This window comes from Ancylobacter sonchi (genome assembly GCF_018390695.1).
In the GTDB taxonomy this organism is placed as follows: Bacteria; Pseudomonadota; Alphaproteobacteria; order Rhizobiales; family Xanthobacteraceae; genus Ancylobacter; species Ancylobacter sonchi.
In genome coordinates this window covers 56549-287234 of record NZ_JAHBGF010000010.1, presented here as the reverse complement: position 1 = coordinate 287234, position 230686 = coordinate 56549, and the positions used below count along the sequence as shown (strand labels likewise).

General features: G+C 66.6%; 199 protein-coding genes, 1 tRNA gene and 4 pseudogenes. 113 read left to right on the top strand and 91 right to left on the bottom strand.

Translation table 11 applies throughout. The features are described from left to right. Positions 1–155: 155 nt before the first annotated feature. From KHC28_RS02805 to KHC28_RS02795, 3 genes are all read left to right on the top strand, one after another. Complete coding sequence (locus tag KHC28_RS02805) at positions 156–1649, top strand: DUF1254 domain-containing protein (RefSeq protein WP_214006807.1); 1494 nt, start codon at positions 156–158, stop codon at positions 1647–1649. Between the two features lie 47 nt (positions 1650–1696). Further along, entirely contained in the window at positions 1697–3103 is a 1407-nt protein-coding gene (locus KHC28_RS02800) for a DUF1254 domain-containing protein (protein ID WP_214006806.1), read from the top strand. A gap of 179 nt (positions 3104–3282) precedes the next feature. Continuing rightward, on the top strand, positions 3283–3759 hold the full coding sequence (locus tag KHC28_RS02795; protein ID WP_214006805.1) for an HXXEE domain-containing protein: 477 nt from the start codon (positions 3283–3285) through the stop codon (positions 3757–3759). Positions 3760–4034: 275 nt separating this feature from the next. Here KHC28_RS02795 and KHC28_RS02790 read toward each other — a convergent pair whose 3' ends face one another. Both KHC28_RS02790 and KHC28_RS02785 read right to left on the bottom strand, forming a co-directional pair. Next, positions 4035–4409, bottom strand: a complete 375-nt coding sequence (locus tag KHC28_RS02790; RefSeq protein ID WP_214006804.1) for a zinc-binding metallopeptidase family protein — start codon at positions 4407–4409, stop codon at positions 4035–4037. Between the two features lie 185 nt (positions 4410–4594). Continuing rightward, a tRNA-Thr gene (locus tag KHC28_RS02785) sits at positions 4595–4669 on the bottom strand. Positions 4670–5091: 422 nt separating this feature from the next. Between KHC28_RS02785 and KHC28_RS02780 the strand changes: the two genes are divergently transcribed. The 4 genes from KHC28_RS02780 to KHC28_RS02765 all read left to right on the top strand — a co-directional run bounded on the left by KHC28_RS02780 (position 5092) and on the right by KHC28_RS02765 (position 8488). Continuing rightward, on the top strand, positions 5092–5277 hold the full coding sequence (locus KHC28_RS02780; protein ID WP_214006803.1) for a hypothetical protein: 186 nt from the start codon (positions 5092–5094) through the stop codon (positions 5275–5277). Between the two features lie 154 nt (positions 5278–5431). Further along, positions 5432–6721 carry a UDP-N-acetylglucosamine 1-carboxyvinyltransferase gene (gene murA / locus KHC28_RS02775; protein WP_214006802.1) on the top strand — a complete coding sequence of 430 codons (1290 nt, stop codon included), beginning with the start codon at positions 5432–5434 and terminating at the stop codon, positions 6719–6721. Between the two features lie 103 nt (positions 6722–6824). Then, positions 6825–7337, top strand: a complete 513-nt coding sequence (locus KHC28_RS02770; RefSeq protein WP_214006801.1) for a DUF2948 family protein — start codon at positions 6825–6827, stop codon at positions 7335–7337. Positions 7338–7474: 137 nt separating this feature from the next. Further along, a complete protein-coding gene (locus tag KHC28_RS02765; protein WP_214006800.1) occupies positions 7475–8488 on the top strand; it encodes a DUF1254 domain-containing protein in 1014 nt (337 codons plus the stop codon). Between the two features lie 102 nt (positions 8489–8590). Here the strand turns inward: KHC28_RS02765 and KHC28_RS02760 are convergent, their stop codons facing one another. Then, the gene (locus tag KHC28_RS02760) at positions 8591–9472 is read right to left on the bottom strand and encodes an SHOCT domain-containing protein (RefSeq protein WP_214006799.1); all 882 of its coding nucleotides are present in this window, start codon (positions 9470–9472) and stop codon (positions 8591–8593) included. A 286-nt stretch (positions 9473–9758) separates the two neighbouring features. On the opposite strand from KHC28_RS02760, the gene hisD reads away from it, so the two are divergent. The 7 genes from hisD (at position 9759) to KHC28_RS02725 (ending at position 14235) form a co-directional block, all read left to right on the top strand. Next, a complete protein-coding gene (gene hisD, locus KHC28_RS02755; protein WP_214006798.1) occupies positions 9759–11051 on the top strand; it encodes a histidinol dehydrogenase in 1293 nt (430 codons plus the stop codon). 10 nt (positions 11052–11061) lie between these two features. Beyond that, entirely contained in the window at positions 11062–11559 is a 498-nt protein-coding gene (locus KHC28_RS02750; protein WP_214006797.1) for a UPF0262 family protein, read from the top strand. 8 nt (positions 11560–11567) lie between these two features. Beyond that, positions 11568–12035 carry an arsenate-mycothiol transferase ArsC gene (locus KHC28_RS02745; protein ID WP_214006796.1) on the top strand — a complete coding sequence of 156 codons (468 nt, stop codon included), beginning with the start codon at positions 11568–11570 and terminating at the stop codon, positions 12033–12035. A 94-nt stretch (positions 12036–12129) separates the two neighbouring features. Next, on the top strand, positions 12130–12753 hold the full coding sequence (locus tag KHC28_RS02740) for a Maf-like protein (protein ID WP_214006794.1): 624 nt from the start codon (positions 12130–12132) through the stop codon (positions 12751–12753). Further along, positions 12750–12965, top strand: coding sequence for a DNA gyrase inhibitor YacG (gene yacG / locus KHC28_RS02735; RefSeq protein WP_214006793.1), 216 nt, complete (start codon positions 12750–12752; stop codon positions 12963–12965). Before KHC28_RS02740 ends, yacG begins: the two co-directional genes overlap by 4 nt. Before the next feature lie 87 nt (positions 12966–13052). Beyond that, positions 13053–13457 carry a GFA family protein gene (locus KHC28_RS02730; protein ID WP_214006792.1) on the top strand — a complete coding sequence of 135 codons (405 nt, stop codon included), beginning with the start codon at positions 13053–13055 and terminating at the stop codon, positions 13455–13457. A gap of 205 nt (positions 13458–13662) precedes the next feature. Further along, a complete protein-coding gene (locus KHC28_RS02725; RefSeq protein ID WP_214006791.1) occupies positions 13663–14235 on the top strand; it encodes a glyoxalase superfamily protein in 573 nt (190 codons plus the stop codon). A 51-nt stretch (positions 14236–14286) separates the two neighbouring features. Here the strand turns inward: KHC28_RS02725 and KHC28_RS02720 are convergent, their stop codons facing one another. Continuing rightward, positions 14287–14853, bottom strand: a complete 567-nt coding sequence (locus KHC28_RS02720) for a cytochrome b family protein (RefSeq protein WP_214006790.1) — start codon at positions 14851–14853, stop codon at positions 14287–14289. A 171-nt stretch (positions 14854–15024) separates the two neighbouring features. On the opposite strand from KHC28_RS02720, the gene KHC28_RS02715 reads away from it, so the two are divergent. Continuing rightward, complete coding sequence (locus tag KHC28_RS02715; protein ID WP_214006789.1) at positions 15025–15291, top strand: DUF6455 family protein; 267 nt, start codon at positions 15025–15027, stop codon at positions 15289–15291. Between the two features lie 21 nt (positions 15292–15312). Here KHC28_RS02715 and KHC28_RS02710 read toward each other — a convergent pair whose 3' ends face one another. The 6 genes from KHC28_RS02710 to KHC28_RS02685 all read right to left on the bottom strand — a co-directional run bounded on the left by KHC28_RS02710 (position 15313) and on the right by KHC28_RS02685 (position 19530). Then, positions 15313–16245: a DMT family transporter gene (locus tag KHC28_RS02710; protein WP_214006788.1), complete on the bottom strand. Its 933-nt coding sequence runs from the start codon at positions 16243–16245 to the stop codon at positions 15313–15315. A gap of 306 nt (positions 16246–16551) precedes the next feature. Next, positions 16552–16848 carry a chorismate mutase gene (locus tag KHC28_RS02705; RefSeq protein WP_214006786.1) on the bottom strand — a complete coding sequence of 99 codons (297 nt, stop codon included), beginning with the start codon at positions 16846–16848 and terminating at the stop codon, positions 16552–16554. Then, on the bottom strand, positions 16848–18329 hold the full coding sequence (gene gatA / locus KHC28_RS02700; RefSeq protein ID WP_214006785.1) for an Asp-tRNA(Asn)/Glu-tRNA(Gln) amidotransferase subunit GatA: 1482 nt from the start codon (positions 18327–18329) through the stop codon (positions 16848–16850). Before gatA ends, KHC28_RS02705 begins: the two co-directional genes overlap by 1 nt. Positions 18330–18334: 5 nt before the next feature. Continuing rightward, on the bottom strand, positions 18335–18622 hold the full coding sequence (gene gatC, locus KHC28_RS02695; RefSeq protein WP_214006784.1) for an Asp-tRNA(Asn)/Glu-tRNA(Gln) amidotransferase subunit GatC: 288 nt from the start codon (positions 18620–18622) through the stop codon (positions 18335–18337). Between the two features lie 263 nt (positions 18623–18885). Continuing rightward, positions 18886–19197, bottom strand: coding sequence for a hypothetical protein (locus tag KHC28_RS02690; RefSeq protein ID WP_214006783.1), 312 nt, complete (start codon positions 19195–19197; stop codon positions 18886–18888). 24 nt (positions 19198–19221) lie between these two features. Further along, positions 19222–19530: a hypothetical protein gene (locus KHC28_RS02685; RefSeq protein WP_214006782.1), complete on the bottom strand. Its 309-nt coding sequence runs from the start codon at positions 19528–19530 to the stop codon at positions 19222–19224. A gap of 401 nt (positions 19531–19931) precedes the next feature. On the opposite strand from KHC28_RS02685, the gene KHC28_RS02680 reads away from it, so the two are divergent. Continuing rightward, positions 19932–20789 carry a hypothetical protein gene (locus tag KHC28_RS02680; RefSeq protein WP_214006781.1) on the top strand — a complete coding sequence of 286 codons (858 nt, stop codon included), beginning with the start codon at positions 19932–19934 and terminating at the stop codon, positions 20787–20789. Positions 20790–20825: 36 nt separating this feature from the next. Here the strand turns inward: KHC28_RS02680 and KHC28_RS02675 are convergent, their stop codons facing one another. Then, positions 20826–21530 (bottom strand): metal-dependent hydrolase, encoded by a 705-nt coding sequence (locus tag KHC28_RS02675; RefSeq protein WP_214006780.1) that lies wholly within the window; start codon positions 21528–21530, stop codon positions 20826–20828. A 175-nt stretch (positions 21531–21705) separates the two neighbouring features. Between KHC28_RS02675 and ruvX the strand changes: the two genes are divergently transcribed. Both ruvX and KHC28_RS02665 read left to right on the top strand, forming a co-directional pair. Then, positions 21706–22185: a Holliday junction resolvase RuvX gene (ruvX, locus tag KHC28_RS02670; protein WP_214006779.1), complete on the top strand. Its 480-nt coding sequence runs from the start codon at positions 21706–21708 to the stop codon at positions 22183–22185. A gap of 2 nt (positions 22186–22187) precedes the next feature. After that, complete coding sequence (locus tag KHC28_RS02665; protein ID WP_214006778.1) at positions 22188–23123, top strand: AEC family transporter; 936 nt, start codon at positions 22188–22190, stop codon at positions 23121–23123. Between the two features lie 109 nt (positions 23124–23232). Here KHC28_RS02665 and KHC28_RS02660 read toward each other — a convergent pair whose 3' ends face one another. After that, on the bottom strand, positions 23233–23631 hold the full coding sequence (locus KHC28_RS02660; RefSeq protein ID WP_246564172.1) for a hypothetical protein: 399 nt from the start codon (positions 23629–23631) through the stop codon (positions 23233–23235). Between the two features lie 154 nt (positions 23632–23785). Between KHC28_RS02660 and KHC28_RS02655 the strand changes: the two genes are divergently transcribed. The 4 genes from KHC28_RS02655 (at position 23786) to dprA (ending at position 27816) form a co-directional block, all read left to right on the top strand. Continuing rightward, positions 23786–24739, top strand: coding sequence for an aspartate carbamoyltransferase catalytic subunit (locus tag KHC28_RS02655; RefSeq protein WP_214006777.1), 954 nt, complete (start codon positions 23786–23788; stop codon positions 24737–24739). Further along, complete coding sequence (locus tag KHC28_RS02650; protein ID WP_214006776.1) at positions 24732–26030, top strand: dihydroorotase; 1299 nt, start codon at positions 24732–24734, stop codon at positions 26028–26030. The genes KHC28_RS02655 and KHC28_RS02650 overlap by 8 nt, the downstream gene beginning before the upstream one ends. A 64-nt stretch (positions 26031–26094) precedes the next feature. Next, entirely contained in the window at positions 26095–26700 is a 606-nt protein-coding gene (gene plsY / locus KHC28_RS02645) for a glycerol-3-phosphate 1-O-acyltransferase PlsY (RefSeq protein WP_214006775.1), read from the top strand. 3 nt (positions 26701–26703) lie between these two features. Next, on the top strand, positions 26704–27816 hold the full coding sequence (gene dprA, locus KHC28_RS02640) for a DNA-processing protein DprA (RefSeq protein WP_214006774.1): 1113 nt from the start codon (positions 26704–26706) through the stop codon (positions 27814–27816). Here the strand turns inward: dprA and KHC28_RS02635 are convergent. Then, positions 27809–28006: a hypothetical protein gene (locus KHC28_RS02635; protein ID WP_214006773.1), complete on the bottom strand. Its 198-nt coding sequence runs from the start codon at positions 28004–28006 to the stop codon at positions 27809–27811. The two genes, dprA and KHC28_RS02635, sit on opposite strands and share 8 nt — an antisense overlap. 235 nt (positions 28007–28241) lie before the next feature. Between KHC28_RS02635 and topA the strand changes: the two genes are divergently transcribed. Continuing rightward, positions 28242–30953 carry a type I DNA topoisomerase gene (gene topA, locus KHC28_RS02630; protein ID WP_214006772.1) on the top strand — a complete coding sequence of 904 codons (2712 nt, stop codon included), beginning with the start codon at positions 28242–28244 and terminating at the stop codon, positions 30951–30953. Positions 30954–30971: 18 nt separating this feature from the next. On the opposite strand, the gene KHC28_RS02625 is transcribed toward topA, so the two are convergent. After that, positions 30972–32447 (bottom strand): MDR family MFS transporter, encoded by a 1476-nt coding sequence (locus KHC28_RS02625; RefSeq protein WP_214006771.1) that lies wholly within the window; start codon positions 32445–32447, stop codon positions 30972–30974. 203 nt (positions 32448–32650) lie between these two features. On the opposite strand from KHC28_RS02625, the gene rnr reads away from it, so the two are divergent. From rnr to rpmG, 5 genes are all read left to right on the top strand, one after another. Then, positions 32651–34987 (top strand): ribonuclease R, encoded by a 2337-nt coding sequence (gene rnr, locus KHC28_RS02620; protein WP_214006770.1) that lies wholly within the window; start codon positions 32651–32653, stop codon positions 34985–34987. 40 nt (positions 34988–35027) lie between these two features. Continuing rightward, on the top strand, positions 35028–35462 hold the full coding sequence (locus KHC28_RS02615) for a DUF983 domain-containing protein (RefSeq protein ID WP_214006769.1): 435 nt from the start codon (positions 35028–35030) through the stop codon (positions 35460–35462). Next, on the top strand, positions 35459–36199 hold the full coding sequence (locus KHC28_RS02610; RefSeq protein ID WP_214006768.1) for an NUDIX hydrolase: 741 nt from the start codon (positions 35459–35461) through the stop codon (positions 36197–36199). Before KHC28_RS02615 ends, KHC28_RS02610 begins: the two co-directional genes overlap by 4 nt. A 101-nt stretch (positions 36200–36300) precedes the next feature. Beyond that, positions 36301–37476, top strand: coding sequence for an MFS transporter (locus tag KHC28_RS02605; RefSeq protein ID WP_214006767.1), 1176 nt, complete (start codon positions 36301–36303; stop codon positions 37474–37476). Between the two features lie 117 nt (positions 37477–37593). Further along, a complete protein-coding gene (gene rpmG, locus KHC28_RS02600; RefSeq protein ID WP_214006766.1) occupies positions 37594–37761 on the top strand; it encodes a 50S ribosomal protein L33 in 168 nt (55 codons plus the stop codon). Between the two features lie 132 nt (positions 37762–37893). On the opposite strand, the gene KHC28_RS02595 is transcribed toward rpmG, so the two are convergent. Next, a complete protein-coding gene (locus tag KHC28_RS02595) occupies positions 37894–38970 on the bottom strand; it encodes an ABC transporter ATP-binding protein (RefSeq protein WP_214006765.1) in 1077 nt (358 codons plus the stop codon). A gap of 102 nt (positions 38971–39072) precedes the next feature. On the opposite strand from KHC28_RS02595, the gene KHC28_RS02590 reads away from it, so the two are divergent. From KHC28_RS02590 to KHC28_RS02560, 7 genes are all read left to right on the top strand, one after another. Continuing rightward, a complete protein-coding gene (locus KHC28_RS02590; protein WP_214006764.1) occupies positions 39073–39759 on the top strand; it encodes a GntR family transcriptional regulator in 687 nt (228 codons plus the stop codon). Further along, positions 39756–40730 carry an alpha/beta hydrolase gene (locus KHC28_RS02585; protein WP_214006763.1) on the top strand — a complete coding sequence of 325 codons (975 nt, stop codon included), beginning with the start codon at positions 39756–39758 and terminating at the stop codon, positions 40728–40730. Before KHC28_RS02590 ends, KHC28_RS02585 begins: the two co-directional genes overlap by 4 nt. A gap of 80 nt (positions 40731–40810) precedes the next feature. Further along, complete coding sequence (locus KHC28_RS02580; RefSeq protein WP_376772589.1) at positions 40811–41962, top strand: ABC transporter substrate-binding protein; 1152 nt, start codon at positions 40811–40813, stop codon at positions 41960–41962. 97 nt (positions 41963–42059) lie between these two features. Further along, positions 42060–42983: a carbohydrate ABC transporter permease gene (locus KHC28_RS02575; protein ID WP_214006761.1), complete on the top strand. Its 924-nt coding sequence runs from the start codon at positions 42060–42062 to the stop codon at positions 42981–42983. Continuing rightward, complete coding sequence (locus KHC28_RS02570) at positions 42980–43813, top strand: carbohydrate ABC transporter permease (protein ID WP_214006760.1); 834 nt, start codon at positions 42980–42982, stop codon at positions 43811–43813. Before KHC28_RS02575 ends, KHC28_RS02570 begins: the two co-directional genes overlap by 4 nt. Before the next feature lie 56 nt (positions 43814–43869). Further along, a complete protein-coding gene (locus KHC28_RS02565; protein ID WP_214006759.1) occupies positions 43870–44751 on the top strand; it encodes a sugar phosphate isomerase/epimerase family protein in 882 nt (293 codons plus the stop codon). Further along, positions 44748–45743, top strand: a complete 996-nt coding sequence (locus KHC28_RS02560; protein WP_214006758.1) for a Gfo/Idh/MocA family protein — start codon at positions 44748–44750, stop codon at positions 45741–45743. Before KHC28_RS02565 ends, KHC28_RS02560 begins: the two co-directional genes overlap by 4 nt. A gap of 612 nt (positions 45744–46355) precedes the next feature. Here KHC28_RS02560 and KHC28_RS02555 read toward each other — a convergent pair. Continuing rightward, positions 46356–47099, bottom strand: a complete 744-nt coding sequence (locus KHC28_RS02555) for a Hint domain-containing protein (protein WP_214006757.1) — start codon at positions 47097–47099, stop codon at positions 46356–46358. Between the two features lie 669 nt (positions 47100–47768). On the opposite strand from KHC28_RS02555, the gene KHC28_RS02550 reads away from it, so the two are divergent. Both KHC28_RS02550 and pip read left to right on the top strand, forming a co-directional pair. Continuing rightward, on the top strand, positions 47769–48830 hold the full coding sequence (locus KHC28_RS02550) for a linear amide C-N hydrolase (protein ID WP_214006756.1): 1062 nt from the start codon (positions 47769–47771) through the stop codon (positions 48828–48830). 34 nt (positions 48831–48864) lie between these two features. After that, positions 48865–49821 (top strand): prolyl aminopeptidase, encoded by a 957-nt coding sequence (gene pip / locus KHC28_RS02545; protein WP_214006931.1) that lies wholly within the window; start codon positions 48865–48867, stop codon positions 49819–49821. A 667-nt stretch (positions 49822–50488) separates the two neighbouring features. Here the strand turns inward: pip and KHC28_RS02540 are convergent. Further along, positions 50489–52135, bottom strand: a complete 1647-nt coding sequence (locus KHC28_RS02540; protein ID WP_214006755.1) for an alpha-keto acid decarboxylase family protein — start codon at positions 52133–52135, stop codon at positions 50489–50491. A 290-nt stretch (positions 52136–52425) separates the two neighbouring features. On the opposite strand from KHC28_RS02540, the gene KHC28_RS02535 reads away from it, so the two are divergent. Genes KHC28_RS02535 through KHC28_RS02525 form a run of 3 tightly spaced genes read left to right on the top strand, consistent with a single transcriptional unit; the run spans position 52426 to position 55421 of the window. Continuing rightward, on the top strand, positions 52426–53922 hold the full coding sequence (locus KHC28_RS02535; RefSeq protein ID WP_214006754.1) for a sensor histidine kinase: 1497 nt from the start codon (positions 52426–52428) through the stop codon (positions 53920–53922). Then, a complete protein-coding gene (locus tag KHC28_RS02530; RefSeq protein ID WP_246564166.1) occupies positions 53919–54365 on the top strand; it encodes a response regulator in 447 nt (148 codons plus the stop codon). Before KHC28_RS02535 ends, KHC28_RS02530 begins: the two co-directional genes overlap by 4 nt. A 3-nt stretch (positions 54366–54368) precedes the next feature. Further along, the gene (locus KHC28_RS02525; RefSeq protein ID WP_214006753.1) at positions 54369–55421 is read left to right on the top strand and encodes a sensor histidine kinase; all 1053 of its coding nucleotides are present in this window, start codon (positions 54369–54371) and stop codon (positions 55419–55421) included. Positions 55422–55451: 30 nt separating this feature from the next. On the opposite strand, the gene KHC28_RS02520 is transcribed toward KHC28_RS02525, so the two are convergent. Both KHC28_RS02520 and KHC28_RS02515 read right to left on the bottom strand, forming a co-directional pair. Then, entirely contained in the window at positions 55452–57026 is a 1575-nt protein-coding gene (locus KHC28_RS02520) for a DHA2 family efflux MFS transporter permease subunit (RefSeq protein WP_214006752.1), read from the bottom strand. Between the two features lie 31 nt (positions 57027–57057). Continuing rightward, the gene (locus KHC28_RS02515) at positions 57058–58239 is read right to left on the bottom strand and encodes an HlyD family secretion protein (RefSeq protein ID WP_214006751.1); all 1182 of its coding nucleotides are present in this window, start codon (positions 58237–58239) and stop codon (positions 57058–57060) included. A 143-nt stretch (positions 58240–58382) separates the two neighbouring features. Between KHC28_RS02515 and KHC28_RS02510 the strand changes: the two genes are divergently transcribed. Further along, positions 58383–59051, top strand: a complete 669-nt coding sequence (locus KHC28_RS02510) for a TetR/AcrR family transcriptional regulator (protein WP_214006750.1) — start codon at positions 58383–58385, stop codon at positions 59049–59051. Positions 59052–59197: 146 nt separating this feature from the next. On the opposite strand, the gene KHC28_RS02505 is transcribed toward KHC28_RS02510, so the two are convergent. The 11 genes from KHC28_RS02505 to KHC28_RS02455 all read right to left on the bottom strand — a co-directional run bounded on the left by KHC28_RS02505 (position 59198) and on the right by KHC28_RS02455 (position 69785). After that, positions 59198–60406 carry a radical SAM protein gene (locus KHC28_RS02505; protein WP_214006749.1) on the bottom strand — a complete coding sequence of 403 codons (1209 nt, stop codon included), beginning with the start codon at positions 60404–60406 and terminating at the stop codon, positions 59198–59200. 16 nt (positions 60407–60422) lie between these two features. Then, a complete protein-coding gene (locus KHC28_RS02500) occupies positions 60423–61805 on the bottom strand; it encodes a glycosyltransferase (protein ID WP_214006748.1) in 1383 nt (460 codons plus the stop codon). Positions 61806–62517: 712 nt separating this feature from the next. Then, positions 62518–63639, bottom strand: coding sequence for an FAD-dependent oxidoreductase (locus tag KHC28_RS02495; RefSeq protein ID WP_214006747.1), 1122 nt, complete (start codon positions 63637–63639; stop codon positions 62518–62520). Continuing rightward, positions 63639–64349, bottom strand: coding sequence for a metal-dependent hydrolase (locus tag KHC28_RS02490; RefSeq protein WP_214006746.1), 711 nt, complete (start codon positions 64347–64349; stop codon positions 63639–63641). The genes KHC28_RS02495 and KHC28_RS02490 overlap by 1 nt, the downstream gene beginning before the upstream one ends. A 35-nt stretch (positions 64350–64384) precedes the next feature. Then, positions 64385–65176 (bottom strand): amino acid ABC transporter ATP-binding protein, encoded by a 792-nt coding sequence (locus KHC28_RS02485; RefSeq protein WP_214006745.1) that lies wholly within the window; start codon positions 65174–65176, stop codon positions 64385–64387. Continuing rightward, on the bottom strand, positions 65173–65838 hold the full coding sequence (locus tag KHC28_RS02480; RefSeq protein ID WP_214006744.1) for an amino acid ABC transporter permease: 666 nt from the start codon (positions 65836–65838) through the stop codon (positions 65173–65175). Before KHC28_RS02480 ends, KHC28_RS02485 begins: the two co-directional genes overlap by 4 nt. A gap of 12 nt (positions 65839–65850) precedes the next feature. Beyond that, positions 65851–66531, bottom strand: a complete 681-nt coding sequence (locus KHC28_RS02475; RefSeq protein WP_214006743.1) for an amino acid ABC transporter permease — start codon at positions 66529–66531, stop codon at positions 65851–65853. Between the two features lie 116 nt (positions 66532–66647). Beyond that, positions 66648–67514 carry a transporter substrate-binding domain-containing protein gene (locus KHC28_RS02470; protein ID WP_214006742.1) on the bottom strand — a complete coding sequence of 289 codons (867 nt, stop codon included), beginning with the start codon at positions 67512–67514 and terminating at the stop codon, positions 66648–66650. Positions 67515–67550: 36 nt separating this feature from the next. Next, positions 67551–68351, bottom strand: a complete 801-nt coding sequence (locus KHC28_RS02465) for an alpha/beta fold hydrolase (protein ID WP_214006741.1) — start codon at positions 68349–68351, stop codon at positions 67551–67553. Beyond that, positions 68348–69196 carry an alpha/beta fold hydrolase gene (locus KHC28_RS02460; protein ID WP_214006740.1) on the bottom strand — a complete coding sequence of 283 codons (849 nt, stop codon included), beginning with the start codon at positions 69194–69196 and terminating at the stop codon, positions 68348–68350. The genes KHC28_RS02465 and KHC28_RS02460 overlap by 4 nt, the downstream gene beginning before the upstream one ends. A gap of 1 nt (position 69197) precedes the next feature. Beyond that, complete coding sequence (locus KHC28_RS02455; protein WP_214006739.1) at positions 69198–69785, bottom strand: amino acid synthesis family protein; 588 nt, start codon at positions 69783–69785, stop codon at positions 69198–69200. 107 nt (positions 69786–69892) lie between these two features. On the opposite strand from KHC28_RS02455, the gene KHC28_RS02450 reads away from it, so the two are divergent. Continuing rightward, on the top strand, positions 69893–70582 hold the full coding sequence (locus tag KHC28_RS02450; protein ID WP_214006738.1) for a GntR family transcriptional regulator: 690 nt from the start codon (positions 69893–69895) through the stop codon (positions 70580–70582). 91 nt (positions 70583–70673) lie between these two features. Here the strand turns inward: KHC28_RS02450 and KHC28_RS02445 are convergent, their stop codons facing one another. The 6 genes from KHC28_RS02445 to KHC28_RS02420 are packed head-to-tail and all read right to left on the bottom strand — an operon-like array spanning position 70674 to position 75256. After that, on the bottom strand, positions 70674–71030 hold the full coding sequence (locus KHC28_RS02445; RefSeq protein WP_214006737.1) for a DUF202 domain-containing protein: 357 nt from the start codon (positions 71028–71030) through the stop codon (positions 70674–70676). Between the two features lie 9 nt (positions 71031–71039). Further along, positions 71040–71441, bottom strand: coding sequence for a YidH family protein (locus KHC28_RS02440; RefSeq protein ID WP_312893054.1), 402 nt, complete (start codon positions 71439–71441; stop codon positions 71040–71042). Next, positions 71438–72895: an MmgE/PrpD family protein gene (locus tag KHC28_RS02435; protein ID WP_214006736.1), complete on the bottom strand. Its 1458-nt coding sequence runs from the start codon at positions 72893–72895 to the stop codon at positions 71438–71440. The genes KHC28_RS02440 and KHC28_RS02435 overlap by 4 nt, the downstream gene beginning before the upstream one ends. A gap of 30 nt (positions 72896–72925) precedes the next feature. After that, positions 72926–73600 carry an amino acid ABC transporter permease gene (locus KHC28_RS02430; protein WP_214006735.1) on the bottom strand — a complete coding sequence of 225 codons (675 nt, stop codon included), beginning with the start codon at positions 73598–73600 and terminating at the stop codon, positions 72926–72928. Next, complete coding sequence (locus KHC28_RS02425) at positions 73597–74409, bottom strand: amino acid ABC transporter ATP-binding protein (protein ID WP_246564161.1); 813 nt, start codon at positions 74407–74409, stop codon at positions 73597–73599. Before KHC28_RS02425 ends, KHC28_RS02430 begins: the two co-directional genes overlap by 4 nt. 37 nt (positions 74410–74446) lie before the next feature. Then, a complete protein-coding gene (locus tag KHC28_RS02420; RefSeq protein ID WP_214006734.1) occupies positions 74447–75256 on the bottom strand; it encodes a transporter substrate-binding domain-containing protein in 810 nt (269 codons plus the stop codon). A 160-nt stretch (positions 75257–75416) separates the two neighbouring features. On the opposite strand from KHC28_RS02420, the gene KHC28_RS02415 reads away from it, so the two are divergent. Next, a complete protein-coding gene (locus tag KHC28_RS02415; RefSeq protein ID WP_214006733.1) occupies positions 75417–76292 on the top strand; it encodes a LysR family transcriptional regulator in 876 nt (291 codons plus the stop codon). Positions 76293–76350: 58 nt separating this feature from the next. On the opposite strand, the gene KHC28_RS02410 is transcribed toward KHC28_RS02415, so the two are convergent. Continuing rightward, positions 76351–78915 (bottom strand): M10 family metallopeptidase C-terminal domain-containing protein, encoded by a 2565-nt coding sequence (locus tag KHC28_RS02410; RefSeq protein ID WP_214006732.1) that lies wholly within the window; start codon positions 78913–78915, stop codon positions 76351–76353. Positions 78916–79258: 343 nt separating this feature from the next. Then, a complete protein-coding gene (locus KHC28_RS27645) occupies positions 79259–85474 on the bottom strand; it encodes an autotransporter outer membrane beta-barrel domain-containing protein (RefSeq protein WP_214006731.1) in 6216 nt (2071 codons plus the stop codon). A 371-nt stretch (positions 85475–85845) separates the two neighbouring features. On the opposite strand from KHC28_RS27645, the gene KHC28_RS02400 reads away from it, so the two are divergent. Beyond that, the gene (locus KHC28_RS02400; RefSeq protein WP_214006730.1) at positions 85846–86943 is read left to right on the top strand and encodes a patatin-like phospholipase family protein; all 1098 of its coding nucleotides are present in this window, start codon (positions 85846–85848) and stop codon (positions 86941–86943) included. A 198-nt stretch (positions 86944–87141) separates the two neighbouring features. Here the strand turns inward: KHC28_RS02400 and KHC28_RS02395 are convergent, their stop codons facing one another. Beyond that, positions 87142–88200: an ABC transporter substrate-binding protein gene (locus KHC28_RS02395; RefSeq protein ID WP_214006729.1), complete on the bottom strand. Its 1059-nt coding sequence runs from the start codon at positions 88198–88200 to the stop codon at positions 87142–87144. A 321-nt stretch (positions 88201–88521) separates the two neighbouring features. Here KHC28_RS02395 and KHC28_RS02390 point away from each other — a divergent pair, with 321 nt between their 5' ends. After that, positions 88522–89361: a TetR/AcrR family transcriptional regulator gene (locus KHC28_RS02390; RefSeq protein ID WP_214006728.1), complete on the top strand. Its 840-nt coding sequence runs from the start codon at positions 88522–88524 to the stop codon at positions 89359–89361. A gap of 87 nt (positions 89362–89448) precedes the next feature. Here the strand turns inward: KHC28_RS02390 and KHC28_RS02385 are convergent, their stop codons facing one another. Continuing rightward, entirely contained in the window at positions 89449–90519 is a 1071-nt protein-coding gene (locus tag KHC28_RS02385; RefSeq protein WP_214006727.1) for a Gfo/Idh/MocA family protein, read from the bottom strand. Positions 90520–90682: 163 nt separating this feature from the next. On the opposite strand from KHC28_RS02385, the gene KHC28_RS02380 reads away from it, so the two are divergent. The 17 genes from KHC28_RS02380 to KHC28_RS02300 all read left to right on the top strand — a co-directional run bounded on the left by KHC28_RS02380 (position 90683) and on the right by KHC28_RS02300 (position 109478). Further along, entirely contained in the window at positions 90683–92359 is a 1677-nt protein-coding gene (locus KHC28_RS02380; RefSeq protein ID WP_214006726.1) for a thiamine pyrophosphate-binding protein, read from the top strand. Between the two features lie 115 nt (positions 92360–92474). Further along, positions 92475–93515 (top strand): ketopantoate reductase family protein, encoded by a 1041-nt coding sequence (locus KHC28_RS02375; protein WP_214006725.1) that lies wholly within the window; start codon positions 92475–92477, stop codon positions 93513–93515. 66 nt (positions 93516–93581) lie between these two features. Beyond that, complete coding sequence (locus tag KHC28_RS02370) at positions 93582–95273, top strand: thiamine pyrophosphate-binding protein (RefSeq protein ID WP_214006927.1); 1692 nt, start codon at positions 93582–93584, stop codon at positions 95271–95273. Between the two features lie 63 nt (positions 95274–95336). Then, the gene (locus KHC28_RS02365; RefSeq protein WP_214006724.1) at positions 95337–95627 is read left to right on the top strand and encodes a hypothetical protein; all 291 of its coding nucleotides are present in this window, start codon (positions 95337–95339) and stop codon (positions 95625–95627) included. A gap of 484 nt (positions 95628–96111) precedes the next feature. Beyond that, a complete protein-coding gene (locus tag KHC28_RS02360; RefSeq protein ID WP_214006723.1) occupies positions 96112–97227 on the top strand; it encodes an ABC transporter substrate-binding protein in 1116 nt (371 codons plus the stop codon). A gap of 286 nt (positions 97228–97513) precedes the next feature. Next, entirely contained in the window at positions 97514–99211 is a 1698-nt protein-coding gene (locus tag KHC28_RS02355) for an ABC transporter permease (protein ID WP_214006722.1), read from the top strand. 11 nt (positions 99212–99222) lie between these two features. Further along, positions 99223–100356 carry an ABC transporter ATP-binding protein gene (locus KHC28_RS02350; protein ID WP_214006721.1) on the top strand — a complete coding sequence of 378 codons (1134 nt, stop codon included), beginning with the start codon at positions 99223–99225 and terminating at the stop codon, positions 100354–100356. A 25-nt stretch (positions 100357–100381) separates the two neighbouring features. Further along, positions 100382–101635 carry an LVIVD repeat-containing protein gene (locus KHC28_RS02345; RefSeq protein WP_214006720.1) on the top strand — a complete coding sequence of 418 codons (1254 nt, stop codon included), beginning with the start codon at positions 100382–100384 and terminating at the stop codon, positions 101633–101635. A gap of 24 nt (positions 101636–101659) precedes the next feature. Next, the gene (locus KHC28_RS02340) at positions 101660–102532 is read left to right on the top strand and encodes an MBL fold metallo-hydrolase (protein WP_214006719.1); all 873 of its coding nucleotides are present in this window, start codon (positions 101660–101662) and stop codon (positions 102530–102532) included. Beyond that, a complete protein-coding gene (locus tag KHC28_RS02335) occupies positions 102532–102969 on the top strand; it encodes a PPC domain-containing DNA-binding protein (protein ID WP_214006718.1) in 438 nt (145 codons plus the stop codon). Before KHC28_RS02340 ends, KHC28_RS02335 begins: the two co-directional genes overlap by 1 nt. A 261-nt stretch (positions 102970–103230) precedes the next feature. Then, the gene (mce, locus tag KHC28_RS02330) at positions 103231–103647 is read left to right on the top strand and encodes a methylmalonyl-CoA epimerase (RefSeq protein WP_214006717.1); all 417 of its coding nucleotides are present in this window, start codon (positions 103231–103233) and stop codon (positions 103645–103647) included. Positions 103648–103733: 86 nt separating this feature from the next. Beyond that, complete coding sequence (locus KHC28_RS02325) at positions 103734–104603, top strand: enoyl-CoA hydratase-related protein (RefSeq protein WP_214006716.1); 870 nt, start codon at positions 103734–103736, stop codon at positions 104601–104603. After that, entirely contained in the window at positions 104600–105811 is a 1212-nt protein-coding gene (locus tag KHC28_RS02320; RefSeq protein WP_214006715.1) for a CaiB/BaiF CoA transferase family protein, read from the top strand. The genes KHC28_RS02325 and KHC28_RS02320 overlap by 4 nt, the downstream gene beginning before the upstream one ends. A 1-nt stretch (position 105812) precedes the next feature. Then, positions 105813–106694 (top strand): CoA transferase subunit A, encoded by an 882-nt coding sequence (locus KHC28_RS02315; protein ID WP_214006714.1) that lies wholly within the window; start codon positions 105813–105815, stop codon positions 106692–106694. Then, complete coding sequence (locus tag KHC28_RS02310) at positions 106691–107440, top strand: CoA-transferase subunit beta (RefSeq protein WP_214006713.1); 750 nt, start codon at positions 106691–106693, stop codon at positions 107438–107440. Before KHC28_RS02315 ends, KHC28_RS02310 begins: the two co-directional genes overlap by 4 nt. Before the next feature lie 116 nt (positions 107441–107556). Next, complete coding sequence (locus KHC28_RS02305; RefSeq protein WP_214006712.1) at positions 107557–108345, top strand: GntR family transcriptional regulator; 789 nt, start codon at positions 107557–107559, stop codon at positions 108343–108345. 23 nt (positions 108346–108368) lie between these two features. Then, positions 108369–109478 carry a mandelate racemase/muconate lactonizing enzyme family protein gene (locus KHC28_RS02300; RefSeq protein WP_214006711.1) on the top strand — a complete coding sequence of 370 codons (1110 nt, stop codon included), beginning with the start codon at positions 108369–108371 and terminating at the stop codon, positions 109476–109478. Here KHC28_RS02300 and KHC28_RS02295 read toward each other — a convergent pair. Next, a complete protein-coding gene (locus tag KHC28_RS02295; protein ID WP_214006710.1) occupies positions 109475–110728 on the bottom strand; it encodes an MFS transporter in 1254 nt (417 codons plus the stop codon). The genes KHC28_RS02300 and KHC28_RS02295 overlap by 4 nt on opposite strands. A 414-nt stretch (positions 110729–111142) precedes the next feature. Here KHC28_RS02295 and KHC28_RS02290 point away from each other — a divergent pair, with 414 nt between their 5' ends. Further along, entirely contained in the window at positions 111143–112381 is a 1239-nt protein-coding gene (locus tag KHC28_RS02290) for an MFS transporter (RefSeq protein ID WP_214006709.1), read from the top strand. A 169-nt stretch (positions 112382–112550) separates the two neighbouring features. Here the strand turns inward: KHC28_RS02290 and KHC28_RS02285 are convergent, their stop codons facing one another. Next, positions 112551–113426, bottom strand: coding sequence for a beta-keto acid cleavage family enzyme (locus tag KHC28_RS02285; RefSeq protein ID WP_214006708.1), 876 nt, complete (start codon positions 113424–113426; stop codon positions 112551–112553). 169 nt (positions 113427–113595) lie between these two features. Here KHC28_RS02285 and KHC28_RS02280 point away from each other — a divergent pair, with 169 nt between their 5' ends. Beyond that, positions 113596–114585, top strand: coding sequence for a cyclase family protein (locus tag KHC28_RS02280; protein ID WP_246564157.1), 990 nt, complete (start codon positions 113596–113598; stop codon positions 114583–114585). Between the two features lie 249 nt (positions 114586–114834). Here the strand turns inward: KHC28_RS02280 and KHC28_RS02275 are convergent, their stop codons facing one another. Further along, positions 114835–115704, bottom strand: coding sequence for a fumarylacetoacetate hydrolase family protein (locus KHC28_RS02275; protein WP_214006707.1), 870 nt, complete (start codon positions 115702–115704; stop codon positions 114835–114837). A gap of 170 nt (positions 115705–115874) precedes the next feature. On the opposite strand from KHC28_RS02275, the pseudogene KHC28_RS27200 reads away from it, so the two are divergent. Both KHC28_RS27200 and KHC28_RS27195 read left to right on the top strand, forming a co-directional pair. Continuing rightward, positions 115875–116648 (top strand): annotated as a pseudogene (locus KHC28_RS27200) (sugar phosphate isomerase/epimerase family protein); the annotation flags it as partial. 81 nt (positions 116649–116729) lie between these two features. Then, the gene (locus KHC28_RS27195) at positions 116730–117164 is read left to right on the top strand and encodes a GlcG/HbpS family heme-binding protein (protein WP_246564208.1); all 435 of its coding nucleotides are present in this window, start codon (positions 116730–116732) and stop codon (positions 117162–117164) included. Positions 117165–117179: 15 nt separating this feature from the next. Here the strand turns inward: KHC28_RS27195 and KHC28_RS02265 are convergent, their stop codons facing one another. Next, on the bottom strand, positions 117180–118070 hold the full coding sequence (locus KHC28_RS02265; RefSeq protein ID WP_312893053.1) for a FadR/GntR family transcriptional regulator: 891 nt from the start codon (positions 118068–118070) through the stop codon (positions 117180–117182). Here KHC28_RS02265 and KHC28_RS02260 point away from each other — a divergent pair. Next, entirely contained in the window at positions 118039–119034 is a 996-nt protein-coding gene (locus KHC28_RS02260; protein WP_214006705.1) for a substrate-binding domain-containing protein, read from the top strand. The two genes, KHC28_RS02265 and KHC28_RS02260, sit on opposite strands and share 32 nt — an antisense overlap. A gap of 23 nt (positions 119035–119057) precedes the next feature. Here KHC28_RS02260 and KHC28_RS02255 read toward each other — a convergent pair whose 3' ends face one another. Together KHC28_RS02255 and KHC28_RS02250 are read right to left on the bottom strand one after the other, a co-directional pair. Continuing rightward, positions 119058–119822 (bottom strand): hypothetical protein, encoded by a 765-nt coding sequence (locus tag KHC28_RS02255; protein ID WP_214006704.1) that lies wholly within the window; start codon positions 119820–119822, stop codon positions 119058–119060. A 24-nt stretch (positions 119823–119846) separates the two neighbouring features. Continuing rightward, complete coding sequence (locus tag KHC28_RS02250) at positions 119847–121079, bottom strand: LVIVD repeat-containing protein (RefSeq protein WP_246564155.1); 1233 nt, start codon at positions 121077–121079, stop codon at positions 119847–119849. An 84-nt stretch (positions 121080–121163) separates the two neighbouring features. On the opposite strand from KHC28_RS02250, the gene KHC28_RS02245 reads away from it, so the two are divergent. The 15 genes from KHC28_RS02245 to KHC28_RS02175 all read left to right on the top strand — a co-directional run bounded on the left by KHC28_RS02245 (position 121164) and on the right by KHC28_RS02175 (position 138049). Continuing rightward, positions 121164–121334, top strand: a complete 171-nt coding sequence (locus KHC28_RS02245; RefSeq protein WP_214006703.1) for a hypothetical protein — start codon at positions 121164–121166, stop codon at positions 121332–121334. Beyond that, positions 121331–122104, top strand: a complete 774-nt coding sequence (locus KHC28_RS02240) for a GntR family transcriptional regulator (protein ID WP_214006702.1) — start codon at positions 121331–121333, stop codon at positions 122102–122104. Before KHC28_RS02245 ends, KHC28_RS02240 begins: the two co-directional genes overlap by 4 nt. A gap of 54 nt (positions 122105–122158) precedes the next feature. Next, on the top strand, positions 122159–123532 hold the full coding sequence (locus KHC28_RS02235) for an NAD-dependent succinate-semialdehyde dehydrogenase (RefSeq protein ID WP_214006701.1): 1374 nt from the start codon (positions 122159–122161) through the stop codon (positions 123530–123532). A gap of 30 nt (positions 123533–123562) precedes the next feature. Further along, positions 123563–123985 (top strand): cupin domain-containing protein, encoded by a 423-nt coding sequence (locus KHC28_RS02230; protein ID WP_312893052.1) that lies wholly within the window; start codon positions 123563–123565, stop codon positions 123983–123985. Further along, entirely contained in the window at positions 123985–125073 is a 1089-nt protein-coding gene (locus tag KHC28_RS02225; RefSeq protein WP_214006699.1) for an Ldh family oxidoreductase, read from the top strand. Before KHC28_RS02230 ends, KHC28_RS02225 begins: the two co-directional genes overlap by 1 nt. Positions 125074–125278: 205 nt before the next feature. Then, positions 125279–126265 carry a Bug family tripartite tricarboxylate transporter substrate binding protein gene (locus tag KHC28_RS02220; RefSeq protein ID WP_214006698.1) on the top strand — a complete coding sequence of 329 codons (987 nt, stop codon included), beginning with the start codon at positions 125279–125281 and terminating at the stop codon, positions 126263–126265. A gap of 59 nt (positions 126266–126324) precedes the next feature. Beyond that, a complete protein-coding gene (locus KHC28_RS02215; RefSeq protein ID WP_214006697.1) occupies positions 126325–126822 on the top strand; it encodes a tripartite tricarboxylate transporter TctB family protein in 498 nt (165 codons plus the stop codon). Between the two features lie 21 nt (positions 126823–126843). Continuing rightward, positions 126844–128349: a tripartite tricarboxylate transporter permease gene (locus KHC28_RS02210; protein ID WP_214006696.1), complete on the top strand. Its 1506-nt coding sequence runs from the start codon at positions 126844–126846 to the stop codon at positions 128347–128349. Positions 128350–128377: 28 nt separating this feature from the next. Continuing rightward, positions 128378–129448 (top strand): CobW family GTP-binding protein, encoded by a 1071-nt coding sequence (locus tag KHC28_RS02205; RefSeq protein ID WP_214006695.1) that lies wholly within the window; start codon positions 128378–128380, stop codon positions 129446–129448. Between the two features lie 132 nt (positions 129449–129580). Further along, positions 129581–131038 carry an MFS transporter gene (locus KHC28_RS02200; protein WP_246564153.1) on the top strand — a complete coding sequence of 486 codons (1458 nt, stop codon included), beginning with the start codon at positions 129581–129583 and terminating at the stop codon, positions 131036–131038. Positions 131039–131143: 105 nt separating this feature from the next. After that, positions 131144–134185, top strand: coding sequence for an ATP-binding protein (locus KHC28_RS02195; RefSeq protein WP_214006694.1), 3042 nt, complete (start codon positions 131144–131146; stop codon positions 134183–134185). After that, positions 134182–135405 (top strand): YcaO-like family protein, encoded by a 1224-nt coding sequence (locus KHC28_RS02190; RefSeq protein ID WP_214006693.1) that lies wholly within the window; start codon positions 134182–134184, stop codon positions 135403–135405. The genes KHC28_RS02195 and KHC28_RS02190 overlap by 4 nt, the downstream gene beginning before the upstream one ends. Beyond that, positions 135402–136178: a TfuA-like protein gene (locus KHC28_RS02185; protein WP_214006692.1), complete on the top strand. Its 777-nt coding sequence runs from the start codon at positions 135402–135404 to the stop codon at positions 136176–136178. The genes KHC28_RS02190 and KHC28_RS02185 overlap by 4 nt, the downstream gene beginning before the upstream one ends. A gap of 68 nt (positions 136179–136246) precedes the next feature. After that, entirely contained in the window at positions 136247–137455 is a 1209-nt protein-coding gene (locus tag KHC28_RS02180) for a gluzincin family metallopeptidase (RefSeq protein ID WP_214006691.1), read from the top strand. A 72-nt stretch (positions 137456–137527) separates the two neighbouring features. Beyond that, positions 137528–138049, top strand: coding sequence for a hypothetical protein (locus KHC28_RS02175; protein WP_214006690.1), 522 nt, complete (start codon positions 137528–137530; stop codon positions 138047–138049). 46 nt (positions 138050–138095) lie between these two features. Here the strand turns inward: KHC28_RS02175 and KHC28_RS02170 are convergent, their stop codons facing one another. After that, on the bottom strand, positions 138096–141137 hold the full coding sequence (locus tag KHC28_RS02170; protein WP_214006689.1) for a cyclic nucleotide-binding domain-containing protein: 3042 nt from the start codon (positions 141135–141137) through the stop codon (positions 138096–138098). A 492-nt stretch (positions 141138–141629) separates the two neighbouring features. On the opposite strand from KHC28_RS02170, the gene KHC28_RS02165 reads away from it, so the two are divergent. The 3 genes from KHC28_RS02165 (at position 141630) to KHC28_RS02155 (ending at position 146089) form a co-directional block, all read left to right on the top strand. After that, a complete protein-coding gene (locus KHC28_RS02165; RefSeq protein ID WP_214006922.1) occupies positions 141630–142592 on the top strand; it encodes an ABC transporter substrate-binding protein in 963 nt (320 codons plus the stop codon). Positions 142593–142666: 74 nt separating this feature from the next. Next, entirely contained in the window at positions 142667–144451 is a 1785-nt protein-coding gene (locus KHC28_RS02160; protein WP_214006688.1) for an adenylate/guanylate cyclase domain-containing protein, read from the top strand. A 225-nt stretch (positions 144452–144676) separates the two neighbouring features. After that, on the top strand, positions 144677–146089 hold the full coding sequence (locus KHC28_RS02155) for an FAD-binding oxidoreductase (protein WP_214006687.1): 1413 nt from the start codon (positions 144677–144679) through the stop codon (positions 146087–146089). 107 nt (positions 146090–146196) lie between these two features. On the opposite strand, the gene KHC28_RS02150 is transcribed toward KHC28_RS02155, so the two are convergent. From KHC28_RS02150 to KHC28_RS02140, 3 genes are read right to left on the bottom strand one after another with little or no spacing between them, the layout of a single operon-like run. Then, a complete protein-coding gene (locus tag KHC28_RS02150; RefSeq protein ID WP_214006686.1) occupies positions 146197–147138 on the bottom strand; it encodes a ChuX/HutX family heme-like substrate-binding protein in 942 nt (313 codons plus the stop codon). A 29-nt stretch (positions 147139–147167) separates the two neighbouring features. Beyond that, positions 147168–148919, bottom strand: coding sequence for a sulfite reductase subunit alpha (locus KHC28_RS02145; protein ID WP_214006685.1), 1752 nt, complete (start codon positions 148917–148919; stop codon positions 147168–147170). Continuing rightward, on the bottom strand, positions 148916–154426 hold the full coding sequence (locus KHC28_RS02140; protein ID WP_214006684.1) for a glutamate synthase-related protein: 5511 nt from the start codon (positions 154424–154426) through the stop codon (positions 148916–148918). The genes KHC28_RS02145 and KHC28_RS02140 overlap by 4 nt, the downstream gene beginning before the upstream one ends. Positions 154427–154706: 280 nt before the next feature. Here KHC28_RS02140 and KHC28_RS02135 point away from each other — a divergent pair, with 280 nt between their 5' ends. Further along, the gene (locus tag KHC28_RS02135) at positions 154707–155150 is read left to right on the top strand and encodes a hypothetical protein (RefSeq protein WP_214006683.1); all 444 of its coding nucleotides are present in this window, start codon (positions 154707–154709) and stop codon (positions 155148–155150) included. Beyond that, entirely contained in the window at positions 155147–156403 is a 1257-nt protein-coding gene (locus KHC28_RS02130; protein WP_214006682.1) for a flavin-containing monooxygenase, read from the top strand. Before KHC28_RS02135 ends, KHC28_RS02130 begins: the two co-directional genes overlap by 4 nt. A gap of 164 nt (positions 156404–156567) precedes the next feature. Here the strand turns inward: KHC28_RS02130 and KHC28_RS02125 are convergent, their stop codons facing one another. The 7 genes from KHC28_RS02125 to KHC28_RS02095 form a co-directional block, all read right to left on the bottom strand. Beyond that, complete coding sequence (locus tag KHC28_RS02125; protein ID WP_214006921.1) at positions 156568–157131, bottom strand: methylated-DNA--[protein]-cysteine S-methyltransferase; 564 nt, start codon at positions 157129–157131, stop codon at positions 156568–156570. Between the two features lie 89 nt (positions 157132–157220). Continuing rightward, on the bottom strand, positions 157221–157550 hold the full coding sequence (locus KHC28_RS02120; protein WP_214006681.1) for a cytochrome C oxidase subunit IV family protein: 330 nt from the start codon (positions 157548–157550) through the stop codon (positions 157221–157223). A 5-nt stretch (positions 157551–157555) separates the two neighbouring features. Beyond that, the gene (locus KHC28_RS02115; RefSeq protein WP_214006680.1) at positions 157556–158278 is read right to left on the bottom strand and encodes a heme-copper oxidase subunit III family protein; all 723 of its coding nucleotides are present in this window, start codon (positions 158276–158278) and stop codon (positions 157556–157558) included. A gap of 27 nt (positions 158279–158305) precedes the next feature. Then, positions 158306–159016 carry a cytochrome c oxidase subunit 3 gene (locus tag KHC28_RS02110; protein ID WP_214006679.1) on the bottom strand — a complete coding sequence of 237 codons (711 nt, stop codon included), beginning with the start codon at positions 159014–159016 and terminating at the stop codon, positions 158306–158308. Then, on the bottom strand, positions 159013–160785 hold the full coding sequence (locus tag KHC28_RS02105) for a cbb3-type cytochrome c oxidase subunit I (protein WP_214006678.1): 1773 nt from the start codon (positions 160783–160785) through the stop codon (positions 159013–159015). The genes KHC28_RS02110 and KHC28_RS02105 overlap by 4 nt, the downstream gene beginning before the upstream one ends. Before the next feature lie 29 nt (positions 160786–160814). Continuing rightward, positions 160815–161648 (bottom strand): cytochrome c oxidase subunit II, encoded by an 834-nt coding sequence (locus tag KHC28_RS02100; RefSeq protein ID WP_214006677.1) that lies wholly within the window; start codon positions 161646–161648, stop codon positions 160815–160817. 52 nt (positions 161649–161700) lie between these two features. After that, complete coding sequence (locus KHC28_RS02095) at positions 161701–162561, bottom strand: DUF2189 domain-containing protein (RefSeq protein ID WP_214006676.1); 861 nt, start codon at positions 162559–162561, stop codon at positions 161701–161703. 761 nt (positions 162562–163322) lie between these two features. Between KHC28_RS02095 and KHC28_RS02090 the strand changes: the two genes are divergently transcribed. Together KHC28_RS02090 and KHC28_RS02085 are read left to right on the top strand one after the other, a co-directional pair. Continuing rightward, a complete protein-coding gene (locus tag KHC28_RS02090) occupies positions 163323–164183 on the top strand; it encodes a VOC family protein (protein ID WP_214006675.1) in 861 nt (286 codons plus the stop codon). A gap of 125 nt (positions 164184–164308) precedes the next feature. Then, on the top strand, positions 164309–164656 hold the full coding sequence (locus KHC28_RS02085) for a putative quinol monooxygenase (protein ID WP_312893066.1): 348 nt from the start codon (positions 164309–164311) through the stop codon (positions 164654–164656). Positions 164657–164911: 255 nt separating this feature from the next. Here KHC28_RS02085 and KHC28_RS27940 read toward each other — a convergent pair. The 10 genes and pseudogenes from KHC28_RS27940 to KHC28_RS02040 all read right to left on the bottom strand — a co-directional run. Then, positions 164912–165151, bottom strand: a pseudogene (locus KHC28_RS27940) (IS3 family transposase); the annotation flags it as partial. 181 nt (positions 165152–165332) lie between these two features. Continuing rightward, positions 165333–165962, bottom strand: a complete 630-nt coding sequence (locus KHC28_RS02080) for a hypothetical protein (RefSeq protein ID WP_214006673.1) — start codon at positions 165960–165962, stop codon at positions 165333–165335. A gap of 9 nt (positions 165963–165971) precedes the next feature. Next, positions 165972–168230, bottom strand: a complete 2259-nt coding sequence (locus tag KHC28_RS02075) for a xanthine dehydrogenase family protein molybdopterin-binding subunit (protein WP_214006672.1) — start codon at positions 168228–168230, stop codon at positions 165972–165974. A 1-nt stretch (position 168231) separates the two neighbouring features. Further along, positions 168232–168693, bottom strand: coding sequence for a (2Fe-2S)-binding protein (locus KHC28_RS02070; protein ID WP_214006671.1), 462 nt, complete (start codon positions 168691–168693; stop codon positions 168232–168234). A gap of 53 nt (positions 168694–168746) precedes the next feature. Then, positions 168747–169178, bottom strand: coding sequence for a GlcG/HbpS family heme-binding protein (locus KHC28_RS02065; RefSeq protein ID WP_214006670.1), 432 nt, complete (start codon positions 169176–169178; stop codon positions 168747–168749). Between the two features lie 505 nt (positions 169179–169683). Then, positions 169684–170490: an ATP-binding cassette domain-containing protein gene (locus KHC28_RS02060; RefSeq protein ID WP_214006669.1), complete on the bottom strand. Its 807-nt coding sequence runs from the start codon at positions 170488–170490 to the stop codon at positions 169684–169686. Positions 170491–170583: 93 nt separating this feature from the next. Beyond that, the gene (locus KHC28_RS02055) at positions 170584–171573 is read right to left on the bottom strand and encodes an ABC transporter ATP-binding protein (protein WP_214006668.1); all 990 of its coding nucleotides are present in this window, start codon (positions 171571–171573) and stop codon (positions 170584–170586) included. 4 nt (positions 171574–171577) lie between these two features. Further along, complete coding sequence (locus KHC28_RS02050) at positions 171578–172420, bottom strand: ABC transporter permease (RefSeq protein WP_214006667.1); 843 nt, start codon at positions 172418–172420, stop codon at positions 171578–171580. Continuing rightward, positions 172417–173421 (bottom strand): ABC transporter permease, encoded by a 1005-nt coding sequence (locus KHC28_RS02045; RefSeq protein WP_214006666.1) that lies wholly within the window; start codon positions 173419–173421, stop codon positions 172417–172419. The genes KHC28_RS02050 and KHC28_RS02045 overlap by 4 nt, the downstream gene beginning before the upstream one ends. 30 nt (positions 173422–173451) lie before the next feature. Next, complete coding sequence (locus KHC28_RS02040) at positions 173452–175017, bottom strand: ABC transporter substrate-binding protein (protein WP_214006665.1); 1566 nt, start codon at positions 175015–175017, stop codon at positions 173452–173454. Between the two features lie 379 nt (positions 175018–175396). On the opposite strand from KHC28_RS02040, the gene KHC28_RS02035 reads away from it, so the two are divergent. From KHC28_RS02035 to KHC28_RS02020, 4 genes are all read left to right on the top strand, one after another. Continuing rightward, the gene (locus KHC28_RS02035; RefSeq protein WP_281419064.1) at positions 175397–178255 is read left to right on the top strand and encodes an ATP-binding protein; all 2859 of its coding nucleotides are present in this window, start codon (positions 175397–175399) and stop codon (positions 178253–178255) included. A 236-nt stretch (positions 178256–178491) separates the two neighbouring features. Continuing rightward, positions 178492–179634 carry an alkene reductase gene (locus KHC28_RS02030; RefSeq protein ID WP_312893065.1) on the top strand — a complete coding sequence of 381 codons (1143 nt, stop codon included), beginning with the start codon at positions 178492–178494 and terminating at the stop codon, positions 179632–179634. 71 nt (positions 179635–179705) lie between these two features. After that, complete coding sequence (locus tag KHC28_RS02025; protein ID WP_214006662.1) at positions 179706–180935, top strand: MFS transporter; 1230 nt, start codon at positions 179706–179708, stop codon at positions 180933–180935. Positions 180936–181183: 248 nt separating this feature from the next. Next, positions 181184–182767, top strand: a complete 1584-nt coding sequence (locus tag KHC28_RS02020; protein ID WP_214006661.1) for a Na+/H+ antiporter — start codon at positions 181184–181186, stop codon at positions 182765–182767. Positions 182768–183164: 397 nt separating this feature from the next. On the opposite strand, the gene KHC28_RS02015 is transcribed toward KHC28_RS02020, so the two are convergent. From KHC28_RS02015 to KHC28_RS01995, 5 genes and pseudogenes are all read right to left on the bottom strand, one after another. Next, entirely contained in the window at positions 183165–183842 is a 678-nt protein-coding gene (locus tag KHC28_RS02015; RefSeq protein ID WP_214006660.1) for a response regulator transcription factor, read from the bottom strand. 17 nt (positions 183843–183859) lie between these two features. After that, positions 183860–184225 carry a response regulator gene (locus KHC28_RS02010; RefSeq protein ID WP_214006659.1) on the bottom strand — a complete coding sequence of 122 codons (366 nt, stop codon included), beginning with the start codon at positions 184223–184225 and terminating at the stop codon, positions 183860–183862. Further along, complete coding sequence (locus tag KHC28_RS02005; protein ID WP_214006658.1) at positions 184222–184866, bottom strand: response regulator transcription factor; 645 nt, start codon at positions 184864–184866, stop codon at positions 184222–184224. The genes KHC28_RS02010 and KHC28_RS02005 overlap by 4 nt, the downstream gene beginning before the upstream one ends. Beyond that, positions 184863–187916: pseudogene (locus tag KHC28_RS02000) on the bottom strand (PAS domain-containing sensor histidine kinase); the annotation flags it as partial. The pseudogene KHC28_RS02000 and the gene KHC28_RS02005, both read right to left, overlap by 4 nt. Positions 187917–188132: 216 nt before the next feature. Further along, positions 188133–188882, bottom strand: a complete 750-nt coding sequence (locus tag KHC28_RS01995) for an SDR family NAD(P)-dependent oxidoreductase (protein ID WP_214006656.1) — start codon at positions 188880–188882, stop codon at positions 188133–188135. A 14-nt stretch (positions 188883–188896) separates the two neighbouring features. On the opposite strand from KHC28_RS01995, the gene KHC28_RS01990 reads away from it, so the two are divergent. The 6 genes from KHC28_RS01990 (at position 188897) to KHC28_RS01965 (ending at position 193893) form a co-directional block, all read left to right on the top strand. Then, positions 188897–189895: a LysR family transcriptional regulator gene (locus tag KHC28_RS01990; RefSeq protein ID WP_214006655.1), complete on the top strand. Its 999-nt coding sequence runs from the start codon at positions 188897–188899 to the stop codon at positions 189893–189895. Positions 189896–190101: 206 nt separating this feature from the next. Beyond that, a complete protein-coding gene (locus tag KHC28_RS01985; RefSeq protein ID WP_214006654.1) occupies positions 190102–191025 on the top strand; it encodes an MBL fold metallo-hydrolase in 924 nt (307 codons plus the stop codon). Between the two features lie 98 nt (positions 191026–191123). Then, on the top strand, positions 191124–191603 hold the full coding sequence (locus KHC28_RS01980) for a carboxymuconolactone decarboxylase family protein (protein WP_214006653.1): 480 nt from the start codon (positions 191124–191126) through the stop codon (positions 191601–191603). A gap of 78 nt (positions 191604–191681) precedes the next feature. Next, entirely contained in the window at positions 191682–192437 is a 756-nt protein-coding gene (locus tag KHC28_RS01975; RefSeq protein WP_214006652.1) for an SDR family oxidoreductase, read from the top strand. Positions 192438–192481: 44 nt separating this feature from the next. Beyond that, entirely contained in the window at positions 192482–192895 is a 414-nt protein-coding gene (locus tag KHC28_RS01970) for a cupin domain-containing protein (RefSeq protein ID WP_214006651.1), read from the top strand. Positions 192896–192957: 62 nt separating this feature from the next. Continuing rightward, the gene (locus KHC28_RS01965) at positions 192958–193893 is read left to right on the top strand and encodes a mechanosensitive ion channel family protein (protein WP_214006650.1); all 936 of its coding nucleotides are present in this window, start codon (positions 192958–192960) and stop codon (positions 193891–193893) included. Between the two features lie 88 nt (positions 193894–193981). Here KHC28_RS01965 and KHC28_RS01960 read toward each other — a convergent pair. Next, positions 193982–194600: pseudogene (locus KHC28_RS01960) on the bottom strand (IS3 family transposase); the annotation flags it as partial. Between the two features lie 129 nt (positions 194601–194729). Between KHC28_RS01960 and KHC28_RS01955 the strand changes: the two are divergent. Together KHC28_RS01955 and KHC28_RS01950 are read left to right on the top strand one after the other, a co-directional pair. Beyond that, positions 194730–194984 (top strand): hypothetical protein, encoded by a 255-nt coding sequence (locus KHC28_RS01955; protein WP_214006649.1) that lies wholly within the window; start codon positions 194730–194732, stop codon positions 194982–194984. Between the two features lie 391 nt (positions 194985–195375). Continuing rightward, the gene (locus KHC28_RS01950) at positions 195376–195627 is read left to right on the top strand and encodes a hypothetical protein (RefSeq protein WP_214006648.1); all 252 of its coding nucleotides are present in this window, start codon (positions 195376–195378) and stop codon (positions 195625–195627) included. A 632-nt stretch (positions 195628–196259) separates the two neighbouring features. Here KHC28_RS01950 and KHC28_RS01945 read toward each other — a convergent pair. The 4 genes from KHC28_RS01945 to KHC28_RS01930 form a co-directional block, all read right to left on the bottom strand. Beyond that, a complete protein-coding gene (locus tag KHC28_RS01945) occupies positions 196260–196838 on the bottom strand; it encodes a class I SAM-dependent methyltransferase (RefSeq protein ID WP_214006920.1) in 579 nt (192 codons plus the stop codon). A gap of 321 nt (positions 196839–197159) precedes the next feature. Beyond that, on the bottom strand, positions 197160–198206 hold the full coding sequence (locus tag KHC28_RS01940) for an AraC family transcriptional regulator (protein WP_214006647.1): 1047 nt from the start codon (positions 198204–198206) through the stop codon (positions 197160–197162). A gap of 37 nt (positions 198207–198243) precedes the next feature. Beyond that, positions 198244–199074: an oxidoreductase gene (locus KHC28_RS01935; RefSeq protein ID WP_214006646.1), complete on the bottom strand. Its 831-nt coding sequence runs from the start codon at positions 199072–199074 to the stop codon at positions 198244–198246. A gap of 369 nt (positions 199075–199443) precedes the next feature. After that, positions 199444–200343 (bottom strand): LysR family transcriptional regulator, encoded by a 900-nt coding sequence (locus KHC28_RS01930; protein ID WP_214006645.1) that lies wholly within the window; start codon positions 200341–200343, stop codon positions 199444–199446. A gap of 120 nt (positions 200344–200463) precedes the next feature. Between KHC28_RS01930 and KHC28_RS27640 the strand changes: the two genes are divergently transcribed. The 8 genes from KHC28_RS27640 (at position 200464) to KHC28_RS01895 (ending at position 206872) form a co-directional block, all read left to right on the top strand. After that, complete coding sequence (locus KHC28_RS27640; RefSeq protein WP_281419062.1) at positions 200464–200589, top strand: hypothetical protein; 126 nt, start codon at positions 200464–200466, stop codon at positions 200587–200589. A 47-nt stretch (positions 200590–200636) separates the two neighbouring features. After that, on the top strand, positions 200637–200888 hold the full coding sequence (locus KHC28_RS01925; protein ID WP_214006644.1) for a DUF1427 family protein: 252 nt from the start codon (positions 200637–200639) through the stop codon (positions 200886–200888). A 41-nt stretch (positions 200889–200929) separates the two neighbouring features. Further along, positions 200930–201619 carry a hydrolase gene (locus KHC28_RS01920; RefSeq protein WP_214006643.1) on the top strand — a complete coding sequence of 230 codons (690 nt, stop codon included), beginning with the start codon at positions 200930–200932 and terminating at the stop codon, positions 201617–201619. Positions 201620–201769: 150 nt separating this feature from the next. After that, positions 201770–202447 (top strand): YoaK family protein, encoded by a 678-nt coding sequence (locus KHC28_RS01915; RefSeq protein ID WP_214006642.1) that lies wholly within the window; start codon positions 201770–201772, stop codon positions 202445–202447. Between the two features lie 56 nt (positions 202448–202503). Beyond that, entirely contained in the window at positions 202504–204435 is a 1932-nt protein-coding gene (locus KHC28_RS01910; RefSeq protein WP_376772588.1) for an amidohydrolase, read from the top strand. A gap of 2 nt (positions 204436–204437) precedes the next feature. Then, positions 204438–204851 (top strand): DoxX family protein, encoded by a 414-nt coding sequence (locus KHC28_RS01905; protein ID WP_214006640.1) that lies wholly within the window; start codon positions 204438–204440, stop codon positions 204849–204851. Next, a complete protein-coding gene (locus KHC28_RS01900) occupies positions 204848–206437 on the top strand; it encodes an MFS transporter (protein WP_214006639.1) in 1590 nt (529 codons plus the stop codon). The genes KHC28_RS01905 and KHC28_RS01900 overlap by 4 nt, the downstream gene beginning before the upstream one ends. Before the next feature lie 39 nt (positions 206438–206476). Further along, positions 206477–206872 carry a DoxX family protein gene (locus tag KHC28_RS01895; protein WP_214006638.1) on the top strand — a complete coding sequence of 132 codons (396 nt, stop codon included), beginning with the start codon at positions 206477–206479 and terminating at the stop codon, positions 206870–206872. Between the two features lie 1116 nt (positions 206873–207988). Here the strand turns inward: KHC28_RS01895 and KHC28_RS01890 are convergent. From KHC28_RS01890 to KHC28_RS01860, 7 genes are all read right to left on the bottom strand, one after another. Continuing rightward, positions 207989–208336, bottom strand: a complete 348-nt coding sequence (locus KHC28_RS01890; RefSeq protein ID WP_214006637.1) for a hypothetical protein — start codon at positions 208334–208336, stop codon at positions 207989–207991. Between the two features lie 820 nt (positions 208337–209156). Beyond that, entirely contained in the window at positions 209157–210827 is a 1671-nt protein-coding gene (locus KHC28_RS01885) for a cyclic peptide export ABC transporter (protein ID WP_214006636.1), read from the bottom strand. Beyond that, complete coding sequence (gene fhuB / locus KHC28_RS01880) at positions 210824–212821, bottom strand: Fe(3+)-hydroxamate ABC transporter permease FhuB (RefSeq protein WP_214006635.1); 1998 nt, start codon at positions 212819–212821, stop codon at positions 210824–210826. Before fhuB ends, KHC28_RS01885 begins: the two co-directional genes overlap by 4 nt. Further along, a complete protein-coding gene (locus KHC28_RS01875; protein ID WP_214006634.1) occupies positions 212814–213719 on the bottom strand; it encodes an ABC transporter substrate-binding protein in 906 nt (301 codons plus the stop codon). The genes fhuB and KHC28_RS01875 overlap by 8 nt, the downstream gene beginning before the upstream one ends. 46 nt (positions 213720–213765) lie before the next feature. Then, on the bottom strand, positions 213766–216228 hold the full coding sequence (locus KHC28_RS01870) for a TonB-dependent receptor (RefSeq protein WP_214006633.1): 2463 nt from the start codon (positions 216226–216228) through the stop codon (positions 213766–213768). Positions 216229–216322: 94 nt separating this feature from the next. Further along, positions 216323–217273, bottom strand: a complete 951-nt coding sequence (locus tag KHC28_RS01865) for a FecR family protein (RefSeq protein ID WP_214006632.1) — start codon at positions 217271–217273, stop codon at positions 216323–216325. Positions 217274–217333: 60 nt separating this feature from the next. Then, on the bottom strand, positions 217334–217840 hold the full coding sequence (locus KHC28_RS01860; protein ID WP_214006631.1) for an RNA polymerase sigma factor: 507 nt from the start codon (positions 217838–217840) through the stop codon (positions 217334–217336). Between the two features lie 187 nt (positions 217841–218027). Here KHC28_RS01860 and KHC28_RS01855 point away from each other — a divergent pair, with 187 nt between their 5' ends. Continuing rightward, positions 218028–218303 (top strand): class I SAM-dependent methyltransferase, encoded by a 276-nt coding sequence (locus KHC28_RS01855; protein WP_214006630.1) that lies wholly within the window; start codon positions 218028–218030, stop codon positions 218301–218303. Positions 218304–218514: 211 nt separating this feature from the next. Here the strand turns inward: KHC28_RS01855 and KHC28_RS01850 are convergent, their stop codons facing one another. The 3 genes from KHC28_RS01850 to KHC28_RS01840 form a co-directional block, all read right to left on the bottom strand. Further along, complete coding sequence (locus KHC28_RS01850) at positions 218515–219480, bottom strand: DMT family transporter (RefSeq protein ID WP_214006629.1); 966 nt, start codon at positions 219478–219480, stop codon at positions 218515–218517. An 88-nt stretch (positions 219481–219568) separates the two neighbouring features. Further along, positions 219569–220060, bottom strand: coding sequence for a c-type cytochrome (locus tag KHC28_RS01845; RefSeq protein WP_214006628.1), 492 nt, complete (start codon positions 220058–220060; stop codon positions 219569–219571). 85 nt (positions 220061–220145) lie between these two features. Continuing rightward, complete coding sequence (locus KHC28_RS01840; protein WP_214006627.1) at positions 220146–220643, bottom strand: ferritin; 498 nt, start codon at positions 220641–220643, stop codon at positions 220146–220148. A 408-nt stretch (positions 220644–221051) separates the two neighbouring features. On the opposite strand from KHC28_RS01840, the gene KHC28_RS01835 reads away from it, so the two are divergent. Further along, on the top strand, positions 221052–222368 hold the full coding sequence (locus KHC28_RS01835; protein ID WP_214006626.1) for a carbohydrate porin: 1317 nt from the start codon (positions 221052–221054) through the stop codon (positions 222366–222368). A gap of 161 nt (positions 222369–222529) precedes the next feature. Here KHC28_RS01835 and KHC28_RS01830 read toward each other — a convergent pair whose 3' ends face one another. Genes KHC28_RS01830 through KHC28_RS01815 form a run of 4 tightly spaced genes read right to left on the bottom strand, consistent with a single transcriptional unit; the run spans position 222530 to position 226189 of the window. Beyond that, positions 222530–223288: an iron ABC transporter ATP-binding protein gene (locus tag KHC28_RS01830; RefSeq protein ID WP_214006625.1), complete on the bottom strand. Its 759-nt coding sequence runs from the start codon at positions 223286–223288 to the stop codon at positions 222530–222532. After that, positions 223285–224250: an iron chelate uptake ABC transporter family permease subunit gene (locus KHC28_RS01825; RefSeq protein WP_230362469.1), complete on the bottom strand. Its 966-nt coding sequence runs from the start codon at positions 224248–224250 to the stop codon at positions 223285–223287. Before KHC28_RS01825 ends, KHC28_RS01830 begins: the two co-directional genes overlap by 4 nt. Continuing rightward, the gene (locus tag KHC28_RS01820; RefSeq protein ID WP_214006623.1) at positions 224243–225232 is read right to left on the bottom strand and encodes an ABC transporter permease; all 990 of its coding nucleotides are present in this window, start codon (positions 225230–225232) and stop codon (positions 224243–224245) included. Before KHC28_RS01820 ends, KHC28_RS01825 begins: the two co-directional genes overlap by 8 nt. Positions 225233–225247: 15 nt before the next feature. Further along, complete coding sequence (locus KHC28_RS01815) at positions 225248–226189, bottom strand: siderophore ABC transporter substrate-binding protein (RefSeq protein WP_214006622.1); 942 nt, start codon at positions 226187–226189, stop codon at positions 225248–225250. A 402-nt stretch (positions 226190–226591) separates the two neighbouring features. Here KHC28_RS01815 and KHC28_RS01810 point away from each other — a divergent pair, with 402 nt between their 5' ends. Both KHC28_RS01810 and KHC28_RS01805 read left to right on the top strand, forming a co-directional pair. Then, on the top strand, positions 226592–228793 hold the full coding sequence (locus tag KHC28_RS01810; RefSeq protein WP_214006621.1) for a TonB-dependent siderophore receptor: 2202 nt from the start codon (positions 226592–226594) through the stop codon (positions 228791–228793). Beyond that, a complete protein-coding gene (locus KHC28_RS01805; protein ID WP_214006620.1) occupies positions 228787–230388 on the top strand; it encodes an alpha/beta hydrolase-fold protein in 1602 nt (533 codons plus the stop codon). Before KHC28_RS01810 ends, KHC28_RS01805 begins: the two co-directional genes overlap by 7 nt. Positions 230389–230686: the final 298 nt, after the last annotated feature.

The window sequence follows — 230686 nt, the reverse complement described above, 5'->3', positions numbered from 1 at the left end:
GCCCGATTAAGGACGACCTTGCAGCCGATGGTGGCGGCACGTCCATATTCGTGCAGTGGCGCCTGAGGCCGATTGCCCGTTCTATACGGGCCGCAAGGCATGGCCGCGGCACCGGGAGTCGGGGGTATATGTCGTCACACTGTTGGAGGATCGACATGAACCGCCGCGAATTCCTCGTTCCCACCTCCGCCGGGGCGCTCGCATCGCTGTCGCTGTCGAACGTCGTCAGTGCGCTGACGCCTTCACCAGCGATTGCCGAGGACGGGCAGGAACCTCTCGGCGGTCAGCCTCCTTTGGGCTCCAAGCCCTCGGTGACGGACTTCGACTACCAAATCAAATACCACCGCGCCTTCGAGGCGGTTCTCTGGAACATGCCGGCCATCGCGATCTACAGTTTCCGCCGTGCCGCGTTTGAGAACCTTGGCCTCAAGGACAACGACATCATCGCCTATTCGGCGCCGGCCAAACCGAAGCTCGAAGCGATAACCGCCAACAGCACGACGCCCTACATTTCCGCTTTCACCGATTTGCGAAACGGCCCGGTGGTGCTGGAGGTGCCGATTGCGGGGCCGGATGGCAGCGTCTACGGCCAAGTGGTCGACGCCTGGCAGTTCACCATTGCCGATGTCGGGCCATCAGGCATCGACAAAGGAGCGGGCGGCAAGCTGCTGTTTACGGGGCCGGACTTCAAGGGCGACGTCCCGGCTGGCTATATCCACGTCGCTTCTCCCAACTTCCGTATCGCATTTGCCTTCAGGTCCGTCCCCGCGCCCGGCAGGAGCACGGCCGACGCCTATGCCTACGCGAAGCGACTGCGGATGTATTACCTGTCGGAGGCTGCAAGCCCTCCCCAGCAGCGATTTGTGGACCCGATCAACGAACGATATCCGACCCTTCCCTTCTATGACGGCCGCCACTTCGAAGACATGCATGCCATCTTGAGCGTCGAACCTGTCCGCGAGCAGGACAAGGTGATGATGGGTATGCTGACGTCGCTGGGGATCCAGAAGGGAAAGCCCTTCACCCCCGACGCGACCGCCAAGCGGGCGATGGAGCAGGCTGCCGTCGATGCATGGTTCTATCTCCAGCAGTGGTTCGACAACATGCCCCGGGACAGGTTCTTCTGGCCCGACCGGCAATACGCCTCGCTACTGATGGCCGACGACAGCCGGAAATTCACGTGGGTCTACGACGACCGTATCGATCTGATCGACCGCGCCGCCGAATACTTCTGGTGCACCTACATGCCCAAGGAGCTCAGCAACTCGCCCGCCACGCAGTATCTGATGGCGATGGCGGACAAGGATGGGCGACGTCTGGAGGGCGGCAAGCTCTACAAGGTGGACGTGCCGGCCGAGATGCCGGTCAAGCAATTCTGGGCGCTTACCGTCTATGACCGGGCGACCAATGCCTTCATCTATACGGACGAGAACCGCACCACGCTGTCTTCCTACGATCTGCCGACGATGAAGAAGAACGCCGATGGCGGCGTGACGCTGTTCGTCGGCCCCGCCGCACCCGTAGGGATGGAAGCCAACTGGATCCCGACGCGAGGCAAGCGCCCGCTGCCGGCGATGCGGTTCTATGGCCCGACGGAGGCGCTCAACAGCAAGACCTTCAAGATGCCCGACTTCGAACTCGTGAGTTGATCGACGCCCGGTGGGAATCGACCATGCCGGCCCGGGAGGAGACAACGATGCGTACTTCACTGCTGCTCTGTTTGGCCCTGGGCGCCGCCCTTGCGGCTCCGTCCGTTTCGATAGCGGAGACCTTCGAGGATAAGCTTCTCTCGACCCCCACGTCGCCCGAAGTCATTGCCAAGGGCTTGGAGACGGACGGTTATCAGCTCGCCATCTCCGCCTATGCGTGGGGCTACCCGCTGGTGCGCATGGAGCGAGTGGTTCGCGACTATACCGACGTCCCGTCGCCCAAGCCGGACACCAGTTACCGGGCTCCGCTGAACCAGATTGGTTGGGCAACCGAACTGGCAACGCCCGCCGCGAGGGACATGCCGACCGCCAACAACGACACGTTCTACATGAGCGCCGTCGTCACGCTCGACCAGCCCTACATCTTCACCGTGCCCGACACGAACAACCGATACTATGTCGTGAACGTCTTCAACATGTGGCAGGAGTTGGAACACTATATCGGACGCCGCACCACGGGCACGAAGGCCGGCCGCTTCGCTCTCGTTCCTCCCGGCTGGAACGGCACGTTGCCGGCTGGCGTCAAGCGCCTCGACGTGACGACGGACAAGGTCTGGCTTTGGGGACGTCTGCGCATCGCGCAGGGCGAGCCTGTCGCTCCGGTTCTGGCGCTCCAGAAGCAGTTCACGCTTGAGCCGCTGAGCGGGAAGCCGACGTCGGATGCTGCATTGGAGCCACTCCCGGCGATTGCCGGCGACGAACTGGGCTTCTTCAAGCACCTCGCCTTTGCACTCAAGGACAACAAGGTGAAACCCGCCGACGCTGCCCTGTTTGGCCAATTTGCCCGCATCGGGTTGACGGCTGACGGCTTCGACCCCTCGAAGATCCCCGAGCAGACCCGCAAGGGCGTTCTGCGCGGCCTCGCCGATGCGCCGGCCGTGGTGGTGTCCTCCCTAGCGAGCGCCACCCAGAATCGGAACGGCTGGAACTGGGGTACGGGTCTCGACAGCTTCGGCTTCAACTACCCGTTCCGCGCGATGGTCGCGGGCTCCTATCTTGGCGGAAATGGCCAGCAGGAGGCGATGTATCCGCTGCGCTCGACCGACGCGGACGGCAACGCGTTGAGTGGGGCCAACCGCTACGTCATCAAGTTCGACCGCGAGCCGCCGGTGGACGGCTTCTGGTCGCTCACCATGTATGACGATGCGGACAAGATGCTCGTGGCGAACCCGATCGGCCGCTACAAGGTGGCCTCGGACACGAAGGGCCTGAAGAAGGCCGCGGACGGTTCCATGACCATCCCGGTTCAGTTCGACCCGCCCGAAGGCGAACTGGCCGCGAATTGGCTGCCTGCTCCGAAGGGGAACTTCTACGTCATCCTCCGGCTGTATCAGCCGACCGAGGAAGTCCTCACAGGCGCCTACCAGCTTCCGCAGATGGTTAAGGTGCCGTGAGATCGGTGTTGACGGGGGCGGCGCGTCTGGAGCGGTATGCCGCTCCGCCGAGCGTCCCGCAGGCATTACGTGATGGACATTCGAACGATGCTCAGCCTCCATGCGGTTGAACGCTTCGGCGCCGCTTGGCGCGGCTGATGCAGCGGAGCTTGAAGGCGAACTCACCCGGAGGCGCTCGAATGGACCTTACGACCCTCGCATGGCTCTCCATGCTGGCCTATTCGGTTCACATTCTGGAGGAGTACGAACTGGATTGGCGCAACTGGGCGCGAGAGGTCATCAAACTGCCGGTGGAGTGGCGGGACTTCTATGTGACGAATGGCGTGGTCGTGGCTGTCGGCATCGGACAGGCCATGGTGGCCGAGCGCTTGCCGCTCATTCCCCTCGTCTACGCCTCGCTGATGGCCATCAATGCCATCTTCTTCCACGTCCTTCCGATGCTGTTCACACGGGGACGCTTCTCTCCGGGAGCCATTACCGCGGTCGTGCTCTTCCTGCCGTGCTCCATGGCGGTCTGGCGTCAAGCCGTGGCGGATGGCTCGGTGGACGCACCTACCGCCTTGCTCGCCATCCTCGGTGGTGCCGTGCTGATGGCCTTCCCGGTCGTTCTGCTGCGCGTGAGAACCCTGCCCTATTTCCAGCAGGAGCGAGCCTAGCCAGCCACCACCATCATGCGCGATGCAGGAACGGCACAGGCGGCGGACTGGGTCCCAGGTGGGCGGCGGCACGCTCCATGCGCCACGCAGCATCCGTAGCGGCCTGCTCGGCGACATGGAGGAGCCGAACACGGCTCGGAGCGTCCGTGACGACACCGTGGAGAGACAGCACCCAATCCGCCAGCCGGCCGAAGCGGGCTTCCATGGCCGGAAGAAGGTTCTGAGCATCCTTCGGCAAGGCATTGATAGAGGCCGTTAAGTCGGCTCCAGCCACGCTAAGCGCATCCCGATCCGTTTTCCGCATTCTCCGTGGAGAGCTTCAGCGCCGCGACGATGCGCCCCTCGCGAGCGGCCCGGTTGAACGCCGTCACCGCTGACCACGTTTCCGCCCCACCGGGCTCCTCCCCGAAGCGCTCGACGAACAGCCGGTAGATCTCGCCTGAGAGGGAGACTACCTGCTTGTGGCTGAGCGGTGCTGGCCCCGAGCGAAGCGCCTCCCATTGCCGTTCCAGATAGGCTGTGGCGATGCCGTTCCGGGACTTGGCTATGGCAAGGCTACGGGTCCGCAGGGAGAACGTCACCACCTCGCCGACGGTGGCGACCGCGACGTGTCCGGGCTCGCCGCCCTCCGAGGGAAACGAAAAGGTCATCGTTCGCCCACGGGCCGCTTGCAGCACGTCAGCCGGGACTCGGGAGCGGAAGCCATGGACAGGCGACTCGGGACGGCGAATAGGGCGAGCCATGCGAAGAGCCGTTGCGCACCGCTCCTGCGTACCGGAGCAGCATCCTCAAACCCTTGCAGATCAGGGAATTCAACAATTTCAAGGGGATGAGATGGTGCTGCGAGAGAGGATTGAACTCTCGACCTCTCCCTTACCAAGGGAGTGCTCTACCACTGAGCTACCGCAGCCCTGCGGGGAGGTGCTCCCCGAAAGCGGGGCGACGTTTGCCACAGCCGGCCGCGAGGCGCAAGCCCGGGATGACGTCATTCACAGCCACGTCTCCGCCCCGCCGCCGCCGACGCGCCTCCCGCCCGCCCTCGGCATGGGCTCCCGCCGGCATCAACCTCCCTTTCCGCGCACCAGCCGCCCGGCCGCCGCGTCCCCCGATCGACGCCCCGGATCAGCCTCGGTCCGGCGCGATCTCGGCGCCATCCCGGCCCGGTCCCAGTCCTGGCCAGCACCATCCCGCCCCCAGGCCCGGCCCCCTCCTTGCACCGACCGCCCTCTACCCCCCGTCCTTGGCCGCCATCCCCTCGCGCCACCAGCTGGACATCCCCGTCCCGCCGGTGCGAAGACAGGCACGAACCGTTGCTCTGAGGAATTCTCGCCGATGCGCCGCAAGGACGATGCCGAAGCCGAGGAGCGCGCCCGGCGCCTCGCCGCCGCGCTGCGCGAAAATCTCAAGCGCCGCAAGGCGCAGGCGCGCGGCCGCGACGCCGCGGCTCCCTCCCCGTCGCCCGCCGCCCCGGCGGAGGCGCCCTCCCCGCAATCCCCTGCCGGCGACAGCGAGGAGTGAGGCGGCGCCGGCGGTGAATTGCCGCGCCGCCCGCCACGCGCTAGGAGTGACGGTCAACGCTGGGGGAACTGCCGCGCGAATCGCGGGCCCCCGTCACGATCACTGCCGCCGCGAGCGCGCCCCGTGCGGCGCCCGGCGAGGGAGCACAAGCTAGATGGACCGCATCCGCATCGTCGGCGGCAACCCGCTCAACGGATCGATTCCGATCTCCGGCGCCAAGAACGCCGCGCTGCCGCTGATGATCGCCGGACTGCTCACCGACGAGAAGCTGGTGCTGGAGAATGTGCCGCGTCTCGCCGACGTCGCGCTGCTGCAGCGCATCCTCGGCAATCACGGCATCGACATCACCGTGGCGGGCAAAAGGCGCGGCGACGATGCCTATGCCGGCCAGACGCTGGAGATCGACGCCCGCGTCATCGTCGACACCACCGCCCCCTACGACCTCGTCTCGCGGATGCGGGCGAGCTTCTGGGTCATCGGCCCGCTGCTGGCGCGCATGGGCCAGGCCAGGGTGTCGCTGCCCGGCGGCTGCGCCATCGGCACGCGTCCGGTCGACTTCCACCTCGACGCGCTGCGCGCGCTCGGCGCCGAGATCGAGATCGATGCCGGCTACGTCATCGCCCGGGCGCCGAAGGGGCTGAAGGGTGCGCGCGTCGTGTTCCCGAAAGTGTCGGTCGGCGCCACCCACACCGCCATCATGGCCGCCAGCCTCGCCGATGGCGAGACCGTGCTGGAAAACGCCGCCCGCGAGCCGGAGGTCGTCGACCTCGCCGACTGCATCAACGCCATGGGCGGGCGCATCGAGGGCCAGGGCAGCTCTACCATCCGCATCGTCGGCGTGCCGCGCCTCAACGGCGCGCGCTATGCCGTGCTGCCGGACCGCATCGAGGCCGGCACCTATGCGATGGCGGTGGCGATGACCGGCGGCGACGTGCTGTTGTCCGGCGCCCGCGCCGACACGCTGGAAACCGCGCTCGACACGCTGCGCGACGCCGGCGCCGAGCTGACCGTCTCGAACGAAGGCCTGCGCGTGCGGCGCAACGGCGCCGGCATCGCGCCGGTCGAGGTGTCGACGGCGCCCTTCCCCGGCTTCCCGACCGATCTTCAGGCCCAGCTGATGGCGCTCACCACCCGCGCGCGCGGCACCTCGAAGATCACCGAGACCATCTTCGAGAACCGCTTCATGCATGTGCAGGAGCTGGCCCGCCTCGGCGCGAAGATCCATCTCGACGGCGACACCGCCACCATCGAGGGCGTCGAGCGGCTCACCGGCGCGCCGGTGATGGCGACCGACCTGCGCGCCTCGGTGTCGCTGGTGATCGCCGCGCTGGCGGCGGAAGGCGAGAGCATGATCCATCGCGTCTACCACCTCGACCGCGGCTTCGAGCGGCTGGAGGAGAAGCTCTCGGCCTGCGGCGCGCAGATCGAGCGGCTCGCCGGCTGAGCCGTTCCGCGCCCGCATGCCCGGTACGCGTTGCGCGATGCCCACTTGAAGCCGCCGGGAGGCGGCTCCATCTGTGCCCCGTAGCCAAGCGGAGAACGAGAAAATGGGCAGCGGCCTCAAGCTGATTGCGCTCGACGACGAGGATCTCGCCGTCCTGTCGGTGCATCTTCAGGATGCGGTGGTGTCGGTAGGCGACATGGCCTTCCAGCCCGGCGAGCGCCGCTTCGTCATGCTCGCCAACCGCTTCGACTGGGAAAGCGCGGTGCAGAAGGAGCTGGCGGCCGAGGGCGCCGGCGCGGCGGCGGTGGTTGCCGCCCTAGATCTCGGCCCCGCCGGCAAGGCACCGTCCGGCTGCGTGCGCCGCCGCGCGGGCATCCGCTTCGAGCATGTGCTGGGCGCACGGGTGCGCGGCATCGACCTCAAGCGCAAGCGCGACGTGCTGAACCTGCTACTGGTCACCTTCGAGCCGACGGAATCGCCGTCCGGCACGGTGACTTTCACCTTCTCCGGCGGTGGCCAGCTTCAGCTCACGGTGGATTGCCTGGAAGCCGGCGTCGAGGATCTCGGCCCCGCCTGGGACGCCAAGGGTACGCCCTGCCACGACAACACGGCGTGAGGCAGGACGCACCGCCCGCACGCACCGCCCGCGAACACCTCGCCCTCGCCATACGGTATTACCCTCCGCATTCACTGTCGAATCCGTAGCGGAAGGACTAGGGTGACCCCGGCACTATCGTGCCGGGAGTTGTGTTTATGAAACCGTCCCTCGTCGCCGGCCTCGGCCTTGCCGTCGCACTGCCCCTGGCCGCCCATGCCCAATCCGTGCCCGTCACGGTGGACAACTTCCCCCGGGCCGAGTCGGACATGTACATGGCGGTCGCCGTCAAGGATGGCGGCCTCGGCGTGTTCGCCCATAATCGCACGCCTACCCCGATCGACCAGCAGAGCGTCATCCGGATGAACCGGGACACGCTCTACTCGCACACGGTATTCGACCTCGACGCCGGGCCGGTGACGATCACCCTGCCCGACGCTGGCAAGCGCTTCATGTCGCTGCAGGTGATCAACGAGGATCACTACACGCCGATGGTCGTCTACGCCGCCGGGCCGGTCACCCTGACCAGGGAGAAGGTCGGTACCCGCTACGTGATGGCGGCCATCAGGACGCTTGTCGATCCCAACGATCCCAAGGACCTTGAGCAGGTGCATGCCTTGCAGGATGCCATCAAGGCCTCCCAGCCGGCGCGCGGCAGCTTCGAGATACCCGCGTGGGACGCCGCCGGACAGAAGAAGCTCCGCGACGCCCTGCTGGTCCTGTCGTCGGCGACCGGCGGCTTCAGGAACGCCTTCGGCACCAGGGGACAGGTCGATCCGATCCAGCACCTGATCGGCACGGCGGCGGGATGGGGCGGCAACCCGGACCGCGACGCGACCTATCTCAGCCTGGCGCCGGCGAAGAACGACGGCACCACCGTCTACAAGCTGCGCGTCAAGGACGTGCCGGTCGACGCCTTCTGGTCGATCAGCGTCTATAATGGCGAAGGTTTCTTCCAGAAGAACGAGTACGACGCCTACTCGCTGAACGACATCACTGCCGTCAAGAGCGCGGATGGCGCGGTCGATGTCCAGTTCGGTGGCTGCGACGGCAAGATTCCCAACTGCCTGCCGATCGTGAAGGACTGGAACTACACGGTACGACTCTATCGTCCGCGTGAGGAAATCCTGAACGGCACCTGGACGTTTCCCGAGCCCCAGCCGGTTCCCTAGCCGGCTCGGCGCTCACGCGGCTGGCCCGGCCAGCGGATGCGCGCCCTCCGCCTCTTCGAAGGTCGGGGATTTCCGGTCCCGGCACCAGGTAGTCGCAACGACCTACAGCCGCGCGAGCAGCTCGGTCTTCTTGGCCTGGAACTCCGCCTCGGTGAGGATGCCCTTCTTCGCGAGCTCTCCCAGCCGTTCCAGCTTGTCGAAAATGTCGTCGTGACCGACGAGCGGCTCGGTCCGGGGCGCGGCGACGGCAGCGGTTTCGACTGCGAGAGCCGCATGGTCCGGCACCGGCGCCGGCGCGCTGACAGGCTCGGGCATGGCCATCGAGACCGGGACGGGTTCAGGCACCGGCACCCACGCGGGCGCCGGCGCGCTGACCGGTTCGGGCATGGCCATCGGGGCCGGAACGGGCTCGGGCATCCACGCAGGCGCCGGCGGGTCCACCGGCGCCTCGCCCGTTCCCGGCACGCGCCGGAGCGAGGAAAGATCGATCTGCCCGAACTGGCTGGAGAAGCTCAGATTATAGGTGCCGCCCTGCTGCTGGGACACGCCGGAGATCATGTGCTCGCCGGTATCGAACACCGTCACCACGCCATGCTGGCTGATCACCAGCCGGCGGTCGGACGGAAAGAAGGCGTAGCGCATGTCGTTCTGCGCGCCGGACGTGCTCGGGGCTCCGAGGCCGTCGGGCCACCAGCGATAGCCGCCTCCCATCACCGGCGGCGGCAGCGTGGCGGCGAAATCGGCCAGCTCGTGGCAGAGCCTGTCCACCTTCGCCTTGAGCCCGTTATTGAACATGTCGCCGATCATCAGCATGCCGCCGAACGACCACTGGCCCATGCCGCCAAGCTCGGGATGGCTGAACTGCGCCATGCGGCCGCCGCCGGCGCGTATGGCGTCGAGCAGCGTCCGTGCCGCGTCGGTGCTCACGCCATTGGATACGGCGATCCTGCTGAGCATTTGCTCGGTCGACGTGGCGTCGGTCATGATGTCCGGGTTTCCGATCCAGAAAGGGCGGATGGCCGGCAGGAAAGGCCCGGCGATCGTCCCGTCTACGTTATCCCACGTTTGAGCGGGATGTTCCATGCGCCTCGCCCGGGCCCATCGCGCCGGCACGCCTCGCTCGCAACGGGTCGCCGATGGCCTCGCGGCCCCCTGCCCCGACGCGGATGCTCTTGTCATCCGGGCAAGCGGTTGCGATACGAGGTCCGCTGATCATCGCCGGACCCGAGGCTGGGCCATGCGCCCCGGCCACCGCTTGCAGGACCTGCCCATGCCGCTTCACCTCGACGCCCGCTCGCCTGATTTCGCGGACCGCTTCCAGGCTTTCCTCGGCACCAAGCGCGAGGTGTCGGAGGACGTGACCCGCGCCGTCGCCGAGATCGTCGCCGAAGTGCGCGCGCGCGGTGACGCCGCGCTGATCGACTATTCCCGGCGCTTCGACCGCATCGACCTCGCCGAGGCCGGCATCCGCGTCACCGAAGGCGAGATCGACGCCGCCGTGGCCGCCGCCGATCCGAAGACGCTGGAGGCGCTCACCCTCGCCCATGAGCGCATCCGCTCGCACCATGCCCGCCAGCTGCCGGAGAGCGGTCGCTATGTCGACGCCATCGGCGTCGAGCTCGGCCATCGCTGGACCCCGGTGGACGCGGTCGGGCTCTATGTGCCGGGCGGCACCGCCGCCTACCCCTCCTCGGTGCTGATGAACGCGGTGCCGGCCAAGGTCGCCGGCGTCGGCCGGCTCGCCATGGTGGTGCCCTCGCCCGACGGCGTGCTCAACCCGCTGGTGCTGGCGGCAGCCCGCCTCGCCGGCGTCGACGAGGTGTATCGCGTCGGCGGCGCGCAGGCGGTGGCGGCGCTTGCCTATGGCACCGCGACCATCGCCCCGGTCGCCAAGATCGTCGGGCCGGGCAACGCCTATGTCGCCGCCGCCAAGCGGCAGGTATTCGGCACGGTGGGCATCGACATGATCGCCGGTCCGTCCGAGGTGCTGGTCATCGCCGATGGCGAGCAGAACCCCGACTGGATCGCCGCCGACCTGCTGGCGCAGGCGGAACACGACACCGCCGCGCAGTCGATCCTGTTCACCGACAGCCCCACGCTGGCGAGCGCGGTGGAGGCGGCGGTGGAGCGCCACCTGGCCGCCCTGCCCCGCCGCGACATCGCCTCGGCCTCCTGGGCCGATTTCGGCCTGATCGTGCACCTCGCCAGCCTGGACGACGCCCCCGCTCTGGCCGACCGCATCGCTCCCGAGCATCTCGAGATCCTCACCGCCGATCCCGAGGCGCTGGCGGCGCGGATCCGCCATGCCGGAGCGATCTTCCTCGGCGCCCACACGCCCGAGGCGATCGGCGACTATGTCGGCGGCTCCAACCACGTGCTGCCCACCGCCCGCTCGGCCCGCTTCTCCTCCGGGCTCGGCGTGCTCGACTTCATGAAGCGCACCTCCATCCTCAAATGCGGACCCGAGCAGCTGCGCGCCCTCGGCCCGGCCGCCATCGCCATCGGCGAGGCGGAAGGGCTCGGCGCCCATGCCCGCTCGGTCGCCATCCGCCTCAACCTCTGAGAGGCCGGGCATGGCGGAAGGCGATGATCCCCATGTCGATACGCGCCGCCTGGTGGCGGTGCGGCTCGATCCCGCCTCGATCGGTCGCTCCACCCGCGACATCGAGCATGAGCGCGCCATCGCCATCTACGACCTGATCGAGGAGAACAGCTTCGCGCCGCTCGGCGATCCGCATCCCGGCCCCTACGCCCTCACCGTGTCGCTCGCCGACAACCGGCTGGTGCTCGACATCGCCCGGCAGGATGGCGAGCCGGTGGTGTCCCACCACCTGTCCCTTAGCCCGCTGCGGCGGGTGGTGAAGGACTATTTCCTGGTCTGCGAGAGCTATTACGACGCGATCCGCCGTGCCAGCCCGTCGCAGATCGAGGCGATCGACATGGGCCGGCGCGGTTTGCACAACGAGGGTTCCGAGCTGCTGCGCGAACGGCTGAAGGACAAGGTCGCCTGCGACTTCACCACGGCGCGGCGGCTGTTCACCCTCGTCTGCGCCTTGCACTGGAAGGGTTGAGCGCGGTGATGGAAACCGCACAGCCCTTCGAGCCCGCCCGCAGCAAGGCGCGGCCGCAGGCGGTGCTGTTCATGTGCGGGCAGAACAGCGTGCGCTCGCCCATGGCGGCGGCGCTGGCGCGTCATCTGTTCGGGCGCTCCATCTATATCGGCTCGGCCGGGGTGATGAAGGGCGAGGTCGATCCCTTCGTCACCGCCGCCATCGAGGAGATCGGCCTCGACATCGGCCGGCATCGGCCGCAGACGCTGGAGGAGCTCGAGGAGAACGAAGGGCTCGCCTTCGATCTCGTCATCACGCTGTCCCCCGATGCGCATCACCGGGCGCTGGAGCTCACCCGCAGCAACGCCCTCGACGTGGAATACTGGCCGACGCCGGACCCGACCCTGGTCACCGGCAATCGCGAGCAGTGCCTCGACGCCTATCGCGCGGTGCGCGACGAGCTGGAGATGCGGATTCGCGCGCGTTTCCGGCCGTGACGGCGGCCGGCGGCGTTCACAGCGGCGGCGCTTTCCAGTAGCGTGCCGGCCCATCGGCCCGCCGGATTCTCCGGCGGCACAAGGAGTTCCCGCGTTGAGTCCCCGCCCTACTCTGGTTCTGGCTTCCGCCTCGCCGCGTCGGCTGGCGCTGCTCGCCCAGGCCGGCATCGAGCCCGACGCGCTGCTGCCGGCCGATATCGACGAGAGCCCCGAGCGCACCGAGCTGCCGAGCCGCCTCGCCCTGCGGCTGGCCCGCCAGAAGCTGGAGGCCGCCGATGCCCGCCGTCGCGCGGCCAGCGAATATGACGGCGCCTATCTGCTTGCCGCCGACACGGTGGTCGGGGTCGGGCGGCGCATCCTGCCCAAGCCCGAGCTCAGCGAGGAAGCCGAGGACTGCCTGCACCTGCTGTCCGGCCGCGCGCACCGCGTCTATACCGGCGTGGCGCTGATGACGCCGAAGGGCGGCGTCCGCACCCGGCTGGTGGAGACGCGGGTGCGGTTCAAGCGCCTGTCGGGCGAGGAGATCGCCGCCTATGTCGCCTCCCGCGAATGGCTCGGCAAGGCGGGCGGCTACGCCATCCAGGGGCTGGCCGGTACCTTCGTGGTGAAGATGGTCGGCTCCTACACCAATGTCGTCGGCCTGCCGCTCGCCGAGACGGTGGCGCTTTTGGCCGGCGAGCATTTTCCGGTGCATGCCCGTTGGGGGAACCCGGCATGAGCGACGAGCCGACCGACAAGGCCGCGACCAAGCCATGCCCGATCTGCGGCAAGCCGGCGGTGACGCGCTATCGGCCGTTCTGCTCCAGCCGCTGCGCCGATGTGGACCTGCATCGCTGGCTGTCCGGCGGCTATTCCATTCCCGGCAGCACCGAGGAGGACGAGGACGGCGAGGAAGTCCCCCTCGCCCCGCGTCCGCCGAGGGAGCCTTAAAGCGTCGCACGCACCTCCGGCCGCGGGACGACGATCACTCCAGGTCGCCAGACGGGTCGGGCGCGACGCGGATAGGGAGCGACGGCGATGGCGTTGAAGGGAAGCTGCCTGTGCGGCGGCGTGCGCTACGAGATCGACCGGCTGGACGGGCCGGCCTCTCATTGTCATTGCCACACCTGCCGCAAGGCGCATGCCAGCGCCTTCGTCACCACGGCGGCGGTGGAGCGCGCGCATTTCCGCTGGACCGCCGGCGAGGAAATGCTGCGCAGCTTCGAATCCTCGCCCGGCAAGCAGCGCCATTTCTGTTCCGCCTGCGGCACCCATCTGGTGGCCGAGCGCGCCGACCAGACCCACCTCATCCTGCGGGTCGCCACGCTCGACGACGACCCGGCGGTGCGGCCCTCCTTCCACATCTGGACCGCGCATGACGTGCCGTGGCTGATCGAGGAAGATGAGGCGCCGCGCTACCCGGAATGGCAGCCCGGCCGCTGACGCCGCGCGTATGACCTTAGGTCGCTTGCTCCGGCTCCCCCGGTCGACTAGCTTGGGCTCCGGCTGGTGCGGCCGGCCGCTCGCGTCCCGTCTGGGGCATGGTGAACGCACCGATTGACGACCTGTCGACATCCTCCGTCACCCGGCGGTGCCGTCAGCAAGGCGAGCCCTGACACCACGCATCGCCGCAGACGCAGGATCGACCATGTCCGCTCCGTCCGTTCTCCACACACGCCTGGAATCCCTCGCCGACGCCAAGTTCCTGGCGAAGGCGCTGCGCACCGCCCTTGCCGCGCGCGGAATCGACATCCCCCATGGCCACGCGCTCGATCTGGTCGCCGCCCAGTTCGGCGCACGCGACTGGAACGTGCTCGCCGCACAGGTGCCGGAGGAGCGCGCCGCCGGCCCGCTCTCGTTCCGCACCACCGCGCCGATCATGCGCATCTTCGACGAGCAGAAGGCGCTCGACTTCTATGTCGGCTTTCTCGGCTTCACGCTGGACTGGGAGCATCGCTTCGCGCCCGGCCTGCCGCTCTACGCGCAGGTATCGCGCGCCGGGCTGGTGCTGCACCTGTCCGGCCACCACGGCGATTCCACGCCCGGCTCCACCGTCTTCGTCGCGATGGAAGGCATCTCGGCCTACAATGCCGAACTGCTGGCCAAGCAGAACCCCAATATGCGGCCCGGTGTCGAGGCCCTGCCATGGGGCCGGCAGATGGAGGTCATCGACCCGTTCGGCAACCGCATCCGCTTCTGCGAGCAGCGCGGCGGCGGCTGATGTGGCGGCGGCTGACCTTGCTGGCGGGGTCCCCGCCCCGGCTCCCCTGCGTTACTGCACCGAGATCAGCGCGTAGGGGCATTGCAGGGTCGGGGAATCCGCGCCCTCGCGCCAGCACACCACATTGTGGCTGAGATCGACGATCAGCTGGGTCGGGTCTTCCTCGCCATTCGCGCCGGGCCGGCGGACGAACAGCATGCGGTCCGGCTCGATGGTACGGACGAGGTGGTAATACTCGGCATTGCCGTCCGGCCGTTCCTGGAACTCGCGCCAGACCCTGTCGCCGAGATTGATCACGCTGGCGTCGAGCAGGCGCATCGTCTTGGTCTGCTCGTTGTAATAGGGCGTCTTGAACTGGATCAGCCGGGCGTCGGCCAGCGCCAGCGGCCGCTTGGCGCCGGTATAGAGCGCCACCACGGCGAGGCTCATCGTGCCCAGCATGAACAGGGCGAAGGTGAGGAAACCGATCCAGGGATGGCTGTTCTGGGTGCGGGCGAGATAGATCACCCCACCGCAGCCGATGACGATGCACACCAGCGCGACGATGCCGAGCCCGGTCTCGCTGGCCGCCCGGATGATCGCCGGGCCGTTCTGGAACAGCGCGTTCAACCACTCCATGCCACGCCTCCCCCTTCGGCACGGCACGGCGCGCCCCCCGCGCGCCATGGGTCTGGGCGGGAGAGTGCGCCCGAATACGCGGCGGCGCAATGGTTTCAATACCTTGCGCCAGATCAAGGCCGATGGCGATGGTCCGCGGCAGGCTACCCGGTGGAGATGAGGAGGCGACAGATGCGCATCGACACCATCGACGAACGGCTCGCATTGTTCCTGCACATGGCCGGCCATATGGGCCTGCACGAGCTCGATCCGTCGGCGATTCCGCTCGGCGAGCTGCGGGCCGGCGCCCAGCGTTGCCTCGGCTGCCGCACCGGAGAGGCCTGCCGCGATTTCCTCGTCCGCTCCGCCGAGAACGCGCCTCCGCCGGAGTTCTGTCGCAACGCCGATACGTTCCGCCGCTGGGTCGAGGCCGCGATCGAGGGCGCGCCCCGACGCTGATCAGCCGGCGTTGATCCGCGCTCAGCGCAGGCTGATCAGCGCCGTGCCGAGGATCGCCACCATGGCGCCGATCCAGGCGGCGGGCGACGGCGCGACGCGGGTGCGCAGCCACACCATCGGTAGGATCGCCACCGGCGCCATCGAGGACAGCGTCGAGACCACGCCGACATCGCCGCCGGCCAGCGCCGCCATCAGCAGCGCCATGCCGAGCACGGTGCCGAAGAAGGACGACGTCACCGCCGTGGCGACGTTGCGCGCGGTGGCCGGGGCGGTGTCGCGCCGCGCGAACGGAAACGCCATCAGCGCGAGGAAGAACGCCGCCGCGAGGCCGGAGCGCACCGCCATCGCGGTGAACGGCTCCACCCCCGCCGCCATGGCCGGACGGGCGAATAGATTGCCCAGCGCCTGGCCCATCGCCGTCACCACGCCGAGCCCGATGCCGACCCAGCCGGGCCCGCTTCCCCAGCGGGCCTTCGGACGCGGCGCGCCCTCCGGCGCCGGCACCACGAGGCTGTCGGCCTTCGCGCCCCGGCCGCGCGGCTGCCCGACCGCCAGCGCGACCCCGGCCAGCACCAGCGCGACGCCGAGCCCCTGCCGGGCGCTGATCGTCTCGCCGAAGACGAGATAGCCGAGCGCCAGCGCGAAGGGCGAGGTGAGCGCGAACAGCAGCGCGGTGATGCGTGGCCCGGCGGTGTAGATGGCGGCGAAATAGGTGGAGCTGGCGATGATGATGCCGAACAGGCCGGAGGCCGCCAGCTGCATCAGCTGGGTGCCGCCGAGGCTGCTCCAGCCGCCGAGCGCGGTGGCGACGGCGGCGTTCATCAGGAAGGCGGCGCTCATCTGCCAGCGGGTGAGGCGGAACAGGCCGACGCGGCCGTTCAGCTCGCTGATGAACATGGCGCTCAGCGCGATGCAGCTGGCCGCGCCGACGGCCATGAGTTCGGAGAGGAACACGGATCAAGGTCCTCGGCGGCCCGCCGCCGTTCGGAAGCCCGCCGGCCGGAGGGAGCCGGCCGCGGTCACGCACGATGCGGCATGCTCAAAGCATGGCGACGCCGCCAAGACCATTCGACCTTCGCGGCAGATCCTCGCGCCCCACCGGTCGCCGGGCATCTGGACCGGCAACGGCCGCAAGAGCGACCTGTCCCCTCCGCCGAAACCGGATGTTCCCGGCTTCGGCCCTGCCGGAACCGAACCCGGCAACCGCCGAGTTCGGGCGGGAAGAGGGAAGTCGAGAGCAGCCCCGGCCCCGCCCCCGCGTCAGCCGAGCCGCTCGTTCTCGTAGTCGACCACCCACTGGATCAGCACCCGCCACAGCTTCTCGGCGAGCTCCGGCGGCACGCCCTTGGTCTCGGCGCTGGCGGTCACCTTCTCCACCACGTCCTCGACCCGCTCGGGCAGCAGCGCCGCGAGCCCCTCGGCCCGCTTCACCGCGATGACGTGCTTGACCACCTCGAAGCGCCTGGCGAGCAGTTCCACCATCTGCGCGTCGAGGGCGTCGATCTCCGCCCGGAAAGGCGCGAGGGCACTCTCGTTCTCGGGGAGCAGGCGCGCCATCACCGCCACCAGTCTTCCGGGCAGGGGAAGCGGCCGGCGGCCTCCTCGATCACCTGGCCGAGCGAGAACAGCGCCTCTTCGCCGAACGGCCGGCCGATCAGCTGCAGGCCGAGCGGCAGCCCCTCGCCCGACAGCCCGGCCGGCACGGCGATGCCCGGCAGGCCGGCCATGTTCAGCGTCACGGTGAACACGTCCTGCAGGTACATCTCCACCGGGTCGGCGCCGGACTTCTCGCCGATGCCGAAGGCCGGCGACGGGGTGGCCGGGGCCAGCACCGCGTCGACGCCGGCGGCGAAGGCGTTCTCGAAGTCGCGCTTGATCAGCGTGCGCACCTTCTGCGCCCGCACGTAATAGGCGTCGTAATAGCCGGCGGAGAGCACATAGGTGCCGATCATGATACGCCGGCGGACCTCGGCGCCGAAGCCGCTGGCGCGGGTCTTCTCGTACATCTCGATGATGTCGCGGCCGGGCACACGCTCGCCATAGCGCACGCCGTCATAGCGCGCGAGGTTGGAGGAGGCCTCCGCCAGCGCGACGATGTAATAGGCCGGCAGCGCGTATTTGCTGTGCGGCAGGCTGATCTCGACCACCTCGGCGCCGGCATCGCGTAGCCACTGCGCGCCCTCGTCCCACAGGGCGGCGATCTCGTCCGACATGCCGTCGACGCGGTATTCCCTGGGGATGCCGATGCGCATGCCCTTCACCGAGGCGCCGACCGCCTGCTGATAATCCGGCACCGGCAGCCTGGCCGAGGTCGAATCCTTCGGGTCGTGACCGGCCATGGAGCGCAGCAGCAGCGCCGCGTCGTTCACCGAGCGGGCGATCGGCCCGGCCTGGTCGAGCGAGGAGGCGTAGGCGATGATGCCCCAGCGCGAGCAGCGGCCATAGGTCGGCTTGATGCCGACCGTGCCGGTGAACGCCGCCGGCTGGCGGATCGAGCCGCCGGTGTCGGTGCCCGCCGCGCCGGCGCACAGATGCGCCGCCACCGCCGCCGCCGAGCCGCCGGAGGAGCCGCCCGGCACCAGCGGCTGGGACGAGCCCTCGCGCCGCCAGGGGTTCACCGTGGCGCCGAAGGCGCTGGTCTCGGTGGACGAGCCCATGGCGAACTCGTCCTGGTTCAGCTTGCCGAGCAGCACCGCGCCGTCGCGCCACAGATTGGCGGTGACGGTCGATTCGTACTGCGGCACGAAGTGCTTGAGGATGTTGGAGCCGGCGGTGGTGCGCACGCCGTCCACCGCGTAATTGTCCTTCACGCCAAGCGGGATTCCTTCCAGCGGCCCCGCCTCGCCGCTGGCGAGCCGCGCGTCGCTGGCCTTGGCCATGTCGAGCGCCTTTTCCGGCGTGGTCAGCACGAAGGCGTTGAGGTCGCCGGCCGGCTCGATGGCGTCGAGATAGGCCTGGGTCAGCTCGGTGGCGGTGAAATGGCCCTGCGCCAGCCCTTCGCGGGCGGCGGTGAGGGTAAGACGGGTCAGTTCGCTCATGGCGCTCACTCCACCACTTTCGGCACGGCGAAGAAGCCGTCCTCGGCCACCGGGGCATTGGCGAGCACCCGCTCGGGATAGAACCCGTCGGTCACCACGTCCGCGCGCAGCGGCAGCGTCATCGGGGTGACACTGGTCATCGGCTCGACGCCGGTGACGTCGACCTCGGCCAGCTCGTCCACGAAGGCCAGGATGGCGTTGAGCTCGCCCTGGAGATGGACCACTTCTTCCTCGGTGACGGCGATGCGCGCGAGATGCGCGACCCGCCGGACCGTCGCCTGATCGACCGACATGAGATTACCCGACACGACATGAATTGCTGCCGCGCCGTATAGCAGGCCGGCGGCGCGTCCCGCAACGCGCCACCGGCCCTTCCCCGCAGTCCGGGCCGGCGATGTCCCTCCCCGTTCGGGAGAGAGCGAGGCGAAGCAACGTGCGGCGATGGGCGAGCCCCCCGGCTTGCCCCCGCCTTGCCACCTGATGACGGCTCCCGCCGCTTCGCCTCGCGCCGCCTCTTCCCATCGGGAGAGCGGGACTGCGGATCAGGCTATCCGCCTCAGCTCTTCACCATCGCCAGGCACTGGCCGGCGGCCTCGGCATTGGTGCGGGCCGCGCCGCGATCGATCTTGCCGCCCATGGCGAGCGAACGGGTCTTGTCGGTCACCACGCCACGCACGTCGCCGCCCGAGCTGATGCCCGGCAGCGAGGCGGCATAGATCGCCTTGCCGTCGGCATTGAGCCCGGCGGCGCAGGCATCGGCCGAGGTCTTGTCGGCGAGCGCCGGCACGGAGGCGGCGATGAGCGCCCCGAAGCACAGCGCAACGGACGTGCTCCGGCCGAACCGGAGCCCGGTGAGGGAATTGGGCATGCTACTCTCCTGTTACAGATTGGCTCAGCGCAGGCCGGGATGATTGACCGGCCCGCCCGCATTCACACCCGGTCCCGGCCGCGCGACGGCCCGGGCATTCGGGTTGGCGACGCATCCGACCGGGTAGCCCGGGCGGGTGCAGTAGATGGCGGCGCGGGCGGCGGGCGCCGGCGCGGGGCGCACCACGCAGCCGCGCGGATAGCCCGGCCCGGTGCAGTACACCACGGCGGCGGCCGGGGAGGCAGCGGCGATCAGCGCGCCGGCCGCCAATAGGCTGCCGGCGGCGAAAGCGCCGGCCGCGTGGCGGAGTGACGGGATTCCCTTGCAGCGCATGGCACGTCCTCGCTTGGCACGTCCTCGCTTGGCGAGGCGGCTGTTCCCGCTGCGGAATGAACGCCCGGCAGTGCCGTTACGCAATGCCGAACTTTGATCGCGTCTCGTCAGGTCGGCGCCGGTCGCCCGGTCCGGCTTCCACCGGCCCGGCCGACACCGCGGCGGCAATCAGGTACGGACTTCAAGCACTTGCCGGCCCGCCGCCTCGAGGCGCCTACGTCCGGCGGCGCGGATCGAACAGTGGACGCCGTGTCGGTTCAATGTCGATTATTGGCCGCAATCGCGGCAAAAGGAGGCCATCGACGGTGGGGATTCGCCCGGCGCCGACGACGATGGTTCCGTCCGCCGGTTCCACGGGAGGGCATACCCCTCCGTCCGGCGCCTGATCAGGGAGGGTCGCCATGCTCGACGCCACGGCGCCACCGGCACGGCCGAACCTGTCGGCCCTGCGCGCCGATCCCCGCTTTTCGGCGGCGGCGCGGCAGGCGGCGGCAGGCATCGTCGCGACCTATCGCGGCAGCGCGGTGATGAACCGTCTGCTCAACGACCGTGGCCGCTTCCTCCTGTCGCTGCTGGTGCTCGCCATGGATCTGGAGACGCCCGAGGTCGGGCGCGACGGGCTCACCTCCGGCCGGCTGAAGGCGGAGGCGGCGGCCTTCGGCATTTGCAGCCCCGGCCGGGCCGGCGCGGTGCTGGCCACCTTCCGGCTGCTGCGCCTCGTCCAGGCGGTGCCGACGCCGGACCGGCGGGTCAGGCGGCTCGCCGCCACGCCGCGCTTCATCGACATGCACCGGCAGCGCTGGCGCGCACTGCTGGAGCCGATGGCGAGCTTCATACCGGAGGGCGCCGCCGGTCTCGCCCGTCTCGGCGACCCGGCCTTCCTGCCGCCCTATGTCGAGGCGCTGCTGCTGCCGTTCCGCGCCGGCTGGCGGCTGCTCGACGACGTGCCGGCGCTGGCGCCCTTCGCCGACCGCGATGGCGGCATCGTCATCGCGCTCTCGCTGATGGGCACGCTCGATGGCGATCCGCCGCCGCCGCTCGCCCATCTCGCCCGCCAGTTCGGCGTGTCGCGCTCGCATGTGCTCGGCGTGCTGCGCGCCGGCGAGGAGGCCGGGCTGCTGCGCCGCCCCGATCCGCGCGGCGGCGCGCTCGCCGAGCCGGCATTGGGGGAGGCGCTGCACGATTTCGTCGCCTGCGCCTTCCACATGCAGGCGCAGGCGGTACGAGGCGGCCTCGCCGCCCTCGGGGTCCCGCGCTGAGGGCGCCCGCAAGGCGCCCCCGCCCCGAAACGGGTGTCAGCCCTTGGCGAACTCCTTCGGCGTGCCGCTTTCCAGCACATGCACGCTCGCCTCGTCGCCGACGAAGCCGATGAAACGGTCGGCCGTGGGCTCCAGCGGCGGGAAGGAACCGTAATGGCAGGGGATGATGGTCAGCCCGGGCAGGAAGCGCTTCACCGCCAGCGCCGCCGTCTCCGGCCCCATGGTGAAGCGGTTGCCGATCGGCACGATGACGATCTCCGGCCGGTGAATCTCGGCGATCAGCTCCATGTCGGAGAAGATATCGGTGTCGCCCATGTGCCATACCGTCGGCTCGCCGGGGGCATGCACGATCAGCCCGTTGGCATTGCCGAGATAGGCGGTGGCGCCGTCGACCACCATGCCGGAGGAATGATCGGCCCGCACCATGCTCACCGAGAAGCCGTCGAGGCCGATGGTGCCGCCGGTGTTCATCATCTCCAGCTTCTTCACCCCCTGCAGCCCCAGCCAGGAGGCGAGGTCGGCATTCGCGACCACCGTGGCCCCGGTCGCCTCGGCGATCGGCACGGTGTCGCCGACATGGTCGCCATGGCCGTGGGTGAGCAGCACATGGGTGGTCCCCAGCACCGCCACGTCGCGGCTCGACCCGAAGCTGGGATTACCGGACAGGAAGGGGTCGATCAGCACGACCTTCCCGGCGAAGTCGAGGCGGAAGGCTGCGTGTCCGAACCACGTGATCTTCATGGAGCATCTCTCTGGCTGCCGACGATGAGCGCAACATAGGGCGCCCGCCGGCGGGCTCAAGCTGGACTTTTCGGCCTCACCGGCCATCCCGCAGCGGAAATCGGCCGCATCGTCCACCTCACTGGACAGTCCGGACGCTCTGGCGCGCCTCCGCCGGGCGTGGTAGCGCAAGGTCATGAGCGCCCCCATTCTCCGCATCGAGGAAGCCGCCGATCAGCTGCCCCCGCGCGGCGGGCTGCTCGGCCTCGATCTCGGCACCAAGACCATCGGCATCGCCAGCTGCGACCCCGACCGGCGTCTCGCCGCGGCGGTGGAAACCATTGCGCGCAAACAGTTTACCCCCGATGCGGCCCGCGTCCTGAAGCTGGCCGGCGAGCGCGGCGCGGTCGGATTCGTGCTCGGCCTGCCCGTCAACATGGACGGCAGCGAGGGTCCGCGCGCCCAGTCCACCCGCGCCTTCGCCCGCAACTTCTCCAAGCTGACCGAATTGCCGATTATCCTGTGGGACGAACGGCTTAGCACCGCCGCCGTCGAGAGGGACCTGATCAGCGCCGATGTCAGCCGGGCGAAACGGGCGGCCGTGGTGGACCAGCACGCCGCCGCCTTCATCCTCCAGGGCGCGCTCGACCGCCTGCGGTTCCTCGCGGGCGCCTGACCATGGTCGGCGTTCTCGGCGCGCTCGTCCCGGTGTTCCTGGTGATCGCCCTCGGGGCCGGGCTGAAGCGCAGCCTCCTCACCGAGGACAGCCACTGGATCGCTTTGGAAAAGCTCACTTATTTCATTCTTTTCCCGGCGCTGATCATCGTTTCCATCGCCCGCGCCGACCTCGGCGGGGTGGCGGTGCTGGAGGTCGGCGCCGCGTTGCTGCTGGCGATTCTCGGCCTCAGCGCCGCGCTGGCGCTGCTGCGCCGCCCGCTCAGCCGGGTGCTTGGGCTGACAAGTCCTTCCTACACCTCGCTTTTCCAGGGATCGGTGCGCTGGAATTCCTATGTGGCGCTGGCGGTATCCGGCGCTCTGGCGGGGCCGAAGGGGCTGGCCGTCGCCGCCGTGGCGCTGGCGGTGATGATTCCCGCGCTCAACGTGCTGTCGGTCGCGGTGCTCGCCCGCCACGGCGCCCGCTCCAGCGCCGCGCCGCCGCGCATGCTCGCCCAGATCGCCCGCAACCCCTATGTCTGGTCCTGCGCCATCGGGGCATTGCTCAACGAAATCAACGTCATACTTCCCGCCGTGCTGATGACGTTCGTCGACATCCTCGGCCGCTCCTCGCTGGCGCTCGGCCTGCTGGTGGTCGGCGCCGGGCTGCGGATCGACAGCCTGCGCCGCCCGCACGCCGCGACCTTCCTGTCCTGCGTCCTCAAGCTGATACTGCTTCCCGCCATCGCCATCACCCTCGGCGTGGCGCTGGGGCTGCGCGGCGTCGACCTCCTGGTGGTCGCCATCGCCTCCTCGGTGCCCTCGGCGCCGAACGGCTATGTGCTGGCGCGGCAGATGGGCGGCGATGCGCCGCTGCTGGCCGAGATGCTGACGGTGCAGATGGTCGTCGCCACCATCACCATGCCGGCGGCAGTCGCCACAGTGACCTATCTGTCCTGACAGGACTTTAGGCAGAAAAACTCATGCAAAACGCGAACGGCAGGCCAGCGGCCCGCCGTTCGGCGATGGCGTAAGGCGCGAAGCTCGGCAACGACCGGCGCCGTGCACGTCAATTGTCGTAGCGCGGCCCGTAGTAGCGCTCCCGCCCGTAATAGCCATAGCGCGGCCCAGCGTAGTAGCGCGGCCCATAATAGGCGCGCGGGGCGTAATAGCGGTAGCGGGCTCCGTAATAGCGCGGACCATAATAACCATCATAGCCATAGCGCGGCCCGTAATAGTAACCGCGATTGGCATTGGCGATGGCCGCTCCGGCGACCACCCCGGCCGCGACGCCGCCGGCCACCCAGCAGCCGGTGCAGTCCACCCGTTCGACCGGCACGCCGTCAGCCCCGGCGAGTGCCGGATCGAAGCGGAGCGGGGCCGCGGAAGCCGGCACTGCGGCGAGCGAAGCGGCAAGCACGAGTCCGACCACGCCGAGACGGGCCTTCCGGCTCAACATCCCTGTCATGGCATCCTCCTGTCCTTTGAGCCCCTCAGATCCTCGACGGAATAACGTCGGCGAACGGCACCGGGTTCCGGCAGTGCCGCGACGCGATTTCCGGGACAGGTGCCGATAAGCGCTTGCGGGGAGCCACGTCAGCGTCTATCCAGCCGACTTCGATATGACATCGAACCCGACTGCCTCCTTCACGCTTGCCCGCCGGCACCTTCTCGGCATCGAGGGCCTCGCCCCCGACGAGATCACCGGCCTGCTCGACCTCGCCGAGGAGTTCGTGACCCTCAACCGGCAGGTCGAGAAAAAGCGCGCGACCCTGCGCGGCCGCACGCAGATCAACCTGTTCTTCGAGGCCTCCACCCGCACGCAGTCGTCCTTCGAACTGGCCGGCAAGCGGCTCGGGGCGGATGTGATGAACATGGCGGTGGCCAATTCCTCGCTCAAGAAGGGCGAGACGCTGATCGACACCGCCGCTACCCTCAATGCCATGCACCCGGACGTGCTGATCGTGCGCCACAGCGCCTCCGGCGCGGTGGAACTGCTCGCCCGCAAGGTCGACTGCTCGGTGGTGAATGCCGGCGACGGCGCCCATGAGCACCCCACACAGGCGCTGCTCGACGCGCTGACCATCCGCCGCAACAAGGGGCGCATCGAGGGGCTGACCGTCGCCATCTGCGGCGACATCACCCATTCGCGGGTCGCTCGCTCGAACATCCTTCTGCTCCAGGCACTTGGCGCGACGGTGCGGGTGGTGGCGCCGCGCACGCTGCTGCCGCGCGACATCGATCGCTTCGGCGTCGAGGTGCATAACGACATGCGCAGCGGCCTCGCCGACGTCGACATCGTCATGATGCTGCGCCTGCAGCGCGAGCGGATGAACGGCTCTTTCGTGCCGTCGGTGAAGGAGTATTTCCACTTCTGGGGCCTCGACGAGGCGAAGCTGCGCTACGCCAAGCCCGACGCGCTGGTGATGCATCCCGGCCCGATGAATCGCGGCGTCGAGATCGATTCGGCGGTGGCCGACGGCGCGCAGTCGCTGATCCGCGAGCAGGTGGAAATGGGCGTGGCGGTCCGCATGGCCGTCCTCGATGCGCTATCGCGGAATCTGCCAAATGCCTGATATTCGTCCGGTTCTTCTGGCGGGAGCCCGCATTCTCGACCCGTCGCGCGACCTCGACATCGAAGGCGACATCCTCGTCGCCGACGGCATCATCAAGGATGTCGCATCCGGCCTCGCCGCCACCGGCCTGCCGGAAGGCACCGAGCGGGTGGACTGCCGCGGCAGGATCGTGGTTCCCGGCCTCGTAGACATGCGCGCCTTCATCGGCGAGCCGGGTGCCGAGCACCGCGAGACGCTCGCTTCCGCCAGCCAGGCGGCGGCGGCGGGCGGCGTGACCACCATCATCTGCCAGCCCGATACCGATCCGATGATAGACGAGCCGGCCATCGTCGATTTCGTCCAGCGCCGCGCCCGCGACACCGCCATCGTGCGGGTGCATCCGATGGCGGCGCTGACCAAGGGCCTTGAAGGCCGCGAGATGTCCGAGATCGGCCTGTTGCAGGCTGCCGGCGCGGTCGCCTTCACCGACGGCGCCCGCTCGGTGCGCTCGGCGCAGGTGCTGCGCCGCGCCCTCACCTATTCCCGCATGTTCGACGCGCTGATCGTCCACCACACCGAGGATGCCGACCTCACCGGCGAGGGGGTGATGAACGAGGGCGAGCTCGCCGCCCGGCTCGGCCTCGCCGGCAGTCCCAAGGCGGCGGAAGCCATCGTGCTGGAGCGCGACATCCGCCTCGCCGCCATGACCGGCGGGCGCTACCACGCCGCCTCGCTCACCTGCGCCGAATCGCTCGAGGTGCTGCGCCGGGCCAAGGACGCCGGACTGAACGTCACCGCCTCGGCCTCGATCAACCACCTGACCCTGAACGAGCGCGACGTCGTCGGCTACCGCACCTTCTTCAAGCTGGCGCCGCCGCTGCGCGCCGAGGACGACCGCCTCGCCTTGGTCGCCGCGGTAGACGAGGGGCTGATCGACGTCGTCGTCTCCGACCACAACCCGCAGGACGTCGAGGTGAAGCGCCTGCCCTTCTCCGAGGCCGCCTTCGGCGCCATCGGGCTGGAGACCATGCTGGCCGCCGGCCTGCGGCTGGTAAATGACGGCACACTGGGCCTGATGCCGTTGATCCGCTCGCTCTCCACCCGGCCCGCCGAGTTGCTCGGCCTTGAGACCGGCACGCTGCGGCCGGGCCGGCCGGCGGATATCGCCGTGATCGCGCCGGACGAAGCGTGGATCCTCGATGCGACGGCGCTGAAGTCCCGCTGCCTCAACACGCCCTTTGACGAGGCGCGCTTCGAGGGACGGGTGGTGCGCACGCTGGTCGGCGGCCGCACCGTCTACGAATACGTGTGAATTGCCGCCGCCGCGCGCCTTGGTCGCCATCGCCATGGCGCGCGCCGGCCTCTAAGGTCGACACATGACGTGGTCGCTGCCTCCCCTCACGGGCCTTCTGGCCTTGGCGCTCGGCTATCTGCTGGGCTCGATCCCGTTCGGGCTGATTCTCACCCGGCTCGCCGGCACGCAGGACATCCGCTCCATCGGCTCCGGCAATATCGGCGCCACCAATGTGCTGCGCACCGGCCGCAAGGGCCTCGCCGCCGCCACCCTGCTCGGCGATGCGCTGAAGGGCACGATGGCGGTGCTGCTCGCCGCGCGGCTGTTCGGCTTCGAGGCCTCGCTGGTCGCCGCGCTCGGCGCCTTTCTCGGTCATCTCTTCCCGGTGTGGCTCGGCTTTCGCGGCGGCAAGGGCGTGGCGACCTTCCTCGGCGTGACGCTCGGCCTCTACTGGCCGCTGGCGCTGGTGTTCGCGGTGGTCTGGCTCGGCGTCGCCCGGCTGTTCCGCTACTCCTCGCTTGCCGCGCTCTGCGCCACCGCCGCCACCGTCCTCGCCGCCCTTGTGTTGGCGAGCACGGCGCTCGCCCTGCTGCTGGCGCTGCTGACCGTGCTGCTGTGGTTCATGCACCGCGCCAATATTCGTCGGCTGCTCGCCGGGACCGAAAGCCGCATCGGCGCAAAGGGCTGACCCATGGCGGGCTCAGGCGTGCGCCTCGACGACGGGCAGCGCCGCGACTGGCTCCGGCTGATCCGGACCGAGAATGTCGGCCCGCGCGCCTTCCGCAACCTCGTCAACCGCTTCGGCGGCGCCCGCGCGGCGCTGGAGGCGCTGCCGAGCCTCGCCCGGCGCGGCGGCAGCCTGATTCCACCCCGCATTCCCTCGCCGGCTGAGGCAGAGGACGAGATCGCTGCCCTCGCCCGGCTGAACGGGCGCTTCATCGCCATTGGCGAGCCGGATTATCCGCCGCCGCTGCGGGCGATCGACGACCCGCCACCGCTGATCGCTATCCGCGGCCGGGCGGAACTGCTGACGGAACCGACGGTCGCCATCGTCGGCTCGCGCAACGCCTCCGGCGCCGGGCGGACGATGACGGCACGGCTGGCGCGTGGGCTCGGCGAGGCGGGCTGGGTGGTCGCCTCCGGCCTCGCCCGTGGCATCGACACCACCGCCCATGAGGCGAGCCTCGCCAGCGGCACCATCGCGGTGGTCGCCGGCGGCCATGACCGCCCCTATCCGCGCGAGAACGAGGCGCTGCAGGCGCGCATCGCCGAGCAGGGCATTGTATTGTCGGAGATGCCGATGGGCTGGGAGGCGCGCGCCCGCGATTTTCCCCGTCGTAACCGGCTGGTCTCCGGCCTGTCGCTTGGCGTGGTAGTGGTGGAGGCGGCGGAGCGCTCCGGCTCGCTCATCACCGCCCGCATGGCCGGCGAGCAGGGGCGGGAAGTATTCGCCGTGCCGGGTTCCCCGCTCGACCCGCGCGCGGGCGGCACCAACGCGCTGATCAAGCAGGGTGCGGCGCTGGTAACGGACATCGCCGACATCATCGACGTGCTACGGCCGCTGGTCGGGCGAATGGAGCCGCCCGGCGGCACGCACGAGGACGGTGACGCAGCGGATTACAGCGAGCCGGCCGACGATGCCCGCGGCCGGATCCTGGCCCTGCTCGGCCCCTCCCCGGTCGGCCTCGACGAACTGGTGGTGCTGTCGGGTCGCCCGGCGGGCGAGGTGCAGGTCGTCCTGCTCGAGCTTGAACTGGCCGGCCGGCTGGAACGTCACCCCGGCAACGCGGTATCGCTCATCTGAGCGAACGTGCGGCCGCCGGCTTGTCGCGACGTGCGACATTGGCGGCTTCCTCGCGGGCCATTTCAAGCAGATAATGCAGCATGTGCAGCCGGTTCGCGGAGGCGATCCGCGCCAGCTCGGCGACGAGCGCTTCGATATAGGCGGCCGTATCGTTCGGCCCCCCGACTTGATTGCAATCTTGGTCCGTCACGGTCTTCTCATCGGCTATGAGACCACAGCCTAGCATCGAAGGCAGAGGTATTTCTATCTCTGATTATATATTCCATCTACTACTATCTATGCGTGCATTTTCGTAATGACGGTGGGACATCCCGGCACCCACCTTGTCGTTTTCCCCCATCGTCCATTTGACAGCTTGGACTGCCTACCCCATTTTCCCGGCCGTTTTCTAGGCTGGACACTGAACCGAAGGACGTCACGGGCGTATGCAGGTCGTCATCGTCGAATCCCCTGCCAAGGCGAAGACGATCAACAAATATCTCGGACCGGGATATGAGGTGATCGCGTCTTATGGCCATGTGCGCGATCTGCCCGCCAAGGACGGCTCGGTCGACCCCGAAGCGGATTTCCGCATGCTGTGGGATGTCGACCCCAAGGCGCAGAAGCGCCTGTCCGACATCGCCCGTGCGGTGAAGGAATCCGACGGACTGATCCTCGCCACCGACCCGGATCGCGAGGGCGAGGCGATTTCCTGGCATGTCCTCGAAATCCTCAAGGAAAAGCGGGCGCTCAAGGACCAGCCGGTCTCCCGCGTGGTCTTCAACGCCATCACCAAGCAGGCGGTGCTCGACGCCATGCGCCATCCGCGCATGATCGATGCCGCGCTGGTCGATGCCTATCTCGCCCGCCGCGCGCTCGATTATCTCGTCGGTTTCACCCTGTCGCCGGTGCTGTGGCGCAAGCTGCCCGGCGCACGCTCGGCGGGCCGGGTGCAATCGGTGGCCCTACGGCTCGTCTGCGACCGCGAGCGCGAGATCGAGACCTTCGTCAAGCGCGAGTACTGGTCGATCGTCGCCAAGCTGGCGACGCCGCGCAACGACGTGTTCGAGGCCCGCCTCGTCGGCGCCGACGGCAAGAGGATCGGCCGCCTCGACGTCGGCACCGCCGAGGAGGCCGCCGCCTTCCGCTCGGCGCTGGACAAGGCGGATTTCACCGTCCGCTCGGTCGAAGCGAAGCCCGCGCGCCGACATCCCTACCCGCCCTTCACCACTTCGACCCTGCAGCAGGAGGCGAGCCGCAAGCTCGGCCTGGCGCCCGCGGTGACGATGCGTATCGCGCAGAGGTTGTATGAGGGCGTCGACATTGGCGGCGAGACCGTCGGCCTCATCACCTATATGCGTACCGACGGCGTCGACATGGCGCCGGAGGCGGTCTCCGCCGCCCGCTCGGTGATCGGCCGCGACTATGGCGACCGCTATGTGCCGTCCGTCCCCCGCAAATACACCGCCAAGGCGAAGAACGCCCAGGAAGCGCACGAAGCGGTGCGCCCGACCGACCTCAACCGCCGGCCGAAGGACGTCTTGCGCTATCTCGAGGGCGATCAGGCGAAGCTCTACGAGCTGATCTGGCTGCGCACCATCGCCAGCCAGATGGAATCGGCCGAGCTGGAGCGCACCACCGTCGACATCGACGCGAAGGCTGCCGGCCGCAACATCGAGCTGCGCGCCACCGGCTCGGTGGTCAAGTTCGACGGCTTCCTCACCCTCTATCGCGAAGGTCGCGACGACGACGAGGAGGATGACGAGAACCGTCGCCTTCCCGCCATGTCGGCGCAGGAGAGGCTCGCCAACAAGGGCATCGCCACCGATCAGCACTTCACCGAACCGCCGCCGCGCTATTCGGAAGCTTCGCTGGTCAAGCGCATGGAAGAGCTCGGCATCGGCCGCCCCTCGACCTATGCCTCGGTGCTCGCCGTGCTGCGCGAGCGCGAATATGTGAAGCTCGACAAGCGCCGGCTGCTGCCGGAGGACAAGGGCCGGCTGGTCACCGCCTTCCTTGAGAGCTTCTTCGACCGCTATGTCGAGTACGACTTCACCGCCGATCTCGAGGAGAAGCTCGACCAGATCTCGGCCGGCGACCTCGACTGGAAGCAGGTCCTGCGCGACTTCTGGCGCGATTTCTCCGCCGCCGTCGGCGAGACCAAGGATCTGCGCGTCTCCGAGGTGATCGAGCGGCTCGACGAATTGCTCACCGCCCACATCTTCCCGCCCAAGGAAGATGGCAGCGATCCGCGCCTGTGCCCCACCTGTGGCACCGGGCATCTGTCGCTGAAGGTCGGCAAGTTCGGCGCCTTCATCGGCTGCTCGAACTATCCCGAATGCAAGTACACCCGCCCGCTGGCCGCCCAGAACGGCGAAAACGGCGAGGCCGAGACCAACGGCACCCGCGTGCTTGGCACCGATCCGGTCACCGGGTTGGAGGTCACGCTGCGGGACGGGCGCTTCGGCGTCTACCTCCAGCTCGGCGAAGGCAAGGACGGCAAGAAGCCCAAGCGCTCCAGCCTGCCCAAGGGCCTCGCGCCGGCCGATGTCGACCTCGAAACCGCGCTGGCGCTGCTGTCGCTGCCGCGCGAGATCGGCCGTCATCCCGATGATGGCACGGCGATTCTCGCCGGCATCGGCAAGTTCGGGCCCTATGTGCAGCACGGCCGAATCTACGCCAATCTCGATGCCGGCGACGACGTGCTCGCCATCGGGCTCAACCGGGCGGTGGCGCTGATCGCCGACAAGCAGAACAAGGGCCCCCGGCGCGGCGGCGCGGCGGCGGGCGGGCGCGAGCTTGGCGAGCACCCGACGCTGGGTGGGCCGGTGACGGTGCGGCCCGGCCGCTTCGGCCCCTATGTCAATCACGGCAAGGTCAATGCGACGCTGCCCAAGAGCCTCGACCCGGCCAGCGTGACGATGGAACAGGCCGTCGAATTGCTGACCGCCAAGGCCGGTTCGGCCCCGGCGAAGCCGGCGCGCCGGAGCGCGGCCAAGACAACGGCCAAGACCACCAAGGCCGCCGACGCGGATGCCGAGGGCAGCGCCAAGAAGACCGCCACCCGGAAGGCTCCCGCCAAGGCCAAGAGCGCGGCGAGCAAGAGCACGGCAGCCAAGCCTCCCGCCAAGCGCAAGGCCGCCGTCAAGGCCGACTGATGCCGAAGACGGCGCCGATCACTCGATCGGCGCCGGCCCGCTATGGCTGCGCAGCGGCCGCTCCTCCATGAAGATCAGCCCGACGAGGCCGATCGCCAGCGCCAGCGACGCCCCGGCGAAGACGAAGCGGAACGCCTGCGTCAGCGCCCCGGCGTCGACTGTGCCCTGCCGGAAACCGTCCAGCAGCTGGTGCCCGGTCAGGCCGGAAGCGCCGAGCACGATGGCGCCGAACACCGCGGCCAGCACCACGCCGCCTAGCGAGCGGAAGAAGTTCTGCACTCCGGTCGCGGTGCCGATCTGCGGCAGCGGCACCGCGTTCTGCACGCTCACCGTCACCACCGGCAGCACGGTGCCGAGGCCGGCGCCGGTGACCGCCATCAACACTGCGAGCCCGGCGAAGCTCACGTCGCGGGGAAACAGCGCCAGGATCGCCAGCGCGACCACCGCGCTCGACATGCCGACCAGCGGCACCCGCTTGTAGTGCTGCACGCGTCCCATCATCCGGCCGGTGCTGGTGGCGCCGACCACCACGCCGGCCAACAGCGGAATGAGCGCCGAGCCGGATTGGCTGGCGGTGAAGCCCAGCACGCCCTCGAAATAGAAGGGCAGTTCGACCGACAGGCCGATCATCGAGCCGATCGCCATCGCCGCCGCCAGCACGCCCGGCCCGACGACGCGGTTGAACAGGATCGAAAGCGGGATCAGCGGCTCGCGCGCCGTGGCGAGCCGCAGGCCGAGCAGGCACCACAGCAGCAGCGAGCCGGCGAGCAGGCCCAGCACCTGCATCGATACCCACGGATAGACCTGGCCGCCCCAGCTCAGCGCCAGCATCAGCGCCATCGCCGCCGCGCAGAGCAGCAGCGCGCCGATGATGTCGAGCCGGTGCGGGTGGTGGTGCGCCGGCAGGCGGTGCAGCACGCTGTCGCTCATATAGGCGGCGGCGAGGCCGAGCGGCACGTTGAGCCAGAAGATCAGCGACCAGTGCAGATGCTCGGCGAAGAAGCCGCCCAGCACCGGCCCGGCGACGCTGGAGGTGATGAACACCACGGCGAAGAACGCCTGGTAGCGACCGCGCTCTTTTGGCGCCACGATCAGGCCGATGATGGTCTGGGCGAGCGCGATCAGCCCGCCGCCGCCAAAGCCCTGCGCCGCGCGGCCCAATATCAGCCAGATCATGCTCGGCGCCAGCGCGCACAGGATCGACCCGCCGATGAACAGGCCGATGCTGCCCAGAAGGATCGGTCGCGGCCCATGGATATCGGCCAGCTTGCCGACCAGCGGCGTCACCGCCGTGCCGGTCAGCAGGTAGGAGGTGACGATCCACGGCACGTTTTCCATGTCGCCAAAGGCGAGGCCGATGGTCGGCAGTGCCGAGGCGACGATGGTCTGTTCCAGCGCGCTGAGGAACATGGCCAGCATGACGCCGATCAGGATGCTCCTTATTTCGGCGTGCGAGAGCTGTCCCGGCTCCGAAGCGGACGAGCGGGCATCCATTGATGCGGTTCCTTCCCGGCCCCCCGGGTGATGGCGGCGCAAATTGGCTCCCTCGCCACCGATTGGCAAGGGTCGGACCGCCTTCGGCGCCATCACGAAGCGGAAAAAGCGGTCAGGTGATAAATAGCGTCCCGCGCGGAAAGGTCGACGCGGCGGGACGTAACGTTTAGCGTCGGCGGAACTCTTCGAGGAATGCGAGAATCGTGCGCAAGCCCATCAAGCCGAAAGTCCGCAAGCCCGCCGCCCCCCGCCTGCCGAAGGGGCTGCCGAGCAAGGACGACCTCACCGCCTTCATCGCCTCCCATGGCGGCGAGGTCGGCAAGCGCGAGATTTCGCGTGCCTTCGGGCTGGACGGCGGCGACCGCATCGCGCTGAAGGCGATGCTGCGCGAGCTGTCCGAGGAGGGCCTCGTCGGCCGCAAGCGCAAGAAGCTGCACCTCGCCGGCGCCCTGCCCGCCGTGGTGATGGCCGAAGTGGTGGAGCGCGATGAGGACGGCGAACTGATCGCCGAGCCGATCGACTGGGACACCGAGGAGCATGGCGAAGCGCCGCGCATCCTGGTGAAGCTGGCACGTCGCGGCCGTCTCGCCGGCCCGGCCCCTACCATCGGCGACCGGGTGCTGCTCAAGACCGAGGAAATTCCCGAGGCGGATGGCCGCATCCGCCACACCGGCCGGGTGCTCAAGCTCATCGAGAAGGCGCGCGCGCAGGTGCTCGGCATCTACCGCGCCGACAAGAGCCGGCCGGATGCCGGCGGGCGCATCATTCCGGTCGACAAGCGCCATATGGGCCGCGAGCTCGCCGTGCCCCCCGGCGCCGAGGGCGAGGCGGAGGACGGCGATCTGGTGGCGGTGGAGATCACCCGCCACCACGCCTATGGCCTGCCGACCGCCAAGGTGAGGGAACGGCTCGGCTCGATCGCGACCGAGAAGGCGATCAGCCTCATCGCCATCCACGCGCACGGCATCCCCAACGTGTTCCGCCGCGAGGCGCTGGCCGAGGCGGAGAAGGCGCGCCCCGCCACGCTGCGCGGCCGCGAGGACTGGCGCGAGCTGCCGCTTATCACCATCGACCCGCCCGACGCCAAGGACCATGACGACGCCGTCCACGCCGCGCCGGACGAGGATCCGGCGAATGAAGGTGGCTACATCGTTACCGTCGCCATCGCCGACGTGGCGCATTACGTCCATCCTGGCAGCGGGCTCGACAAGGAAGCGCTGGCGCGCGGCAACTCGGTCTATTTCCCCGACCGCGTGGTGCCGATGCTGCCCGAGCGCATCTCCAACGATCTGTGCTCGCTGCGTCCGCTGGAAGACCGGCCGGCCATGGCGGTGCGGCTGGTCATCGGCGCCAATGGCCGCAAGAAGAGCCATACCTTCCACCGCGTGATGATGCGCTCGGCCGCCAAGCTCGCCTATGCGCAGGCGCAGGCCGCCATCGAGGGACGGACGGACGACATCACCGACACCATCGTCGAGCCGATCCTGAAGCCGCTCTACGCCGCCTATGCGCTGGTGAAGAAGGCGCGCGACGCCCGCAACCCGCTGGAGCTCGACCTGCCGGAGCGCAAGATCCTGCTGAAGCCGGACGGCACGGTCGACAGGGTGGTGGTGCCCGAGCGGCTCGCCGCGCACAAGCTGATCGAGGAATTCATGATCCTCGCCAACGTCGCCGCCGCCGAGACGCTGGAGGAGAAGCACATTCCCCTCGTCTACCGTGTGCACGACCAGCCTTCCATGGAGAAGGTGTCGGCGCTGCGCGATTTCCTGAAGACCCTCGACATCGCGCTGCCCAAGACCGAGACTGTGCGCCCGGCGCATTTCAACGACATCCTCGCCCGCGTCGACGGCACCGAGCTGGCGCCGCTGGTCAACCAGGTAATCCTGCGCAGCCAGGCGCAGGCGGAATACGCCAACGAGAATTACGGCCATTTCGGCCTGCATCTGCGCCGCTATGCGCATTTCACCTCGCCGATCCGCCGCTATGCCGACCTCATCGTGCATCGCGCGCTGATCCGCGCCCTCGACCTCGGCTCGGACGGGCTGCCGGAGGAGACGACGCCGGAGCAACTCGCCGAGATCGCCGCCCGCATCTCGGCGAGCGAGCGCCGCGCCATGACCGCCGAGCGCGAGACCATCGACCGCCTGATCGCCCATCACATGGCCGAGCAGATCGGCGCCACCTTCAAGGGGCGCATCGCCGGCGTCACCAAGGCGGGGCTCTTCGTCGCGCTCGACGACACCGGCGCCGACGGCTTCATCCCGGCGGCGACGCTCGGGCAGGATTATTACTGGTACGACGAGAGCCGCCACGCGCTGATCGGCGAACGTACCGGCGAGATGCACCGGCTCGGCGACCACGTGGAAGTGAAGCTGGTCGAGGCGGCGCCGGTGGCGGGCGCCCTGCGGTTTGAGCTTCTGAGCAAGGGCGACTATGTAAAGGTCGGCAGGGGCGCGCCGACGCGCAAAGGGCCGCGCGGTATCCGCCGCGACGCCGGCCCTGCGCGGCGCGGCCCGCCCAAGATCGGCAAGCACCGGTAATCGCGCGATAGTCGCAGGCCCGGCAAGGAGCGCCACGCGCATGAGCTTTCAGCCCCCCCGGCTCGTCGGCCAGGCGATGAAGAACGGCTTTCGCCTGCGCTGCCCGAAATGCGGCGAGGGTCCGCTGTTCAGTTCCTATCTGAAGGTCAACGAGCGCTGCGCCGCCTGCGGCGAGGAGCTGTGGCATCACCGCGCCGACGACGCGCCGCCCTACATGGTGATCACCATTGTCGGCCACATCATCGTGCCGTCGGTGCTGGCGGTGGAGATCGCCTGGCATCCCTCGCAATGGGTGCATATGGCGGTGTGGCTGCCGCTCACGCTCATCCTCAGCCTGCTGCTCTTGCCGCCGGTAAAGGGGGCGCTGGTCGGCTACCAGTGGGCACTGCGCATGCACGGCTTCGATCCCGCCAGCGAAGAACACGACCCCGTTCCCCCCAGCCGCCGCACGCCAGGACTCGCTCGTCCCACATGACCGCCATCGACGTCTCCGCCCGCTTCGCCGTCGCCCGCCCCGACGCCTCCCACCCCTATCGCCGCCCGGTCGATGCCGCGACCCTGATCCTGATCGATCGCTCGGCGCGTACGCCGCGCGTGCTGCTCGGCCGCCGCAACCCGGCGCAGAAATTCATGCCCGGCAAGCTGGTGTTCCCCGGCGGTCGCGTCGACCCGCAGGATCGCAACGTGCCGGTCTATGGCATGCTCGACAGCGTGTCGGAGCGCCGGCTGCAGGAGCGCGTGGTGCGCCCCAGCCTCTCCCGCGCCCGCGCGCTGGCGCTCGCCGCCATCCGCGAGACCTGCGAGGAGACCGGCCTCGTCATCGGCTCGCGCGAGGCCGGCGCGCCCGACGCCATGCCCGCCGGCTGGGAGGCCTTCGCGCAGGCGGGTGCCTTCCCCAATCTGGAGGCGCTGAGCTTCGTTGCCCGCGCGGTCACCCCGCCGGGACTGTCGCGCCGCTTCGATACCCGCTTCTTCATGGCGGACGCCGCCGAGATCGCCCACCGCCTGCCCGACGTGGTGGGGCCGCAATCCGAACTCGTCGAGCTTGCCTGGCTGACCCTCACTGAAGCCAAGAAGGCCGAGGTGCCGACCATCACCCACGCCATTCTCGAAGAGGTGGAGACCCGCCTCGCCGGCGGCAACAAGCCCTGGCTGCCGGTGCCGTACTACGTTACCCGGCACGGCCGCATGATGCGCGAAGCGCTGGAGTGACCGCACGTCGCGGCCGGCGAATGTGATCACAATAGTCATTCAGTTTTCGCCGAACATGCTCTAAAGCCGACGGCCTGTCCCTTGGTGAGCCGTCGCGTCCCATGCATGCCGATCTACCCGTCGAACGCACCAACATCGCCTCGCTCGCGGCCGCGATCGCCGCGATCTCGGTCGTGGGGCTCGGCCTTGCGCTCTCTATCCCGCTGCTCGCCTTCGAACTCGACGCGCGCGGCATCTCCAGCACCTGGATCGGGCTGAACACCGCCATTGGCGGCATCGCCACCATCGTCACGGCGCCGTTCCTGCCGGATCTGGTGCGCCGGTTCGGCGCCGGACCGATGATGATGGGCGCGGTGGCGCTCGGGGCGACCAGCCTCATCGCCTTCAAGGTCACCGACGCCTTCGTGCTGTGGTTCCCGCTGCGCTTCCTGTTCGGCGCCTCGCTGTGCGTGCTGTTCGTGGTCAGCGAGTTCTGGATCAATGCCGCCGCGCCGGCCAACCGCCGCGGCCTCGTCATCGGCATCTACGCGACGACGCTGGCCTTCGGATTTGCCGGCGGGCCGGCGATCCTCTCGCTGGTCGGCACCAGCGGCTGGGCGCCCTATCTCGTCGGCGCCACCTTCTTCGTCCTCGCCTCCATCCCGGTGATGATCGGCGCCTCGCAGGCCCCGGTGATCGAGAAGGAAAGCTCGCGCGGCGTGCTGAGCCTGATGCGGCTCGCCCCCGCGGCGACGCTGGCGGCCTTCGTCTTCGGCGCGGTGGAGACCGGCCTCGTCAACTTCCTGCCGCTCTACGGGCTGCGGAGAGGGCTCGGCGAGGGCGAGGCGGCGCTGCTACTCACCATCGCCGAACTCGGCAATGTCGCCTTCCAGATCCCGCTCGGCCTCATCAGCGACCGCATGGACCGGCGCAAGGTACTGCTGGCCTGCGCGCTGGTCGGATTCGGCGGTGCGGCGCTGATTCCCTTCCTCGCCATCGGCAGCGTCGCACTGATGGCGACGATGTTCACCATGACCGGCATCGTCTGCGGCATGTACACGGTCGGCCTGGCGCTGCTGGGGGAGCGATTCCATGGTGGCGCCCTCGCCACCGCCAATGCGGCCTTCGTGATGCTGTATTCCATCGGCCTCATCGCCGGCCCTGTGACCGTGGGCGCCGGCATGGGCGTCATGGGACCGGACGGCTTTGCGTTCACGCTCGCGGCCATGTTGGCCTTCTACGTGCTGGTGGTCGCGATCCAGCTGGTCCGCGACCGTTCCACCGCACGCCTTCCTTGACAATTGGGCGCCGATCAAGGATACGGACGCTCAACGAGCGGCATCGCTGCCGCGCGACCCCGATGATTTCGACGCGATCCCGACATTGGGTCGCGTGCCACTTTCAGGAGGCCGGTCATGGCCAAGGCAACGACCATCAAGATCAGGCTCAATTCGAGCGCCGACACCGGCTTCTTCTACGTGACGAAGAAGAACTCCCGTACCATGACCGACAAGCTGGTCGTGAAGAAGTACGACCCGGTCGCGAAGAAGCACGTCGAATTCCGCGAAGGCAAGATCAAGTGATCCTGCCGCTTCGGCGGAAATGACAAAGGGCGCCGCAAGGCGCCCTTTTCTTTTGTATCTCAGATGCTTGATTCGGTTTCTTCGATTCGCGTCTGAAGGGCGGCCCACCGCAAGGGCGGGCCGCGTCGGCGCTCAGTTCAGCCGCTGGCCGGTCGCCTCGTCGAAGATGTGCAGCTTGGCCGCGTTGCCGCGCACATTCACCTTGTCGCCGACATGGATCTCGGCGTCGCGCGGGCATTCGATGGTCAGCATGCGGGTGTGGCCGATATCGACATAGGCGTAGGTCTGGCTGCCCAGCCGCTCGGCGACGGCGATCTCGCCGGCAAACCACGCCTCGCCTTCGCCGCAGAGCGAAAGATCCTCCGGCCGCACGCCGAGCACGATCGGCTGGTCGTCGCGAATCGACGCCTCCTGCTGGAGCGCGATCGTGCCCTGCAACACCTTCAGTGCCGTGCCGCCCGGCGACACCGCCGCCACGCCCGGCAGCGTGTTCATGGTCGGGCTGCCGATGAAGCGCGCGACGAACAGCGTCGCCGGCTTGTGATAGAGCTGCAACGGCGCGCCGATCTGCTCCACATGGCCGGCATTCATCACCACGATGCGGTCGGCGAGCGTCATCGCCTCCACCTGGTCATGGGTGACATACACGGTGGTCGCCTTCATGCGGCTGTGCAGCTTGGCGATCTCCAGCCGCATCTCCACCCGCAGCGCCGCGTCGAGATTGGACAGCGGCTCGTCGAACAGGAAGGCCGCCGGCTCGCGCACGATGGCGCGGCCCATGGCGACGCGCTGGCGCTGGCCGCCGGAGAGCTGCGAGGGACGCCGCTTGAGATAGTCGCGCAGCTTGAGGATGTCGGCCGCCTGCTCGACGCGCCGGCCGACCTCGTTCTCATTGGCGCCGCGCATCTTGAGGCCGAAGGACATGTTGTCCTCCACGCTCATATGCGGATAGAGCGCGTAGTCCTGGAACACCATGGCGATGTCCCGCTGGGCCGGCGGCAGCGCGTTCACCCGCGTGCCGGCGATGACCAGATCGCCGCCGGTGATCTCCTCGAGACCGGCGATCATGCGCAGCAGGGTCGACTTGCCGCAGCCGGACGGCCCCACCAGCACCAGGAACTCGCCGCTCTCGATCTCGATGTCGATGCTGCGGATGACCTGCACGTCGCCATAGGACTTGCGCACACCCTTCAGGGCTATGGCCGACATCGTTTTCCTCCTCGACTTGCCGTTTCGGGCTTGACTGAATTATCGTTATCATTATCGATAATGATAATCTGCCCATGAGGCAACACGGAACCGGCACGCCCGATGGTGTATTTTTCCACCAAATCCCCGAGCAGAGGCGCCAGCAGGCCACCCAAGGCCAGCGCGGCGTTCAATGCGCTGAAGCGCGACATCATGCTCGGCACGCTGCCGGCCGGCACCGGCCTCACCGAGCTTGACCTCGCCGCCCACTTCCAGTGCAGCCAGGGCACGGTGCGCGAGGCCCTGCTGCAATTGCAGGAGGAGGGGCTGGTGCGCCGTCAGGGGCATCGCGGCACGCAGGTGTCCGACTGCACCGAGGATGAGGCGGTCGAGATGTTCCGCCTGCGCGACCACATCGAATGCGCCGGCCTGCCGCGCGTCGTCCGCTCGCCGAGCCCGTCGCTCATCGACGATCTCAACGCCATGATGGCGCAGATGCTTCAGGCCGCCGATGCGGATGACGAGTTGCTGCTCGCCTCCATCGATCGCGACTTCCACCGGCGCATCCTCCAGGATGCCCGCCTGCCGGCCCTCGACCCGATCCTGCACCGCTGCCTGGTGCACAATCACCGCTTCAAGATCTCCCGCAGCCGCGGCGTGCGCGACCTGCTGGCGACCGCCCAGCGCCATCGCAGCCTGATCGACGCCATCGCCAGCGGCGACATCGCCAGCGCCACCACCGCCATGCGCCGCCACATCGCCACCATCGTCGACTTCGGCCCCGACGTTTTCCCGGAAACCCAGCAATGACCGTCGATCCCGGCATCCTCTCGGCTGAGATGCGCGCCCTCATCGACAAGGTCGCCGCCGAGACCGGTCCGCAGCCCGACGCGACGCTGCTACCGGCCGCCGAGGGACGCGCCCTCGCCGCGCGGAACAACCGGCGCTGGAACGTCAACCTGCCAGAGATGGCTGATGATCGCGAGGCGATGCTTCCCGCCGACGCGGCGCTCGGCTCGGCCGAGGTTCGTCTGCGCATCCTGACGCCGCATGAGGCCGGGCTCGGCACCATCCTGTTCGTGCATGGCGGCGGTTTCGCCTTTTGCTCGCCGGAGACGCATGAGCGCTGCGCGCGGGTGCTGGCGAACGCGGCCCGCATGCGCGTCGTGCTGCCGGACTACCGCCTCGCGCCGGAGCACCCCTATCCGGCCGGCCTCTTCGACACCGTGGCGACGCTGCGGGCGGTGCTCGCCGGCGCCGTCGAGGGACTGGAAGGGCCGGTGTTGGTTTCCGGAGACTCCGCCGGCGCCAATCTCGCCCTCGCCGCCATGCTGCACGAGCAGGCCGCCGGGCGGGATCTGCCGGACGGCGCCCTGCTGTTCTATGGCAACTACACGACCGATCTCACCGGCTCGTCCTATCGCCGCTTCGAGAACGGGCCCGGCCTCACCACCGCGCGGATGGGCCGCTACTGGGACTGGTATGTCGCCGGGCGCGATCTCGTCGGCGATCCCCTCGCCTGCCCGCTCGCCGCTACGGACGCCGCGCTCGCCGCGCTGCCACCGCTCTATCTGATGGCGGCCGGCGTCGACCCGCTGTTTTCCGACACGGTGGCGCTCGATGCCCGGCTGAAGGCACTGGGGCGCACCGACCGTTTCGACGTCGTGCCCGGCGTCACCCACGGATTCCTGCAGAACACGAACGAACTCGCTGCGGCGCGTGAGGCGCTGAAGGTGGCGGGCGAGGTCGCAACAACAATCAAGAACCAAACAAAAGCCTGAACCAATGGAGGAAACGCGTCATGGGACTCTTGAGAAAATTTGCGGCCGGCCTCGCCGTCGCCGCCACATTCGCCGCCGCGATGGCGACCGGCTCGGCCAACGCTGAGACGGTTCGCTTCTGGTACCACTTCGACAACCCGGCCAATCCGATGTCGGAGCTGGTGGCGAAGTTCGAGAAGGCCAATCCGGGGATCAAGGTCGAGGCCGAGAACGTTCCCTGGAACAGCTATTACGACAATCTCTATACCGCGCTGATCGGCGGCAACGCTCCCGATGCGGCGATGGTGAAGCTGTTCGCGCAGCCGCGCCTCGTCGAGATGGGCGCGCTCGAGCCGCTCGGCGATCGCATCAATGCGTGGCCCGGCAAGGCCGACCTGCTCGACAACCTGTTGGAGCTGAACAAGGGTCCGGACGGCACGCAGTACTATCTGCCGATCCAGTATGTCGTCCTGTACCTCTACTACCGCACCGACATGTTGGCCGCCGCCGGCCTCAAGCCGCCGGCGACCTGCGAGGATTTCCGCGACGCGGCGATCAAGCTGACCAAGGCGCCCGATGTCTATGGCTTCGGCCTGCGCGGCGGCAAGGGCGGTTGGGACCAGTGGGGCGCCTTCGTGTTCTCGCAGGGCGGCGCGCTCAAGCCGGGCGGGCTGACCAACCCGCAGGCGGTCGCCGCCAATCAGTGGGTGATCGACCTGTTCCGCAAGGACAAGGTGATCCCGCCCTCGGCGCCGAATGACGGCTTCCAGGAGATCATCGGCGCCTTCAAGGCCGGCAAGACCGCGATGACCATCCACCATATCGGCTCGTCCAGGGACCTCGTGGCGGCGCTCGGCGACAAGGTGTCGGCGGTGCCGGTGCCGAAATGCGGCGATGGTCGCTGGACTTCCTATGGCGATGAATCGCTGGCGGTGTTCTCCGCCTCGCCGCACAAGGACGCGGCGTGGAAGTGGATCTCCTTCCTTGCCGAAGGGCAGAACAACGTCGCCTTCAACAGCGCCACCGGCCAGATGACGGTGACCAAGAGCGGCGCCAAGGACTGGAAGCTGCATGAGCGCCGCTTCGTCGACGCCACGGTGGAGTCCCTGCCCTTCGCGCATGTGCTGCCGCAGAACGCCGCCACCTCGGAGTTCGTGAACACCGCCTGGCAGACCGCCATGCAGCGGGCCCTGACCGGGCAGATCTCCTCGCAGCAGATGATGGAAGAGCTGAACGCACTCGTCGCGCAGTGATCCCTCGGGTCCGGCCCCGCGCCGACGCCCCGTGACGCATCAGGTTCCGGCCGGTGGCCGGAACCTCTCTCCACGCGCGACAGCCACGGAATTCAGTATGTCGATCGTCACCCCCACACGCGCCGCCGAAAGCCCCGGCCCCTTCTGGCGCCGGGCGCATCTCACCCCCTATTGGCTGCTGGCGCCGGCCGTGGTGGTGACAGCCGTCATCGTCTTCCTGCCGATGGCGCAGGCCGTGATCACCAGCTTCTACGACCTGATCCTGTTCCGGCCGAATGCCAGCCGCTTCGTGGGGTTCGGCAACTACATCAAGCTGTTCAGCGACCCGGTGTTCTGGACCGCACTGTGGAACACTGTGATCTGGATCGGCCTCACCGTGCCGCTGCAGATGGGGCTCGGCCTCGTCACCGCCATCCTGCTGAACCGCGAATTCCCCTGGCGCAGCGTTGCCCGCGCGCTGATCATCATTCCCTGGGCGCTACCCAGCGTGGTGATCGCGCTGATGTGGCGCTGGATCTACGATCCCAATACCGGCGTGCTCAACGACCTGCTGATCTATCTCTCGGTGGTGCAGGGCGCGGTGCCGTGGCTGGCCGACCCGCATCTCGCGCTCTATGCGGTGATCGCCACGCTCACCTGGCAGGGCTTCCCCTTCTTCGCGGTGATGATCCTCGCCGGCCTGCAGGGCATCCCCAAGAGCCAGTACGAAGCCGCCTCGCTCGACGGCGCCTCGTCCTGGCGGCAATTCCTGCACATCACCCTGCCCGGCATCATGCCGGTGCTCGCCACCGCCGGCCTGCTCCGGGTGATCTGGGTGGCGAACTCGATGGACGTCATCTTCGTGATGACCGGCGGCGGCCCCGGCTACTCCACCCACACGCTGCCGCTCTACGCCTTCATCAAGGCCCGGCAGAACCTCGATTTCGGCTACGGCACCGCCATCGCCGTCACCTTCACCATCCTGCTCGGCAGCTTCGTCGCCGTCTATCTGGCCCGCACCATGCGCGAGGTGGAGAAATGAACAAGCCCTCCACCCTGCGTCGCATCCTCACCACCGACCTGCCGGTGGCGCTGATCGTGCTGTTCGCCATGGCGCCCTTTGCGTGGATGGTCCTGACCTCGCTGACTCCCTCGGCGCAGATCGCCTCCAGCGGCGTCTCGCTGTCGCCGGCCGGCTGGAGCCTCGACAATTACTGGCGACTGCTGGGGCAGACCTCCTTCCTGACCAACATGCTGCACAGCCTGATCATCGCCACCGGCACCATGGCGCTCGGTCTCGTGGTCGCGGTGACCGCCGCCTACTCCTTCTCGCGCTTCCGCTTCCCCGGCCGGCGGCTGCTGATGCTGCAATTCCTGCTCATCAACATGTTCCCGGTGGTGCTGCTGATCCTGCCGCTCTTCGTGCTGATGCGGCGCTTCGGGCTGCTCGACACCCATTTCGCGCTGATCCTCGCCAATTCCACCGTCGCCATTCCCTTCGCGGTGTGGATGCTGACCAGCTACGTCGGCGCCATCCCCAAGAGCCTCGACGAGGCGGCGATGACCGATGGCTGCTCGCGGCTCACCACGCTGCGCCGGATCGTGCTGCCGCTGATGGTGCCAGGCATCATCTCCACCGGCATCTACATCTTCATCACCGCCTGGAACGAATATCTCTACGCGCTCACACTGGGCGGGCGGAACGTGCGCCCGGTCACCGTGGCGATCCAGACGCTGATCGGTGAGTACCAGATCGAATGGGGCCTGCTCGCCGCCGGCGCGGTGGTCGGCGCCCTCCCCGCCACCTTGCTCTTCCTCTTCGTCCAGCGCCACCTCATCGGCGGCATGACCCAGGGCGCCGTGAAGGGCTGACGCAACACCCCCGCCGCCGCAATCTCGCGACGCGGGCTCGACCGAGGACGTCTGCAATGAACCCGATTGGGTTGATCTCCATGCAATATGCCCGGCCCTTCACGGCCGAGCATTTCCCGCTCTTCGCCCGCATGCGCGAGCACGGCTACGATTTCGTCGAGCTGCTGGTGCCCGAGGTCGGCGAGATCGATGCCAAGGTGGCCCGGAAGGCGCTCGACGAGGCCGGGCTCGACGTGGTGCTCGCCGCGCGCGTCAATCTCCAGCGCAACCTTTCCTCCGCCGAGGCGGACGCGCACCGGGCCGGCATCGACTATCTGAAATACACCGTCGACCAGGCGGTGGCGCTCGGTGCGAAGATCGTCGGTGGGCCGCTCACCGGCAACCCGCTGGTGTTCGCCGGCCGGCCGCCGCAGCCGGTGGCGGAGGAGGAGCGCCTCGCCCGCAAGCAGCGCTGCGTCGACGGCCTGCGCGAGGCCGGTGACTACGCGGCGAAGCACGGCATCCTGCTCGCCGTCGAACCGCTGAACCGCTTCGAAAGCGACGTGCTGTGCACCACCCAGCAGGCGATCGAGTTGCTGGATGCCGTCGATCACCCCGCCATCCAGCTGATGCTCGACACCTTCCACATGCACATGGAAGAGAGCTCGATCCCGGAGGCGATGCGCCTCGCCGCCGGCCGCGTGGTGCATTTCCAGGCCAACGAGAACCATCGCGGCTTCCCCGGCACCGGCGCTACCGACTGGGTGGCGGTGTGCCGTGCGCTGCACGAGATCGGCTATGCCGGCCCGATCTCGCTGGAGCCGTTCCGCCGCCGCGACGACCGCTTCGGCGTTCCCTTCGCGCAGTGGCGCGCCCCGCATGAGGACGAGAGCGACCGTCTCTCGGCCAGCGTCGCCTTCATGAAGTCCCACATCACCCTCACGGAATACCGTCGATGACCCTCAATATCGGTTGGATCGGCTGCGGCATCCACGCCACCCAGATGCTGCTGCCGCAACTCGTCCGCCATGACGTGAAGCTCACCGCGCTGTGCGACATCGACGGCGCCCGCCTCGCCGATGCCGGCCGGCAGTTCGGCGTGACGAACCTCACCAGCGATGTCGAGACGCTGCTGGCCACCCCCGGCCTCGACGCGGTGGGCATGGCGGTCGGCCCCGACCAGCACCTCGCCTTCGGCAAGAAGGCGCTGGAGCGCGGGCTCGGCGTGTTCATGGAGAAGCCGCCGGCCGGCACCGCCGCCGGCGCGCGCGAACTGCTCGCCGCCTCGGAGAAGGCGAAGAAGCCGCTGCTGGTCGGCTTCATGAAGCGCTACTCGGTCGGCAACAAGATGGCCGCGAACATCGTGCGCTCCGGCCGCTTCGGCGACGTGCTGGGCATCACCGGCTACTACATGACCGCGCCGGGATACTTCGTCGGCAACGTCGACTATACCGGCTTCTTCCTGCATCACTGCGTGCATTACATGGATCTCGTCTCCTTCCTGGTCTCGCCGGTGAAGACGATTTCCGCGCGCAAGATCGAGAAGGTTCCGGGCCGGGTGCTGTTCCATGTCGGCTTCGAGTTCGAATGCGGGGCGATCGGCAACATCGCCATGGGTACCATCCAGTCGCGCGGCACCCCGGTGGAGCGGATCGAGCTGATGGGCGACCATCAGCGCATCGAGGTCGAGGACGTCATCGAGATCCGCTGGCACCGAAACCCGCCCTTCAAGGTCGCCGACCCCGCCGCCACCCTCGCCGACGACGTGGATTCCCTCACCTGGAAGCCGAACTTCACCGCCGCGGCGAATGAGGATCCGAAGGGCTATCACGCACTGCTGGCCGATGTGGTGCCGGCGCTGGCCGGCATCGAGACGGCGGCGCCGACCATCGCCGACGGCGTCGTCGCCATGGAGCGGCTGGAGATACTGCGGCGCGAGCTGGCGCTCTGAAAGGAGCGGAGCGCTCCCATTCGGGGGCGCTCCTTCCGGCCAGTCGGCCCGGTTACCTCGTGCTGAGCCTTCCTGGGCGAGTTGATGAGGCCCGCGCGCCGGCCCGGCACCTAAAGGAGAGATCGCGCCGGGGCGAAATCACGCCTGCCACCGTCCGTTCCGGGGATGAACCGTGCTCACGCCGGAGGCATGAAACTCGCCGGCAGCATAGGAAGCCAAGGCTAGGTGTTCAGTCCCGGTACCGGGTGGAGCGGATCGCGGACGAAACGATCCGGCTCTAAGGTCCGGACTATGCAATTGTATTCGCAGGGCGTCAGGCCGGCGAAAGGGCCGCAGGATCGCCTCGCGTGGCAAGGTGCGCCCGTCGCTCCCGCCGCCAAGGGAGCCTCCGGCTATCGGCTCCGGCTGGCAAGAAGCGCGCAAGACGCCAGCCATTTAGCCGACGCAGCGACGAATTCGAAAGCAAAAGCCCGGCGAAGGGAAGACATCGCGTCATCCTCGCCGGGCTTTTGTCGTTTTGGTCATCTCAAGGACGGCCGCTCAGGCAGCGGCCCTCCCCGGCACTGGCGCGGCGGCGCCGTGACGCTCCGCCGCCCATGTGACCCGGTCCGCTCAGGCCGCGACGCCCTGAGCCGGGACCAGACGCTCGGCCGCATCCTGCACCCGGGCGCGGATCGAGGCCGGCAGCTGGCGGGCGCTCTTCACGCGCGGCAGGTCGATCTCGGCGATCGAGGCTGGCGAAGTGCCGAACAGCGCCTCGAACTCGGCATAGTTGTCGAAGTGTCGGCGCGAGACGTTGTCCACGAAGGTCTCGGCGGCCACGCCCTCGGCGACCACGAGTTCGTGGTTCTCGAGCTCGATGTGGTAGACGACGAAGCGCTCGCCGAGCTCCGCGGCGGTCATGCGGCGGATCGTCGTGCCGTTGACCAGCGCGCCGGCCTGCACCAGCGTGCCGTCGAGCAGGAGTGCGTGGTCGGAGGTCACGCGCAGATCGCGCGCGGGCAGGTTCTCACCCAGCGCACCGGCGACGATGATCACCGGACGGCGGGCTTCCGGCATGCCGAACGCCGGCATGAAAGCCTGCCGGCCCATCCACTTCACCGGAACGGTGCGGCCATCGCTGGTCAGCACCAGGTCGCCGATGGCGAGATCCTCGACCGCAACCAGACCGGCCGGCGTCGCGACGAGCGTGCCGGTGAGGAAGCAGAACGTCTCTGCCGTATAGGCAGGAGCGTTGTTGGCGCCGTTCGTATATTCCGTGCTGGAGCCGAAATAATACTGCCCCTCAACGGTGAAATAAGGATCTCCGGCCTCCGAAATACCCTGATAGACTCCTTCAACGGCGTCAGAACCCACCGTAAGCGTGATAGCTTCACCAACATTGAGCGTATCGCCATCTTCGATGGCGAATGATACAGGCCCTTCATTATTGGTGTTGATATTTGTCCCGTGCTCGCCACTCACGCCATAGTAATAAGTGTAAGTATATGTAGTAGCCATGTTTGCCCCTTATCGACAGATGAATGACGGTGGGGTCCACCAGTTCCAACCAACATGTGGAGCCTAGAAGCGAACGCACTCCCGGCCTGCCAACCGCAACCCTCGTTCGGCAAGTCGTCTTCCTCCACCCATCCGAAATAGGTTAAATTCGAAATTGCTTCGAATATTCTATTCTAGACGGTCGTTCTCGTTGATCGTAGACGCTCCCCCATATCGAGCGTAAGTCCACGATACAACAAAATGGAAACTCGGCAATAAAGTAGGATCTGCGGAACGCTACACGACCGCGACAACGCCGCCGACCGTATCCAAAAGCTGCATCGACCACCAAATACCGCCCATGACAGCAGAAAATCACCGCAAAACCGTATCGACGCGACCGCGGCATCTCCCGCTCGCTCCGAACACTCTGCGGGTCCGGCGGCCGACGCCGCCCGGCAACCCTCCCCACGCCACAGGGGGGGCTCTATCTTGCCTCGATACCTCCAAGCGGTCTTTATGAGGCCCGCACTTGAGGAGTCGTCGATGCTCGCCCGCGCGCCTGCCCTCCTCGCCGCCGCTCTCGCCACCGGCCTGGCGATCGCACCGGCTGCGTCCTTTGCCTGCACGCGGCTCGTCTATCTCGGCACTGACGACAACGTCATCACCGCCCGCTCCATGGACTGGTCGCAGGACATCCTGACCAATCTCTGGATCTTTCCGCGCGGCATGGAGCGAGACGGCGCGGGCGGCCCGAACTCGCTGCACTGGACGTCGAAATATGGCAGCGTGATCGCCTCCGGCTACGACATCTCCACCACGGACGGCGTCAACGAGGCCGGGCTGATGGCCAACATGCTGTGGCTGACGGAGTCCCGGTACCCGCCGGCCGATCCGAACAAGCCCGGCCTCTCCATCGCCGCCTGGGCGCAATATGTGCTCGATAATTTCGCCACGGTGACGGAAGCGGTCGCGGCGCTTGAGGCCGAACCCTTCGTGCTGGTTAGCGACACCCTGCCCGACGGCAGCCGCATGGCGACGCTGCACCTGTCGATCTCCGACCCCAGCGGCGACAGCGCCGTCGTCGAATATATCGACGGCAAGCAGGTCATCCACCATGGCCGGCAATATCAGGTGATGACCAACTCGCCGACCTACGACCAGCAGCTGGCGCTCAACGCCTATTGGAAGCAGATCGGCGGACTGAACCAGCTGCCCGGCACCAATCGCGCCGCCGACCGCTTCGCCCGGGCCTCCTTCTACGTCAATGCCATCCCGAAATGGGAAGACCCCAACCGCGCGCTCGCCAGCGTGTTCAGCGTGATCCGCAACGCCTCAGTGCCCTATGGGCTGACGACGCCGGACCAACCCTTCGTCTCCTCCACCCGCTGGCGCACCGTGTTCGACCACAAGCGTAAGCTGTACTTCTTTGAATCGGCGCTGACGCCCAACACGTTCTGGGTCGACCTCAAGGCCATCGACTTCGCGCCGGGAAGTGGCACGGTAAAGAAGCTCGACCTCGGCCCGGTCCAGGATCATGTATTCTCCGGCAACGCGACGGCCGAATTCAAGCCGGCCAAGCCCTTCGATTTCGAGCCTCCCAAATGAGGTCGGCCCTTTCGCCCCTCCATCTCCCGAACGGATCATGAGCGAACTTCGTACTCTCTACCCATCCATCGAGCCCTACGAGACCGGCTGGCTCGATGTCGGCGACGGGCACTCCGTCTATTACGAGCGCGTCGGCACGCCCGGCGCCACGCCGGCTGTGTTCCTGCACGGCGGCCCCGGCGCCGGCATCAGCGACAATCATCGCCGCCTCTTCGATCCGGCCCGCTACGACCTCACCCTGTTCGACCAGCGCGGTTGCGGCCGCTCGACGCCGCATGCCGGGCTGGAGGCCAACACCACTTGGCACCTCGTGGCCGACATCGAAAGGCTGCGCGAAAAATTCGGCCATGCGACATGGCTGGTGTTCGGCGGCTCCTGGGGCTCGACGCTCGCCCTCGCCTATGCCGAGACCCATCCCAAGCGCGTCTTGGCGCTGATCCTGCGCGGCATCTACACCGTCACCCGCGCGGAGATCGACTGGTACTACCGCTTCGGTGTCTCGGAGATGTTCCCCGACAAATGGGAGCGCTTCCTCGCGCCCCTGAAGACCCCGGCGGAACGTGCCGATCCGGTCCGCGCCTATCGCGCGCTGCTCACCGGCACCGACGAGGCCGCCAAGCTCGAGGCGGCCAAGGCCTGGACCATCTGGGAAGGCGAGACCATCACGCTGCTGCCCAACCCGGAACTGACCGCCCCCTATCACGACGGCCACTATGCGCTCGCCTTCGCGCGGGTGGAGAACCACTATTTCTATCACGACGCCTGGATGGAGGACGGCCAGCTGCTGCGCGACGCCCACAAGCTCTCCGGCATTCCCGGCGTGATCATTCATGGCCGCTACGACATGCCCTGCCCGGCGACATACGCCTGGGCGCTGCATAAGGCCTGGCCGGACGCCGACTTCCACCTCATCGAAGGCGCCGGCCACGCCTATACCGAGCCCGGCATCCTCGATCAGTTGATCCGCGCCACCGACCGCTTCGCCGGCTAGCCACGCGCGGCGGCGCCTGAAAGCAACCGATGCATCTGGCTCTCGCGGCACGTCTTGCCGCGAGAGCCGACTACGCACCACGACGGACCATCAACACCGGCTGCCGCACCGCCCCTCGACAGTGCTGTATCGACGGCACCGGCAGATCGCGATCGACGCCGCCGATAAGCTGCCCTCGGTCGACAAGGTCCCGCTGGTGATCGGCGAGTACAGCTCGGGCATCACCCTTCCGCTCGGCCAGTATCTGGTGCAGCAAGGCATCCCGGACATCAATCCGGCGTCGACGTCCGGGCTCGCGCCGAAAATCGGCGTGACCTCCCCTTCCATGGCCGGCCTCGACAATGTCTCGACGGAACTCGCCACCCGGGACGTGCCCGGCAATGGTTGGAAGAACGCCGCCATCCTCGCGATGAACAACGCCTTCGGTCAGGGCGGCGCCGAGGAGTTCAAGTCGCCGAGGAGTTCAGGAAGCACTTCGAAGCTATGCGCTAGCGCTCGGCAAGGTGGCGCTGACCGCGCCGGCCAAGGCCCTCATCGAGGTGGCAGGCAGGCCTACCCGCCGGACCAGCTCATTATCGGTGGTCCGGCGGGGCTTTCGACACAATGGATCGGGGACCGCACGAAAGGACAGGAGCAGCGGCGCCCCGCTGCATCTGTTCGCCCGTGTTCAGCTCTCCGCCGCCGCCTGCTTCATCTTCTCGCTGAGCTTCAGCGACAGCGGCGATGCCTCGTAGCGCCCGGTGACGACCTCGACATAGACACCGGAATTCGCCTCGCCGGCGGCTTGGAGCGCGGCGTCGAACTCGGCGCAGGTGGTGACGCGGGAGACCGTCCAGCCCTCGCAGCCGAAGGCATGTGGCAGCTCGGTGTACCGCCAGGGTGCGATGTCGTTGTAGCTGATCTCGGGATCCTTGCAGAGCAGCCGCTCGATCAGATAGCCGTCATTGTTCAGCACGAAGACGACGGGTTTCAGGTCCAGCTGCCCGAACAGCCCCAGTTCCTGCACGGTGAGCTGGTGCGAGCCCTCGCCGGTGATCAGCACGGTGCGCCGCGAGGGATCGGCCAGCGCCGCGCCGACCGCCGCCGGCGTCGCCCAGCCGATCGCTCCCCAGAGCGTCTGGTTGTAGAAATTGGCACCCGACGGCATGCGGGCGAAGCCGAGCCCCATCGAGGCGGTGCCGGTCTCCGCCACCACGATATCGCCGGGGCGGATGAACTCGGCCCAGCGCGGATAGAGCGCCTCGGCAGTGATCGGATCGTCGCCGGCGCCCTCCACCGCCCCGAGCGAACCGGCGGTGAGACGCGGCCAGTCGCGCATCGGCAGCATCCGCGTCAGTGCCTCGAGGACGTCGCCGAGCTCGACGCTGGAATAGGTGCGACCATCGACGCTGACGCTGTGGTGGTCGATCACGATGGTGCGCTTCGGATCGAGATTGGCGGTGAAGGAGCCGGTGTTGAAATCGGTCATCAGCGTGCCGACGGTGACGATGCGGTCGCGGCCCTCGACGAAGGCCTGCACCTCGCGGTTCATCAGCGCGCCATCATACATGCCGGCATAGGCCGGCTGCTGCTCGTCGAGCACGGTCTTGTCGTGGAACATGGTGGCGAAGGGCAGGCCCGACGCGTCGACCAGCCGCTGCAACCTGTCGCCCAGCCTGCGACGGGCGACCAGCAGCCCCGGCAGCAGGCAGGCGGTCTGCGCCTGCTCCAGCGCCGCCGCCACAGCCTTGGTGGCAGCCGCCAGCTGGGCGGGGTCGCTCTGCGGCGCCGGGATCGCCGCCGCGCTGCTCACCACCGGCTGGTTGGCGAGGTCGGCGGGGAATGCCATGTAGACCGGCCGCAAATGATAGAGCGCCTCGGCGATCAACCGCTCGGTCTCATAGGCGACATTCTGCGGCGTCATCACCGCATGGGCGCACACCACCGGCTCGCTCATTCGGCGAAACAGATCATATTCGCCGGTGCCCAATGTGTGATGCACGATGGCACGGGCCCGCTGCACCGCCATGCGCGGCGTGCCGACCAGATGGAAGATCGGCAGATGCTCGGCATAGGCCCCCGCCACGCCGGCCAGCGCGCTCAGCTCGCCGACGCCATAGGTGGTGCTGAGCGCTGCCACGCCCTTGATGCGGGCGTAGCCGTCGGCGGCATAGGCCGCGTTAAGTTCGTTGGCACAGCCGACCCAGCGCATCCCGGACTGCCGACAGATCGCGTCATTGACCGGAAAGGCGAAATCGCCCGGCACGCCGAACACGTCGGCGATGCCGATCTCCTGCAACCGGGTGAGGACGTGCTGGATGACGGTGAGTGTCATGGGGAAGCTCCGGCGATGGACAGACCCGTCGGCGAAAGGACTGCAGGCACGACGACGGGCACTCTGGGAAGGAAACGGCGGCAGAATCGTCCGGTTCCGCTGCCGAACCCTGATCGGTTCGCACCGTCCGCGACACCACCCACCGCGTGCGCTCGGTGGCACCTCGCCGCTCGGCGCCAGACCGTCTTTTTTCCGGCGGTTCACCGACGTGGGAACCAACATCGCTGGCTCCCGTTAATCTGCTCGCCTATCGTCGACGCCCGCCCCAGATCGCCCGCGCCGGAATCTACATGTCGCTCTCCCGCAGTTCCTTCCTCCTCCGCACGCTCATCCTGCTGCTGCTGGGGCTTGTGGCTCTTGCCAGCGTGGTCGTCACCAATGTGTGGCTGGTGCAGCGGACCCAGGACTATGTCACCGAGGTCACGCAGCTTCGGCGCCTGAGGGCGGCCGGCGTCGACCTGCGCTCGCGGTTGCAGGATGCGGAGACCGGACAGCGCGGGTTCCTGATCACCGACGACCCGGCCTATCTGCAACCCTATGACGACGCCCTCGCCAATCTCGGCTCCTACATGGACCGCTTGCGCAAGGCGGCGGAGGTGAGGCCCGATCTTCGTCCGCAGGTGGACCAGCTCGCGCTCACCATCGATGCCCGCCTCGGCGAACTGCGCCAGACCGTCGACCTCGCCCGGCAGGGCCAGCGGCAGGCGGCGATCGACATCGTGCGCGAGGACCGCGGCAAGGAGTTGATGGATCAGGCGCGCACCATCCTTCAGAACATCGTCTCTGAGGCGGAAGACGACCTCGGCCGGCTCGGCGTCGCGCAGGGAGAGAGCGCCAACGCGCTCTGGTGGGTGTCGGTTCTGGGCGGCCTCTTCGTGGTGTTCATCACCCTCATCGGCCTCCTCACCATCCTCAGCTATCTGCGCCAGCTCGCGGCGACACGGCAGGAGGTCGACGCGCTGAACGTCAATCTCGAGGAGCGCGTACGCGAGCGCACCGCCGAACTCGGCCGCGCCAACGAAGAGATCCAGCGCTTCGCCTACATCGTGACCCATGACCTGCGGGCACCGCTGGTGAACATCATGGGCTTCACCGCCGAGCTCGAGCAGGGCGTTGCGACGCTGCAGAGCTTCGTGTCCTACGCCGGCGAGCGCGTGGCCGGGCCGGACTATGAGGCGGCGAAGCTCGCCGCACAGGAAGACCTGCCGGAGGCGCTTGGCTTCATTCGCTCATCGACCCGCAAGATGGATGGCCTGATCAACGCCATCCTCAAGCTGTCGCGCGAGGGCAGACGCGCGCTGAAGCCCGAGCGCATCGAACTGCCGGGGCTGATCGAGAACGCGGTGGCGGCCATCGCGCATCAGGTGTCGGAGGCGGAGGGCGAGGTCGCGCTCAACGTAAAGGTGCCGGCTCTCGTCGGCGACCGGCTCTCGCTCGAACAGATTATCGGCAATCTGCTCGACAATGCGGTGAAATACCGACGCCGCGACATTCCCCTGCGCATTAGGGTTCAGGCGGTCGCACGGCCGGGGGGACTGGTGAACATCTCCATCGAGGACAATGGCCGCGGCATCGACGTCCGGGATCACGAGCGCGTCTTCGAGCTGTTCCGGCGCTCCGGTCAGCAGGACCAGCCCGGCGAAGGGATCGGGCTCGCCCATGTCCGCGCGATGGCACGGAACCTCGGCGGCGACATCACGCTTAACTCAACCTTTGGGGAAGGCAGCATATTCACTCTGACCGTGCCCGCTCAACTTCGGGCCACGACACGGAGCATGGCGGCATGAGTGAGAACGCGAAGTCTGTAACAATCATCATGATCGAGGACGATGAGGGCCATGCGCGCCTCATCGAGAAGAACATCCGGCGCGCCGGCGTGAACAACGAGATCGTTCCCTTCGCGAGCGGCACCGAAGCGCTGACCTTCCTGTTCGGCCCGGACGGATCGGGCGATATCAGCGCCGGGCGCTCGCTGCTGATCCTGCTCGATCTCAATCTTCCGGACATGACCGGCATTGAAATACTCGAGAAGGTAAAGGCCAATCCGCACACGCGCCGCACCCCGGTAGTGGTATTGACCACGACGGACGATACGCGCGAAATTCAGCGCTGTTACGATCTTGGCGCCAATGTATACATTACCAAGCCAGTCAACTATGAAGGATTCGCCAACGCGATCCGTCAGCTCGGGTTGTTCTTCTCCGTTATGCAAGTTCCCGAGACCGCCTGATTCATGCCAGCCAGCATTCGCCGCGTCCTTTACATTGATGACGATCCGGGCATGGCGCGCCTGGTTCAGAAGGCCCTGACGCGACGTGGCTATGAGGTCATGCTCGCCGGGGACGCGGCCGGCGGGCTCAGGCTCATCGACGAAGACGAAGTGCATGTGGTGGCGCTCGACCACTTCCTGCCGACCGGAACCGGCATCGACGTGCTCGCCGCGCTGCGCCAGCGAGCCGACGCGCCGCCCGTCGTCTATGTGACGGCCTCGGCGGAGACGACGGTCGCGGTAGAGGCGCTGAAGGCCGGCGCCATCGACTATGTACCCAAGACCATCGAGGCCGAGTTCATCGAGCTTCTCACCAACGCCATCGACCAGGCGATCGAGACCGCCCGGCTGCGCCGGGCGAAGGAGCGCGCCGAGCAGGAAGTGCGCGAGGCGCGCGACCGCGCGGAGGCCCTGCTGGCGGAGGTGAACCACCGCGTCGCCAACAGCCTCGCCATGGTCGTCTCGCTGGTGCGCCTGCAGTCGAACACCATCGAGGACAAGGCCTGCCAGGCCGCCTTGGCGGAGACGCAGGCACGCATCATGGCGATCGCCGGCGTGCATCGGCGGCTCTACACCTCGTCGGATGTGCGCTTCGTCGCCGTCGACGAGTATTTGCAGGGGCTGGTGGAGGACCTGAAATCCTCGACCCGGTTGGCCGGCCATCATGTGCATCTGCTGATCGAGACCCAGCCGCTCACATTGCCCACCGATCGCGCCGTCGCCGTCGGCGTGCTGGTGACCGAGCTGGTCACCAACGCGTTCAAATATGCCTATCAGGAAGGCCAGGGCGGCGAGGTGCGAGTTTCCCTGCGCACGCAGGCGGATGACGGATCGGCGGAACTGGTGGTCGAGGATGACGGCGTCGGCTGGGACGGCACCGGCATCCCGAAGGGGACCGGGCTCGGCAGCCGCATCGTGCGCTCGATGGTCGGCACGCTCGGCGGAGAGTTCCAACTACGTCCCCGCGAGCGCGGCACCTCGATCAGCGTGCGGTTCTCGCCACTGCCGACCCATTAGGCCCGGGGTCACCCACGCGGACGGGTGGCGCTAGTGGCCGCCACCGCCGCCCTTGTGCACCGGGCGACGCATCAGCGGAGCCGCGACGACCAGCAGGCAGAACAGCACCGTCAGAACCAGGAACACGTCGGAGAACGCCATCACCTCCGCCTGGATACGAACCTGCCCGGTGAGCTTCTTCAGCGCCGCGACATCGGCATCCGAGCCCAGCGCGCCGAGCGCCTTGGTCATGGAATCCAGCCGCTCGACCGCCGCCGTGCTGGCCCATTGCACATTCTCGTGCAGGCGGGCGAGGTGCAGGTCCCAGCGGTCGTTCAGCACCGTGTTGATGAGCGCGAGCCCCACGGCGCCGCCGAGATTGCGCATCAGGTTGAAGAGGCCCGAGGCGTTCTTCAGCTGTGCCGGCGGCAGGGTACCGAGCGAGATGTTGTTGATGGGGATCATCGCCATCATCAGCCCGACGCCGCGCAGGATCTGCGGCACCAGCAGCTCCCAGAAATCCCAATCCTTGGTGAGGCCGGTCACCTGCCAGGTTCCCACGGCGAAGGCGGTGAAGCCGAAGCCGATCATCAGCCGAGGATCGATCTTGGCCACCAGGCGACCGGCCAGCGGGGCGGTGAGGAACATGGCGAGGCCGGAGACGAACATCGTCTCGCCGATCATCAAAGCCGAATAGCCGCGTACCCGCGCCAGATAGAGCGGGTAGAGATAGGTCAGGCCATAAAGGCCGATGCCGAGAACGAAGCTGAAGGCCGAGCCGACCGAGAAATTGCGGTTGGAGAACGCCTTGAGGTCCACCACCGGCTCCTTCGCCATCAACACGCGGGCGAAGAAGGCCACCGACGAGACCGCGCCGACGATGGCGAAGATGAAGATCGCCTCGTCCTCGAACCAGTCATTGGTCGGCCCCTCCTCCAGCACGAATTCAAGGCTGCCGAGAAAGCCGGCCATGAAGATGAGCCCCCACCAGTCGAAACGGTCCAGCAGGGCGAAGTCGGGCTCGTCGAAGTCGACCAGAATGGCGGTGGCGAAGACCACGAACAGGCCGGGCACGATGTTGATGAGGAACAGCCAGTGCCAGGAGAACAGGTCGGTGAGATAGCCGCCGATCGTCGGGCCGATGGTCGGCGCGAGGGTGGCGACGAGGCCGATCATCGGCGTGACAATGGGCTGCTTCTCGCGCGGGAAGATCGAATAGGCGGCGGCGAAGACGGTCGGGATCATGCCGCCGCCGAGAAAGCCCTGAAGCGCCCGGTAGACGATCATCTGCTCGATGCTGGTCGCCGTCGCGCACAGGAAGCTCATCACGGTGAAGCCGGCGGCCGAGGCGACGAACAGCCAGCGCGTCGACAGCGCGCGTGACAGGAAGCCCGACAGCGGGATCATCACCACTTCAGCGATGAGGTAGCTGGTCTGCACCCAGGAGATCTCGTCGGCGCTGGCGGCGAGGCCGGCCTGGATCTCGGACAGCGATGCGGAGACGATCTGGATGTCCAGGATCGCCATGAACATGCCGAACACCATGCACAGGAAGGCGAACATCCGCCTTCCTTCCGAGGAGGCGGGTCGCTCGCGTGCAGCACCGAGGCTCAGAGTGTCCGCCATCGCGGCCTCCTGAAAGAGATGTCGCGCCGGCTCAGCCGTCGGTGCGGGTGTGGACGGTGGCGATCACCGACATGCCCGGACGCAGCTCCGCCTTGGCACGGGCGGCGGCGTCGAGCTCGACGCGCACCGGCACGCGCTGGACGATCTTGGTGAAATTGCCGGTGGCGTTCTCCGGCGGCAGCAGGCTGAACACAGAGCCCGAGGCCGGCGCGACGCTCACCACCCGGCCATGGAACGCCTCGTCCGGATAGGCATCGACGGCGATGTCGACCTGCTGGCCGGGATGCAGGCGGCCAAGCTGCGTCTCCTTGAAGTTGGCGTCGACATAGACCTCGCTGATCGGCACCAGCGCGGCGAGCCGCGTACCGGCCTGCACCAGCTGGCCCACCTGCACCGCGCGGTTGCCGACGATGCCGTCGAAAGGCGCGCGGACCACCGTGAAGTCGAGATCGCGCCGCGCCTGGTCGCGCGCGGTGCGGTATTCGTCGAGCGTCCGCATCGCCTCGGTGCGCTGGGCGTCGAGCACGGCGATATTGGCCTGCGCCGAGGTGACCGCCGCCGTGGCGGCATCGACGGCCGCCTGAGCCTTGTCACGGTCGGCGCGGGCATTGTCGAGCGTCGCCCGGCTGGAGTATTGCGACTTCACCAGTTCAGACTGGCGGTCGAATTCGAGTTGAGTGCGGTTGAGTTCGGCCTGATCGGCGACGAGCTGGGCCTTGGCCTGGTCGACACTCGCCTTTGCCGCGTCGATCTGCTGACCGTAGCGGTTGATGGTAGCCTGCTGGGTGGCGATCTTGTTCTCCGCCGCCTGGACGGCCAGGCGGTAGTCGCCATCGTCGATGCGGGCGATGACGTCGCCGGCCTTGACCGGCTGGTTGGTGTCCACTTCGACATGTGTGATGTGGCCGCTCACCTTGGCGGCGAGCACCGAGGTGTCGGCGCCGACATAGGCGTCGTCGGTCGAGACCAGGAAGCGGCCGACCCGCCACCAGTCGAGCCCGTAATAGCCACCGCCGGCGACCACGGCCACCAGCACCGCCCCGAGCAAGAGTCGCTTGCGCGAACGCTTCGGCCGCGCGGGCGCGGCATCGGCCACGCCGCCCGCGACAGGAGCATCCACCCCCGGCTTGCGCGAGGTGAGAGGCACCGGCTCGGCACCGCTTGGGCGCTCCACCTCGGCAACCTGCGCCGACTTACGTTCGATTTGAGCCATCTTCGCCTCCGGGTCGCGGCCACGCCGGTCACGACTAAACCGTTTAGTTCAATCGATGCTTTACATATCAAACTAAACCGTTTAGTCAATAGGCTTGACACGGAAGCCTGTGGCGTCCTCTGTCAGCAAGGCCGGAGGCAAGCATGAACGAGATCGTCACGGAGAAGCCCAACGGGCGCGCCAACCCGCGCACGGATCAGGAATCGTCGAAGCGCCGCGAGATCATCGACGGCGCCCGGCGGGTCTTTTTCGAGAAGGGCTATGATGGGGCGACCATGGACGAGGTCGCCAAGGCGGCCGGCGTCTCCAAGGCGACGATCTACGTCTATTTCGGCGGGAAGGAAGACCTGTTCGAAGCCCTGGTCCTCAACGACCGGGCCCGCTCGGCCGAACACCTGTTCGTGGTCGATCCCTCGGTTGACGACGTTGCCGGGCTGCTGCGCCGCATCGGCATCTCCTTCATGACCATGATGGTGCACCCCGACCATATTCGGCTGATCCGCATGGTGATCGGCGCCGCCGAGAAGCTGCCGCATATCGGCCAGATCTTCTTCGAGGCGGGCCCCTGCCATGGCGGGCGTCGACTTGCCGACATTCTGCGCCAGCAGGCCACTCTCGGCCGGCTGGAACTCGACGATGAAGTGGCGGCAGCGCACATGTTCCTCAACATGTGCCAAGGCAAGCAGGTCAAGGCGCTCTTGTTCGGCGAACTCACCCAGCCGGCTCCGGCGCAGATCGAGACGATGGTGGATATGGCCGTGCGGGTGTTCCTCGCTGCCTACGGCACGAAGCCGCCGACCGGTCAGGCCTGATCTCGTCTCCGGGGAACCGGAACGTTCGGGCTGGCGTTTTCGCATGGTTTCCCTCGCCGCGAGCAGCGACAGACGATGACGACCTGCCGCTTGAGCGCGGCGGACGACCTCGATCCAGGATCGCTCTTGGTGAACCGCGATGGCGTCTAGTTGCCTGCCAGCCGGGAGGTCCACCTCCCTTGCGACAAGCTCAAGAGAATTCGGCGCCCTGCGGACACTCCTGTCGGGGTCGGCGAACGCTCCGGCAGGCTGTAGGCCGCGGGTGTGGTGGTCGCGCTGACGCGACGCACGCTGTGACTGATGCCGCAGAAGCGATTGCATTGGCGCATCTGCTCGCGCACGTCATCCGTTTCTCTCCAGAAGCGCGCGAGATCGCCGCTCTGCTCGAGTTTGACGCCCCGGAACTCGGTGGAGAAGCACAGCCGGGCGACGCCGTAGTGATCCACCATGATATTGCGTTCGTACGTATTGCAGATGTGATCCCGGGTACGCGTATCGGCGCCCCAGCCTCGCACGAGATCGTTCGCCCCCTGAAGCGATTCCACATACATGCGCACATTGCCGATCCAGGCCTCGGTCAGGCCGAGACCAAAGCGTGCATCGCAGCGGCGGATGGCGGAGACGAGTTCGTTCGGCTCCATCCGATGACGCTCGGCGAAAAAATGATCCACTTCCGTATCCCCGAAGCTCGGCTGCAGAAAATTCAGCTTGAGCTTGTCGGCGCCGACGTCGTTCAGTACGAAATCGTAGAAATCTTCCAGCTCTCTGTAGTTGTCGTTGAATATCAGGCCCATCACGTAGATGCGGGTCTTTGGCGCGTCCATTCCGGCGGCGGCCTGTCGAGCACGCGCGTCCAGCAGGAGACGGAGCGCCTGTACCGCCTTGTCGAAGGAGCCTCTCACCCCGCGCGTCTCATCGTGCAACGACGGACGGTGACTGTTGAGGGAAACCGATATCTCATGCGGCCCTTCTCGTAGCAGCCGGTCTGCCATCTCCGCGTTGCGCACACGGGTGCCATTGATGACGGACACGCAGGTGAGCCCGAGACTCCGACATTCCTTCGAGATGCCGAAATAGTCTTCGAGATCGAGCATGCTCTCCCCGCCGCAGATCACCACGGCGCCACGCGGGTTCAACGCATGAAACTCGCCCATCAGCCGTTGCTTGCCGGCGGCGTCCAGATAATTGGCGCGATCGGTGTCCTTCTCGTGCCAGAAGGAGCAATGCAGGCAACGCAGGTTGCAGCGCTTGTTCACCTGCAGGAAGAGGAAGCGGGGAACGCCGGGCGGCGCGTCGGGAACAAGCGCCACGTCTTCCAGTGGAAGCAGGCGCCGGATCGCATCGAGAATTCCCATGGTCCCCCTCCAGCCGTTAACGGACGACATCCTCGATTGTCTTGGCGGCATAAGATGATCTCGATCCGACGAGCCGCCGTATTTGCTCGGCGAACCGGTGCAAGACTCCGTGGTTTTCGTGCCTTGCGACCGACGACTTCTGCTCCGTCGACAATGCGGATGGAATCGCGGGGTCGGACACATCTGGATGTGCCGACGCCACCGTCAGCGCCATCGGCTCCGAGGCTTCCGGCTGCGCCGGCAGCTCCGGGAGGGACGCAAGCTCGGTCGACACGTAAGGCACTGAATCGGTGGGCGTACCGGACGGCTCGGACAGGGCCGACAGCACGGGCTCGGGCTTCGCTTCCACGATCAACTCGTGCCGCCGCATCCAGGCGCTGAGGGTATCTTGCCCCATCGCGGCTGTGAGCGCCTCGCCATATTGAAGGATCGCCGCAGGCAGAAAATTCGGATCGCCGCCCTCCCCCAACGTGCGACCGAGGCTCTCGACGGCTTCGACATAGCTGGCGGCATGCCAGAACCGCGGCACGATGCGCTCGGCCTCGGACAGGAAATGGGCGATCAGCAGCCGCAAGGCTTGCTGCGAACATTCACTGCCGGCGCGCATCACCCGCACATTGTCGAGCTGCGACCGTACGGTGGCGAGATTGTCGCCGTGCAGTCGATAGACCGCAAGCGGCCGATCGATAAGCAGGCTGCCCGAAATGCAATTGGTTCCGGCACAGAACAGCACGTCGGTGGTCATGCGCAAATGGTCCAGCCCGGCCATGCCGACGAGCACCTCCAGCGCATCGCGCCGGTAGACGTTACCGGACGTCGGCGACCAGCACCAGCGGCTGTGGGACGGCGGAACATAGGCGACGTGCCGCAGCACGTCGTCACCCGGCAGGCCAAGGGGCCACAGGCCTCCGGTCACGTCGACCGGACGGAACCACTCCGCTCCCGCCGACCCGTGCGCGGCGAAATAGCCATTGAGTGCCTCACCGGTCGCCACCACCGCACGACCGTCCAGCGCCTGGAACATGTCGCACGAGGTCAATGCCACGTGGCGGCGCGACGACATGTGGACATAGACATGCGTTGCTGCGTAGTCCGGCAAGATCAGGTCATCCGCGTCGAGAAAGGCGACATAGGCGCCGCGCGCCGCCTCCCAACCAGCCATGCTCGCCAAGCTCTGGCCGACATTGTGCCGGAGCGCCACCAGCCGTAACGCGGGATCCTCCGCAATGAGGCGCGTGATCACCTGAATGCTGTCGTCGGTCGAGGCGTCATCGACAAGGATGCACTCGATCTCCGGATAGCTCTGCGCCCGGATCGCGTTCACCAACTCCGGCAGGAAGCGACCGTAATTGTGGTTGACGACGACAAAGCTGACCAGCGGCAGGCGTGGAAGCGTCACGGGAACGTCGCCCTCCAGACCATGGTTCGTTCACGCCAGGAAGTGTCGGCACACATCGAGCCCCACCGGAGCGGCGAGAACCCGTCGCAGCCTGTCGGCACGTAGACCGGCCCTCCCCTCGCAGTGTCCCGGCTGACCTCCACGGCATCCATGCAGCGCCTGCTCCTCAACCCGCTTCCGCAGGCTTCGATCACAACGGAATTGTATTATTGGCCATTTGCAAGAGTCAATATTATTGACATCAGCAACAATACAACAACGCAACGGAAGGATAGATTTACTCACTTAATCGAACCAAATGGAGTGTTATTTTCTTATAAATCAAGAAATTACGATGTCGATCAACGCAACGGATGAAAGTATCTTAGCTTCTTCCGTCCGCATGGAAGGGGTAAACTCCATGGAAATGCACGTCGCTACTATCCCAATCAAGCAAGGATCATGGCCGTGTCCATAGGTGACCGAGACTGATTTTATGAACCAATGCTCGAAACTCGTTCAGCCCCTCTCCATTCGAAGGACACGAGCAGATCGTCGAAGCCAACGCGGCAAGGAAACCGACCGCCATGCCGGGCGCATCAATCGGCCCGGAATGAAACGCCTCCCGCGTCGGGGGACCGCGCGCAAGGATGGCTTCGCAAGACGGATCTCGCAAAGCCATGCGGGATGGCCTCTGCCGGCATATGCGCTTGGCGATCGGATGCCCGTGTCGTCAGGGCGCGAGCCGCACCCGGTCAGCGACCCGTACGCGATCGTTGAGTACCGCACCGATGGCCCAGATCACGCCGCGCCGCAGCGGCGCCAGCGCCGGTGGCCAGTGGGTGGTCATGCTGTCGAGCCGCGCCGACCAGTTCTGCGTCTGATCGGAAATCCAGCGATACTCGGCCTCCCAGGCCTTTAGGCCGACCGCAACGTCGCGGTGCTGGTCCAGCGTCTTCGCCAGCGAATAGGCGTTGGTGATGGCGAGGCCCGCCCCCTGCGCCAGCGTCGGCGGCAGCGCCGTCGCCGCGTCGCCGACGATCGCGGCGCGACCGTTCGACCAGGCCTTGGCCTTCGCCAGCGGATAGGCATGGCGCACCAGCGCGGTGTCGTCGGGGATGCGGTCGAAGAAGCCGCCCAGCGCCGGGAAGGCCTGCTTCCACGACGCCTTGTCGAGCGGCAGCGCGACGCCGCGCGCATCGTCGTTCGGGCAGCTGAGATAGGCATAGGTCAGGGTCGGCGAGGACGGCGTGATGCCGATCCGGCGTCTGCCGGACCAGTATTCGCGCATCACCAGGTCCTCCTCCGCCGCGCCGCGCGGAATGAGCAGCCGCGTGGCGCCGGCGGCCCGTTCCTCGACAAAGCCGGTGAGGCCGAGACCGTCGCGCAGGCGCGAGCGGAAGCCGTTGGCCGCGACGGCGAGGTCGACGCGGCGACGCTCGCCGGCCGCCGTGACAACCGTACCGTCGGGCTGCATGTCGGTGATCATCGAATCGGTGACGATCTCGACGCCGGCGCTTCGTGCGGCCTCGGCGAGGCCGAGCACGAGATCGGCGCGCGGGAGCACGTACCATGGCTCGGCGGGATCGAAGCTGCGGTGCTGGATCAGCCGGCCCTGCGCGTCGCGCCGCTCGGTGCCGGTCAGGGTCACGCTGTTGCGCAGGATCGTGCCGGCGATGCCGTGATGCTCGAACAGCGAGACGGTGTTGCGCATCAGGTAGATGCCGGCACCGACCTCGCGGATCTCCGGGCTGCGCTCATGCACCCGCACCTTCCAGCCGCGCAGGGCAAGCGCCCAGCCGCAGGCGAGGCCGGCAATGCCGCCGCCGGCGATCTCCGCTATGCGCTCGCCCATCACCGCGCCCCTGTGAATTCGGCGCCCGCGCCATAGGCGAGCACCTGCACCTTGCTGTCGGTGCCGGCAAGGTCGCGCACCAGCTCGTCGGCAGAGGCGGCGAGCAGCGGGAAGGTCGCGTAATGCGCGGGGATCACCGTATCGAAATGGAAGAACCGCTTGCAGGCGATGGCGGCCTGCCTGGCATCCATGGTGAAGCGGTCGCCGATCGGCACGATGCCGATCTCCGGGCGGTACAGTTCGTCGATCAGCGCCATGTCGCCGAACAGGCCGGTATCGCCCATATGATAGAGCGTCGGCTCGTTCTCGGCGCGGATCACCAGCCCCATTGCCGGGCCGAGATAGATCATCTTGCCGGCGACGATCATCGAGGAGGAATGCGTCGCATCGGTGAACGACACCTTGAACGCCCCGCAATCGATGGTGCCGCCGATATTGCCGGGATTGATCCTCGCCACGCCCTGAAGCGCCAGCCAGCCGCACACTTCCGGCGAGCTGACCAGCTCGGCGCCGGTCGCGGCGCAGATCTCGACAGTGTCGCCGACATGGTCCTCATGGCCGTGAGTGAGCAGGACATGGGTGGTGCCGGCGATCATCTCGTCGAAATTGCCGGCATAGGCCGGATGATACTTCAGGAACGGATCGATCAGCAGCACGGCGCCGGGGATCTCGACGCGGAAGGCGGAATGGCCGAACCAGGTAATCTTCATCTGCGTGTTCCAACTGTGAGGGGTAGGCCGCGGCGTCAGTCGAGATGCGGGAGGCGGAATTCGCTGTGGCCGAGCATGAACTGGCGGGTGCGCTCGCCCTTTGGGTGCAGCATGACCTCGTGCGGCGGCGCCTGCTCGTAGATGCGCCCCTCGCTGAGGAACACCACCTCGTCGGCGATGTGGTAGGCGAAGCCGAGTTCATGGGTGACGATGAGCATGGTCATGCCGTCCTCGCGCAGCGCCTTCATGGTGCGCAGCACCTCGCCGACGAGCTCCGGGTCGAGCGCGGAGGTCGCCTCGTCGAACAGCATAACGTCCGGGTCCATGGCGAGCGCCCGGCAGATGGCGACGCGCTGCTGCTGGCCGCCGGACAGGTGCGAGGGATAGGCACCGCCGCGTCCTGCGAGGCCGACCCGGGCGAGTAATGCCTCGGCTCGCGCCGCCGCCTCCTCGCGGCTGCGCCCGAGCACGGCGCGCTGGCCTTCCATGATGTTCTCCAGCGCCGTCATGTGCGGGAACAGGTTGAACTGCTGGAAGACGATGCCGATGTGGGCGCGCAGCGCCCTCAGCTCGCGGTCGGAATAGCTGCGCTCGCCGCCGGTCCCCTTGGGCGTGCCAACCGGCTTGCCGTTGAAGGCGACGGTGCCGGCGGTCGGCGTCTCCAGGAAGTTCACGCAGCGCAGCAGCGTGCTCTTGCCCGAGCCGCTGGCGCCGAGCAGCACCACCGTCTTGCCCTTCGGTATCACGAGGTCGATGCCCTTCAGCACCTCATGCGCGCCGAAGCTTTTCCGCAAGCCCGAGATTTCGATGACATTGTCGGTGGTCACGGAGCGCTCCTGCGTAGACGGGCTTCGAGGCGGCGGAGGAGATAGGAGGCCGGGATCACCAGGGCGATGAAGATCACCGCCACCAGGGTGAACACCTCGACCGGGTTGAAGTAGCTGTTGGAGATCTGCTGCGCCGAATAGACCAGCTCGGGATAGGCGATGACCGAGGCGAGCGAGGTCAGCTTGAACAGCTCGATCCAGCGATTGGTGAAGGCCGGGATCATGTGGCGGACCGCTTGCGGCAGCACGATGCGGAACATGACGCGGGTCCGGCTCATGCCGAGCGCGTTGGCCGCCTCCCACTGGCCTTTCGGCACCGCCTGCATGCCGGCGCGGAAAATCTCCGCCGAGAAGGCGCCGGAGTTCAGCGACAGGCCGAGCGCGGCGGCGGTGAAGGCGCTGATCTCGAACTGCACGAGGATCGGCAGCGCGAAGAAGAACCACAGGATCTGCACCAGCACCGGCGTGTTGCGGAACACCTCGACATAGGCGATGGCGAGGGCGTGCAGCACGCGGCCGCCGGCATAGCGCATCACGCCAAAGACCAGCCCGAGCAACAGGCTCGCCACCAGACAGACGACGGCAAGCTCCAGCGTGTGCACGAGCCCGCGCGCGAGCGCCGGCAGGCTGATCGCGAGGCTGGGCGAGAGGAAGGCATCCATCGCGTCGCCTCCTCAGCGTGCGGTGAATTCGCCGCTGCGGGCGAGCCGGTGCTCAACCAGCCGGGTGAGCTGGCTGCACAACAGGATGACGAGGAAGAACATCACCGCGATCGCGGAGAAAATCTCCAGCGTCCGGTAGGTGCGGTAGGAGATGTCCTGCGCGACGAACAGCAGGTCGCCGAACGACACTGTCGCGGCGATGGTCGAGGTCTTGAGCAGCTCGATATAGCGCTCCAGGAACACCGGCAGCATGCGCCGGATCGCCTGGGGCAGGATGATGGTGCGCAGCATGCGGGGATAGCTGAGCCCGATGCCGCGCGCGGCGTCCCACTGTCCTTTGCCGATCGAGGCGATGCCGCCGCGAAACACTTCCGAGAGGAAGGCGCTCGACAGGATCGACAGCGCGATGGCGGCTGCCTCGAAGCCGCCGAGCCGGAGGCCGGTGAGGCGGGGTAGTGCGAAATACAGCCAGTAGAGCTGCACCAGCGCCGGCGCGGCGCGGAACACCTCCACATAGACGGTCGCCGGCCACACCAGCCAGCGCCGCGACGACAGGCGCATCAGCGCGACGGCGAGACCGAGCGGCGTGCCGATGAGGATGGCGATCAGCGTCAGCAGCAGCGTATTGCCGAGGCCCCAGAGCAGCAGCCCGGCATTGTCGCCGATGACGGAGAAGTCCCATTGATAGTGCATTGCCTATCCTTGATCGCCTCCCGGCGTCGCGGTCGAAGAGCGGACGATCCGCCCGGCGGCACGGGTGCGGCCAGGCGGCGGGACGGCGCGTGTCGACCGTCCCGCTCTCCTGCGCGCTATTTCACGCCGGTCCAGGCCTCGCGCTGGATGCCGGGCACGGCGCTCGGATCCATGCCGCGGCTCTTCAGGAACGCTTCGTACCATTCCTGGGTCTTGCCGGTGTTGTAGAAATAGCCGTCGGCCACCGCGAGGAAGTCGCGGAAGGTCTTGTCCGGCTCGCGCCGGATGGCGACGTCGGACGAGTCGATATGGAACGGCGTGGGGATGGTGATGGTGCCCTTGCCGACCCGGCCATGCATCACCGCCAGCGTCGGGTGATAGAGCAGCACCGCGTCGGCATTGCCGTTCTGGAAGGCGGTGAGCTGCTCGGCATAGGAGGGGAAGCGTAGCACCTTCGCCTTCGACAGATAGGTGGTAACGAACTGGTCTTCCGAGGCGCCATGCGGCACGGCGATGGTCAGGGCAGGATCGTTGGCCTGGTCCCAGGTCTTGATGTTCAGCCCGTCGCGCTGCAGCAGCGCGAGACCGGAATAGGCGAGCGGCGCATTGCCGTAATCGACGGTGAGCGCCCGCTTGGGGGTGATGTTCAAGAGCGGCATCAGATCGATCTTGCTCGACTGCAGCGCCGCGATGGCGGTACCCCAGGTCACCTCGACGAGCTCGAGCTTCACGCCCATCGCCTCGGCGAGCGCGGCGGCATAGGAGGGGCCGATGCCGGTCCACTGGCCGGTGGCGGGATCCTTGAAGAACCACGGCTCCGCCTGGGCGACGCCGACCTTGATCACCTTGTCGGACTGAATCTTGTCCCATGTGCTGGCCTGCGCCGAGGCGCGATCGGCGGTGCCGGCGAGACCGGCGGCGACACCGAGGGCCAGGGCGGCGTATTTCAATCGACTCCAGATGCGCTGCGACAGTTCATGCATGACACGTTCCCCTTTTTTGAGTTTGCATGAGCCAGGCTATCGATAGGCGTGGGTGGTCCTCTCACGGGCGAAGCAAAGGATGGCCTCGCCGAGCAGCGCGCCGGCTTCGAGCGACACGAGGTGCCGGATGCCGGGCAGGACCGTCAGCGTGGCGTCGTTCAGCGCCTCGCCGACCTGACGCGCCATTTGCGGCGTCGCATTGGCATCGTCGCCGCCGGTGATCACGAGGACCGGAGCGGTGATCGACGCAGCCTCATCGGCGATCGCCCCGTCGACGGTGGCGAAGACCCGGTAGGCGGAAAGAAAGCTGGCAAACGGCGTGGCGAGCAGAACCGCGCGCAGCCGCGCCTCGACATCCGGCCGTTCAGCGCGGAATCCGGGCGACAGCCAGCGCTCGATCGAGGCCTCCAGCGTCGCGGCGACGCCTTCGGCCTGCGTCTCGCGGAACCGCACGCCGACGGCGGTCGACTGTTCCGGTGTCCGGCGCCCCAGCGGGGAGACGAGGACCAGCCCCTCGACCCGTTCCGGGTGCAGGCGGACGAAACGCCGGGCGATGAAGCTGCCGAAGGCGGCGCCGACGAACACCGCCCGCTCGACGTCGGCCATGTCCAGCACGGCGGCAAGATCCTCGACATAGGCGTCGAGCGATCCCGTCTCGAAAGCGCGGTCGTCGCAGCCATGGCCGGGCAGATCGTAGCTGACCACCCTGGCATGCGGTGCCAGCGCGGCAGCCGGCTGTTCCCACACCCAGCGGGACAGCCCGACGCCGTGGATGAGCACGATGGCAGGCCCCGTGCCGCCGACGGAGATCCGCTCGGTGAGGGAGGCGCCGGTCATGGGCGGGCCTCCGCCGCGCTCACGGCCTGCCGGGATTCGGCCGCGCTCGCACGCCGCCAGAAATCCCGCAGCCGTTCGTCGATCCGCTGCGGCGAGACGAACGCCATCATGTGCCGTTCGGCCGTGAGGATCTGCGCCTCGCCATGCGGCACCTCGCGCGCCATGGCTTCCGACATGGCCGGCGTCGAATTGGGGTCGAGCTCTCCGGTCATGAACAGCGCCGGCATGGTGATGCCGGCCATCCTGCCGACGAGCGCGCGGTCGGAACGGGCGAACAGCGCGTAGCTGCGTCCATATCCGGCGGGATCGATGGTGGCGAGGTGGCGCCGGACCGCCTTCTCGGCGTCCGCCAGCTCCCCAGGCACCGGCGAGCCGAACCAGCGCCCGATGGCGACCTCGAAACTGTCGCCGAGCCCAAGCGCCGTGATGTCGTCGGCCCGGCGGATGACCGCTTCCGACTGCGCCGGGCTGCGGCACCAGACCGCGTTGAGCGCCACGAGGCTGCGCACCCGCGCCGGATGCGTGGCGGCAAAGGCCATGGAGACGAGGGCGCCCATAGAGTGCCCCACCAGATGCGCGCGCTCGATGCCGAGATGATCGAGCAGCGCCTCGATCTGGCGGATGTAGAGATCGAGCGTGTCCGCCGGCCCGGCAGTGCCGGCGGAGGCGCCGTGATTGAGCATGTCGAGGGCGATCACGTCGTAGGTAGCGGCGAAATCGGTGAATTGCGGCGCCCAGATCTCGGCATTGAGCCCGACGCCATGGACGAGGACGAGCGGCTCGCCCTGTCCGTGGCGCAGATAGGCGGTGCCGTCGGGCGTGTGGTGGCGCAGGAGCGGCTTCACGTCAGAGCTCCAGCGGCCCGAGTTCCTTCAGATCCTGATAGCGGTCGCCGATCCGATGGTGCGGCCGGCCGCCGATCGAGGCGCCGAGGGCGACGACGATCTCGTCGGCGGCCGGCGCATCGGGGATCGAGAAATTCACGGTCAGGTAATGCGAGCGCATGCCCTCGTCGAGCTTGTGCATCAGCGGGATCACGATGGCGGCGCCGGCGCCGGCGCGGACATTGGTGAAGCTGAGATAGGACTTTGCGCCCACCGCCTTGCGGTAGTGGTTGCCGAAGCGAAGCGTATGGATGAGCGCGGAGGCGTGCTCGACCTCGCCGGCGAGGCCGACGATGGCGGCCTTGCCATAGCCTTCGACCGCCTCTCCGCCGCCGGCGAGGTCGCAGACGGCCTCGGTCAGCAGCGCGCCGAGCTCGCCGGCAATGGCATGGATCTCCGGGCGCAGATCCTCGACGAAGCCGCGGCCGGCCCAGGGATTCTTCAGCACCGCCGCGGCGCCGATCAGCTTGAACGGCGAGCCGACAGCCTTGCCTCCCTCGATCCGCGTGTCCTCGACATAAGTCACGAGCTTTCGCAGGGCGGCCACCATCGTCTTCCTCTCGGCGTTGATAGGATGATATCATGGTATACCATAATATCAGATGTCAACGTTGACTCGCGGCAGCGAAGCGCGGAATGAGTGAGGCAGGGGGAAACATGGCCGACACGCTGAACCTGAAGGTCGATCGAACGACCAAGACCTTGCGCCAGCTCTCGCTGGAGAAAATGCGCGACGGCATTCTCAGCTTCCATTTCAAGCCGGGGGAACGCCTCGTCGAACGCACGCTCGTCGAGGTTCTCGGCGTCAGCCGCACCGTGGTGCGGGAGGTCATCCGCCATCTGGAATCGGAGGGGCTGGTCGAGATCGTTCCCCATCACGGCCCGATCGTCGCCCGTGCCGAGCCGGAGAAGGTGGCGCAGATCTATGAATTGCGGGCGCTTCTGGAGGCGATGGCGGCACGCGATGCGGCGCTCCGGGCCACACCGGCCGATATTGTCCAGCTCGACGCGTGCCTCGAGACGATCCGCGTCGGCTATGACGAAGCCAACATCAACAAGGTGCTGGAAGCCACCTCGCGCTTCTACGAGGTGCTGTTCCTTGCTGCCGGAAAGAGCATCGCCTGGGACATGCTGCGGGCACTGACCGCGCGGATCAACCATTTGCGGGCGATCACGGTGAGCAGCAAGGGCCGTTCGGTGGACGGCCCGAATGAGATGCGCCGCATCGTCGAGGCGATCCGCGCCCAGGACGGCGAGGCCGCCTATTCGGCCTCGCAGGCGCATGTCGAGCGTGCCGCAGCGCTGGCGCTATCCTATGTCAGCGACACGGACGGAACGAAGAAATAGCGCTCCGTCGAGCCGCCGCCCCAAGCGGGACCATCGGAAACCAACCCCGACAGGCCTTCCGGTGGCAGATGCGCAGTACACCTTTGGCCGTTCAATGATGGAACAGCCGACCGAGAACGATGGCCGATTCCACCGTTGCGATGACAATCACGAGCAGGCTCGTACAGTGAGGTGCTTGCCGGAGCTCCCGCACCGCATAAGCGCCGCGTTCGGTCGGATAATGTCCCCTTTGACGACCAATAAAGAAGAGAAAGCCGGCGAGGACGCCAAGTAGCGCGGCCGAAACCAGGTGAAGCGCGCTTTCCGTGGCTACCGCCCTGCGCGCCTCCACGGCCGCGAGCAACATGGCGAGAACGCCGGAACGCAGCCAGGCAAGTCCGGTGCGCTCGAACTGAAGCCCGCGATCTTTCCTGTGCGCGGCCGCCCTTGCCGGATTATCGCTCTCCATCGTGCGCCGTCACCCGCTGATGACGAAGCCGGCCAGCACGACGGCGATCAGGGTGACGACCAGCGCCATTAGCGGCAGCAGCAGGCTTCGCGGCAGATCCTCGTCGTGGCGCATTGCCCGTTCGGCCCCCGCCCAGCGCCGATAGGCCAGCCCGCCGAGCAGGCCACCCACGGCGAGCAGGCACAGAGACAGCGCGAGGCGCAGAGGCGGCGTCGCCAGATGCGAGGCGAACTGGTCGATGCCGATGGCGCCGGCGATCAGGGCCAGCGCGGTGCGGATCCAGGCCAGGAACGTCCGTTCATTGGCGAGCGAGAAGCGGTAGTCCGGCCGCGTACCGGCGTGCCACCATTTCGTCGACGCGCCCCGACGGGACGTGCGAGCATCAGCCAGCTCCGGCGCCAACGGTTTCACGCGAACCAACGATCGGACAGGGCGGCGACATCGGTGCAGCGGTCGAGGTCGAGGATGGACGCAAGGATACCGGCCGCATCGGCCCCGACGCTCTCCATGTTAGCGGTCGCCTTGCCGATCACGACGTCGTCGTCGACCGGGCGCAGCGCGCCGCCCAGCGGTGCCTCGACATGGCTGGAGAACTCCCGGCCGTCCCGCGTCACCACCGTCGCGGCCGCCGAAGGCCGGCGCCGGCGCCCGCTCATCAGCTGGTCCATCGCCGGATCGACGACGACCTCCAGCCGGTCGGCCACGCCGTGCAGGACCGGGTCGGCAAGGGCCTCGCCGGTGAACCAGCCGGCCCCGGCGGGACGGCCCGTCGCGATGGCGCCGATGATGAAGGGCAGGCTGAACTGGGCGTCGATCGGGTTGACCGGGCGACGCTCCATCAACTTGTCCGCCACCACGCCGAAGCTGGCGATGCGGATCATGGCAATCTCTGACGCCGTCACGCCGGCATCCTGGTAAGCGGTCTCGAACGCTTCGATCGCCGGCGCCAGCCACCGGCAGGCCGGATAGGTCTTGAAGCTGCCCTTGCTGGCCAGCCATTGCTCGCCGAGATCGCCGGTGACGATGGAGGCGTCGAACCGGTCCGATCCGATCATCCGCCAGTAGCCCTGCGGCCCGTCGAGAACGTCGGCGCTGCCGACGAAGCCTTCCTCGCCCATCACCGCCGCCTGCACGCCGGCCTGCGCCGCCGGCGCGACACCGTCCTTCAGCGAGATGATCGGGCGCGTCTGCCAATTGTATTTGTGCAGGCTCGGCAGCGGGGTGAGCGCGCCCGCCAGCCCGAGCGCGTTTCGCAGCGCCGTTTCGTCGAAGCCGGACAGCTTGCCGAACGCCACCGCCGCACCGATCGCCTGATGCTGGCCGATGCCATAGACCAACCGGAAGCGCTGCGCGCTCGGCTGCATGGCGAGGATCAGGCGATTATTGATCTCATAGGCCGCGGCGAGCGCGGCGAGGAAGTCGCGGCCGGACACCGGGCGGTCGCCTAGGGCGGCAAGTGCCGCCGGCACGAGGCTCGCGCTGGGGTGCCCGAGGCCCTTGCCGTTCACCTCGACGCCGTCGTCATAGTCGAGCGCGTTGGCGATGACACTATTGGCGAAGGCCGCGGCGATGGGGGTGAAGCCCTCCGCCGTACCGAAGACGCGGCACGCGCCCCCTGGCCCCATGCGGCGGGCCACCGCCCGGGCACTGCGGGCGATGTCGAGATCGGATCCCGCCAGCGCGCAGCCGATGGTGTCGAGGAGATGCAGCTTGACGCGGTGGAGTACCGGCGCGGGAATGGCCTCGTAGCGGAGCTGCGCGGCGAACGCCGCGACGCGCCCGGTTATGTCGCCCCCCTCCCGGCCGGAATTGGCCGACAGGTCGACATCGGCATCACGCGGTGCCGACTGCTTTGCCATGGTCATGTCGGATATCCGAACTCGAACCGCACCGGCTCAGCGGCGGAAATATTTGAGGAAGACGCGCCGTTCGATCGCGCCGGCGGTCAGCGTCAGCGGCAAGATCACCACGACGAAGAAGGCCGCGACGAGCGTGAGCACCTCCAGCGGGCGGAAGGTGGCGATCGACAGCCGCTGTCCCTCATAGAGGATCTCGCCGACCGCGATGTAGCTGCCCAGCACCGAGTTCTTGATCGCCATGACGCATTGGCTGGTGAAGGGCGGCAGCACGCGCAGGAAGGCGAGCGGACCGGTGACGCGCAGCATCACCGTCGCCGGGCGCATACCGACCGACATCCCCGCTTCGATCAGGCCACGATCCACCGCCTGCACGCCGGCGCGGAAGATCTCGGCATAGAACACGCCGGAATACAGCGCGATGGCGAAGACGCAGGTCCAGAACGCCGGCAGGGCGAGCCCGGTCAGGATCGGCAGGCAGTAATAGCACCACACCACCAGCACCAGCGGCGGCACCGAGCGCACCACCTCGATGATGGCGGTGGCCGGATAGCGCAGCAGCCGGCGCTCGGCCATGCGGAACGGCGCCAGCACGAGGCCCACCGCAATGCCCAGCACTACCGACAGCACCACCAGCTGAAGCGTCACCAGTGCCGCGCTGCCGAGCAGACCGCGATACTGGAGGAGGATCGAGAAGTCCCATTCGTAGTTCACGCCGGACCTCCGGTCTTTTCCTGCCGGTGATGGGCGAAGAACTGTCGCGCGCGTGGATTTTCCGACCGACTCATCACGAAATCGGGCGTCCCGCGCTCGACGATGTCGCCGCCTTCCAGCAGCACCACCTCGTCGCAGGCATTGCGGGCGAAGCTCATCTCATGGGTAACCACCACCATGGTGGTCCCGCTTTTCGCGAGGTCCAGCATGACCTGCAGCACCTCGCCGACCAGTTCGGGGTCGAGTGCCGAGGTCGGTTCGTCGAACAGCATGATCTTCGGCCGCATGGCGAGCGCGCGGGCGATCGCCACACGCTGCTGCTGGCCGCCGGACAGGCGGATCGGGTAGCTGCCGGCCTTGTCGCGCAGCCCGACCCGTTCGAGCAGGTCGAGCCCGCGCGCCTCGGCCTCGTCCCGCGCCATGCCCAGCACCTGGATCGGACCCTCGACCACATTGCCGAGCACCGTGCGGTGCGGCCACAGGTTGAAGTGCTGGAACACCATCGACATGGCGGCGCGCTGGCGGGCGAGCTGCGCCGCCGGCAGTGGCCGGCGACGTCCGCCGGACACGGTCTCGAAGCCGATTTCCTCGCCTTCGAGCAGGATGCGGCCGGCGGTGGGGACCTCCAGCATGTTCAGGCAGCGCAGCAGCGTCGATTTTCCCGAGCCGCTGCGTCCGAGGAGGCCGACGACCTGCGACGGCTTCACCGACAGCGACACGCCCTTGAGCACCTCATGCGTGCCGAAGGACTTGCGCAGATTCTCCACGACGAGCAGCGGTGCGCTCGCGGCGGTGTCGGCAGCGGCCATCGCGGATGCCTCGTTTCCCACGCTCACGCCCCGACGCTCACTTGGAGCCGGGGACGTACTTCGCCCATATCTTGTCGAGCGTGCCGTCCGCCCGCAACGCATCCAGCTGGCCGTCGAGCCAGTCGCGCAGCTTGCGGTCCTCACTCTTGCGCAGCCCGATATTGGTCGGCTGGGCACGGACCGGGGTCGGGATGACCATGGTGCCGTTGCTGCGGGCCTTGAGGTACTGACCGATCTGCACGTCGCTGGTGACGAGGGCGTCGGCGCGGCCGCTCTGCAGCTCGAGATACATGTTGTCGCTGGACTGCACGATCGACCAATTGGTCTTCGGCATCAGCGGCTGCAAGGCGCGGGTCGCGCCGGCGCCGTCCACCGCCGCCAGACGGATCGAGGGGGTGTCGATCTTCTCCCAGCTGGCGTAGGCGTCGGCGGGCCCCTTCAGCGTCAGGATGGCGAATTTGAGCTCGCCCATCGGCTTGGTGAAGTCGATGGCCTTCTCGCGCTCCGGCGTTGCGTTATAGGCGCCGAGCAGGTCGAAGCGGTTGGACTGCAGGCCGGCGACCGCCGTGCCCCACTGGGTTTCGACATAGTCGATCTTCACGCCGATCTTGGAGAAGATCGTCTCCATGACGTCGGGCACCAGTCCACCCCAGGCGCCGGTGGCGAGGTCCTTCTCGTACCACGGCGGCGCCTGCACCGCGCCAACGCGCACCAGCTTGGCGTCGAGGATCTTCTGATATTCGTTGCTCTCCTGCGCCACCGCGCCGTGGCCCATGAGGGCGGCGGAGGCCGCCACCGCCAGAACGGCCGGCCGCAGCCGACGCATGAAGCTTCGCATGATCTGCATCTCTGTTCGTCCTCTGGTCTGGATCGGCCCGGTGGAACGACGCCTTCCGCCGAGCATGCCTTTTGGCTTGTGGCGCAAGGGTGGCGAGCGATATCCATTCTGTCCAATAGCGATTTTTTAGAAATCCATAGCCTAAGGAAATGCCATGGACCGGCGGGAAATGACAATCTTCACCACGGTGATGCGGCTTGGCTCGGTGACCGCGGCCGCCACCGCGCTCGGCATGGCCCAGCCCTCGGTGAGCAAGTCGATCGCGCTGATGGAGCATCGCCTCGGCTTCCGCCTGTTCGAACGGGTGCGCGGCCGGCTGATGCCGACGGCGGAGGCGGCGCTGGTGCTGGAGGAGGCCATGCGGATCGAGGAGGAGCTCTCCCGCTTCGACCGCTATCTCAACGATGTCCGGCATTTACGGACCGGTCAGCTGCGCGTGGCGGCGACGCCCGCCCTCGCCCTCAACCTGCTGCCGCCCGTCGCCAGGGCGATGCGCCGGGAATTGCCGGATTACGGCCTGGCGCTCGACATGCACCTCAACCACGAGATCCCCGGCCTTGTCGAGCGCGGGCAGTACGATGTCGGCCTGGCGGTAATCCCGACCGCCGACGAGCGGGAGGGGCTGTCGGTCATCCGCCGCGGACGGATCGTCTGCGTGCTGCCGGCGACGCATCCGCTGGCCGGACAGTCAGGCCAGTCAGGTGTGCAGTGGGAACAGATGGACCCCGCCGAACTGATCTACATCACCACCGACGCCCGGCTGGTGATGCTGCTCGCGGCGGGCATTCCCGACTTCCTCCATCGCCGGCAGTCGGCGACCGAAACTAACCGCTACTCCATCGCGATCCACCTCGTCCGTCAGGGGATGGGCATCACGCTGGTCGACGAGTTCACCATGATCGGTGCCGACCGGGAGGGGCTGGCCGTCCGCCCCTTCGAACCGGAGCTCGGCGTCTCTTTGGTGATGGCGCTGGGGGGGCGACGCATCGCCCGCAAGGCCGTCGAGCGCTTCATCGCCTCGATCCACGCCATGCTCGATGCCTAGGGGCGAGTCCGGCCCTGCCGTCGTCGGCGACCGACGACGGCAGGGCGGCTCGGCAACCTCAGGTGAACAGGAAGTTGCTCGTGGTCAGCTCGGTGAGCTTGGCGTTCTGCAGCACGATGCCGTCATGGCCGTCCCAGATCACCACATCGGTGCCGTTCTGGAACGCCGCCGTCAGCACCGCCCCGATCGACGGGAAGATGTCGCTGTCGAACACCACACGGTCCTCCGACACCTTCCAGTCGACGAAATAGTCGACCCCGCCGCCCTTCTCCAGGATCGCGTAATCGTAGCCGGCGCCGCCATAATAGGCGTCCCGGCCGGTGCCGCCGGTCATGTAGTCGTTGCCGTCCTCGCCGAACAGCCGGTCGCTGCCGACGTGGCCGTACAGGCTGTCCGACCCGCCGCCGCCATAGAGGTTGTTGTTCAGTTCATTGCCGGCGACAGTGTTATCCTTGCCGTTGCCGCCGGCATCGGTGGCGGTGCCGAACAGCACGATGTTCTCGAAATCGGCGTCGAGCCCGCGGCTCACCGAGGTCCACAGCGTATCGATGCCCTCGCCCGGCTTTTCGTAGACCACGTCGGAATAATTATCGACGATGTAGGTGTCGTAGCCGGAGCCACCGACCATGGCGTCCGCCCCGGTGCCGCCGTCGAGGTGATCATTGCCGGCATTGCCATACAGCGTGTCGGCCCCGGCATTGCCGTAGAGCGCGTTTTTATCCTGATTGCCGGTCATGATATTGGCCAGCGCATTGCCCCGTATCTCGATCTTGCCGTAGCCATCCTCGGCCTGGGCGTTCTCGACATTGGCGGTCAGCACATAGCCGCTCACCCGGACATAGACGAGATCCGTGCCCTCGCCGGCCGCCTCGACGACGACATCGCCGAGATTGTCGACCACATAGCTGTCATTGCCGGCAAGGCCGGTCATGGTATCGGCGCCGGCACTGCCGTTCAGCACATTGTTGGCGATGTTGCCGCGCAGCGTGTCGTTGCCGCTGCCGCCGATGGCGTTCTCGATCAGCGCGCGGGGATTATCGTTGTACAGATAGGAATTGTAGACGTTGCCGCGCGCCATGACGCCGTCGCCGAGCGAGGCGCGCTGCGCCTGCGAGAACAGGCTCGCCCCACCCGGCGATAGGTCAATGGTCATGTTGTCGGTGTAGTTCGAGAAGTCATAGGTGTCGTGACCACCGCCGTCCCACACCGTCAGGAAGATCGTGTCCGCGCCCGGGTGGATCGAAGCCCTCAAGTGCTGATCCACATACTGGCCGGCGGCCATCACCCTGACGCCGTTGACGAACATCGCCCCCGTCGAGTCCCATTTGTAGGTGGTGTTGATCGCGTTGGTGGTGTAATCCACGCCGTAAAGCTTTTGCAGCGCCTGGATGTCCAGCGCCATGAAGGTCTGCGGAAAGTCCCACTCGCCATTCGTGTAGTCGCCGGCCGGCCCGCCGGGATAGGAGCGCGCGCTCATCACCGTGTATTCGAGCGAATCCTTGTCCGCCGGCACCGCGACATCGGCGACCCCGCCGGCCTCGCTGGCCGATTTCAAGCCCAGCGCGCGGCCGACTCCCTGCAGGTAGACGAGGTAGGCGTAGCTGCCGACGCTGGGATAACGCAGATCGTCATCGGTGCCGTTCAGCGACGAGTTGAACGTGATGCTGCCGATGCTCGGCGGATAGGCGACATAGGACGGCTCGAAGCCGCTGGCATTCTGGAACTTTATGTCGCCGTCATTCGCATAGAAGTTCGCGTCTTCATCATGACCGACCGACGGCGAGCGCGTTATACTGGCGGCGACAAGACTGGTTACGCTTCCATAAACACCGTAATTCACCTCAGTCTGATCATAATATTCCCGAACAAGCGGGCCACGCAGCAGGGCGCTGGCAAGGACGCGCTGCTGATCGTCTACATAAATTCCGAAGCTGTAGGTTATTCCACCTATCCACTTCTCGCCGTCGATCAGCCCATCAATATAATCATCGCCGGTGGCCGCGACCGCAGCGACCCGATCGGGATGGGAACCGAGGGTCTCCAGCGTAAATTCTTTCCACTTACTCCCTTCAGCGTCCACGTCGTAAAATCTGAAATATTCAACGCCGGTAATCGTCGCCTTATAGCCATAATAAGACAGAAAAACTTGATCACCATACCGTACTATATCAAGCTTCTGAAAATTCACCTCAGAAATGTTTAAAACATCATAGCCACTCCCGCCATTAATCTGGAAGGTGCCGCTTTCCGAGGACACGTCTAATTGGTCGTCACCATCATCTCCGTTCAGAATAGCGGTCGTGGTCGACGATGTGCCGATGTCGTCGTTGCCGTTGCCACCATTGAAGGTGCCACTGGTGCCGGTCACGATATCGTCGCCGTCGCCACCATTGAAAACACCCCCGACATTCGGAAATCGGTCGGGATCGAGGGGAAATCCAGACAGAAAATCGTTGCCGCCGCCGCCATTGAACTCGCCGCCGATCCCGTCATTGGCGTAGATTCTGTCATCCTCGCCAAGTCCATTCAGCGTGACATTGTTGAAACCGCCCGAGTACAGCTCGTCGGCGTCTTCGGTGCCGTTCACGATTTCATTGTTGCTGGTAGCGACCTTGACTGCCATTGCACTCCCCCGAACCGCATCAATGCGCCCCCGGCGCCGTTTCGCGCCTTGGCATGCCCGTTCCGACCCGCGTCATCTCGGTGTTGCCCGCCATCAGGCACCTACAACGCGAGGGGAAACCTTCCTGCCGCGAAGCTAGACCAATTAACTGATCGATTAAGTGACGGAATGACAAGGTCTTCAAGAGCGACAGGATTGTTCGACGCGCATTATCGTCCTGCGCAGCGTCATGGACAGCACCGAATAGTCCGCATATCGAATTACGCTGCGGAATATATCCACGGTCTCCCGATACCCGCGCCCGCCGCACCGCGTGACCGACAGCGCAGGCCCCCTCCCGCGCTCAGAAATGATAGGCGAGGCGCAGGCTGCCGCTCTGCGCCTGGAAGGAATCGCCGGCTGAGAAGGCGTATTCCGCCCTCGCCTCGAAGCCGCCGGCCTTGTAGAGGGTAAGGCCCGCCATGACGGTGCCGATGACGGCCGGCATGTTCAGATAGGTCTCGAAGCTGCCGGTCTCGGCCGACGCCCCGGCGAAGCGCGCGCTCACCACGCGAGTGTCGTTCGAATTGAAGCTCACCCCGGCGCTCAGATAGGGGCGCAGGATCGCGTCATCCAGTGCGAAGCGGCCGCCGATCTCCAGCATGGGCGATAAGACCACGCTGGTGTAGTCGCCGCCCTGCACATCGAGTGCGTAGAGCGAGGCGCCCTGCTCCCGGTAGCCCGGCGCATTGGCATAGACGAAGTCGAGATCGGCATAGGGCCGGATGTACCAGTCCGGGAAGGTGAATTCGTAGCCCGCCCGCAGCCGGCCGGCGACGAGGGTCATGCTGCTGTCGCTGTCGAGCACCGCCGGCGCCATGCCGTCGACGGTCAGTTCGACGAGCCGGCTATTGTCGTAGCTGCCATGGGCGACCGCGAGCGAGCCGGCGAACAGCCAGGGCCCCGCCACATGCTTGACCGAGACGCTGCCGTCGACGGTGTAGCCGTCGCCGCTGGAACCGTTGTCGGAGGAGGACGAGGTCGGACCGGCGCCGAACGAGCCGCCGAGATACCAGCCGGGCGACAGCTCCTTCTGGGCGCCGAGCCGGTAGGTCACCTGCGAAACGTCGAAACCCTGAGTGTCGCGGGTCTGCGACTGGCTGAACCAGCTGCCGGTCACCTTGGCCCAGGCGCATTCGTCCTCGCCGAGCAGCGTCCCGGAGGTGACGAAGACCGGGCAGCTCAGCGCCGCCCCCAGCACCGTGCCGGCATTGCTCAGAAGCGCGGTGGCCTGCGCCTGCGACGCCTCCGGGGAGAGCGCCTTGAGCGCCGCGACATAGGAGCTGCCGTCGCCGATCTTCGAGAGGGCACCGAACAGCGGGGCGAAGAAGGTCGGCGAGCCGATGCCGTTCCAGCCATCGCCGAGATAGTCGGCAAGGGACGCTTCGGCAGGGCTCAGCGTCACGCCGGCCGGGGTGAAATCGGCGATGGGCTCCAGCCAGATCTGGTTGTCGTAGACGGCCACGCCCCAGTCGAACAGCAGCGAGGACGGCGCGCTGACATGCGCGTCGAGCGAGCCAGCGCCGAGGACCTGATAGGAACCGTACAGCAGGTTCTTCGCGTTGGGGACGATGGTGCCCAGCAGCTCGGCCTTGCCGTCGACGGTCAGCAGGTCGGCCTGCTGCACGGCGAGGGCGTCGATGTCCGCGGCCAGCGTGCCGGACGCCCCCTGCGTGTAGGAGCCGACGACCTGCGTGGTACCCACCGCCCCCTTGCCGGCGACATTGACCGTCCCGTCATTGACGAGCGACGCCAGGTTCATCTGCGTCCCGGTATTCAGCAGGCCGTAATTGGTGACGATGCCGAAGGACGCGCCGAGATTGATGCCGCCGGTGACGGTTCCGTAGTTGGTGACGCTGGTATAGCCGTCCGAGCCGACGATGGCCCAGCCATTCGCCCCGTCGACCGTGCCGAGCGAACCGCCGGCGCCGATCGTCACCTGATTGGCGGCGCTCCAGTCGGCCGAAGCGTAGCCGCCGCCGGAAAGCACGAGCCCGGCGACCGGCTGAAAAGCGGTGGCGCCGGTCAGGGTGCCGCCGAGCACGGTGCCGTCGATGGTGATGTCGATGGGTGGCGTCTGATAGCCGTTCTGGCTGGAGGCGACGCCGGTGCTCTGGGCGAGGATGCCGATGGAACCGGCGCCGGTGGCCTTGATCGACCCGCCGGCCGCGACGGTGACGGTCACCGCGCCGCCGGTTGCCGCGTGCTCGCCCTCCGAGATGCCGTAGATCTGCGCGCTGTTGCCGAAGACGAGGCTGTCATTCGCCGCGGAATTGGCGATGCCACCACCGCCGCCCACCGATTGCGCCACGACGCCATGGGCATTGGCGCCGGTAGTGGCGATGCCGCCGGCGACATTGACGGTGACGGCGCCGGCCGTGCCCACGCTGCCGGACGTGGTCAGCGTGTTGGAGACGAGCGCCTGCGCCGGCAGCGAAGGATCGCCGGCGAAGCCGCCGCCGCCATAAAGGCTTTGGGCGAGGATGCCCCAGGCGCCGGCGCCGGTGGTGGCAATGGCACCGGTGGCGGTCTCGGTGACGGTGACCGTCCCGGACGCCCCGCCATTGGCGCCCGGTGCCGCCTGCAGCTGCACCGACGCGGTGTTCCCGGCCGGCACGGTGACGAGACCGCCGCCACCGCCGATGCTCTGCGCGATCACGCCCATGCTGCGGGCACCGCTGGTGGACAGCGCCTCGTCGACGGTCACGATAACGTCGCCGCCCGCGCCGCTGGCCCCGGCGCCGCCGCCCATCTGGATGGTGTAGGAAGAGGCGTCGTTCCACGGCGCGAAGCTGCCGGTGAGGCCGGCGGTGTTGCCGTAGCACAGGGTGGTCGCGATGCCCCCTGCCGAGGCCTCGGTGGAATTGGTGCAGCCGGCGCTGCCGAGGCCGCCGCCGCCGCCGACCGATTGCGCGACGATGCCGTGCGCGTCGTCGCCGAGCGTCGTCACCGGGCCGGTGCTGACGGTGACGGCGCTGCCGTCGCCCCCGGCCGAACCTTTGCCGTTCCAGTCGCCGCCGATGCCGAGGGTGGTGGTATTGTTGACGCTGCCTTCCGCGCCCACGCCGCCTCCGCCGCCGACGGACTGGGCGAGGATGCCGACGGCGCCGTAGCCGGCGGTGAGCACGGTGCCGAAACCCTGGACCGTCACCGTGCCGCCCTGCCCGGCCGCGCCGCCGCTGCCGCCGACCGACACGATCGCCGAATAGGTGCCGGACTTGCCGCCGTCCGGCCCGCCGGCCACCGAGTTCGCCGCCGACGTCGCCGCGCCGCCGGTGCCGCCGCCGCCGCCGATGCTCTGGGCGAGGATGCCGTAGGCGCGTTCGCCGAGGGTGGTGATGCCGCCGGTATTGGTGACCTGCACGGTGCCGCCGTCGCCGCCCGTGCCGCCCGTGCCGCCGATCGTGACGGAGCCGATGTAGCTGTTGCTCGGCGCGTTTAGCAGATCCTCGATCTGGAACAGCGTCGAGATAGTGGCCGCGGCGTCCGAGGAGCCGGCAGCGCCACCGCCGCCACCGATGGACTGGGCGAGGATGCCCACCGCGTCGCCGCCGGTGGTGTAGGCGCCGCCATTGCCCTCGACCAGCTGGCCGGTGGCGATGGTGCCCTCATTGGTCACGGTGACCGTCTGGGCATAGGCGCCGGTGCCGCCCGCCCCGCCGACCGACACGTTCATCACGACGTTGTCGCCGCTGCCCGCCGCCGTACCGCCGCCCGCATTGCCGCCGCCGCCGCCGATCGACTGGGCGAGGATGCCCTGCGAGCCCGAGCCGTAGGTCTGGACGAGGCTGCCGGCGGTGTTCTCGACCGCCACCGTCCCGCCGGTGCCGCCGTCGCCGCCGGTGCCGCCCACCCCGATGGTCGCGTCGATCGCGGTGCCGGTGTCGCCACCGAGATTGGGGCTGCTGACGCTGCCATTGCCGGCGCCGCCATTGCCGCCGCCGCCGCCGATCGACTGGGCGAGGATGCCGGCCGCGTTGTCGCCTTCGGTCGTGACCGTGCCGGCGCAACGCGCGCCGCACGGATCGTTCGGGTTGCCATTGGTCACGCTGACCGCCGCGCCGTCGCCGCCGGCACCGCCCTTGCCGCCGACCGCGACGCTGATCTTGACGTTGGGAAGCGCCCCTTCGATCGAGCGCGCGAAGGCACTGGCATCGGCGCCATTGCCGCCGCCACCGCCGACGCTCTGGGCGAGAATGCCGATGGAGCCGTCGCCCTGGGTGGAAACCTTGCCGATATTGCTCACCGTGGCGGCGCCGCCCGCCCCGCCGGCACCGCCGGTGCCGCCGACGCTGGTGTCGATGGAGACGGTCGGCAGATCGGAGGCCGGCAGCGCTTCCGAGCGCGACAGGGCCGAACCGCCATTGCCGCCGCCGCCACCGACGCTCTGGGCGAGGATGCCGACGGAATCGAGCCCGGTGGTCGCATAGGTCGCCTGGGTTCCGGTGACGGTGACCGCGCCGCCGGCGCCGCCATTGCTCGCGTCGCCGCCGATGGCGGTGGTGACAACCAGGCTGACACCGGTCGAATAGACCGCCGCCGCGCCGCCGGTGCCTCCGCCCCCGCCGACAGACTGCGCCAGCAGGGCCGGCGCATGGGCGCCGGAGGTGCCGATCGAGCTGTCGGTGACCGTGATGTCGATCACGCCGCCCGCCCCGCCGCCACTGCCAGTGCCGCCAATGGCCGTGCTCACCGGCGCGACGAGCGAATAGCTCTTGGCGTAGCCGCCATTGCCACCACCGCCGCCGACCGACTGGGCACCGACGCCTGCCGCGAAATCGCCGGCGGTCTGCACGGTGGAGGATTGCAGGGTGACGTCCACCTCGCCGCCGTCGCCTGACGCGCCGCCGGCGCCGCCGACCGCGGCCCACAGGCCGGACGCATTGGCACCATTGCCGCCGCCGCCGCCGATGCTCTGGGCGAGGATGCCGAAGGCGCCGTCGCCCGAGGTGCCGATGGAGCCGCCGAGCTTCTCGACCTCGACCTGGCCGCCATTGCCGCCGGCGCCGCCATTGGTGCCGACGGCGACCACGCCATGAGTGCCCGTCGCCGTGCCGCCGCCGCCGCCGACGCTCTCGGCGAGTATGCCGATGGCGGCGGTGCCGGTGGTGACGATGGTGCCGGTGTCGGTGATCTCCACCGTATTGCCGGCGGCGCCGGTGCCGGCGGCGGTGCCGCCGAGCAGGCTGAGCAGTCCGGGGCCGCTGTCCATCACCCCGCCCGCGCCGCCAAGGCTGAGGCCGAGTATGCCGATGGCACCTATGCCGCTGGTGGTGATCGTCGCGGAGTTGGTGACGGTCACTGTTCCCGGCGAGCCCGCTCCCGGACCGACCTGCCCCACCTGGTCGATCACATAGGTGCCGTCCACCAGCATGACCTGTCCGGCACCGCGCCCGCCCGTCGCGCTGATCGCGGCGATGCCGACCGAGACGTCGCCCGCCGTGGTGATGGTCGCCTGGTTGTTCACCTGCACGTCGCCGGCATTGCCGGGCGGGGCGTAGTCGGTGGGTTTGGCGTTCTCGCCGTTTTCCTGGAGGCTGTCCGGCGGCTGCTGGGAGGTCGTCGAATTGCCGCCGGTGCTCAAGGCGAGGATGCCGATGCCCAGCTCGCCCGATGTGTTGATCGTGACGTCGGATTGGGTGGTGACGGTGACGTCGGCGCCGTCGCCGTTCTGGTGGCCGCCGTAGGTGCCGTTGTCGGCGTACCAGGACAGGCCGCCGACGCTCGCCGCGAAAACCCCGATCGACGCGTCGCCGGACACGTCAATCCGCGCGCCCGAAGAGAGCGTCACATAGACATTGCCGGCATCGCCGCCCGACACCGAATATTTGCTGTCGGTCGCCCCCGACGCGCCGCCGGCCGACAGCGCGTAGATGCCATAGGCGTTGTCGGCGCCCTGCCCGTTGATCGTGCCGGCGAAGTTGACGGTCACGGTCCCCGCATCGCCACCCGGCCCGAGATCGTGGGTGGCGTCATAGGTGTAGCCGGCGCCCTGCCCGCCGGCGCTGAGGGCGTAGATGCCCGCGACGTTCGGGCCGAGATCGATCACCGTGTCCGCATTGGCGGTGACGGTGACCGCCCCCGCCGTGCCGCCGGCGCCGGCGGCGTTGCCGGGCGCGACATTGCCGCAGCCGCCCAGCGACTGCGCCCAGACCGCCGCGCTCTGCGGCACGGCGAGCCCGCCCGGGCCCTGCACCGCGGCCGTACCGGCGGCCGGCGCGGAAATCGTGCCGTCGGCGGTGATGGTCACCGCGCCGGCATTCCCGCCCTGCACCCCGCCATTGGCGCCAAGGGACTGCGCATACACCGTCGCGTTCGCATCGCTGGCGGCGGTACCGGAGGTGACCGTGATCCCTTCGGTATTGATGCCGTAGCGGGCGCTGCCCTCCACGAGACACGTCACGGACTGGATGACCTGGGCATGGCCGGGCGTCGGGGAAGCCAGCAGGGTGGCGGCGGGCAGCACCAGGGCAAGACAGGGCCCGCTCGCGCGCACGGCCCCAAAGCGCACACGTCCCACGGCGAACGCTCCCCTTCGTTCCCGCCGAGCTCGCGGCAGGAACCCGCCGATGCGGTTCGGATCGACCCCGCCGATCCACGATACTTCGCTCACTAAGGTCTAAAGGGCGCGGCGGCCCCCCGCAATTGCAAAAGTACCGTCGGGGACAGGCCGCGCGGCCTGACCCACCCTCCCGGCAGAACCGGCCCTGTCGGCTCATCGCCGATGGGTCGCCCCGCTGGCGCGCCGTCAACGGCGAATTGAAGCCGCTTTCCCTATTGCTTAGGTACTATAGGGCGCGTCACAGGGCGGGAAGCGATGGGCATCCCGGCCGGCACCGCACCTCGCGAGGCCGGGCCCCGCGCGCACTGCACCACCAGCCAGACAACGGTATGACGATGTTTTCTCGCAGAAATCTCATCAAGGGCGCCACCGGCATCGCGGCGGCCGCCGCACTGCCGGCCACGAGGCAGGCCTCGGCGGCGGAGGCGGACGTCGCCACCACGGAGCCGGCCCAGATGGCGGCCGCCATCTCCGACGCGCTGTTCGATGGCGACGGCCTCGCCCGGCCGGTGCCGGACACGCCGACCGTCTCCAGCCTGGCGAGCGGCCTCGATCGCACGCTCGTGCTCGGCGGCGGCGGCGAATACTATGTCGCCTGGTATTGCGGCTTCTTCCACGGCCTGCTCGAACAGGGCGTCGACCCGGCCATCGCGGACATGGTCGTCGGTACCTCGGCGGGGTCCTATATGGGCTCCTCGCTGCTGTCCGGCCGCTTCCTGCAAATGCGCACCGAGTTCAACTTTTTCGGCCATTTCCCCGGCCTCTTCGCCAAGCTCGCCCCGGTGGCGGCGCCCAATGCCAGCCAGAAGCGGGCGCAGGAGATCAATTTCCGCGTCAAGGATGGCAACCCGGACACCATCCGGACGATCGGCCACGCCGCCCTCGCCGCCGACAACCATCTCAACGGCGACGGCGTCGGGCGCCTGGCCTGGCTGCTCACCGGCGACAGCCGTACCGGCTGGCCGACGCCGAAAATGTTCACCACCTCCAACGACTGCTACACCGGCGAGCGGCTGGTGGTGCACCAGGACGTGGCGAACAAGAACGGCATTCCGCTCGCGCACGCCGCCGCGGCCAGTTCGTCGCTGCCCGGCCTGATCGGCCCGACGCTGCTGGGGCAGCGCTACTGCATGGACGGGGGCATCTCCAAGACCTGGGCCCACACCGACCTCGTCGCCGGCTCCAAGCGCGCGATCGTCGTCACGCTCACCAACGGCTATGAGGGCAGCCTGCTCACCGGCATTCCCCACGACATCCATAAGGAAATCGCCGCGCTGGAGGCTACCGGCACCAAGGCGATGCTCATCATCGCCGGCACGCCGCCCGGCGTGAGCCTGCTCGACCCCAAGCAGATCGAGCCCGCCCTGCACGCCGGCTATGAGCGGTCGAAGATCGAGGCGCCGAAGATACGCGCCTTCTGGGCCTAGATGTTCGCGCGGTCGAAGTCGCCGACCTCGCCATGAGGCGCTTCGGGCAGGATCTCGTCCTGGCCCGAAGCGCCGGCTAAACGCACCGGATGCGATCCGGCCTGCTCAGAGCTCGAAACGGGAGAAACGTTTCGAGCGTTCCGGGCAAGAGCTTTTACCGACGGGCACAGCCCGCTTGAGGCGGGACTGCCGATCTCGCTACCGGCCCGAGGGGAAGCCCCAATCGGTAACGATGGCCTTGCTCGCCTTGCTTTGCGCGGCACCGTCCGATTCCCAGCCCGCCCAATAGGGCTCGGCACCGGCGGCCTTCACATATTGATAGGCGTCGGTGCCCGGCTGCAGCGGGTTGCTCTGGCCGAAAGCGTCATACGCCTTGGCCCCGTCGGTCGCCATGTAGGCGGCAAGCAGGATGGCGGAGTTCGGCGACTTGCCGCCCTTGAGCACCGCGAACGCCTCTCCCACCTGGAACGGGAAGAGCTTGGGCACGATGACGCCAAGCGGCGCGTTGGGATCGCTGCGCAGGATGGTCTTGATCGCGTGATACTGGATGCCGCACAGCATGGAGTATTCGCCTGCCGCGAGCAGAGAGACCGCCGAGTTGGTGGTCGACAGCCACACCGGGTTATTTTCCTTCAGTGCCTTGTGATAGGCATCGCCCTTCTCGGGGCCCCATTTGATGTATTGCTGAACGAAGGGCAGCGGGCGGGAATAGAGGCCGACCTTGTTCTTCCATTTGGGATCGAGACAATCGTCCCAATCCTTCGGCGCCTCGGCTTCCGAGACCAGCTTCTTGTTGTAGGCGAGCACGAACTGGTTCATGCCCGTGCCGAGGAAATAGCCTTTGGGACTGACCACCGCGGGATCGATCTGCGGAAAGAGCCGGGTCCACTCCACGGCCTCGATCGCGCCGGAATTGATGAACTTGTCACGCAATTCGCCGGACACGTTGACGAGGTCGGTGGAGACGCGGCCGGACAGCGCCTCGTTGAGAATGCGCTCGCGATCGTCGAGGCCGCTGACGAATTCGAGATCGAAGTCGAGGCCGTATTTTTCCTTGAAGCCGCGCTTGGTGTCGTCGACGATCTCACCGCGCCAGGTCGTCGCGATGTGAAGCGGCGGCTCCTTCTTCGCCAGGGCGATGATTTCCTCGACGGTCCCGCCGATTTTCGCCTGGCCACCGGAAACCGAGCCCAGGAGGGCGGCGAGCGCGACCAGGCACGACAGGGCGCCGGGCTTCGCGACACAAGAGATTCCCATTGATTTCTCCCTAAGATGTCCGGACATCGGCTTCCACAGACACATGGGCACGATGCCGCCTTGACCGGCGCTCGCTCGGAGGCGATGGATTTGGCGCTGCCGGTGGCCTTTTCTTGATGTTATTCTCGTATATGATTTAAACGAACGTGTAAATAATGAAATGTCCGGACGTTGCCGGGAACGCCTTGAAGCGAGCAGCTTCCTCGACGTTGCCGCAGGCGCGAAGCCGTGCACGTCTTGGGTCGCGCAGCGCGAACTCATTGACCCGAGTGGCGGGAGCGGGTTAGTATTATTCATACGTTTGTTTTAAGAGATTGATGGATGGCAACGGTCCGCAAGCAGGCAAGCAACCCCGGCGCGGCGACACGCGAGCGGATACTCGACGCGGCGCGCGACCTGTTCGCCGAACACGGCGTGCAGGCGGTGAGCCTTCGCGAGCTGACCAGCCATGCCGGGGTCAATCTCGCGGCGATCCACTATCATTTCGGCTCGAAGGAAGCCCTGCTCGCCGAGCTGTTTGCCCGGAGCTCCCAGCCGATCGTCCAGTGGCGCCTGGAACTCCTCGCCAAGGTCCGCCGCGAGCCGGACGGCCGCCCCGTCCTGGAAGACGTGCTCGAGGCCTTCCTGCGCCCGGCGCTTTCCTCCGGACGGCGGCAGAACGCCACCTTCGTTCGGCTGCGGGCCCGCCTCGCACTGGAGCGGAACGAGGCGACGCGGCGGATACTGCGCGACACGTTCGACGAATCCAGCCAGGAGGTGCTCGCGGCCATCGCCGAGGCCCTGCCCGACCTGCCCGAGCTGGAACTCTACTGGCGGTTTCACTTCCTGATCGGCTCAATGTTCTACACGATGGCGGATTCCGGTCGCATCCAGTCGCTGTCCGGCGGCAAATGCGATCCGGGCAATGTCGAGGAAGTGCTGGCGAGGCTTGTACCGATCTTCGCCAATGTCTTTCGCGAAGGGCGTAACGCGGCACCGGTTGCCGCGCCGCAGGCGCTGCCGGAGCCCACGGCCGCAATCAACGCGGCGGGAAAGCCGAGCCCGGCCAAGCCGCGCAAGGCCAAGCCGAGCGAGGCGAAACCGAGCGAGACCAAATCGGGTGAGGCCAAGTCGGGTGAGGCCAAGTCGAGCAAGACCCGACGGCCGGCCCGCACCCCCTAGCGCGCATCACCGGCCAGGACCGCCCCTTCCCGCCGGCGCGAAGCGAAGCGCCGGCAGGATCCCTGTCCGGCGCCCGCTCCACTCCCTTCAGGCGAGGCTCACCACGTCGCGCGTCCGGGCGGCCTCCTCGATCGCGGCGGTGAGCCGAAGCGTCGTGCGCGCCTGCTCGGCCGTCGAATGCGGGCACGGCGAACCGGTCGCCAGGTGATCGAGCCAGGAACGCGTCTCCTCGCCCAGCGGCCCCCAGAAGCCGCCGAGCGCCTTGTTTCCCGAGGCGTTGCTGGTCATCAGCCCATGCTCCATCTTGTGGCCGACATAGCCGTGGGTGACACCCTCCTCGCTGTGGATGATGTTCTCCTGGTGATCCTGGTCGAAGAACGCCACGCCCTTGTCACCGAGGATCTCGACCCGGACCAGCCGGCCATGGGTCGGGTAGTTGGCCGGCAGCGCATAGCCGACGCCGAAATTGATGATGGCCCCATTGGCGTAGGTGACGATCGCCCAGGTGGATTCGTCGGCGTCGTAGCCGAGCGCGCGATAGGCGACGCCATGCGCGCGCGCGACGACCTCGACCGGCTGGGTATCTTCCATGTACCAGCCGAACAGGTCGACCAGGTAGGTCAGCGCATCCTTGACGAAGGTCGCGTCGGCCGAGCGCTTGATGATCTCGATGCCGTGCGCCTTGGTGTTGTAGAGCCGGCTGGTGCCGGAGACGATGCGCCCGAGCTTGCCGTCCAGCACATGCTGCTTGCCCACGAGATAGCTGCGGTTGAACCGCAGGCTGTAGGCGACGTGTAAGCTGGCGCCGTTGTGCCGCGAGGCGGCGATCATCCGGTCGGCGTCCGCCACGGTGAGCGCGATGGGCTTCTCGACGAGAACCGGCTTGCCGAGCTCCAGCGCCTGGATCGCGGGGATCGCGTGCTCCGGCTCGCTGGTCGACACGATCACGGCATTCACCCGCTCGTCCCGAATGATGTCGTAATTGTCCGTCGAAGCGCGATCCGCGCCGGTACCGCCGCACACGGTCCGGGCACGCTCCTCCTTGATGTCCGACACGGCGACATAGTCGACAGCGGGATGAGCCACCGCCATTCCCGCCCGCAGCGCGCCCATGCGCCCCGCCCCGACGATGGCCACACCCAATTGGTTTCGACGCATGGCGGCTCCTCCCGAACCAGAAATGAGTTATTCGTTTGAAATATTCGTTGCAAACGAACGAATGATCGATCTATATCCGTGCCATGCGGTGACCGCAAGCTGAGATCCGGCATCAGATCGGAAGGGCACCGCCACCCCGGAAACGCATGGAGAAGCCCGGCCAATGGCAAAGCTGACAGGCGCACAGGCCCTCGCGCAGATGCTGGACGGATACGGCATCACCCATATCTTCATGGTGCCGGCCATCCTGCGCCGGACCATGGCCGAGCTCGAATCCCGCACCTCCATCAAGCGGCTGCACGTTCATGGCGAGGCCTCGGCGGCCTACATGGCGGATGGCTATGCGCGCGCGGCGCGCCGCCCCGCCCTCTGCATGGCGCAGGTCATCGGCGCTCATAACCTCGCTGCCGGGCTGCGCGATGCCTACCTCGCCCATGCCCCGGTCATCGCGATGACCGGCGGCAGGGATGCGGCGACCAAGTTCCGCAAGGTGTACCAGGAGGTCGACGACATACCCTCCTTCGAATCCGTCACCAAGCTCAACGCCACCATCGACGATGCCCGGCGCATTCCCGACATGCTGCGGCAGGCCTTCCGCGCCGCGGTCAGCGGCACACCCGGACCGGTCCACCTGCAATTTCGCGGCAATGAAGGCCAGGTGGACCAGGACGAACTCGACGCGGATCTCTATGTGGAACCGGAATTCGCGGCCGTGCCGCCGTTTCGCCCGCGTCCCGATCCGCAAGCCGTCAAGCAGGCCCTGCAGGTCCTGCAGGCCGCCGAGCGGCCGGTGATCGTGGCCGGCGGCGGCGTGCGCGCCTCGGGGGCCGGCGCCGAACTCGTCGCGCTCGCCGACAAGCTCGCCATCCCCGTGGCGACCTCGCTGAACGGCAAGGACACGATCCCCGGCACGCACGAACTGTCCGTCGGCGTGGTCGGAACCTATTCGCGCGGCTCGGCGAACCGGGTCGTCAAGGAGGCGGACCTCGTCTGCTACATCGGCAGCGAGACCGGCAGCATGACCACCGCCTTCTGGCAGGTGCCGAAGTTCGGCACGCCGGCGGTGCAGATCGACATCAACCCGGAAAGCCTCGGCCGGAACTACAAGCTGCAAGCGTCCGTTCTGGCGGATGCGAAGATGGCGCTGCAGGCGTTGCTCGACCTCGCCGAGGCGGGGACCGCGGCACGGCGCAAGGACTGGCTCGCGCATGTCGCCCGGATCAAGGGCGAGTGGCGGGCCGAATATGACGGCTTGCTGTCCTCCGATGCGGTGCCGATCCGTCCCGAACGCATCTGCGACGAGCTCACGCGGCACATGCCGGACGACGCCGTGGTGGTGGTCGACACCGGCCATGGCGGCATGTGGATGGGCGGCATGTTCGATCTGCGCAGCCCGCGGCAGAGCTATATCCGCAGCGCCGGCCACCTTGGATGGGCCTTCCCGGCCGGTCTCGGCGCCAAATGCGCGCATCCGGACCGCCCGGTGGTGACGTTCACCGGCGATGCGGGCTTCTGGTACCACATTGCCGAGGTCGAGACGGCGGTACGCTGGGGCATCAACAGCGTCACCGTGGTCAACAATAACCGCGCCGGCAACCAGTCCATGCGGGGCTTCGACCGCGCCTATGGCGGCAAGCAGACCGACAAGGCGCGCGAGCTCTGGACCTTTACCGACGTGAACTTCGCGCGGCTGGCGGACAACATGGGAGCGCTCGGCCTGCGGGTGGACAGGCCGGCCGACTTCGCGCCGGCCCTCGAGAAGGCCCTCGCGGCGAACCGGCCGGTCGTCATCGACTGCGCGACCGACCTCGAAGCCGTGGCCCCCGCGGCGATCGTCTGATTAGCCGTCGCATCGGCGGGCGAAGCTGTGCCATGACTTCGCACGCAGACAAAACTTCGCATGCAGACAAAACTTCGCACGCCAAACAAAAACAGACGAATAGCGGGAGGAAGCGATGACGACGAAGATCGCGGTGCTCGGCTCCGGCGCCAATGGCAGCTGCCTCGCCGCCGACCTGGCGAATGCCGGCCTCGACGTGGTCCTGATCGATCAATGGCCGGCCCATGTGGAGGCCATCCGCGCCAACGGCCTTCACGTCACGATGCGGCAGGGAGAAATCCGGGCGAGACTGCCCGCGCACCACCTGTGCGACCTGGCGTCGATGCGCACGCGTTTCGACGTCGTCTTCCTGGTCACCAAGATCTACGACACGCGCTGGCATGCCGAGCTGATCAAGCCCTATCTCAACGAGGACGGCTTCCTGATCGGCGCCCAGAACGGCATGACGGCGCAGATGATCGCCGACATCGTGGGTCCATCGCGCACGCTCGGCTGTGCCGTGGAGCTCTCCTCGGCCTGCTTCGTGCCGGGAGAGATCAAGCGCAACACCGCGCCGGACCGGACATGGTTCGGCCTGGGCAGCTTCCATCCCGCGACGGTCGGGCGGGAGGCTGTCGTCGCCGACGTGCTGCGCCACGCGGGCAAGGTCGAGATGGTGGAGGACATTCTCTCGGCCAAATACATGAAACTCGTGCTGAACTCGATGACGCTGGGCACGATGGCCATGACCGGCGGGGAGCTGACCGACGCCCAGCCCGCCGGCATGAACGAGCTGATGATGCAGCTCGGCTCGGAGGCGCTCGCGGTCGGCGACAAGCTCGGGCACGCCATCGTGCCGATCTTCGGCCTGACGCGCCAGGACATGGAAGGCAGCAACAACCTGCTGACCAAGCTGATCGACAAGATCAACCACGACATCGGGCCGGGACGCGGCCCGAACACGACGCTGCAGGACCACATGAAGGGGCGCCTCAGCGAGGTGGACATGATCAACGGCCTCGTCGTCGAGCAGGGCGAGCGGTTCGGCATCGCCACGCCGGCGAACAGGGCGATGGTCGACGTCACCCACCGCATCCATGCCGGGCTGCTCAAGCCCGATCCGTCGAACCTCGGCGTCGCGCTGGAACTCGCGGGAGTCGTGCCGGCGCCCGTGTGACCTGTCGTCTGCGTGCCGGCCGGCGGCCGGCTTCCGTATCGCCCTCGCGCAAGGATATGGACTGCAATGAAGAACGATGTCCCCGGCTACGAACTACTGGCCAGAGCCTATTATGCCGAAGGCGTGCGCGCCCATTTCACGCTCATGGGCGATGGCAACATGCATTGGGCCATCGCCCTTTCTGAGCGGGAGGGCGTGCAGACCATCCATGCACGCCACGAACACTGTGCCTGCGGCATGGCGATCGGCTACGCCATCGCCACCGGCGAGGTCGGCGTCGCCTCCGTCACGCTCGGGCCGGGCTTCACCCAGACGATGACGGCGCTGACGACCGCTGCGCGCGCGCATGTGCCGATGGTGCTCTTCACCGGGGAAATCCCGGTCAATCCCGAAAACGCCAAATGGTACAATCAGGGAATGGAACAGGCCCCGCTCGCCCTGGCGACCGGCGCCGAGTACATCTCGGCCCGCAGCGCGGGTCGCCTGCTGCCCAGCGTGCGTGAGGCGTTCTACAAGGCGCGCACCGAACGCAAACCCGTCGTTCTCGGGGTGCCGTTCGACCTGCAGAAGCAGCGCATGCCGGTGCAGGACTATCGGCCCTCCACGGAGTTCCTTCCGAGGCTTCATCCCCTCCCCCCGGCCACCGCAGCCATTGCGGAGGTGGTGGACCGCATCCGCTCCTCCCAGCATCCGATCATCATAGCCGGGCGCGGCGTGGTCTCCTCGGATGCCGGCGACGCGGTGCGCACCCTCGCGGAACGGTCGGGAGCCCTGCTGTCCACGACATTGCCGGCGCGCGGCCTGTTCGACGACGATCCCTTCAACCTGGGGATCGCCGGCGGCTTCTCCGGCCCGGCGGCGCGCGAAGAGTTCGGCCGCGCGGATCTCGTCATCGCCATCGGCGCGAGCCTGACGTCCTACACGGCCGATGGGGGATCCCTGTTTCCCAATGCCTTCGTCGTCCAGATCGACGCGAACCCCGTCGGGCTGAAGGATGGCGTGGCCGCCGCCGACTTCTATGTCCGCGCCGATGCGCGCGAGGCGATAGCGGCCATCTGCGCCGCGCTCGATCGCGACGACCGGCGGAGCAATTCGGCAGCCAGCGAGCCGCGCGCGCGCACCGGCGACGTCGCAACCCGCATCCAGGAGGGTTCAACCCGCCGCGACACCTACCCGGCTGTCGCGGGAACGGTGGATCCTCGGGACTTCATCTCGGAATTCGACGATGTCCTGCCCAAGGACTGGGACATTGTGAGCGGCACCGGGCACTGCGCCTATTTCCACTCGCAGATGAAGCACCGGCGACCGGAGAACTATCACGTCATTCGCGAGTTCGGCGCGATCGGCAACGGGCTTTCGATGGCGATCGGCGTGGCCGTCGCCAAGGGGACCGACCGCATCGTGCTGATCGAAGGCGATGGCAGCCTGATCATGCACATCCAGGAGCTGGAAACGATCAAGCGCCAGGGCATCAAGATGCTGATCTGCGTGCTGAACGACGGCGCCTATGGCGCGGAGATCCACAAGCTCCGGGCCGAGGGCATCGATGAAAGCTCGGCCGTCTTCGGGCGTACCGATTTCGCCGCCATCGCGAAGGGGTTCGGCCTGCGCGGGCAGACCGTCTCGTCCGTCGGACAGCTTGCCGATTTGTTCGCCGCCTATGAAAAGCAGGACGAGGCGGAGATATGGAACGTGCACATTTCCGACCGGGTGCTCGCGCCGATCATGCAACGGCTCGTGTCGCGCGGCCTGAGATGAGCGTATTGACGTCGTGGCGCGCCGCGCCCACCTTGCTGTACCAAGCAGATGAGCGGAAGAACCATGTGCGAGGACTGCGACGACTACGATGACGATGTCCAGGACCCGCATGCCGGCTTCGCCCTGGACGACGTCATGGAGGCCTCCCGCTTCGTCGAGGCCGACCTGCCCGGCACCGCCGTGACGGAGGAGGCCTGGGCGATCTATTTCGGCCGAAAGGGCGGCTGCATAGACACCCGAAGCTTCGAGCGGATGGAGCGCAGCCGCGAGGCCGCCATGGTGTTGCTGAGCACCATGCATCAGCGAACGCCCCGCCGGCCCGAAGCGGCATCGCGGCACCTTGCCGACTCATAAGTCCGGACTTTATGCGGCAGGCGCGCGCCGTTGGGGTTCGCCTCTCGCGGTTTCACAACCTCGAACTCAGGTGAGCCTCCCGCGTCGCAGGCCGTCGTCAGATCGCGCAAACTCGGCATCGAGCAAGACGCCCTTCGCATCAAACTCAATGACGGCATCATGGTGCTCGGCATTCTTTCGGGACGCGGCGGGTGGAGACGACCTTGCGGGAACGTGTTCCTTGGGACGATCCCCGGCCGCCGACACCAATGCGCGCCAGTGTCAGCGAGGACATCCCGGTCGCCCAGGACGGGTCTGGACCTGCGACCGGCAGGCTGCATTGCCGGGCCGATACTCGCCATGGGCGAGTGAAGTATTGTATTTGTAATACCAAATTTATTCGACTTCAATTTCCCGAGAGGGCGCAGAACTTCCAGAATCGACGTGCCATTCTTTGTTTCTTCTTGCAGAATTAATATTGCAATTTGTCCAGACATGAGATTTCATGCAACCGCGCTGGCAGGAACGTCCGGTGCGGGAGTCGCAGGCTCCGATAAATTGGGAGGAAATCATGTCCGTACATAGTTGGGGGCGTGTGGCGGCGTCACTCTGCCTCGGCAGCGCTCTCTTGTTCGCGCCGGGCGCGCGCGCCGAGGTGGGAAGCACCCTCGAGAAAGTCATCGAACTGGCGAAGAAGGAGCCGCCGCTGCAGATCGCCACGCAGTGGGCAGGCCCGATCATCAGTGAAACGAAGAAGGCCTTTCAGGAGAAATACGGCATCGCCGTCGAACATCAGTTCGTCAGCGGCCTCGACGATCGCGAACGCATCCTGAACGAAGCTCTCACCGGGCGCGTCACTGTCGATCTCGTCGCGGTGTCTGGCGACCTTCGCGACAAGTTCGTCAGCGCCGGCGTGCTGCAGAAGGTCGACTGGCTGAAGCTCTTCCCCGCCATCTCGCCCACCATGGTAAATCCGAACGGCTATTACCTGGGAACCGGCATCAACCAGTTCGTCATCGCCTACAACAACAAGCTGGTCTCCGCCGCCGACGCGCCGAAGAACTGGTCCGACTGCATCGACCCCAAATGGAAGGGAAAGGTCGGCGTCTATTCGCGCCCGCTCGCCTTCGTCCAGCTCTACATCAAATGGGGTCCCGAGCGCAGCACGGAGTACCATACGGCGCTGAAGAACAACCAGCCGGTGTGGGTCTCGTCACCGAACAATGTCGCGTCCCTGCTTGCCTCCGGCGAGTACTCGATCGTCTGCGGCATTGGCTACCAGCACCTGAAGACCATTCTCTACAATGATCCCTCGTCGCCGATCTCGATCGTCGTGCCGAAGGAATACCCCTATCAGGTCGGCGAGGCGCTGGCCGTGATGAAGGGCGGCAAGGCGCCGAATTCGGCGATCCTCTTCGCCGGCTTCATGGCAACCGACGGCGCCAAATATTACGACCTCTTCGGACAGAGCAATCCGCTGAAGGAGGGCACCGAAGCCCAGGCCATGGTCTCGAAGGCCGGCGCCGAACCCTTCTGGGCGGGCTGGGAGTCCGACGGCAAGGCGCAAAGCGTGGCCACGCGCGCCGTCGTCACGGTCTGGGGCTTTCCCACCGGCCGTTGACAACGGCCCCTCCCGCGCGGCCGCCGAAAACTCCACCCGCAAGGTGCCGTTCCATCGGCGACCGCCGCCACAGGCATGACCGCCGGATGACTTCGCCTGCTGGGACCGCAACCGGCGCCAGCACAGCGAGGCGGCACCGACGCCGGCGGTTCCTGCCACGGACATGTCGCGATTTCGGCAGTGGCCCCCGATTCACGCCAGTGAGGACAAGATGGTGTCCATCGAAGCTAATCAGACCGTCCTACCCGCCAAGAAATTCGATCTGGTTGGGTGGGTGAGCAGAAACATGCTGCTCATCGTGGTGACTGCGATCATCGCATTCATGGTTGTCGTCCCGGTCGGACGCCTGATCATCTCCAGCCTCCAGGAAGGCCATCCGGCATTTCCGGATGGCTGGACCCTGCAGAACTATAGCTACGCGCTGAGCCAGCCCAACTTCATCGAGACGCTCGGGCGGACCTTCTGGATCGCCGCTGCCGGCACAGCGCTATCGCTCATCTGGGCTGTGGGAATGGCGTTTCTGGTCGAACGCACCGACATGCCGCTGCGCAATCTGGCATGGGCCATCATCATCATTCCGATGGCCATGCCCGGCATTCTGTTCGCCATGGGCTGGGCCCTGCTGCTGTCGCCGAACTCCGGTGCGCTGAACGTTGTCTTGCGCGCAGTGCTCTCTCCGCTGGGCTATACGTCGAATGTCGGGCCGATCAACATCTTCTCGATCAGCGGCCTGATCTTCCTCGACAGCATACGCGGCGTGACGACCATCTTCCTCATGGTGGTCGGCAGCTTTCGCATGATGGACCCGACGCTCGAAGAGGCCGCCATGGTCTCGAAGGCCAGCCGTCTCCAGACATTCATGAAAGTTACGCTGCCGGCACTGATGCCCGCCATTCTCGCGGCCGGCATGTATTCGTTCATCCTGAGCATGGAATCCTTCGAGGCCGCGCTCGCGGTCGGCCTGCCGGGCGGCGTCTTCGTGCTCAGCACGATGATCTATTTCACCACCCGCGTGCAGGCGCCGATCGATTACGGCCTGGCGGCCGTCTACGGCGTGCTGTTCATGCTGCTCATGATCGGGCTGCTCTATGTCTACCGGCGGATGATCCGCCATTCGGAGCGGTACACGACGGTCACCGGCAAGGGATTCCGCCCGCGCGTGATCTCCATCGGGCGCTGGCGCTATGCGGCACTCGGTGCGGTCGGCTTCTACTTCCTCATCTCCACCGCCCTGCCCTTTGCCATCCTGCTTTGGACCAGCCTGCTGCCCAGCTACCGCGCTCCTTCCCTCGAGGCCCTCGGCCTGGTGTCGTTCCAGAACTTCGTCAAGGTGTTCAGCTCTCCGGAACTCACCGAGACCGTGTGGAACACCCTCGTGCTGATGCTGCTCACCGCGACGGCGACGATGGCACTGGCCTTCGTGGTTTCGTGGCTCATCGTCCGCAAGCATGGCAGCGCCGTCGTGACCGGCGCGCTCGACTTCATGGTCTTCATGCCGCTTGCCGTGCCCGGCATCGTCGTGGCGACGGCGCTGATGGTCGCGTTTCTGACCCCGCCACTCAGCTTCAGCGGCATCTACGGCACGATCTGGATCGTCGCCCTCGGCCTGGCCATCTCCTACCTGCCCTTCTGCACCCGGCTGATGAACGGCGCCATCGTGCAGATCCACAAGGAACTGGAGCAGGCCGCCTATGTCAGCGGCGCGACGGTGTTCCAGGCGATGATCCGCATCACCCTGCCCCTGCTGTTTCCCGCCTTCGCGGCCGGCTGGATCTGGGTCGCGGTGCACACCCTGCGGGCCTTCGCGATCCCGCTCATGCTGTCGAGCCGCGACAACAAGGTCTTCGCGGTCTTCCTCTGGGAAAACTGGGAGCAATACGCGCCGAACGCAGCGGCGATGGGCGTCGTCCTGATCATCTTCCTCATTCCGCTTACGCTTCTTCTCCGCCGTTTCATTTCTCAACTTAGCCGCCAACAGGGCTGAGGAGTCAGAACATGGAAGTGAATATCACTGGACTCGGCAAGGACTTCGACTCGTTCGGCGGTCATGTCGCGGCACTCGACAATGTGAACTTCCGTATCGAGCGCGGCGAGTTCTATACCCTGCTCGGCCCGAGCGGCTGCGGAAAGAGCACGACGCTGCGCTGCATCGCCGGCCTGGAAACCCCCGACCGCGGACGCATCACCATCGGCAACATGGTGGTGGCGGATCGCGGCGTGTTCGTGCCGCCCTATCAGCGGCCCATCGGGATGGTGTTCCAGTCCTACGCCATCTGGCCGCACATGACCGTGTTCAACAACGTCGCCTTCCCGCTGAAGCACGGCCACCGCAAGGTGCCTGCCGAGGAGCGCAAGCGCCGCGTCATGGACGTACTCGCCATGATGCAGATGGAGCATCTGGCCGACCGGCCCGCCCCCTATCTCAGCGGCGGCCAGCAGCAGCGCGTGGCGCTGGCACGGGCACTAGTGTCGAGCTCCGAGGTTCTGCTGCTCGACGAGCCGCTGAGCAATCTCGACGCGAAGCTGCGAGAGGATCTGCGCATCGAGATCAAGGAGCTGACGCGCCACCTCGGGATCACCTCGATCTATGTCACGCACGACCAGTTCGAAGCGCTCGCCATGTCGGACCGCATCGCGGTGATGTATGGCGGCAAGATCGTCCAGGAGGCGACGCCGGTCGAACTTTACACCAATCCGGTCAATGACTTCGTGGCGCAGTTCGTCGGCCGGGTGAACCTGTTCGATGCCGCCGTCGTCGAGGGCGCGCGCGAAGGTATCGGGCATGTCGAGACGCCCTACGGGATCTGGCGCTGCGCCATGCCGGCCGGCTTCAGCAAGGGCATGTCGGCCAAGCTCGCCGTTCGCCCCGAAAGCCTCACCGTGGCCGGACCCGAACGCGCGGACGGGGTGAACCTCATCGAGGGCCGGGTCAAGAAGGTCGTCTTCTTTGGCGAGGCCGTCGAGTGCCAGATCCAGGCCGGCCAGCAGACCGTCGTGACGAAGCTCGCGACCGGCATCCCGGTGTCGGTCGGCGATCTGATCCGGCTGCAGTTCCGACCGGAAGCCTGCCGGCTGCTTCCTTCCGCCGGCGCATCCAGCAAGCCGGTGCCGGTCAAGTTGGCGTCGTAAGTCAGTTGCACAGGGATTTTGACGAATGAACAAGCCATACTTCTTGAAGCCCGTGCCCGAGGCCGAAGCGCATAGCGTGCTCACCGGCCCGCGGCCGGAAGAGGCGCGCAATGTGCGCCTCGTCGGACATTCCGATCTCGGCGGCTGGAACGACGCCTTCCAGATCCGCGTGCGCAACGGCATCTGCTACGTGGCCGCCGGCGGTCTCTACGGCTCCTTCGGCCTCACCGTGCTCGATGTCTCCGACCCGACATCGCCCAAGGTCGTCAAGCAGCTCGAACACGCGCCCAGCGCCCGCAGCCACAAGGTGCTGATCGTCGACGACGTGCTGATCATGAACGTCGACAAGAAGCCGGGCGTGGATGACCCCGACGTCAAGGGCGGCCTGGTTCTCTACGACATCAGCAATCCGCGCGATCCGAAGCTGATCCGCCATGTCGAGACGGACGGCAACGGCATCCACCGCCCGGTCTACGACTTCCAGCGCAAGCTGCTCTACAGCGGCGGCTTCAAGGATGGCTGCAATGGCCGCGTGCTGCTGATCCACGACATGAAGGATCCCTCCAACCCGCAGCTGATCGGCGAAGGCTGGGTGCCGGGACAGAACGAGGCGGCGCATGAGGAACCGACCTGGGACCTCGACCTGCTGACGCCGAAGAGCGTCGACCTCCACGAAGCCCAGCCTTACGGGAACTACGTGACCTGTGCCTGGCGGCGCGGCGGCTTCGGCATGATGGATCTCACCGATCCGTCGCGGCCGCGTTTCATGTGGCGGCAGAACCCCTACGAGACGCACAACTGGTCGCCGGCCGCGCACACCTTCCTGGTTCCCGAAGGATCGCCCTTCGGCATCCTGCTCGGCGAGACGCACACGGTGAACTGCGCGCACCCGCCCGCCTTCACCACTTTCCTCGACATGCGCAATTTCGAGCAGCCGATCTCGATCAGCACCTTCAACCCCTACCCGATCGATCCGATCACCATGCGCCCGAAGGACCAGTCCTGGTGCCAGCAGGGCGCGCGCTATGGCGCGCACAATACCTGGCAGTGGATGAAGGCTGATGATCTTCTCTATCTCACCTGGTTCAACGCCGGCCTGCGTATCGTCGACTGGTCGAACCCCTTCGAGCCGAAAGAACTCGGCTATTATATCCCCGCCGGTAATTCCAAGCGTTTCTGCCCGCAGACCAACGAGGTCTTCGTCGATCGCGATACCGGACTGATCTACATCACCGATCGCTGGGGCCTTGGCCTGCATATCCTGGAATATGTGGGCTAGTCGCGGATCACGGGAAACACCGACATGCAGAAACTTGGCAAGAATGTTTATGTCGAGACCGGCTACGACTGGGCCAATGTCTCGGCCGTGGTCACCGACGAGGGCGCGGTGCTGATCGACTGCCCGGTGCGCCCGAGCGACTCGGCGCACTGGCAGGACGTCGTGCGCGGCCTGCACCCGCGCGGGGCGCGCCACCTCATCGCCACCGACTATCATGGCGACCACATCTCCGGCACGTCCTTCATCGAGGGTGTCGGCGACCGGGTGAGTTTCCTCGCGCCGCAGGTCGCCTTCGACGAGATCAGCAAGGGGGGCGACAACGCCTACTCGAAGAAGATGTTCGTCGACACCCTGAACGACCTAAAACTGACCGAAGAGGCCACCCGGCTCGCCGAGACGGCCGTTCCGCTTCCGACCTTCTGCTGGACACGGTCCATGGTGCTGCACGCAGCTCCCCTCACCTTCGAGATCACGCTGATGGGCGGGCACTCGCCCGGCACCTCGGCCATCCTGGTGCCGGAGGAAGGGATCCTGTTCGCCAGCGACGTGGTGAATGCCCGCGGCGGCGGCATGGGCGACGCCCATCTCGGCGACTGGATCCGGGCCCTCGAATGGATCGAGACCCTGGATGTGCACACCATCGTGCCCGGCCACGGCGATGTCTGCGACATGGAGGTGGTGCGCCGGCAGCGCGAGCGGATGGTCACCATAAAGGGCGCGGTCTCCGATCTCGTCGGCAAGGGGCTCTCCCGAGGCGAGGCGATGATCGACCCGAAGCTGGAAAGCGAATTCTTCCACGCCGATACGTCACGCGGGGAGTACTGGCTGAAGCAGCGGCGCGAGACCTTCCAGAAGGGAATCTCGCGGATCTATGACGAGGTGAAGGGAGAAGCCTGATGTACAAGTCCAAAGAACTGAAGCTTGGGCGCGTTTTCGAAGTGCGCTGCGAGCCGGGTGACGACTACTTCACCGAAATCAACAAGTTCGTTCGCGATCACAACATCCGCGCCGGATCGGTGTTCCTGCTGGGAGCACTGTCGGAGACGGAAATGATCTCCGGGTTTCGTACCCAGGGCGGCTACGATGTTACGCGCCATAACTTCTCCGACTGGCGCGAACTCGTCGCCTACGGCAATATTTCATGGCCGGAAAAGCCCCCCGCGGCGCTTGGCGAAGGGGTCGTCTGGGATGAACCGCAGCCCTTCGTGCACATCCACATGGCACTGAGTGGCGGACCGGGGCACAATGACGACGTTCTGGTCGGCCATCTGAGCAATGGAAAAATAAAAGGCGGGCTGATGACCCAGATTTACGAACTGGTTCAGAGCGACTAATATTTACCGATAGGTTTTCCTCGAATTTCCAAACTAGAATCGCGCACGGATCACGGCGGAGCGCCTATACGCTCCATACGTCAGATTCCGTGCGCGATTTTATTTGAATGTATATCGGCATCCGAGCTGGACACTGTCGATACGCAGCAGAACAGCTGCGCGCGCCGTCACCGACAGAAGAAAAATAACCTCCCTCTTCGCATCTATCGTTGCAAATCAAAAAGTCCGGACATATCATTCGACCATGCTCAGGGGGTCGCGATGATTGCGCCACAGAAAATCTCCCACATCGGCATTGCCGTTCCCGATCTCGACGTCGCTGTCCGTACTTTCCAGCAACAGTTCGGCGGCACCGCCAGTGCTCCGCTGGACGTCCCCGCGCAGGGCGTCCGGATGGCCTATCTCTCGCTCGCCGACATGGTGCTGGAACTGCTCGCGCCGCTGTCGGAATCGTCGCCTTTGAACGGATTTCTCAAGAAAAATCCGGCAGGTGGGCTTCACCATATCGCCTTCCGGGTCGCTGACGCGCAGGCCGCGGCCCGCGCCGCCAAGGCGGAAGGGTTGACCATCGCCGGCCCCGGCCAACCCACGCCCGGCCATCATGGCCGGCCGATCTTCTTCCTGCACCCCAAATCCACCTGCGGCACGCTCGTCGAGATCGAAGAAGCTGCCAGCTGATAGCGGGCGCAGATCCACACGAGTCTTTGTCTGTACAAATCAGCGCCCCAAACGCGCAACGATGCCGTGCTAGAAGGACGAAATCCATGACCGCCAACGAAAAGACCTACAAGGAAATCCTGTTCGACGTGAAGGATGGCGTCGCCTGGATCACCATCAATCGTCCCGAAGTGCGCAACGCCTTCCGCGAGCAGACGCTGGACGAACTGATCCAGGCCTTCGCCTCGACGCGCAACGACCCGACCATCGCCTGCGCCGTCGTGCGCGGCGCGGGGACCCAGGCTTTCTCGGCCGGCGGCGATTTCCACGCGATGATGCGGCTCAACCGCGCCAACGGCATGCACTGGAATGACCGCATGCTCGGCCTCGCCATGACCATTCGCGGCCTGCCGATCCCGGTCATCGCCATGGTCCATGGCGCCTGCGTGGGTGGCGGGCATGAGCTCGCGCTCTGGTGCGACATGGTCATCTCGGCCGAGGATGGCGTGTTCGGCCAGACCGGCGCGCGGGTCGGCGCCTGCCCGACGGTCGGCGCCACCCAGTATCTCTCCCGCATCATCGGCGAGCGCCTGGCGCGCGAGATGATCTTCCTGGCGCGGACCTTCACCGCGGCGGAGGCGGTGCAGGTCGGCCTCATCAACAAGGTCGTCCCGAAGGCCGAGCTGGAAGCCGCGACACTCGACTGGTGCGAGCGCATCAAGGCCCATTCCGGCCAGACGCTGCGTTCGACCAAGAAGTCGCTCAATTTCGAATCCGACCAGCTCTATGCCTCCTGGCAGCACGGCATGGAACTGCTCGGCGAAATCTGGGGCAGCGAGGAATCGCTGGAAGGCATGAACGCCTTCCTCGAAAAGCGCAAACCCGACTTCCAGCGCTTCCGCCGAGCCAACAAGGCCCGCGTCGACCGCTATCTCGAGGACCTCGCCGCCGACGCGAACAAGGCGCCGGCGCGATGACGGAGCCGGCGGCCCTGAAGCCGGGAGCGCTGGAGGGATTGCGCGTGCTCGACCTCACGCGCGTGCTCGCCGGCCCGCAATGCGCCATGCTGCTGGGCGACCTCGGCGCGGATGTCATCAAGGTGGAACGTCCGGGCGCGGGAGACGATACCCGCGCCTGGGGGCCGCCCTATCACGGGACCGAGGCGGCCTATTTTCTCTGCACCAACCGCAACAAGCGCGGCATCACCCTCGACCTCAAGGCCCCGGAGGCCCGGGAAATCCTGCGCGACCTGATCCGCCAGTCGGATGTGGTGATCGAGAACTTCAAGGCCGGGACGCTCGAGGCGATGGGGTGCGGCGAGGCGTTCTTCCGCGAGGAGGCGCCGAACACGATCCTGTGCACCATTTCCGGCTACACTGGGAAAGGCCCGCGGGCGAACATGCCCGGCTACGACTTCCTGCTTCAGGCCGAGAGCGGCCTGATGAGCATCACCGGCGAGGTTGGTGGCGACCCGACCAAATTAGGCGTCGCCATCGTCGACATCTGCACCGGGCTCTATGCGGCGATCGCCATCCTCGGCGCGCTTCAGGCTCGCGAGCGAGGCGAAGGCGGGCAGCATGTCGAGGTCTCCCTCTACACCACGGCGATCGCCCTGCTCGCCAACGTCGCCTCCAACGTGCTGGTGTCGGGCAAGGATGCCGGGCGCTACGGCAATGGCCATCCCAATATCGTGCCGTACCGATCCTTCCGCTGCGCCGATGCGGATATCGCGCTCGCCGTCGGCAATGACAGCCAGTTCGCACGGTTCGCGGCGGTGGCGGGACATGCGGAATGGAGCGCCGACGATCGCTTCGCCCGCAATTCGGAACGGGTCCGCAATCGCGCGGCTCTCGATGCGCTGATCGAGAACGTCATGCTCGCACGGTTGGCGGACAGCTGGATCGCCGACCTGCAGGCCGCCGGCATTCCCTGCGGGCGCATCAACAGCGTCGCCGAGGCGCTTGCCGCCGAGCAATCCGTCGCGACGGGAATGGTGCTGGATGTGATGCACAATACTGCCGGCGCGTTCCGTTCCATCGGCATCCCCATGCAGCTGTCGCGAACGCCGGCTCGCCTGCGCAGGCCGCCGCCATCGCTTGGCGAGCACACGGACAGCGTGCTGGCGCAGGTCCTCGGCATGAGCGAGGAGCGTATCGACGCGCTGCGGACCAAGGGAGTGGTCTAAGATGGCGGCGACCACGCTGGCGCAGGCGGTGCGCGATCATGTCGACGACGGGGCCACGGTTTTCGTCGGAGGGTTCGGCCACTGCGTCCCCTTTGCTTCCGGCCATGAGATCATCCGCCAGGGCAAGCGGAACCTCACGCTCACACGTACCGGCGCCGACATCCTGATCGACCAGTTGATCGCCGGTGGCTGCGTTGCCCGGCTCATCGTCGGCTATGTCGGCAATCCCGGCATCGGCCTCGCGCACGCCTTTCGTCGCGCGCTGGAGGCCGGCTCACTGACGCTCGAGGAATGGACGAATTTCACCCTGACCCTGCGGTTCCACGCCGGACGCATCGGCGTGCCGTTCCTGCCGACCCGGGCCTTGCGGGCCGGCGACATGCCGAAGCACATAGCGGATCTCGCCACGCTCACCTGCCCCTATACCGGCGCGCTTCTTACCGCCGTGCCGGGCCTGTGTCCCGATGTGGCGCTCGTCCACGCGCAGCGCGCGGATGAGGACGGCAATGTCCAGCTCTGGGGCATCGATGGCGACACATGCGAGGGCGCGCTCGCCAGCCGCAGGATCATCGCGACGGTCGAGGAAATCGTCCCCGCCGAACGGGTCCGCCGCTCGCCGGAACTCACCGTGCTGCCGGCCCACCGGGTCACGGCACTGTGCGTCGTTCCCGGAGGGGCGCACCCTTCCTATGTCCACGGCTACTACACGCGCGACGATGCCCGCTTCGCCGAATATGACCGGCTGTCGCGCCGGCCGGACGACCTCGACGCCTTTCTCGCCGCGCATGTCCACGGCGTGGCGGACCGGGAGGCCTATCTTGGCAAATTGCCGATCTCCGATCTGAGTTGGCCCGTGCATCATGGCCCCGGAGGTCGCCAATGACCGCCGACATCGAGAGCCGCAATCTTGCCCTCGCCGCCTCACTCGAATTGAGCGACGACGAGACCTGCTTTGTCGGCATCGGTCTTCCCTCGCTGGCGGCGATGCTGGCGAAACGCACACATGCCCCGAGGGCGCATCTCATCTTTGAGTCGGGAGCCATCGGCGCCGATCCTCGGGTGCCGCCGCTTTCCACCGGCAGCCCGTGCATCGCCGAGAACGCGGCGATGCTGGGCGACTGCCTCGACGTCTTCGGCGAACTTCAGGCTGGCCGCATCGATCTCGGCCTGCTCTCGGCGGCGCAGGTGGACCGGTTCGGCAATCTCAACAGCACGGTCATAGGAGATTACGAAGCGCCTCGCCTGCGCCTCGTCGGCAGCGGTGGAGCGCACGATATTGCGAGCCTCGCCAACCGCTTCGTCATCCTGATGCCGCACGAGCCCCGCCGCCTCGTGCCCAAGGTGGATTTCGTCACCAGCCCGGGCCATCTGCTGGTCGGAGACGAGCGCGCCGCCGCGGGCCTGCGCGGCGGCCCCTCGGCGCTGATTACCGGGCGCGGACGTTTCTCGTTCCGGTGCGGCGAGATGGCACTCGTGGAGGTCTTCGCCCCGTTCTCCGTGGACGAGGCGCTGGAAGGATTGACCTGGCCGGTGCCCGTCGACGAGGCCGTCATGCGGCGATCCGGCTTTGCGCCGGCAGCCATCGACGCCTATGCGCGCCTCGAACGCCTGCCGGCCGGCACCGGATAGCCGGCCGCGCCTCTTCACACCCAACTTTGTATGGACATATTGAACAGTTCTCGGTATTATAAAGCTTTCGGAAGGCTGTCTTCTTCGTGGCACGCGCCATTCACCGGGAAACTACAATGAAGCCAGGCAGCAAGTTCAAGATTGTTCCTTCGACGAACGACGAAGGCGACGAGACACACAGCACGCGACACGCCGAGATCAAGGCGCAGCTGGTCAATGATATTCGATCGGGCAAGTATCCGGTCGATAAGCTGCTACCGACGGAACTCGCGCTCTGCGAAATGTTCGATGTCAGCCGATTTACCGTTCGTCAGGCGCTACAGTCTCTTCTCGACATGGGAATGATCGAGCGCCGCCGGGGGGTCGGGACCATCGTCATCGCCTCGCGCCCTCGCGAGTGCTTCGTCCAGTCGCTGAGCTCGATGACGGAACTGCTGCGCTACCCGTCCGAAACCTACCGCCGGGACTTCTTCCGCCAGAAGCTCAAGGTCAATGCCGAGCAGGCGCACATGCTCTCCTGCAGCCCCGGCGACGAATGGGTGCGGGTGAAAGGCATTCGGCTCAGCCGTGGATCGAAATGGCCGATCTCCGCGTCGGACATCTTCGTCCTGCCGCGCTTTGAATCGGTGTTCGACCTGCCCAACCCGCGCGGAGAGCCGGTCTACAGCCAGATCGAGAGTCATTTCGACCACCCCATCATGAATGCACGCGTCGAGATCTTCGCCGGGCAGATCACCGATGAGCTGAGCAAGCCTCTGGAGCTCGAGGTGGGCACGCCCGCCCTGAACATGATCCGTCGCTATACGGGCAGCGACGGGAAGGTCTTTCTGGTGACCTACACGGTGCACCCGGCCAATCGGTTTGCCTTCACGCTCGAACTGCAGCGCCACTGGGAGCCGGTATAGCCGGCCATCGCCTGGAACAAGCAATGCGCCTCGTCTCCATGACCGTCCTCCCTGTCCAGATGCCGCTGCGCGAGCCGCTCAAGATGGCCGGCATCGTCGTCAGCCATGCCGAGAACGTCCTGGTGCGACTGGAAGACGACCAGGGTCGGGTCGGATGGGGCGAGGCCGCGTCGGCCCCCACAATGACCGGGGAGACGCTGCCCGGCATGGTCGCGGCGCTGGATTTCATAAAGTCGCGCGTCGAGACGGCAGAAATCGAGGAGATCGATGCCTTCTCGCGGCGGCTCGACAGCTGGATCTACGGCAATAATGGCGCGAAGTCGGCGCTCGACATGGCGCTGCACGACCTCGCCGCACAGGCGGCGGGGGTCCCGCTCTATGCCTTTCTCGGCGCGAGGGCGCGTCGCACGGCACCGATCCTCTATATGCTCGGCGGGCCGATCGACGACGAGCGCGCCCAGGCACGCCGCAAGGCCGATGACGGCTTCGTGGCCTTCAAGGTGAAGGTCGGGGCGGGCACGCAGGAACGCGTGCCGCGAGACCTCGCCCGTTGCGCCGATATTCGCGCCGAGCTCGGGCGCGGCATACGGGTCTCGGCCGATGCCAATCAGGGGTACGATCGCGACGAAGCGCTCGCCTTCGCACGCGGGGCGGCCGAGGCCGGCGTCGACTTCTTCGAGCAGCCGGTGAGTGCCGGCGACCTTGACGCGATGCGCGCCACGGCTCTGGAAGCGTCCATCCCCATCGGGGCCGACGAAGGCATCCATTCGCTGGACGACATCGAACGGCATCATAACGCCGGCGCCGCACGAGGCGTCAGCCTGAAGACGATCAAGCTCGGCGGGATCGGACGAACCGTCGAGGCGGGGCTCCGAACAGCCGCTCTCGGCATGCACGTCAATCTTGCCTGCAAGACCGCGGAAACCTCCGTCGCTGCGGCGGCCATCGCGCATCTGGCGGTGGGGCTGCCGCAGATCGACTGGGATGTGAGCGTCACCAACCAGTACCTGGCCAGCGATCCCTGCGTCGAACCGATCTCGATCATTGACGGCCATATCGAGCCCTCCGACCGGCCGGGGCTGGGCGTCACGGTCGATGAGGCCGCGCTGTCGCGCTTCGTTCTCAGGCTCTAGTCATCGAGATCACCAGCGGCCATTCGCGGCCGGCGGGCGTGATACCAGAGCAAGGCCGCAAGCTGCAGCGTCACCATGGCGCCAAGAGCGAGGCGATAGGGTCGTGTCGGGTCGTCGCTCCCCATCGCATGCTGCCCGAACTCAACCACCATGCCGAATGACGATTGGATGGTGAACGTCCCTATGAAGTTGAAAAGGCTGAACGCGCTGAAAGCGCGGCCCAGCAGCGACGCATCGAAGTGACGCGTCAGTATCGGATAGATCAGCGTACCGATATTTCCCAGGGAGCCGATGACGATCCAGAGCGGATAGGAGCCCGCGCCCCAGCCCAGAACCAGCATGGACTGGCTCACGATCAGCAGCGTCGCCAGCGTCACGACCACCGCCTGATCGGAAGCGCCAAGGCGTTGCAGGTAGTCACTCAGCGAGCCCGCCAGCAAAAGGCCGACAAAGGACGCGACCGAATAGGCGAAAACGAGGGGCGGAATTTCCGCCGGGCTCAACCCTCCGACGTCCCGCATGACCGGAATCGCCCACAGCCCCGAGAGCGAGAAGAAGCATGCAAGGGTGAGCGAGCAGAGCGGCGCGAGCCTTTGGAACAACGGGCTGCGATAGACCTCCTTCAGGTCTCTCAGCTTCCGCCGCCGCATATGGATGGAGGAGGCGGAGCGCCGCGGGAGCAAGGCCAGGGCCAGACAGGCCACCATGAGACATGCCGTCCCGGCAAGCAGGAACAGGGCCCGCCATCCCCATTCGGCGACGAAAGCGACCGTGGGCGCGCCGGAGGCGATGATGCCAAGGCCACCGCCCGCGAGAATGATGCCATTCCAGGTCGCCCGCCGATGGGGAGGAATGGTCATCGCGACGACGGTGACGCCAGTGATCAGCGCGCCGGACATGCCGATGCCCATCACGGCACGCCAGATGATGAGTTCGAGCAACGTTTCGCTGCGCGCAAAGAACAGCGCAGCTGTCCCCGAGAGCAGAAACTCGGAGGTCAGCAGGACACGTGGACCGTAGCGATCGAGTAAGAAGCCGAGCGGAAGAATGATGAAGGTTGCCGCCAAGAAATAGGCTGCGGTGAGCAGACCCATCACCGAGGTCGACAGCGACATCGAAGCGCTGATGCCGTCCGCCGTGGCCAGATTGGCGTTTCTCAGGAAGTACGAAAAGAAATAGCCCGCAATGCACGGAACCATGGGAAGAATCATGCGCAGGCGGGTCGGGCGCGGTTCCGGAGGCTTGAGCATTCGCAGTTCTGGCCGGTGAAGCGCCTAGTGAGGACAGCGCCCCGAAACGTAGCAATCTCAGATCTACAGGTCCAGACAAATGATGGGTCAGAAAGAATCGCACCTTGGATCTGCCCCCCATGATCGAGATGGGCCCGTCAGCTTGCGAGCGGCGTGAAGCACCAACCAAGAGGTTCCACCACCGGAAGCGCCCCAGACATCTCTCCATTGGCACCGCACTGCGTTTCCGGTTGACGAATTCACCATCGCCGATTTAAAAGTCCAGACAATATGCCAACTTATGCGAGGTGAGCTACGGCACCATGCTGCGTCGGCCATCCCTCGCCGCGCCAGTTGCTCCGCCGTCGGCCGCCACGCCTCGCGCGTCGTCGAAACCATCGACGACGCCTCGCCGGGAATGATGAGGTAGATGCCGTGAAGTCGCTTGTGGTGCGCTGGTTCAGGCGCACTTTCTCGGCACTGTCGCAGCGAAATTATCGCCTCCTGTGGTCGGGAACCCTGCTTTCCCACACCGGCGACTGGATGGACCAGGTCGCCCTCAACTGGCTGGTGGTCAGTTCGAGCGGATCTCCGTTCGACCTCGCGCTTGTCAATCTATGCCGTGGATTGCCGATCCTGGTGTTCACGCTGGTCGGAGGCGCGCTCGCCGACCGGGTGGAGCGCCGGCGCCTGATGATGGTTACACAGAGCTCCGCCATGGTGCTGGCGTTCGTTCTCAGCGGACTGGTCTTTACCGACACCGCCTCCATCCCGGCGATACTTCTGATCGCCACGGCGCGCGGCATCGTGATCTCGATAAATCTGCCGGCCCGGCACTCGCTGATCCCCGAACTGGTGCCGGCTCATGACCTGCCGAATGCGGTCGCGCTGAACTCCCTTACCATCAACGTCACCAAGATCGTCGGACCGGCAGTAGCGGGAATCATCATCGCCTGGCTCGGCACCGGAGCTTGCTTCCTTCTCAATGGCCTCAGCTTCATCGTCGTGATCTGGACGCTCGCCGCCATGAAGTTCCCCTCGGCGGAGCGCAAGGTTCCGGACCGCTCGCTTCATCAGAGCATCGTCGAGGGCGTGACCTATGTCCGGGAGGACAGAACCATCCTGCTGCTGGTTCTCATCGCGCTGGTACCCACCTTCTTCGGCCAGCCCTATCTCACCCTGCTCGCCCTCTTCGCCTACACCGTCTTCAACGTCGGGCCGGAAGGGCTGGGATTGCTGACCGCCAGCGCCGCGGCCGGCTCCGTGCTCGGCGCCCTCACACTGGCGGCTTCGCCGCGGCTGGCCTCTTCCGGGCGCGCCATGCTGGGCTTTCTGATCGCCTTCGGCGCGCTGTTATGCGGGTTCGCCGTCAACTCCGCAGCCGGGCTCGCCCCCCTTCTCCTGCTTGGAGTGGGCGCGATGCAGATCGCTTACAACGCCTCGAACAACACCATTCTGCAGATGCGCGTCCCCAACTCCATGCGCGGAAGGGTGATGTCGATCCTCTTGGTGAACCGGGGCCTCGTGCAGCTCGGCGCCGCCGCATCGGCGACAGTCGCCGGCTTCGTTGGGGTTCAAGTGGCCGTGCTGATGGCCGGTGCGATCATCTTCCTGTTCGGCATCGCCATGCTGAAAACCACTCTCATGGGAGTGCCGGGAAGCGATCCGCCTTGAACGCCTCTCGTTGAAGGCTGCACGGGAGCGCCGCCTTCGACCGGGAGCGACCGGCGCCGCGGCAGGGCGACAAGCGTCGCCCCGATCCACGTGTAGACCGCCCTCCCCCGCGCCGCCTGGAGCGTCGGACCGTCGGCCCGACGCTCCAGGCCCGTTCCGGCGGATCCCCCTATTTCTTCAGACCCAGAATATCGCGGGCCTCGTCCACGGTGGCGATCTCGGCACCGAGGTCGTCGAGAATGCGGACCGCCTTCTCGACCATCTGCGCATTGCTGGCGGCGAGTTCCCCCTTGCGGATATTGATCGCGTCCTCCAGCCCCACGCGAACATGACCGCCGAGCAGATAGGCTTGCGCGACCATCGGGAAAGCCATGCGTCCTATGCCAAAGGCGGCCCACTGCGCGTCGGGCGGCAGGAGCGAGCGGGCATAGAACAACGACTCCGGCGTGCCAGCGAAACCATACTGAATACCGGTGACGATCTGGAACAGCGGCGGGCTCTTCAACACGCCCTCCTTCAGAAGCGCCAGAGCCAGATTGATATCGCCACTGTCGAACACTTCGAGCTCCGGCTTGGTACCGGCCTCATAGATCGCTTCCGCCATGATCTTCACATTGGTGGGCGTGTTGATGACCACGGCCGAGCCCGACCACATGGTGTTGAGGTCGAGGCTGCAGATGTCGGGCTTGAGCGCAATGATGTGCTCGACGCGCCGCAGCGGGTGCACCAGCGTCGTGCCGGGAGCGGCCACGCTCGGCTGGTCCGGACTGGGGACGAAGCGCTGACCGGGACCGGTGGTGAGATTGATCAGCACATCGGTCGAGGAGGAGCGAATGCGATCGACGACCTCGCGGTAGTGATCGAGTTCCATGCTCGGCCGGCCATCTTCGTAGCGCACATGGATATGCGCAATCGCGGCACCGGCCTTGGCGGATTCGATGCAGGCATCCGCGATTTGCCTGGGAGTACACGGAAGACCGGGATGTTGCTTCAGCGTCGTTTGGTTGCCGGTGACCGCGACACTTATAATTCTCTTGGCTGCCATCGCCCTCACTCCCCGTTGCCTTGAAAAACTTTCCTTGGGCCGACCACCTTGCGACAGTCTTGCTCAAGCGATCAATACAAACAAACGTTTGATTTAGTCAATCTGATCAGCTACGGTTTTGTGGCTTGCCGGGCGCATGCCGGGCCAACACGCTTGGGAGGAAAGCCAGATGACATCGAGCGCCGTTCACACGAGCCAAACCCATCTGACGATGAACGACATCCGGGAAGCGGCCGAGCGGCTGAAGAACTGGAACAAGTGGGGTGCCAACGACGAGATCGGCACGCTGAACTATACGAGCGCCGCCGATATCATCTCCGCTGCCAGCCTGGTGCGGAAGGGAAAAGTCTTTTCGCTGGCGATCAATCTCGACAACAACGGACCGCAGGGCGGCAAGACCAAGTTTCCGCCGGTGGGGCGCTTCAACCCTGTCCACACCATGCTGCGCACCGGCACCGACGCCTATTCCGGCGTGCTCGACAAGCGCGGCATCCGCTCCGCCGACGACCTCGTCCTGCTGCCGCTTCAGGCGGCCACGCACTGGGACGGCCTCGGGCACATCTTCTACAATGACTATATGTGGAACGGATATGACTGCCGCGAAGTGTCGTCCTTCGGGGCCGCGAAATGCGGGATCGAGAAGACCAAGGAGAAGATGGTCGGACGCGGCGTGCTGCTCGACATTGCCCGCCACCTCGGCGTGGACTGGCTGGAAGATGGCTTCGCGATCACCAACGACATATTGAGCGCCTGCGCCGCGGACCAGGGCGTCGAGGTCCGGAAGGGCGACTACCTGCTGGTCCGTACCGGCCATATGGAAGCGAAATGGGCGGCCGGCAGCTGGGACGGCTACCCCGGCGGAGACGCTCCCGGCCTCGCCTTCGAAACGCTCGACTGGCTGCAGGAGAAGCAGGTGGCGGCGGTTGCCACCGATACATGGGGCGTCGAGGTCCGGCCGAACGAGACCAGCGACGCCAACCAGCCATGGCACTGGATCTGCATCCCGATCATGGGCCTGACGATGGGCGAGATCTTCAAGCTGGACGAGCTCGCGAAGGATTGTGCTGAGGATGCCACCTACGAGTTCATGTTCGTCGCACCGGCGCTGCCGATCACCGGGGCGGTAGGTTCTGCCATCAACCCCATCGCCATACGCTGAACGGCGCGGCCGCCTCGGCGCCCTCCCTGCCGTGGATGATCCCATCGTCATCCACGGTTAAGCGCCGCCATCGCCCCCGGGCCCGGTCGCCCCTGACCGGACTCGTCAAGCGCCACGCGAGGACATCTCTGGAGATGGCCGAAGCGCTCGACGGCGTGACCGCCATGCGGGAGGGGCTCCATGTCGGAAACGAGGGGAAACCGGCTGGATATCGGCGCCTGGCCTCCCCTTCGTTTCAATGGCCAACGTTCACTGACTGTCCGCGACAGGGTTGCTCAACGTGCCGATGGCGTCGATCTCGACTTCGACCCGATCCCCCGGCTTCATCCACACGGGCGGCTTCCGGGCGTAGCCGACGCCGGAGGGCGTGCCGGTGGCAATGATGTCGCCCGGCTCTAGCGTCATCACCTCCGACAGCAGAAAGACAAGCCGCGCCACGCTGAAGATCATGTCCGACGTATCGCTCTCCTGCATTGTCTGCCCGTTGAGGCGGGTACGGATGCCGAGACCATGCGCACCCGGAGGCAGCGCATCCGCCGTCGCGATGACCGGCCCGAGCGGCCCCGTGCCATCGAAGTTCTTGCCCGCGGTCCATTGCGTCGACTTGCGCTGATAGTCGCGAACCGAGACGTCGTTCATGATCGTATAGCCGAACACATAGTCCAGCGCCTCCGCCTCCGGCACGTCATGAGCCCGGCGTCCTATGACGATGGCCAGCTCGCATTCGTAATCGAGTTTGTCGGATACGCGCGGACGCAGCACCGGCGCACCGGGCGCGACAAGAGACGACTGCACCCGGACGAAAATGGCCGGATAGTCCGGGATCGGATTGCCACCTTCGCGGGCGTGCAGTGCGTAGTTGAGCCCGATGCACAGGACCTTGCCCGGTCGGGGTACCGGCGGAAGCAACGCAACCTCCGACAGCGGCCGGCGGGACTGCGGAGCTGCGGCGGGAAGGGCATCGGCAACCTGGCCGCGGAGAGCGGGCCATTGCTCGATGACGGCAATCATATCGTCCGGCGCGGCCGGCAGCAGATCGCGTAGCGCCACGAGTTCCGTCCCTTGGACGATACCGACACCAGAACTGCCGTCACCGCGGCTGAACGTGGCAAGCTGCATGATGTTCCCCTGATCGCGAGGCGGCAATGACGCCGCCCGTCTGCTCCCGATCATAGTGTCCTTGGCACAAGGTGAGATCGCCCAATAGTTAAATTGGTTTTCGTGCGAACCCATCCGGTGCCGCCCCGCGGAGCTATCATCGCCCCGTTCCATCCGCCGGGGGCATAACGATGAGCAACGGCTTTCGCCTGGCGCTGCACAGCTGGACCACCGACACGACCCCTCTGAACGACATGCTCCAGGCGGCACGCTCCGCCGGTTATGACGCGGTGGAGTTGCGACGGCTCGATTTCGAGCGATGTTTCGAAGCCGGCCTGAGCCGACAGGCGACGGTCGACATCGTCGTCGCCTCGGGCATGCCCGTCGGGATTCTCGGCACCGAATATGGCTGGTTCTTTGCCGAGGGCGACGAGCAACGCCGCCTGTTCGCGGTGTTGCGCGAAAGCTGCGAGATCGCCGTCGAACTGGGCTGCGGCCTGATCATGAGCGCACCCGGCCTGGTGACGGGAACGGTCGCGCAGGCCGTCGACGCCACCCGCATCGCCGGCGACATCGTCGCCGAGCACGGGCTGCGCCTGGCGCTCGAATTCAATTCGCAACATCCGCTGGTCAACAATGCAGGCGTCCTGCGCGAGATTCTCGAAGGTGCCGGGCACGCGCATTGCGGCATGCTTCTCGACGCCTACCATCTGCACCGCAGCGGCGGGGGCGCCCGGAGTCTACAGGGCGTGCGAGGCGAAGAAATCTTCGCTTTCCAATACAGCGACGCACCGCCGGTGCCGGCATCCGGAGTCCGCCGGCCGATCGATCGGCTGCCGCCCGGCGACGGCGTCATCGACTGGAACGAGATGTTCGGCCTGCTGCGCGCCACCGGCTATCGGGGCTACCTTTCCTATGAGGCGCCCAATCCGGCCCTGTGGGATCGGCCGGCTCGCGACGTGGCGGCGGAAGGCCTCCTCAAGACACGGGCACTGCTCGCCCGCCTCCCCGCCCCCAACCTCGTCAATCCGCTTGAGGAGCCTTGCATGTCCAACGTCACCCTTGCCCAGGCGAATGCCATCGTCGAGGCCACGCTCACCGACGCCCGCGCCCGGCCGCTCGAGCCGCTCACCGTCGTGGTTCTGGATGCCGGCGGCCATCTCGTCGTTGCCAAGCGCGAGGATGGGTGCGGCATCCTGCGCTACGACATCGCTTTCGCGAAGGCGTACGGCACGCTCGGTTTCGGCTTCGGCTCCCGCACGCTCGCCAGCCGGGCCGGCAAGGCTCCGATGTTCTTCACCGCGGTTTCCGCCGTCGCCGAGGGCCGCATGGTGCCCGTGCCGGGCGGCGTTCTCGTCCGCGACGCGCAGGGGTGGGTAATAGGCGCCGTCGGCATTTCCGGCGACACCGGCGACAATGACGAAGCGGCGGCCGTCCATGGCATCGAGGCGGCGGGACTGGCGGCCGACCCGGGCGCCTGAGCCTCGGCGCAAGAGCTATGGCCGCCCGCCGGTCTTGCTCGGCAGCAGCCGCAGGCGAACCGAGGCAAGATGCGCATGCATCGCCTCCTCCGCCGCCGCCGTGTCGTGCCGGATGATCGCCTCGCACAACGCGTCATGTTCGGAGAAGCTGACATGGTCGCCGGGCGGCGCACTGCCGACACGCAGCGTCTTCCACACCAACGTGCGGCGCACAGCATTCAGCGTCTCGAACAGGGTCATCAGCAGCTTGTTCTTGCTGGCGGCGGCCACCGCGTAGTGGAAGCGGTTGTCCCACGATTCGTAGACCCGCCAGCTTTTGGCCTCCCGACAGCGCCGGTTGCACAGCCGCAACTCGTGGACATCAGATCCGACGCCGTGAAGCGCCGCCAGCCGCGCGAGCTCCGGCTCTATGGCGACACGCGCCTCCAGGATCTGCATCGGGCTGGTGACGCTGCCGAGAAACTGCACATCCTCGAGATTCAGCACCGGCCGTGCGCCGATGAACGTTCCCCGCCCCACATGACGCCAGACCTGCCCCTCGGCCTCGAGCACCGCCATCGCCTTGCGGAGCTCGGCACGGCTGACGCCGAGCCGCACGCATAATTCCCGCTCGGGCGGCAGCCGGTCGTTCAGGCCCAGTTGCTGCCCGCCGAGATAGCCGCGCAGGCGATGCAGCGCGTCGTCGTGGCCGGCCGGGTGGGGGATCGCGGAGGACATGTTGAAACCAATAGCACGATTGGGTTCACTTCTCCCCTTTTCCTCTCGGGGTCGTTCTGGCCAAGTTGCGGCCGGCGCGGGCGGGAAAGCTTCCTCGTGCGCGCCTCGAAGACCGGACCGCTGAAGGAGCGCGCCGCGCACGGCGACGACACACCGCATGACCAAACTGAGATTGTCACTGGCCTGCACACATACCGATCGCACCGCGCCGCTGCTGGACGGCCGGATCGCCATAGCGGGCTGCGAGATCGTTCCCCTTGCCGGCCAGACGCAGGATATCTTCCGTCGCACCCTGAGCGAGCAGGCCTTCGACATTGCCGAGATGTCGATGTCGAGCCACATCGTGCAGTGCGCGCGCGGCGTCGCCGACTATGTCGGCCTTCCGGTCTTCCTGTCGCGGGCGTTCCGCCATGCCTCGCTCTACATCCGCACGGATCGCGGCATCGCCCGCCCGGAGGATCTTGCGGGGAGAACGGTCGGCATCGAGCAATTCCAGCAGACGGTGGGGCTGTGGGTACGCGGGATACTCGGCGACCAGCACGGCGTGCGCTCGCAGGATATCCGATGGCGCACAGGAGGGCTTGAGGCGCCGGGCGGCGGCGAGCGACTGGCACTCAGCCTGCCACCCGACATCCGGGTCGAGGCAATCCCCCGGGGAGAGACGCTGAACGCCCTGCTGGCGGCGGGTGCGCTCGATGCCGTCATCGCCACGCGCCCTCCGTCCTGTTTCGCCTCCGGTCATCCGCAGGTCGCGCGGCTTGTCCCGGAATACCGCATGGCCGAGATCGCCTATTTCAGGGCCTCCGGCCTGTTTCCGATCATGCACGGGCTGGTGTTGCGCCGCCGCCTGGTCGACGAGAACCCATGGCTGCCCGTCGAGATTTTCCGCGCCTTTGCCAGGGCCAAGCAACACGCCCTGAGCGAACTCGACCAGATGAACGTGCCGCGCATCAGCCTGGCGTGGATCGCGGAGAATGTCGCTGAGACCCGTGCGATCCTCGGCAAGAGCCTGTGGAGCTATGGTTTGGAGGAGAATCGCGCCGAGCTCGCCGCCATGTTGCGCTATGCCGCCAATGACGGACTGACCGCCGGCGAACTCACCCCGGAAGCACTGTTCCACGCCTCGACACACGCGCTACGCGACGACATCTGAGGTCCGCCGCTCCGACGGAGGCCCTAGAAGGCCTCCGAAAAGCCGCCCCCCGCTCGAAACAGGCCATAAGGAAGGACGGCGTCCGCTGCGAATCCGGCAAGCGCGTCGCCGAGCCGGCCGTCGAAGGCCCAGGGCTCGCCGCGCCGCGCCACGGGAACACGAACGCAGTCGACGAAGGGGAACTCCGCCTCCATCCGCTCGAGCGCCCGGCTCTCGCTCGGCAACGGCATGTTGTGGCTCTCGAACAGCACGGCGACCAGCCGCGTGCCGGTCCAGAAGGCGCAGTCGATGCGGGCGAATGACGGCGCGACCTCGCCATCCGCAGTCGCCAAAAGGACATGGGCGCCGGGAAGCGGCAGGAAGCCCGAATAGATCCAGTCGCGATAGTCCAGCATCCCGCCCGCGGCCGGCAATCCTACCGCCAGAAGCTTGGCCGCCAGCGCGGCGCGGTCTCGCTCCACCCGCTGTTGCAGGAAGGCGATGTAGTTGTCGAGAAACAACCGCAGCGGACCGGCGAACAGCGATACGGACGTTGCCAGATGGGCGGCGCAGAACGCGATGCGGTCGGCCTGCGTGCCGAGTTCGGGGACCTGCTGCGGCCGCAAGGCCAGCCAGCCCGACGAATTGAGCCGGAGCGCGGGGGTCCCCTCGCTCACCAGCGCCGCCCCCTGCCCGAGCGTGCGGCCCGACCGTCGCAGATCAGCGAGCGTGTGCCGCGCCGCCACGCCGGGATCGCGGATCGCGCCATAGACGATCGCGGCGCACGGCCCGGTATGGTGCGGGTTCAAGGGCGCATCCTCTGCCGGCTCATGTCAGATATTGGCTTCCAGACAATAGAGACCGCCGGTCCAGCGCTCGCCGGCATAGATCACCCCGCGCTCGTCGACATAGATGTCGTTCATCTGCGCGGTCGGCACGCGGGAATTCTCCGGGCCCGGCGGCACGAAATAGGCGATGGTCTCGGGACGATACGGGTCCTTGATGTCGTAGAAGCGCAGTCCCGCATTGAAGAAGCAGCCGAAGATCACCTCTTCGCTGCGGAACGAGGGGCCGGGACGGTTCTCGTGAATGTTGTGCGAGCCGAAGCGCCCACCCTTGTGGCCATATTCCTCCACCGACGGGATCGGGAAGGTAGCGATCGGCACCAGGTTCGTCTCGAGCCGCGCGTCCAGCATCCAGGTGAGCTTCGGCCAGTCCTTGGCGTCGTCCTGGATGCATTCGTCGGTGACGACGATGAGCCCTCGCTCGAACAGCGGCATCACCGTGTGGGTGAAGCCCGGATAGGGCGGATGCGGGTTCCAGGCGCTCACCACCTTCGGGGCCGACTTGTCGGAAATGTCGAGAATGAAGGCGCCGCCATCGATGTAGCCGATATAGGCCCGGTCGGGACGCTCGGGATAGACGTTGGCATTGTGCAGGCGGAACGCGTCGCCACCGCGAATGACATCGAGCGGCACGGGGTTGAGGCGCGGCGGCGGCGGCGCGGCGTCGCCCTCGCGGGTGCCGGGTAGCCACCAGCGCCCGGCCTCGCGCGGGTTGGCCGGGTCGCGCACGTCGATGATCATGTAGAACTGGTCGTCGCGTGGGTGCCGCGGCACGAAGTCGGCGGCGGCGCCGGAACAGTGGATGAACTCGCCGTCGACGAACCACAGGCAGTGGGCGCCGCGCGAATGCGGCCCGGACATGTCGAAGAACGAAATCGAGCGGGGGTTTTCCGGAACGGATATGTCGAACAGTTCGACCCCGGCCGGCTTCATGCCGTGCTTGGCGGTCTGGTAGCTGACGGCGAGCAGATCGCCGCACACTTCCAGGGAGTTCGACCGCATGTTGTTGTGCGGCAGCCTGGTCTGCACGACTACCGAGGGACGACGCGGATCGCTTACGTCCACGCCGGTGAAATTCATCGGCGGCCCCTCATGCGCCACCCACATGATGCGCCGGCCATCGGCGGCGATCTGCATGCTCATGCCCTCGCCGATGCCGCCGAATCCCCGCAGCACGTCGTGGGAAAGAAGCTTCATGTTCTTGGAAAGTGCGCCTTCCATCCTGGATCTCCGGACGTGAAGAGGGAGGTGTGACGGCGTGAGAAATATACAAAAAATTGGAATCGGCAACGAGATTTATAAATTATGTTGACCGATGACGGCGCCTATGTCCTTCTTGAAGAAGGCGAGACGGGCCTGGTGTCCGTGGCCATGCATAACGAAACGGGCGGCAGGCCGGCGAGCACCGGCGATGCGGCCTTCAGCGGATCGGCGCTCGCGTCTCATGAGGACGAGCGGCACGGGGTGTTGCGATGACGACCCGAGGCAACCTGGAGGACAAGAAGCCGGCGTCCCTGGCCGAGCGGGCCTATGGGCTGATCTACGCCGACATCACCAATGGCAGTCTGGCGCCGGGGCAGAAGCTGCTGCCGGCCGAACTCAGCGCCAAGCATGCCGTCGGCCTCAGCCCGCTGCGCGATGCGCTGAACCGGCTTTGCGCCGACGGGCTGGCGGTGAAGCGGGAGCAGAAGGGCTTCTTCGTCGCCGATCTCGACGAAGCCGAATTCCTGAAGATCACTGATGCGCGGCTGGTGGTCGAGGACGCTGCGCTGCGGCTGTCCATCGCCAGGGGCGATCAGCGGTGGGAGGACGGTGTCGTGCTGGCTTTCCATCGCCTCGCCAAGGTAGCGGCAGCCGGCGGCAAGTTCGTGCTGACCCCCGAATGGTCGGCCTGCCACGAGGAATTCCACTTCAGCCTGCTGGCCGCCTGCGACAATGAATGGCTGCTGAGCTTCTGTCGCAAGCTGTACGAGCAGTCCTCGCGCTATCGCGCGCGCCGGCGGCTGATTTCCGCCAAGGGGTCGATCCCGGTGCAGCGCAACCTGGTCAAGGCGCATCGCGACATCATGGAGCGATGCGTCGCGCGTGACGCCGATCAGGCATCGAGCCTGCTGGTGAATCACTACCGAAAGACTTTCGAGCTCGTCATGGGCAGCCGTTACCGCGTCCTCGACAACCCCCTTCGCCTCGTGCCCGACACGGAGGTCAAGGAGGCCGGTTTCCCGTTCGACCTCATTGAAATCTAGGCGGCCCGGATCGTGCCGCCGGTGGCGGCCTGCGGCCTCAACGTGAGCAATGGCATGTTTCTCTCGATCAATCCCGCGACCGGCGGCGAGCTCGCACGCTACGAGCCGCATTCGGCGGCTGATGTCGATCAGGCGCTGGGCGAGGCCGTCGCCGCCCAGCGAGCCTGGCGCAAGACCCGCATGGTCGAGCGCTGCGCCCTCTTGCGCAAGGTCGCGCAGGCGCTGCGCGCCGAACGAGACACCTATGCGCTCCTGATCACGCAGGAAATGGGCAAGCCCATTCGCGAGGCCGAAGCCGAGATCGAGAAGAGCGCCTGGACCTGCGAGTTCTATGCCGAGCACGCGCCCCGCTTCCTTGCCGACGAGTTGATCCCGAGCAACGCCACCGAGAGCCGGGTGGTGTTCGATCCGCTCGGCGTCGTCCTCGCCGTCATGCCGTGGAACTACCCGTTCTGGCAGTTCTTCCGCTTCTTCGCCCCGGCGATCGCGGCAGGCAACGGCTCCATCCTGAAGCACGCCGCCAACGTGCCGGGTTGCGCCCTGGCGATCGAGCAGGCGCTGGTCAATGCCGGCGTCCCGGCGGGACTGTCGCGCTCGCTGCTCATTCCCTCTTCCGCCGTCGCGGGCCTCATCGGCGACGACCGCATCGCGGCGGTGACACTCACCGGCTCGACCCCGGTCGGCCAGCTGGTCGCGGCGGAGGCGGGCAAGCATCTGAAAAAGCAGGTGCTTGAGCTCGGCGGCACCGATCCCTTCATCGTGCTGGCGGATGCCGATATCGCCCGCGCCGCGGAATTCGGCGCCCGCGCCCGCTTCCAGAACACCGGGCAGAGCTGCATCGCCGCCAAGCGCTTCATCGTTGAGGAGAAGGTGGCCGACGCCTTCACCGAACAGTTCATCTCGCATGTCCGCGCGCTGCGTACCGGCGACCCGATGGACCGCGACACCCAGGTCGGGCCTATCGCCCGCGCCGACCTCCGCGACGACCTGCATCGCCAGGTGATGCAATCGGTCCGCGAAGGCGCACACGTGGCCCTTGGCGGGGATGCCATTGCCGGGCCGGGCGCCTTCTATGCGCCCACGGTGCTGGACCATGTCGAGCTCGACATGACCGCCTGCCGGGAGGAGATCTTCGGCCCGGTCGCCCCGATCATTCGGGTGCGGGATGCCGAGCAGGCCGTCGCCGTCGCCAACGACACCGAATACGGCCTCGGCGCCGCACTGTGGACCGGCGACCTGTCCCGCGCCTACCACCTCGCCCGCGACATCGAGGCCGGCGCCGTGTTCGTCAACGGGCAGGTGGCCTCCGATGCCCGGCTGCCGTTCGGCGGCATCAAGAAGTCCGGCTACGGCCGCGAGCTCGGCGTCTACGGCATCCGCGAATTCACCAACATCAAGACCCTGTGGGTCGGTCCGGCTCAGGTCTGAACCGGCGAAAAAGACATGTCAGGAGCAAACGTGAGCACGGACGGCGAAATTACGGGAGTCGTGCTGCGGCCGGACGAGATCCGGGCTGCGGATCGCGGCAACGGTGCCAAAACCATCCCGCTGGTGGTGCCCTCGCTGGGCGCGCGCAGCCTGATCAACGGGATCACCATCTTCGCACCGGGCGCGGCGATCCCGCTGCACAGCCACAATTGCGAAGAGAGCGTGATGGTGCTCGAAGGCGAGGCCATCGCCGAGATCGACGGAGTGCAGCACCGCCTCAAGCCGATGGACACAACCTGGCTGCCGCCCAACCTGCCGCATCGATTCATCAATGCCTCCGCCGACAAGGAGATGAAGATCCTCTGGATCTACGCCGACATCGCCGCCACGCGGACGCTGATCGAAAGCGGCGAGACGCGCCCCATCGCCGCCGAACACCTGAAGAGGCTGTGATGAGCACCGCCACCATCGAGAACCGCCGCGCTAGCGAGGACCTTGTACTGCCGGCCGCGACGCTCGCCGCCTTCGCCGCCCGCGTGCTGCATGCCCTCGGGGTGAGCGAGCCGGATGCCGAAGCCGCGTCCCAATTGCTGGTGGAGGCAGACCTGACCGGCGCCGACGCGCACGGCATCTTCCGCCTGCCGCAATACGCCACCATGATCCGCCAGGGCGCGATCAATCCGACGCCGTCCATCACCGTGCATCGTTCGGCGGCGGCCACCGCCATTGTCGATGGCGGCGACGGCCTCGGCCATCTCGTCATGAAGAAGGCGGCGGAGACCGCGGTAGAACTGGCACGAGAGGCCGGTATCGGCTGGGTCGGCGCCCGCAATTCGAACCATGCCGGCTCGGCGTCGATCTGGGCGGCGCTGCCGGTCGAGCACGGCATGATCGGCCTCTATTCCGCCGTCGCCAGCGCCAACCACATGGCGATCTGGGGTGGCACCGAGCCCGCGCTCGGCACCAATCCGCTGGCGATCGGCCTGCCCGCGGGAGACGGCAACCTGCTCATGCTGGACATGGCGACCACCGTCGTATCCTACGGCACCATCAAGAAATACGCCTTGCACGGCAAGCCGTTGCCGGAAGGCTGGATGATCGATCGCCGCTCGGGCGGACCGCTCACCGATCCCGGACAGAGCGCGGAAGGACTGCTGCTGCCCATCGGCGGCTACAAGGGCAGCGGCCTCGCTCTCATGCTGGGTTTCCTGGCGGGGACGCTGAACGGCGCCGCCATGGGGCTGGACGTGGTCGACTTCAACGCGGTCAGCAACCAGCCGACCAATACCGGCCAGTTCGTCGTCGCGCTCGACGTCAACCGCTTTCGGCCGCTCGCCGAGTTCGAGAGTGAGGTTCGTCGTCACGCCGAGGCGCTGAAAGCGGGGGCACGGCTGCCCGGCGTCGACGCCATCCGTCTGCCCGGCGAGAACCGCAGTGCGCGTCGCACCGAACGGCTGCGTCAGGGCGTGCCCCTGCCCGCCCCGCTGCTGCAGCGCCTCAATGATCTGGCGCGAGAATTGGGTACCGCGCCATTGGCCTGATGATCGCGGACAGGGCTCACCCCGCCGTGAATTGATCCGAACAATACTTGCAGCAACATAAGTCGAAACGTTGTTGCATCGCATATGCATGCCGCAACGAAAGAATAAAAAACTAACTGTAAAAATCAGAAATAATAGATCTCCGTCTTATTGGCGAAGGTCGAGCAGGTCATCTCGGCAAGAGGCGACCATCGGGAGGAATAGAATGAAGCAGTTTATATCGACCCTTGCCGTGGGGCTGTTGTCAGTCGCCGCCTTTGCCTTGCCGGCCGGCGTGGCCAAGGCGGCCGACTATCCGTCGAAGACCATCCGGATCGTCGTGCCCGTCCCACCCGGCGGGCCGACCGATACGGCCGCCCGCATCGTCGCCGAGCGCCTGAACGCGCTCTGGGGGCAGCCGGTCATCGTCGAGAACAAGCCGGGCGGCACCGGCGCGCTGGCCAACCAGACCGTCAACAACGCCAATCCGGACGGCTACACGATCCTGGTCGGCAACGTCTCGACCAACGCCATCACCTTCGCCACCGACCCGGAGAAGACCAAGGGCATCAAGCTGAAGGGCGTCACCAACCTGATCCAGGTGCCGGGCATCCTGTCGGCGAATGGCGACCTGCCGGTCACGTCGATCCAGGATCTCGTCGCCAAGATGAAGTCGGGCGAACTGAAGAACATCAAATACGGCTCGGGCGGCGTCGGCACCTACCCGCAGATCGACATGCTGCGGCTGATGACGGTGAACGGGCTCGACGCTACCCACATCGCCTATAAGGGCGCCGGCCAGATCCTGCCGGCACTGCTCGGCAACGAGATCCAGCTCGAATTCCTCAATGAGGCGAGCGGCCTGCCCCTGATCAGGTCCGGCCGTCTGAAGGGCCTGGCCACCACCTGGACCGAGCGGCTTCCCGAGCTGCCGGACGTGCCCACCATGCAGGAGCTGGGCTATGGCGACATCGGCACCTCGGCATGGCACGGCATGTTCGTGCCGGAGAAGACGCCGCCGGAAGTGGTGAACAAGCTCTACAGCGCCGTCGCCGGCATCATGAACGACGCCGACGTGCAGAAGAAGCTGGCCGACCAGTACATCAAGGCCACACCGAGCAAGTCGCCGGAAGACTTCTCCAGCTTCGTCGATGCCGAGCGGGCGAAGTGGCTCAAGATCATCCAGGACAACCATATCGAAGTCGCCCCGTAGGTGACCGCCAGCGGGAGCGCGCCGTGTCGCGCGCGCTCCTCCCTCCAGGGAGTTTCACGATGTCGCAACACGGACACCCGCCAGGGCCGCCGTCCCGGCCGGCCACTCGCCGCCCCAATAACAGCCCACTGTTCTTTTCCGGTCTTGTGTTCCTCGCGATCGGCGCCGCCGGCATCCTCATCGCGCGGCACTACCAGATGGGCACCGTGCAGAATATGGGGCCGGGCTATTTCCCCATCCTGCTCTCCTCGCTGCTGTGCATCATCGGCGTCCTGTCGGTGATCTCCTCGCTCGCCACCGCGTCGCGGGAAGAAATGGCGGCCTGGCCGCTGATGCCGACGCTATCGGTCGCGCTGGGCGTGTTCGTCTTCGGCTTCACGGTCGAGCGCATCGGCCTCCTGGGCGCCTCGGCGCTGCTCCTGCTGTGCATCGGCTACAGCCAGATCAGGACACGCCCGCTCGAATACCTGCTGCTCGCCACTGGCCTGATCGTCTTCTCCGCGTTGATCTTCGTGAAGATGCTCGGGCTTCCCCTCGAACTCTGGCCGAATTTCTGAACCGGGGCCGGGGAGGCTTTCATGGATATCTTCTCACAGCTCGCGCATGGTTTCGGCATCGCGCTGACCATGCAGAATCTCACCTATTGTCTTCTCGGCTCGATGATCGGGACGATGGTCGGGGTGCTGCCGGGCATCAGCCCGGTCACCACCATCGCCATGCTGCTGCCGTTGACCTTCCAGGTGCCGGCGGTGTCGGCGCTCATCATGCTCGCCGGCATCTATTACGGCGCCCACCACGCCGGATCGACGACCGCCATCATGCTCAACATGCCGGGCGAGCCGAGCTCGGTGGTCGTTTGCATGGACGGTCATCCCATGGCCAAGCAGGGCCGTGCCGGCATCGCGCTGTGCGTGTCGGCGATCGGCTCCTTCTTCGCCGGCTGCGTCGGCATCATCGTCATCACCCTGTTCTCGCCGCTGCTGTCGGAGGCCGGCCTGCTGTTCGGCGCCCCCGAATACACCGCCCTGATCGCCGTCGCGCTGATGACCGCGTCCGTGATGTCCAACGGCTCGGCGCTCTCCACCTTCGGCATGGCCGTGCTCGGCCTGCTCATCGGCACCGTCGGCACCGACGTGGGCAGCGGCCTGGAGCGCTACACCTTCGGCCTGCCGGAGCTCGCCGAGGGCGTTGACTTCGTGACGGTCGCCGTCGGCCTGTTCGCCTTCGCCGAGGTCACCCAGCATATCGGGGCGCCGGAGCGCCATGGCGCCCTGTCGGTGAAGTTCTCGGAGCTGTTCCCGCGCTTCGCCGATCTCAAGCAGGCCTTTCCCGCCATCTTCCGTGGGACCGGCATCGGCGCGGCGCTGGGCATCCTTCCCGGCACCGGTCCGCTGGTCTCCGCCTTCGTCGCCTATGCCGTGGAGCGGCAGGTAGCGAAGGACAAGTCCCGCTTCGGCAAGGGGGCCATCGAGGGCGTCGCCGCGCCTGAATCCGCCGACAATGCCGCCGCGATGACCCATTTCATCCCGATGCTCGGGCTCGGCATTCCGGCCGGTCCGGCCATGGCGATGATGCTGGGCGCGCTGATGATCCAGGGCGTTCAGCCGGGACCGGAGCTGATGACCAATCACGCCGACCTGTTCTGGGGCGTGGTGGCGAGCATGTGGATCGGCAATCTGATGCTGCTGATCTTCAACCTGCCGATGGTCGGCGTGTGGATCAAGATGCTGACCACGCCCTATCGCTTCCTCTATCCGGGCATCATTTTGTTCTGCTGCATCGGCGTCTACAGCGTGCGGAACTCCACCTTCGACGTGCTGCTGGCCGCCTTCTTCGGACTGTTCGGCATGGTGGCCCGCCAGTTCAACTGCTCGCCGGCGCCGCTGGTGCTCGGCCTCGTCCTCGGCCCTATCTTCGAGGAGAACTTCCGCCGGTCGCTGACCATTTCGAACGGCGATCCGATGATCTTCATTGAGCACCCGATCAGCGCGGCTCTGTTCGTGCTGTTCGCCGTCTTCGTGGTCGTCGCCATCCTGTCGGGCGCGCGCTCGCGCAAGCAGAAGCTGGTCGAGGAAAGCGCCTGACGATGTCTGGCGGGCAGGAGGAACGGACATGATGATGGAGCGGCAATGGCGGCCGGGTGGCGACGCCGCCGTGCCGATCTATCTGCTCACCGGCTTTCTCGGCAGCGGCAAGACGACCCTGCTCCGGCGCCTCCTCTCGGCGCCGGAGCTGTCGGACACCGCGCTGATCATCAACGAGTTCGGCGAGGTCGGCCTCGACCACAAGCTGGTGCAGTCCTCGGTCGAGAACGTGCTGCTGATGGAGGACGGGTGCCTGTGCTGCTCCGTGCGCGGGGACCTGATCGACGTCATCGGCGATCTGTTCGCCGGGGTGCGGAACGGCGAACTGCCGGCCTTCTCGCGCATCGTGATCGAGACCACCGGCCTCGCCGATCCCACCGCCATCGTCCAGGACCTGACGACGGCGCGAGGCCTCGCCGGCCTGGTCCGGCTGGAGAAGGTCATCGTCACGGTGGACGGCGTGCTCGGCGGCATGCAGATCGCCGGTACCGACGAGATGCTCGCGCAGGCCGCCCAAGCCGATCTCTGCGTCGTCACCAAATGCGACATCGCCGATCTCGACCAGGTACTCGACCTTGTCGGCCAGCTGCGCGCGGTCAACCCGCTGGCGGAGATCCTGACCAGCGACGACGAGGCCGCGTCGCCGGCGGCGATCCTCGACCTGGCCGGCCCGCCGATGACCCGCCCGCCGCGCCGTTCCGCGTTTCGCTGCGACGGCGGCGAGGCCTGCACCCATGCGCCGGACGTTCCCTGCACCGGGCACGCGCTCAAGGCCCCGGGTGGCAGCAACATGCACCGCAAGATCCAGTCATGGTCCATGCGCCACGACGAGCCGCTCTCCTGGCCACGGCTGCGCAACTGGCTCGATTTGCTCTATTCGAGCCGGCCGTCCAATCTGCTGCGGATGAAGGGCATCGTCCGAATCGACGGCGTGGAGGAGCCGATGGTCATCCACGGCGTGGGAGCCATCCTGAGCCGGCCGGAACCGTTCACCGCCGAGGCCTCCGGCGTCACCGCCTCCGAACTGGTCGTCATCACCACGGATCTGCCCGCCGAGCATGTGGAGCAAACGTTTCGCGCGCTGGTCATCCCCGGGTGACGCGAAGGGCATCATGAGGCACCAGCGCTTGCGCAGCGCCGCCGATATCCGTACCGGGGCGGGGCGACCGGGCGCATTGTCACTCCCGCCCCCGAACGGGGCGCACGAACACGATCCGAGCAGGCCAAGTCCTTGAACGCTCCCGATACAGGCCGGACGCAGTTTCTCACCGTCTTTCCGGCCATCATGCTGCCCATGTTCCTGGCGGTCGTGGACCAGACCATCGTCGCCACAGCGCTGCCGAGCATCGGCCAGGAACTCGGCGGCATCGAACGCCTGTCCTGGATCATGGTGAGCTATCTCGTCGCCCTCACCATCTCGGCGCCGGTGTTCGGCCTGCTCGGCGACAGCTTCGGGCGACGCCGGCTGCTGCTGGTGGCGCTCGGCCTCGTCGCCTTCTTCTCGCTGCTGTGTGCCCTGGCGCCGAGCGTCGAGCTGCTGGCGGTCGGCCGCTTCGCGCAGGGGCTCGGCGGCGGCGGGCTGATGACGCTGTCGCATGCGCTGATCGGCGAGTCCGTGCCGCCTCGGCAACGGGGCCATTTCCAGAGCTACACCGCCTCGGTGGCAGTGAGCGCCAGCACGCTGGGGCCGGTCCTCGGCGGCGTACTGGCCCAGAATTTCGGCTGGCAATCCGTCTTCCTGGTCAATCTGCCGATCGCCGCGATTGCGGCGATCCTGGTGGCGCGGCTTCCCAGCCATCACACTCCGGCGGAGAATTTCCGTTTCGACTATGCCGGTGTCGTGTTGTTCGCGCTCACCGTCTCCTGCGCGCTGATCGCCATGGAACAGCTGCAGAACCTCTCCTCCCTTTCGCCCTTGCGCCTGGGAGCCTTTGTTGCGGCGACGGCACTACTGTTGCCGCTGCTGATCTGGCGCGAGCGTCGGGCGAGCGTGCCGCTGCTGCCGCTGAGCCTGCTGGGAAGCTCGGCGATCTGGCGTAGCGACGCGCTGGCCTTTCTTCACGGCGCCAGCGTGGTTTCGCTGATCACCTTCATTCCGATCTATCTGTGCGTGATCCACGGCATGTCGGTGGCGCAGACCGGCTTCGTCATGCTGCCGATGACCGCCTGCATCGGTCTCGGCTCCATCCTGACCGGGCGCCTCGTCAGCCGCACCGGCCGCACGGCGATCTTTCCCTCCATCGGCCTGTCGCTCGCGGCGCTGTGCCTGCTGGTTTTCGGCGTGCTGTCCGTCAACCTCTCGCCGCTGACGGCTTCGGTGATGCTCGGCGTCACCTCGTTCTTCATGGGCAGCGTCATGGGCGTGGTGCAGATCACCGTGCAATGGGCCGCTGGATCCCACCAATTGGGCCGCGCGGCCGCCTCGGTGCAATTGTCGCGCTCGCTCGGTGCCGCCTTCGGCACGGCGCTGGTCGGTACGGCGATCTTCATGATGATCAATCTCGCGGGAAACGACGCCGCCGGCATGCTGGGCGAGCTGCTGGGCCGCGACCCGCTGGCCCTGGCGGCGGTGACGCCGGCGATGCGGGCCGGTATCGCCGAGGCCTTTCGTGTCGGTTTTCTTCTGGTTAGCGCCTTCGCCGCGACCGCCGCGGCACTGGCGTGGACGCTGCCTCTGCGGCGGCTGTGAGGCGAAGACAGGATCGCGTGACGGCGACGTGAGGGAAACGATCAGATCCGTCGCACGGCATTGCCTGCATGGGTTACTATGTCGTCTTCACGGAGCTCGCCGCCGATGCCAGCCAGTGAAGTCCAGCCCGCCGCGCTATCAGGCGAACGCCTGCAGGTGACGGCCCTGTTCTACGACATCGTGGGATCGGTGGAGTTGATCACCCGCCTCGATCCCGAGATGGTCGCGACCATGCAGCGGGCGCTGCATAACGAGGCGATAGCGGCGATCCAGAAATTCGGCGGCACCGTCCAGCAATTGCAGGGCGACGGAGGGTGCGCCTATTTCGGGATTCCGACCCCTCAGGAAGATGCGGCCGAGTGCGCCGTGAACGCCGCCCTGGAGCTCGTCGCCCGCTGCAAGCTGCTGCAACATGAGCAGGGCGAACGCCTCATGGTCCGGGTCGGCATCGCCACCAGCATGGTGGTCGTGGCGGCGACCCAGGGCACCAGGTTGCCGGGCCAGATCGAGGTGATCGGGATCGCGCCCGCCCTTGCCGCCCGCATCCAGGCGGATGCTGCGCCGAACAGCGTCGTCGTCGCCGATGCGACCTATCGCCTGACGCAGGGGGCGTTCGAATTCGAGCCGCTCGGCGAACATCTTCCCAAGGGCTTCGCCGAGCCGGTCGGCCTTTGGAGAGCCGCGACGCGCCGACTGACCGCCGACCGCTTCTCGGCCAGCCGTCGCGTGAGCGCGCCGCTCATCGGCCGCGAGAAGGAACTCGACTTCTGCCGGCGGCACTGGGCATCGGCGCTCGACGGCCAGGGACAGCTTGTCGTGATCCACGGCGAGGCCGGCATCGGCAAGTCCCGGCTGGTGGCCGAACTTCGCAACGACATGCCGACAACGGTTCGCGTCGTCGTGCTGCAATGCAAGCCGCGCGGCGACACCCGTCCGCTTCACCCGTTTCTGGACCTGCTGGAACACGAGCTGGGAGGCACGACCGGCGGCGCGGAATTGAACGCGCGCCTCCATGCCTATCTTCGAAGCCAACAGCTCGATGTGCCGGAGGAAGACGCGGAGATCATCGCCTTTCTCTACCGGCAACATGTCGGCGTGCAGGCACCGGCCTCCATCGACCTCGGTCCTGCGGCGGAGGACCGTCGGGCCCTATGCCAGAACGCGATGCTGCGCCTTCTCTGCGGACGGACCGACCCGTGCCTGATCGTCATCGAGGATTTCCATTGGGCCGACAGCCTTACCGCGGCGGTGGTCCAGCGGCTTCCGCTCGCCATCGGTGCCCTGCCCACACTGGTCGTGGTCACGGCGCGCGACGAGGTGGGGCTCGAGGGTATCGACGGCGCCAACGTCTCCTTGCTGCCGCTGTCCCACCTCGACGCCGATGCGACCTCGCAGCTGTGCCGGTCGATCTGGGGGAGCGACGCGCCCAGCGATCTCGCCGCCTTCGTGCACGAGCGCAGCGACGGCGTCCCGCTGTTCGCCGAGCAGCTGACCTGCCTGCTCATGGAGACTTCGGACAAGCAGCCGGCCTCCTCATCTTCGACCGACTGGAGCCAGGCGCTCCCCTCCGGGGCCATCCTGTCGTTGCAGGATCTCGTCGCGGCGCGTCTGTCGACCCTCGGCCCGTTGCGCCGGCTCGCCCAGGTCGCCGGGGCCATCGGGCGCGAGTTCGACCTCGACCTCCTCGGCCATATCGTGAAGGCTGACGCCTTGCCGCGTCCGCTCGACGACGCCATGCGACAGCTGGTGCAGGCCGGTATATTCACGGCTGGGGGCATCGACGCGGAAGGGACCTACCGCTTCCGCCATGTGCTGATCCAGGAAGCCGCCTATGAGAGCTTGCTGAAGGCCGAACGACGTCAGTTGCACGCGCAGATCATCCAGCTCGTCACTTCGGGAGCGGTCCCGCCGCTCACCGACGACCTGCTCGCCTGGCATTACGAGCAGGCCGAGCGGCCGCTTGATGCGGCGCGGTGCGCGATACGGGCCGCGACGGGGTGCGTCGTCCGATCGGCGATGATCGAGGCGGACCGGCTGTTGAATTTCGCCCAGCGGCAGCTTGAGGAGATCGCCCCGGATGCCGCCCAGGACTTGCAGCTGGAGCTTTTGTCGGCACGCGGCCCGGTGGCGGCGGCGCTGTTCGGCAGGGGCTCGCCACAGGCCGGTGCGGTGTACGATCAGGGTGTCGCGCTGTGCGGGACGTCGGCGGCACAGGACCGGGCGAGATGGTTCCCGCTCTACTGGGGCTGGTGGTTCACCGCGCCCAGCTACGAAGCCCAGCGGGCCCGCTCGGACATCATCGTCCGCGACCTCGAGACGACCGCCGATCCGGAGGTGCGGCTGCAATCGCTCCACTGCGCCTGGGCGACCAATTTCGATGCCGGGCGGCACACCTACTGCCTCGACTGCATCAAGGCCGGACTGGCGCTCTATAACGAGCACCGCGCCCGCCGGGGCAGCTTCCGCTATGGCGGCCACGACGCGAAAGTGTGCGGCCTCGGCGAGCGCGCGCTGTCACTTTGGTTCACCGGAGACGAAGAGGGTTCGGCCCGCGCTATGAAGGAGGCGCTCGACTGGGCCGAGAAGCTCGCCCATCCCGACAGCCTGTTCCATGCGCTCGACTATGCCGTCGGCTTGTCCCGCTATCGGCACGACCTGCATGGCGCGATCTCGGTGGCCGAGCGCATGCGCGCCATCGCCGAGGAACGGACGCTGCCGGGCGGGCGGGCCAAGGCGAAGCTGTTCGGAGGCTGGGCGCGCGCCCTGCTCGGCGACGAGAAGCAGGGCCTCGCCGAATTCAACGAAGGCTTTGCCCTGCAACGGGAAGTCGGCACGGAGGAAAACCTGCCGATCTATCACGACATGGAGGCCGAAATTCTGGCACAGGCCGGCCAGTTCGATGAGGCGCTGGCCATCGTCAACCGGGCGATCGCCGGCAGCAGCCAGAGCGGGCAGGTCTTCTGGCTGCCGGAGCTTCACCGCCGCCGCAGCCGCCTGCGCCACGCTCTGGGGGCGAGCGCCGAAGAGGCGGCCGCCGATCTCCATCGCGCCATCGAACTCGCGGAGGGCCACGCCGCCGCCGCGCTCGTCGCGCGTGCCCGGGCCGATCTCGGACAGTTCGGCCTTCGCGACGTTCCACCCCCATGATCGCCGCCGATCCGCTCGCGCCCGTTGGCCTGACCGCCTCGCTGGCGCGCGAGCGCGAACGCCCCGCCTTGTCGCCGGCCGAGATCGACGCCCGCACCGCCGCTCTCGTACGCGGCGTTCTGGACCGGCGGCACGGCTTCGGCATCACCCGCCTCGGCTCTATCACCCGGCTTGATCGTGTCGGCCTCATGGTGACGCAGGTGGTCCGCCCGCTCGCTTTGTCCAATGTCGTCTCCCAGGGCAAGGGACTCGATCCCCTGCGCGCCGCCGCCTCGGGGTTGATGGAGGCACTGGAGAGCTGGGCGGGCGAGCGGATCGAGCCGGCGCGGCTCACGACGCAGGCGGCCATCGACATGCCCGGCGAGCTGCGCCGGCTCTATGCCGGCAGCCTCCTCCATCGCGGCGACCTCGGCTGGGACCGGATCGCGCTGCGGTGGATCGACGGCTGGGACCTATTCACCGATCGGTGGCTGCCGGTGCCGGCGGCACTGGTGGACACCGTCTACACCTACCCCTCGCCGCACCCGGTGGCGTTTCCGCGCACGACGACCGGGCTGGCCGCCGCCGCGACACTGCATGGCGCCATCGTCCATGCCGGTCTCGAAGTGCTGGAGCGGGCCGGCGTCGCGGCGGTCGCCCACGAGCCGCACTTCTTCGACCGCGCGCGGCTTGCCGGCTCGGCCATCGACTGGCCGCTGTCGGCTCGCCTGCTCGCCTGCCTCGACGCGGCCGGGCTCGCCGCCGGCATCTGGCGCGTCGAGGCGGAGCACGGCCTTCCCATCTATTGGTGCCACGTCGTCGAGAACGAGGGGACCGAGGAGGTCGCTCCGCTGCCCGGCGAGGGGTTCGGCTGCGATTTCACCCATGACGCCGCGCTGGCAAAGGCGCTGATGGAGGCCTGCCAGGCGCGGGCGACGGCAATCGCCGGCGCGCGGGAGGACATTACGCGCCGCTTCTACCCCGACCGGCACGATCGCGGCCGCCTCGACGGATGGCGCCGCCAGATCCTCGGCAACGCCGCCCATTCCACGCCGCCGAGCGAGATCGCGGCGCCCGGCTCCCCGTCCGAGGCGCTCGACCGCCTGCTGCGGGCGCTCGAGAGTGCCGGTGCGAAGGCCGCGCTCGTCGTGCCGCTGTTCGACCTGCCCGACCCGGAACTCCACGTCATCCGGCTGGTCGTGCCGCCGCTGCGCCATGTTCCGGCAGGGGTTCTCTCATGACATCGCGGGCGGACATCATCGTGTTCCTCGGCCCCACCCTGTCGCGGGAGCAGGCGATGGAGTGCCTGGAGGCGACCTATCTGCCGCCCGCCGAACAGGGCTCGCTGATCCGGGCCGTGCGGACGCTGAAGCCGCGGGCGGTGGTGCTGATCGACGGCAGCTTCTCCCGCGTGCCCGCCATCCGGCACAAGGAAATCCTCTGGACGCTGGCGCAGGATATCCCGGTGTTCGGCGCGGCGAGCATCGGCGCGGTGCGGGCGGCGGAACTGGACTCCGTCGGCATGCAGGGCCATGGCCTGATCTATCGCTGGTACCGCCGCACGCCCTTCGCCGATGATGACGAGGTGGCGGTGGCGATGATGCCGGCCGAACTCGGCGCCGCGCCGCTCAGCGACGCCCTCGTCAATATCCGCCTGACCTTGGCGGCCGCCCGCCGCGCCGGCATCCTCTCCGAGGCGCTGCAGCGCGCCATCGAGACCATCGCGCGTCGCACCTACTTCATCGACCGCCTCTACGCGCCGATCCTCGCCTCGGCGCGGATCGCGCTGCCGGCGGAGGCCCATGCCGGGCTCGACCGCTTCGAGCGCTGGTGGCCGGACCACGCCGTCGACCAAAAGCAGGCCGACGCCATCGGCCTGCTGCGACGGCTGGCGTCGGCGCCGAACCTGCTGCGCCCGCCGGCGGAGCGGCCGGCCTTCCGCCTCACCGAGGCCTGGGCCCACGACCTCGACGACGCCGGCCTGCTCGCGGCGGACATTGCCGACGCTACGTAAGTACAACCGCGATCATGACAGCGACGGTATAGCGTGACAGGCTGCGCAACGCTGGGTGGAGACCGACCATGTATGGCGGGAGCGCAGGGCGAGCCACGACACGCGCGGACACCGCGCGGCTCGGCACCCGCTTCCTTGTTTTCCCGCAGCCGTCCTTCATTCCCGGCTATGAGCGGCCCGAAACCGTCTGGATCTCCACGCCGCTCGGCGGCGTGACCGCCGGTCCGGCCGACCGGCGCATGTATGTCGTCGATCCCATCGGCGTGAAATCGCCCTACCAGTATCCCTACCTCCCGCCTTATAGGGGACGCACCTGCCCACCCGTCCTGCCCGGACCGGACGGGCACTTCGACCAGCTGCCGATCGGCTCACGGGAATTCCAGGCCGCGCACGTCTTTGCCTGCGTGCGGCGGGTGCTCGACATCTGCGAAAGCTATTGGGGCGAGGAAATCCCGTGGTTCTTCCAGACGACCTATGAGCGGCTGGAAATCGTGCCGCAGATCGACTGGGACAATGCCCAGTCCGGCTTCGGCTTTCTCGAACTCGGCGAGGAGCGTGTCCGCAGCGATCCGCAGGCCTTCGCCCTCAACTTCGATGCCGTGGCCCATGAAGTCGGACATCTCGTGCTGTTCGGCGCCATGGGCGTGCCGCGATGCGAGCCCCCGCGCGACTATTTCGCCTATCACGAGGCGGTCTCGGATTTCATCTCGCTGCTCGGCCTGCTGCATTTCGATACCGCGCTCGACCTGATCCTGCGGCGGACCCGCGGCAACCTGCTGCTCACCAACGAATTCGACCGCTTCGCCGAACTGAGCGACGAGAGGGAGGTGCGGCGCCTCAACCATTCGCTGAAGATGGCGGATGTCGGCGGCGAGGTGCACGACCTGTCGCTGCCCTTCGCCGGGGCGCTGTTCGACACGCTGATCGAGATCTACCAGGCTCTCCTGTTCGAGCGCGGCCTCTCCGACCTCGATCCGCGCCGCTTCTGGAACCTGCGCAGCGAATTGACGGAGGAACGGCTCGAACAGGAGCTGTCCGCGTCGCTGATCGACCATGAGCGCCGCCATTTCGCGGTGAAGTCCGTGCTGGAGGAGGCACGGGACATCCTCGGCGACGCGCTGCTGGGGTCGTGGCGGCTGCTGGACCCCGCGCAACTGACCTATGCGGATGCCGCCGAGGCGATGATCCGCACCGCCGAGAAGGGCCCCGCCCGCCGCTTTGCCGACCGCTTCGAAGCCTGTCTCGCCTGGCGCGGGGTGCTGCAGGCGCCGGGATAGATGCCGTGGATATCACCGCCTTGAGAAGAACGGATCGCACCTCGGTTCGGGAACAACGAAGGAGTGACCACCATGCTGTCAGACAATACGCCGGCGCCACCGGAGCCACCCGTCTACCGGCCGAACGAGATCCTGCTCTACGGCGTGCAGCTCAACGCCAACTACAATTTCGCCGACATACCGTTCGACCCGGTCGTCGCGATGGATCGACCCGGCATCGTCCTGCGCCTCCAGGCCCACAAGGCGGAAGATCAGCTGGGGGCGTTGCCGCTCGGCGGCGACCAGATGTCGATCATCATCGCCTATGGCTATGCCTATGAGGGCGGCTGCTATCGCTTCGACCGGCCGCGCCTGCTGTTGCTGGCGCCGGCCGTCGCCCACCGCAAGGCGGAAGGCTGCGGTTTCGACGAAAGCTACGACATGTGGCGCATCACCTCCAAGACCATGCTGCTCGACATCACCATCGCCGCCGGGCTGGCGGAGGAGCTGATCCTCGCCGCAAACCTGCCGGGCAACCGCCTGCCGAACACCTATGGCAATCACATGGAGCTCGCCCATCGCGGGGGCCGGCTCAACCGGGGCGGCGGAGCCTAGCCCGGGCGCGGGACGCGCGGCCACGACCGGATGTGCCGGGGGACGGTCAGCCGCCTTCGCGCTCCCGCTCGAGAATGGCGGCGAGATTGCCCTGGAGGCGTCGCGCCATGAGCCGCATCACCGACAGCGCCATGGGCGGGAACTCGGCCAGGAGCGCCAGGAACACCTCCTTGCGCAGTTGCAGCGCCTCGATGGCGGTGGTGGCGATCACCGTCGCCGAGCGGGGATCGCCGGTCACCAGCCCCATCTCGCCGATGATGGCGTGGTGGGCGACGGCAGAGGCATGCACGGGCGGGCCGCCATCGGCCTCGATGAGGATTTCGACCGATCCCGACAGCAGCACATAGGCGACGTCGGATTCGTCGCCCTGGCGGAACAGCACGTCGCCGGCCGCAAAGCCGATGCGTTCGCTGGTGAAGGCGAGCAGCTTCAGCTGCGCCGTGTCGAGATCGGCGAAGATCGACACCGAGCGCAGGGCGCGGATCTCCTCCTCGCGCTCGGGCGAGACGCCCATGCCCGCAGGGGCCGTATCAGCGGACAGCGGAACGTCGGGAGGCACCACCGTGCCCGCCGCATCCCGCAGGACGGCCAGCCGCGCGCCCTCGAAGACGACATGCAGGTCATAGCCGGCATCGCCGCTCAGATCGCTGCCCGCCACGACCAGCGTGCGGCCGGCCATGGCGGCGCGGATGCGGCCGAGGATCTGCTGCGCCTCGGTGCGGCTGAAGGCGCCGAAGGCATGGTTGAGGATCAGCAGCTCGGGCTGCTTGATGAGGCCGCGCGCCAGACCGAGCTGGGCCTTCATCGCCGGGAACAGCAGCCGGCCGGCATAGCCCGCCGGCTGTTCGAGGCCCCATTGATAGACATCGCCGTCGAGGCCGAGCGGCTCCAGCGTTTCGCGGATCACGGCGTCGGCGGCATCCGGCGCGCCCGATCCGAACAGCAGATTGTCGCGCAGCGGCGCGGTGGCGCAGTATTGCCGGGGATCGTAGAAGGCGATCGACGTGTCCGATGCGGAATCGGCCCAGTCGTGGAACGCCGCCCGCGCCGCCAGCAGGCGCGCCTCCATGTCGGCATCCAGCAGGCCGAGACGATGGCGCGGCTCGACATAGAGGAAGGCAAGGCCGAGAAGCCGCGTGGCATCGCCTTCGAGCGCGGCGTCGGCCTCGAGGCGGCCGAGCAGCTCGCGATAGCCGGGGAAATCCTCGGTATCGATGAAGGAAAACCGCTCGAACAGCACGTGGCCGGGCGGAAGGTCGCGAAAGATCTCGACCATCGTCGCCGCCATCCGGTGCCCGATCGCGATCAGCGGCGCCATCAGGCCCAGCTCGGCGAGGACACGGCGGATCGGCGCGTGGCCGGCGAGGGCGGCGCCGACGAGGGCGGGATCGTTCGCCACGCCGAACAGGATGTTCTCGCCGATGGTCGCGTTACGGATGTAGCGCTCCGGCGCATAGGGCTCGATCGCCGCGCCGGCGCCGCGCGCAGCCAGCGCGTCGCGGATGCGGGTGCGCAGCTCGGAGATGCGCCGCACGATCTCGCCCGGCGTCTCGACATCCAGCTTGCGGGCGAGGCCGAGCCGGAACACCGGTTCGGCCAGCCCGACGATCCGCAGCACCGCCAGCAACTTGCCCGACAGCTCGGCATCGTCGGCGGCATCGGCACGGGCCGGATCGATGGCCCAGCCGAGCCCACCGCCCTCCCCTGCCGCCACGCGCCGTAAGCTGTAGAGGATGTTGTCGCGCAGGCTGCCGTCGAGGACCACCGGCTCGGGGCCGACATAGGCGATGAGGCGCCCGCGCGCCTCGCGGGACAGGGATGTCAGCGGCACGCCGGCCAGCGTCAGCGTGCCGTCGCGGGCGGTCAGCCCGCCGCCCAGCAGCTGGGCGAGGATACCGGCCCCCTCGCCGGCTTCTCCCGACAGGGCGATGTGCCGCTGCATCGGCAGGGACAGTGTGAGGTGGTCCAGCACGCAATCGCCGGTCGGGGTCACCACGGTGAGCCCCCGCGCCACGATGGCCCCTTCCTGCACGGGAAGTGCGACCACCTCCGCATGAACCGCGGCCGGCGGGCGGGTGAAATCGTCCCGCTTCAGGCCGAAATGCTCCACCACCTGCTGGAACTTCGCCTCGACGTCGAGCCGCTGCTGGTCCCAGTCGATGAGGTCCTTCACCGGCGGCGGCAGATCGCGATAGGCGGCGATGACGGCGATGAGCTGGCCAAGATCGAGACGCCCGGTCAGCGCGAAGAAGCCGCCCACCGCGTAGAACAGGAAAGGCGTGATCTGCGCCAAGAGGTTGTTGAGCATCTTGACCGCGAATTTGCGCTCATAGAGCCGGTAGCGGATGCCGAAGAGATGCTCCAGCCGCTGCGACACCTGGCTCTTCTCGACGGCGGACGTGCCGTGATTGGCGATCTCGCCGATGCTCTCCACCACCTCGCCGATCTTGCCGGCGAAGGCGCGCGACACGACCTGGCGCTGGCGCCCGAGGCGTATCTGCTCGCGCCGCAGCCGCGGAATGACCGTGCCCTGCACCAGGATCATGCCCAGCGCGATCAGGCCGAGCCAGAGATTCTGCACCAGGATGAACACCAGGGCGGTCAGCGCCTGCCCGCCGAGAAACACCGGCTGGACGAACGCATCGCCGACGAAGCCGCCGATCGGCTCGACCTCGTCCTTGATGACGGTCGCCGCCTCGGAAGGCTTGATGCGCTGGAACGCCTCCGGCCGGAAACCCAGCAGCGCCGAGAACAGGTCGAAGCGAAGGCGCTGCAGCAGCCGCTCGCCCAGCGCGCCCTTGCGCATGTTGACGACGTATTTGAACGCGCCGTTGATCAGCACCAGCAGCAGGAAGATGCCGGACAGTGCGAAGAGATAGGAAATCCGGTCGAGCCACACGCCCTCGAAAAGCGTGCGCGGGCCGCCCAGCGCCGCCGGCAGGTTCAGCGTGAGGTGGAACAGGCGGGCGGTCGCCTGTCCGCTGGGGAAAGCCCTCCCCTGCAAGGCGTCGGAGATGATGTACTTCGGAAGATCCAGCGACAGATAATAAAACGGCAGCGACAGGCACACGATGATCAGGATCTTCACCTGCTCGCGCCGGCTGTTCCGCCAGATATAATCGAAAATGCCGATCATATCTTGAAGATGGAGGCAAAGAGGAGCCGGCCGGCGCGCGTCCATCCCCCGCAGGGTGGACAGGCGGATACGCCGTCCGCCAAGGCCGCAAGGACCGCTTTTGCCGGTCTTCCGGCGGGAGATTCTGCGAACGCGATACGGGACATGGCCTGCCCAGCGCAGCTTTTCCGGCGCCGATCATAGCAGATCGGGCGGGCCGGTGGCAGCGTAGGGGTCGGCACCGGCCGGTTCGTTCGATGATGTGACGCTACGTCGTTCAGACAGGGGTCGACGTCTTCCGCCGCCGCGCCGGTGCGGCTATGATCGCCGACGTCCGAATGAAGCTAGGTTCCGCTGAGCGCGGTGGTGGCCATGCCGGTCGCAGGCCGAGACAAGTTCGTATCGCAGCCCCTCGGCGCCCACCCGGCGCAGGCCGCTCCGTGCCGCCGCGACGTCCTCGCCTCGATGCTCGCCATCTGCGTCCTGCCGGCGGCGATGACCTCGGCGCGCGCACAACCCTCCACCCTGCCGGTGATCGGCTATCTCGGCTCCGAGAGCCCGGAGCGCTACGCCAGTCGGCTCGGCGCCTTCGCCCAGGGCCTCTCCGAGGCCGGCTATGTCGAGGGCCGCGACGTCTCGATGCTGTTCCGCTGGGCGGACGGGCAGTATCGCCAGTTGCCGGCGCTGGCGAAGGAGCTCGCGGACGCAGGGGTGACGGTGATGGTCGCGCCGGGCGGCGCGGAAGTGGCGCTGGCGGCGAAGTCGGCCACCACCAGCATTCCGATCGTGTTCGAACTGGGCGGCGACCCGGTGGCGCTCGGTCTCGTGGCGAGCCTCGCCCAGCCAGGCGGCAACATGACCGGGGTGACCAGCCTGAACGTCGAGGTCTCGCGCAAGCGACTGGAATTCATGCGCGAGCTGTTCCCGCAGGCGCAACTCTTCGCGATCGCGGCCAATCCGACCAGCCCGACGGTGAAGTCCCAGCTCGCCAATCTCGACGCCGCCGCCGCCACGCTCGGCGTCGAGCTGCGGGTGCTGCACGCCAGTACGTCGGACGCGTTCGAGGAGCTGTTCACCGCGACCCGCGCCATCGGCGCCGGCGGGCTGGTCTTCACCTCCGATCCCTATTTCACCTATCGTAGCCGGCGGCTCGCCGAGCTCGCCGCGCAACATGGCGTCGCGACCATCACCCAGTCGCGCGATTTTCCGCTGGCCGGCGGACTGATGAGCTATGGCGGCGACTTCCGGCAATCGCATCGCCATACCGGCATCTATGCCGGCCGCATCCTCAAGGGCGAGAAGCCGGCCGACCTGCCGGTGCAGCGCGTCACCAAGGTCGAGCTGTTCATCAATCTCAAGGCGGCGCAGGCACTGGGGCTCGTCGTTCCGCCAGCGCTGCTGAGCAGCGCCGACATGGTGATCGAATAGGTCGAGCCGCCCGTCCCGCCTGCCCGCCAGTGCGGCGGCGGACCAGCCGGGAGGGCAACCGAAGGGGCCTGACGGTGACCGAGCGACCTGCCTCCCCCCGTGCCTCGCTGTTCACGAAGTACTTCCTCGCTTTGTTCGCCGCGGCGGTAGGGCCGCTTCTGGTCGCCGGCGGCAGCGAGGCCTGGTTCGGCTATCGCGACCAGCGCGACCGGCTGAGCGACCTGCTCGATTCCGAAGCGCGGCTGGCGGCCTTCAAGATCGAGTACTTCCTGCAGGGAATCAGCGACCAGCTGGAGTGGATGGTGCAATTGCCCTGGTCGGCCGGCACCGATGAGCGGCGCCGGCTCGATGCGCTGCGCCTGCTGCGGCAGGTGCCGCCCGTCATGAGCCTGCGTCTCGTCGATGCCACCGGCCGGGAACGCCTGTTCGTCTCGCGCATCGGCCTGAACCGCGTCGAGAGCGGCGACGACCATTCCGACGATCCGGCGGCGCTCGGCGCGGCGGCTCAGGGGGCCTGGTTCGGCCCGGTGATCTTTCAGGGCGGCTCGGAGCCGTTCTTGACCGTCGCGGTGGCCGGCAATCGCTCCGCGGCGGGCGTGGCGATCGCCGAGGTGAACCTCAAATTCATCTGGGACGTCATCTCGGCCATTCAGGTCGGCCGGACCGGGGAAGCCTTCGTGCTGGACGCGCCGGGGCGACTGGTGGCGCATCCCGACATCAGCTTGGTGCTGCGCGCCGACGACGCCTCCACCCGGCCGCTGCAATTGCTGCGTTCCGCCATTCTGGCGCAGCCGGGCCAAGCCATCGCCGGCCGCGACACCAAGGGCGACGCGGTGATGGCGGCGATGGCGCCGATCCCCATGGTGGAATGGAGCGTCATCGTGAAACAGCCGGTGGCCGAGGCGTTCGGGCCGATCTATGCGGCGCTGTGGCGGACCGGCGTCCTGCTCGTCGCCGGCACCCTCTTCGCCGCGCTGCTCGCCTACTGGCTGTCGCAGCGCATGATCGGACCGATCCGCCTGCTGGAGGACGGCGTCGCCCGGATCGGCGCCGGCCAGTTCGACCATCGCATCGAGCTCGCCACCGGCGACGAGTTCGAGCGCCTCGCGGGGCGCTTCAATCACATGGCCGGCGAGCTCGCCGTCTCGCAGGAGCGCTCGGAACGGATCAACCGGCTCAAGCGCTTCCTGGCGCCGCAGGTCGCCGAACTGATCGAGCGGAGCGGCGACGAACGGGTGCTCGACGGGCGCCGCGTCGAGGTGGTGGCGGTGTTCTGCGACCTCAGGGGATTCACCGCCTTCGCCGCGCAGGCGCAGCCGGAGGCCATCATCAGCGTGCTCGGCACCTACTACGATGCGATGGAACGGGTGATCGCCGCGCATGAGGCGACGCTCACCAGCTTCTCGGGCGACGGCATCATGGCGCTGGTGAACGCGCCGGTCGCCTGCCCGGACCCGGCCCTGCGCGCCGTGGCCATGGCGCGGGCCATGCAGGACTGCGTCCAGGCGCTGCTGGTCGACTGGCGCGCGGCGGGGCACGAACTCGGTTTCGGCGTCGGGCTGGCGATGGGACCGGCGACGGTGGGGCGGATCGGCTCCGGGGGCCGGCTCGACTATACGGCGGTGGGCCATGTCGTGAACCTCGCCTCCCGGCTGTGCGCGAGCGCGAAGGACCGGGAAATCCTCGCCGACCGCACGGTGGCGCGCGCGGTCGGCACCGCCGTCGCCCTCACCGAACTGGAGGCGCGGCCGCTGAAGGGATTTGCCCGCCATGTCCCCGTCTTCATCGTCGACGCACCGCGCCACGACGCCTCGCGGGACAACGCCTCCGCCGTCATCGGAGAGAGCGCCCCGGGCTGAGGCGCGGAGCGACCATCGTGGCCGCGCTCGACACGCCGGCGCGGAACAGTGCGGCGTCGGATGAGACCTCGGAGGACCGCTCCCCCTCGGGCGAGCGGGTCGATGCGGCGCGCGGGCGTTGCGACGCTCGCAGGCGCTGCGACGCTGCCGCCTGCGTCCCGAAAACGCCGATCGCTCTCCTCGTCCGGACCGCTATTCGATGTATGAAGAAGGGCGGAGGCAGGCATGGATCGAATCGACAGCGTTCTCGGCGACTTGCCGGCGGATCTCTACATCACCGACGCGGATGTGGTCTCCAGATACCTCACCGACTTTCGCCGCTTCCGCACCGGCCGCTCGCGTGCCGTCCTGCGGCCGCGCAGCACGGCGGAGGTACAGCGCATCGTCGCCAGCTGCGCCGCGCATGGCGTGGCGCTGGTGCCCCAGGGCGGCAACACCTCCTATTGCGCCGCCGCCACCCCCTCCACGCAGGGCGACGAGCTGGTGCTCAGCCTCGAACGCCTGAACGCCGTGCGCGGCATCGACGCCGCCAACCTGTCGCTGACCGCCGAGGCGGGCTGCGTGTTGAGCGTGCTGCAGGAAAAGGCGGACGATGCCGGATTGATGCTGCCGCTGGACCTCGGCTCGCGCCAGTCCTGCCAGATCGGCGGCAATCTCTCCACCAATGCGGGCGGCATCTCCGTCCTGAAATACGGCATGGCCCGCGACCTCGTGCTGGGCCTCGAGGCCGTGTTGCCGGACGGGCAGTTGCTCGACGTCCTGCAGCCGCTGCGCAAGAACAACACCGGCTACGATGTGAAGCAGGTCCTGCTCGGCGCCGAGGGCACGCTGGGCGTCATTACCGCCGTATCGCTGAAGCTGGCGCGCAAACCCGCGCAGACCGTCACCGCCTTCCTCGCCATCGGGGAGATCGGCGTGCTCACCGCCATCCTCGCACGGGCCCAGCGCTTCACCGGCGAGAACATCACCTCGTTCGAGTACATCTCTCACCATTCGCTCGCTTTGCTGCTCGCCGCGCAGGACGAATTGCGCCATCCCTTGTCCGCGCCTTCCCCCCACTACGTGCTGCTGGAAGCGCAGACCTGCTCGCCGGTGCTCGCCATCGAGGATGCCGTGGGACAGCTGCTGGAAGAGCTGATGGGCGAAGGCCTCGTCACCGACGGCACGCTCGCCGCCGGCGCGCAGCAGCGCGACCGGCTATGGTATCTGCGCGAGCATATCCCCGAGGCCGAGGTGGCGAATGGCGGCTCGGTGAAGCACGACGTCTCCGTGCCGACCTCCGTTCTGCCGGCGTTCATCGCCGACGCCTCCGCCATCGTGGAGGAGCACGGCGCGGGCGGGCGCTTGTCGATCTATGGTCATGTCGGCGATGGCAACGTGCATTTCAACGTGGTTGCGCCGGCCGGGGCGGAGCCGGGCCAGTACAAGCCCTGGCTCGAGCGCGAGGTCTCTCCCCGCATCTACGATCTCGCCGTCGCCATGGGCGGTTCCTTCGGCGCGGAATACGGCATCGGCGTCGTGAAGCTCGATCTTCTGGATCGCTATGGCGACCCGGCGAAGCTCCACATGATGCGGGCCATCAAGTCCGCCCTCGATCCGGCGGGAATCATGAATCCGGGCAAGGTGGTGCGGGCCTAGGTCCGGAGCGTGACGACCCGGCTCGGCGGGCTCCCGATACCGGCCACCGGCACGCCGAAGCTCCATACGAGAGCGCCGGGGATCCACGATCCCGCGTGTCGCCGCCCTCAGACAGGCCGCAGCGACAGAAGTAGTTGCTCCCAGTAGCCGCCGAGGCCGGGCTTCTCCAGCTCCGGTGCGGCGATCTGGGCGACGCAGTGAAAGCGCCAGTCGTAGAACTCCAGCATCCACGCCTCGCCATGCTCGCCTTCGTAGCGGGTGACCCAGGCCTCCTCCACATCCGCCATGTCGAGGGAAAGCGTGCAGGTGCCAGAGCTGAGGATGGCCAGCGACTGCGAGCGCCGGACCTGCTCCAGCGGGCCGTTATGGATCTGCGCGACGCCCATATTGCCGACGGCCTTGGTCAACGGCATGCGAATATTGCCGGCCATCGACAGCGCGGCGAGCGCCATCTCCGGCGGCACCCGCCAGGCGTGCCCGCTGCCCCATTGCGGGAGAGAGGCTCGCCGGCCGAGGCCATTGTCACCGAACAGGCTATCGACCTGTGCGGCATAGTCGCCGCCGGCCGTCATCCGCGACGCGCGGCCTCGCGTCGGCGTGCTTTCCGGCGCGCGGTCACCACGCTCCCAATCATGGGTCAGGCGCGCGAAGTCGAGATCGTCGCGGCAGTCGGTCAGGAAGCACTTGTGCAGGATCGCTCCGGCCGAGCAGTAGAACTGCAGCGAGTAAGGCAGCCGCTGCATCGGCATGCGCTCCACCGCCAGCGCGGTCTCCACCGCCCCCGCATCGAGCCGCAGCAGCGTGGTCTCGGGAGTGATCGCCGCACAGGCGCCGACGACCTGCGCCGGGGCGTATTGGCCGAGGCGCGTCATCACCGCCGCGGTGTTGGCGGTCACGGCCACCGCCTCGCCGAGATGCTGGAAATCCGACGCGACCCGATCCGCACCGGCGGCCAGCCGGGTGCCGCAGAAACCCGGCTCGGCAGTCAGGACGCTGAGTTCGCTCACGAAGGGGCGGATGCAGCCACCCCGCCCGCAGGCCGATGCCATGATGTGTCGCTTTCCGTGAGACATGCGCGTCAGTAGACGTCGCGCTGATAGCGTTTCTCGCGCCGGAGCCTGGCGACATAGTCGGCGGCGGCTTCCGCCGACAGGCTGCCATGCCGGGCGACGATCTCGTGCAGGGCCTCGTCGACATCCTTCGCCATGCGGCTGGCGTCGCCGCAGACGTAGAAATGCCCGCCCTCCTCAAGCCAGGCGTAGAGATCGCGGCCGTTCTCGCGCATGCGGGTCTGGACGTAGATCTTCTCGGCCTGATCGCGCGAGAAGGCGAGGTCGAGCCGGGTGATCACGCCGTCGCGGCTCATCTCGGCCAGTTCGTCGGCATAGATGAAGTCGCTGGCCTGATGCTGGTCGCCGAAGAACAGCCAGTTCCGGCCGGTGGCGCCCTGGCTGCGGCGATGGTGCAGGAAGCCGCGAAACGGCGCGATGCCGGTACCGGGCCCGACCATGATCATCGGCGCCTGCCCGTCCTGCGGCGGGCGGAACGCCTTGTTGGGCGAGACGAAAATGCCGGCGGTGTCGCCTTCCGCCAGCCGGTCGGCGAGGTAGGTCGAGCAGACGCCGCCATGATCGCGCCCCTCGCGCTGCCAGCGCACGGCGGCGATGGTGAGATGCACCGAGCCCTGATGGGCGAGCGGGCTCGACGAGATCGAATAGGCGCGGTGCTGCAGCGGCTTCAGCCAGCCGAGGAACTCGGCGAGGTCGATGTCGAGCGCCGGATTGAGGTTGAGCAGGTCCAGCACATCGCGGCCCCAGAGCCACGCGTCCAGCGCCTCGCGGTCGCCGTGACGCAGCACATGCGACAATTGCTCGTCGCCGGCACGCGCCTCGATGGCCGCGATGAGCTCGCGCGACGGGGTGCGGATTTCCAACGTCCGGGACAGCGCCTCGACGACGGGGAGGTCGCCGGCCGGAGCGTCGGCCTTCGCGCCGAGCCGCGCCAGCAGGGCCTCGACGAGGGCCGGATCGTTGCGTGGGATGACCCCCAGCGCGTCGCCGGCTTCGTAGCTGAGCCCGCTGTCGCCCAGCGCGAACTCGAAATGGCGGATATCCTTGCCCGAATCCGCGCCGGACAGGCGCCGGCTGACTGCAAGCCTCGCGGGATAGGGATTGCGCCGGGTCCACTCCGAGCGCGCCGGCCGGGCCGTCTCCGCAGCGGCGGCCGGGGCGGAGGCGGGAGCGACGCTGCCTTCCGGCCGAGGGACGAGCGGCAGGGTGGCGGCGATCCAGTCGGCCGATACCTTCTCATAGTCAATGTCGCAATCGAGCCGGGTGGCGAGGCGTCGCGCGCCCAGCTGTTCCAGCCGCGTGTCGATCAGCTTGCCGGCCTGGCAGAAGCCGTCATAGGCGGTGTCGCCCAGCGCCAGCACGGCGTAGTGCATCGCCTCGAGCCGCGCGGCGTCGGGCGACGACAGGGCCTGCCAGAAGCCATGCGCATTGTCCGGCATCTCGCCTTCGCCATAGGTCGAGGTGACGACGATCACCCGCTCCATGGCCGCGAGGCTCGCCATCTCGACATCGTCGAGCCCGAGCACCATCGGCTCGAACCCCTGTGCGCGGGAGGCCGCCGCCAGTTCCTGCGCCAGCATCTCGGCATTGCCGGTCTGGGTGCCGAACAGGATGTTCAGCACCGCGCGGGGAGTGGCAGCGCTCGCCGCCTCCGCGTCCTGCACCGTGAGGCGGGAGTGCAGGCCCGCCATGAAGCCGGCCAGCCAGGCGCGCTGCTCGCCGGAGAACGGTGCGTCGTCGGGGATCGCCGGCAGCCTCATGACGCGCCTCGCGCGAAGGCGACGAGATCCGGCAGCGCGGCGCGGGCGAACAGTTCCTCGTAGCTGGGCATGCGGCCGAGCGCCTCGCGGTTGCTCGCGCTCTGCCGCAGGATCCAGCTATAGGTGCCGGGTCCGTCCATGGAGAGGATGTTGCGCCGGCTCAGCGCGCTCTTGTAGTCGCCGAGCCGCTTGTCCGCGACCAGCGCGGCGAGCTGGTCGTCGGGGTAGTGCTGCAAGGCTTCGCGCGCATGGCGCAGCAGCTTCTGCATCAGGGCGAAGTCCTCGGTCATGATGAGCTTGCGCACGCCGCCGACGATGCGCGGATCGTCCGCGCCAGCGGCGGCCGGCAGCCGGGAGAGCGCGAGCTGCTGGGCCATGGCCAGCACGGTGTAGTTGTTCAGCAGCACCAGCATGCCCGCGCTGTCCGGCGCGGCCTCGTCGGGCAAAGCTCCGGCGAGGATGGGCTTGTTGTCGCGATAAGCGAGCTTGAACTTGCGCAGCTGGTGACCGGCCACGGCGGTGGCGAGTTCCTCCAGCAGGTCCTTGCGCGACTTGGCCTTCAGGATCGCCTCGCGGTCCTGATACTGCAGCAGCGCGACCGGCAGGCCGTAGACGAAGTTCTGCCGCTCGCCGTCCCAGTTCTCCAGCAGCCATTGCGCCTTGGCGGAGCCGGTCTCCTCCACATGCCATTCCAGCATCCGGCGGATGGCGGCAGCATGGCCGGCGGCATCCTCATCGTCGCCGCCGACGGGCCTCAGCAGGATGGAATCGTGGCTCGCCTTGGCGCCGAGGTCGCCATAGGGGTCGTACTGGTAGACGAAGCCCCCGCTCATGCCGTTGCCGAAGCCCTTGCCGAAGGCGCCGAGATTCAGCACCGCGCCATTGGTCATGTACTCGCAGGCGAAGTCGCCGACCCCCTCCACCACGGCGGTGGTGCCGGAATTGCGCACGGCGAAACGGTCGCCCGCCTGTCCGGCGACGAACAGCCGTCCCCCGGTCGCACCGAACAGCGCGAAGTTGCCGATCAGCACATTGCCGCCGGCCTCCTGCGAGCCGCCACCGGGCGAGAGGACGGTGATGACCCCGCCGCACTGGCCCTTGCCGACCCCGTCATTGCAAGTGCCGGTGTGGCGCATCGCCATGCCGTCATTGCAGAAGGCGCCGTAGGACTGGCCGGCCGAACCGGTGGTGACGATCACCACGCTGTCCGGCTTGAGATAGCGCCGGCCGCGATCATCCTCGCAGACGGCGGGGAGGTTCGCGGCCGCGTCGGCGGACAGTTGGTGGTTGAGCAGGCGCTCGATGTCGATGGCGAGGCGGGCGCCGACGCTCTTGTTGCGGTTGCCGAGGCGCAGGCCTTCGCCGAGCTTCACGGCGACCGCGCGCTGCTCGACAAGGGCGGCCCGCATCTCCACGCCGAACGCCTCGTCGATGGAATAGTCGGCTTCCATATAGACCGGCTCGTCGATGCGGATCTCGTCCACCACGGTGAGCATGGCGCGCAGGTCCAGCTGGCCGACGCTGGCGGGATGATCGAGCAGGTGCAGCAGGTCGGAGCGCCCGCGCGCCTCGCGCAGCGACGTCAGCCCCAGCACCGCGAGAAGCTCGCGTGTCTCGTGGGCGATGTTCATCAGATACTGCGCCAGAGCGCGCGGATCGCCGTCGAACAGTTCGGAATTGGTGGTGAGGCCGGCCGGGCACTTGATGTTGCAGTTCTTGGCCATGACGCATTTCAGCATCATCAGCGCCGTGGTGCCGAACTCGAAACTGTCGCCGCCCAGCAGCGCCGACTTGATGACGTCGCTCGCCGTCTGGTGCGCGCCGGAACAGCGCAGCGTCACCTTCTGGCGCAAGCCGTTGGCGCACAGCGCCTGATGCACCTCGGCGACGCCGATCTCCGCCGCGCGGCCGGTATATTTGAGGCTCGTGACCGCCGCCGCGCCGGTGCCGCCGGTGTTGCCGGCGACGTTGATGACGTCCGCGCCGGCCTTGGCGACGCCGACCGCGATGGTGCCGATACCCTCGGACGAGACCAGCTTCACGATGACCCGCACCCGCGCCGCCTTGCAGTCATGGATCAGCTGGGCGAGGTCCTCGATCGAATAGGTGTCGTGATGCGGCGGCGGGGAGACGAGTTCCACCCCAGGCGTGCCGCCACGCGCGGCGGCGATCTCGACCGTCACCTTCTGCGCCGGGAGCTGTCCGCCCTCGCCCGGCTTGGCGCCCTGGCCGATCTTGATCTCCAGCTCTTCGAGCGAGGGATCGGCGAGATATCCGGCCCAGACCCCGAAGCGGCCGGAAGCCAGCTGCTTGATGCGCGAGGCGCGGATCGTGCCATAGCGGGAAATGTGCTCGCCGCCCTCGCCGGAATTGGACAGGCCGCCGACCATGTTGGTGCCATGTGCCACCGCCTCGTGCGCGGGGGCATTGAGCGCGCCGTGGCTCATCGCGCCCGAGGTCAACAGGCCGGTGATCTCGCTGGCCGACTGCACCGCCTCAAGGTCGATGGACGCGGGCGCCGCGCGCAGCAGCGCCAGCCAGTCGCGCGCCGCGCCGGACACCCGCAGCGCCAGCTTGCCGCCCTGTAGCCAATGGCCGTTGATGTCGCCACGGAACCGCATCAGCAGCGACTGGCCGAGCGCGCTCAGCCGGCCGGGATCGTCGCCCAGCAGCCCGGTCAGCCCGATCAGGAACACGTCCTCCGCGACGCGCTCGCAGGTGAGGCCGCGCACCAGGAAGCTGTTGTTGCCCTTGCGCGAGAACTTGCCCATTTCGCGCCGGAAATCCTGCGCGTGGCTCATGAAGCTGATGTCGGCCGGCAGCGCGAGCACGTCGCGCAGCGCCGCCGGGCGCCGCATGCGCTCCTCCGCCATCATGCGGCTGAAGGCGCGGTAGCTGGGCGTGATGCGGAAGTCATCGATCGCCTCGGGCGTCAGCGCCTCGAAGCTGGTCGCCTTGTAGGCGTCGGCATCGAGGCCGAACGCATCGGTGAGCCGGTTGAGCGGCAGCAGGCGGAGGGAATCGACGTCCGTCTCGCCGGCATCGGTCTCCGGCTGGAAGACCGGCTCCTCCTCGGTCATGTCGACGAAGCCGCGCACGGCGATGGCGCCGAAGGAGTGGCCCGCGCCTTCCGCGCGCTCCTTGAACAGGCCGAGCAGCGGGATATCCGCCTCGCCGCGCACGGTGAGCGCCCGCGCGTGCCAGTCCGCCACCGCCTGCGAGATGACCGGGAAGGTCACGCCCCCCACGGGGGTGCGCATGTTCGGGAAGTAGCGGCGCAGCGTCGGATCGTTGGTGTCGAGGAAGTTGGGCTCGAAGAACTCGCCGCCGATATAGCTCTCGGCGGTGCACAGGCCGACCTTGCCCATGGTCTTCATCAGCGACTTCTCGGCCGCCTTGGCGAAACGCTTGAAAGCCTTGTCGGCGTCGGCGCCGAACTTCTCCTCGGCGCGAAACTGAACGCATAGCGGATAGACCGCCGATGCGCCGAAGCCGAGCGCCACCGCGATATGGTGCGAGGACGAGATCTGTCCGCTCTCGACGATGAAGGACAGCCGCAGCCGCAGGCCTTCGTCGATGAGGCGCTGGTTGACGGCGGACACCGCCAGGGTCAGCGGCAGCGCGGCACGGCCACGCGCGACGTGACGGTCGGTGAGCACGGCGATGCCGCCCCGTTCGCGTGCGAAGCCGGCGACTTCGCCGCACAGCGCCTCGATCGCCCGCCCGATAGCTTCGCGATTGGCCTGCGGGTCGTCGAACACCGGCGGGTACAGCATCTCGAAGCGGCGGAACGGCGTCGCCGCCTGCTCGCGGATCTTCAGCATCTCCAGATGGGTGAGGATCGGCGAGCGGATGACGATCTGCGGCGCCGAGGGCGCGCCGATATTGGGCTTGGCGCCGAGCGCGACGCGTAGCGTCATGCCGTCCGCCTCGCGCAGGGAATCCAGCGGGGGATTGGTGACCTGCGCGAACCGCTGGGAGAAATATTTGGCGACGCCGCCTTCCTGGTCCGACAGGGCGTTGATGGCGTTGCCATAGCCCATGGCGGAGATCTTCTCCGCGCCGTTCTCCAGCATCGGGTCCATCAGGAAGCGGAAGCTTTCCTGGTTGTGCGAATAGGCGACGTAGCGCTGGTGCCGTTCGAGATCGCCATTGTAGCGCAGCGGCGATCCCTGCCGTTCCGCCGGGATATCCGGCAGGTCGTCGAGCCGCACCCGTGCCGCCTCCAGCAGGGCCGGGTAGTCGCGCCGTGCCGCCAGCAGCTCCAGCGCGTCGATCGAACCGTAGCTGCGTCCCTCCCGGTGATCCCAGTAGAGCATGCCGCCGGCCTCGATGCGCCCGCGCCGCTCTACGCTCTCCGGCGGGAAGCCGATCTGCCCGGCCTCCGACATCACGCACAGATAGTCGGACGTCTCGACAGTGCGCAGCGGCCGCAGCCCGAGCCGGTCGAGCCGGGCGCCGACGATCTCGCCATTGCCGAAGATCAGCGCGGCCGGGCCGTCGTTCTTCTCCTCGTAGAGCGAAAAATATTCGAGCATGGCCCGAACCGCCGGCGAGAGCGTCTCGTCGTTCTCCCAGGCGGGCGGCATCATCGAGACCACGGCGGTGACGAGGTCGAGATCGTCCTGCATCATCCGGCTTTGCAGCGTCTGGTCGAGGCGGCAGGAATCCGACTGGCCCTTCGGTGCCACGATCCGCCCATTGCGGGCGCGGGCGATCGCCGCTTCCGACAGCCGGTTCTTCTTGTCGGTGTTCAATTCGCCATTATGCGCCATCAGCCGGAACGGCTGGGCCATGGACGGATGTGGATCGGTGTTGGTCGAGAAGCGGGTGTGGAAATAGAGCGTGTGCACGGCGTGACCGGGATCGGTCAGGTCGCGGAAATAGGGGATGACCTCGTTCGAGTTCAGCCGCCCCTTCAGCACCTGCGTGCGGGCGGACAGCGACAAAGGATAGAAGCCGTCCAGCGCCGGATCGGTGAAGGCCTCGGCCTCGATCACCAGCAGCGCCCGGTGGATCGCCCGGTCGAGCGCCTCGATGGACGCGCATGACGGCGGCGCCGCGAACACCCATTGGCGGATCGACAGCTGATAGGCGAGAGCGGCCGGGCGCAGCGCCGACGCGTCGGTGGGCACCTCACGTTCCAGCATCACCTGGAGATTTTCGTCGGCGAGTGCGCTCTCGATGATGCGCCGCGCCCTTCCCTCCTGCGCCGGGTCGACCGGCATGAAGAAATTGCCGACGCCGAACTCCCCGTCCTTCAGTTCCGCCCGTCCCGACAGCGCCCGGAAGAAGGACAGCGACAGGTCGATGCACACGCCCGCGCCGTCGCCCACGCCCTCGGACGACATGCCACCACGATGAGGCACCGCGCATAAGGCCTCATGCGCCCTTTGCAGCACCTCGAATGTCTGCAGGCCGTCCTTGCGGGTGATGAAGCCGACGCCGCAATTGCTCTTCTCGAGCGAGGGATCGTACAGCCCATGGGGAGAGACGGTCGTATTCAAGGGCAGAAAACCCACTCTGGAAGACGGAAGAGGTGATGTCGTCGCGGATCGGGTACAGGGCCGGAATCCGCACGAATATCGGAAGATTTACTTATTAACTTCCCGGCACGTTGACAAGTCGGCCGGAACTATCTGTAATTTTAATCATTCCAATAATTGGAATGACCGAAAATTTCCGCACGATCATTCAATATCGATTCCTAATACTTATAAACTGATCTGGGTTTTCCGGCCTCCATGGACGTTGCAGGCACCGCCCAGCCTCAAGCCGGGTTCGACCATGGCCCGGGGGCGCAGCGAGCCAGCCGGCCGCTCGCCGCAGGGCGACGCGCAAGCCGCAAGGGAAGCGGATCGCGGACAGGTCGGCGCCCACGTGCTGTCACCAAGACCGGATGATCGCGGCAGACATCGCAAGAATCGTGCGTGCATCGCAATCGAAGTGCCATGCTTCTGCGCCGACGGGCACCAAGCAGGCGCTCTCGATCGTCGCCACATTCACCTCACCAATGCCAGTGTCGCGTGGATGTCGATCGTGCCATGCGCCTACGAAACTGTTATCGTGATCGCGGCACCGGGGCGGATACTCATGGGGATCGCCGAGATCGACTTTTATGACGCGCCCCGGATCGGCGATGAGCCGCCCGCAGGGGTGCCCCGTTCGCCGCGTGCAGCACTCCCCACCACGAACTTCGGCGATGCGTTCATCCGGGACGGCGGCGCATGACGGGAGATGCCAACGTCCTTGACGCGGTCGTGGTCGGCGCCGGCTGGGCGGGCCTCGGCGTCAGCCATGCGCTTGCGAGAAAGGGGCTGCGCCACAGGGTGCTGGAACGGGGGCGCATCGGGGAGACGTGGCGCACGCAGCGGTGGGATTCGTTCAAGATGAACACTCCCAATGTGCAGACCATCATGCCCGGCGACCGCTACAGCGGTTCGGATCCGTTCGGCACCCTGACACGCGACCAGTTCGTCGCTCTCCTCGAGGACTTTGCCAGGCGCAACGGGCTCGATGTCGAACCCGACACGCGGGTGATCGAACTCATCGGCGGAAGCGAAAATGGCGCTTACCGGCTCGCCACGTCGCGCGGAGACATCTGGACGCGAAACGTGGTGATCGCAAGCGGCGGCTTGAATTGCCCGGTACGGCCGGCTTTTTCCCGTGCATTGCCGGCCAGCCTCCACCAGATCGATGCATCCGGCTATCGGAGCGTCGCCGATCTGCCGCTTGGAGTGGTGCTGGTCGTTGGAAGCGGCCAGTCGGGCTGCCAGATCGCGGAAGAACTGGCGGAAGGCGGCCGAAAGGTGTTCCTCGCCACCAGCCGGGTCGGTCGCCTACCGAGGCGCTATCGTGGCCGCGACATCATGATCTGGCTCGTCGAAAGCGGTTTTCTCGACGTGCGTCGGGAGGAGGTCATCCGGCTTGCCGGACGTCTTCCGCCTCGCGGCCTGCTCGGGGTGGAACATACGATCAGCCTACAGGCCCTCAGCGCTCGGGGTGTGGTGCTGCTTGGCCGCCTTGCAGGCGTCGAGGAAGGCGGCGCGCTGTCGTTCGCCGGCGATCTCGACGAGAACATGCGTTTTGCCGATGACGCCTCCGCCAACGTCAGGCGCTATATCGACGGCTACATCCAGCTCTGCGGGATCGATGCCCCGGCATCGGAGCCCGATCCGGCGGAAACCGTCGCGGCGCGTGTGCCAGACCCGGGGATCGGCTCGCTTGATCTTGCCGGAGCCGGCATTGCGACCGTGGTGTGGTGCACGGGCTTTCGTGGCGATTTCAGCTGGGTGAGGCTCCCCGGCGTCCTCGACCCGTGGGGGCAGCCCCTTCACGAGGACGGCGTGGCCTCCCTGCCGGGCATCTATTTCGCCGGGCTGGATTTCGCCTCGACGCGGAAGTCCGGCCTGGTATTGGCGGTCGCCGAGGAGGCGCCGCGCCTGGCCGAGCACATTTTCGAGCGTTCGCGACATTCCCGCTGAGGATGCGATTGCCGCCCTGGGTCGATATCGGACCTGTGCCCGGCGTTGTTCCAGGACCATGGCCTTCCGGCGCGCCGACCACGAAGGCAGGTCGCTTCGCCACTCAGGACCTCGCCGCGCACAAACGTCAGTATCCGGGGCGCGTCCCGGCCGAACGGCGTTGTTCAGAACCCGAAAGACTGCTGCGCCGGTGGCGGCGGGCCGAGATGGACGCCCTCAAGCTCCAGCATGCGGATCTTGGCGGCGGAGCCGCCCGGGGCGGAGAAGCCGCCGACCTTGCCGCCGGCCGCGAGCACGCGGTGGCAGGGAATGAGCAGCGCCACCGGGTTCGTCGCCATGGCCTGCCCGACATCGCGCGCCGCCTCCGGTCCGGCGCCGAGCTGCCTGGCCAGCGTGCCATAGGTCGTGGTCTCGCCCCAGCCGACCTGTCGAGCGGCTTCGTAGACCTGCCGGAAAAAGTCGTCCTGATCGCCGAGGTCGAGCGTGACGTGCGAAAAATCAACCGCCTCGCCGGCGAAATAGCGCTTCACCGCGGCGACCGCCTCGTCGATCTCCGCGCGAGGCGTGCCGGGGACGGCCTCCGGCACGCGCCGCAGCAGATTGCGCTCGGTCGCTTCGGCGCTGTGCGTCGGCAGCTGGAAACGGGTGATGCCGGCTTCGCTCCAGGCGATGCCGCAATAGCCGCCAGCCGTTTCGAAGATGAGATAGTGCTGCGGTGATTGGCCCATGGCATGGCTCATGGCTCGGCCCTCGACATTCCAACGCGCATGAACATCGTCGGACGAGGCGACGACTTCAACCCGATCCCGTCATCCGCTCACAACAGGCCGGGATGAAGGGTGCGGCTCAACAGCGTGTAGTCCGACTCCAGGACCATGATGGCGACGAAGACCAGCACCGCGCCGATCGGCAGCAGGATGGCGTAGACCAGCGCCAGCCGCTCCCAGGCCATGTGCATGAAGACGGCGACGATCAGCCCCGCCTTGAGCACCATGAACAGCAGGATCAGCGAATATCTGAGATGCCCCTGCAGATGGAAATAATCGACCATGTAGGAGCAGGTGCTGAGCACGAACAGCCAGCCCCACACCACGAGATAAAGCCGGATCGGGTGCTGCGCGGTGTCATGGGTCGCGACATGGGTCATTTTGCTCACCACAGATAGAAGAAGGCGAAGATGAATACCCAGACCAGATCGACGAAGTGCCAATAGAGGCCCATGATCTCGACGGCTTCATAGTTCCCCTTCCGGCTGGTGAAGAATCCGCGCCTTCCTGTATCGAAATCTCCGCGCAGCACCTTGCGCGCAATGGCGATGAGGAAGATCACGCCGAAGGTGACATGCGTGCCGTGGAAACCGGTGATCATGAAGAAGCTGGAGCCGAACTGCGCGGCGCCCCACGGGTTCTCCCACGGCCGCACGCCCTCATGGATCAGCTTGGTCCATTCGAAGGCCTGCATGCCGACGAAAGCGGCGCCCAGCACCGCCGTCGCCAGCATGAGCGCGGCGGTGGTGATGCGGTCGCGCCGGTAGCCATAATTCACCGCCATCGCCATGGTCCCGCTGCTGCTGATCAGCACGAAGGTCATGATAGCGATCAGGAGCAGCGGAAACGACGTGCCGCCGATCTCCAGCGCGAACACCTCGCTGGGATTGGGCCAGGGCACCGTCGTCGACATCCGCGCTGTCATGTAAGAGATCAGGAAGCAACTGAAGACGAAGGTGTCGCTCAGGAGGAAGATCCACATCATGGCCTTCCCCCAGGAGACGTTCTTGAACGCCCGCTGGTCGGACGAGAGATCGGCGGCGATGCTGGCAAGACCGGCGGATTGCCGGGCCTCGTCCGCCTCGTTCCTCAGCGAGATCTGCACCATCGATCGCTCCTTCGGCTCAGGACATGTTCAGCTCAACGCTTGACGACAGATCTCGAAGAAATCGCCGGCCCAGCCGGCGATCAGCGCAAACAGGACCAGCCACACGACGAGCAGGAAATGCCAGTAGATGGCGCACAGCTCGACGCCGAGCCGCAGCTTGCCCCGCTCGACGCCGACCTCATCGGCGCTGAACGCGCGCAGCGTGACGCGCGCCAGCGCGACGAGCCCGCCCATCACGTGCAGCCCGTGCAGACCGGTCATCAGATAGAAGAAGGCATTGGCGGGATTGGAGGCGAGAAAATAGCCCTCCTCCACCAGTTCGCGCCAGACCACCAGCTGGCCGACGACGAAGGCGAGCGTGAAGACGCCGGCACCGACCAGCCCGAAGCGCACGCCATCGAGGCTCGCATGGCGGGACTGCGCCTTGGTCCATTCCAGCGTGGCACTGGCGAGGATGAGCAGGCCGGTGTTGAACCAGAGCAGCCGTGGCGCCGGCAGCGGCCACCAGTCGGCGGCCTGCAGCCGCATCGAATAGGCGCTGATGGAGAGCGCGAACAGCACGCCGGCAACCGCCAGGAAGACGCAGAGCCCGATCTTCGCCGCCGCCGGCGGGCCGGCGCCCGGCGGCTCGTCGATAACGCCGATCTCCAGCCAGGGCTTGGACATGATCCGCTGCGTCGACAGCCACCAGGCGGCGATGCCGATGACGAGGACGAGGAAGGCGACGACGATGGTCATGGCGCCCTGCTCGCGATCTCGCCGGCCAGAGGCGGCTGATTCTGCGGGATGAAGTCCTCCGGCGCGCCGGGCACGTTGTAGTCATAGGCCCAGCGATAGACGATCGGCAGCTCCTTGCCGAAATTGCCGTGCGGCGGCGGCGTCGCCGAGGTCTGCCATTCGAGCGAGCAGGCGCGCCACGGATTGCCGCCGGCCCCGCGCCCGTGGCGCAGGCTCCAGATCAGGTTGAACACGAAGGCGAGTTGCGCGGCGCCGACCAGCAGCGCCATCACCGTGATGAAGATGTTCAGGTCGTGCGCCGACGGCGGATAGATCGCGGTCTCGCCCATCTCGTAATAGCGGCGCGGCACGCCCATAAGCCCGAGATAGTGCATCGGGAAGAAGATCAGATAGGCGCCGAGGAAGGTGACCCAGAAATGGAACTGTCCGAGCGGCACGCTGAGCAGCCGCCCGGTCACCTTCGGATACCAGTGATAGATGGCGCCGAAGATCACCAGGATCGGCGCCACGCCCATCACCATGTGGAAATGGGCGACGACGAACATGGTGTCGGACAAAGGCACGTCCACCACCACATTGCCGAGGAACAGCCCCGTCAGCCCGCCATTGACGAAGGTGACGATGAAGGCGAGCGCAAACAGCATGGGCGTGGTGAGGTGGATGTCGCCGCGCCACAGCGTCAGCACCCAATTATAGACCTTGATCGCGGTCGGTATCGCGATGATCAGGGTGGTGGTCGCGAAGAAGAACCCGAAATAGGGGTTCATGCCGCTGACATACATGTGGTGCGCCCACACCACGAAGCTGAGCGCGCCAATCGCCACGATCGCCCATACCATCATCCGGTAGCCGAAGATGTTGCGCCGGGCATGGACGCTGATGAGGTCGGAGACGATGCCGAATGCCGGCAGCGCGACGATGTAGACCTCGGGGTGGCCGAAGAACCAGAACAGATGCTGGAACAGGATCGGGCTGCCGCCGCCATAAGGCAGGCGCGCGCCCTGCTCGATGATCTCCGGCATGAAGAAGCTGGTGCCGAGCAGCCGGTCGAACAGCATCATCACGGCGCCGACGAACAGGGCGGGAAAGGCGAGCAGCGCCATCACGCTGGCGGTGAAGATGCCCCAGACGGTGAGCGGCATGCGCATCAGCGTCATGCCGCGTGTGCGGCCCTGCAGAACGGTGACCACGTAGTTGAGGCCGCCCATGGTGAAGCCGACGATGAAGATCATCAGCGAGACCAGCATCATGACGATGCCCCAGGCGAGGCCCGGCGTGCCGGCGGTGATCGACTGGGGCGGATAGAGCGTCCAGCCGGCGCCGGTCGGCCCGCCCGGCACCGCGAAGCTGGCGAACAGCACGACGACCGCGAGCAGATAGAACCAGAAGCTCAGCATGTTGGCATAGGGAAACACCATGTCCCGCGCGCCGAGCATCAGGGGGATCAGGTAATTGCCGAAGCCGCCGAGGAACAGCGCAGTCAGCACATAGACCACCATCATCATGCCGTGCATGGTGATCAGCTGGTAATAGGCATCGGCGTCGATGAAGGAGAGTGCGCCGGGGAATGCCAGCTGCAATCGCATCAGCCAGGACAGCATCAACGCGACCAGGCCGATCGACAGCGCGGTGACGGAATATTGCACGGCGATGATCTTCGCGTCCTGGCTGAACACATAATGCGTCACCCAGCTCTTCGGATGGTAGAGTTCGACATCTTCGACTTCGGCCGGCGGCACGCCGGCCACGCCAAGCGGAACATCGACCATCGGCACCCTCCCTCGCAAGCTAGGCTTGCCTATTGCTGAGCCTTGACCTCGCCCTTCTGCCTCGTCGTTCCGTCCTGCTGCGCGAGCATCCGCCTCTGCTGGCCATCCAGCCAGGCGTCGTAGGCCACCTGCTCCTCGACCACGACCGATCCGCGCATATAGGGATGGCCGGTGCCGCAGAGCTCCGCGCAGAGGATGTCGAACGTGCCGGTGCGTGTCGGGGTGAGCCAGAAATAGGTGCTGGAGCCCGGCAAGATGTCCATCTTGGCCCGGAACTCCGGCACGTAGAAATCATGCAGCACGTCGGTGGAGCGCAGCAGCACCTTGATCGGCTTGCCGATCGGCAGATGCAGATCCTCGCCCTGCAGCACGACATCGTCCCGGCCGTCGGGATCGTTCCTATCCAGTCCGAGCGGATTGTCGTCGGCAATGCTGTCGACGCGGGTCCTGCCGAGCTTGCCGTCCTGGCCCGGCAGCCGGAAGCTCCATTGCCATTGCTGGCCGACGATCTCGATCGCCGAGGCGTCCGGAGGAACGGTGATGAAGTGGTTCCACACGAACAGCCCGGGCGCCAGCATCGCCGCGACCCCGAGTCCGGTGATGACGGTGAGGCCGGTTTCGAGCCTGCGGTTCTCCGGTTCGAAAGCGGCCCGATGCCCCTCGCGGTGGCGGAAGCGCCAGACGCAATAGGCCATGAACAGCAGCACGGCGACGAACACGACGCCGGTGATCCAGAAGGTGATGATGATGGTGTCGTCGATATATTGCCAATTCGAGGCGATGGGCGTCCACCACCACGGACTCAGGAAATGAAACAGCACGGAGCCGACGGCCACCACAACAAGAACCAGGACGACATGCATCACATATCTCCATGGCCGCCGTTCGATCCGCGATCCCCGTTACCGTTCGTTCCTATTGCACGACCTTGCGATAGAGATGCCAGGTGGCGTGACCGAGCACCGGCATGACCACGACGAGGCCGACCAGCAGCGGAATGGCACCCAGCACCAGCCCGCCGGCGACGATGAAGCCCCAGGCGAGCATGGGCACCGGATTGACCATGAAAGCGCGGACCGAGGTGCGCACCGCGACCGACACGCCGACCCGATGATCCAGCAGCAGCGGGAAGGACACCGCGCTTATGGCGAGCACCGCCACCGCGAACAGGAAGCCGACCCCGACGCCGATCACGATCAGCGCCCAGCCCGGCCCGGTGGTGAAGACCGCGGTGATGAAGGCCGACGCCGATTCCGGCAGACCCGGCCCCAGCGTCATCCGATAGATCCCCATCGCCACCAGCAGCCAGACCAGGAAGATGCCGACGAGCACCAGGCCGAGTTCGACGATGGCGGCGAGCGAAGGAGAGGCGAACACGCCAAAGGCGTCGCTCCAGGTGACCGATTGGCCCTGCTCGCGGCGCCGGCTCATCTCATAGAGCCCGGCGGCGGCGAACGGGCCGATCAGCGCGAAGCCGGAGACCAGCGGGAACAGCAAGTGCAGGAGGCCGTTGCCGAGCGTTGCAGCCCCGATCAACAGGCCAGCCAGCGGGTAGATCAGGCAGATGAAGAGCACATCCGTCCGATAGGCGCCGAAGTCGCTGAACCCACGTGTCAGCGCATCCTTGAGATCGGCGACGGTGATCCGCCGCACCTGCGGGACCACCAGGCCCGCCTCTTCCGCAGGGTGATGGAAGGCATGCTCCACCGACTTGACAGCATCAAGAGTCTGCCTGATCTGGTCGAAGCTCCATTCAACAGGATTACGGACCGTCATCGTCATTCCTCCCGAACGACCTGCCCGAGGAGATATCCGTCGCGATTAGGCGCATCCGAGAAATTTCGATCACGGACGTGCCGCGACTACTGAAAACGCAGTATACGCCGAGCGATATATCCTGTCAGCTTGCTTCTTTGGCAGCGGCGACGGCGAAATAGGTCAACGGTACTTATTGAGTGACGCAGCACATCGCTATGTGCGTGCGTACGTGCGCAGAGGATCGCCGGAACACAGGCGCACCTGGCCTGCCAGCCATCTAGGGAACCCGCGACGCTGAAGCCATGGTCCCGTGCAGCCCAGGAGGCGCCGTCTTCTGTCGATAAGCTCGGCCATGATGAAGCTGGCCGACATTTCCGTTTCCAACCCATCATTCCCGGCGCCGGTCCGACCCCTGCTCGGTCGATGCCAAGCGTGGTGCGCATGCTGGACGGAAGCACCGCATAGGGCTCGATCAGCGGCTTCATCGCCTGGCTGAGGTGCTCGCCTAGGGGATTGCGTAGCTTCGGCCCCCGAACGGCCGCTTGTCGCAGATGCAGGCGATGTTCCGCTCGAGGTGACCGATGACCGCGTCGAGGAAGGCTTCGACGCGCGGCTTGCACCGCGCCCGATCGATGCGTGATGCGATGCGTGGTGATCCGCGATGGGCGCTCGCCCCCCGACTTACCGTGTTTTACCAAACACAACCTGCGTAAAGGCGCCAACTCCGTAAGAATTAGCGATACCCAAGCACAGTAACACCGCGACGGGCTGGAGGAGCAATGTCCCATCAAGCCGAGAACACGATCCTAGGGGATGGCCCCGATCGCCGGGCCATTCTGCGCGCGGCGGGCAGCGCCGCGATCGGCAGCATTGCCGCGAGCCTCGCGGCGAACGCACCGGCACAGGCGCAGGACGCCGCTCCCGATACCCGCGACCGGCGCGCGCTCGGCGCCCGGCTTCGGGGCGTGCAGCATTTCGGGCTCACGGTCCAGAACATGGACCGTGCCTTCGAGTTCTACACCGAGGTTCTCGGCGGCACGGAGGTGATGCGCGACGGCGACTTCCAGGGCGAACGTATCCACAATACGCTGCTGACCGATCAGGAAATCCTCGCGCGTCAGCGCGGTGTCAACCCGCGCACGATCGGTGTGCCCGATCTCGGGGGTGGGACCCAGCGCCTCGACGTGCGCTTCGTCCAGTTCGACAATGTGGTGATCGAGCTCCTGCAGTATCGCGATGCGGTGCAGCCAATGGGCGGCGGCAACAGCTTCGCCGAGCCGCTCGACCATATGAGTCCGGCGTTTCCGCGCATGATGCACATCTGCTTCCACATTCGCGAGGACGTGGACTTCAACACGTTCATCCACGATCTCGAGGCGGAATCGGCGCGCCGCGGCATGACGCAGGTGAGAGCCAACCGCGTGATGACGGTGCGATCTGAGCAGGAGCGTCTCGCCGCGCCGCTACAGGCCAATTCGAACCCGATCACCGAGGGAAAATCGAACGGCTGGACGCTCATCTACTGCAAGGGCTGCGAGGGTGAGCAACTCGAATTCGTCCAGGCGCTCGGACCGGTGAAGAAGACCTTCGACGACGCGTTGGCCGCGCGCCGGCTCCTCGTCAGCGCCAATGGAGGCTGACGGGCTCGGCCCGCTCGAAATGGAGGAGACGGCGCATGACCGGGAAAAGTCGGCGAGGCGTGGCGCTCACCCTGTTCGCTGCCCTTACATCGTATGCAGCTGCCAATGCGAGTGTCATTTCGGCGATGGCGCAGGAGGAGCCCGGAAGAGGCTATTCGCAGATTGCCGAAGGCGCCTATTCGATTGTCGCCGAGGTACGGGCAAAGCCCGGCAGGGAGGCCGAACTGCGCGCCGCGACGCTGCCTCTCGTCGAACTCGTGCGGAGCGATCCGAAGAACCTGGTCTACTTCCTTCAGGAGAACCGCGCGGCGCCCGGCCATTTCATCTTCTACGAGATCTTTGCCAATCAGGCGGATTTCGAGGCTCACAACGCCATGCCCTATGTGCAGGAGTGGTTCGCCAGGCTGCCTGAGCTCGCCGACGGCGGGGTAAGGGTCATGCGGATGGAGATCCTGAGCGGGGCTGGGAAATGAGGCGCGGTGTGCTGGATGGCAACAGCATGCCGTCGGATCCAAATGACGTTGCCCCAGTTTGTCCTGCCGTGAGTTCGTTCTGCCGGTTGGATCGGCCCTCTCGGGCGGGGTGAGCGGCGGGAGCGGACGCGAAGCCATTCGCGGTGTGAAGCGTCGGATCCCGCCGCGGCTGGAACGTGGAGGCTAAGGACGTTGGCGTTTGCCATCCCAGCTTCGAGTGCGGCCGGGCGGCTGGCATCCGGGCACGCCGGCCGTCTGTCCGGCAACGACGTCGAGCGACCAGTGTTCGTTCGGTCGTGTCGGAAGCGTCATCGGCGCGCCTGTCCCGATCGCCTGCTCGCGACCGCCACGCCGACGAACCGTCAGCCGCTCCTCACGGTAGGGTCGGAAGAGCCGCTGGTGGTTGGCCAGAAAACCCTCACGCCTGAGCGGAAGGCGAAGACGTCGATAGCCGGACCTCCGTCGTTCCCGGGCGGCGGCTTTCATGCGCTCGCGCCACATGGCCTTCTCCTGCCCGCAGGACTGAACCTATCCGTGGCAGCCGTTCGGGGGAGCACGTTACCTCGAGCGGACGATCCGTCAGCTTGAAGGAATAATTGAACATCGAGACATCTCGTCGATGAACCTGTCCATCTGGACAGGGCCTGCTGGCTGCCAGCGCCGCTCGGGGGCATCGTCAGTCTGGGCAGGGCTGGCCGGCCGCCCCCCACAGAGCCATGTCTTTGACATGATCTTCGAAGGTTCCCGGCGGAACCGAGCGGCCGGCGCCAGGCTCCCACGCCCTTGGAATGAACCCGCTCAGGGACGCGTCGTGCCTCAGATGCTCGATGAGGCCTATCGCGTCGCGACCGCCATTGCGTTGAGGATCCTTGAGTTGGGCACAGATCTCCGCGCCACTCTTGCCAAACCAGATGAATTCGACCGGCGCGAGCTGCCAGTCGATTCCAGCGTTCAGGGGCGCTGGCGCGGGCGCGTTCGGCAGGGTTGACGTGACGTGGCACGTCGCACAGGGAACCGTCTCTGCCCCGATGCGGCTCTTCCCGCCATGGATGTTCATGCCGTGCACCCGGGGCTTGGTTTCGCCGGCCGGCGTCCAGATCGGAATGGCATTCGCATCGACATGGCAATTGGCGCAGCGTGGATGCGTCACGACCGCTTCGATCCTTGTCCAGGCCCGCAGTCCTTCGGCCCGGCTGATGCTGCCCGAAGGCAGCGCATCTTTCGTCTGTTCGTTGGCCAAGACAAATCCCACCAGCCCGACGATCGATGAGCTGGCAGCCGTGAGCGCGATCAGAGTCATCCTCATGGCCTGCCCTCACACGAAATCGATGAACTTGTTGAACGGCATTTCTCGTATGCGTTTGCCGGTCGCGGCAAAGATGGCATTGGCCAGCGCGGGCGCCGCAGGCGGTACAGGCGGCTCGCCAATACCCCTGACCGTGTAGTCGTTTTCCAGGCCACGCACCTCGATCACCGGGCACTGGTACATCCGCATGGCTTCGTGGTGATGGTAGTTAGTCTGCTGGACGGCCCCCTTGGCGTAGGTGAGTTCGCAGTTCATGGCATGGCCGAGACCCCAGACGACACCGCCTTGAACAAGATTCTCGAAGTTGACGGGATCGACAACCTTGCCGACATCGGCCGCCACCCAGACCTTGTCGATCTTGATGCCGAAGTCGGTCATGGTCACTTCGACGATCTCGGCCACCGACGTGCCGAACGACTCGACGAATGCCACACCACGGCCCTTCCCGCTGCCGAGCGGCCCCTTCCAGTCCGCCATTTCCCCGACGGTTTCCATGAGCTTCCGGTAGATCGGAATCTTGCACATCTGGATGCGCGCCATGAGCGGATCGAGCCCAGCGGCATGAATCAATTCGTCGATGAAACTCTCGGTGAAGAACCCATTGGCGGAAGCGCCCACCGACCGCCACGTCGTCGACGGTGACAGTCCCTGTACTTCGAAGCTTGTCGCCCGATAGTTGGGAATGTCGTAGTATACGTTCCAGATTCCGACCGCCAATTGGCCGTCGGGATCATTGGACGGCGCCCCCATTCTTGCCAGCAACTCTTTGAACGGGGCGGTTGCCGCCACCTGAAAATCGGCAGCGATGATCTTGCCGTCCTTGACGCTTCCGCGATACCTGCCCATCGCGATCTGGCGCGGAATGTCCTGCAGGAAATCCTGCTCCCGCGAGAAGACGAGCTTTACGGGGGTGCCGCGAAGCTGGTTCGCGATTTCGGCAAGCACTCGGATGTTCTCGAATTCGAGGCGATGCCCGAAGCTGCCACCCATCCACTCATTATGGAAGGTCACCTGTTCGGGCTTCATGCCAATCGCCGTGGCGGCAATATACTGCACCGATTGCGGCGTCTGGTGACCCGCCCAGATCTCCATTCCCGTGTCGGTAACGATCCCTATGCCATTGAGCGGCTCCAGCGGCTGGTGCCCGACATAGGGTGCGCGATATTCCGCCTCGACGAGCGTGCCGTCCTTCAGTCCGGTGTCGATATCGCCATCGTGGCGCCACTCCTTGGCGAGGAATTGCGGAGCGAACGAAGAGGCCACGACATTCCAGTGCTCGGCCTGCTCGGCCGGATATTTGCTGGGCTCCCATGTGCAGTCGACCCGCTCGGCCGCCTGCATCGCGTACCAGCTATTCGTTGCGATCACCGCGATGCCGTTCGATATCTTCAGGATCTTCTTGACCCCCGGCATCGACTGAGCCTTGCTCGCATCATACGACCTAATCGGCTGGCCCTTGTTGGGGTTCAGCTTGACGGCCGCATAGACCATGCCGTCCATCTTCCGATCGATACCGAACTTCATGTCGCCGGTGACTTTCGATCGGATGTCGAGCCGTTCCATCGGCTTGCCGATGAAACGCCATTGCGACGGCTCGCGGAGTTTGACGTCCGCTATCGGCGTGATCTTCGCCGCATCGGCCGAAAGCGCGACATAGGGGATTTTGGTCCCGTCCGGCAGGACCACGTTTCCGGCCTCCGTGCGCAAATCGGCGGCAGCCACACCGGTGCGCTTGGCTGCGGCCGCCTTCAGCGTTTCCCGTGTAACTGCGCCCGCCATCCGCAGCTTGTCGTAGGTATCGGGAATCGTGCTGGAGCCCCCGGTCATCTGCAGGCCGGCCTTCCTTAGCCATTCCAGCGCGGCCGCACGGGCCTTCTCGGCTTCGGGGCTTTGGTCCGCCGCCATGAACGGCGCGAGTTCGTGGGCAAAGCCAGTATTGAAATAGGCGGGACTGGGCCCGGCGAAGCGTATCTCGAACTGGTCAGGTTCGAGGTCCAACTCCTCGGCGATCAGCAGGGGCTGGATGGAGCCGACGCCTTGGCCCTTGTCGGCATGCTGGGCAATCAGCGTGATCCGTTCCGGACTGATCTCGACCCAGGGATTGAAGGTAACTGAATGTGGGCCGAGGCCTGCTGCCAGCGGATTTGTTGTGGCCGCTGAAGAAACGGCCTGTTGCGCCTGAGCAAACTGCCCGAACGCCACACCGCTGGCGACCGCGACGGAGCCGAAGACGAAGCTACGGCGGGAAAGATGCGGCATCTCGCCCATCTCATTTCCCTCCCATCTTCTCGGCCGCCGCGTGGATCGCGGCGCGAATGCGCTCATAGGTGCCGCATCGACAGAGATTCCCCGACATGACCTCGTTGATGTCTTCATCGGTGGGTTGGGGAATGGTTTCGAGAAGCGATATCGCCTGGATGATCTGACCGGCCTGGCAGTAGCCGCATTGCGGTACCTGATGCTCGATCCAGGCTTCCTGCACCGGATGCAGCTTTCCGTTGCCAACCGCTTCGAGGGTGGTGATCGCCTTGCCTGCAACGTCAGCCATGCGAGCCTGACAGGATCGAACGGCCACACCGTCGATCTGCACCGTACAGGCGCCGCACTGAGCGATCCCGCAACCATATTTGGGGCTGGTAATACCGAGCTCGTCGCGCAAGACCCAGAGCAAAGGCATCTCCGGAACAACGTCTATCTGTCGCTTGAGCCCATTCACCGTTAGCATGAACATACCGACGCCTTCCCTCAGTAGACGCTGCTTTCCATTGCGACGAACATGACCTTCTACGAGCCGGCCACCCGACCGATGGCAGCGGCGGCCGCCTCGGCGACGGCGATGTCCTGCTCGACCGAACCCGCGCTGGTGCCGACCGCCCCGACGATCTGTCCGTCGACCGCCACCGGCAGGCCACCGCCGAAGATCACGACGTTGCCGCCATTGCTCTGCTCGATCCCGAACAGCGGCGCGCCTGGCTGAGCGAGTTCGGCAAGATAATCCGTCGTCTTGTCGAACATGCGCGCAGTCTTCGCCTTGCCGATCGCAAGGTCGATGCTTCCCGCCAGCGCACCGTCCTGACGCGTGAAGGCGATCAGGGCGCCACCGGCATCAACCACCGCGATATTGTAGGCGATGCCGAGGCTGGCCGCCTTGGCCTCGCCAGCCGCAAGCATCTGCTTCGCGTCGACGAGTGTCAGTGTATCGACCGTGCGAGGCATGCGTCCCTTCCCTCGATCCGGTTCCCCCCGTCCGTCCACATGAGCGCAGCCGCAAGCGATCCCCCGTGGCGGGCGGCGGGCAAGTCGCAGCGGCTCGAATGTCTTGTGGCGACCGATCTATCCTTGGGTCACACGGGGTGAACCTGTCCCGATTTGAGTCTCGATCAGAAATGGCGCCGCGTCACTGGAAATGCAGGTTAAAATAAGTAAAATTCCAAACAATGACAACTTACCTGACATTTCATGTCCAGCCTCACCCCAAATCTGAAATACTCCTGACCACATCTCCATGCACACGACTGCATCACTGAAATTTTGTACAAATATATTCGAATTTTCCGGACATAATGATTGAACCCAGTCGGCAACCTCAATCCATCTCGATTCTGATGATTGCTGACGCTCTCCGGGCTTCAAATTGCACATACAATGCAAGTTTTAGACGTGTTGACGGCAGTCGCCCGATGGGACCGGGCGCGTGCTGAACGTGGGCGCACAAGCGATGCTAGTCGCGCCGCTTATCGCCCCCCAAGGAAGAGGTGGGTTCCTTTGGCAGTACGAGACGGTCGGTCACACGTGGGCCGCCGATGCGGGGAAGCGACGCGAGCAGTGAGCGGGTGTAGGGGTGCCGGGGCGCGGCGAAGACTTCGTTCGTAGGCCCGACCTCGACGATCCGGCCCTTTTGCATCACGGCCACCCGGTCGCACATCGAGCCGACGACGTTCAGGTCGTGGCTGATCAGCAGATAGGTCAGCTTGAACGTGCGGTGCAGGTCGCGGACCAGCGCCAGAACCGTCGCTTGCACGGAGACGTCGAGTCCGGAGGTTGGCTCGTCGAAGATCACGACCTGCGGTTCCAGCACCAGCGTGCGGGCTAGCCCGATGCGTCGCTGCTGGCCACCGCTCAGCTCGTACGGGTAGAGGTCGAGATGCTCGTCCGCCAGCCCGACGGCACTGACGATCTCGCTGATCTTCGCGTCGCGGCGTTCGCGCGGCCAGTTGGTGTGGATGATCAGCGGCTCATGCAGGGAGCGTCGCAGCGTCCAGCGTGGATCGAGAGAGGCGGCGGAATCCTGATAGGCATATTGCAGCCGCGCCCGCACCGCGAAAGGTCGTCGCGCGCGAAGCGAGGGAAGCCGCTCGCCTGCGAAGGTTATCGCCCCCTCTGTCGGATCGATGATGCCACCCAGCATCTTGCCGAGGGTGGATTTCCCGCTGCCGGTCTCGCCGACGATGCCGAGAGCCTCGCCACTCGCGACGCTGAAAGACACGTCATCGACGGCCCGCACGGACCCGGTGCGGCGGCCGAACAAGCCTCGGATCGGGAAATGGCAGGAGAGGTGCTCGACCTCAAGCAGGGGATGGGTCCGGAGTGGAGGTTCAGGCGATGCGTCGGGCATGGCAGGCTAGGAGGCCGTGGGCAGGGGATGATGACATGCCAGCAAATGTCCCTCCTCGCTGCGCGATGGCAAGGGCCGGACGGTCCGGCACATCTGCGAGGCGAGCGGGCAGCGCGGGTTGAAGCGGCATCCCGGCGGCGGGGCGAGCGGGCTGGCAGATTCGCCTGGTATGCCCACGGCCTGGTGCCCGGGCTTGGGCAGGCTGGCGAGCAGCATGCGCGTGTAGGGATGGCGCGCTGCCGCGAAGAATGCCTTGCGCGGCAGGATTTCGGCGATCTGGCCGGCATACATCACGATGATCCTGTCACAGATCTCCCAGGCGGCGCCCAGATCGTGCGTCGTGAACAGCACGGCGAGCGTCCGTTCGGCAGCGATACGCCGGAGCAGCCCGAGGATCTGCACCTGCACGGTGACGTCCAGTGCCGCGGTCGGCTCATCGGCAATTAGCATGCGCGGCTGCGGCAGAAGCGCCATGGCGATCATCAGCCGCTGGCGCTGGCCACCGGACAGCTGGTGCGGATACCTGTTCAGTAGGTCGCGCGACGCCGGCAACTGCACGGCAGCCAGCATGTCGAGGATCATCGCTTCACGGGCACGCCGCGACCTTGCCAGACGATGCCCGGTCGCGGGCGGCGCCCTGTAGCGCACGATATCCGCGAGCTGCGTCCCGACCCCAAACAGCGGGTTGAAGCTGTCGAACGGGTCCTGCGGCACGAAGGTCACCAGACGGCCGCGGGCATCCCGCGTGGCCTTGCCGTCGTCCAGCATGTCGATGCCGTCGAGACGGACGCGTCCACTCGCGATCTCCGCCTGCGCCCCCGGCAACACGCCGAGGATGGCGCGTGCGAGGCTGGTCTTGCCGCTGCCCGACTCGCCGACGAGGCCGACGACCTCGCCAGGCACCATGGTGAGATCGATGCTGTCCAGCACATGGGCCGGCCCCTTCTCCGTGCGGAACGTGAGCGACAGATCGTCAATCTCGAGTAGCGGATTCATCGCGCTACCCGCGGCGCCGGGTTTTCGGATCGAGGATGTCGCGCAGCCCGTCACCGAACAGCGTGCAGCCGAGAACCGTCAGCAACAGAGCGAGGCCGGGCGCCAGCGCATACCACCACGCATCCGGTAGATAGTCGCGGCTCTCGGCGATCATGCGCCCCCACTCCGGCGAGGGCGGCGGCGGCCCGAGCCCCAGGAAGCCGAGCGTCGCGGAGGCGAACGCCGTCGTTCCAATGGCGGTGGTGGTCCGCACCACGATCGAGGAGGCGATATTCGGCAGGATGTGCAGGAAGATGACGCGCCACGCGGATACACCGAGCGCGATTGCCGACTCGACGAAGGTCTCGTGGCACATCGAGCGCGTCTCGGTGAACACGATCCGCGCCCAAAACGGCCAGTAGGTGACGGAGAGAGCCAGGATCACACTGCCGATCGAAGGGCCGAGCGACTGGGTGATGGCGATGGCCAAGATGATCTGCGGCACGGCCAACAGGATTTCGGCGCCTCCCCCGAGCACGAGGCTGATGCCGTTGTTGTAGTAGCCGGCGACGAGACCAATCGGCACGCCGATCAGCACGCCCGAGAGCACCACGGTGGCGGTGATGAGCAGCGTCATGCGTGCGCCGAGGACGACCCGGCTGAAGATATCGCCGCCCATGCGATCCGTGCCGAAGAGTGCCTCCGACGACGGTGGCAGGAGCCGCCGCTCTATATGGAAGGTCTGTGCATCCTCGGGATAGGGGACGATCAGCGGCGCGGCGATCGCGACGGCGACGACGAGGCTGAGCAGGATCAGGCCCACGAGTGCCGTGCGATGGCGGACAATGGATGTGATGAGGTTGATCATGTCGCGCCGCGGGGATCGATCGCCATCTGCAGGAGATCGACCAGCAGGTTGCTGAGCGCGAACAGAACGCCGACGCAGAGCGTGACTCCCATCACCGCATTGTAGTCGGAGTGCAGGATCGAACGCACTGCATAGGTGCCGAGCCCCGGCCACTCGAAAACGGCCTCGATCACCACTGCCCCGGTGAGTGAAATACCGAAGACCAACCCGAGCTGGGTGACGGTCGAATTGAGCGCCAGGCGCAGGATGTATTTCCAGACGATCACTCGGCGCGGTAGGCCCATCGCCGTCTGATAGGCGACCGAGGGCGAGTTGACGGCCTCGACCACCGAGGTTCGTGTGAAGCGCACGATCACGGCGGCACCCGGCAGCGCCAGCGTCAACGTCGGCAGCACGATGTGGCGAAGTGCCGAAAGAAAATTCTGCAGATCGCCGGCGACCAGCGCATCGATGGTCAGGAATCCCGTCATCGCCTCGGGCGCGAAGTCGTCGATCCGCCCCGACAGCGGCAGCCAGCCCAGTTGCATGGAGAACAGTAGTTGCAGCTGCATCGCGATCCAGAACGGGGCCACCCCGATGAACAGCACGCTCACGAGACGCAGCAGGTGATCGAGCCACGAATTGCGGTTGAGACCGCTGATCACGCCGAGCGGGACGCCGATCAACCCGGCGGCCAGCACCCCGAGGATGGTGAGTTCCAGCGTCGCCGGCAGCCTTTCTGTCAGATCGTCGACAATCGGCTGCTGGGTGTAGAAGCTGGTACCGAGATCGCCTTGCACGACTTGGCGCAGATATTCGACGAATTGCTCGGGAAGCGGACGGTCGAGGGCGAGGCGCTCGCGTGCTTCCTGCACCTGCTCCGCCGTCGCATTCTCGCCGGCTGCCAAGACCGCAGGATCTGTTGGCACGATGCGCGCCAGTACGAAGACGACCGCAAGCAGCCCGAGCACGGTCGGCACAAACCAGACCAGCCGATTGACGACCATGGAAACCACGTTCACAGGTGCATCTCCGGTCAACGTCTGCTGCGGTCAGCGCGTCATCGTCGCCCAACGAATGTCGTTGCCGTTGCTCGCCGGCGAGAAGCGTATGCCCGAGACCCGGGTCGAATAGGGGCCGAACCACCTTGTATTGTAGATGAAGATGCCGGCGGCATCGTCGCTGACGATCTGGCTCATCTGCTCGTACAACTCGCGGCGCCTTTCGTGGTCGTTGGTCAGTAGAGCCTGATCGAGCAATTGGTCGAACGCGGGATTGCTGTAGTAGGACATCGTCCGCGTGCCGTGATAGCGCGTGCCGAAACCTTCTCCGACCCAATTGTTCGGATCGACATAGAAGGTGCTCCGCCAGACCGGCGTTACGTCGGCCTGGGTCTCGGCCTTGGCGAAGCGGCTGGCCACCACCGGCCAGGGCGTGACGTCGATATCCGCCTCGATGCCGATCTGGCGGAGCGCGCTCTGGAACAGTACGGCCGCCTGCTCGGATTCGCTGTAGCCGGCCAGCGCATTGATACTGATCTTGCGCAGCGGCTGCTTGACCTGGGCAAGTTCCTCGCGCGCCTTGGCGAGATCGAAACTGTAGCCCTTCAGCCCGGGGGGCGAGCCCCAGATGGTGACCGGATTCGGTCCCGGATTGCGGGTGACGGAATCCTTCATGATGTTCTTGATGAAGCCGTCATAGTCGAAGGAATAGGCGAGAGCGCGCCGGAAGTGCACGTCGTTCATCAACGGCTTGCTGTTGTTGAGCGCCAGCAGAAAGATGCGCATCGATTCCGCTTCGAGGATCTGCACGTTGGGCGACGGCCTCAGGCGCTGGATCTGCTCGTAGGTCAGTCCGTCAGCTCCGTCGAAATCGCCACGCATCAGCCCGAGCACACGGGTGTTGGTCTCCTGCACGGTGCGAAACTCGATCTCGTCGATCGGTTGCCCGGCCCAGCCGGCGAAGTGGTTGGTGAAGCGCTGCCCGCTCCAGCCGACCGCCGGCTCGTAGCGGCGCAGGATATAGGAACCCGTGCCGGCCTCGTTGCGGGCAAGCCAGCCGGCTCCCCAGTCGCCGTCCTTCTCCTTGGAGCGTACGAGTGCACTATTGACCACGAGGATGTTGGGCACCGTGGTCAGGAAGATCGCCGAGGGATCGGTGAGGTTGAAGACGACGGTGTGCGGATCAGGAGTCTGCGTCGAGCCGGGCTCGATGAGGTCGAGATAGAAGCTCGCCGGTCCTTTCCTGAGAGCGAGGATGCGTTCGATCGAATAGGCAACGTCGGCCGAGGTCACCGGCGTACCGTCGTGAAACGTCGCGTCGGCCCGCAGCTTGAAGGTATAGGTCTTCCCGTCGTCGGAAACGGCGTAGCTTTCCGCCAGCCACGGTATCAGCTTCGGTGGGTTGTCCACAAAGCGAAGGAGGCCGTCATAGAGATTGAACCGCACCGCGGCGCGGCCCTGGTCGAAGACCGTGTGGGGATCGAGACTGTCGAAGGCGCTGCTGTTCGCGAAGACGAACCTGTTTCTCGACTGCGCCGAGGCGCTCTCGCTGTTGCCCGCCAGCGAGGCGAGACCAAGGAGGCCGAGTTTCAGGATCTCCCGACGCGACGTCGCCATGCTGTCACTCCACTACGCGTAGGCATTTGACGAACGACTGACCGTGCCTAAACTATCATTGGAGTTCCCCGAGCGGCCGTGCCGCGGGCGCTCACGGCGTCAATCCTGGTAAAAACTGGTAAAGCGACGCGGGGACATCGCAGCGCGACAGCCTATAAGTTATTGATTGCAAATAATTAATATAGATTTATGGCGCCCAACCCCTTTAGTAGTCGACTATTCCAATATAGGCAGGGCGCCACACTGAAACCTTGTATAGTCGATACCCTTGGGGCACCTGCTTTCAATCGCTACGCCTCGACGTCATCTGCTTTGAAGATTGAGCCGCGCTTCTGGAACGAGCGATGCACGACAGTTCCAATAGGGGCAATTGAAGGGCATGGAACCACAGTGTCCGGAAGCTGATGGTGCGATATATGTATTCGGCCCATTCCGGCTCGCTCCCGGAAGGCAGCTGCTGCTCCGCAACGGAATCCAGGTCCGTATAGGCGGTCGGGCGCTCGATATCCTCACCTTGCTTGTGCGCCGGCCGGGCGAGGTCGTCACCAAGAACGAACTGATTGAGTTCGTATGGCCCAACACCTTCGTGCTGGAGGCCAACCTCAAGGTCAATGTCGCGGCGCTGCGAAAAATCCTCTCGGAGGAGGCCTCGGAAGCCTACATCGCGACGGTGGCAGGCCGCGGCTATCGCTTCGTCAGGAGTGTCGAGATCGAGCGGGACAGGATTACCCCCGCGACCCAGCTCATCTCACGTGGCGCCAGGTTGCTGCCCAAGGCCCCCTCGATCATCGGCCGTGCGAGCGAGATCGAACAGATCGTTTCTGCCGTTTCCTCCGCACGGTCTGTCTCCATCGTGGGGCCGGGCGGCGTAGGCAAGACGGCGATCGCGCTCGCTGTCGCTTGCCGCCTGTCCGAAGCCTATGCCCATGGCGTTGCCTTCATCGATCTCTCGACCGTCGGCGACGCGCAGTACGCCATTGCCGCGATCGCCTCCGGGGTGGGCGTCCGGCAGCGCTCCGAAGACACGCTGTCGGAAGTCATCGACCTCCTGCACGGTCGCGAGATGTTGCTCATCCTCGACAATTGCGAACATCTCACCTCTGCGGTGACGACGGTGGTCAACCGCTTGCTGGACGCGATACCGACCATCGCGGTTCTGGCCACCAGCCGCGAGCCGCTGCGGACCATGTCCGAACAGATCTATCGCTTGCCGACCCTGGCGGTGCCGGAGAGCTCGGGCAGCATCGGCGCGGACGAGGCGATGGGTTTCGGCGCCGTCCAGCTTTTCGTCGCCCGTGCGCAGGAACGCGGCGACTACGCGCTGAGCGACGAGGACGCGCCACTGGTGTGCGCGATCTGCCAACGGCTGGACGGGATCGCCCTCGCGATCGAACTGGCGGCCAGCAAGGCGCTGGCCTACGGCGTGCCGGCGTTGGCCAGCATGCTCGAACAGAGATTTCTGCTGGTGGGAAATGGCGAGCGGGCGGCGCCGCTGCGCCAGCAGACCCTTCTCGCGACGCTCGACTGGAGCTACCGCTTGCTGGCGGAGGACGAGGCGACGCTTCTGAGGCTGCTGTCTGTCTTTGCGGGCGCTTTTCGGCTGCCGGACGCCGTCGCCGTCCTCGAACCGGCCGGTCTCGATGCCGCGTGGACCATCGACACGCTCGAACGGCTGACGCACAAATCGATCGTCTGCACGGATTATCGCGACGGGAAGCTGACCTATCGGCTGCTAAAAAGCACTCGTGCCTACGCCATGGAAAGGCTGGCCGATTCCGCCGAGCAGGACGGTGCGCTGAAGCGACACGCCTGCCATATCCTGACGTTGTTCGAGCGGGCCGCGGAAGAGTGGGAGTGGCGCGAGAAGTCCGAATGGATGGCCGATTACGCCGATCGGGTCGACGACCTGCGCAATACCATGGCCAGGGCGTTCGGTCCGAATGGCGACCGGATGCTCGGTATCCGGCTGACGGCCGCGGCGATACCCCTATGGAACGAACTGTCGTCCATGGGCGAAATGCAGTCGCGTGTCGAACGCGCGCTGCTGGCCATTCGCGAGATCGGCAGTTGCCCGTCCGACCTCACGGCGAAGCTGGTCGCCGCGCGCGCATCCGGGATCAGCTTCGCCCAGCACCTCGCCTTCGACGCCGAGGGAGCCTGGCTCGAATGCTACAAGCTCGGCGTGGAGATCCAGAGCCCGAAATACCAGCTTTACGGCCTGTGGGGGTTGGCATCCTACCTCGTGTTCGTCGGTCGCAATCACGAGGGCATTCGGTGGTTCAACCAGTTCATGAGCCTCGCCGAAGCCCAGAGCGACTGGCCGGCGATGGCCGAAGGCAACCGCTCACTCGCGATGGCGGAGATCTATATCGGCAAGATCGCCAGCGCGCGGCAGCGGCTCGAGCGGCTGGTCACACGCCACCAGCGTTCCAAGGACCCGGTGCATTTCGCGCGGTTCCATGCGGAGCGCGGCGTGGCGATCCGCTGCTCCTACGCGATCGTGCTCTGGATATCCGGCGAGCCGAACCGCGCGATGGACATGGCACGTGAGGCGGTCGGCCGAGCCGAGGCGACGGGACACGTGGTCTCGCAGTCGAATACGCTGGCAGTCTGCGCCATTCCCCTCGCATTGTGGACCGGAGAGCTGCAGAGCGCCGACCGTTTCCTGACGTCGCTCGAACAGAACGGCCTGAAGGAAGACATCGGCATCTGGCGGGAGGTTTGCCGGTTCTTCCGCAGCGTTCTGCGCGCCAAGCGTCAGGAGCAGGGGGCCGCCGCCGACATGCGGGGGCGGCTGGACGAACTCATGGCCGCGCGGTTCCTCCTGCGCGCGCCCATGCATTACAGCATGGTCGCCGAGTCACTACTGATATCGGGTGCCGTCGACGAGGCGAAGGTGCTGATCGAGGAAGCACATGCGCTGGCGCGCACCCAATCGGCCGAGTGGTGCATGCCCGAAATCCTGCGCATTTCCGGCCTGATCGAACGTCGCCTCGGTGATGACGAAGAAGGCGAGCGGCTGATGCGGCTCGCGGTCATGAAGGCCAGCGATATTGGCGCCCTCACGCTGGAGCTTCGCGCCGCCGCCACGCTGTCGGAAAAGCTCGAAGCAGACGGCTACATTGCCGACGCCTTCGACCTCCTTGCCAGGACCTGCGCCAAGTTCAAGGACGGCGTGGAGTTTGCGGAGCTCTCGGCCGCGCGGCAGCGCTTGCATGTCTTCCTGACGCTCGACTGATCGCCGGATCCGGCATCCGGCATTCCTCGCCAAGCGGGCGCGTTCGGCGATGACTGAGACCATGCGTCCAGCCGAATGTTCAACAGCCGACCTCCTTAAGATCAGGGGCGAGCTTTACGTCTTTTGACCAACTTTGACATGCGAGCCGTATCGCGGTTGCTACGATGTGGCCGTCAATAGCTGTCCATCGACCGTTGAAACGTGTGTTCCGGCGATGGAGGCAAGTCTTGTTCGACATCCCTCCCCTGCAAACGGATTGGTGCGACGTGTCAGCCACGGTTCTTCCCGATCTCTTCTCACCGACCACGATCGGTGCCTTCGACGTGGTCAACCGGATTGCGATGGCGCCGCTTACCCGTTCGCGGGCCGACGCCGATGGTGTCCATTCACGGCTCGCCATCGACTATTATCGCCAGCGCGCCTCGGCAGGGCTGATCATTTCCGAAGCGACGAACATCTCGCGACAGGGGCGAGGTTATGCGTTCACGCCCGGCATCTACACCGACGCGCATGTCGCCGCCTGGCGGCCCATCGTGGATGCCGTGCACGGAGCTGGCGGGAAGATCGTTTGCCAGCTCTGGCATGTGGGCCGGATTTCGCATGTCTCGCTGCAGGAGAACGGCGCGCCCCCGGTGGCGCCGTCCGCCATCCAGGCCGGCGAACTGGTCTTCCTCGAAACTCAGACGCAGGCGACGCCGTCCATGCCGCGGGCGCTGGAGACCGATGAAATCCCGGGCCTGATCGAGGACTACCGGAACGCCGCGAGCCGGGCGAGGGAGGCCGGCTTCGACGGCGTGGAAGTCCACTCGGCCAATTGCTACCTGCTGGAGCAGTTTATCCGCGACAGCACCAATGAGCGGACCGATCGCTATGGCGGCCCGGTCGAGAACCGGACGCGGCTTCCCATTGAGGTGATCACAGCCGTCGCGGAAATCTGGGGTCCCGACCGGGTCGGCGTGCGGCTGTCCCCCCTCACCCGCTCGGCGGGCGATACGCCGCTCGACAGCGCCCCGCAGGCGACCTACGGCTATCTCGCCCGCGAACTCGGCAAGCTGAACCTGGCCTATCTCCATTGCGTAGAGGGCCAGACGCGCGGGCCGAACGGCGCCGCGGCGTTCGATTTCCGGGCGCTCCACGCGGCCTTCGGTGGCCGGTATATCGCAAACAACAGCTACGACCGGCAGCTGGCGATCGATGCCATCGCGTCGGGCCATGCCGACATGATCGCCTTTGGCCGCCCCTTCATCAGCAATCCCGACCTCGTGGAGCGCCTGCGGTCCGACGCACCGCTCTCCGACGCCGACCGGACGACGTTCTATGGCGGCGGAGCCAAAGGCTATACGGATTACCCGGCACCGTATGCGCGGGTGGGAGCCTGACCTGAACCGGCAGGCGGAAACACTCGGCCCTTTGCCGCCGCCCGATACATCGCAAGCAGGAGGCATGACGCATGCTCGACAAGGGCTATGGCGCCCAATGCGCAGCCGTGACCGTGCACTGCACCGAGGCGGCCCAGCAGCGCCGGCGCGGGTTGACGCTGTTCGCGCTGGCGTTCGGCAGCTTCTGCATCGGCACCTCCGAATTTGCCAGCATGGGCATCATCCAGCTGTTCTCGGCCAGCCTCGACATCGACATTCCGACCGCCACCAACGCCATCGCCGCCTATGCCTTCGGTGTCGTCATCGGCGCGCCGCTCGTCACGCTGGTGGCGGCGCGTCTGAATCGCCGGACGCTGCTGCTCTACCTGATGGGGCTGTTCGTCGTCGGCAATGTGCTGTCGGCGCTGGCGGACGGCCTCGGCACCTTCGCGCTCGCCCGGTTCATCAGCGGCATGCCGCAGGGCGCCTATTTCGGCGCCGGGGCGGTGGTGGCGACCTACATCGTCGGTCCCGGCCGAGGCGGGAAGGCTTTCGCGCTGGTGATGACTGGCCTGACCGTCGCCACCATCGTCGGCTCGCCCATGGCGACGTTGCTCGGCCAGACGCTGGGCTGGCGGAACACCTATCTCACGGTCGCCGGCCTCTCCGTCCTCTCGCTCCTGGCACTGTGGGCGTGGGTACCCGTCGCCGAGGCACTGCATGGCGGTTCGGTGGTGCAGGAGCTCGGCTCGCTGCGCAAGCCGGCAGTATGGATCACGATGCTGGTCGCCGCGCTCGGCGTTGCCAGCATTTTCGCGGTCTACACCTTTATCGGTCCGTTCACGACGGATGTCGCCGGGCTCGCCCCGAGCTGGATCCCGCCGGCGTTGGTACTGTTCGGCATCGGCATGACGGTGGGAAACCTCGTCGGCGGGCGTCTGGCCGATGCCTATCCCGCGCGCGGGCTACTAATTGGTTTCGGCGGGGCCCTCGTCATGCTGGCGCTGCTCGCTGCCGGCGGCGGCAATGTGTGGATCCTCATGCCCATGCTGTTCTGCGTCGGCATGACGATGATGATGGCCATCCCGACCATACAGGTGCGCCTGACGCGGGTCGCACCGGAGGCGCCGACGCTGATGGGGGCGCTGAATCTCGCCTCGCTCAACGTCGCCAATGCCGTTGGCGCCTGGGCCGGCAGCCTGACCATCGCTGCCGGACACGGGCTGCTGTCGGCGGCATGGGCCGGGTTCGGCCTCACCCTGCTCGGAATTCTCGTCTTCATCTTCACCCTACCGCGATCGTCCCGGCTCGCCCCCGCGTGAGACGACGGCCCGACGCACGCTATCGCCCGGCCGGGAGCGCCCGCTGAGGAAGGGGCAGGCCACGAAGGCCGCGCGCACTCGACCAGATCAACGACCGCATCAAGGGTCTGCGGACTGGAGAGATCGTTGGCCGCGCGGGGATGAAATTCTGATCGACCGGGCGCGCCGGTGCATGCGAGATTCTTGCGTGTGCCGGGCGCGCGCTGCTGTCGCACTGTGTAACGGCCCTCATTTCCGAGAGGAAGTCGATGAGCTCGATCGGGCTGCTTGAGCTGGTCATCGCGACGCTGTTCGCGGCCATCACGCTGCAATTCCTCGCAAATCGCCTGTCGTTGCCGCCGGCGGTCGCGCTGTTGGCAGGTGGTGCGATCCTGGCCTTCGTGCCGGGCTTGCCGGCCATCTCGCTCGATCCGGCACTGGTTCTGGCGATCTTCCTGCCGCCGCTGCTTATGGACGGCGCATGGTTCATCGCCATCAATCCGCTACGCCAGCACATGATCGGCATCGGCGCGCTGGCGGTGGGGGCCGTGCTTTTCACCACCGTCGTTGTAGCGGTCGTCGCCCACGCGCTGGTGCCCTCCCTGCCCTGGGCGGCCTGCGCGGCGCTGGGAGCGATCGTCTCGCCGCCGGACGCCGTATCGGCGCGAGCCGTGCTGCACCGGGTGAGGCTGCCGCGACGGCTGTCGATCTTGCTGGAAGGCGAGAGCCTGCTGAACGATGCCACCGGCCTGGTGCTGTTCCGCTTCGCCATTGCCGCCAGCGTGACGGGGGCGTTCAGCACCGTTGCGGCGCTCGAGAACTTCGCGCTGCTGGCGTTGGGCGGCGCGGCCGTCGGCGTCGCGGTGGGCACGGCCTGGGTGCTGCTGGTGCGCCGGCTCGACGACGACTACCTGATGATCGCCGCATCGGCGTTGGTGTGCTGGCCAGCCTATATGATCGCCGAGAGCTTGCACCTATCCGGCGTCGTCGCGACCGTGGTGAACGGCCTGATCTGCGGCTGGTATCAGCATGTCCTGTTCCCCGCCTCCGTGCGCCGGCGCGGTACGTCGTTCTGGACGGTGATGATCTTCCTGATGGAAGCGCTGGTCTTCATGCTGATCGGCCTGTCGCTGCGGGGCGTCATCGAACGGGTCGGCGGCTTCGAGGTGGTCATTGAGGAGATGGCTCTGCCGATCCTGCTGATCATCCTCGCCATGACCGCCGCACGCTTCGTCTGGATCTTCGGGGCGGACCTCTTGATCGTGATGGCGCGGGCATTGGGCCTGCGCCGCTATGCGCCTTTGGGGCCACGCGGGGCGATGGTGCTCGGCTGGGCCGGCATGCGCGGCGTGGTGACGCTGGCGGTCGCGCTCAGCGTGCCGGAGGGCTTTCCCGGACGCGATTTCATCCTGGTGGCAGCCTTCGTCGCCATCCTGATCACCGTTCTCGTGCAGGGGACGACACTGGGAGCGGTGATCCGCTGGGTGCGCCCCGGCGAAGTGGCGACGGACCGTCCCCGGCTGACCATGAGCCAGGTCGAGTCGGTGATCGCGCAGGCGGAGCTCATGCTCGTCGAGCGCCGCGCCTATGACCCGGATGGAACGCTCATCCATCCGCTGCTCCTCGATCACTATCGCCGGAAGGCGGCCCACCTCGCCGAATATGCCGACCGGGTGGAGGACTACGGACCGACGCTTCACGCCCACTTCAACCTGATTCTGGACGCGATCGCCGCCGGCCGGATCGAGCTGCTGCGGCTTCATCGCAGTGGCCAGATCGACGAGGAGACGTTGCAGGAGCTCGAACGGGACCTCGACCTCGAAGAATTGAGCGCTCGATCCAACCTCGTATAGATCGCCGGGCGAACCGGATGGGACGGCGGCTTATCCGTGCCGCGGCGTGTGCCGGAAGGCGATTATCTTCTCGGCCGCCCTCTCGTGGAACGCTGCCGACGCCATGGCCGGGTACCCGGCGACTGGCGCATAGCCGGTATGGAAGGCCGAATGGCAATTCGGCACGAAAGACGCCCGTCCACCGCGGCGACCTGGTGCACCGCGGCGCCCGCAGCTCCCACGTCAAAAATCAATCGTGCCGTCACGGCGATAGCAGCGACAACGGCCTGACGATGCAAAACGCCGGTGGCCCAGGACAGGAAGCGCGATCACGTCTCGTCGGCTGTCGAGCAGCACCGCCAAGGTCCGCAGCCGGCAACGACTGACACGCCTCAACGTGAAATCCAGCCACGCGAATTCACTTCATTGCCGTGCGAAGATGTGCCGGCAAGCTGCCCCATGCCCGGATCAGCTCGCCGACGGTGGCGACCTGCATCTTGCGCATGGCGTTGCTCCTGTGCAGCTTCACCGTGACCACGCTGATGCTGAAGTCGTGGGCGATCTGCTTGTTGAGGCGCCCGCGCACCACCTCGACAAGGACGGCTTTCTCTCGCGGCGTCAGCAATTCGAGGAGCTCGGCGTTGCGCTTCGCGACCTCCGCCGTCGCCCGTTGCACCCGGTCACGCTCCAGCGCGACGGTGATGGCGTCCAGCAGCACCTGGTCGCGGACCGGCTTGGTCAGGAAGTCGACCGCACCGGCCTTCATGGCCTGCACCGTCATCGGGATATCGCCATGCCCGGTCAGGAAGATGATCGGCTTGGTGTTGCCACTCGCCGCTAGGCGGCGCTGGAGGTCGAGGCCGCTGGCGCCGGGCATGCGCACGTCGAGGATGAGGCAACCGGGTCCGTCCGGGTCCCACGACGCCAGAAGCTCCTGCGTAGAGGCAAAGCAGATCGGGTTCAGCCCTATCGATGCGATCAGCTCGCTCAAGCCTTCGCGGACCGAGGCGTCGTCATCCACCACCACGACGGCGGGCGGCTCCACTACGGTGGGACCCGGCGACGAATGGGCCTGGCGTGGCAATGGCTGCAACATGGTTACCTCTCCCAGCTTCAATCGGTGAAGGCATTTTCCACGGCGGCCAGCAACAACTGGCCATCGATCGGCTTGCGGAACAGAGCGGTCGCCAGCGCCGCCTTGCCCGGCCGATCGGCGATCTCGTGGCGGCCGGTTACCAGGAAGATGGGCAGGTTCGGACGCGTTTGCCCGATCTTTTCGCGAAGCTGGAAGCCGTCCATCCCGGGCATGCCGATATCCGTGATCAGGCAATCGAGATCAGACAGGCCCGCCGCGAGAAGGGCCATTGGCGAGGAGAAGGTCCGAACCGCATAGCCGGCGGATTCCAGCAGGTTCTCCAGCGACTCCAGCAGCCGGATGTCGTCGTCGACGATCGCGATGATACGCTTGGAACTACTCACGCTTCCCTCTCTCCGCGACGCGAATGGGTGACCGGGATGCTCAGCCGCTCGGCGATCCTCACGAGGTCGGGGAGCGAGGCGGCGCCCATCTTTCGCAGCACGTTGCGCCGGTGCAGCTGGAACGTGACCTCGCTGAGCTCCAGCGCGGCAGCGGCCTGCTTGTTCAACAGGCCGCTGACGATGAGCGGCAGCACCTCGCGCTCGCGCGGCGTCAACGTCGCGTAGCGCGCCTCGAGGCGTTCGAGCTCGGCACGCTCGGCGCGCAGGCGCCTGTCCTGGACGAATGCGGCGTCGAGGGCCGCCATGAGCGCCTCCTCGCTGAACGGCTTGGTGAGAAAGTCCACCGCGCCGTGCTTGATCGCCCGCACCGACGAGGGAATGTCGCCATGGCCGGTGATGAACACGATCGGCGGATGGTTCGTGCCGGCCAGCTGCGTCTGCAGGTCGAGCCCGTTGATGTCGGGCAGTTCGATGTCGAGGAGCAGGCAGGCCGGCGCGTCGGGCCGGCCTGCCCGGGCATAGTCGCCGGCCGACGCGTAGGCGGCCACGCGAACGCCGTGCGATTCCAGCAATTCGCTCAGGGCTTCGCGCACGCTGGGGTCGTCGTCCACGATCAGCACGATGGGCATCTCCGGCGTCATGAGGGCTCGAACACCTGGATCGGCAGGGTGAAGGCGAATGTCGCGCCTCCGGCGTCGTTCTGTTCCACCCACAGCCGCCCGCCATGGGACTCGATGATCGACCGGCAGATCGCCAGCCCCATTCCCATGCCGGTCTGCTTGGTGGTGAAGAAGGCGTCGAAGACTTTCTCCGGATGCAGGACGCCGGGCCCGTTGTCGCTCACCTCGACCCGCACGACCTCGCCGTCGCGAATGGCGCGTACGCCGAGGCGCGGCTCCGGCGTGTGGCCGTCCATCGCCTCGATCGCGTTGCGCATGAGGTTGACGAGCACCTGCTGGACCTGGACGACGTCGAACGGGATCTCCGGCAGCTCGGCGTCGACATCCGCCGCGACGCCGACCCGCGTTTGCGACGTCCGGTCGGCGAGCAACCGCCCGACATCGGCGATGACGTCCCCGATCGACGCGCGATGCCGCGGGACGACCGCCTGCTTGAACAGGGCCCGGATCCGGCTGACGAAATCCGCCGCGGCGTTGGCGTCGCGAATGATCCGTTGAACCGTCATCTGCGCCCGCTCCAGATTCGGCGGATCGGCGGTCAGCCAGCGCTGGCAGGCCTGGGAGTTCCAGACCACCGCAGCCAGGGGCTGGTTCACCTCATGGGCGATCGACGCGGACAGCTCGGCGAGGCTCGCCGCCTGGCTCGCACGTGCGAGGCGCTCCTGCGCCAATCGCAGGTCCTCCTGCGCCCGGACCTCGGCATCGATATCGAGGCAGATCACGTTCCACTGGACGATGGTGCCGTCGGCGCCTCGCATCGGAGCCGCGCGCGTCTCGATCCAGCGATATTCGCCGTCATGGCGCCGCAGGCGGTGGCGGCGCGCATAGGGATCGCCGGTCAGCAGGGAGTGGGCATAGTCCTTCTTCACGGCGGCGAGGTCGTCGGGATGGACGCCCGCGTCCAGCGTCTGCGCCAGACGCGACCCGTCCGCCTCGCTCAGCTCTTCCAGCTGGTATCCGAGGAACTCGCGGAGCTGCTGGCTGCGGTACACCGGCTCGCCGTCCGGCGCCGCGCAGTCGATCATGGCCGGCAAGGTTTCCACGAGCTGCCAGAGGAACCGCTCCCTTTCGCGCAACGCGGCCTGCGCCTGCATCTCCTCCTCGATGTCGATCGAGGCGATGTACCATTGGATGATCTCGCCAGTCGCATCGCGGAGCGCCTGTGCCCGCGCCTCGATCCAGCGATAGACGCCGTCGCTGCAACGCCGGCGGAAGCGATTGACGAACGGTTCCCCAGTCGTGAACCCATGCGACGCTCGGCGAAGCATGATGGGAAAGTCTTCCGGGTGCGCGACGTCCCGAGCGAGATCCTCGAAGTCGTCAATGGCGCCCGGTGCCCCGACGGTGTCGAGGTATCGCCGGCTGGCGTAGGTCAATTTGCGCGCGCGATCGAAGCTCAAGATGTTGACCGGCACCGCGTCGATCATCTGCTCCAGTTGCTGCTTGCTATGCCGGAGCGCCGCTTCGGCCACGACCTGATCGTCGATGTCGTGGCAAAGCCCATATAACTGAGCGATGCGACCATTCTCATCCCTCGTCGCTTCGGCGCTGGCCTGCATCCAGCGATACACGCCGTCGGCCCGGCGCATGCGCCACCTCATGAAAAGATGCTCGCCCGTCGCAAAGTGACGCTCGAACGCGGCGTAAACATCGGCGCGATCGTCCAGATGGATAATGGCATCCGTTATCGCCGCGAACCTGCTTTTGTCCGGCTGATCCAGGTCCGAGACATCAAAGCCCAGGTAGTCGACGAACCGCTTGTTGAAGAATACCGGCAACCTGTCCGCGTTGATCCGCCAGAGATAGCCAGGCACGATGTTCACGAGTTGCGAGAACTCCCGTTCCCGCTCGCGTACCGCCGCCTCCGCGCGCTTGCGTTCGGTCAGGTCGAGAATGTAGGCAACGCCTTGCCGGGACTGCCCGTCGAAGCAGGCCGCGCCGATCAGCACCGGGATCCGGCTGCCATCCTTCCGGAAGTATTCCTTCTCACGGGGCTGCATCTTGCCCGTGGTGGCCAGCTCCTCGGCCTCCTCCTCGGCATGCACCGCCTGCCATTCCGGCGGCGTCATGTCGAACCATCGGATGCCGGCTTCGACGTCGGCCCTGTCATACTGGACCATGCGGAGAAACGCGTCGTTGGCGTCGATGAGCGTTCCGTCGAGGTCCCAGATGACGATCCCGATGATGTCGGCGTCGACGAGTTGGCGGAGCCTTCCCTCACGCTCCTGCAACGCCTCCTGCGCGACGACGCGATCATGGACATCGACGCACACACCGTACCATCGGATGATCGCCCCGGTTTCGCTGCGCAGGGGTTCGGCGCGCCCCTCGGTCCAACGGAACCCGCCACCGGCGCGCCGCTGCCGGTAGGTCATGCAGAACGGCTCGCCGGTCTCGAAGGCGTGGCCGAGCGCCTTGCCGACCGCCGGCATATCCTCGGGATGGATATCGGCGAGCGAGCGCGAACCGTCAGCCTCGATAAGGTCGCCCAACTCGACGCCGACGGCGTCCGCCAGCCGCTTGTTGATATAGGAGGGCTCGCCGTCCGGCATGACGCACCAGATCATGGCGGGCACGGCGTCGACCAGCCGCTTGAGTTCCTGCTCGCGCGACCGGAGCGCCTCCTCCGCCCGGGCCTGATCGTCGATGTCGTGGCACACGCCGTACCATTGCACGATTCCGCCCGCCTGGTTGCGCAGCGGCTCGGCTCGGCTCGACATCCAGCGATACGCGCCGTCCCCGCGGCGCAGCCGGTAGCGCAGCGCGAACGGCTCCCCGGTCGCCAGACTACGGCCGAGCGTGTCGCGGAACCCCTGCGCGTCGTCAGGGTGGACCGAGCCGATCAAGGCTTCCAACCCGCCCGGCGAGCCGCCGGCAACCTCCAACCCCAGATACTCAACCATGCGCCTGTTGAAGAAAGTCGGCTCGCCATCGGGCGTGAGGCGCCACACATGACACGGGACCATGTCGATGAGTTGCGACAGCTCCCGTTCACGGTCGTGCAGAGGCTCGTCGTTCATGGCGTCAACTGCGATGGACGACATCGCCACGTCCTCCTATGGGGCCACATCCCCGGGCCCGCGACCTTGGCGGCAGACTAGCACTCCTTCCGACCGGTGATCCCATGTGGCCGGAGGATAGGGTTGCGGGGTGCCGCGCACATCCTATGGAAATCCATGGGTTGCCCAGATGGCGGCGACCCGATCGCTGCGGGCGGAACGAAGCGCCTACAGGCCGAAGCCTCCGTCGACGCCGATAATCTGTCCGGTAACCCAATCGGCCACCGGATCGGCCAGCGCCACCACCCAACGGGCGACATCGTCCGGCACGCCGCGCCGACCCAGCGGGATCATCTCGACCTCCTGCGCCTTGATGGCGGCGATCTCGTCATCCGAAAAACCCATGCGCTCGCGCAGGAAATCGGACTCCACCGGCCCCGACGCCACGGCGTTCACGCGAACACCGTGCGGAGCGAGTTCGAGCGCCCAGGTCCGGGTGAGTTGCTCGAGCGCCGCCTTGCTGGCGCAGTAGGCGGAGAAACCTAGCACCGGCTTGCGCGCCAGCGTGCTCGACAGGTTGACGATCGCGCCACGTGTCCGGCGCAACTCTGGCAGCGCCGCCTGGGAAAGCAGGGTCGGGCCGAACACGTTGGTGCGGAAGATCGCGTCAAGGCTTTCCGCCGACACCTGCTCAAGCCCCGCCGGCTGGCCAGCGCCGGCATTGTTCACGATGATGTCGAGCCGTTCCCAGCGCCGCAATGCCTCCCCGACCGTGGCTCGGATGGTCTCCGGGCGGGCGGCATCCGCCACGAAGCCTTCAATCAGCGGATGAGCCGCGGCAGCGGCGGCAATCGCCTCCGGCCGGCGTCCGGTGATGAGAACGTGGGCGCCCCTGTCCGCAAGCTGCCGGGCCACGGCGTGGCCGATGCCGGCCCCGCCCCCGGTGACGATGGCAACGCGGCCTTCGAATGTCGTCATGATGACCTCCGTGAATGGTCATCGACATGTGCGCCGCAAAGATCGTTGCATCAATTGATGCAGAACTGTTCGAACATTCCACAATCTGCAACAATCGAATGATGGATCGCCTGCGCGCCTATCAGGTTTTCGTCGCCATCGTCGCGCGCGGCGGCTTCGGCCGCGCCGCGGCGGAGCTCGGCATGTCACCCGCCAATGTCAGCCGACACGTTCAGCAACTCGAAGCCTCCCTCGGCACCCGGCTGCTGGAGCGCACCTCGCGTCGGCTGGCCCTGACGGATAGCGGGCGCGACGTCTATGAACGGGCGCGGCGTGTTCTCGACGACATCGCCGACCTCGAGGGCAACTTCGCCGATCCCGACCGGGCCGCGCGCGGGAGGCTGCGGATCAACGCGCCGATGACCTTCGGGCTCTCTTGGCTGGCTCCGCTCCTGCCGGAGTTCGCCGCGCGTCATCCCGCCATCGAGCTCGACATCCACTACAACGACCGGGTGATAGAGATGACCGAGGAGGCCTTCGACGTCGCCTTGCGCATCTCGCCAGCAGGGCCGGAGAGCCAGGTATCCCGAAAGGTGGCGAGCACGGGAATGCTGCTCTGCGCGGCTCCGTCCCTGCTCGCGAGGACCGGCAACACCGAGAACATCGAGACGCTGCGGTCGCTCCCGCGCGTCGGCTACCAGTTCTCCGATACGGGAAATCTCTGGTCGCTCCTCGCTCCCGACGGCTCCCGGCAGGAGGTCGACACGCCCTGCGCCGTCATCTGCGCCAACGGCTTCGGGATGAAAGCCGCCGTGCTGCGCGGCGAAGGCGTGGCGCTATTGCCGGATTTCCTCGTGCATCGCGAGCTTGCCTCCGGCGAGATCGTCCAGTGCCTGCCGACCTGTCGCAGCGAGGCGATGGATATCCGCATCGTCTATGCCGGGCGCCGCCACCTTGCACGACCGGCGCGATTGTTCATCGATTTCATCGTCGAACGGTTTCGTCGGCCGCCCTGGGAGGCAATGCGGCGATGAACCGACCATGAGCGGGCACGCATCAAAGTCCGAGAAGACAACAGGTGCGAGATCGTCGAGCGCGCCACACCGGGTAATGCGGCCGTCCGGCTGCACAAGACGACCTATGCCACGGCATAGGTCGCGCTCTGCCTCGATCTGATCGACGGAAATCGCGCCTCTCCGTAGCGTCACCCCTGCTGAGTGAAAGACCCCGTCAGCAGGAGATGAACATGAGCCTCGACATTCCATCGACCCCCGTCCGATCGGAGCCCGACGAATTGGTACCGTCGCGCTATGCCGTACAGGTCGGCGAGATCGACGTGCTGGTCATCAGCGACGGCGTGCTGCCGCTCCCGACCAAGATGCTGGGACACAACGCGGATTCGGCCGCACGCGCCGCCTGGCTGAAGGATATGTTCCTGCCGCCGGACGCGTTCGACTGGTCACTGAACGTGGTGCTGGTGCACAGCGGCGATCAGACCATCCTCATCGATGCCGGGCTCGGGCTGGATCCGGACCTGAACCTGCCGCGGGCCGGCCAACTGGTGAAGCGTCTGGCCTCCGCCGGCATCGATCTCGCCTCGGTGACCGACATCGTGCTGACCCACATGCACATGGATCACATCGGCGGGCTCCTCGTCGACGGAGTGAAAGACCGGCTGCGTCCGGACCTGCGGATCCACGTGGCGGCCGCCGAGGTCAAGTTCTGGGAGGCGCCCGACTTCACCCACGTCGACATGCCGCCGGGGTTCCCGGACGCGCTCCGTTCGGCCGCCACGCGGTTCGCGAACGAGTATCGCAGCCAGCTTCGGCTATTCGACGACCAGCATGAGGTGGCGCCGGGCGTCGTCGTCCACCGCACGGGCGGCCATACCCCCGGCCACAGCGTGGTCCGTCTCGCCTCCGGCGACGACCGGCTGACCTTCGCCGGCGATGCCGTCTTCACGGTCGGCTTCGACCACCCCGACTGGCACAACGGCTTCGAGCACGATCCCGAGGAGGCCGCCCGCGTGCGGGTCCGTCTGCTGACGGAGTTGGCGGCGACCGGCGAACAGTTGGTGGCCACCCATCTGCCGTTTCCCTCCGTCGGCCGGGTGGCTGTCGAAGGCGACGCCTTCCGCTGGGTGCCGGCCTACTGGGACTACTGACCTTCGCCCGCCAGAGCCGGAACAAAGCGTGGGCTCGTGAATCCCGCGAACCCACGCCCGGCCAACGTCGTCTCATCGCAAACGAACAGAGCTCCGCAATGTTACAGCGCCTCAACTATCCCCAGCAGTCCCCCGAGCTGTTCAAGAAATTCATGGATTTCAGCGTCGCCCTAAAGGACAGCGCCATCGAGGAGAAGGTCCGCGACCTCGTCCAGATCCGCGCCTCGCAATTGAATGGCTGCGCCTTCTGCCTCGACATGCACGTCAAACAGGCGAAGATTGCCGGCGAGACCGAGCTCCGCCTCTACCACGTCGCCATCTGGCGGGAGTCCAACCTCTTCGCTCCGCGCGAGCGTGCCGCCCTCGCCTGGACCGAGGCGCTGACCAAGCTGCCCGAGGGTGGTGTCTCCGACGACCTCTATGAGCGCGTGCGCGGGCAGTTTTCCGAGAAGGAGCTCTCCGATCTCACCTTCGAGGTGATGGCCATCAATGCCTGGAACCGCGCCGCAATCGCCTTCAAGACGGTGCCCGGATCGGCCGACAAGGTGTTCGGCCTCGACAAGGCCGGCCTCAGCTGAGCCACTGGCCGACCCCTTCCTTCCCCGCCGCACGCATCACGCACCGCCTCGCGCGGCTGCGATAAGGAGACCCATGTCATGAAGATCGTCATCATCGGCGGAACCGGCCTGATCGGTTCCAAGACCGTCGACCGCCTGCGCAAGCGCGGCCACGACGTACTGCCGGCTTCTCCGAACTCCGGCGTCAACACCGTCACCGGCGAAGGCCTCGCCCAGGCTCTCGCCGGCGCCGAGGTGGTGCTGGACCTCGCCAACTCGCCGTCCTTCGAGGACCAGGCGGTGCTCGACTTCTTCGGCGCGTCGGGCCGCAACCTGCTGGCCGCCGGCAAGGCGGCCGGCATCCGCCATCATATCGCCCTGTCGGTGGTGGGCACCGAGCGGCTGCAGGAAAGCGGCTATTTCCGCGGCAAGCTGTTGCAGGAAAAGCTGATCCGCGAATCCGGCCTGCCCTACACCATCGTGCATTCGACGCAGTTCCTCGAATTCCTGCCCGGCATCGCCAAGTCGGCGACGAGCGGGGAGACGGTCCGGCTGTCGCCGGCCTATGTGCAGCCGATCGCGTCCGACGACGTGGCCGATGCGATGACCGATGTGGCGCTTTCACCTCCGGCCAACGGCATCGTAGAGATCGCTGGTCCCGAACGCGTCGCGCTGAGCGAACTCGTCCGGCGCTATCTGCGTGCCGCCGGCGATGCGCGCTCCGTCGAGGTCGATCCAGAGGCCCGCTATTTCGGCGCCCGGCTCGACGAGAAGAGCCTCGTTTCCGACGCCAATCCCCGGCTTGGCGCCATCACCTTCGAGCAATGGATGAGCGCGCAGCGCTCGGCCGCCTGATCGGCGCCGACCGTTCCATCCTGAGACACCCCTGGGAGGATCCCATGTTTCGCACGCTTGGCGCCGTCTTCGTTCTCGCGCTGTCCCTTGCAGCGGCTCATGCTCACGACGCCGACAAGGAGTCCAAGGTCACCCTGGTCTATGAGCACGAACTGCCCAACGTGCCGGGCAAGAGCATGAAGGGCGTGCTGGTCGAATACGGTCCGGGTGGGTTCTCGGCCGGCCATACCCATCCGAATTCGGCCTTCATCTACGCGACCGTGCTGGAAGGCGCCATCCGCAGCCAGGTCAATGACGGCCCGGTCATCACCTACCGCGCCGGCGAGAGCTTCTCGGAACTGCCCGGCGACCGCCACGGCGTCAGTGAGAACGCCAGCGGGACCGCACCCGCCAAGCTCCTCGCGGTGTTCGTCGTCGACACCGACGAGAAGGAGCTGATCTACCCGCTGACGAAGTAGCGCTCCGTCGTCCATCCGATGGCTCCGGCCACGGGTGGGCGACGACCTTGGGAGACTGTCCGATGACGATACACGCATGGTCTCCGCTGGCGCTGCTCAACCTGTTCGGCATCGCCGGGATCATCGTCTGGCACGTGGTGCCCCGCCGGCGTACGACGACGCGCCTCGTCGTCCAACTCGGCTTCTTCGCCGTCATGACGGGCGTATTGCTATATTACGGCGTCGTACCCTACCGCCTGGAGGGATATGGCGACTATCAGTTCACCGATATCACCTTGATCCTCGCCAAGATGCTGTGGTGGATCCATCTGGCCTGGGCGGTCATCGGCTTCGTCCGTCTATATCTGGTGATCGAAGGCCATCCCCAGCAGGCCCGGCTGCTACAGGACATCTTCGTCGCGGCGATCTATCTCGGCGTTGCCTTGGCGATCCTGTCCTTCGTGTTCGGCATGAACGTCTCCGCGCTCGTGGCGACATCGGGCGTGGTGGCGATCACGGTCGGCCTCGCGCTACAGAACACTCTGGGAGACGTGTTCTCCGGCATCGCCCTGACCCTGGGCCGGCCCTACCGTCTTGGCGATCTGGTCGTCCTCGCGGACGGCACCGAAGGGCGCGTCGTCGAGACCGACTGGCGCTCGACCCATGTCCAGACCGCCGCCAACAATGTCATCGTGCTGCCCAACAGCGTGCTGGCCAAGATGACGATCACCAATCTTGGACGGCCCGACGGCTCGCATGTGCAGAGCGTCACCATACGCGTCGCTCCGACGCAGATGCCCTCCATGGTGATCGGCGTTATGCGCGAGGCGCTCGGTCATTGTCGTCTGCCAATGCTCAGTCCTGAGCCTCTGGTGGCACTCAAGAGCGTCGATGCCGCGGCGATCGTGCTCGAACTGAGCTATTGGGTGAGAACTCCGGCAGACCGCATCCCGGCGCGCAACGAGATCCTCGATTGCGTCTATCGGAGCGTCAAGGCTTCAAGCCTCGAGCTTGGCTGACAAGCCCCTCACCCGTTCTGCTTACGCTTCGGGCAAGCCGCACAATCGGCCGCAGAGCCGGCCCATGACAAATGGCCGGCTTCGGCCACTATGGCCTGCTGCCGGTTCTGTGGATACGAGGTTGAGCTGATCTAGCTCGTTCCTCGAACTCGACCGGGCCGAGAGAGCCCAGCTTCGAGTGCCTGCGCCGACCGTCGTAGAGTGCTCGATATAGTCGAGCAGATCGGCCCCGGCATCGTCCCTCGCCCTATGGACCTTGCGAGTTGTCCACTCGGCCTTGAGCGACGAGAAAAAGCCTTCCATCGGCGCCTTGCCCCAGACATTGCCGGCCCGGCTCATCGAACAGGTGATGCCGTGGTCGGCCATCGGGCGTTGAAACTCCCCGTCTGTGTATTGGCTGCCCTGATCGGAGTGGTGCAGCAGGTTGTCCGGCTTGCCTCCGCGCCGGATCGCCATGATGAGGGCATCAGCGACGAGCGGTGCCGTCATCCCCGCCCTCATCGCCCAGCCGACGACAGGCCGTGAGAACGGGTCGATGACGGCGGCAACGTACAGCCAGCCCTCGGCGGTCCAGATGCAGGTGAAGTCCGCCACCCATCTCTGTTTTGGGGTCAAGGCCTCGAAAGCGCGGGCGAGCAGTCCGACGCGGCCGTCCGCACGCCGATATCCTTCGGTAGCCCACGACGGCGCGGACAGGCCCGTAACGCACCTCCCTGCCCCTGCGCTGAATGGTCCACTCGCCGGCCAACAGTCTCCTCGCAGATATCGCCGGATAGAACACCACCGATCCGCTACAACCTATCTGTGTTGCTGACACATTCCCTAAGGGCCGCTGAATGATAGACCCCTTCGCGTTGATCTCAGGCTTCCTCATTCTCTGCGCCTCCGGCTTGATAGCCTTCGTTGTCAGGAGACTCGTCCCGGCCGCTTTGCTCATCGGCGCGATGGTCGTGCTCGCCTCTAGTGCTGCCGTCCGCTTCGGCTATTTTGCGGACTTCGCCCCGCTCCTCGTCATCTACGTAAATGGCGGTCTCATGGGCGGCTTGGGTGGCTTCCTGTTCGCCAAGAAGGCCGCTGAACGGAGCAACTGAAGTCTCGCCTTCCGGCGCCTCCGCCTGCCCCTTCGCTTTCCGCGATGGGCGGCCCCTCACATAGCCCCGGCTCGCTTCCTGACGGGGGCCGTCACGCGCTACCTCTAGAAGCGCCGGCCAATCAGGAGGGCGCGTATGGCGCCCCTAGGGCGCCATCCACACACCTCTAGGACCTCATCAATGTCCGCTTCGGTGACCGTGAAGGGCTCCGTGAGGTGGCCTCAGGAGCCACGGAAGGGGATGGGTTGTTGTTCGTCTGCCTGGTGGCGACCTCCTCGCTCCCACGATCGAAGTGCGAGAACAACGTAAGAACAAGACAGCCCCACACCTATTGTTCTTGCTTTGTTCATGACATCAGCGCACGGTGCCGGCCACGGATAAGGAGTCGGCCATGACCAAGAAAACCTTCTACGTCGTCCAACCATTCGAGGCGGGCAAGCGCGGTGCAATCAAGGCCGGCATTCCGATGGAGGTTCGCAACGCGGCCGATGCTGAGCGGGTCGCTCACCGCATGAGCCTAGTGAAGCTCGGGGCTATCGCCTTCTCGACCGATGTCGAACCGGAGAGCGGCGATGCGGACCCTCCGGTGCTCATTGCGTGCTTTGGGCAGGTGCCAGACTCGGTGATGGAGGGAATTTCGTAGCGCCTGAAGTGCGCACAGCCCAGCTTGTTGAACTCAGTGATCCAGCCAACCCGAACGGCAGCTTTGGCTAGGGTTTAACGCTGGGGTTCATCTGGGGTCCACGTCCAATTTTCTTCCCCATAATATCGAATAAATTCAATGACTTACGAACATGCAAAATCGCTGGCGCGCCGACCAAAGTGAAACTGCGAACCCCTATGTCGTTGAGATTGCGTTGGTTTAGAAAGTGCCGAGGAATGGGTTTAAGCGGCGTTTAAGCGGCGTTTCGAAGTCAGGGTGCGCCGGCCCGCATGTCGACAAACATATCCGCGCGGAACGTGCGTTTCAGCCTCGTTCGAATCCCGCGCGCTCCGCCAGTTAATTTTATTAATGCATTGATTACATTGAAATTTTTTGACTCACCGCCAAATTATACCGCCATTTTTGCATCACTGAGTTAGTCGAGCCATACTGGCGCGCTGGCATGACGGCGTTATCTGGCGGATCGCCCATGGCCTCTCGGCGATACGCATCTCGATCCGAGCGTGACGCCAGCGCCATGAGCGGGCATTGGCCTGTGTTCCGGAAATGGACGTTCGGAGCCGTCCTGTTGACCAGATCGACGGCCAGGCAAGGGCTGCTTACTTGGTCCGTTAGGTCATGCGAGCTGCTCGCCGTGTAATGCGATAGGCCGCGGCCGGCGGCATGTTCAGCAGCGTTCGGCCGACAAGTGTCGCGCGCAGGCCGAGGCGGTCGAGGATCGGCCGAGGTACCGGACAGCGTGGCCCATAGGTGAATTGGTAGAGCGCGCCGCCTGCACGCAGGTGATGGAACGCTCCGTCCAGAATGGCGATGATCCTGCGCGGCGAGAAGCCCAGGAGCGGCAGGCCGCTGATCACGGCGCCAACGGACCGCGGAGCTTCGAACGCGACAGTCTTGAGCCGTGCGGCATCCATCCACATGATGCGCGCATCAGGAAATCGCCGTTGCAGCAGCCGTGCGAAATCGGAGCCGTACTCGACCAAGGTCAGGTCCGCTTCTTCGACGCCGCGGGTCAGGAGTCTGGCGGTGAAGACTCCGGTTCCTGGCCCGAGCTCGATCACCGGCCCGGTATGGGGGCCGATGTCGCTTGTGATGAGATCCGCGAGCGCGCTGCCGGACGGTGCGACCGCGCCGACTCGTACGGGTTCTGCGGCCCAGGACCGAAGGAACGTCAGAATGTCGCTTGGCATCTTGTCACCTCGATAGATCGCAAAGGGTGTGGCCACTGCCCTACTCGCATAGACAAGGCAGCGCCCCCTGGATCACCCGCAGCATGCCGAACACATGGGTGTCGAACTCGGCGCGCACGTCTTCCTCGCCCATGTCTTTGATGGCGCCTCCTCGGCCCAGATGCGGCCGAAGCCGCGTGATGCGCCGGTGATGAGCCCGATCTTCTCGGCCATGCAGGCCTCCTCAGGATGGTGTCAGCCCGGGAAGATGGCCGTCGACGCCGTACGCGGCAGTGGCACAGGGCGCCGATGCTCTGTCGGAGTGCGCCAAATCCGCGAACGTCAATGCGTCCAGATGGGTGGGCTCTTACTGGCCGCGCCAGGCAAGCCCTTGCGCTCGCGCCACTCGCCCGGCGTCACCCCCTCCCAGTCGCGAAAAGCGCGGTAGAACGAGCTCGCATCCTGGTAGCCGAGCAGGCAGGCCACCTCGTCGATATCGGTCGAAGGATCGGCCAGCAGCTGGCGGCCGAGTTCCCGCCGTGCCTCGACGAGCAGTTCCCGAAAGGTCGTCTGCTCCTCGGTGATACGCCGCTGCAGGGTGCGCTCGCTCATGCCGAGATCCCGGGCGACGTCGGCGAGTTCCGGCCTCCCGCTCGCCAGGCTGCGCTTCAGCACCATCTTCACCTGGGCGCCGACGGAGCTGTGCGTTTGCAACTCCTGCAGCGCTGCAGCGAGCGCGGGCGTCAGGATGGCCAGCAGCTCGGGATTGTGGCCGGGGAACGGGCGGTCGAGATCGGTCGGATCGAGCACCAGCGCATTGCGTGGCGCCCCGAAGCGGATGGCGCAGCGGAAATAATCCGCATGAACCCCGTCGCCCGGATCAGGCCGGATGAGATCCACCTTCCGGGGGTACACGGGCTGGCCGGTGCCGCGTCGGCCGAGTTCGACCAGTGAGGCGAAGGTGACATCGGTGGCGATGGCAGGCTCCGGCCGGGTTGCATGGAACCAGGCGCTGGTCACCACCACTCCCTGCTTCGCTTCCGCGATATGGAGCTGCTCGGGCGTGCAGAGACGCTTGAAGCGGGCAAGCCGCATCAGACCGTCGCGGTAATCGCGAGCATAGAAGGCGGCGAGGCTGGCCGGCGGATAGGCGGCGGTGTCGGCGCCGAGCACCAGGCGGATGCCGGGCGCCGGATCGTTCGCCAGTTGCTCTACCGCGTTCCAAAGAGCGAAATATTGCTCGGTGGTGACGACCGCCTGCTCGTTGAGATGCAGCGTCGCCGGGAGCCGCGCCTGGCGCAATATGGCGGCCGGCGGATAGCCCAGGCGCTCGATCACGCGCCAGAAGGCGGCGGGGATCTTGCAGCGATCGGCAGGCATCGTGCTCATCGCCGGCCTCGCAGGGTTGCGGTTGCGCGCTGTAACTTCATTTCATCTGGCTCATGATGACGCTGTCGAAGGTCCGGTCGCTCAGCCATTTGCGCATGCCGAGCAACATCCTGGCATATTTGCCGGCGGCATAGCGCGTCTTCGGCCTGCGCGCCTTCACCGCTTTCGACACCACGTCGGCGATCACCGTGCCGGGACTGCCGGTTCCCTTGCCATAGGTGTTGGTGATGGCGTTGGCGACGGCTTGAGCGAGCTTGGCGTAGGGGCCACCGGCCGACCGCTTCAGGAGATTGCCGGAAGCGGCGTCGCCGAACCCGGTCTCGATCACGCCGGGCTCGACGATGACGACGCGGATGCCGAACGGCGCGACCTCAAGGCGCAGGCAGTCGGACCAGCCTTCCAGTGCGTGCTTTGTAGCATGATACCACGCGCCGAGCACGGAATAGATCTTTCCGCCGATCGAGGTGATGTTGACGATGGTTCCGGAACGCTGCGCCCGCATGGCAGGCAGGATCAACTGGGTAAGCCGCGCGGCACCGAACAGATTCACCTCGAACTGGTAGCGGGCCTCGTCGAGAGTGATCTCCTCTACCGGGCCATAGAGCCCAAAGCCCGCATTGTTCACCAGCACATCGACCGTGCCGCCCTCATTGAGGACGACGTCGACCGCCGCGCGGATATCGTCTTCGCGGGAAATGTCCATCTGTAGCAGCGTCGCGCCGAGCGCTCCAAGATCGGCCATCTTCTCGACGTTTCGGGCGGCGGCAAAGACATGGTAGCCGTCCTCGATCAACTGCTTGGCGATATCCTTGCCCATGCCGGACGAGGCTCCGGTAACCAAGGCGATTTTCTTGCGGGGATTTCTCATGCCGTCCTCCATTGACGTGCACGAGCGTAGTAGGCCGGCGTCAATGTGCCGATGACGGTGCGCGCCATGCGAGTTGCAGAAGGCGCCATTCTACGCGATCGGAGTCGCCGTTGTCGGCGGCCCATAGGCTGGCATTGAGAGGGATTTCCCCGAGGTCGGCTAGGTCCCCGCCTGGGAAGAACTCGTAGTTGCCCAGCGCCAAGAGCAGGAATTGGCATGCCGTCCCGAAGCAGGCATTTCAACTACTCGGACCTCTTCCTAGCCGCGTCACGGATACGCGGGATAGTCGGCATCTGGCCGCGTAACCCTTGACGCTCCAGGACGGATGGAGGGACCGGGTTTGCTTGGTCCCGAGCTGCTCTAGCCGATCTATTCGATCGCGGTCACGAGAGGGGGAATCTCCCGCTCGAAGAAGTCGGAGAAGGCGGCGATGCGCGGCGGCAGCTTCTGATAGGGCGGATAGTAGAGTGTGAGCCAGAACTCCGGCGACGACCATTCCGGCAGAACCGGGACCAGGCGTCCCGCCTGCAAATGCTCGGCGACGATGAAGACCGGAAGCAGGGCGACACCTGCCCCGTTCGCCGCAAGACTGGCCAATACCTCTCCATTGTTGGAACTGACCGCTCGCCCCGCCGAGATAGTCGCGGTGGAGCCGCCATCCGTCAGCTCCCATGTCTCGCGATGGCTGCCGGCATCGTAGGCGAGGCACGCATCGGGAGACAGCTCGTTGGGGTGGCGGGCGGTGGTGGGGGGCGTGCCAGGCGCGGCCACGAGGATGCGCCTGATGGCGCAGATTTTGCGCCAGATGGTGAACTTCTCGGATGGTACGCCCGAGATGCGGATGGCCAAATCGAACCCCTCGTCGACCACGTCGATCAGTTTGTCGGTGAGCGTGATCTCGACGTCGATCCTGGGATAGAGCTCACGGAACCCGCACAGGATATGCGGCAGCAGGCGCTGGCCGAACGACATGGGTGCATTGATCCGCAGCCTGCCTTCGTCCGCCTTGTGCGCGTTGATTAGCTCGGTGCGCGCCGCATCCAGCGCCTGCACGACCGGAGCGATGCGCGCGGCGAATATGGCGCCGTCTCCCGTCAGTGCGACCTGCCGTGTGGTGCGGACGAAGAGCTGCACGCCGAGCTCGGCCTCGAGCGCGGCGATGGTCCGCGTGACCGAGGCGGGGGTTGTATCGATCTCGCGGGCCGCCTGAGCGAAATTCCGCTTTTCGGCGGCGAGAAGGAAGGTGCGGAGGGCCTTGAGCTCGTTCATGATCAATTATTACGTAAATCGCAATAGATTATCAACATAGGCGTCAATTCTCCGCAACGCCAGACTTCGCTAGGTTCCGCGGCATCTTGGAGCGCGGCGCGACCGCGAGGAGGCGGACGCGTGCTCAACGAAATCGACGGTCGCAACCAGGACACCGCCTCTCTCGGCGCGGGGCTGAAGCTGCTGGCCCACCATGAGCCCTATCGCGCCCGGATCGAAGGGCCGCGCGCGCCGCTTGCCGGCTAAGGCCCGCCTTTCCCGCCGCCCTCTGCGCGCAATCTGGAGCTTCCGCGATGAGTCAGCTTCAACCCTATCTCATTTCCCTCGCTGCCGGTCTCGGGATCGGCGCGGTCTACGGCCTTCTCGCGGTGCGCTCGCCGGCGCCGCCGATCATCGCCCTCATCGGGCTGCTCGGCATGCTGGCGGGAGAGGCCGCCGTGCAATGGCTGAGGGGACACACCAACGTCGTGCAGTCCTGCCTGCACGAGAAATCCTTCGCGCTTCATCGCTCCGACGGGGCGGCGAAGGATGCCGACGCGGCCTGACGCGCCCGGCTCATCTTGCCATCCCTCAACAGGAAACGCCCATGTCCAGCAAGCTCGAAGTGCTCACGCCGCAGAACAGCCAACTCATCTTCATCGATCAGCAGCCGCAGATGGCTTTCGGCGTCCAATCGATCGACCGCCAGGTGCTGAAGAACAACGTCGTCGGTCTCGCCAAGGCGGCCAAGGTCTTCAACATCCCGACCGTCATCACCACGGTCGAGACCGAGAGCTTCTCCGGGCACACCTATCCCGAGCTCCTTGCGGTGTTTCCCGAGGCGCCGCTCCTCGAGCGCACCTCGATGAATTCCTGGGACGACCTCAAGGTACGCGAGGCGCTTGCCGCCAATGCCGCGCATGGCCGCAAGAAGGTCGTCGTCTCTGGCCTGTGGACCGAAGTGTGCAACACCACCTTCGCGCTCTCGTGCCTCAACGACACCGATTACGAGATCTACATGGTCTCCGACGCTTCCGGCGGCACGTCGGCCGACGCCCACAAATACGCCATGGACCGGATGATCCAGGTCGGCATCGTGCCGGTGACCTGGCAGCAGGTGCTGCTGGAGTGGCAGCGCGACTGGGCGCGCCGCGGCACCTACGACGCCGTCACCGCCATCGTGAGGGAGCATTCCGGCGCCTACGGGATGGGCATCGATTACGCCTATACCATGGTCCACAAGGCCCCCGAACGCGTCGCCCACGGGACGCGCCTCGCGCCGAAGCCCGCCGCCTGAGCGAAGCGGCAAGGCGGGCGGCGCGATGCTCGGCGGAACAATCCGCCAACGCCTCGCGCCCCCTGCCTCGGACATCCTTGCTGCGATCCGCCATAGGGCAGAGCCGGCCTGAAGTCGCCTCGTACCAGCCAAAAGCCAACGGAGCGCATCATGAGGCCAAATCTGCCCACCGTTCTCAGCTTCAATGCCGGATATGTCGATACCGCCGGCTTCCTCGCGCTGCACGGGCTCTTCACCGCCCATGTGACTGGCAACTTCGTGATGATCGGCCAGGCGCTCGCGCATGGCAGCGAGAGCCTCGTCGCCAAGCTTCTGGCATTGCCCACCTTCTGCGTCGCGGTGGTGGTGCTGCAGTATCTCTCGCTGCGCGTCGCCGCGCCACCCGCGCGCGCGCTGCGAGTCATGTTGCTCGCGAAGTTCCTGTTCCTGACGGCCGCGGCAGGCTGCGCCATCTACTATGGCGGCTTTGCCGATGCCGACGGCCTGCCGCCGGTGCTGACCGGCATGCTGCTAGTCATCGCCATGGCTATCCAGAACGCCGCGCATCGCCTGCACCTGGCTTCCGCGCCGCCCTCGACGCTGATGACCGGCACCACGACGCAGATGATGCTCGACCTCGCCGGCCTCCTCTACGGCAAGACCCAGGACAAGCCGGAAGCGATCAAGGCACGCCTGATCCGACTGAGCGTACCGGTCCTGGCCTTCGCGCTCGGCTGCGGACTTGCCGCTCTGCTTTTCGTCCTTCTGGGCATGTGGTGCTTCGCCCTGCCGGCCGTCCTTGCCGCCAGTGGCGTGTTCCTGACGCTGCCAGAGAAAGCCCAAGGCTGATCCCCCGGTTCTCCCGCCCCTCCGGGAGACGAAGAAAGGACAGGGACATGTTCCGACTGACCCGTCGTCAAACCATCGCTGGAGCCGCAGCCGCGACGCTGTTGCCTTCGCTTCGTGCCCGCGCACAGGAAAACCCTATGCCTGCGAAAGACTTGATTATCGTCAACGCCCGGGTGACGACGCTCGAACGGCAGAACCCCGTCGCCGAGGCCATCGCGATCCGCGACGGCAAGTTCCTCACCGTCGGCTCGGAGGCGGAGGCACGGGCCGCCGCACCGGAAGCCGACATCATCGACGTCAAGGGACGCCGCGCCATTCCCGGGCTGATCGACAGCCACACCCACATCATCCGCGGGGGCCTCAACTACAATATGGAGCTGCGCTGGGACGGCGTGCCGAGCCTGTCCGAGGCGATGGCCATGCTGAAGGCGCAGGTCGATCGCACGCCGGCACCTCAATGGGTGCGGGTGGTGGGCGGCTTCACCGAGCACCAGTTCGCCGAGAAGCGCCTGCCGACCCTCGACGAGTTGAACGCCGTGGCGCCCGATACCCCGGTCTTCATCCTGCATCTCTATGATCGCGCGCTGCTCAACGCTGCCGCGCTGCGGGTGGTCGGCTACACCAAGGACACGCCCAATCCGCCCGGCGGCGAGATCATGCGTGATGCGGCGGGCAACCCCACCGGCCTCCTGCTGGCGCAGCCGAACGCGACCATCCTCTATTCGACGCTGGCGAAGGGGCCGAAGCTGCCAGCCGACTATCAGATCAATTCCACGCGCCACTTCATGCGGGAGATCAACGCGCTGGGCGTGACCAGCGTAATCGACGCCGGCGGCGGCTTCCAGAATTACCCCGACGACTACCAGATCGTCGAGAAGCTACATGCCGAGGGCCAGCTGACCGTGCGCATCAGCTACAACCTGTTCACGCAGAAGCCGAAGGAGGAACTCGCCGACTTCTCTTCATGGGTGAAGCAGGTCTCACCCGGACAGGGCGACGACACCTATCGCCACAACGGCGCCGGCGAGATGCTGGTTTATTCCGCCGCCGACTTCGAGGATTTCCGTGTCGAGCGGCCGGACATGCCCGCGAACATGGAAGCCGATCTCGAACCGGTGGTACGCCTGCTCGCCGAGAACCGTTGGCCGTGGCGGCTGCACGCCACCTATAACGAGACCATCGAGCGCGCGCTGAACGTCTTCGAGAAGGTCAACCGCGACGTGCCGCTGTCCGGCATCAACTGGTTCTTCGACCACGCCGAGACGATCAGCGACCGCAATATCGACCGCATCGCCGCGCTCGGCGGCGGCATCGCCGTGCAGCACCGCATGGCCTATCAGGGCGAATATTTCGTCGAGCGCTACGGCGCCAGGGCCGCCGAACGCACTCCGCCGATCAAGCGGATGATGGAAGCGGGTCTGCCGGTCGGCGCCGGCACCGACGCGACTCGCGTCGCCTCCTACAATCCGTGGGTGGCGCTCTCCTGGCTGGTGACCTCCTCCACCGTGGGCGGGCTGCGCCTCTATCCGCAGCACAACCGTCTCGACCGCGAGACGGCGCTAAGGCTCTGGACCGAGGCCAACACCTGGTTCTCCAACGAGCAGGGCAGGAAGGGACAGATCAAGGTTGGCCAGCTCGCCGATCTCGCCGTGCTGTCCGACGATTACTTCTCGGTGCCGGAGGCCGACATCGTGCATCTGCGTTCGGTGCTGACCGTGCTCGGCGGCAAGGTGGTGCATGGTGACGGCGACTATGCGCCGCTCGCCCCGGCGCTGCCGGCGCCGATGCCCGACTGGTCGCCGGTCGCTACCTTCGGCGGCTACTACAAGACCAAGGAGGCGCGCGCCAAGCTGACCCTGCACTGCGGCTGCGCCAACAACTGCGCCGTGCACGGCCACGACCATGCCGCCGCGCTGGGTGCCAACGTTCCGGCTTCCGACGCACGCACCTTCTGGGGCGCGCTCGGCTGCGGCTGCTGGGCGGTGTGACCATGACGCCCCAGCCCATCTCGTCCCTACTCGAGGCGCGCTGGTTCGCGCGCCTTGCCGCCGTCCTGCTGACGCTGCCCTATTGGACGAGCGGCATTGCCAAGCTGTTCGACCTCGACGGCGCCTTCGCCGAGGCCGCACATTTCGGGCTGAGCCCGCTCTGGCTGGTGGTCGTTGCGACCGTCCTCGTCCAGATCGGCGGCTCGGCTCTGGTGATCCTCGGCCGCCTTTCCTGGCTCGGCGCTGGGGCGCTCGGTGTCTTCACGGCGGTGGCGACACTCATCGCCCACCCCTTCTGGCAGGTGGCAGACCCGATGCAGCGCTTCCACGAGCGCAACACCTTCCTCGAACATGTCGGACTGATCGGCGGGTTCATGCTGGCCGCAATCCTCAGCCACCGGAAGGGGCGAACATGACGTCCTCCCATCCCGCGCCGGATAGCTCGGCCGGACCGCTGAGTTTCCCGGTCTTCCGGGCGCTCTGGATCGCCACCATCGTCTCCAATATCGGCACATGGATGCACGATGTCGGCGCGGGCTGGCTGATGACGTCGCTGTCGCCAAGCCCGCTGCTCGTCGCGCTGGTGCAGGCGGCGACCACGCTGCCGATGTTCCTGCTCGCTCTTCCGGCGGGCGCGCTGGCCGATATCGTCGACCGGCGCAGGTTGCTGCTGATGGCCCAGATCCTTGGCCTTGTCGCCGCAGCCATTCTCGCCATGTTGACCTGGCAGGGCTTGACGACTCCCCACGTGCTGCTGGCGGCGACCTTCGTACTCGGCGTGTCCGCGGCCCTCAGCGCGCCCGTCTTTCAGGCGATCGTGCCGGAACTCGTCAGCCAGCCTGCGCTGCCGGACGCGATCGCGCTCAACAGCCTCGGGATCAATATCGCGCGCGCCATCGGGCCGGCGCTGGGCGGGGTCATCGTCGCGATCGCAGGTTCGCCCGCCGTCTTCGCCCTCAACGCCCTCTCGGTCGTCGCCGTGCTCGCGGTCCTGCTCGCGTGGAAGCGCCCGGCGAACATCCACAGCCTGCCGCCGGAGCACTTCTTCGGCGCGATGAGGGCCGGCTGTCGCTATGCGCGCCACTCCCCGGCGCTGCGTCTCGTGCTCATCCGCGCGGCGGGCTTTTTCCTGTTCAGCAGCGCCCTGTGGGCGATGCTGCCGCTGGTAGGCCGCAGAGGACTGGGCCTCGACGCGGCAGGATATGGCGCGCTGCTCGGCTGCATGGGTGCCGGCGCGGTCGTCGGCGCGATCCTGCTGAAGAAACTGCGAAAGCGGATCGCCGCCAACACGCTGTCGATTGCCGCGACCTTGCTGTTCGCACTGGCCACGCTGGCCCTCGCGCTGGTGCCGAACGCCTGGCTCGCAGGCACGGTCATGTTCGCCGCCGGCCTCGCCTGGATCGGCATGCTGACCTCCCTCAACGTCGCCGCCCAGATGGCCTCGCCCGGCTGGGTGAAGGCGCGCGCGCTCGCCGTCTATCTATTGGTGTTCCAGGGCGCGATGACCGGCGGCAGCATCCTGTGGGGCTCACTCGCCGCGCGCACCAGCGTCGGCACCGCCCTTGCCGTCGCGGCCGTCGGGCAGGCGGCGGCCCTGATCCTCGCCGTCCTCTGGCGCCTTCCCAAGGATTCCACGACCGATCTGGCGCCCTCGCACCATTGGGCCGAACCGGTGATGTCGGTCCAGCCGACCGACGATCGCGGTCCGGTGCTTATCGAGATCGAATATCGGGTTTCTCCCGAGAAGGCGGGCGAGTTCATCGGCGCCCTGAGGCGTTTCAGCTCTGTGCGGCAGCGCGACGGCGCCATCCGCTGGGACGTGTGGGAGGACATTGCCGAGCCCGGCCGGGTCGTCGAATACTTCATCGTCGAGAGCTGGGTCGAGCACCAGCGGCAGCACGCCCGTGTGACCCATGCCGATGCGATCGACCAGAAGATGCTCCACGCCTTCCATGTCGGCGAGCGGCCGCCAGTCGTGCGACACCTGCTCAGACCGCTCTGAGCCGGAGGATCAATCACTTCCCGAACAAAGGTGCCGCCCATGATCTCGACGATGAAATCGCTGCAGCCCTATCTGCTCAGCCTGCTGCGCGTCATATCCGCGCTCGTCCTCTTCAGCTACGGGACGCAGAAGATCCTGCGCTTTCCCTATGTCGACGGCGTTCCACCGGTCGGCTCGCTTGCCTGGATCGCCGGCCTGTTCGAGCTGATCCTGGGTTTCCTAGTCCTGATCGGCTTCCAGACCCGCATCGCCGCCTTCGTGCTGTCCGGCGTGATGGCTTTCGCCTATTTCCTTCGGCATGCGCCGCAGAGCTTCTACCCCGCGCAGAATGGCGGCGTGGCTGCCATCCTGTTCTGCTTCGTCTTTCTCTACCTGTCCGCCGCCGGCGCCGGGCCGTTCAGCATCGACGCCGCCCGTGATCGGGCGCCAGTCTAGGTTGTCCGAGGGGAGGCAGGCAGAGAGCTGCTAGGTTTGCGACGGCACCCCGGCACAGATTGGCCAAGGAAGGCGGCGCGCACCGGCGAGCGGTGGTCGCTGCTGATGCTGCCGAGCAGCCCGGCCGACCACTTCACCTTGCTGATTGGTCGGGAGGGTTTCGGTCCGCACCTTCGGGAGGAAGAACTTGTGGTTGTGGATCCGAGCGACAATGAGCCGGAGTCGGGAGAGTTCTACGCCATCGCCTATGGGAGCGCCTTTGGCGCGAATGGCGTGATCTATCGGCTCTGCCAGATCAAGCAGAGATGGGGCTTCTTGAGATCGGACGGCATCCTCTACAGCTCTCGACCTCGGAAAGGGACTTATGCCCTGCCACCGAGGCGATTTCGTTCGCCGAACAACCAGCCTCGGCGAGCCGGCGCGCCGCGGCCTTCCGCAGGGCCGTGGGTCACGCAGTTGTCGGACAGCCCGCCGCACCAATGGTGTCAGCCGTCCAGTTGCCAAATCCTACCGCCGTAACGGGCTTCCCCTCATAGGTCGTCAGGATAACCTGTGGGGGGCGAGCTCGTCGCTAGAATGGCATCTAGGTCGGCATGAAGAAGCGCCCATACCTTTGTGCCCATCTTCTGTTGAACGATGCGAATCGCTCCGCCGTCGATATCCCTCCACGACATGCGGACAACATCCGACCGGTGCTGCCCAGTGTATCCCCACCCGCGCACCCATGGCCGGAGCTACCATGACCTCCGCCGAGCTCCAGTCCGCCCTCGCAAGGCTGGATCGTTCGCCTAGGGCGGTGGCTAGGCCGCTCGGCGTGGACGTCCGTACGGCACGTCGTTGGGCGACCGGCGGGAAGCCGATCCCCGATACCGGAGCGGCGCAGCTCACGGCAATGATCGCGGCCGGCGGCGTGCCGACAGAGTTGGCGGCGCGACGGCTCTCGTTGCTGGAGCAGCATCTCCATCCGATGACGTGGCGCCGCCTGGCAGCGCGATCTCTGGGCCTTCGGCGGGGGGCGGCGTTGCGATCTGGGGGGCAGCGTATCGACTAAGCGGTAAGATGTCGGCGGCTACCGCGAATTGTCCGCTTTCAATTTTCGTCCTTGGCGGCCCGATCCTACCCTTCGGCGGTCGCCCCCAAGGCTAGCCGTACTTCGGGAACGAGTAAGCGCGTGTCCTGCTTCGCCAGACACTGGTCAATCCCAATCGCCTCGAGGGCGAGCAGGTGCTGGCTCTCAAGAGGCTGAGCGCCTTGTTCCATCGCGATGTAAACGTGGAATGGGACGCCCAGTCGATTAGCCAACGCTTCCGGCGGCATCTGCCATTTTTCGCGAATGGCGATGAGCTTCTTCGGGCCCATTCCACCATCGTCCGCCGACGCCTGGCTGTCTGGCGCGCCGATGAACGACGCCAACAGCAGGGCAGCGGAAATCTTGAGCTTCGAAAGGTGCTTCGTGACGGACATTGGTCGATCTCATGCGGTCAAAGGCGTTGTTCGACGAACCACCACGCTCGAATTTTGTTCCGCTGATGGCACGACAACACGGTAAGCGGCAATGGTAGCGTGGGTATTGTTGGATCAACCGCATCTTGCCTGGAGGCGCGCCGGCCGCCCACGCAGAAGCGATTAGTGCTTATGTTTGCGATCATAGACTACCAAGCTGACCACGTAGCCCACGACGATAGCGGCCCAAAACCCCAATCCGAACGGCATAGCAGCTCTCCCATTGGCATATGCACGTTATAATAACGTCGCTTATGGTTTTTGGGGACGGTAACGGCTTGAGTGATCAGCGGCTGGCATGGACACCCTCCTGAAACGCACGGTATTTTCGCTCGGCGGTGCTGAGATGGAGTGCGCAATGGATCGTCGCGGATTTCTGTTCGGATTACTCGGCCTTGTAGGGGCGGGGGCAGCAGCAGGTCTTGTCGCATCTCCTGCCGAAGCATCCGTCTTGGGCCAACTGAAGAACGCTGTTCCTGCCGGCCCCGAGCCAGCGACAGAAGCCGTGGGAGCGGCGCCGGACGGAACGCCAGCAGACGTGACACAGTGGGGACCGCCTCCTCGCCCGGTGCCGGGCCAGCGCCGGCGCGGAAGGCGTGTTCGTGTCTGTCGTCGGGTTCGGAATCGCTGGGGCCGCAGGTACACTCGCTGCTGGTACGAGTGGAGGTAGTGCCCCAGCCGACGCCGAATGGGCTGGGCTCGGCGTTCACTCCAGCGTGTCATCTAGGGGAGCGGGCCCTGTTAGGCTGGCCGTATCGATCTCGCGTGTGAACAAGCTTCGTTAAGGATTTCTCACCTTGCGTACCGCCTCGGCCTGCGGATTGATGGTCTCGGCAATCTCGCCGCCTTCCATACGGATCACGCGATCAGCGTAATGAAAGTATCGATCGTCATGGCTGATGACGATCAGCGTTTTGCCTTGCGCCTTCAGCTCCGCGAGGATTTCGACATAGAAAATACGGCGGAAGGCCGGGTCCTGATCCGCTGCCCATTCGTCGAACACGACGATGGGACGCTCATCCAGATAGGCCTGAATCAGGGCCAGTCGCTTGCGCTGCCCGGTGGACAGGTCGGTGGTCGAGAAGCGCCCGTCGCGGATTGTCACCTTGCCGTCCAGATCGAGCCGGCGGAGATGACGGCTGGCCGTGTCCGGCGGCTCCGCCCGGGCGGCGATGTCGTCGAACAGGAAGTAGTCGGCAAAAACCGGGGAGAACATCTGGCGATAGGCGTCGCGTGTCGCCGGGGTGACGGCCACTCCATCGACATGGATGGAGCCGGCATTTGGTGTGTACAGACCGAGCAGTAGCTTGATCAGTGTGGTCTTGCCCGAACCGTTTTCCCCGACGACGAACAGGATTTCGCCAGCATGAATCGTCAGGTCCAGCGGGCCGACGGTGAATGGCGCCACACTCGCCGATGGGGGGAAGGCATAGGCGATGCTACGCATCTCGATGGTCCGGGGGGCGGCGAACGGCTCGCGATCTGTGGTCAGTAGCCCGTTCTCGGCATCGGCGAAGGCATCGCGGAGGTTGGCGAGCTTATGCAGCGCCACCTGCGCCTGCCCGATGGCCGGCAGCGCCCCGATCAGCTGCTGCATCGGGCCCTTGATATAGAGCAGCACCAGCACGAAGCCCGAGAGCGTCTCGGCCGGCAGCGCGAAGCCGGCTTGCAGCGCGAGCAGCAGGCCGATGACCAGAAAGAAAATGACTGAGCCGAAGGCGTTTGCCGTCATGTAGACGCGCATGGCGCGGATCCGCAGGTCACGGATACTGCCGATGGTGCCGCCCAGTTGCTCGTTGCGCATGCGGAGCCGGCGAGCACGATTCATGCGCAGTTCCTTCGCACCGTCGGCGATCGCTCGGTAGTGCTGCTGGAGTTCGTCCTGCCGTTCCCGCGCCACCTCGAATCCCGCCCGGCCACGGTTGCGCGCCCGCGCGTGCATCATCGTCCCGACAGCCAGCGCGGCCATGGCGACAAGGGCCATCGCGGGCGACAAAACGAAGAGATAGACGAGGCCGCCCATCGTGATCGCTAGCGCGATCGCAAGGCTGGAGAAGGCGAAGGTGAAACCGCTGATCACTTCGATGTCGTGATTGAGGGCGGCAACCAGCCGATGCGCGCGGAAACGTTCGATCCGGTCGATCGGCGCCGTCAGGATGCGGTCGGTCAGGTCCCTGCGCAGGCCGGCGACCACTTGTTGGCCGACAAAGCTGTTGCCGAGATCCGAAGCGACCTCGCCGAGCACGGCCACGAAGCATAGACCGGCAAAGGCGGCGAGCAAGGGTAGTCCAGCCCCGCCCGGCGCGTGCAGGGCGGCGTTGATCGTCGCCAGCAGCCAGGCGGTCGCGAGGCCGCCGGCGACCCCGGCGAGCGTCGCGCCCATCGCGATAGGCCAGAACGGTCGCAGCAGGCGGACGACCTCGCCGACCAGCCGGCGATCCGAGATCATCATCGACGTATCCATAACAGGAGGAGGAAAAGCGGTGCGCCAAGGACGGAGCTCACCAGGCCAGCGGGAATCTGCCAGGGGAACAGCAGGTTGCGTCCGAGCCAATCGGCCAGCACCAGCAGGGTGCCGCCGATGAGCGCCGATCCGGCTAGCTGCGCGAGCGGGCGTTGCAGACCGGCGAGCCGAGCCATGTGCGGTGCCATCAGGCCAACAAAGCTCAACGGGCCGATGATCAGTGTCGCCGCACCTGTCGCCGCCGCCGCGATGGCGAGCAGCGTCACCCGGCTCTTGGTCACACCGAGGCCGAGGGCGCGTGCCGCTCCGCCGAGCGGTAGCAGGTCCAGCCACCGTGCCGTCAGGCTGGCGGCGACGAACAGCGTTACCGCCAGTGCCAGCGCAACACAGGCCTCGCTCGCGCCCACCCGATAGGTGGAGCCGGACATCCAGGCGAGCAGCGCCGCTGTGCGCGGGTCGCCCATTGCCAGCACCACCGACGCGACGCCGTTGAATAGCGTGGCGAGCGAGACCCCGATCAGCAGCAGGCGGTTTGGCGCGAAGCCGGAACGCCAATTGAAGGCCAACACCAACGCGAGGCTCGCCGCCGCTCCGAGCATGGCTGCCGGCATCAGGCCGAGGCGGTCGAAGCCGGGGACCACAAACAGCAATCCCATGACGCCGAGGGCGGCGCCGGAGGAGATGCCGAGCACTTCCGGGCTTGCCATCACATTGCCGGTCACCTTCTGCATCAGAGTGCCGGCAAGCGCCAGCAGCATGCCGGCGCCCATTGCCGCCAGCACGCGCGGCGCCCGCCAGGGCAGGATGTCCGGCGCTGCCTCTGCTGACAGCCAGCCCCACCCCGCTTTTCCCTCGCCGAAGATCAGCGCAAGCAGAGCGCAGAGCGCTAGCCCGGCGGCCAGCAAGGCGATGGCGCCAAGCGGCCGGCGCGCCCGCCAAGCGACCGACGTATGCGCAGGATCGTGCACGGTCGTTACCTGCCGGCGGCGCAGGATGATCCACAAGAGAAGCGGTGCGCCCAGCAGCGCGGCGGTGCTGCCGGTCGGTAGGGCACCCCGAAAGACCGCTACCGACTGCACCAATGAGTCGATCAGCCAGAGCAGCACGACGCCGACGAGCATCGACCAGATTAGCCGCTCGCCCAGCGTGCGTGCCCCGAGCAGCCGCGCCAGATGCGCACTGGCGAGGCCTATGAAGCCGATCACTCCCACCGCGGCGACGCAGACCGCCCCGAGTGCCACGGCAACCGTGCTGGCGATCAGCCGGACATGCCACGGCAGGATGCCGAAGCTGCGCGCATGCTGGTCGCCTAGCTGCAAGTGTGCCAATGGTCGCCGGATAAGCATCACGATGGCGATTGCCAACGTCAGCCAGGGAGCGACGGCGATGACGTTGCCCCACCCGTTCTGTGCCAGCGTGCCACTTTGCCAGACGAACAGCGCCGTCAGGTTCTCGTGGTTCAGCACGGCAAGGCTGCCACCGAGTGCACCGCAGAGCAGGTTCAACGTGAGGCCGGCGAGAATGACCGTCACCGGTGCGAAGCCGGCGCCGCGCGCGATGGACAGGACCAGTATCCCCGCCAGCGCCGCGCCGCCCAGAGCCACCCACTGTGGGCCAAGATCGAGGAGCCCCGGCGCATGGATCGATGTGGCTGCCAGAGCAAGATAGGCACCCGAGGCCGTGCCCACCGTACTGGTGTCGGCCATGGGATTGTGTAGGGCGCTCTGTAGAAGCGTGCCCGCCAGTGCCAGCGCTGCTCCGACGATCCAGCACATGAGGATGCGCGGCACCGCCGTCTGGGCGAAGACCAGCATCGGCACGTCGGCGCCGGGATCGGCGAGCGCCCGCCACCAGAGGCTGACGGGCAGCGAACCGGCCAGACGATGAACGCTTAGTCCCCCGGCCGCCAGCGCCATCGCCAACACGAAGGCCGGCAAGGCGGGGAAGCTGCGGAGGACTCGAGCGGCGGCGGCCTCAGCCATCGAGACGGCGACCTGCCTCGCCTCCGAGAGCGGCATCAAGCACGGTCAGGGTCCGCAGGACGGATGGCAGCCCACCGAGGGCATAGAACGGTGGAATGGCGCGGACCCGTCCCTCGCGCACCATGGGCAGCATCCGCCAGAGCGAACTGCCCGCGAGCGCCCGTTCGGCCCGTCGCGTACGCGCTCCCTGATCGAGATAAAGCAGGATTGCGTCCGGGCTGTCGGCCAACTCGGCGATGTCGACCAGCGCGTTGCCGAAAGCGGAGGTCGGGCGCTTCAGCGCGTTGCGCAGGCCGAGGCGCAGCATCAGATCGTGCACCCAGCTGCCGGGACCGTAGAGGAACAGCTGCGTGCCGTTCTCGTGCAGCACACCGACATAGACCGGGCGGGACAGGCGCCCGGCCAGCCGGTCACCCGAACGGGCGAGGTCGGCGTCGAAGGCGTCGAGACAGGCCTGCGCCTGTAGTTGCCGACCTGTAGTCTCGCCGATCTGCGTCAGCGCCGCCCGGGCATTGCCCAGCGCGTCGCCGCGCCCGTCGATGATCGTCACCGTCTGCACCGGTGCGATGCGGCCAAGCAGCGGCACGAGGCCGGTCTGCCAGTTGGAAACAAAGATGCGCTCCGGAGCGAGCCCGGCGAGCAGCTCCAGATTGGGCTCCGCCCGCGAGCCGAGGTCGTCCACCTCCGCCGGTAGCGCGGGGTCGGGCAGCCATTGGCGATAGGTCGCCGTCTCCGCCACGCCGAGCGGCACGACGCCGAGCGCCAGCAGGCTCTCGGCCGCCGCCCAGTCGGTCGACGCGATGCGCGGCGGTGCGGCGGCGCGTGCCGGTCGTGAAAGCGCCGGGGAAAGTGTCGCACAGCACAGGGCGGAGCCGGCCAGGAACCGCCGGCGGTCCATCGGGCGCCCCGGTTGCCGCGTGCGCTGCGGTGCAGACCTGCTCATGTCAGAAATTGAAGGTGGTGGACATGAGGAAGGTCCGCGGCGCGCCGCGGGCGAGGCCGAAGGAGGAGGACGCCGCGGCCCAATAGCTCTCGTCGAAGGCGTTTTCCAACGTGGCGCGGATGGTCACTGGCTTGCCGTTGGCGCCCGCGAAGGTGTAGCGGCCGCCGAGATCGACGCGGGTCCAGTCGGGGATGCTCTGGATGTTGTCGACGCTGGCATATTGCGAGGAGGTGTAGATCACCCGGCCGGTCAGCGTCAGCCCGTCGATGAAGGGAGTGTCCCATTCCGCGCCGAGATTGAGCTGCACGTCGGGTACGCCGACGGCGGCCTTGCCGTCATAGGTGCCGTTGGCGGTCTTGGTCTGCACGCCGTCCATGAAGGCCACGCCGCCCAGCAGCCGCAGTGCCGGCGTGATCTCGCCGAACACGTTGATTTCGACACCGCGGTTTCGTACCTCGCCATCGATGCCGTAGACATTGGAGGCCGCGTCGAGGACGCCGCTCGGCTGCTCGATCTGGAACACGCTGAGCGTGGTGGTGATCTGGCCGAAATCGACCTTCACGCCGGCTTCCATCTGCTTCGACTTGATAGGCGCGAAGGCTTGTCCGACATTGACAGAGCCGGCCGGCGCCACCGGGCCTTGGCTCAGCCCCTCGATGTAGTTGGCGTAGAGCGAGGTGTTCTGCCATGGCTTCAGCACGATGCCGACCGCCGGGGTGATCGCGTCCTCGTCATAGTCGGCGGTTTGCAATCCGGTCGCTGCGCTCCAGCCCTGCTGCTCCACATTCTGATAGCGGGCGCCGAGGATGAGCTGCACGCGATCGTCGAGCGCATAGAGGCTGTCGGCCACGGCGAAGCTGGTCAGGGTCGAGGCGCTGGTCTTGGGGGCGCTGGTCGCGTAGCCGCTGAGATTGGGCTCGGCGAACGGCGTCGGCGCGTAGATGTTCGACGAGTAAGTCGCCACCACTGGCGCCACCACGCCCATCTCGTTGTGCAGGCCGCTGGCGCTGACGGTCAGCTCGTGGCGGATTGAGCCGGTGTCGAACTTCGTCCGCACGCCGGCCTCGCCGGTGAGTGTGTCGACATAGTTCGGCTGGAGATACACGTTGGCGGCGAAATTGCCGGTCGGGTTGGTCAGGTAAATGAAATTGTACAGCCCGAGGAAGTCGTTGCGCCGGGCGCCGACCGTGGCGTAGGCGGTGACGTTGTCGGTAATGTCGACTTCGCCGCGCACGATGCCGAGCAGGTCCTCGCCATCGGCATAGAACCAGTCCTGGCCGAGATTGGCGGAGGCGTCCGGCGCCGCTGGCACCGGGACGGCGCCTGCCCGCAGATAGACTGGTCGCGCCGGGTTGTCGGCATAGTTCTTCTGGTAGATCAGGTCGGCCGAGAGCCGCACGCGATCACCGCGATAGTCGAGCCCCAGAGCCGCCTCGCCGAGTTCGTTCGACTGGCCGTCGACCGGTGCGTCGCCATTGGTGTAGGCGCCGTTGACGCGCACGCCGAACTGCTTCTCGTCGCCGAAACGGCGCGACACGTCGATCTTGCCACCGAACTGGCTGTCGGAGATGTAGCCGAGCGTGAGCTGCGTCAGCGGGTCGTCTCCGGCACGCTTGGTGGTGAGATTGATGGTGCCGCCGATGCTGCCCTGCGGCGGCATGCCGGTCAGCATCGTGCCGGGCCCCTTGAGGATCTCCAGACGCTCCACCCAGGCCGTCCCGGCCATCTGGTAGGGCACGAGACCATAGAGCCCGTTGATGGAGATGTCGGCATTGGCGAGCGGAAAGCCGCGGATGAAGAACTGGTTCGAGTAACTGCCATCCGCCCAGGTGGTGCGCACCGAGGGATCGTTCTTCGTCACGTCGGCGACGCTGCGGGACTGCTGGTCCTCGATCGTCTTCGACGTGTAGGTGACGACGTTGAACGGCGCGTCCATGATGTCGCGATTGCCGAGCATGCCCAGCTGACTCGCCACGGCGACCTGCCCGCCGGCATAAGGCGGGGGAAGTTCGCCCTGGCCGTCGACGGTGATGGTGTCGAGGGCGATGCCAGTGGCGGCCGCCCCTCCCGCATCACTGCCTTCGGGTGCCGAAGGATCGAAGATGCGTACCGTGGTCGCACCGGTGAAACTGTAGCCGAGCCCGGTGCCTTCGAGCAGGCGTGCCACTGCCTGCTCCGGCGTTAGCTGGCCGCTCACGCCTGCCGTTCGCCGGCCGACCGTGAGCGTACTCGGATAGAGCAGACGGAGATTGGCCTGGCGCCCGAGGCTCAGCAGACCGCCTTCCAGCGGACCAGCGGGAACGGACACCGTGGCCATCGCGGCAGCCGTAGTGGGTGTGGCACCCTGCGCCTGCACGGCCGTCAGGCAAGCCAGCCACGACACGCCGGCCAATCCCGCGCCCATCAGCGTGCGCCGCACGCCCCTCACCATTTCCGCCTGCATGTCGACCCCTGCCGCACCCATTGCCCATCGAACGCCGCCACCCGTCGGCATCCTCCCGATGAGCTAGAGTCGAAACGGCGGATGCCTCCTGACGTCGCCTTGCGAAAAATCTTGCTCAGCGGGAGCGCACCACCACCATCATCCCGGTGAGATGACTGATCGCGACCGGCAGGCTGGTCTCCAGCACCTGCAGCGCCTCGTCGGTGTCGCGGAGGTCGAAGATGCCGGACACCTTCAGGTTGGCGGCGGCATCATCGAGAACGACGATGCGGCCATGGCGATAGCGCTGGAGGGTTTCGAGCACGTCGCGCAGCGGCTGGCCGGAGAATACCAGCTTGCCGTCGCGCCAGGCCGATCGGCCGGAGATGTCGCCGGTTTCCACATCCAGCGTGCCGTCGCGGGCGACGCGCGCCATCTCACCAGGGCCCAGCACCACGCGGGCATGGGCGGATACCACCTCGACGCGGCCTTCCTCGACCTGTGCTGCTCCGCCGAAATTCTCGTCCCGCCGGACGCCGTAACGCGTGCCGAGCGCGGTGGCGCTGAGGCTGCCATCGTCGACGACGAACGGACGCGCCGGGTTGCGGGTCACCTCGAAGAAGGCTTCGCCGCGCAACAATTCGATGCGCCGTTCGGTCGCCGAATAGAGCACCCGGACGGCGCTGTCGGTGTTGAGATCTATGCGCGTGCCATCCTCGAGCGTGAAGTGGGCCACCTCGCCGACGGAGGTGTAGTGATCGGCCCGCAGGCGATCGATGAAGCCCATCTGGTAGAGCGTGGTCGCCAACGCGGCGATAAGCGCAATCGCGACGAGGTTGCCGATGATGGCCGCGCGCGAACGTCGGAGCTTCTTCAGCCGGTCAGGCCGGACCGGAACCGCCTGAAGCTCGCCCCAGAGGCTGCGCAACTCCTCGAAGGCGGCTTCATTGGCCGGGTCGAGCTTCAGCCAGTCCCGGAAGTCGCGACGGTCCTCGTCGGTGGCATCGCGCGATTGCAGACGCGCCACCCAGCCGGCGGCCTCTTCCGCCCGGCGGTCGTCTCCGCTCGCTCCGCTCTGTCCTGCCATTGAGGCCCCTGCGCCGCTCTCATTAACTAGAGTCGATCGGAGCTTATGACCTGACGTCGCTCACGAGAAAATCTCGGCGCGAACTTTCCGGCAATGCAGCAGAGCACGGATGATGTGCTTCTCGACCATGTTGCGCGAGATGCCCAGCAGCTCGGCGATCTCGCCATTCGCAAGGCCGTGCAGCCGGCTCAGAATGAACACCTGCTGGCAACGGTTCGGCAGTTGCTCGATCGCCTTGGCCATCAGCAGCAGCTGTTGCCGCCCGAGGAGGATGCGCTCCTGCCCCGGCGCGTCGTCGGCGGCCGTCATGGCAGCCTCTTCCGACACGAAGAGAGACGCTTCCGCCGAACGGCGAACCGAAGCCGACCGCGCCACCGATTTCGCCACCTGGAACAGATAGGCCTGCGGGTTCTCGATGATGGTGGTCGGCGGCACGTCGAGCATGCGCAGGAAGGTCTCCTGCGTCGCGTCGGCGGCATCCTCCCGATTGCGCAGCCGGCGCTGGAAGAAACGCCGCAGCCGGCCTGCCTCCGCCAGATGCAGCTTGTGCAAGGAGATCGTGCTCATTCGCCGACGCGCGCGTCCCTGTGGGCAACGGAGTTCAGACCCGTATGTAGCGCAGCTACGAATAGATGTGCAAATTCAATAGTTTATATGAAATCTAAACTGGCGCCAGAGATGAGCGTCCGACGTTCAGGCGGTAGATGTTTTGAGGAGCGCACATGTAGGCCTTCCACGCCTAATTGAGGAGCCGATGGCGGCGCTCCGCACGGCGCATCGGCTGCTGCGGCCGGGCGGACGCGTCGTCCTCTCGGACGGACTGTGGTCGGTCGCACCGCACTATCGAGCGACCTATGCGCCGGAGATCGCGGTCCGTCTACCGCTGCATGACGGCCTCACCCAGATACGGGCGGAGCGGATGCTGGCCGAGGCCGGCTTCCCGGTGGCGCAAGGCTGGCAGCATCTGTTCCCGGCCTCGCCCTATCCGGGCGACGTGCCGGTCTTCGTGCTGAGCGCGGTGAAGCCGTAATGCGGGCTTGAGGATCGGCGCTGCAAGGTGCCGCCCTCACACCGAACACTCCAGCTTCCGCGAGGCCTATGAGAGCGGATCCGAGTGCCCGCGACCGGCTCGCCGGCGGCTCCGTTAGGATGGGCAACGCCGATCGTGGGGCGAGAGGTCGAGACATCGTCCGCCAGCCCGGTTCATTGGCGGTGCCACAGGCGCCACGGCAGCCGAAGGGCTATTCGAGGGCATCCTCCACGTTCACGCGACGCTGCAAGCCATCCTGCGCCGACTTGATCGCGAGGGTGGCGCCGACGACCACCAGACCGGCGCCGACAATCAGCGGCGTACCCGGGACACGGTCGAGGAAGACCCAGTCGAACAGCATCGAGAACAGCACGGCCATATACATGAACGGCCCGATCAGTTCGGCATTCGGCAGCAGGCGGTAGGCGCAGTCGGTCAAAAGCTGATCGACGATGGCCACCACGGCCATGGCGATGAAGGCGGCGATCACGACGATAACCAGTTGCTCGCCGTTCATCTCCGGCGCGGAATGGGCGACACGCGTCTCCCCGGGACTGAGGATTGCGTAGACGGCGAGCGGCAGCGACAGGATAGCCGCGAGACCGAAGGTCTGGATGAACGTGGTCCGCGCACTCTGATCATAGGTGCGGGCGATCTTGTAGAGCAGCAGTTTCGAGATGGTCGCGGCCACTCCCGAGCAGAGTGCCGCGATCGTCGCGAAGTCCAGCGCGAGCGAGGCGCCTTCCCATGGCTGCAACACGACGAGCAGGCCGGTAAACCCGAAAAGCAGGCCGACCAAGGTGAGACGGCCCATCCTCTCTCCAAGCCACGCCCACGCCAGCAAGGGAAACAGCAACGGCGAGATGTGGTGCAGCAGGACCACCTTGGCGAGCTGGCCTTCGAAAAGGGCAAGTACGTGAAGGATCTGTCCCCCTGCCACGAAACAGGCGCGAACCAAGGCCGGGCGCAGCGAAGGCGCCAGGATGCCCGCCCACACCGATCGGTCGGCGATCAGCGCAACGATCAGCACCGGCAGCACGATATGGGCGCTGGCGACAACCGCCGGAGGGACGAATTTGGTATAGACCGTGAGGATCGCCAGCAGCGAGGCGCAGGCCGACGCGATCAGCATGAACAGAATGCCACGCCATAGGCTGTGGCCTTTTCCGCTGTTCATGCCCTCGAACCTGCCATCGCGAGCGAATGATGATCGCCGGGTGCGGCGTTGCCAGCTGCTCGTGTGACTATCATTCGTTCCGATCGTCCTAGGGGGCGGCCAGCGGGTCGGGCTCGCCCGCCGGGTTCACACGATACGCCGCATGGCAGGCTTTGCAGGTTGCCGCCAGAGCATCATAGGCCGGTGCAAAAGCCGCAGGCCCGTTAGGCGCGGCGGTGGCGGCGGCGGCTGCCGTTGCCTGAAGCCGGGAGATGTAGGCGGAGAAATCGGCGAAGTTCTGCCAGATCGCCGGAGATGCGCGCGTCCCCTCGCCGCTCTCGCTGCCATAGGGAAACATGGCCGGCAGCTTCACTGCCATGGCGGAGATGGAGTCCATGGCCGCGGCAGCCGCCTGCTCGTCATAGGGTACGTGCCCCTTGACCATCGCGGATGCCGCCTTGTGGGCCTCGGATAGTTCCCCCATCGCCTCCTGGCGGGCGGCGATGGGATCGCCTGTTTGAGCCGTAGCCGTACCCGCCCGCAAGAATGCGAGTCCAACGAACGCGACGATCGTGGCTGCGCACGCAAAGGCACGTCTCATGTTCCAGTCCCGTTTCCGAAACACGTCCTTGCAGCGCCCCCGAACCGTGCCGCGCCACCATCTCGGCACGCGCGGCACGCATGGCTCATCCGCTGGCGGCGAGCGCGGCGAGTTCGCGGTCGATATAGTAGTTGGCGTGCGGGCCCTTCCCGATGAGATCGATCCGGTCGAGAATCTTCCGGCACAGCTTCTCTTCTTCGTGCTGCTCGTGGGCGAACCACTGCAGGAAGGCGTCGGTCTCGTAGCTGTGCTCCTCGCGGGATATCGCGATGGCCTCGACGATATGGCGCGTCACCTTGCGCTCCTCTTCCTGGATCGCCAGGAACAGCGCACGGATGTCGGACGCCTCGATGATCGGGCGCTGGTGACCGTGGAGGCTGATCGGCGCGCTGAGATCGTCGAGGAATTCGAAGAACTTCAGCATATGGCCGAGTTCCTCCTTGGCATGGCCGAGGAAGAACTTGGTCGCCCCTTCGAAGGAGTTCGCCGAGCACCATGCCGCAGCCTGCGTATAGATGTGGTGAGCTTCCATCTCACCGTTGAGAAGCTCGTTGAGCTTGTCCTTCAGCTTTTCGCTGACCATGAATTTCCCCATAATCTTTCATTCGATCCCGTCTCGGATCGAAGGACGCACCGTGTGGTTGCAGGCCAGATCAACCACGACGCGATAAGTGTTCGCAGCAGACAGATCGAGGAAATCACGCCGGAAACGTCAAATCAAACATATGATCGACGTTATATTTCGATAATAATTTTACCAATTACAGTTTATTGGATGACATGCATGACTGAGACTCATCCTATTGACCAAGGTTCATTTTGAAAGGAACCTGTCAATTCGCATCGCAGCGGACCTTCAGGACGTTCCGGACTGCTTCGCGTTTCGCGCATGAGAAGGCAGGCCATGGTGTTTCCCGCGCAGAGAAGGTCATGGGCGCACCTGCCAGGCTGCCGCCTCGGTCGCGGAATGACGGATTTTTCAGCCAAGGCGATGGTGTCGATCGCCTGCATTCTCACCTGCTCCACGACAGGGCTGGCGGCCGACGAGCCGGACGGCTCCAGTTGGAACGATGTTCTCACCCGCTCGACGCTCACCGGCGACTGGGGAGGCGCAAGGACGGCGCTGGAAAACAAAGGCGTGACGATCACGCTCACCCAGACCAGCGATTTTCTCGCCAACCCTTCGGGCGGCATCCGGCAAGGAAGTGCCTATGACGGATTGTTCCAGCCCGAAATCGACATCGATCTGGAAAAGCTCATCGGCTGGAAGGGCGGCAACGTCCACGTGGCGGCCTATGGCGTCCAGGGGCACGGGTTGTCGCAATACGACATCGGCAACCTGCTGACCGTCACTTCGGTCGAAGCGCCGGACGGCTGGTATCTTGGCGAATTGTGGTTCCAGCAAAGCCTGCTGAACGATGTGCTGGCGATCAAGGTCGGGCGCATTCTGGCGGACCAGAATTTCGTGATCAGCGAGACGGCCGGCGTGTTCGTGAACTCCACCTTCGGCTTTCCGGGCAGCTTTGCGGTCGACCTTCCCGGTGGAGGGCCGGCCTATCCAAATGCGGTTCCCGGCGCGCAGCTCATCGTCAGGCCTGACAGCGCCTGGACCATCCAGACGGCGATATTCGAGGGCTCTCCCGATGGGAGTACCTTTTCCGCCGGCGGCGTGCTCGCCATCGCGGAACTCACCTATGCTTTCACGCCCGGCAGGAACGACTACCGACTTGCGGGAACCTACAAGATCGGCGCCTGGTACAATTCGGAAAGCTTTGACGATCTGGCGATCGCGAGCAACGGCGCATCGCTCGCCAGCCCGCTCTCATCGGGAACGCCGAGGAACGAGACGGGAAACTATGCCTTCTATGTCGTGGTCGACCAGTCGCTCTGGAGCGAGCCGGGCGCGGCCGGCCAGGGGCTCTCGGGATTTGCGCGCACGACCTTCACGCCATTGTCGGACCGCAACCAGATCAACTGGTACGTGGATGCCGGTCTGGCCTATACGGGACTATTCCCCGGCCGCGACAGCGACATTTTCGGCGTCGGCTTCGCCTATGCTCATATGAGCGGTGGCGCCTCCGACCTCGCGCGGGCAACCAACGCCTATTCCGGCGTAGTGGGGCCCGTGCCGGACTATGAGGCGGTGCTGGAGATTACCTATCAGGCGGCGGTCACGCCCTGGCTGTCGGTGCAACCCTTCTTCCAGTACGTTTTCCACCCCGGCGGCAATGCGCCCGATCCCGACGATCCGAGCGCGGCCATCAGGGACGCCAGCGTCATCGGCCTGCGGATGGCCGTGACGCTGTAATGTGCGTGAATGGAAGGTCCGACGGCACGCTGCGCGAAGCGGAACCGTCCGGGCGACGGCATTGCCCCTGGCCTTCACGGGCGTTGCCCCCGCTCCTGACCAAGGAGAGGCTCTCTCGCGGAATGAACGGTTCGAACGGCTCGGCCCCCGCCATCGCGAGCTCAGGAAAAGGGCTGGACGATCCGCGCTCCGCCGACCTCGTGCACCGACATGTCGACGCCGTAGATCATCCTGAGCGTCGATGGCACGACAATGTCCTTCGGCGATCCCATGGCGACGAGGCGGCCGGCATTCATCGCCACGATCCGGTCGCCATAGAACGAGGCGCAGTTCACGTCATGCACCACCATGACGATGCTCTTACCCAGATCGGTCACGGCGCGGCGGAGCACCTGCATCATGCTGATCGCCTGCCGGGGATCCAGATTGTTCAGTGGCTCGTCGAGGAGCAGATAGGGCGTATCCTGTGCCAGCACCATGGCGAGGAAGGCTCTCTGGCGCTGGCCTCCGGACAGTTCGAACAGCCGCCGTCCGGCGAGCGCGGCGATGTTGGCACGGTGCAGCGCATCGGCGATCTGTCGACGGTCCTCCGCAGCCAGCCGGCCCCGGCTGTGCGGGTAGCGGCCGAAGCCCACCAGTTCCTCGACGGTGAGCTGGGGCAGGATGTGGTTCTCCTGCCGGAGGATGGCGAGCTTGCGTGCCACCGCATCGGAGGCGGCGCGAAAGACGTCGAGCCCGTCCACCCGCACATGGCCGGCACTCGGCCGCAGCAGACGGGCGATCAGGCCCAGCAGCGTCGATTTTCCCGCGCCGTTGGGACCGATCAGCATGGTGAGGCTGCGGTCGGGAATCTGCAGCGAGACATCGTCCAGCACCCGCACGCCGTCACGGTCCATGCTCAGCCCTTCGATCTCGATCATTCGCGCTGGCTCCGCATGAGCAAAAGCAGGAACACCCCGCCGCCGACGAAATCGATGACCACGCCGAGCGGTATGTCGAGGCCGACCACCCGCTCCATCAGGGTCTGGCCGCCGATGAGCACGGTCACCGCGATCAGCGCGGCGGCGGGCAGCGTATCGCGATGCCGTTCGCTGGCCAGCAGGCGATAGGCGAGATTGCTGACGAGGATGCCGAGGAACAGCACCGGCCCCACCAGCGCCGTCGAGACGCAGACGAGAATGGCGGCCAGCGCGACGGTCCGGCGCTGGATGCGATCATGGTCGAGGCCGACGCCGATCGCCACGTCGCGGCCCAGAGCCAGCACGTCGAGCGCCGGGGCGAGCCGCCACACCAGTGGCAGCACCGCGAGCAGCGCCGCGCCGGCGACCGGCAGCAGCGTGACCTCGATGGTGTTGAAGCGCGCGAAGACGAGCCCCTGCAGCACCGCGAACTCGTTCGGATCGAGCACGCGCTGCATGAAGCCGGTCAGGCTGCGGCAGAACAGGCCGAACACCACGCCGCTCAGCAGCAGCAGATGCAGGTCGCCCCGGGTCCGTGCGATCAGCCCGTGGAACAGCGCCCCCGTCACCACGAGCATCAGCAGCACATGCAGCAGGAACCGCAGCTGCGGGTCGATCCCGGCCAGCCCATGGGCACCGAACGCGAACACGATCGCGGTCTGCAGCGCCACATAGAGGGCGTCGAAGCCCATCACGGAGGGCGTCAGCAGACGGTTGCGTGTGACAGTCTGGAACAGGACGGTGGAGACCGCGATCGCAACGCCCACCAGCACCATTCCCGCCAGCTTTCCTCCCCGCAGCGACAGCACGAAGCCCCAGTCGCCCTTCGCCCCAACGGTGAGGAAGGCGACGCCGGCGAGGACGGCGACGAAGGCCAGCGCCAGCAGCCGCCCGCCCGCCCGGAGCGCGCGCGGTTCAACCAAGGCGCACACGCCGCGACAGCAGCATCTGCAGGAACAGTCCGCTGCCGACCACGCCGGCCACCGTGCCGACCGGAATCTCATAGGGAAAGTGGACCAGGCGCCCGGCCATGTCGCAGAGCAGCAGGAAGGCCGCGCCGGCCAGGGCGATCCAGGGCAGCGACCGCCGCAGATTGTCGCCCATGACCAGGCAGACGCCGTTCGCCACCATGAGGCCGAGGAACGGCACCATGCCGACCGTAACGGTACAACTGGCGGTGACCAGCGCGACGACGGCGAGGCCGGCACGCACGGTCGCCCGATGGTCGAGCCCGAGATTGGTGCTGAAATTCTCGCCGAGACCCGCCACGGTGAAGCGATCGGCCGCGGCATAGGCAAGGATCGCGACGCCGCCGGCGAACCACAGCAGCTCGTAGCGCCCACGCAGCACGCCGGAGAAATCTCCGCTCGTCCAGGCGCTCAGCATTTGCACGAGATCGAATCGATAGGCGAGGAAGGCCGACGCCGCCCCGACCACGCCGCCCAGCATCAGCCCGATCAGCGGCACGACGGCATCGTCGCGCCAGGCGATGCGCCCGACGATGCGCAGGAAGATCGCCGTCCCGACGAGGGCGAATCCGGTGGCGACCAGCATCTTGCCCCAGACCGGCAGGCCGGGGGCTAGGATCGCGGCGAGCACAAGGCCGAGGCCGGCGAAATCCGCCGTCCCGGCGGTCGTCGGCTCGACGAACCGGTTGCGGAACAGCACCTGCATGAGCACGGCGGCGATCCCGAGCGACAGGCCCGCGAGCAGCACGGCCAGGGTACGCGGCAGCCGGCTGGCGAGCAGCAGGCGCAGCGCCGCCGGATCGCCGGCGAGCACCGCCCGCGGCGTGAGCCCGGCGCTTCCGACGAACAGGCTGGCGCTGGCAAGCAGGAGCAGCGCCGCCGCCACGACGGCGAGCGCCGCCGCGCCGCCTGGGCGCCGAGGGCTGGAGGGCGGCATCGGGTGCGGCATCGCTCAATGCGCCGCCGCGAGGGCGTCGGCCAGATCGTTCAGGATGACGGCGAACGACCGGCCGCCACCGCCGACAAGATACCAGCGGGCGGGATCGACATAGACGATCCGTCCGCTGCGCGCGGCGCGGGTCGCGCCGACGATCTCATTGTCCAGTACCTGGCGAGCCGAGACGCCGGCATGCCCGACGGCCGCGTCGCGATCGAGCACGATCAGCCAGTCGGGATCGGTCGCGAGAATGAACTCGAAGGACACCGCCGCGCCATGCGTCGCCGCATCGGCCTGCGCCACCGCCGGCGTCGCGCCGAGTTCGTCATAGAGCCAGCCGAAGCGGGAACCGGGCCCGAAGATGGTCAGCTTGCCGCCATTTACCATCACCATCAGCACCGTGCCGGCCTTCGCCGTCGCCTGTCGCACCCGCGCCGCCGCCCGGTCGATGTCGCCGGCGAGCGCCGCCGCCTCCGGCTCCTTGCCGAAAATGCGGCCCAGCGTGGCGACATTCCCCCGCACGCCGTCGATCATGCCGGTCGGTGGCAGGGTCAGGTCGATCGTCGGCGCGAGGCGCGCGAGTTGCGGATAGACGGCCGCCGAGCGCGCCGCCACGATGACGAGATCGGGCTTTGCCGCGTTCACCGCCTCGAAATCGGGCTCGAACAACGAGCCGATCTTCAGGTAGCGCGCCTCGCGGTATTTGCCGAGAATGTCCGGCACATGCGAGGCCGGCACGCCGGCCACCTCGACGCCGAGCGCATCGAGCGTGTCGAGCACCGCGAGATCAAAGACGAGCGCGGTCTTCGGAGGCGTGGCCACCACGGTCTCGCCCTGCGCGTGCCGCACGCGGATGTCCGCCGCGAACGTCACCGGCGCCGCCGCCGACCAGCCGAGCAGGACGAGCGCGATCGTCCACCGCCGCATACGCGCCGCGTTGCGTCGCCGTTCTCTCATCGCTCTCTCCCACTCCGATTGCCAAGACCCGCGTCACGGCATTTCGGGCGGCCGTCGCGAGGACGGCTCGCACGGATACCGCGCCGGCTGACGAGCATGTCACAGGGGCAGACAACGATCATGATGCCAGTCTGAAGTCATTTCTGCTCATCTTGGAATGATCAATCGCAATATGACACACATCATTCAAGGCTGACTCTCAGTTTTTTAACAAGTTCACTCATTATAACAATTACAAACTTATGTACCTCTCAATGACACGCCGTTTCCGCAAGCGATTTTGCCGTTTCTACGAAGTACGGCTTTGTCGACGCTTATGCCCGTCGCCCCTATACATGGATTAGTCAGTCGGAGGATGGACCGAAAGGCCTCCTTCGCGGTTCTGCAGTCAAAGGCTAAACCATGGTCCGCTCCTTCTCGTTCTTCGCCGGGTCGTCCCTCCTGCTGCGCGCCTCACTTCTGGGCGCGACCAGCCTGATCGCCATCGGCGCCGCTCAGGCACAGGAAACCGGCAGCGAGATCGTGCTCGACACGGTGCAGGTGCAGGGCTCGAAGGAGCGCGGCGACGGACCGGTGGATGGCTACGTGGCCCAGCAGAGCACGGCCGGCACCAAGACGGACACGCCGATCGCCGACACGCCGATGTCGATCTCGGTCGTGCCCCGCCAGCAGATAGAGGACCAGCAGGCGGAATCGGTGGCGGAAGCGCTGCGCTACTCGCCCGGCGTCTTCAGCGAATATCGCGGCGCCTCCAATCTGCGCGACGAGATCTTCGTACGCGGCTTCTATTACGTTCCGAAATATCTCGACGGCCTCTTCTTCGGTGGAGACCTCGAATATTCCAAGATGTACCCTTATTTGCTGGAGCGGGTCGAACTGATATCCGGCCCGGCCTCGGTGCTCTATGGCCAGCTCAATCCCGGCGGCCTCATCAACATGGTGAGCAAGAAGCCGACCGACGAACCTTTCCATCAGGTCGAGCTGACAATCGGCACCGGCAACATGTTCCAGGGCTCGTTCGACCTCAGCGACAAGCTGGTAGGGACCGATGACTGGCGCTACCGCATCGTCGGCACCGGGCTGACCACCGATCTGCAGGAGGATTACGCCGAGCAGCAGGGCTTCGCCATCGCACCGTCGCTGACCTGGACGCCGGACGCGCAGACGACGCTCACCATTCTCGCCGGCTACCAGTACGAGCCGGAAGCCGGCTTCCGCAACTTCCTCGACGCGGCGGGCACGCTCGAGCCCATCGAGGGCTACGGCTATGTCTCGCGCAACTTCTTCGTGTCCGATCCCGACTGGGAGGACTTCAATCGCGAGCAGGCCTGGATCGGCTACGAGTTCGAGCGGGAGCTGAACAATGTGTTCACCGTACGCCAGAAGGCGCGCTACCTGTGGGTCGACACGCTGCACCATACCCTGACCTGGGGCAGTTCCAGCGTCGATGATGCCGGCGAAGCCTGGGTCAGCCGCAACGCCAGCGGCGGCACCGAGACCTGGGGCATTTTCACCATCGACAACCAGGTGCAGGCCGACTTCAACACCGGTGCCGCCGAGCACACCGTCCTCGCCGGGCTCGACTACCGCAACCGCTCGCGCGATTACTGGTGGGGCTACAATTTCGACATTCCCGACATCAGCCTGAACAACCCGGTCTATGGCTCGAACTACGACTATGCCGGCATCGTGCTCGACGTCGACAGCGACGAGACGCTCTCGGCCTGGCAGACCGGCGTCTATCTGCAGGACCAGATCACCATCGGGCGGCTGCATCTGCTGGCCGGCATCCGCTACGACTGGGCGGACACCACCATCGACGACAATCTGACCGGCACCAGCACCGCCTATGACGACCAGGCCTTCACCTACCGGCTCGGCGCGCTCTATGCCTTCGACAACGGCATCGCCCCCTATGTGAGCTATTCGACGTCCTTCGAGCCGGCGCTCTACACGCCACTCGCCGGGGAGAACCCCTTCGACCCCACCACCGCCGAACAGTTCGAGGTCGGCGTCAAATACGCGCCGACCGACCGCATCCTGCTGACCGCCGCCTATTACGACATCACGCAGAACAACGTGGTGGAAGGCGTGTGGAACAGCACGCTGGCGCAGACGGTCTATTCCCAGATCGGCGAGGTGCACAATCGAGGCTTCGAACTGTCCGCGCGGGCCGAGATCGTCGACAACTGGAACGTCGTGGCGTCCTACTCCTATGTCGACTCGGTCATCGAGGACTCCAAGACCGCCTCGCAGGTCGGCAACACGCCGGCCCGCATTCCCCAGCACCAGGCGGGCCTGTGGAGCACCTACAGCTTCAGCACCGGCAAGCTGAACGGGCTGACCATCGGCGGCGGCGTCCGCTATATCGGCGAGAGCTGGGGCAACAGCGGCAATACCTTCACCGTGCCCTCGGCCACCCTCTACGATGCCATGCTGCGCTATGATCTCGCCGTGCTGAGTCCGAAGCTCAAGGGCGTGGAGGTGCAGGTGAACGCCAAGAATCTCGCCGACGAGACCTATGTCGCCTCCTGCGCCAGCGCCTATGCCTGCTTCTATGGCGAGGGCCGTACCGTCACCGGCACGCTGAGGTATACATGGTAGGCCGGGCCCGGCTGATGGCAGGCTTCTGCCTGACCATCGCGGCCATCTCTGGCGCGCCCATCGGCGTGCATGGCGAGCCGATCCGGCTGGAACGGACGGAGCCCGCCGCGAGCCCGGCCCTCGCTGTCGGCGAGGCCGCGTGGTTCGAACGGCCTGCCGCCATCGGCGACTATCTGCGCGGCACCGTGCGCGCGGCGGCCGGGCGCTTCGATCTCGACCTCGTCGCCGCCGACGGCGTGCCTATCCGGCGGCTCGCCACCGACACCGCCGGTCCGGCCGAGTTCCATCTGGTCGCGGAAAGCGAAGGACTTCGGTTCAAGGCGACGGCACGCCAGCCCGGCACCGTGGTCGATCTCGTGATCGGCCGGCAGGTGCCGCGCTCCGGGCAGGTTGCCTCTTCCACCTATCTCAGCCCGCGGATCGCCGCCCTCGCCACGCATGTTGCCGCCGGCGGCGACACGGGGGAGTTCTGGACCGAAGTCACCCGCCAGGGCACGCCGCTGGTCGAGCTGGCGGGGGCCGGCCGGGCTATCGTCACCTTCCTGGCGCGGGGCGCCGAGCGCAATGTCCGGCTGTTCGGCGCGCCGAGCGGCGACCACGAGGAGCTGGCACGGCTCGGCACGTCCGACACATGGTTCAGGAGCTTCGACGTTCCCACCTCGACACGGCTCGCCTATCAGCTGGCCGCGGACGTCCCCGATCTGCCTGGCAGCGCGCGCGAGCGGCGTGTGGCCATATTGGCCACCGCCAAGGCCGATCCGTTCAACCGCCATCCATCTCCCACCGATGCCCCGGACGCCTTCAGCCAGGAGTCCCTCCTCGAACTGGCCGACGCACCCCGGCAGCCGGGGCAGGACGGCGTGGCGCCCGCCGCCGGAGAATTGAGCCGGCTACGGGTATCAAGCGCCCGGTTGGGCAACGAGCGCGAGGTCACGCTCTACCGTCCCGCATCGCTCGCCGCCGGCGCGGCCGACACCCGGCTGCTGTTCGTCTTCGACGGCGAAGCCTATCTCTCCCGCGTCGACACGCCCGCCATCCTCGACCGACTGATCGCCCGGGGCGAGCTTCCGCCGGTGATCGCGGTATTCGTTCCCGCGCTCGACCGCGAGACGCGCACGCGCGAACTGCCCGGCAACGACGCCTTCGCCGACTTCATGGCGCTGGAGCTGCTCCCGCGCGTGCAACGGGAGATCGGTTTCGCGATCCCGGCGGAGCGCACCATCCTTGCCGGATCGAGCTATGGCGGACTCGCCGCCGCCACGGTGGCGCTGCGCCATCCCGAGGCCTTCGGCAACGCGATTTGCCTCTCCGGCTCCTTCTGGTGGCATCCCGACCCCGGCTCGGACGGACGCGCCGAGTATCTCGCCGGCGAGATCGCGTCCGCCCCGCGCCGGGATGTCCGCTTCTTCCTGACGGCCGGATTGTTCGAGACCGGCCGGATCGGCAGCGCCGGCATCCTCGAGACCTCGCGGCATCTGCGCGACGTCCTGACGGCGAAGGACTACCACGTCGGCTATCGCGAATATGCCGGCGGCCATGACTATCTGATCTGGCGTGGCGCTCTGGCCGACGCACTGCTCGCTCTCACCCGCTGAGCGCCAGTTTCCGCTTGGAGAATGCGACCTATAATTCACATCATAGAAAGTAAATTCGACCATCTATAACAATTATATTCACAATTTCAAAAATAAAACATTCTCGAAATAACAAACACGTACGTTCTCTCAAAGAAATTTGCTGCTTCTTCGGATGTCCGGCGGCGGTTCGACATGGGTACATTGCCTCCCGTGAGGCGCCCTTTCGAGCCTATCGTCCAACCCGGGGCTCGAAGCCCCTTCGCGCGCCCGGAAACAGCGGCGCGCGAAGGGAGCGCGCGCAATGCCGTCGCACGAT

What these genes read in the sequence shown, in the direction of transcription:
- KHC28_RS02805 (WP_214006807.1), top strand. Translation starts at nt 156, where the DNA reads ATGAACCGCCGCGAATTCCTCGTTCCCACCTCCGCCGGGGCGCTCGCA.
- KHC28_RS02800 (WP_214006806.1), top strand. Translation starts at nt 1,697, where the DNA reads ATGCGTACTTCACTGCTGCTCTGTTTGGCCCTGGGCGCCGCCCTTGCG.
- KHC28_RS02795 (WP_214006805.1), top strand. Translation starts at nt 3,283, where the DNA reads ATGGACCTTACGACCCTCGCATGGCTCTCCATGCTGGCCTATTCGGTT.
- KHC28_RS02790 (WP_214006804.1), bottom strand. Translation starts at nt 4,409, where the DNA reads ATGACCTTTTCGTTTCCCTCGGAGGGCGGCGAGCCCGGACACGTCGCG.
- KHC28_RS02780 (WP_214006803.1), top strand. Translation starts at nt 5,092, where the DNA reads ATGCGCCGCAAGGACGATGCCGAAGCCGAGGAGCGCGCCCGGCGCCTC.
- murA (WP_214006802.1), top strand. Translation starts at nt 5,432, where the DNA reads ATGGACCGCATCCGCATCGTCGGCGGCAACCCGCTCAACGGATCGATT.
- KHC28_RS02770 (WP_214006801.1), top strand. Translation starts at nt 6,825, where the DNA reads ATGGGCAGCGGCCTCAAGCTGATTGCGCTCGACGACGAGGATCTCGCC.
- KHC28_RS02765 (WP_214006800.1), top strand. Translation starts at nt 7,475, where the DNA reads ATGAAACCGTCCCTCGTCGCCGGCCTCGGCCTTGCCGTCGCACTGCCC.
- KHC28_RS02760 (WP_214006799.1), bottom strand. Translation starts at nt 9,472, where the DNA reads ATGACCGACGCCACGTCGACCGAGCAAATGCTCAGCAGGATCGCCGTA.
- hisD (WP_214006798.1), top strand. Translation starts at nt 9,759, where the DNA reads ATGCCGCTTCACCTCGACGCCCGCTCGCCTGATTTCGCGGACCGCTTC.
- KHC28_RS02750 (WP_214006797.1), top strand. Translation starts at nt 11,062, where the DNA reads ATGGCGGAAGGCGATGATCCCCATGTCGATACGCGCCGCCTGGTGGCG.
- KHC28_RS02745 (WP_214006796.1), top strand. Translation starts at nt 11,568, where the DNA reads ATGGAAACCGCACAGCCCTTCGAGCCCGCCCGCAGCAAGGCGCGGCCG.
- yacG (WP_214006793.1), top strand. Translation starts at nt 12,750, where the DNA reads ATGAGCGACGAGCCGACCGACAAGGCCGCGACCAAGCCATGCCCGATC.
- KHC28_RS02730 (WP_214006792.1), top strand. Translation starts at nt 13,053, where the DNA reads ATGGCGTTGAAGGGAAGCTGCCTGTGCGGCGGCGTGCGCTACGAGATC.
- KHC28_RS02725 (WP_214006791.1), top strand. Translation starts at nt 13,663, where the DNA reads ATGTCCGCTCCGTCCGTTCTCCACACACGCCTGGAATCCCTCGCCGAC.
- KHC28_RS02720 (WP_214006790.1), bottom strand. Translation starts at nt 14,853, where the DNA reads ATGGAGTGGTTGAACGCGCTGTTCCAGAACGGCCCGGCGATCATCCGG.
- KHC28_RS02715 (WP_214006789.1), top strand. Translation starts at nt 15,025, where the DNA reads ATGCGCATCGACACCATCGACGAACGGCTCGCATTGTTCCTGCACATG.
- KHC28_RS02705 (WP_214006786.1), bottom strand. Translation starts at nt 16,848, where the DNA reads ATGGCGCGCCTGCTCCCCGAGAACGAGAGTGCCCTCGCGCCTTTCCGG.
- gatA (WP_214006785.1), bottom strand. Translation starts at nt 18,329, where the DNA reads ATGAGCGAACTGACCCGTCTTACCCTCACCGCCGCCCGCGAAGGGCTG.
- gatC (WP_214006784.1), bottom strand. Translation starts at nt 18,622, where the DNA reads ATGTCGGTCGATCAGGCGACGGTCCGGCGGGTCGCGCATCTCGCGCGC.
- KHC28_RS02690 (WP_214006783.1), bottom strand. Translation starts at nt 19,197, where the DNA reads ATGCCCAATTCCCTCACCGGGCTCCGGTTCGGCCGGAGCACGTCCGTT.
- KHC28_RS02685 (WP_214006782.1), bottom strand. Translation starts at nt 19,530, where the DNA reads ATGCGCTGCAAGGGAATCCCGTCACTCCGCCACGCGGCCGGCGCTTTC.
- KHC28_RS02680 (WP_214006781.1), top strand. Translation starts at nt 19,932, where the DNA reads ATGCTCGACGCCACGGCGCCACCGGCACGGCCGAACCTGTCGGCCCTG.
- KHC28_RS02675 (WP_214006780.1), bottom strand. Translation starts at nt 21,530, where the DNA reads ATGAAGATCACGTGGTTCGGACACGCAGCCTTCCGCCTCGACTTCGCC.
- ruvX (WP_214006779.1), top strand. Translation starts at nt 21,706, where the DNA reads ATGAGCGCCCCCATTCTCCGCATCGAGGAAGCCGCCGATCAGCTGCCC.
- KHC28_RS02665 (WP_214006778.1), top strand. Translation starts at nt 22,188, where the DNA reads ATGGTCGGCGTTCTCGGCGCGCTCGTCCCGGTGTTCCTGGTGATCGCC.
- KHC28_RS02660 (WP_246564172.1), bottom strand. Translation starts at nt 23,631, where the DNA reads ATGACAGGGATGTTGAGCCGGAAGGCCCGTCTCGGCGTGGTCGGACTC.
- KHC28_RS02655 (WP_214006777.1), top strand. Translation starts at nt 23,786, where the DNA reads ATGACATCGAACCCGACTGCCTCCTTCACGCTTGCCCGCCGGCACCTT.
- KHC28_RS02650 (WP_214006776.1), top strand. Translation starts at nt 24,732, where the DNA reads ATGCCTGATATTCGTCCGGTTCTTCTGGCGGGAGCCCGCATTCTCGAC.
- plsY (WP_214006775.1), top strand. Translation starts at nt 26,095, where the DNA reads ATGACGTGGTCGCTGCCTCCCCTCACGGGCCTTCTGGCCTTGGCGCTC.
- dprA (WP_214006774.1), top strand. Translation starts at nt 26,704, where the DNA reads ATGGCGGGCTCAGGCGTGCGCCTCGACGACGGGCAGCGCCGCGACTGG.
- topA (WP_214006772.1), top strand. Translation starts at nt 28,242, where the DNA reads ATGCAGGTCGTCATCGTCGAATCCCCTGCCAAGGCGAAGACGATCAAC.
- KHC28_RS02625 (WP_214006771.1), bottom strand. Translation starts at nt 32,447, where the DNA reads ATGGATGCCCGCTCGTCCGCTTCGGAGCCGGGACAGCTCTCGCACGCC.
- KHC28_RS02615 (WP_214006769.1), top strand. Translation starts at nt 35,028, where the DNA reads ATGAGCTTTCAGCCCCCCCGGCTCGTCGGCCAGGCGATGAAGAACGGC.
- KHC28_RS02610 (WP_214006768.1), top strand. Translation starts at nt 35,459, where the DNA reads ATGACCGCCATCGACGTCTCCGCCCGCTTCGCCGTCGCCCGCCCCGAC.
- KHC28_RS02605 (WP_214006767.1), top strand. Translation starts at nt 36,301, where the DNA reads ATGCATGCCGATCTACCCGTCGAACGCACCAACATCGCCTCGCTCGCG.
- rpmG (WP_214006766.1), top strand. Translation starts at nt 37,594, where the DNA reads ATGGCCAAGGCAACGACCATCAAGATCAGGCTCAATTCGAGCGCCGAC.
- KHC28_RS02595 (WP_214006765.1), bottom strand. Translation starts at nt 38,970, where the DNA reads ATGTCGGCCATAGCCCTGAAGGGTGTGCGCAAGTCCTATGGCGACGTG.
- KHC28_RS02590 (WP_214006764.1), top strand. Translation starts at nt 39,073, where the DNA reads ATGGTGTATTTTTCCACCAAATCCCCGAGCAGAGGCGCCAGCAGGCCA.
- KHC28_RS02585 (WP_214006763.1), top strand. Translation starts at nt 39,756, where the DNA reads ATGACCGTCGATCCCGGCATCCTCTCGGCTGAGATGCGCGCCCTCATC.
- KHC28_RS02580 (WP_376772589.1), top strand. Translation starts at nt 40,811, where the DNA reads ATGGCGACCGGCTCGGCCAACGCTGAGACGGTTCGCTTCTGGTACCAC.
- KHC28_RS02575 (WP_214006761.1), top strand. Translation starts at nt 42,060, where the DNA reads ATGTCGATCGTCACCCCCACACGCGCCGCCGAAAGCCCCGGCCCCTTC.
- KHC28_RS02570 (WP_214006760.1), top strand. Translation starts at nt 42,980, where the DNA reads ATGAACAAGCCCTCCACCCTGCGTCGCATCCTCACCACCGACCTGCCG.
- KHC28_RS02565 (WP_214006759.1), top strand. Translation starts at nt 43,870, where the DNA reads ATGAACCCGATTGGGTTGATCTCCATGCAATATGCCCGGCCCTTCACG.
- KHC28_RS02560 (WP_214006758.1), top strand. Translation starts at nt 44,748, where the DNA reads ATGACCCTCAATATCGGTTGGATCGGCTGCGGCATCCACGCCACCCAG.
- KHC28_RS02550 (WP_214006756.1), top strand. Translation starts at nt 47,769, where the DNA reads ATGCTCGCCCGCGCGCCTGCCCTCCTCGCCGCCGCTCTCGCCACCGGC.
- KHC28_RS02540 (WP_214006755.1), bottom strand. Translation starts at nt 52,135, where the DNA reads ATGACACTCACCGTCATCCAGCACGTCCTCACCCGGTTGCAGGAGATC.
- KHC28_RS02535 (WP_214006754.1), top strand. Translation starts at nt 52,426, where the DNA reads ATGTCGCTCTCCCGCAGTTCCTTCCTCCTCCGCACGCTCATCCTGCTG.
- KHC28_RS02530 (WP_246564166.1), top strand. Translation starts at nt 53,919, where the DNA reads ATGAGTGAGAACGCGAAGTCTGTAACAATCATCATGATCGAGGACGAT.
- KHC28_RS02525 (WP_214006753.1), top strand. Translation starts at nt 54,369, where the DNA reads ATGCCAGCCAGCATTCGCCGCGTCCTTTACATTGATGACGATCCGGGC.
- KHC28_RS02520 (WP_214006752.1), bottom strand. Translation starts at nt 57,026, where the DNA reads ATGGCGGACACTCTGAGCCTCGGTGCTGCACGCGAGCGACCCGCCTCC.
- KHC28_RS02515 (WP_214006751.1), bottom strand. Translation starts at nt 58,239, where the DNA reads ATGGCTCAAATCGAACGTAAGTCGGCGCAGGTTGCCGAGGTGGAGCGC.
- KHC28_RS02510 (WP_214006750.1), top strand. Translation starts at nt 58,383, where the DNA reads ATGAACGAGATCGTCACGGAGAAGCCCAACGGGCGCGCCAACCCGCGC.
- KHC28_RS02505 (WP_214006749.1), bottom strand. Translation starts at nt 60,406, where the DNA reads ATGGGAATTCTCGATGCGATCCGGCGCCTGCTTCCACTGGAAGACGTG.
- KHC28_RS02495 (WP_214006747.1), bottom strand. Translation starts at nt 63,639, where the DNA reads ATGGGCGAGCGCATAGCGGAGATCGCCGGCGGCGGCATTGCCGGCCTC.
- KHC28_RS02490 (WP_214006746.1), bottom strand. Translation starts at nt 64,349, where the DNA reads ATGAAGATTACCTGGTTCGGCCATTCCGCCTTCCGCGTCGAGATCCCC.
- KHC28_RS02480 (WP_214006744.1), bottom strand. Translation starts at nt 65,838, where the DNA reads ATGGATGCCTTCCTCTCGCCCAGCCTCGCGATCAGCCTGCCGGCGCTC.
- KHC28_RS02475 (WP_214006743.1), bottom strand. Translation starts at nt 66,531, where the DNA reads ATGCACTATCAATGGGACTTCTCCGTCATCGGCGACAATGCCGGGCTG.
- KHC28_RS02470 (WP_214006742.1), bottom strand. Translation starts at nt 67,514, where the DNA reads ATGCATGAACTGTCGCAGCGCATCTGGAGTCGATTGAAATACGCCGCC.
- KHC28_RS02465 (WP_214006741.1), bottom strand. Translation starts at nt 68,351, where the DNA reads ATGACCGGCGCCTCCCTCACCGAGCGGATCTCCGTCGGCGGCACGGGG.
- KHC28_RS02455 (WP_214006739.1), bottom strand. Translation starts at nt 69,785, where the DNA reads ATGGTGGCCGCCCTGCGAAAGCTCGTGACTTATGTCGAGGACACGCGG.
- KHC28_RS02450 (WP_214006738.1), top strand. Translation starts at nt 69,893, where the DNA reads ATGGCCGACACGCTGAACCTGAAGGTCGATCGAACGACCAAGACCTTG.
- KHC28_RS02445 (WP_214006737.1), bottom strand. Translation starts at nt 71,030, where the DNA reads ATGGAGAGCGATAATCCGGCAAGGGCGGCCGCGCACAGGAAAGATCGC.
- KHC28_RS02435 (WP_214006736.1), bottom strand. Translation starts at nt 72,895, where the DNA reads ATGACCATGGCAAAGCAGTCGGCACCGCGTGATGCCGATGTCGACCTG.
- KHC28_RS02425 (WP_246564161.1), bottom strand. Translation starts at nt 74,409, where the DNA reads ATGGCCGCTGCCGACACCGCCGCGAGCGCACCGCTGCTCGTCGTGGAG.
- KHC28_RS02420 (WP_214006734.1), bottom strand. Translation starts at nt 75,256, where the DNA reads ATGCAGATCATGCGAAGCTTCATGCGTCGGCTGCGGCCGGCCGTTCTG.
- KHC28_RS02415 (WP_214006733.1), top strand. Translation starts at nt 75,417, where the DNA reads ATGACAATCTTCACCACGGTGATGCGGCTTGGCTCGGTGACCGCGGCC.
- KHC28_RS02410 (WP_214006732.1), bottom strand. Translation starts at nt 78,915, where the DNA reads ATGGCAGTCAAGGTCGCTACCAGCAACAATGAAATCGTGAACGGCACC.
- KHC28_RS02400 (WP_214006730.1), top strand. Translation starts at nt 85,846, where the DNA reads ATGACGATGTTTTCTCGCAGAAATCTCATCAAGGGCGCCACCGGCATC.
- KHC28_RS02395 (WP_214006729.1), bottom strand. Translation starts at nt 88,200, where the DNA reads ATGGGAATCTCTTGTGTCGCGAAGCCCGGCGCCCTGTCGTGCCTGGTC.
- KHC28_RS02390 (WP_214006728.1), top strand. Translation starts at nt 88,522, where the DNA reads ATGGCAACGGTCCGCAAGCAGGCAAGCAACCCCGGCGCGGCGACACGC.
- KHC28_RS02385 (WP_214006727.1), bottom strand. Translation starts at nt 90,519, where the DNA reads ATGCGTCGAAACCAATTGGGTGTGGCCATCGTCGGGGCGGGGCGCATG.
- KHC28_RS02380 (WP_214006726.1), top strand. Translation starts at nt 90,683, where the DNA reads ATGGCAAAGCTGACAGGCGCACAGGCCCTCGCGCAGATGCTGGACGGA.
- KHC28_RS02375 (WP_214006725.1), top strand. Translation starts at nt 92,475, where the DNA reads ATGACGACGAAGATCGCGGTGCTCGGCTCCGGCGCCAATGGCAGCTGC.
- KHC28_RS02370 (WP_214006927.1), top strand. Translation starts at nt 93,582, where the DNA reads ATGAAGAACGATGTCCCCGGCTACGAACTACTGGCCAGAGCCTATTAT.
- KHC28_RS02365 (WP_214006724.1), top strand. Translation starts at nt 95,337, where the DNA reads ATGTGCGAGGACTGCGACGACTACGATGACGATGTCCAGGACCCGCAT.
- KHC28_RS02360 (WP_214006723.1), top strand. Translation starts at nt 96,112, where the DNA reads ATGCAACCGCGCTGGCAGGAACGTCCGGTGCGGGAGTCGCAGGCTCCG.
- KHC28_RS02355 (WP_214006722.1), top strand. Translation starts at nt 97,514, where the DNA reads ATGCTGCTCATCGTGGTGACTGCGATCATCGCATTCATGGTTGTCGTC.
- KHC28_RS02350 (WP_214006721.1), top strand. Translation starts at nt 99,223, where the DNA reads ATGGAAGTGAATATCACTGGACTCGGCAAGGACTTCGACTCGTTCGGC.
- KHC28_RS02345 (WP_214006720.1), top strand. Translation starts at nt 100,382, where the DNA reads ATGAACAAGCCATACTTCTTGAAGCCCGTGCCCGAGGCCGAAGCGCAT.
- KHC28_RS02340 (WP_214006719.1), top strand. Translation starts at nt 101,660, where the DNA reads ATGCAGAAACTTGGCAAGAATGTTTATGTCGAGACCGGCTACGACTGG.
- KHC28_RS02335 (WP_214006718.1), top strand. Translation starts at nt 102,532, where the DNA reads ATGTACAAGTCCAAAGAACTGAAGCTTGGGCGCGTTTTCGAAGTGCGC.
- mce (WP_214006717.1), top strand. Translation starts at nt 103,231, where the DNA reads ATGATTGCGCCACAGAAAATCTCCCACATCGGCATTGCCGTTCCCGAT.
- KHC28_RS02325 (WP_214006716.1), top strand. Translation starts at nt 103,734, where the DNA reads ATGACCGCCAACGAAAAGACCTACAAGGAAATCCTGTTCGACGTGAAG.
- KHC28_RS02320 (WP_214006715.1), top strand. Translation starts at nt 104,600, where the DNA reads ATGACGGAGCCGGCGGCCCTGAAGCCGGGAGCGCTGGAGGGATTGCGC.
- KHC28_RS02315 (WP_214006714.1), top strand. Translation starts at nt 105,813, where the DNA reads ATGGCGGCGACCACGCTGGCGCAGGCGGTGCGCGATCATGTCGACGAC.
- KHC28_RS02310 (WP_214006713.1), top strand. Translation starts at nt 106,691, where the DNA reads ATGACCGCCGACATCGAGAGCCGCAATCTTGCCCTCGCCGCCTCACTC.
- KHC28_RS02305 (WP_214006712.1), top strand. Translation starts at nt 107,557, where the DNA reads ATGAAGCCAGGCAGCAAGTTCAAGATTGTTCCTTCGACGAACGACGAA.
- KHC28_RS02300 (WP_214006711.1), top strand. Translation starts at nt 108,369, where the DNA reads ATGCGCCTCGTCTCCATGACCGTCCTCCCTGTCCAGATGCCGCTGCGC.
- KHC28_RS02295 (WP_214006710.1), bottom strand. Translation starts at nt 110,728, where the DNA reads ATGCTCAAGCCTCCGGAACCGCGCCCGACCCGCCTGCGCATGATTCTT.
- KHC28_RS02285 (WP_214006708.1), bottom strand. Translation starts at nt 113,426, where the DNA reads ATGGCAGCCAAGAGAATTATAAGTGTCGCGGTCACCGGCAACCAAACG.
- KHC28_RS02280 (WP_246564157.1), top strand. Translation starts at nt 113,596, where the DNA reads ATGACATCGAGCGCCGTTCACACGAGCCAAACCCATCTGACGATGAAC.
- KHC28_RS02275 (WP_214006707.1), bottom strand. Translation starts at nt 115,704, where the DNA reads ATGCAGCTTGCCACGTTCAGCCGCGGTGACGGCAGTTCTGGTGTCGGT.
- KHC28_RS27195 (WP_246564208.1), top strand. Translation starts at nt 116,730, where the DNA reads ATGTCCAACGTCACCCTTGCCCAGGCGAATGCCATCGTCGAGGCCACG.
- KHC28_RS02260 (WP_214006705.1), top strand. Translation starts at nt 118,039, where the DNA reads ATGACCAAACTGAGATTGTCACTGGCCTGCACACATACCGATCGCACC.
- KHC28_RS02250 (WP_246564155.1), bottom strand. Translation starts at nt 121,079, where the DNA reads ATGGAAGGCGCACTTTCCAAGAACATGAAGCTTCTTTCCCACGACGTG.
- KHC28_RS02245 (WP_214006703.1), top strand. Translation starts at nt 121,164, where the DNA reads ATGTTGACCGATGACGGCGCCTATGTCCTTCTTGAAGAAGGCGAGACG.
- KHC28_RS02240 (WP_214006702.1), top strand. Translation starts at nt 121,331, where the DNA reads ATGACGACCCGAGGCAACCTGGAGGACAAGAAGCCGGCGTCCCTGGCC.
- KHC28_RS02235 (WP_214006701.1), top strand. Translation starts at nt 122,159, where the DNA reads ATGTTTCTCTCGATCAATCCCGCGACCGGCGGCGAGCTCGCACGCTAC.
- KHC28_RS02225 (WP_214006699.1), top strand. Translation starts at nt 123,985, where the DNA reads ATGAGCACCGCCACCATCGAGAACCGCCGCGCTAGCGAGGACCTTGTA.
- KHC28_RS02220 (WP_214006698.1), top strand. Translation starts at nt 125,279, where the DNA reads ATGAAGCAGTTTATATCGACCCTTGCCGTGGGGCTGTTGTCAGTCGCC.
- KHC28_RS02215 (WP_214006697.1), top strand. Translation starts at nt 126,325, where the DNA reads ATGTCGCAACACGGACACCCGCCAGGGCCGCCGTCCCGGCCGGCCACT.
- KHC28_RS02210 (WP_214006696.1), top strand. Translation starts at nt 126,844, where the DNA reads ATGGATATCTTCTCACAGCTCGCGCATGGTTTCGGCATCGCGCTGACC.
- KHC28_RS02205 (WP_214006695.1), top strand. Translation starts at nt 128,378, where the DNA reads ATGATGATGGAGCGGCAATGGCGGCCGGGTGGCGACGCCGCCGTGCCG.
- KHC28_RS02195 (WP_214006694.1), top strand. Translation starts at nt 131,144, where the DNA reads ATGCCAGCCAGTGAAGTCCAGCCCGCCGCGCTATCAGGCGAACGCCTG.
- KHC28_RS02190 (WP_214006693.1), top strand. Translation starts at nt 134,182, where the DNA reads ATGATCGCCGCCGATCCGCTCGCGCCCGTTGGCCTGACCGCCTCGCTG.
- KHC28_RS02185 (WP_214006692.1), top strand. Translation starts at nt 135,402, where the DNA reads ATGACATCGCGGGCGGACATCATCGTGTTCCTCGGCCCCACCCTGTCG.
- KHC28_RS02180 (WP_214006691.1), top strand. Translation starts at nt 136,247, where the DNA reads ATGTATGGCGGGAGCGCAGGGCGAGCCACGACACGCGCGGACACCGCG.
- KHC28_RS02175 (WP_214006690.1), top strand. Translation starts at nt 137,528, where the DNA reads ATGCTGTCAGACAATACGCCGGCGCCACCGGAGCCACCCGTCTACCGG.
- KHC28_RS02165 (WP_214006922.1), top strand. Translation starts at nt 141,630, where the DNA reads ATGCTCGCCATCTGCGTCCTGCCGGCGGCGATGACCTCGGCGCGCGCA.
- KHC28_RS02155 (WP_214006687.1), top strand. Translation starts at nt 144,677, where the DNA reads ATGGATCGAATCGACAGCGTTCTCGGCGACTTGCCGGCGGATCTCTAC.
- KHC28_RS02150 (WP_214006686.1), bottom strand. Translation starts at nt 147,138, where the DNA reads ATGGCATCGGCCTGCGGGCGGGGTGGCTGCATCCGCCCCTTCGTGAGC.
- KHC28_RS02145 (WP_214006685.1), bottom strand. Translation starts at nt 148,919, where the DNA reads ATGAGGCTGCCGGCGATCCCCGACGACGCACCGTTCTCCGGCGAGCAG.
- KHC28_RS02135 (WP_214006683.1), top strand. Translation starts at nt 154,707, where the DNA reads ATGGCCCGGGGGCGCAGCGAGCCAGCCGGCCGCTCGCCGCAGGGCGAC.
- KHC28_RS02130 (WP_214006682.1), top strand. Translation starts at nt 155,147, where the DNA reads ATGACGGGAGATGCCAACGTCCTTGACGCGGTCGTGGTCGGCGCCGGC.
- KHC28_RS02125 (WP_214006921.1), bottom strand. Translation starts at nt 157,131, where the DNA reads ATGGGCCAATCACCGCAGCACTATCTCATCTTCGAAACGGCTGGCGGC.
- KHC28_RS02120 (WP_214006681.1), bottom strand. Translation starts at nt 157,550, where the DNA reads ATGACCCATGTCGCGACCCATGACACCGCGCAGCACCCGATCCGGCTT.
- KHC28_RS02115 (WP_214006680.1), bottom strand. Translation starts at nt 158,278, where the DNA reads ATGGTGCAGATCTCGCTGAGGAACGAGGCGGACGAGGCCCGGCAATCC.
- KHC28_RS02110 (WP_214006679.1), bottom strand. Translation starts at nt 159,016, where the DNA reads ATGACCATCGTCGTCGCCTTCCTCGTCCTCGTCATCGGCATCGCCGCC.
- KHC28_RS02105 (WP_214006678.1), bottom strand. Translation starts at nt 160,785, where the DNA reads ATGGTCGATGTTCCGCTTGGCGTGGCCGGCGTGCCGCCGGCCGAAGTC.
- KHC28_RS02100 (WP_214006677.1), bottom strand. Translation starts at nt 161,648, where the DNA reads ATGCATGTCGTCCTGGTTCTTGTTGTGGTGGCCGTCGGCTCCGTGCTG.
- KHC28_RS02095 (WP_214006676.1), bottom strand. Translation starts at nt 162,561, where the DNA reads ATGACGGTCCGTAATCCTGTTGAATGGAGCTTCGACCAGATCAGGCAG.
- KHC28_RS02090 (WP_214006675.1), top strand. Translation starts at nt 163,323, where the DNA reads ATGTCCCATCAAGCCGAGAACACGATCCTAGGGGATGGCCCCGATCGC.
- KHC28_RS02085 (WP_312893066.1), top strand. Translation starts at nt 164,309, where the DNA reads ATGGCGCAGGAGGAGCCCGGAAGAGGCTATTCGCAGATTGCCGAAGGC.
- KHC28_RS02080 (WP_214006673.1), bottom strand. Translation starts at nt 165,962, where the DNA reads ATGAGGATGACTCTGATCGCGCTCACGGCTGCCAGCTCATCGATCGTC.
- KHC28_RS02075 (WP_214006672.1), bottom strand. Translation starts at nt 168,230, where the DNA reads ATGGGCGAGATGCCGCATCTTTCCCGCCGTAGCTTCGTCTTCGGCTCC.
- KHC28_RS02070 (WP_214006671.1), bottom strand. Translation starts at nt 168,693, where the DNA reads ATGTTCATGCTAACGGTGAATGGGCTCAAGCGACAGATAGACGTTGTT.
- KHC28_RS02065 (WP_214006670.1), bottom strand. Translation starts at nt 169,178, where the DNA reads ATGCCTCGCACGGTCGATACACTGACACTCGTCGACGCGAAGCAGATG.
- KHC28_RS02055 (WP_214006668.1), bottom strand. Translation starts at nt 171,573, where the DNA reads ATGAATCCGCTACTCGAGATTGACGATCTGTCGCTCACGTTCCGCACG.
- KHC28_RS02050 (WP_214006667.1), bottom strand. Translation starts at nt 172,420, where the DNA reads ATGATCAACCTCATCACATCCATTGTCCGCCATCGCACGGCACTCGTG.
- KHC28_RS02040 (WP_214006665.1), bottom strand. Translation starts at nt 175,017, where the DNA reads ATGGCGACGTCGCGTCGGGAGATCCTGAAACTCGGCCTCCTTGGTCTC.
- KHC28_RS02035 (WP_281419064.1), top strand. Translation starts at nt 175,397, where the DNA reads ATGGAACCACAGTGTCCGGAAGCTGATGGTGCGATATATGTATTCGGC.
- KHC28_RS02025 (WP_214006662.1), top strand. Translation starts at nt 179,706, where the DNA reads ATGCTCGACAAGGGCTATGGCGCCCAATGCGCAGCCGTGACCGTGCAC.
- KHC28_RS02020 (WP_214006661.1), top strand. Translation starts at nt 181,184, where the DNA reads ATGAGCTCGATCGGGCTGCTTGAGCTGGTCATCGCGACGCTGTTCGCG.
- KHC28_RS02015 (WP_214006660.1), bottom strand. Translation starts at nt 183,842, where the DNA reads ATGTTGCAGCCATTGCCACGCCAGGCCCATTCGTCGCCGGGTCCCACC.
- KHC28_RS02005 (WP_214006658.1), bottom strand. Translation starts at nt 184,866, where the DNA reads ATGACGCCGGAGATGCCCATCGTGCTGATCGTGGACGACGACCCCAGC.
- KHC28_RS01995 (WP_214006656.1), bottom strand. Translation starts at nt 188,882, where the DNA reads ATGACGACATTCGAAGGCCGCGTTGCCATCGTCACCGGGGGCGGGGCC.
- KHC28_RS01990 (WP_214006655.1), top strand. Translation starts at nt 188,897, where the DNA reads ATGGTCATCGACATGTGCGCCGCAAAGATCGTTGCATCAATTGATGCA.
- KHC28_RS01985 (WP_214006654.1), top strand. Translation starts at nt 190,102, where the DNA reads ATGAACATGAGCCTCGACATTCCATCGACCCCCGTCCGATCGGAGCCC.
- KHC28_RS01980 (WP_214006653.1), top strand. Translation starts at nt 191,124, where the DNA reads ATGTTACAGCGCCTCAACTATCCCCAGCAGTCCCCCGAGCTGTTCAAG.
- KHC28_RS01975 (WP_214006652.1), top strand. Translation starts at nt 191,682, where the DNA reads ATGAAGATCGTCATCATCGGCGGAACCGGCCTGATCGGTTCCAAGACC.
- KHC28_RS01970 (WP_214006651.1), top strand. Translation starts at nt 192,482, where the DNA reads ATGTTTCGCACGCTTGGCGCCGTCTTCGTTCTCGCGCTGTCCCTTGCA.
- KHC28_RS01965 (WP_214006650.1), top strand. Translation starts at nt 192,958, where the DNA reads ATGACGATACACGCATGGTCTCCGCTGGCGCTGCTCAACCTGTTCGGC.
- KHC28_RS01955 (WP_214006649.1), top strand. Translation starts at nt 194,730, where the DNA reads ATGATAGACCCCTTCGCGTTGATCTCAGGCTTCCTCATTCTCTGCGCC.
- KHC28_RS01950 (WP_214006648.1), top strand. Translation starts at nt 195,376, where the DNA reads ATGACCAAGAAAACCTTCTACGTCGTCCAACCATTCGAGGCGGGCAAG.
- KHC28_RS01945 (WP_214006920.1), bottom strand. Translation starts at nt 196,838, where the DNA reads ATGCCAAGCGACATTCTGACGTTCCTTCGGTCCTGGGCCGCAGAACCC.
- KHC28_RS01940 (WP_214006647.1), bottom strand. Translation starts at nt 198,206, where the DNA reads ATGAGCACGATGCCTGCCGATCGCTGCAAGATCCCCGCCGCCTTCTGG.
- KHC28_RS01935 (WP_214006646.1), bottom strand. Translation starts at nt 199,074, where the DNA reads ATGAGAAATCCCCGCAAGAAAATCGCCTTGGTTACCGGAGCCTCGTCC.
- KHC28_RS01930 (WP_214006645.1), bottom strand. Translation starts at nt 200,343, where the DNA reads ATGAACGAGCTCAAGGCCCTCCGCACCTTCCTTCTCGCCGCCGAAAAG.
- KHC28_RS01925 (WP_214006644.1), top strand. Translation starts at nt 200,637, where the DNA reads ATGAGTCAGCTTCAACCCTATCTCATTTCCCTCGCTGCCGGTCTCGGG.
- KHC28_RS01920 (WP_214006643.1), top strand. Translation starts at nt 200,930, where the DNA reads ATGTCCAGCAAGCTCGAAGTGCTCACGCCGCAGAACAGCCAACTCATC.
- KHC28_RS01915 (WP_214006642.1), top strand. Translation starts at nt 201,770, where the DNA reads ATGAGGCCAAATCTGCCCACCGTTCTCAGCTTCAATGCCGGATATGTC.
- KHC28_RS01905 (WP_214006640.1), top strand. Translation starts at nt 204,438, where the DNA reads ATGACGCCCCAGCCCATCTCGTCCCTACTCGAGGCGCGCTGGTTCGCG.
- KHC28_RS01900 (WP_214006639.1), top strand. Translation starts at nt 204,848, where the DNA reads ATGACGTCCTCCCATCCCGCGCCGGATAGCTCGGCCGGACCGCTGAGT.
- KHC28_RS01895 (WP_214006638.1), top strand. Translation starts at nt 206,477, where the DNA reads ATGATCTCGACGATGAAATCGCTGCAGCCCTATCTGCTCAGCCTGCTG.
- KHC28_RS01890 (WP_214006637.1), bottom strand. Translation starts at nt 208,336, where the DNA reads ATGTCCGTCACGAAGCACCTTTCGAAGCTCAAGATTTCCGCTGCCCTG.
- KHC28_RS01885 (WP_214006636.1), bottom strand. Translation starts at nt 210,827, where the DNA reads ATGATGATCTCGGATCGCCGGCTGGTCGGCGAGGTCGTCCGCCTGCTG.
- fhuB (WP_214006635.1), bottom strand. Translation starts at nt 212,821, where the DNA reads ATGGCTGAGGCCGCCGCCGCTCGAGTCCTCCGCAGCTTCCCCGCCTTG.
- KHC28_RS01875 (WP_214006634.1), bottom strand. Translation starts at nt 213,719, where the DNA reads ATGGACCGCCGGCGGTTCCTGGCCGGCTCCGCCCTGTGCTGTGCGACA.
- KHC28_RS01870 (WP_214006633.1), bottom strand. Translation starts at nt 216,228, where the DNA reads ATGGGTGCGGCAGGGGTCGACATGCAGGCGGAAATGGTGAGGGGCGTG.
- KHC28_RS01865 (WP_214006632.1), bottom strand. Translation starts at nt 217,273, where the DNA reads ATGGCAGGACAGAGCGGAGCGAGCGGAGACGACCGCCGGGCGGAAGAG.
- KHC28_RS01860 (WP_214006631.1), bottom strand. Translation starts at nt 217,840, where the DNA reads ATGAGCACGATCTCCTTGCACAAGCTGCATCTGGCGGAGGCAGGCCGG.
- KHC28_RS01855 (WP_214006630.1), top strand. Translation starts at nt 218,028, where the DNA reads ATGGCGGCGCTCCGCACGGCGCATCGGCTGCTGCGGCCGGGCGGACGC.
- KHC28_RS01850 (WP_214006629.1), bottom strand. Translation starts at nt 219,480, where the DNA reads ATGAACAGCGGAAAAGGCCACAGCCTATGGCGTGGCATTCTGTTCATG.
- KHC28_RS01845 (WP_214006628.1), bottom strand. Translation starts at nt 220,060, where the DNA reads ATGAGACGTGCCTTTGCGTGCGCAGCCACGATCGTCGCGTTCGTTGGA.
- KHC28_RS01840 (WP_214006627.1), bottom strand. Translation starts at nt 220,643, where the DNA reads ATGGTCAGCGAAAAGCTGAAGGACAAGCTCAACGAGCTTCTCAACGGT.
- KHC28_RS01835 (WP_214006626.1), top strand. Translation starts at nt 221,052, where the DNA reads ATGGTGTCGATCGCCTGCATTCTCACCTGCTCCACGACAGGGCTGGCG.
- KHC28_RS01830 (WP_214006625.1), bottom strand. Translation starts at nt 223,288, where the DNA reads ATGATCGAGATCGAAGGGCTGAGCATGGACCGTGACGGCGTGCGGGTG.
- KHC28_RS01820 (WP_214006623.1), bottom strand. Translation starts at nt 225,232, where the DNA reads ATGCCGCCCTCCAGCCCTCGGCGCCCAGGCGGCGCGGCGGCGCTCGCC.
- KHC28_RS01815 (WP_214006622.1), bottom strand. Translation starts at nt 226,189, where the DNA reads ATGAGAGAACGGCGACGCAACGCGGCGCGTATGCGGCGGTGGACGATC.
- KHC28_RS01810 (WP_214006621.1), top strand. Translation starts at nt 226,592, where the DNA reads ATGGTCCGCTCCTTCTCGTTCTTCGCCGGGTCGTCCCTCCTGCTGCGC.
- KHC28_RS01805 (WP_214006620.1), top strand. Translation starts at nt 228,787, where the DNA reads ATGGTAGGCCGGGCCCGGCTGATGGCAGGCTTCTGCCTGACCATCGCG.